This window comes from Aeromonas sp. MTB (genome assembly GCF_056632455.1).
In genome coordinates this window covers 1,913,258-2,143,943 of sequence record NZ_CP147026.1, presented here as the reverse complement: position 1 = coordinate 2,143,943, position 230,686 = coordinate 1,913,258, and the positions used below count along the sequence as shown (strand labels likewise).

Sequence of the window (230,686 nt, the reverse complement as noted above, 5' to 3'; positions counted from 1 at the left end):
TGAAAGTCCATCCAGGCCCCGACCGGTGCCCCCGTGGTGCGCTGGCAATCCCGACAGTGACAAAAATCGGCCGCAAAAGGTGCAGTCAGCATCTCATAACGGATCGCCCCGCAATGACAACCCCCCTTCATCTCTCCCCCTCGTTGCAATTTTGCACAAGCCAAAGAGATTACCAATATAAACCTGCCGTTTACATCTATTTTCTCAAGGGAATAAGCGACAATGTACCGAGATAAAGCTGAGTGATATAGCAAAACCTCACCATTTCAGGTGATAAATGACAGTTTACCAATAGAGAAGATACTCCTCATATTCTCAATGAGATATTTCATTTATGGTGGAAAATGAATTCGCAAGTAACGCACTACGCTCATCATAAGACGCTAGTTTATGGGGGCTAACGAACCTGAATATAAACTTTATTCTTAACTTTGATTCAACACTATTTCATTTCAATTTTCAGATAGAAACTCACCTTATCAGTTAGAACATAAGCACCATTAAAAACACAAGATAATATTCAGTAATGCACTGTTGATAATTAACGAGGAGAAGGAGTTATCCGCCCTCTCCTCTTTGGGAGTGAAATTACGCCATCTTATTTGGCAGGAACTACAACCCAGGGGCCGCCTTTGGCGGGATCATCCCCCTGTGTCCACCATTTGGCCTGATAGACGGCTCCCTTGTAGCTCACCTTGCTGCCCGCGGTGTAGACCTTGGTCGCTTCCCATGCCGGGTTGCCACCGATGGGTGGTTCACTCGGATCGACCGGTGGTGGAGTCAGTTTGTCCACGATACGCACTTTCGGCCAGTTGGCGTGGGAGCCGTAGAAGTTGGTCACGCACTTCTCGTAATCACCCGGCACCAATGCAGAATAAGCGGTCTGGAAGCCCACCAGCTCGCACTCAAAGGAGTAACCGCCCGGGCGATCCGGATAGTACTTCCAGTTGCCATCCCAGTTGGTGTAGAGCACGTCGGTGGCGCCGTTAAGATTGAGACTGCCATAGGGAGTCTGCTGCCAGCAGGTGTTCTTCTCATCCGCCTTGATCGGGATCTGGTAGTGGTTGGCCAGCCCTTCCCAGTAGCGGATGCGATTGACAGGCTGCCCCTTGTCCTTGTTCTGTTCACCACACTCGATACCGCCGTTGATGACGTTGATGGTGGTACCGAAGCCATAGCCGATACCGGCGTCAGCTTCCCGTTTGGAGGGTACCCAGGTACGATCAATCACGTGTAGCATGGCCGGTTTCGGGGCCTGCGGGGTGAGGAAGAACCAGATGGCAGAAGCGAGGTTAAGCCAGGAGTCCGCCACCAGACCCGGGTTGTTGAGCAGCACGGAGGCATCGCCATCAAACATCGCCTCGGAGAAGGCGCCGTAGTTGAAGTGGTAAGAAAGCTGCTTGGCGCCGCGGCCGAAGTACCCCTGACCCGTGCTGCAAGGCCACTTCTTGTTCTGCCAGTCGTTCTGGCCACAGCCGGTGGTATAGCCGGTCTGTCCCTCTGACCAGCCCATCTCCCGCACATGCACCAGCGCCTGTTGCCACTCCTCCAGCCCCAGCGGGTTATCGGAGACGTTCTCCTTGGCAATATGGCCACCGGTCTCCTGAGAGAAGTGGGCAAAGGCGGTCACGATGGATTTTTTACAGATCGCATCAGAATCACGCCCGTCAGTATACTCACCACAGAACGCAGGGAATTTACCGATGGCTCGCAAGAAGCGGACATAAGTATATTCCGGCGCTGCCATCTGGGTTAAATATTCCCATTCAGATTGGGGAAATACCCGTTCAACCCGTTTTACGTTGTCAGGATTGCTTGCCAGACCCGGTTCAATGGCATCAACGATTTTATTGGACCGGGTCGCCAATGCCTTGGCCCATATTGCATACATGGGATTAGCCGTCTTGGCTTTTTCCATGGCGGCCAGATCCGGGGCCGCAATCACATATCCTCCCGCATTTTGCGGGTCGGGTTGAATATTCATGGCTGCACTCATTGCGGCATAGCTTGGCAATGCGCAGGCGGCAGCGATCAGCCAGGCACAACGCTTGGGTTTGAACATGTTTATCGTCCTTGTTTGAATTAATGCGCTCCAAGAGTAGGTGTTTCAACAACTAAATTCACGATGAGAATTAAGAAATAAGCAGAATTTGTGAGCCATTTCACCTTGTGATATTCAGTACAGCTGAAACAAAGAAAAAGAACCCAAACGAAAACGTCATAGCGTGATCTTTCGCCCATTTTTAGAACAGTTGAGACGGCCGGGTGGCATGCCATATGGTCATTGTTCGTGATGAAAAAAATGGCTGACATGCTCAACCTGTCAGCCATCATCAATGTTCAAGAAAAATGCTCAAAATAGCCGGATGTCAGGCACGCACGGCACGGATCAGGATATTGCGCGGGGTCATGGGTTTGGCACAGAATTCCCCCACTTCGACCCGATAGCCCTGCTCTTGCAAAAAGAGCGCGCGATCCAGCGCCAGCCAGATCTCGAGGGGACGGCGAAACTGGTGGCGCACCAGCTCCATGCGGGCGACATCACCAAAGCGGCGCTCCCCGTGTTCCAACCAGGCGGGGTAGTCCAGCCCGGCGGGCAGCACAATCCCTTTGCGCTCTGCAGCCCAAACGCAGAATGCCTCGAAGGTGCCGGTCAGCAGACTCTTTTGCATATTGGGCACCGGCAGATACTCATCCACCCCGCGCACCTGACGCTGCAGGCAGTCAAACCCGAGCCGCCACACCACTTCCTGCTCACGCAGGCGGGCGATCCGCGCACCGCCAGTCACCGTCTCCTGTAGCGGCAACTTGAGATCCGCCTTGCTCAACACCAGCTCGCTGGCGCTGGCCGCGGCTGACAGCGGGCGATAGTGGCTGGTACGGATCAGGTGGTAACAACAGGGAGAGATGGTCACGCCGCTGGCACTGCGCTCGGCCACCCGCTCCAGCAGATGGGTGTGGAGCTCGCCGCAGGCATGGAGTGCCATAGCGTGATGCTCGGGGGCGATCAGCGCCGCCGATTCGGGTGCAAAGGCATCTGCGCAGGTAAAGGTCATATTGGCGCCATCCCGCTCGGCCAGCAACCGACCATCGTCACAAAGCTGCCCTTGCAACTCCAGACTGAGGATAGGAGCCTGTCGATGAAGTGACACCAGCCGCCCAAGATGTCCCTTGCCAGCACACCACTCCAGATAGGGGCCCGGATGGGCAGGCAGACAGGCGGTGAACGACTCGATCTGGGCCTGCTTGCGCCCCGGCATATGCAGCGCCATCTCCTTGCTGCAAGTGATGGGCTCAGGGGTAAACGGGGCAAGCTGACTGAGTTGCTGCAGCTCGGCTCCCTCGGCAATCCAGGGGGCAAGCAGACTGCTGAGGGCATCCATATCCGCATCGAGCTCTGCCAACTGGCCGAGCGTCAGCCCATTGAGCAACGCCGCCAGTTCGGGCGCCTCATCGGCAAAGGCCATGGTCAAATGATGATATGGCTGATATTGCCACCAGCGTCGGTAGCGGGTGAGCAGTCGATCCAGGTGTTGAAAACGTTGAGCCAGCACGAATGCCCCTGCCTTGCAGTCAAAAAGGAGGCTCATTCTAGCGACCCCGCTTCAAATTGCACTCTCAATACCAAACGATCAGCGCCGCGCAACAGCACAGCCAACCTTGTGAGCCAGGGCAGACCTGACAAAGTGCGGGGTTTTATGCTATATTCCGCCCCCTCTTTCACGCGCCCCGCCCAACGCGGGTCGCTTTACCACTAGCTATGGGACCAACAACATGACCATCAACGCCATTCTGCAAGCGCGCGCGGGCGCCAAGTGTGAACTGTGCAGCGCCGAGCAGGCGCTGACCGCCTTCGTGGTGCCTCACTCCCCCGCCAGCGACGATGATCACAGCGTTGCTATCTGTGACACCTGCCGTGGTCAGCTGGAACAACCGGATACCCTGGTGGTGAACCACTGGCGTTGCCTGAGCGACAGCATGTGGAGCCAGGTGCCTGCGGTGCAGGTGATGGCATGGCGCCAGCTCAAAGCACTCTCCGGCAAGGGTGAGGTGTGGGCTCAGGATCTGCTGGACATGATGTACATGGAGGACGAAGCCAAGGCTTGGGCTGAAGCTGGTATTGCTGACGAAGATGACGACAGCATACCGACCGTTGACTCCAACGGCGCCGTGCTGCAAGAGGGCGACTCCGTCACCCTGATCAAGGATCTGGACGTGAAAGGCGCCGGTTTCACCGCCAAGCGCGGCACCCTGGTCAAGGGCATCCGTCTGACTAACAACCCGCTTCATATCGAAGGCAAAGTCAACGGCGTGCAGATCGTACTGGTTGCCGCCTACCTGAAAAAGGCCTAAGCCAAGGGCGATTGCTCGGCTGTCTACTGCCAGAGCACAAGTACGACGAAAAAGGATGGCGTCACGCCATCCTTTTTTATACCCGCTTGCCGCAAACGGCCAACCTGAGCCCATAACAAGCCAGCCAAAGCAAAAAGGCGCATCCGGATGGACGCGCCTTGTTTACATAGCCGATGCCGTTAACCGGCAGCGGAAACGGTCACTCAGGAGGAGAGTTTGCCATCCAGCTCTGCAATCTTGGCAGACCAGTAGGCCGGGCCGGTTTCGTGGATATTGTTGCCTTCGGAGTCGACCGCAACAGTCACCGGCATACCTTCCACTTCAAACTCGTAGATCGCTTCCATGCCGAGATCGGCAAAAGCTACCACGCGCGCCTTCTTGATCGCCTTGGCCACCAGATAGGCGGCGCCACCAACGGCCATCAGATAGACAGCCTTGTGCTGCTTGATACTCTCGACGGTTTTCGGGCCTCGCTCGGATTTGCCGATCATGCCGATAAGGCCAGTTTCACCCAGCATCATGTCGGTGAATTTGTCCATCCGGGTGGAGGTGGTGGGGCCTGCCGGGCCAACTACTTCGTCACGCACCGCATCGACCGGGCCAACGTAATAGATGAAGCGGTTGGTGAAATCGACCCCTTCAGGCAGCCCTTCGCCATTTTTCAGCATGTCGGCGATACGCTTGTGGGCGGCGTCGCGACCGGTGAGGATCTTGCCGGAGAGCAGCACGGTATCACCGCTCTTCCAGCTGGCCAGCTCGGCCTTGGTGATGCCATCGACGTTGACGCGGCGCACGTTGCCACCCGCTTCACGGGTGATCTCCGGCCAATCACTCAGTTTCGGCGGAGTCAGTTCGGCAGGGCCTGAACCATCCAGCTCGAAGTGAACGTGGCGGGTCGCGGCGCAGTTGGGGATCATCACCACCGGCTTGGAAGCGGCGTGAGTCGGCGCAGATTTCACCTTCACATCCAGCACGGTAGTGAGGCCGCCCAACCCCTGGGCACCGATCCCCAGCTTGTTGACCTTGTCGTAGAGCTCGACCCGCAGCTTCTCTTCGGTGGTTTGCGGGCCACGAGCGATCAGCTCCTGAATGTCGATGTGCTCCATCAGAGCCTCTTTGGCCAGCACCGCCGCTTTCTCGGCGGTACCGCCGATGCCGATGCCCAGCATGCCGGGCGGGCACCAGCCTGCGCCCATGGTCGGCACGGTTTTCAGTACCCACTCGACGATATCGTCAGAGGGGTTGAGCATCACCATCTTGGATTTGTTCTCGGAGCCGCCGCCTTTGGCCGCGATGCTCACTTCCACCTTGTTGCCGGGGATCATGTCGATATGGACCACGGCAGGGGCGTTGTCTTTGGTATTCTTGCGACTGCCAGCCGGATCGGCCAGCACGGAGGCGCGCAGCGGGTTGTCAGGATTGGTGTAGGCACGACGGGTCCCTTCGTCCACCATCTCCTGCACCGTCATGTCACTGTCCCACTGGACTTGCATGCCAATTTTGACGAAACAGGTCACGATGCCGGTGTCCTGGCAGAGCGGACGATGACCTTCGGCGGACATGCGGGAGTTGATCAGGATCTGGGCCAGCGCATCTTTGGCGGCCGGGTTGGCCTCGCGGTCATACGCCGCTTTGGCAGCCTGAACAAAATCCAACGGGTGGTAATAGGAGATGTACTGGAGGGCATCTGCGATAGAATCGATGAAATCCTGTTTTTTTATAATGCTCATATCATCCTCACTGGTCCTTGTCTCTGCCACGGAGCAGGGCAAGGGCTTCCATATGATGAGCCGTGCTGACGTGCTGGCTAAAAACTATCAACCAGCAAAAAACGAACGACACGGCAGTTTTTTCTTAAGTCACCGACACCTATGATACGCTTGCCCACCAGCACCGACTAGGGTTCGGGAACCAAACTGTTGCCTGTGTAACATAAAATGACGCCAACACTTCATATCCATCATCTAGACCATAGTGCTGAACTCCATCAGCTTTTTGCCCGCCTGCAACATCAGCCGTGGGCCATGTTGCTGGAATCGGCGGGGCCACTCGGCGCCGATAACGGCTTTGATATCATCACTGCCGATCCACTGGCGACCCTCGAAACCCGCGGCGAGGTGACCACTCTGCGTGTCGGGGTGAATATCAGCGAACACAGCGAAGATCCCCTCGCCCTGCTGGCCCATACCCAGCAACAGCTGCTGGGGGAGCTCGAACTGTGCGCCACTCACCTGCCCTTTATTGGCGGCGCCCTCGGCCTGTTTGGCTATGATCTGGGCCGTCGCTTCGAGCGACTGCCAGTGCAGGCCGCCGCCGATATCGCGGTGCCGGACATGGCGGTGGGCATCTACGACTGGGCGCTGCTGCGCAATGTGGCGACCGGCGACTGGCAGCTGGTGCACTGGGGAGATGAAGCAGGCCTTGCCAAGCGACTGACCTGGCTTGAACATCAGCAGACCAAACCGGCCCCCGCTTTTGCCTTGCAGGGGTCGTGGCAGAGCAATATGAGCCGCGCCGAGTATGGCGAAAAGTTTGCCCGCATTCAGGAATACCTTACCGCAGGGGATTGCTACCAGATCAACCTGACCCAGCGTTTCAGCGCCCCCTATCAGGGGGATGAGTGGCAGGCCTACTGCCTGCTGGCCACCGCCAACAAGGCCCCCTTCTCAGCCTTTATCCGCCTGCCGGACAGTGCGCTGCTGAGCCTCTCCCCCGAGCGCTTCCTGCTGCTTGATGGCCGTCATATCGAAACCAAACCCATCAAGGGCACTCGCCCTCGCCACCCCGATCCGGCCATCGATCGGCAAGTCGCGCAGGAGCTGGCGCAGGCGGACAAGGACAGATCAGAGAATCTGATGATCGTTGACCTGCTGCGCAACGACATCGGTCGGGTCAGCCGGCCGGGCTCGGTCAGCGTGCCTCATCTCTTTGCGGTGGAGTCGTTTCCGGCGGTACATCATCTGGTCTCCACCATCCACGGCGAGCTGGATGCACGCTGGCAAGGGGTCGATCTGCTGCGGGCCTGTTTCCCGGGTGGCTCCATCACCGGCGCCCCCAAGATCCGCGCCATGGAGATCATCGAAGAGCTGGAGCCCCAGCGCCGCAACGCCTATTGCGGCAGCATCGGCTATCTCAGCCAGCACGGCCGGATGGATACCAGCATTTGCATTCGCACTTTGATCGCCGAAGCGGGTCGTCTGCACTGCTGGGCCGGTGGCGGCATCATCGCCGACTCCGACGCCGACAGCGAATATCAGGAGACTTATGACAAGGTCGCCCGCATCCTGCCGCCGCTGTCGGCGCTGTAACCCTCCCCACTGTCTGGACAACGCACAGGAGAGCTCCCCGCCATGGACCGCCACGAACTGCTGACCCGCTTCCAGTTGCAGCGACCCGCCCCGGCCCATCGCCTCGCCATTGGCGGGCTCAGTCCGGCGGCAGTGTTGATCCCGGTGGTGATGCGCGATGAGGGGCTCAGCGTGTTATTGACCCGGCGCAGCCCACGGCTGCGTCATCATGGGGGGCAGATCAGCTTCCCCGGCGGGCGACAGGATCCCGGCGACGAAAACCTGATTGCCACGGCGCTGCGGGAGACCGAAGAGGAGCTCGGCATTCCGGCCCGACTGATTGAAGTGATCGGCACCCTCAACCCGCTCAATACGGTGTCACGATTCGAGGTGCTGCCGGTACTGGGGCTGCTCGATGGCAACTATCCCCTCATCCTGAGTCCGGATGAAGTGGATCACGTCTTCGAAGTGCCGCTGACCCATCTGCTGGATCGACGCAACCACATCCCCCTGACCCTTTCCAGAGGAGGGAAAGCACACACCATCTACTGGATCCCTTGGCAACAGCACTTTATCTGGGGGGCTACCGCCAGCATGATCAACCAGCTAGCCCGGCATCTCGCAAAATAACAATTTACCTACATTTTACTGAGCGAGATTTAATCATTAACACTAAAATAACGTGCCAATTGATAAACAATAATTGAATTTTTCTTGTTTTGATCACATTTCCATAAGAAAGTGCGGTTTTTCGTGCCGTAAAGATGAATTTGATCAACATTTTTGATTAGAAAAACCGTATCCTTGCGCCGACTTAATAAGAACCACACATTCGGGGTGAGATAGATGTCAAACACAGTCACTGGCACGCAGGGAGTTGCGGCGTCAACAGAGCAAGGGATCAGCTCTACTCAAACCACTCGTTGGGAAAAACGCGACTCTACCTGGGTCATCAGTCTGTTCGGGACCGCGGTTGGCGCGGGGATCCTGTTCCTGCCGATCAACGCGGGTATGGGCGGTTTCTGGCCGCTGGTCGTCATGGCGCTGCTGGTAGGTCCCATGACCTATCTGGCCCACCGTGGCCTAGCCCGCTTCGTGCTCTCCTCCAAAAAGCCAAATGCAGACATCACCGAAGTGGTGGAAGAGCACTTTGGCGTAGGTGCTGGTAAATTAATCACCCTGCTCTACTTCTTCGCCATCTACCCCATCGTGCTGATCTACGGCGTGGGTATCACCAACACCGTCGAAAGCTTCATGGTCAACCAGCTGCAGATGAGTGCCCCGCCGCGCTGGATCCTCTCCATCGTGCTGATCATGGGCATGATGTCGGTGATGCTGGCCGGTGAAAAGCTGATGCTGAAAGTGACCGAGCTGCTGGTTTATCCGCTGATCGCCATTCTGGCCGGAATCTCCCTCTACCTGATCCCGGACTGGACCGGCGCGGCGCTGGAGCAAGTGCCCTCTGCCAAGGATTTCGCCACTACCCTGTGGCTGACCATCCCGGTACTGGTCTTCTCCTTCAACCACAGCCCGGCTATCTCCAGCTTCTCTCTGGCCCAGCGCCGCGACCACGGTGATCAGGCTGTCGAGAAAGCCGATGCCATCCTCAAGCGTACCGCCATGGTGCTGCTGGGCTTCGTGATGTTCTTCGTCTTCTCTTGCGTCATGAGCCTGACACCGGCCCAGCTGGCAGAAGCCAAGGCCCAGAACATCGCCGTGCTCTCCTATCTGGCGAACCAGCATGCCAGCCCCATCATCTCCTACTTCGGTCCGCTGGTTGCGTTCGTCGCCATCGTCTCCTCCTTCTTCGGCCACTATCTGGGTGCCCGTGAAGGTCTGAAGGGGATGATCGTGCAGAACATGCGCAAGTCCGGCAAAGAGCCGAACGCCAAGAAAGTCGAGATGTTCATCATTGCCTTCTTCATCCTGACCCTGTGGGGCACTGCCATTGCCAACCCTTCCATCCTGGGCATGATTGAATCCTTGGGCGGCCCGATCATCGCTACCATCCTGTTCATCATGCCGATGTACGCCATCAAGCGCGTACCGGCCATGGCGAAGTATCAGGGCCATATCAGCAACGTCTTCGTTGCAACCATGGGGATGATCGCCATCTCCGCCATCCTCTATCAGCTGGTCGGTTAATCCCCCACCTGCCACTGATAGCAAAAAGCCAGCCGAACTCTCGGCTGGCTTTTTTTATTGCGTTGTCCCGTCCTGAATAGTCTTACCTCTCATCACAGGGTTACGTAATCCACACTCACACAAAACTTGGGACACAGACCTTATCCTGCTCCAGCATCATCATATTTCGGGCTTCGCACCGAACCTCGACCAACAAAAATGCCAGTCGGGTAAGCGACTGGCATCTCTTGATAAACACGCACTATCTCTGGCTGATTAGAGTGGTTGCGCTTCCAACAGGAACGGCGTGATACCGGTGATTTCCGGAATACCGAGCACCAGGGTGTCTTTCTGACCATTGCTACCCGGTTTCATGGTCAGATATGCAGTGACACTGGCGTTGCGATCGGCAAATTCGCGCATCCTTTTTTCCCAGAGCCCCTCATAAATTTTTCCCTCTTTGATATCAGCAGGCCCTGTCAAGGTATTGAAACTGCATGACCGATTGTTCCAACCAGTCAACGTCAGCTTGTTCAAACCTTGAGTGTTGGCCTCTGTCTCACCGCTTACAGAACACCCTTCTTTAAACAGGATGGTCAGCTGGATCCCCAAACCATTGTTGCTGCGCTCGGTTTTGAAATCTTGAAACAGTGCACTCTCCCCAAGGTTGTACCAGGAGTCCGCGTTGATAGGCGCAGTGACCATCGGCTGCAATGCCACTTGGCCGCCCCAATTCTGAATAGTGAGTGCAGAATCGATTTTGGCTTTGACGGGTCGATAATCGAGTACCCAGAGTGACTGGCTGCTTCCCGCCGTATCTGGCACAGACGCCACCTTGACCAACCCATCGACATTGGTATTGGACTTTTGCTCAGCCGAGTCGAAGGTACTGGGTTGGCTTTTGTTCACCAGCAACGACAACGTCAGTGGGTAACCCTCACCTTTATTCAGAGAAGAGAAGCCTTGAGGGAAGGTATAAGTGCTGACTGTGGCACTTCTTTTCTCAGCAATGTTCATCGCCCAACCCGTGCCCTCTGTGGACGCCGGATAGACAAGACCGACCGCACGATAACTGTCGTTGACCGGACGGTTGATTAACTGCCCCTGAGCGTCCATCAGGACGGGGAGATAGACGCCAGCCACCGGCAGCGCCCTCGGTTGCGGCTCCGGTGGCGTGGTACCACCACCACCACTATCTCCGCCACCACCACCGCAACCAACCAAACCTAATGCACCAATAATTGCCCACGAAAGCGTAGTTTTTTTCATTATTTAATCTCGTTTTTTAGCCTGAACCTTATTATTCCGCAGCTATTTTAACGGGGCAGCACCCGCACTGTCTGTCGGCTATTTGCAACCAAACATTTCATCAAAATGAATGTTTTCTTGCGCACTCCTCTCCTCAACACATTTAGGCCCGCTGATATAAAAAGCCCCTCACAGAGAGGGGCTGAATCGAAAAATCGAGCTACCGGCTCACGCCTCGCTGCTGGGCAGCGCGGAAGGTTCCAGCAGGGTTTCATCTTCGGCCATGCACGCTGCGGCGGTGAACAGCACGTCGGTGGAGCTGTTCAGCGCTGTCTCGGCAGAATCCTGCAGCACGCCGATGATAAAGCCAACGGCTACTACCTGCATGGCGATGTCGTTGCTGATACCAAACAGGCTGCACGCCAGCGGGATCAGCAGCAAAGAGCCACCGGCGACACCGGACGCGCCACAGGCACTGATGGTGGCTACCACAGAGAGCAGCACGGCCGTTGCCATGTCCACTTCCATCCCCAGGGTATGTACCGCCGCCATGGCGAGCACAGTGATGGTGATAGCGGCACCCGCCATGTTGATGGTGGCACCCAGCGGGATGGAGACCGCGTAGGTATCTTTGGGCAGGCGCAGTTTTTCACACAGCGCCATGTTGACCGGAATGTTGGCGGCAGAGCTGCGGGTAAAGAAGGCGGTCACGCCGCTCTCTTTGAGGCAGGTCAGCACCAGCGGATAGGGGTTGCGCTTGATCTTCCAGAAGACGATCAACGGGTTGACCACAAAGGCGATAAACAGCATGCAGCCGATCAGCACCACCAGCAGTTGGGCATAGCCAAACAGGGCGTCAAAGCCGGTCTCTGCCAGCGTGGAGGCAACCAGACCCAGGATCCCGAGCGGGGCACAGCGGATCACCGCTTTCACGATGGCGGAGACACCGTGAGACAGGTCAGTAATGAGCGCCTTGGTGCTCTCGTTGGCATGGCGCATGGCGATACCCAGACCGATGGCCCACGCCAGGATCCCGATATAGTTGGCATCCATCAGCGCCTTGACCGGGTTTGTCACCACGTTGAACAGCAGGGTCTGCAGCACCTCGGTGATCCCGCCTGGCGGGGTGATCTCGGCAGTATTGGCCACCAGATGGAGGTTGGAGGGGAACAGGAAGCTGGCAATCACCGCGACCACGGCCGCAGAGAAGGTACCAAACAGGTAGAGCGCCAGCAGCGGGCGAATATTGGTCTTCTGACCCTGCTTGTGACCAATGATGGCCGCCATCACCAGTACGAATACCAGCAGCGGGGCTACCGCTTTCAGTGCACCAACGAACAGATTGCCAAGCAGACCTGCCGTTTTCGCCCACTCGGGCGCAAACAGTGCCAGCAAGATACCGAATACCAGACCAACCAAGATCTGGCTGACCAGGCTGGTGCTATTGACCAGCCGAAGGAGGGGGTGTTGTTGTGTCATCAAAAAAGTCCCTAAGCACCGTAGTGCATGAATCATGAGTCCTGTCTGCAACCACTCATCGGGAGACCCCTGTCGCCCGAATGTGGTGTCTGTGGCCAGCCTTCTGTCGGGCCGATCCGCCAGTCACCGGATTGCATGACGGAATATCCCATTCACCATCTTTTTTTTCCAGAGACTCACCAAAAAATATCCCGTTTCCATCACAAAAAACCGCAACAAAACCTTAACCACAGCGCAACCACCCATTTTTGTACGTTTTATCGACACTCTCTGCCCTCACCCTCACGACCATTCCTGTGCCACCCGTGACCGGTGTCGCTGTGCTATCATCCCCCATTTGCTGCGGAGCCTTGCCATGATCACATCCCTGCTCAACCAATATTTTGGTTTCTCCGCACTCAGGCCAGGTCAGGAGGCTGTGATCAGCCGGGTGCTGGCAGGTCAGAGTGCCGCAGCCATCTTTCCCACCGGCTCCGGCAAGTCACTCTGTTATCAACTGCCTGCCCTCGCCCTGCCTCACCTGACCTTGGTTATCTCGCCGCTGCTGGCGCTGATGCACGATCAACTCGCCTTCCTCAAAAGCAAGGGAATAAGCGCCGCCACCCTCGACTCGAGCCAGAGCCCGGAGGAGAGCCGACGAGTGATGCAGCAGGCGCTCGATGGCCAGCTCAAGATCCTGATGATCTCGGTGGAACGGCTCAAGAACGAGCGCTTTCGCCGCTTTATCCAACAAGTGCCGCTCTCGCTGCTGGTCGTCGATGAGGCGCACTGTATCTCGGAGTGGGGCCACAACTTTCGCCCCGACTACCTCAAGCTGCCGAGCTATCGCCATGACCTGAAGATCCCGCAGGTGTTGCTGCTGACGGCTACCGCCACACCGGCGGTTATTCAGGATATGCAGACCAAATTCGGCATAGCGCCGGAGGGGGTCGTGGTCACAGGTTTCTACCGCCCCAATCTTGATCTGGCGGTCATTCCCCTGGCGCCCGACGCGCGGGATAGCTGGCTCGCGCAGGAGTTGGCCAACGATCCTACGGCCCCCACCATCGTCTACGTCACCTTGCAACACACCGCCGAAGCCTGTGCCGAACAACTCATTAGAGAAGGGATCAACGCCCGCGCCTATCATGCCGGACTCGACTCGGCGCTGCGCAGCCAGATCCAGCACGACTTCATGGCGGGCAAGGTGGATTGCATCGTCGCCACCATCGCCTTTGGCATGGGGATCGACAAAGCGGATATCCGGCGGGTCATTCACTACGATCTGCCCAAATCTATCGAGAACTACAGCCAGGAGATTGGCCGCGCCGGACGGGATGGCCAACCATCGCGCTGTATCGTGCTGGCCAACCAGAGCCAACTGCCGGTGCTGGAGAACTTCGTCTACGGTGATACGCCGGATTTGAGTGCCATCCTCCAGCTGCTTGCCATCATCAAGCAGAGCGGGAGCGAGTGGGAATTCACCCTGCTGCGCCTCTCCAACGACACCAATATCCGCCAGTTGCCCCTTAAAACCCTGCTGGTCTATCTGGAGATGGCGGGCATCATCACCCCGGCCTACAGCTACTACGCAGATTACCGCTTCAAGTTTGTGCTGGATAAAGGCGAGATAGTGAGCCGCTTCAATCCGGAACGCCGCCAGTTTCTGGAGCAGCTGTTCGCCTGTGCCCCGCAAGCCCGCAGTTGGTGCACCATGGACTTTGACGCCCTCTGGCAAGGCTATCAGGGAGAGCGACAGCGGGCCGTTGCAGCGCTCGACTACCTGCAGCAGCAAGGCTGGATCGAGCTTGAAAGCAAACAGATGACCGAGGTCTACCGGATCACCCGTCAGGGGTGGGACAACGAGCAGGAAGTAAATGCCCTGCACGCCCTGTTCCTGCAAAAAGAGCAGAGCGAGCTGGCAAGACTGCAAGCCATGCTCGACTTTTTCACCTCAAGTGAGTGCCTGAGCCACCGCCTCGCCCGCTATTTTGCCGATGAGGTGGCGCCGGTTCATTGTGGCCACTGTTCGGTTTGTCGTGGCGAGGTGGCACATCTTCCTCCCCTGCCCCAACTGGCCATGCCAAACGAGGCGGGGATCCGCGCCTGGTGCGATCCGCTGATTGCCAAGACAGGTTCGGTGGATGCTCGTGTTCTGGCCCGTTTCCTGTGCGGCATCACCACACCGCTGACCAGCCGGGTCAAGGCCAAATCGCTGGCGGGTGCAGGCCAGTTGGCCGCGCACCCGTTTGCCCGCGTCCTGGCGGCAGTGCAACAAGCCTACCCTTGCTAGATGAGTGCTGGCGGCGTCAATAGCCACCAGCAGAAACAAGCGTTTACAGACACAGAAAAAGAAGACCCTCGCGGTTGCGAGGGTCAAGCCAACGGAAACGTGCTTAAACAGAGCTTGGTGAGGCAACAGTCAACTCTCTTGCTAAAGCGTCTTGCTGCTCACACATCGCCAATCTAGGGCACTCAAAATGTAGCGTCAATGTAAAAATTAGAGCTGAAATTCCAAACAAGGTGATTTACGTTGACGTTCACGTAATGACATTCTCATCCATAACCCCGCCAACCCGCAGCCCCATTGACTTTCGTCAAACCCCTTAATCTTTTCGCAATAAGTTCCCTCTTTCCCATAAACATTTATTTTTTTATGTCTTTGACATTTACCTCACTATCGTGGCAAAAATAATTTAACAGTCAGTAACATAGCGGTGTTGTTGACTGACCCTCCCCGCAAAGGATCGGGCAGGTTTCTTCAGAATTTAACCTATCAACCGTGATGGATTACTGGAGTCTGTTGACTAGGCTTTAAAAGCGCACAACACAAAAGCAGTCATCCACTTTTTTCAGGGTAAGCGACTATAACGAGGGCAAAGTTATGGGCATATTCGAGCATTACCAACAGCGATATGAAAAAGCGAGAGAAGAGGAATATACCATCCAGGAGTTCCTGGATATGTGTAAGCAGGACAAAGCCTGCTACGCCTCCGCAGCCGAACGTCTGCTGACCGCCATCGGTGAGCCGGAGATGGTAGACACCTCAGCCAACCCCAGACTGAGCCGACTCTTCTCCAACCGCGTCGTGGCACGCTATCCCGCCTTCAAGGATTTCTACGGGATGGAAGAGGCCATCGAACAGATCGTCTCCTACCTCAAACACTCCGCCCAAGGGCTGGAGGAGAAGAAACAGATCCTCTATCTGCTGGGCCCCGTTGGCGGCGGTAAATCCTCGCTGGCAGAGAAACTCAAATCCCTGATGCAGAAGGTGCCCATCTATCGCATCAAGGGCTCACCAGTCAATGATCACCCCTTCTGCCTGTTCGATATCGAAGAGGATGGGGAGATCCTGGAAAAAGAGTACGGCATCCCGCGCCGTTACCTGCGTCCCATCATGTCCCCCTGGGTGGCCAAACGCCTGCACGAGTTTGGCGGCGACATCACCAAGTTCAAGGTGGAGAAGGTCAACCCCTCCATCCTCGATCAAATCGCCATTGCCAAGACTGAACCCGGTGATGACAACAACCAGGACATCTCCTCACTGGTCGGCAAGGTCGACATCCGCATGCTGGAGCACTTCGCCCAGGATGACGCCGATGCCTACTCCTACTCAGGTGCGCTGTGTAAAGCGAACCAGGGGGTGATGGAGTTTGTGGAGATGTTCAAGGCCCCCATCAAGGTGCTGCACCCGCTGCTGACGGCAACCCAGGAGGGTAACTACAACGGTACCGAAGGGCTCTCCGCCCTCCCCTTTGACGGCATCTTGCTCGCTCACTCCAACGAATCCGAGTGGCAGCAGTTCCGCAACAACAAGAACAACGAGGCCTTCCTCGACCGGGTCTACATCGTCAAGGTGCCTTACTGCCTGCGCGTCTCCGAAGAGGTGAAGATCTACGAGAAACTGCTGATCAACAGCGAATTGACCGAGGCCAAATGCGCCCCGGGCACCCTCGAGCTGCTGGGCCAGTTCTCTGTGTTGTCACGGCTGAAAGAGCCGGAAAACTCCAGCATCTACTCCAAGATGCGGGTCTATGATGGCGAAAGTCTGAAGGACACCGATCCGAAGGCGAAGAGCTATCAGGAGTATCGCGACTACGCCGGTGTAGACGAAGGGATGAATGGTCTCTCTACCCGCTTTGCGTTCAAGATCCTCTCCCGCGTCTTCAACTTCGACCACGCGGAAGTGGCCGCCAACCCGGTGCACCTCTTCTATGTGCTGGAGCAGCAGATCGAGCGCGAACAGTTCCCGCAAGAGCTGCACGATCGCTACCTTGAGTTCATCAAGGGCTATCTGACCCCACGCTATGTGGAGTTCATCGGCAAGGAGATCCAGACCGCCTATCTCGAGTCCTACTCCGAGTACGGTCAGAACATCTTCGATCGCTACGTCACCTACGCCGACTTCTGGATCCAGGATCAGGAGTACCGTGACCCCGAAACCGGCCAGCTGTTTGACAGAGCGTCTCTCAACAGCGAGCTGGAGAAAATTGAAAAACCCGCCGGGATCAGCAACCCGAAGGATTTCCGTAACGAAATCGTCAACTTCGTGCTGCGTGCCCGGGCCAACAATGCAGGCCGTAACCCCAACTGGACCAGTTACGAGAAGCTGCGCACCGTGATCGAGAAGAAGATGTTCTCCAACACGGAAGAGCTGCTGCCGGTTATCTCCTTCAACAGCAAAACCTCGGCCGAGGAGCAGAAGAAGCACGATAACTTTGTCGAACGGATGATGGAGAAAGGCTACACCCGCAAACAGGTGCGACTGCTCTCCGAATGGTATCTCAGGGTACGCAAGTCATCCTGACCCTGACTGTTCAAGGGGGAGTTATGGCGCATTTTATCGACCGCAGGCTCAACGGCAAAAACAAAAGCGCTGTCAATCGGCAGCGCTTCATCCGCCGCTACAAGAAGCAGATAAAACAAGCGGTCTCGGATGCTGTCTCCAAGCGCAGCATTCAGGACGTAGACAAAGGCGAGAGCATCAGCATCCCGACCAAGGATATCGGCGAGCCCCATTTTCATCAGGGGCACGGTGGTAAACGGGAGATGGTGCATCCCGGCAATGATCAGTTCGTCTCCGGCGACAAGATTGACCGTCCCAAAGGAGGAGGTGGTGGACAGGGGTCCGGCGAGGGACAAGCATCCAATCAGGGGGAAGGGGCCGATGATTTCGTGTTCCAGATCTCCAAGGATGAGTATCTCGATCTGCTGTTTGAAGATCTGGAGCTGCCCAGGCTGCAGAAAACCCAGCTCAATCAGCTGATGGAGGTCAAAACCTATCGGGCGGGCTACACCTCAAACGGGGTGCCCGCCAACATCAACGTGGTGCGTTCCCTGCAAAATTCGCTGGCGCGGCGCATGGCGCTGCAAGCGGGCAAGAAACGCCAACTGCACGAACTGGAAGAGCGGCTGGCTCTGCTGGCCACCGATCCCAACGAGCACTTTGCCGAAATAGCCCTGCTCGAGAAGGAGATCAGGGAGCTGAAACGGCGGATTGATGCGGTGCCGTTTATTGACACCTTCGATCTCAAGTTCAACAACTTCGTCAAACGGCCCGTCCCCTCCAGCCAGGCGGTGATGTTCTGTCTGATGGACGTCTCGGGCTCCATGGATCAGGCCACCAAGGAGATGGCCAAGCGTTTCTATATCCTGCTCTATCTGTTCCTGAGCCGGACCTATAAGAACGTCGAGGTGGTCTATATCCGCCACCATACCCAGGCCAAGGAGGTGGATGAACACGAGTTCTTCTACTCCCAGGAGACTGGCGGCACCATCGTCTCCAGCGCCCTCAAGATGATGAACGACATCATCAACGAGCGTTACCCCGCCAACCAGTGGAACATCTATGCGGCGCAGGCATCGGATGGTGACAACTGGGCTGATGACTCACCGCAGTGCCGTGAAATTCTGGCGCGGGACATCATGCCAAGGGTGCGGTACTACTCCTACATCGAGATCACTACCCGTGCCCACCAGACCCTGTGGCACGAATATGAGTCGGTAGCCAGCCATTTCCCCCACTTTGCGATGGAGCACATTCGCAAGGTCGAGGATATCTATCCGGTGTTCCGCGAGCTGTTCAAAAAACAAGCGGCGTGAGGAGGTCACATGATCGAAACTGAAAAACGTGTAGCGCCACTGGATGACGGACCAGACTGGAACTTCGATCTGCTGGAGACCTATCATCAGGAGATCGCCCGGGTCGCCCGTTTCTACAAGCTGGACACCTACCCCAACCAGATCGAGGTGATCACCGCCGAGCAGATGATGGATGCCTACTCCAGCGTTGGCATGCCCATCGGCTATCAGCACTGGTCATTCGGCAAGCGCTTTATCCATACCGAGCGCAACTACAAGCGCGGCCAGATGGGGCTGGCCTACGAGATCGTCATCAACTCGGATCCCTGCATCGCCTACCTGATGGAGGAGAACACCATGCCGATGCAGGCGCTGGTGATGGCACACGCCTGCTACGGCCACAACTCCTTCTTCAAAAACAACTACCTGTTCAAGGCCTGGACCGATGCCTCCTCCATCATCGACTACCTGCTGTTCGCCAAGAACTACATCACCCAGTGTGAAGAGAAGCATGGCATCGAGGCAGTGGAGCAGCTGCTCGACTCCTGCCATGCCCTGATGAACTTCGGGGTGGATCGCTACAAGCGTCCCCAGAAGATCTCGATGGCCGAGGAGAAGCGGCGTCAGAAGGCGCGGGAAGATTATCTGCAAACTCAGGTCAACGAGCTGTGGCGAACCCTGCCCAAGCAGCATAGAGCCGCTGGCGTGGAGGACAGGCGCTACCCCGCCGAGCCCCAGGAGAACATTCTCTACTTCATCGAGAAGAATGCCCCCTTGCTGGAGCCTTGGCAGCGGGAAGTGGTGCGCATAGTGCGCAAGATCAGCCAGTATTTCTATCCACAAAAGCAGACCCAAGTGATGAACGAGGGGTGGGCCACCTTCTGGCACTACACCATCCTCAATCACCTCTATGACGAGGGCAAGCTGAGCGATCGCTTCATGATGGAGGTGCTGCACAGCCACACCAACGTGGTCTATCAACCTGCTTACAACAGCCGCTACTACTCGGGGATCAACCCCTATGCGCTGGGGTTTGCCATGTTTACCGACCTGCGCCGCATCTGCGAGAACCCGACCGAGGAGGACAGATACTGGTTCCCCGACTATGCCGGCAGCAACTGGGTCGAAACCCTCCACTTTGCCATGCAGAACTTCAAGGACGAGAGCTTTATCAGCCAGTTCCTCAGTCCCAAAGTGATGCGGGATATGAAGCTGTTCGCCATTGATGACGACGACCTGAAGAACTATCTGAAGGTCTCCGCTATCCACAATGACGAGGGGTACCGTCAGGTGCGCAATACCCTGTCGGCCCAATACAACCTCAGCAATCTGGAGCCCAATATTCAGGTCTACAACGTTGCCGTGAAGGGGGATCGCTCCCTCACCCTGCGCTATGTGCCCCACAACCGCATCCCCCTTGGCGACTCTCGCCATGAGGTGCTCAAACACCTGCATCAGCTGTGGGGATTCGACGTGGTGCTGGAGCAGGACAACGGTGAACTGCCACCCGATATTATCGGCCGCTGCCCGGAGCGCAAACCGGGGATCTGATCCGTGACGTGATATCTCGACGGCCCACTTCAGTGGGCCGTTTTTTATCAGCGTTTGCCTCTGCCTGCATCATCGCAGCACAACCGGAACAAACCACAACATAGAAAGAGGCCCGCATGGGGTGCGGGCCTCTTTGTCTTGCGGTCAATCTGCAGCGGTTATCAGTAGAAGGTCTGCTGCTCTGCGGCCATTGCCTTGAGGCGGGCACAAGGGGCAAACCGATCGCCATGGCGCTTCTGGTAATACTCCAGACGGCCAACCAGATGATCGATCCCGAGCGTGTCCATATAACGGAACGGGCCGCCGAGGAAGGGCGGGAAACCGATGCCGAAGATGGCGCCGATATCACCATCACGAGCCGAGGCCACCACACCGCTATCCAGCGCCATGGCCGCTTCGTTGAGCATCAGCAGCACGCAGCGCTCGGCGATCTCCTGACGGGCCAGCTTGGCAGAAGGCTTGATGCCGAGCACGCCATAGACGCTCTCGTCCACCGTCTTCTTGCCCTCTTTGCCGGTCAGCTTGTTACGCGGTGCCGCCTTGCCATAGAGGTAGAAGCCCTTGCCGTTCTTGCGCCCCTTGCGATCATTTTGCAGCAGTTTGTCGAACGCCTTGGGTGCCTGGAACTGCTCGCCGCCCAGCTCTTTCTCGAGAATGGGGGAGATCTTGGCGCCCACATCGATCCCCACCTCGTCGAGCAAGGTGATGGGGCCAACCGGGAAACCAAAGTCCAGCAGCGCGCTATCGAGCACCTCTACCGGCTCCCCTTCCAGCACCAATCGCGCCGCTTCATTCATGTAGGGGGCAAGGATGCGGTTGACGTAGAAACCGGCTTCATCCTTCACCACGATGGGCGTTTTGCCCTGGGCGCGGGCAAAAGCCAGGGTGGTGGCGACCGTCTCGGCATTGGTGCCAGCGTGGGGGATGATCTCCGCCAGCGGCATCTTGTCCACCGGGCTGAAGTAGTGCAGCCCTACGACTCGTTCTGGGTGCGCCGCCTCTGCCGCAATCTGGTTGATGGGCAGGGAGGAGGTGTTGGAGGCAAACACTGTGTGCTCACCGCACTCACGCTCCACGTCCTTCACCATCTGGTGTTTGAGATTGAGATCTTCAAACACCGCCTCAACCACCATGTCCACCCGGTGGAAACCGGAGTAGTCGAGGGTACCGGTCAACAGGCTCATCTGTTTTTCCAGTTCGCTGCGCAGAATGTGACGACGCTTGAGCTTCTTGGCCAGAATGTCGTAGCTGTAGCGCATGGCATTGCCGATCCCGGCGCTTGCTACATCCTTGATCCGCACCGGCACGCCCGCCTTGGTAGCGGTGACAAATGCGATGCCGCCCCCCATCAGACCACCGCCCAGCACGGCCGCGTGGCCCACCTTGCGCGGCTCGGCCCCCTGATAGGTGACCTCTTTCTTCATCTCGGTGGTGGCAAAGAAGATGGAACGCAGAGCGGCAGACTCAGCCGTCATCACCAGCTCGCCAAAGTGGCGGGATTCGGCGGCCAGACCGGCCTTCATCCCCTCCTCCACGCCTATGCGCACCACCTCGAGAATCCGCTCCGGCGCCGGGTAGTTGCCACGGGTCTTGGCTTTCACCCCCTTGCTGGCTTGATCGAACAGTACCTTGCGACCCAGCTTGTTGGTCTCCAGCACCTTGCCTTGCAGATCCCGTTTCAACTGATGGCGCGGTTTGCCCTTCTTGGCCAGCTTGATGGCAGCATCCAGCAAAATTGACGGCGGCACCACATCGTCTACCAGCCCCAATTTCTTGGCTTGTTTGGCCCGCACCTGCTTGCCGGTCAGCATCAGATCTAGCGCCTTGGCCACCCCGATGAGGCGCGGCAGACGCTGGGTACCGCCAGAGCCCGGCAGCAGACCGAGCTGAACTTCCGGCAATCCCAGCACAGATTTTCCGTGATCGGTCACCACCCGACCATGGCAGGCCAGCGCCAGCTCCAGCCCGCCACCGAGGCAGGGGCCGTGAATGGCGGCGATCACCGGAATGGACAGCCCCTCGATCTCGGCAAAGATCTCCTGCCCTTCCCGTGACAGGGTCTCGGCATCCTTGGCACTGGTGCAGGCGGCCAGCATGGTGATATCAGCACCAGCGATGAAGGAGTCCTTTTTGCCAGAGGTGATCACCAGACCGATCAAATCCTTGTTGCGTTTCACCTCGGCCAGTACGGAGCGGATCTCCTCCACAAAAGCAGCTTTGAGGGTATTCATGCTCTCGCCCGGCACATCCATGGTGAGGATGCCGATGCCATCTTTGCGAACATCCAGGGAAAAAGTCTTAGCGTTCATCATTCAACCTCCAACACCATAGCCACGCCCAATCCACCCGCCGCACAGGCGGTGTTGAGCCCCAATCCCCCGCCGCGACGACGCAGCTCATGCAGGGTCTGGGTGATCATCCGCGCACCAGTCGCGGCAAAGGGGTGGCCATAGGCCAGCGAACCGCCGAGGACGTTGAACTTCTCCATGTCCACCTCGCCGATGGCCTGATCGCGGCCAAGCTTGTCGCGGGCAAAATCGGCACTGGCAAACATCTTGAGGTTGGCCAGGGTCTGGGCGGCAAAGGCTTCATGCATGTCGATCAGGGTGAGATCACCGAGCGTAATGCCAGCTCTGTCCAGCGCCAGCGGCGTGGCGTAGGAGGGCCCCATCAGCATGTCTTGCCAGACATCAATGGCCGAGAAGGCGAAGCTGCGGATATAGCCAAGCGGCTCGAGGCCCAGCTCTTTCGCCCGACCTTCCCGCATCAGCAACACGGCAGCGGCGCCATCGGTCAGCGGCGTGGCGTTGGCTGCAGTGACTGTGCCATGAACCCGGTCAAACACCGGTTTGAGCTTGGCGTAGCTCGCGAGATCCGAGCTTTCACGGATATTGTTGTCCCGCTCCAGCGGTGACTTGTAAGGCGGCACATGGGCGGTAAACACCTCGCCGCTGAGCTTGCCATCGGCCCAAGCCTGCGCGGCCAGAGTGTGAGAGCGATGAGCCAGCGCATCTTGCGCCTCGCGGCTGATCTGGTGGCTCTTGGCCATCTGCTCGGCCGTTTGCCCCATCGAAAGTCCCGTAGAGTATTCCGCCACCGCAGGCGGTACAGGCAGCAGATCCTTGACCCTCAATGTCCGCAGAATATTGAAGCGCTGCTGCAGATTGCGCGCCTTGTTGAGATCCACCAGGGCGCGGGCCAGCTTCTTGCTCACCCCGATGGGCAGCACGGAGGAGGAGTCAGCCCCACCGGCGATGGCGATGTCTACGGTACCGGCCATGATGGATTCGGTGACGTTGGCCACCGCCTGGAAACTGGTGGCGCAGGCGCGGGAGACACTATAGGCATCGGTATTGACGCTCATGCCGGTACCGAGCACGATCTCGCGAGCAATGTTGGGGGCTTCCGGCATCTGAACCACCTGACCAAACACCAGCTGGTCGATAAGCTTGGGATCGAGATCGGTACGGGCAAGCATTTCGCTCACCACCAGTTTGCCGAGATCGACTGCAGGCACGCCATGAAAGGCGGTGGCCTGCTTGGCAAAGGGGGTACGCAGCCCCGCCACGACGGCAATCCGTTCGCCCTGGCGAGTCGTCAGTTTCAATGGCTGTTTCATCCTGGCTCCTTGGTTTAAAAGGCAGAGGTCTGACCTCATTGCGCCACATCTTAACAATCCAATCACAAGTTTCATACAGCTGATTGAAACTAAATTAAGCACGGCAAGGCCCCTTTGCTCGCCCTTGGGGAGCAACTGGAGTATAAAAAGATCAACTTCCATAAAAACAACGGGTTTATCGCATGGCAGCGGCGGAGTTCAGAGCGCTTAGGGACTATCTTGGCAGTCAGATCCTGGGGCAGGAGGAGCTAATTGAAGGGCTCCTGATTGCCCTGTTATGTGAAGGACATGTGTTAATCGAAGGGGCTCCCGGGCTGGCCAAAACCCGCGCCGTCAAGGCGCTCGCTGGCGCCGTCGAAGGGCGCTTTGCCCGTATCCAGTTCACCCCCGACCTGCTTCCCGCCGATCTCACCGGCAGCGAGGTGTTTCATCCGCAGGATGCCAGTTTTGTATTCCAACCGGGCCCCCTCTTCAACCATCTGGTGCTGGCGGACGAGATCAACCGGGCGCCGGCCAAGGTGCAATCAGCGCTGCTGGAGGCCATGGCCGAACACCAGATCACCGTGGGCAAAAAGAGCTGGCGGCTGCCACCTCTCTTTATGGTGGCCGCCACCCAGAACCCTATCGAGCAGGAAGGAACCTATACCCTGCCGGAGGCACAACTCGACCGCTTTCTGCTCAAGCTGATGGTGGATTACCCGAGCCCTACGATGGAGCTCGCCATCCTGCAGCTCAATGCCAGCGGGGAACAGCTCGGCGCGGCGCCGGTGACCCTGAGCCAGACCACCTTGCAACGTGCTCGCAGCGAAGTGCTGGCGGTCACCATGCAAAGCAGACTGGAGCACTATCTGGTGGAGCTGGTCTGCGCCACTCGCCCGGGCAGTGGTCTTTGCCCAGCCCTTGAGCCATTGATTGCCGTGGGGGCCAGCCCTCGGGCTACGCTGGGGCTGGCTCGCTCCGCCCGCGCCCGAGCCTGGCTTGCCGGACGAGATTATGTGCTGCCGGAAGATATCCAGCTGCAAGCCTATCCGGTGTTGCGCCACCGCCTTATTCCCAGCTATCAGGCACTGGCCGACAATCTGGATAACGATATCCTGATCGCCCAACTGCTGGATCAGGTGCCATGCCCCTAGATCCCAGTCTGCATCCCGATATCGCCCTGTCGCTGCCACGGTTGCTCAATATCCGGCTCTGGGCCAAGGCCAGGAAGCCACCTCACGCAGGCAGAAGCAGCAGCGAACGCGGCAAACCGGGCCGCTCTCCCGGACTCACGTTTCGCGAGCTGCGCGCCTATCAGGCTGGTGACGAGGTACGCCATATCGACTGGCGAGTGACGGCGCGCCTCGGTCGTCCCTATACCCGCCTCTATAGCGAGGAGCTCGATCAGGCGCACTGGCTGCTGCTCGATCTCTCTCCCGCTATGTATTTCGGCTCCACACGGCAGCTCAAGGCGCGTCTGGGGTGCGAGCTGGCAGCAGCCCTGATCTGGCAAGGGGAGAAGCAGCACAACACCCTGATCTGCCACGGGCTTACCCCCCATCACCAGAACCAGCGCGGCAGCGTGCTGCCTCTGCTTGAATCCCTCTGCCATCACTACCAGCAAGGGCTGGCACGTCGGCCCCTTTCTCACTCGCTAGCCGACACCTTGTCTGGCGTGGAGTTGCCTCACGGAGCCAAGCTGACGATCATCACCGATCACAGACCCTGCGAGTCGGCGCTCTGTAAGCAATTGCAGCTGCTCTCCCGGCGCCACGATATTCACTATTGGCAGATCCGCGACCCCCTCGAGGCCGCCCTTCCCTCTGACGGCCAGCTGCCAGTGGCTATCGATCGGCCAGGGCAGCACTATCAGGGCTGGCTGGATGGGCGCCATGCCGGTTTCTCCCGCCGCTACCAGCAAGCTGCCGAACAGCAACTGACCCACGGCAAGCAGCAGTTGCTGCCGCTGGTGCAGCGCCTCTATCTGCTCGATAACAGCCAGACGCTGCAACAGCAGTGGCAGGAGGGGTTATGTCATCAGGGATGATCTCCCCCGCCACACTCGACAGCGCCAGTCCCGCCTCCGACGCCATCACTCCGCCGCTGGCCGCCCTGATGCGAGACATCCACCCGGGGCCGGATCTGATTGAACAGAGTCTTGCTCCCAGAGTGCAGGCGCTATTGTGGCTCCTGATCGCCGGTTTTCTTCTGCTGCTGCTCGTCCTGATTGCCAAGAGGGTGATACGTTACCGCCGCTGGTGTCATCAGCTGGAGGGAGATCCGGCACTGCTGGTGGCACGCATACAGGAGGCCCTGCGTCATGAAGCATTGCAACGCTGGCCCGAGGCGCGCCAGCTTCAGGGAGAGGCGTGGCTCGCCTTCGTCGATCGTCACGGTGGCAGCGATTTTAGCCAGTTCTCGTCTCACTGGAGCAGTTGGCTCTATGGCAGCCAGAACCCGACTCGCGAGCAGTGCGAACAGCTTCAGCAACATTATCGCCGTTGGGGTCAAACCCTCTTCTTCCAGCTCGCCCCCCGCTCGAGGCGTAAAACCGCGCGGAGGCATCCATGATCCTGGCCTGGCCTTGGTTTGCGCTGGCGCTGGTGCTGCCCTTGCTGGTGCGCTTCGGCTTGCCGCCCCTGCGCCGCGGCTATCTGGCTCACCCCGGGTTTGCGCTGCTGCGTCCTCAGGCCGGATTACCGCTCTGGCGCGCCATGCTGCTCTGGTGCGCCCTTATCCTCGCCCTCTGCCGCCCCCAGTGGTGGGGAGAACCGGTTATTCAATATGAAGGGAGTCGGGATCTGCTGCTGGCGGTGGATCTGTCAGACAGCATGCGCACCCCTGATATGCTCGATAACGGCGAGCAGCAAGCACGGCTAACGGCGGTGCGCCAGCAGATCAAGACGCTGATCGCCAAACGGGCCGGAGACAGGGTGGGCCTCATTGTCTTTGCCGATCACGCCTACCTGCTCTCTCCCCTCACTCAGGAGATCCCGGCGCTGTTGACCTTGAGCGACGAGCTTGATTTTGATCTGGTCGGCCGCACCACCGCCCTTGGTGAGGCCATTTTGCTGGCACGCCAGCATGGAGACCCAGGTCGCCCCACCGCCCTGCTACTGGTGACCGATGGCCGCAACACTGCAGGCAATGCCGACCCGCAGCAGGAGGCCAAACTCGCCGCAGCGCAGGGAATACGGATCTACACGCTGGGGGTCGGGGCCGATCCCGATACCTTTATCCAACCCTACGATGAGGCGGGCAGCGGTCAGGCCGATCCCAGCAGCGAACTGGACGAGCCACTCCTGAAAGAGCTGGCACAGACAGGTCAGGGGCGTTACTTTCGGGCACGCACCCAAAGCGATCTCGATGCCATCAACGCGACTCTCAATGCCCTTGAACCTGCCCCCATGCCGATTGCCCAGTACCAGTCGGTGATCGAGCTCTACCCCTGGCCGTTGGCACTGCTTTGTGGCTTGCTGCTTCTGCCATCAGGGCACGGCAGGCTGGAGTTTCGCATGGTGCGTAGCTGGCTGACACGAGGTGCACGCAGATGGAGCTGATCTTGCTCCGCCCCCTGTGGCTGATCGCACTCATCCCCTGGCTCTGGCAAGGGTGGCACCGTCGTCGCCGGCCCCCGCTGCTCGCACCAGCGATGCAGGCTTATCTGCTACCAGCATCCCGTCCTCAGCGCCCCTGGCTCTGGCTGGCAACCCTGCCCGTGATTTTGGCCCTGAGTGGACCGGCACTGCGCGGTGAGCTGCAACAGCAGCCTGCAGCACCGCTCGATATCTGGCTACTGGACTTGTCACGCTCGATGACCGCCACCGACCTCAAACCGGATCGGGCAACCCGGGTCAGATGGCAATTACAGCAGCTGCTGAGCCGCGCCAAGGGCGATCGCATTGCGCTGATCCTCTACGCAGGCGACGCCTATCTCGCCATGCCGCCAACCCGGGATCATCAGGCCCTTTCACTGCTGCTGCCCGACTTGCGCCCCGATATCATGCCGCTGCAGGGCAGCAACCCGACACGGGCTGTGGAACTTGCCATGAAGCAGCTGGCCCCTGGAGAACAAGCGCGTCTGCTGCTGATCACCGATGACCTCACTACGAACCAGATGGAACAAATTAGCGCCTTGTGGCCTTGCCAGCAGCGCCTTCTTTGCCGCGATAACCCGTCGGCTCGACTCGATATTCTGCTCGCCAGCAGCGGTCAACCGGCCCCCATGCCCGCGATCCCAGCCAATGAACTGGGGTTTGCCACCCGGGTGCCAGCACAGTTGCCCGTTCCCGATAGCCAGGCGATTGCCGCACTGGCCAATCGCCTCGGCGGTGAGCTACAGTGGCTTGGCAGCGAAGCGCCACGCTTTGCACCGCTGCCCACAACAACCTCGGCCCTCACCCCGGCGCCACTGGATCTTGGCCCCTGGCTGCTGATCCCGTTATTACCATTGGCCTTGTTGGCCAGAGTCGGCGCTCGGTTGATGATGGCGCTGATGGTGGGAGCTCAGCTGCTTGCGCCACAAGATCTGCAAGCAACAGAGAGGGGGGATCTGCAAGCGATGCAGGCTTATCAAGAGGGGGATTTTCAGCGGGCTGCCCATACCTTCAACGATCCAGTCTGGCGCGGCAACGCCTGGTATCGGGCCGGAGCCTACCGGCAAGCCATCGCAGCCTATCAGGAAGCGACGAGCGCCACCGCCCACTACAACCGCGGCAATGCCCTGCTGCAACTGGGGGAGTTTGCGGCCGCCAAAGAGGCCTATCTGGCCGCTCTGGCGCTTGAACCCGGCCATGAAGATGCGCTCTATAACCTCTCTCTGTTGCAAGGCGGTGCGGCCGCTGCACCCGATAGCAACAGCAGCAAGCAGCCCGAACCATCCGCTGAACAGCAGGCAGCAGCCAAGCCCTTGCCACCCTCTCCCCCGGTGTTGCTGCTGGAGCAGCGACTGCGCAAAGAGGCGCTGCGCCGGGACCTTATCAAGGTGGAGGAGCCCTGGTGACACGGGCAGGATGGGGGCTGTTGCTCGCACTTGCGAGTCCACTTTGCTGGGCTTTGCCCCCTCGGGCAGAGCTGCTGCCGGGGGCCGACCCCAGCGATTGGCTGCTGATCATCGAAGCGGATGGCGAGCGCCAGAGCAGCGAACTGGAGATCACCCCCTACTGCGCCAGTTTGCAGTGGGCAGAGTGACCATGAGCCGGGTCACGACCCCGGTACAGCAACTGACTCGCTGGCAGATCCCGCTGCACCAGAGCGACTCACCTGCTAATACAAAGGTGGTGATTGCCCCGCTCAAGCTGGGAAATGAGTCTACCCCCTCGCTCACCCTGCCATTGAGAGAGGTGAAAACAGCGGCGCTGCCGCAACCCGCAGCCCCCTCGCCCCTCGAGATGCAGGCCAGCCTTGAGCATCAGGGCCCGCTCTATCCCGGCCAGCCGGTGATCTACCGGCTGACACTGTGGCTACCTACCAGCATGCAAAACCCGGCCCTGAGCGAGCTCAGCTCTGCCCACTTCACCATCCGTCGCCTCGGAAGCGACGAGTGGATCGCACCCGCTCAGGCAGGTCTGCCCGGCAGGCTCACCCGCAGCTGGCTTATTCAGGCAAAAGCGCCGGGACTCTGGTACCTCGACTCACCCCGCTTGCAGGGGCAGCTCACGCAGCAAGGGAGCAAGCCGCAAAAACTCTCGGCCCGCGCGGCACCACTCGAGGTTCGGGTCGACAAAGCCCCCGCCACGCCGGTGGCCACCCGGCTGACCCTGAGCCAGCGTCTTGAACCGGCCACCACGGGGGAAGTGGGTGAACCGCTGATCCGGATCCTCACCCTAACCATGGAGAATGGTGACAGCGGCCAGATACAGCTTGCCCCCCTGATGGCCCATCAACTGCCAAGCGGCATACAGGCACATCCCGATGGCGAGCAACAGCAGGAGCGTTACCGAGATGGCAAGCTGCTGTTTGAGCGGCAGTGGCGCCAGACTCTGGTTGCGGAGCAGAGCGGTGACTACCAGCTGCCCCCCATTGATCTGCCCTGGTTTAATACCCAAAGCGGCCGGATTGAGCAGGCCAACCTCCCTGCCATCACGCTGACGTTTCAGGCAACGACAAATCGGCAACCTGATCAGCAGACATCGCAGGTGGCACTGCGAGAGAGCCTTTGGTGGGTCGTGCTGGCCATAACGCTGCGTGCGCTATGGCGCCACTGGCCCCGCTGGCGCGCCTTCTATCAACTGCAACGTGCCCTTGCCCGACACCAGCCGGATGCTAGTCGCAAGGCACTGATCCGATGGGCGACCTTGCGCTGGCAGGTCTCCTATTATCAATTAGGCCAGTTGCCCGACGCTGGGCATAATCGGCTCGGCAACGCACTCGCCGCACTCGAGCGAGCCTGTTTTGCACGACCCTCTTCTGGCCCGCCCATCGAGTGGTGCGCTCTGGCGCGTACCCTCAGGGCTGATGAAACGGACGGTATTGCGTACCTGATTTACCTGCTGGCCCACGGGAGTTCCCGCTCCCGCCGCTACGCGCCCTGACAAGGATTGCCCTATGGCACTGCTGTTTTTTAGAAAAAAACGTGCTCAGCAGCATATTGGTGGAAATGATCCGGCCACTTCGCCGGTCTCTGATCCCATGGCTGACAAACAAACCAAATTTGAAGCACTGGTTCATGCACTGCATGGCGATCTCTACCGGTATGCCTACTGGCTGACCCGGGATCCCAACGTAGCGGAAGATCTGGTGCAAGAGACCTTCCTGCGTGCCTGGAAGGCTATCGACACCCTGCAGGATGACAAGGCGGCCAAAGGGTGGCTGATCACCATCCTCAGACGGGAGAACGCCCGCCGCTTTGAACGCAAACAGCTGGAGCTGGTGGATCTCGACGATCACCCTCAGCCCCAGCACGATGCGCTGCACAGCGAACAGGAAATGGAGAACGAGTGGTTGCACCGTCACATCGCCCGGTTGCCCGAGGAGTACCAGGAGCCACTGCTGCTGCAAGTCGTGGGAGGATTCAGTGGTGAGGAGATTGCCGAGATGCTCGGCCTCAACAAGAACACCGTCATGACTCGACTGTTCCGCGCCCGCAACCAGATCAAGGAGGCGATGGAGCAGAAGAACCAAGCAAGAGGACACGGACATGGATGAACTCGAATTTCGCCGCAACGCCATGATCCAGCCCCACGATCAACTGCCGGATTTTCTCAAAACAGCTGAAGCCAGCCAGGCCAATCGGAACTATCTCGACGAGATGAAGCAGTTCGACAGAAGCCTCAAGCGCTCCATGCAGGTAGAGGTTCCCGCCGGACTGGCCGAACGAATCCTGCTCAGGCAAGCCATGCTGCAAGACAGTGACGCGCAAGATGAGATGCCGCCATCCCGACCCCTTGGCACGGCGCCGGTCAAGCTCCGGACATCAACATCCTGGCGCCAGATCGCCCTGGCTGCATCGGTCGCCTTCCTGCTGGGAATGAGCACCCGCTGGATCACGCTGCCAGAAACGGCTCCTGCGGCCCTCTCCCTCGCACAGGTGGCGATGGCTCATGTCTATGGCGAAGAACCCTTTATTGAAGGTGTCGATGAGCAGGTCAATCTGCATAACATCAATGCCAAGATGGAGAAGTATGGCGCCACCTTAAGCGGGATGGATGGGCTCAAGGTGACCTATGTCAATCACTGCTCGTTTTATCAGGGACCAGCCTTGCACATGGTGATCCAGGGAAAGATGGGGCCAGTCACTCTCTTTTTAGTGCCCAAACATGTGCCATTAACCCTGCAACAGGCCACCTTTGAAGATGGCACCCTCAAAGGGGAGATTGTCCAGCTCAAAGGCGCCAATATGGTACTGATTGGCGAGATGAGAGAGCCACTTGCCCCCGTTGCCAACGCCCTGCAGTCACGTCTGCAGTGGGACATTTAACATCGCCGGTTAACAACCTCCGAACCATCCTCAATAGCAGGCTGCGGTCACGAGCCGCAGCCTGTTCCCTCCCTGTTTACTCCCCTTTGTCACTCATTTGCCTCAAGATTTCGAAAAATTGACAAAATTATTTTTGTGACGGAGATCGGCAATCCAGGTCAATATTCCGCCTTTAGCCCCTGAGAATGATGAATTAAACAGCAAGTTAAAACAAATGATTAACACATCGATCACTTTTATGTATTCTGCTGTCACTGGTCTGATTTCTTACCTCCTACCAGATCCATAGAATCACGCCAGAATTGATTGGGAAGAAGCTGAAATAAAAACGGATTTTGTCGAGGTTTGCATTGAACGTGCAGCCAATATCGGCAAAAAAATCTGCCTACAAGAGAGAACACCATGACGACAACTATTTTCAAAAAGAGCCTGATTGCCGCCACCATCGCGCTGGCCACCGGTCAAGTCCATGCTGCGGCATTCCAGTTGAACGAGCACTCGGCCTCCGGTTTGGGTCGCGCCTATGCCGGTGAAGCGGCTATCGCCGACAACGCCTCCGTTCTGGCCCGTAACCCGGCCGCCATGACCACCTTCGACAAGATGGCAGTTTCTGTCTCCGGCACCTACATCAAACCGGATGTGGATGTAGATGGTGCTGTTTACGCTGGCGCGAACAAAATGGCGCCAGCCAGCGAAAGTGGCATTGCTCCGGCAGCCTTCGTTCCCGCCTCCTACTTTATTCAGCCGCTGAATGACCAGTGGGCCTGGGGTATTGGCATCTTCTCCAACTACGGTCTCTCCACCGAATACTCCAAAACCTTCCCGGCTGGTGCCGGTGCAGGTGATACCGAGTTGATGACCTTCAATATCAACCCGAACATTGCCTATCGTGTCAACGAACACTTCAGTGTCGGTGCTGGTATCAACGCCGTTTACGGTGCCGCCGAACTCAACCGCTATGCCGGTCTGCTGGGCCCGCTGAACCCACCTAGCCAAGGTGGCCCGCTGCCGACAGATACTCGTCTGGCTCACCTGAAAGGCGACACCTGGGGCTTTGGCTGGAACGTTGGTACCCTGTATGAAGTCAATGAAAACCATCGCTTTGCACTGACCTACCGTTCACAAGTCGATATGAGCTTTGATGGTGATTTCCAAGGCGCAAGCTCACTGAATCGCACCGTGGATGGCAACCTGAAACTGGATCTGCCTGCACAAGCCGAGTTCGCCGGTTACCATCGCCTGAGCCCACAGTTTGCTGTTCATTACTCTGTAAACTGGACTGACTGGAGCGCCTTCCAGGAGCTGAAAGCAACCAGCAGCCAATGTGCTGGCGGCGTATGTCTGCAAAAAGATGAGAAGTTTAAAGACTCTACTCGTTACTCCATCGGCGGTACCTGGTATATCAACCCGGCCTGGGAAGCTCGCATGGGCTTTGCCTATGACAACACCCCGATCGAAGCTGACTACCGCAGCCTGAGCATTCCCGACTCAGACCGTATCTGGTACAGCGCCGGTGCCACCTACCATATCAACACCGATATGAGCGTTGACTTTGGTATGGCTTATCTGGACGGTAAAGAAGTTGACGTCAACGAAGGTCTGCGTAGCCACTCCGACAGCCTGCGTTGGAAAGGAACTTCCCACGGCAACGCCTTCCTGGCCTCAGCCCAGTTCAACATGAAGTTCTGATTATTGATAGAATGGAGAGAGCGCCGCCAGGCGCTCTTTTTTATCCGCAAAAGCCATTTCAGCGCACACATGTAGCACACACCTGTTTATTTTTCTTTTCTAATCAATCTATTAGATTGCATCATCCCAGCATTTAATCTTGTTTTATCCAGATACTGGCCATTACCGTTGCCTTACTGGTCATACCATATAAAATCCTGCCTCCATTCATATGACCGATTGAACCTTCGGGTAACAGCAAGGATTTTGCCATGCATCCCATCATCAAACCGTCCGCCATCGCCCTGCTGGTGATCGCGGGTCAGACTCATGCCGCCGGGTTCCAGCTGGCTGAACAGTCCGCTACAGGCCTGGGACGCGCCTTTGCCGGTGAGGCAGCCATCGCGGATAACGCCAGTGTACTCTCCCGCAATGCAGCAGCCATGACCCGCTTCGATCAGATGGCGCTCTCTGGCGGAGTCATCTATGTCAGTCCTGACGTCAATATTGAAGGCAACACCCGCTTGCCGACCAAAGCCGGTATCGTCACCTCCGATGCCAGTGCACACGATATCGCCGCCGCAGCCTGGGTACCCAACGCCTATCTGATCATTCCACTCAATGAGCAGTGGCGACTAGGCTTCTCGGCAACCTCTTACTACGGCCTTGGCGTCAAGATGCCGGATAACTACAGCGCGGGACACTTTGGCAATGTCTCCGATATCAAGACCATGGATCTGGGTACCTCACTCGCCTATCGCATCAATGAGATGTGGTCAATTGGTGCCGGGATCTCTGCTATTCAGGGCGAAGGCGAAGTCGGTGGCACCTTCCCTTCTCGCAACCTGATCGCAAAACATTTGCAAGGGGATGGCTGGGCATGGGGCTGGAATGTCGGCACCTTGCTGAAGTTGTCCGAACAAACCCGAATTGGCCTCTCCTACCGTCACGATGTCACTTTGACCCTCTCGGGAGATGCTATCGTGGGCCGACCCAATGCAGATGGCTCCGTTACCGAGATCAGAGATACCGGCAGTCTGGATCTGCCGTTGCCAGCGACGGCAGAGTTGGCGGCATTCCATCAGCTGACTGACAAGCTGGCTATCCACGGCAGCCTGAATTGGACCAACTGGAGCAAATTCGTTCAGTTGGAAGCTGATCTCAACAATTTGCAGAACATGCACATCAAGGATGAGCACTGGGAAGATAGCTGGCGCTACGCCATCGGTATGACCTATCAGGTCACTCCCAAGTGGCAACTGCGCTCCGGTGTGGCCTATGACGCCAGCCCTGTGCCAGCCGATCGTCGTACCATTTCCATCCCAGATGCCGATCGGCTCTGGTACAGCCTGGGAATGGGGTATCAGTTCACGCCCAACCTGACCGTGGATCTGGGGCTGACCCTGATCGATGGCAAAAAGGTGGATGTCACTGAAAAAATGGAGCTGCAACCGGGTAATCCGATGACGACCTCCACCTTCCAAGGCACTTCCGAAGGGGATGCCTGGCTGGCTGGTGCACAATTGAGCTATCTCTTCTAAATTCCTTCCCTGCAAAGAACGCTATGCCAATTATTGCCTTACTCAATAAGGTGAACACTGGCATAGTGTTCTGCAACACCATAAAATCAACCCAGTACCTTTACTGGAGCAAGGCATGTATTCCTACGTAGCAAGACAGCCGATCCTCGACAGAGACCTCAAAACTCATGCCTATGAGCTGCTCTTTCGCGATAGTCTGAATAATGTCTTCCCGAGCATCTCCTCCCAGCAGGCGACGTCACGCCTGGTGGTCGAACAGTTCCTCCAACAAAATATCGATCAGCTGTTGGGCGGCCGCCCCTGCTTTATCAACTTCCCCCACTCACTGCTGCTGGAGGGATTGGCAGAGTGCCTGCCGCCCGAAAAAGTGGTGATTGAGATCCTGGAAGATTCCCCACCGGATGATGCCCTGCTGGAAAAGGTGAAACAGCTGCACAAGCTGGGATATCAACTTGCACTCGATGACTTCACCATGTCGCCGGATTGGGAGCGCTTCCTCCCCTTTATCCACATCATCAAGTTTGATCTTCGTGCCACCCCCCTGATGCAGATCAAGGTGTTTATCCAGCGGCATCAGACGCTGGGGCTCACCTATCTGGCGGAAAAAGTAGAGGACAAGGCGGAGTTCGAGCGGGTCAAACAGCTGGGGATCCAGCTGTTCCAGGGCTTTTTCTTCAGCAGACCCGAGATGGTCAAGCAAGCCACCATGGAGCCAGCGCAAGTCGTGGTGATGCAGTTGCTCAACGTGGTCAACGAGGCAGAGCCTGATATCAACAAGATTGAGCAGCTGCTCGGTCAGGATATCTCCCTCTCTCTCAAGCTGCTGCGCTATGTCAACCATCTCAAAGGTCACACCAACCCTATTTCGTCATTTCGCCAGGCTGCCATCTATCTGGGCAACACCCAGTTAAAGCGCTTTGTTTCGCTGGTAGCCGCGACCAGCGCCGGCAAGGGCAAGAGCGCCGAGCTCTACCAGATGTCGATGATCCGTGCCCGATTCTGTGAACTGCTGGCCCACGCCCACGCTCCGAGCCAGCAGGCACAACAAGCCTTTATCACCGGTCTCTTCTCCCTGCTGGATGTACTGATGGAGCAGCCGATGGACAAACTGCTCGGCACTATCCCTCTTATCGACGATATTCGGCTGGCGCTGCTGGAGCGCAAAGGCAATCTCGGTTTCTACCTCGCGTTTTGTGAAGATTACGAGAGCGCCAACTGGTCGCGGGTAACGGCCAGAACAGCCCGCCTGGGGCTGAGCGAGGATAAGGTGAGTCACCTCTATCTGGCCGCCACCACCTGGGTCACGGAACAACTGCTGGCGATGGAAGCCACCAATTAATTCGTCTCGTCATTCACCTCGACCGCGATAGCGGTCGCCTCCCCGCCCCCGATACAGAGCGCGGCCACGCCTCGCCGCAAACCCCGTTGCCGCAGCGCGGCGATCAGCGTCACCAGAATGCGCGCGCCACTCGCCCCCAACGGATGACCGAGTGCACAGGCCCCACCATGCACATTGACCTTGTGATGAGGGATGCCGACCCCACTCATGGCCAGCATGGTGACCATGGCGAAGGCCTCGTTGATCTCGAATAGATCCACCTCTTCCACCGACCATGCAAGACGCGCCAGCAAGCGTGAAATGGCGCCAATGGGCGCAGAGGTAAACTCGGCGGGCAATGCTGCATGGCTCTGATAACCGACGATCCGTGCCAGCACTGGTACCTGCCAGGCTTGCGCCGTGGCGCCATCCATCAATATCAGCGCCGCCGCACCGTCCGAGATAGAGCTCGAATTTGCTGCCGTAATGGTGCCCTCCTTGCCAAACGCTGGCTTCAGGATAGGGATCTTCTCCGGTCTGCCCTTGCCGGGCTGCTCGTCTTCGGCCAGCCACAAGCGCTCACCGCGATAGACGCTTGTCAGTTCGGACACAAACGCACCGGCTTGCTGCGCATCGCGGGCACGCTGCAACGACGCAAGAGCAAACTCATCCATGGCACTGCGGGTCAAACCGGCCAGATCGGCGCTGCGCTGGGCATGCACCCCCATCAGCTGGCCATCATAGGCATCTTGCAAACCGTCGAGGAATAGGTGGTCCAGCACCTTTTGATGCCCCATCCGAAAGCCGCTGCGGGCATTATCCAGCAGATAGGGGGCACGGCTCATACTCTCCATCCCCCCCGCGACCACTACCCTGTTGTCACCAAGGCGGATGGTATCCGCCGCCAGCATCACTGCTTTCATGCCGGATCCGCACACCTTGTTGACCGTGGTAGCAGGCACACTATCTGGCAACCCTGCTTTCAACAACGCCTGCCGGGCTGGCGCTTGCCCCACGCCCGCCGCCAGCACATTGCCCATAAACACTTCATCGACCTGCTCCGGACTCAGCCCACTTTGCTGTAGTGCCGCCTCAATGGCATAGGCACCCAACTCAGGCGCAGTTACCTCTGCCAATGCCCCCTGAAACGCCCCCATCGGAGTCCGTTTTGCCGCCACAATTGCAATATCCATTTGCCTGCCTCTGTTTGTTACATGGCCATAACATAGAGGTTGTGACGCGATGGAACAAGAGTTGCAGTGCAGTTTACGTTTAGGTAAGGTGCAGACAGGATTTAGTTCGCCAAGAAGTCTGTATGAACAACAAGGATGAAGGACGGCGCTTCAGCATCAGTGAGCTGGCCCGGGAATTTGATATTACGACGCGCAGTATCCGTTTCTACGAGGATCAGGGGTTGCTCAATCCCGCCCGAGAGGGACAAACCCGCATTTACAGCAAGCAGGATCGGGTTCGCCTCAAGCTCACCCTGCGCGGCAAGCGGCTCGGATTCAGCCTCGCCGAGATCCGCGAGCTGTTTGATCTCTATGATGCCGACAAGAGCAGCCGCACCCAGTTACAGACCATGCTGGGACTGGTTGAGGAGAAACGGGAGACACTGCAACAGCAGATGGAAGATATCAGGATGGTACTGCTGGAGCTTGATGCCGCCGAGCAGCGTTGCCAACAGGCCCTTAGCCAGCTGGGATAACCGGCTTGCTGGCTTATCAGGCAAGTCCCTTCAGCCTGCTCACAAGATGCCAGATAGCAAAAAGCCACTCCTGAGAGTGGCTTTTCTTCAACCTGACGGTTCGCTATTAAACGCGAACGAAGTCCAGGTGGATCAGCTTGTAACGTACCGGGTGACGCTGGATAGCTTTCACTTTTACGTTAACTTCTTCACCGTTGATAACCAGAGTCAGTACAGACTCATAGAATTCCGGCTTCTCTTGAGCCAAGATCATTTTCTTGTGGTCAACAGTGATGGACAGGGCTTCTTTACCTGCACCGTAAACGATGGCAGGAACTTGGTCAGCTTGACGCAGGCGGCGGCTCGCACCTTTCCCCAGGTCAGAACGGACTTCAGCTTGGAATACGAAAGACATAGTATGTATCTCTTTTGGATGAATTTATGGTGCTAACTGCGACCGGTCAGCACCTCGCAAAACGAGCGCGAATACTACCACGGGCCAAATTCGGATACAAGGTACCGACTCTGCATTTAGCGCCCCTGCTCCAACCGGGCGAATTGCTGCTGACGCTGGGCCGGGCTCAGGGCATCAAACCGCGCCAGGGTCTCGGCGCGCGGGCAGTAGAGACCCTCCCCCGTTCTGACTCGAATGCTCTTGCCAAGCCGCTGCTGGTTCTCTGCCACCAGCGCCAGCAAATAGCTGTAGGTATCTGCTCCCCGGGCGCTGGATAACTGATTCGCTATACGCCACAGGGTCTCCCCTGCGGCGACCTGATGACACACGGTTTGTGGACCGCCGGCTGCAGGAGCCGAGAGGGTAAGAATGGCGTCACTGCCTGCGGATAAGCTAGCCGTGTGGCTGGCGAGCGCCATATCGGCGCTCGCTACTCCCTCATATCCTTGGGCACCACTCATCCCCGCTGTGCGAAAGGTCACCCCCAGCTGAGCGAGCAGAGGTTCGCTCTCGTCGGGGTCGCTGGGCATATCAACACCACCGAACGCGTCTTGGGGTGTGCGGAACTCGGCAATAAAGGGCGCGACAGGTTGCGCGTGATAAGCAGGGGACCCACTCCCCTGCTGCACGATTGCACCAGCCGCAACAGCCTGCCCGGGGACAACCCCGTAAGCCATCTCGTCGATGCGCCGCAGCCTTGCCAGATAGGTTTTGGAGAGCTGCGCCTCCCCCTCAAACAGATCGAAGGGGGGTACCAACCTGGCTGGAAAGAGGATCTGCCAGCGACCCTGCTTCTGCTTTTGGGCCAGCGGCGGAAACTGATTGCCACGCCAGGCCACAAACATCACAGGCGGGGTGCGCGCCAGCGGGTAATATTCCGGGTTCAACTGCACCCAGGTTTGTTCCGCGATGGGTTGATAACCGCTGATCACCACCTGCGCCACACTCAACCAGATCCCCAGCATCCTTGCCTCCCTGACTTGCGGTTTGAAGGGGCGACCTGACCGACAACCCCTTCTCATCACCCGCGATCATGCTGTTAAAAGAGTTAGATAGCAGCTTAGCACTGAGCAATGGCGTTAAGCACCCGTTTATCGGAGACCGGGTAAGGGGTCCCCAGATTCTGAGCGAAGAACGACACCCGCAGCTCCTCAATCATCCAGCGGATATTGACCACCTCGGCCGGGATCAGCTGGGATTTGGGGATCTTGGCCAGCAGCGCCTTGTACTCCGACTCCACACTGTGCACCTTGAGCATGTAGACCCGATCCCGGTTGGGATCGATGGCGAGCTTCTCCAGGCGACGCTCGATGGCGCGCAGATAGCGCAGCAAATCAGGCAACCGCTGCCAGCCGGTCTCGGTGACAAAGCCTTTGTGAATAAGGTTGCCGAGCTGCTGCTGGATATCCGACATGGCAAAAGCGGTGTCGAGCTGCATCTTCCCCTTGAGCCGCTTCTTGATCTCATGGGACAGCGTCAGCACAGCTTCCACCTGCTTGGCCACCTCCACTACCGCATCGTTGAGCTCGGCGCGGACATACTCCTTGAGCGCCTCAAAGCCGGCTTCGTCCCAAGCCAGCCCGCCATGCTGCTCGATCAGCTTGTCGCAGCCACAGGCGATACAGTCATCAATCAGCTCCGCCACCTTGCCAAACGGGTTGAAATAGAGCCCGAGCTTGGCCTTGTTGGGCAGCTTCTCCTGCAGATACTTGATGGGAGATGGCACGTTGAGCAGCACCAGCCGGCGCTGACCGGCCCACATCAGCTGCTGCTGCACCACAGGGCTCTCCACCAGCTGAATAGCAACCGAGTCCTTCTCGTCCACCAACGCCGGATAGGCTTTCACCTCGAAGCCGCCGCGCTTCTGGCTGTACTCCTGGGGCAGCTCGCCAAAGCTCCACAGGGTGAGACCGGACTGCTCGATGTCATCATCCGCCACTTGCGACAGGGTCTCCTGCACCTTGCCACGCAGCGACTCTTTCAAGGCTTCCAGATCTTTCCCTTCAGCCACCTTCTTGTGCTTGTCGTCCACCACCCGGAAGGTGAGTTTCAGGTGATCGGGCACCGCATTCCAGTCCCAGGATTCGCGAGGTACGGTGACGCCGGTCATGCGGCGCAGTTGACGCTCCATCTCGTCCAAGAGCGGCCCCTGCTCGGGGTTGATGCTGGCAAGCAGCGCATCGGCATAGTTGGGCGCCGGCACAAAGTTCTTGCGCATCGGCTTGGGCATCGACTTGATAAGGGCCACCAACAGCTCGTGGCGCAGCCCCGGGATCAGCCACTCGAACCCCTTCACCTCCACCTGATTCAGGAGCGGCAGCGGAATATGCAGGGTCACGCCATCGGCGGCCTCCCCCGGCTCGAACTGATAGGTCAGCTTGAGCTTGAGGCGCCCCTGCTGCCAGAAGTTGGGGTAGTCGAGATCGCTGATGTGGGCTGCGTCCCCCTTCATCAGCATCTCTTTTTCGAAGTTGAGCAGCTCGGGATCCCGCTTTTGCGCCTCTTTCCACCACTTGTCGAAGTGACGGGAGGAGATCACCTCCTCCGGCAAACGAGCATCGTAGAAGCGGAACAAGTCCTCATCATCCACCAGGATGTCGCGCCGACGGGATTTGTGCTCCAGCGCCTCCACCTCGGCCAGGAGCTTGCGATTGTCGCTGAAGAAACGGTGGCGGGTCTCGAAATCCCCCTCCACCAGCGCGCGGCGTATAAACAGCTCGCGGCACAGCGCCGGATCGATACGGCTGAAGTTGATGGTGCGCTCGTTGACTAGGGTCAGACCATAGAGGGTCACCTTCTCCTTGGCCATCACGGCGCCGTTTTTCTTCGACCAGTGAGGGTCGCTGTGGTGCAGCTTGATGAGGTGGCCTGCCAGCGGCTCCACCCACTCGGGCTCAATTTTGGCGTTGATACGGGCGTAGAGACGCGAGGTCTCCACCAGCTCGGCGGCCATCACCCACTTGGGCGGCTTCTTGAACAGACCCGAGGCCGGGAAGAGGTGGAAACGGCCATTGCGAGCACCGAGGAACTCGGGCTTTTCCAGATCCTTGTTGCCGATATGACTCAAGAGGCCGGTCAACAGCGCGCAGTGCACCGTCTTGAAATCTGCCGGTTCATGGTTGGCTTTAAAACCAAGCTCTTTCACCGTCTGACGCAGCTGGAAATGGATGTCCTGCCACTCGCGCACCCGCAGGTAGGAGAGAAACTCCTTCTGGCACATGCGGCGGAACGGGTTGCTGCCAAGGAGATCCTGCTGCTCTTTCAGGTAGTTCCACAGATTGACGAAGGCGAGGAAGTCGGAATCCTTGTCTTCAAAGCGTCTGTGCTGCTCGTCGGCGGCCTGCTTCTTCTCCATGGGCCGCTCGCGGGGATCCTGAATGCTGAGGGCGGCGGTGATCACCATCACCTCGTTCAAACAGCCGGTCTGCGCCGCGCTGATCACCATCTTCGCCAAACGCGGATCAAGAGGGATGCGCGAGAGCTGGCGACCGGTTTCGGTCAGCTGCAGTTTGGCTTCGCGATCGCCGGTGGCGGGCAGCTCGCGCACCGCCTCCAGCTCTTTCAAGAGAGTCAGGCCATCCTTGATATGGCGGGACTCTGGTGGCTCGACGAAGGGAAACGCCTCCATGTTGCCAAGGCCGAGCGCCAGCATCTGCAGGATGACGGAAGCCAGGTTGGTACGCAGGATCTCGGGATCGGTAAAGGCGGGACGGCCGTTGAAATCCTCCTCCGAGTAGAGGCGGATACAGATGCCGTCCGCCACCCGACCGCAGCGCCCTTTACGCTGGTTGGCACTGGCCTGGGAGACCGGCTCGATGGGCAGGCGCTGCACCTTGGTACGCCAGGAGTAACGACTGATGCGGGCGGTGCCCGGGTCAATGACGTAACGAATGCCCGGCACCGTCAGCGATGTCTCCGCCACGTTGGTGGCCAGCACAATGCGTCGCCCAGCATGGGGCTGGAACACCTTGTTCTGCTCGGCGTTGGAGAGGCGGGCGTAAAGCGGCAGCACCTCGGTATCGCGCAGGTTGAGTTTGCGCAGGGCATCGGCGGTATCGCGGATCTCCCGCTCGCCGTTCATGAAGATGAGGATATCCCCCAGCCCTTCGCGTGCCAGCTCTTCCACCGCATCGAAGATACCCTGCAGTTCGTCGCGCTCTTCCAGCCCTTCACTCTTGTCACTGGTGAGCGGGCGGTAGCGCACCTCCACCGGATAAGTGCGGCCGGAGACCTCGATCACCGGCGCCTTGTTGAAATGGCGGGAGAAACGTTGCGGGTCGATGGTGGCCGAGGTGATGATCACCTTGAGATCGGGGCGCTTGGGCAGCAGTTGCTTGAGATAGCCCAGGATGAAGTCGATATTGAGGCTGCGCTCGTGGGCCTCATCGATGATGATGGTGTCGTACTGGGTCAGCATCCGGTCATTCTGGATCTCCGCCAGCAGGATACCGTCGGTCATCAGCTTGATGTGGGTCTGCTCGCTCACCTGATCGGTAAAGCGCACCTTGTAACCCACATAGTGGCCAAGCTCGGACTCCATCTCCTCGGCAATACGGGCCGCGACGGTGCGGGCTGCCAAACGGCGTGGCTGGGTGTGGCCGATAAAGCCCTTCACTCCGCGCCCGAGCGCCAGACAGATCTTGGGGATCTGGGTGGTTTTGCCCGAGCCTGTTTCCCCTGCAATGATCACCACTTGATGTTCTTGAATCGCCTTGGCGATCTCCGCCTGCTTCTGGCTCACCGGCAGGTTGTCCGGATAAGTGACCTTGGGCACTCCGGCCAGACGGGTTTGATAGCGCACTTCGGCGGCGGCCAAATCAGCGGCGATGGTCTCCAGCACGGCGGCCTGTTTGCCTTCAGGCAGCTTCTTGACCCCGTGCAGACGGCTGGAAAGGCGGCGGGCGTCGAGGTTCATGCAGGCAGAGAGACGGCGGCGCAGCGCCTCGATAGAGAGAGACAAGGTACGAATTCCTTAAATAGGTGCCCAGAGGGGCCATATCGATAAGCTGGGAGCGATCCTAAAGAGCGAGCGGGGGCGGTGCAAGCCTTAACGTAGCGTTATATATGGGAATACAGAGAGATTGGCCGATCCTCATATATGGTAAAACAATCATTGTAAGATGGCATAACACGAATAAATGGCAGCATATGAAATAGCCAAGGCAAGCCGAAGCTTGCCTTGGGAAAGAGGAAAACAGGGTTAACCGTGGGTGTGATGAACAAAACAGGTGGTGAGCTGGGCGTGAATGGCCTGCATGACGTTGTGGCGATTGATGACACCGAGCAGACGCCCCTCCTCCACTACCGGATAGATTTTCGGCTTTTGCCCCATCATCATCTCCGCCAGGCTCAAAATGCTGGTATCTGGCCCCACCGACAACACCTCCTTGCGCATCACATCCTTGACCTGCGCCACCTGTTCGCAGTGATAGGCCTCTTTAAGCAGCACTGCGATGCAATCCTGCTCGGAGATCCAGCCAATCAGATGGCCCTGGCCATCCACCACCGGGCCACCGAGCTGATGACTGTTCAGAAATTTCTCGACCGCAGCTTGCACCATCATGTCGGCAGTGAAGGTGATGGGTCTGCTCTGCATATAATCCTTGGCTTTTAGCGATTCCATATCTGCTCCCCTACGGTAGTCCATCAAGCTGGCGTCTTGTGCGCCGGTACCGGCACCATGCTCGGCTTGTTCCAAGCATAGCTGGCTCGCGGCGGTATGAGTCAGCGGCCTGCTCTCCCTCAATTGATGGCATGATCCGGCTCGCGATCCGGAATGGCTGCCATCATCATCTGCGGCAGGTGATCGGCCAGCACCGCCACCACAGCGGGATCGACCCGCCCCTGATCCGCCAGTTGCTGCATAAAGGTCAATGCATCACGGGCAGGCAGACCGCGGCGATAAGGTCTGTCCTGCACCATTGCCTGAAAAATATCGGCGACCCGCAGGATCCGCGCTTCGAGCGCCATGGCGGATGCCGGCAGGTGGAACGGATAGCCCTCCCCGTCAGGCTCCTCATGGTGATAGGCCGCCCAACAGGCAATCTCCTCAAACCCTTCGATATGGCGCAGGATCTGGTAAGTCTCGAAGCTGTGGGTATTGATGATTGCCCGCTCCTCTTTCGTCAGGCAGGCAGGCTTGTCGAGGATCTCGTCCGGCACCCTGAGCTTGCCCAGATCATGCAGCAAACCGGCGATCTCCAGCATGTCACAATGGATGGCACTGACTCCCATCTGCTCGGCCAATGCCCGAGACAACCTGCTCACACCGAGTGAATGCGTCATCGTGAATGGGCTTTTGGCGTCGACAATGCCGGAGAAGATCTGCGCCAGCGCTTTTAGCTCCCCGTTGAAGGTCAGGCAAGGCTCCCGCACCTGCAGCATCTCCAGCATGTAATCATTGATGGAGCGCGCTTCCAGCTGCAGCCAGAATGCCTCAGAGCGAGACGCCTTGAGGAAGGCATCCACCAGCTCGGGGGCAAAGAACTCGTCACGGAAATCCTGCAGGCGTGCGCGGATCTCGTTGGTATGCATCAACAATGAACCATCACCATAGTAGGGCGCCGCCAACGCATCGCAGCGATCCACCAGAAAGATAAGGTTGGCCTGACGGGCTACATTGGGGTCCACATCGGCCATCTCGCGCAGCAGGTGCCAGTGGGTATGGTGATAACGGATAGGCAGGGCCAGTGGGGCCAGCAAACGGAAATCCTTGAGCAGCTGATATCCCACCTCGCAGTGGCGCTGGGAGGACTCCCAATCGAACTCGCTGACCAGGTGGTGATGGGTGATGGTCGAGGAGACACCGATATCATGCAGCACTCCGAGCTCGAACAGCAGACAGCGTTCGGCCTCACTCATCCCCAGCTCCCGGCTGCACTCGGCAGCCATAATCCCGACCCGTTTACCGTGGGCCACATCGCCAATGCCCACCAGATCCAGCGAGGCTGACAGGGCATACACCACCTGCCTTAGATCCACTTGCAATGAAAAGGGGGCTGCGCCCTGCGCTCTGTCCATGATCCGGGTCCCATGCGATGTTGTCGTATCAAACTGGCGCTGTTTTATGCTTCGCCTTCTATCAACTTAGTCAATAGCCGAGCCTTTTACCTTGTTTTTATAGGCATTTATGACCCTGGCACCTTGAAAAGACAAAGATCACAGCTGAATTTATTTGGCCACTCCCATTCAAGTCATATTTATCCGTTCAAAAATATTCGAGCAGACTTTTAAATCTCGCGTAGAGATTGTGAGCAATTTTAAAAACTCATATCTGAGCGAAACAATCAACACCCCAACTTTACTTAATTATGACTTAATCAGAATTAAAGAGTGCTCGGCTTGCCAGTAAGAATTTTGAATAAAGTCACACCACAACGCCCATAACTGCCACCATCCCCAAATTAATTAACCAAACTGTGAACTCCATCACCCATTTATTCGCCTTGTCGCCATCGATAGCGGTAGACACCTCCGCCTTCTGGATACAGTTTCCCATGCTCGCTCCAGTCCACCCGATAGCCTGCGACCAAAGGGTTGGAGAGAAAATATCGGATAACCAGCGGTTATATTCGCTATAAGGCGACAAGGATAAACGGGATTTATAGAGTGAAACTGTTGAAAGCTGATTTTCAAGCTGCGGTTAACTCGGGCTATTCAGGTCATATCACTCTTTGCAGGTCATAACGACAGCGATAAAGGGTAATGTGCCCATCCGGGTATTCCATCCCCTCCAACAGCCTGCACGGGATGATATTTCCACCGCGTTAAACGCACGCTGCTTTCATCGCCCATTTTGTGTACCAATTCACATCAGATTAGGAGTGGAGCCAATAATGGCCATTCAAATAAACAAAATAGCCATGAGCCTTGCCTTAATGGCCACCGCTGGTAGTGCCACAGCAGCCGCCAAGCCCAATATTCTTGCCATCATGGGCGATGACATCGGCTACTGGAACATCAGTGCCTACAACCAGGGGATGATGGGCTACCAGACCCCGAACCTGGACAGGATCGCCAATGAAGGGGCCCTCTTTACCGATCACTACGGTCAGCAATCCTGCACCGCCGGCCGTGCCGCCTTCATTACCGGTGAAGAGCCATTCCGTACCGGTCTGCTGACCATCGGCATGCCCGGATCCACCCACGGCATTCCGGATTGGGCCCCCACCATCGGTGATCTGCTCAAAGAGCAGGGTTACATGACGGCTCAGTTTGGCAAGAACCATTTGGGCGATCAGAACCAGCATCTACCGACCAAACACGGTTTCGACGAGTTCTTCGGTAACCTCTATCACCTGAACGCGGAAGAGGAACCGGAAACCTACTACTACCCGAAAGATCCGGAGTTCAAGAAGAAGTTCGGCCCACGCGGCGTCATCAAATCTTCTGCCGACGGCAAGATTGAAGATACCGGCCCCATGACCCGCAAGCGCATGGAGCATGCTGACGAAGAGTTCCTCGAGTCCTCGCTGGCGTTCATGGAGAAAGCTGTCAAGGCCAAGAAGCCCTTCTTCATCTGGCACAACGCCACCCGCATGCACGTCTGGACCCGTCTGCAAGAGAAGTATCAGGGTAAATCCGGCGTCAGCATCTATGCCGATGGCATGCTGGAGCACGATGATCAGGTGGGGATCCTGCTCGACAAACTGGACGAGCTGGGGGTCGCCGACAACACCATCGTGATCTACACCACTGACAACGGCGCCGAGACCGTCAGCTGGCCGGATGGCGGCACCACCCCATTCTACGGCGAAAAAGGCACCACATGGGAAGGCGGGATGCGGGTTCCGCAACTGGTTCGCTGGCCAGGCGTGATCAAGCCAGGCACCAAGGTCAACGCCATGATGGCCCATCAGGACTGGATGCCGACCCTGTTGGCCGCTGCCGGTGTACCGGATGTGAAAGAGAAGCTGGCCAAGGGCTACAAGGCCAACGGCAAACAGTGGCGGGTGAAACTGGACGGTTACAACTTCATGCCGTACCTCGCCGGAAAAGCCGACACCTCCCCGCGCAACTCCATGCTCTACTTCTCCTCAAACGGCGAACTAAACGCCGTGCGCTGGAATGACTTCAAACTGAACTTTGCCACCATGGAGGGCAACATCACCGATGCGGCGCGTGTGACTCCGAACTGGCCGCAGATCATCAACCTGCGCGCTGACCCGTTCGAGAAGGCACCGCATGAGTCAGGCATGTATCTGCGCTGGATGGCAGACAACATGTGGCTGTTCGTACCTGCACAGGGGATCCTGAAAGAGTTCTTCGACACTCTGCCCAACTATCCGATGCAGCAGAGCTTCCAGATGAACCCTGCCAGCATTAGCTCCCAGAGCCTGATGCTCAAGGGCAAACTGGCAGAGCTGGACGCACTCAAACAAAAAGTCGCCACCATCAAGTAAGGCGGTGACTCCAACGCCTATCACTCTCTGGTGGGCGTTTTCAATTTCCAGCCGGCTCGCCCCGTGCCGGCTGGAAATTGAAAACCCGTTGGCCCCTCCTAGCCCTATCTCTGTCTCGTTAAATGTACCCTGTGGAAAACCCTATGAACCCCTTGCAACAACAGATCTCGCAACTCATCGAACAGGTTGGTCACAGTGTGGTCGGCCAGTCCCATGTGATCCGCGCCCTGGTCATCGGCCTGCTGACCAATAGCCACGTGCTCCTTGAAGGTTTGCCAGGCACCGCCAAGACCCGCTCGATCAAGGCGCTGGCAGAAGCCCTCAATACCCGCTTCGGCCGCATTCAGTTCACCCCCGATCTGCTCCCCTCCGATGTGACCGGCACCGAGATGTATCAGGAGCGTGACGGAGCCCACCAGTTGCGTTTCCAGCCAGGCCCCATCTTCAACAGCATCGTACTGGCCGATGAAGTAAACCGCGCCCCCGCCAAGGTACAAGCGGCGCTGCTGGAGGCGATGGCAGAAGGCACCGTTACCGTCGGTGACAAGAGCCATCGCCTGCCCGAGCTCTTTATGGTGCTGGCCACCCAGAACCCCATCGAGCAGGAGGGGACCTACCCGCTGCCAGAAGCCCAGATGGACCGTTTTGCCCTCAAGGTCTCGGTCGCCTACCCCGATGATGAGGCAGAGCTTGCCATCATTCGGCTGGTGCGGGCCGAAGAGCGCGGTACCCGCCAGCAGAACGAGGGGTTCGCCCCCCTCTCCCCTGAACTCATCTTGCAGGCCAGATCAGAGCTATCGGCCATGACGGTCTCACCGCTGGTGGAGCACTACATCATTGCGCTGGTCATGGCGACCCGACACCCCAATCGCTACCCAGCCACCGGGCTGCCACAGTGGATTGCGGTCGGCGCCAGCCCCCGCGCATCCATTGCTCTGGACAAGTGCGCCCGTGCCTATGCCTGGCTGCAAGGGCGCAACCACATGCTGCCCGACGATGTGCGCGCCATGGTGCCCAGCGTGCTTGGTCACCGCTTTACCCTCAGCTATGACGCGCTGGCAGATGGGGTGGATCACCAGCAGGTGGTGATGACTCTGCTCGATCACGTCGTCATCGGGTAAGCGATACCATGACACCTCGCTCCTTATCCCATGACAGGCTGACACAGTGCGGGCAACCGCCCAGTGGTGACCACCGCATCCACTGTGACTACCTGACGCTGGTCCGGCTACAGGGCCTGGTCGGCCAGTTTTCACTGCTGCCCCGGCTAAACAGCGGCAACCTGCTGTGCGGCCGTCACCCGTCACGCTTTCGCGGCCGTGGACTCAACTTTGAAGAGCTGCGCCACTATCAGCAAGGGGATGATATTCGCACCCTGGACTGGAAAGTGACCCTGCGCACCGGCCGCCCCCATGTGCGCAGTTATAGCGAAGAGAAAGATCGTCACGTGATCCTCTGCGTTGATCAGCGCAGTTGCATGTTCTTCTCCTCGGTGGAGGTGATGAAGTCGGTGGTGGCCGCCGAAGTCGCCGCCCTGCTCGGCTGGCAAGTACTCAAAGAGAGCGATCGGGTCGGGCTCGCCATTTTGCACTGCGATGGCGTGGCGTGGCTGCGCGGCCAGCGCTCCCGTGGCCACTGGTTGGCAGGACTGCGCCAGCTCTGTGCCGCCAATCATGCTCTCTCGGCCACCAGCCGCGACAGCGAGGCGACCGGTCTGGCCCCCCTGCTGGCGATGCTGGGCCGCCTCAAGTTGAAAAATACCACCCTGATCTTTCTCAGCGACTGGGCCGGCGTCACCGAGGCCGACCTGACCCGCCTCGGTAACTTGCAGCAGCACAACGATGTACTAGCACTGCACATCGCCGATCCCCTCGAGTCGACCCTGTCGACCACAGCCGCTGGCGCCAGCTGGGTAGTCGGCGATGGCCAGTACCAGCTCAATATTGCTCCCCACCAGATCCCTGTGCTGGATCAGGGGCTAGCCCGCCAGCAGCAGCTGAAAAAGGATCAACTGCTGCGACTGATGGCCCTCAAGGGATTGCCGCTTATCACCCTCGACACCGGTGGCCACCACCTCGCCCGCCTCATTACCGCATTGGGAGGAGATCACTGATGAACCACAAGCTGCCCGGCACCTATATGCTGCGCGAATTGCAGGACGTGACCGTACCACCCACCATCAGCTGGCAACCGCAAACCGCAGGCTGGCTGCTGCTGGCGCTGAGCCTGGGGGCGCTGGCGCTGCTCTGGCTCTATCACCGGGCACAGCGCTGGTGGCAACAGCGTTACCGCCGTGAAGCGCAGGCGGCCCTGCGCACGATCAACTGGTCTGATGCCGGGGCCAGTCTGGCGCTGTTTCACCTGATCAAGCAGGTGTTGACCCACCTAGATCCCCGGCACGGCAAGCTGTTTGGCATGGCATTGCTGCAAACCCTCGACAATGCCATGGCTGATAGGCAGCCCCGTTTCGCTACCGAACTGGGGGAGCGCTGGCTGGTATCGCTGGTCTGTGATCAGGTGGTGTTAAGCGTCAGTGATCAGCTCTGCCTCGTTTCCCTCTGCAACGACTGGCTTGCCCACCACCAGACTCCAATACAAACAGCCTCGTTGGCGACGGAGGCCCATCATGCTTGATGCAGGTCTCGAGTTTGCCCACCCGCACTGTTTCTGGCTACTGCCCCTGCCGTTGCTTGTGTTTCGCCTTATTCCGGCCTATCGCACCCGGCAGAGTGCCATCAAGGTGCCCTTCTTCGACCTGCTGATCGATCTGCTGGATGAGCCGCCGCGTGAGGGTGCAACCCAGCTGACTGCCAGCGGGTGGCAGCGGATCGCCCTGATCACCGTTTGGCTGTTAGCGGTGCTGGCACTGGCCAAGCCCACCATCTATGGCCCGCCTCAGGTGCGCGAGCGGTTCGGGCGGGATGTGATGATAGTGCTGGATCTCTCCGGCTCCATGGCCGAGACCGACTTCTCCCCCGACCCCGGCAAGTCCCTCAGTCGGCTCGACGCCGCCAAAGAGGTGCTTAAACAATTTGCTGCAACGCGTAAAGGAGATCGACTCGGGCTCATCCTGTTTGGGGATGCCGCCTTTCTCCAAGCGCCGTTTACCGCCGAACTCGACACCTGGCAAACCCTGCTGCAGGAGACCGATGTCGCCATGGCAGGCCAGAGTACCCATCTGGGGGATGCCATCGGCCTGGCAATCAAAGTGTTCAACAACAGTGACCGCCACGGGCAACAAGACCAGAACAGCGCCAAGCGGGAGAAAGTCGCCATCATCCTTACCGATGGCAACGACACCGGCAGTTTTGTCAGCCCGCGGGATGCGGCCCGGGTAGCCGCGGTCAACGGCGTGCGGCTGCATACTATCGCCATGGGGGACCCGGCCACCGTCGGCGAACAGGCACTTGATCTCGATACCCTGCAACAGCTGGCGACCCTGACCGGCGGCCAGTTGTTTCAGGCTCTTGATGAGGCGCAGCTGACGCGCGCCTATCAGGTGATCGGTGAGCTGGAGCCACAACGCTACGAAAGCACCCGCTTTCAGACCCGCGAAAGCCTGCACCATTACCTCATCGCCGTCAGCGTTGGCCTCTATCTCACCCTCTTTTCCCTGTTGACCCTCAGGCGCTACCGCCTGCGCACTGCTCTCTCAGGAGACACGCCATGATGGATCCCCTCTACTGGCAACAGCTCTGGCTGAATGCCCACTTTCTGCGCCCCTGGTGGCTGCTGGCCTTGCTCCCCCTTGTCGCCATCCTGCTGCTGCGCTGGCGCATGGATGAAGCAAACAACTGGCAACAGCGGTTGCCGCCCCATCTGCGCGAGGCGCTGACGCTGGGGGACACTAGCTGGAAAAAGAACCTGCCCCTCAAGGTGCTGGGGCTGTTGATGGGGCTCGCCATTCTGATCTGTGCAGGGCCGACCTGGAGCCGTGAACCCTCCCCCTTTGGCGAAGATCAGGGCGCCCTGCTGATCCTGCTCGATAACAGCGACTCCATGCTGGAAACGGATATCGCCCCCAACCGGTTGACGCGGGCCAAGCAGAAGATCAGCGATCTGCTGGCGACCCGCGATGGCGGGCGCAACGGGCTGGTGGTCTTTGCCGGCTCGGCCCACACCGCCATGCCGCTGACCCGTGACAATTCCGTCTATGACCCTATCCTCGCCGCCATCCGTCCCGAGATCATGCCTAAAGCGGGCAAGCGCACCGAACAGGTGATCCCGCTGCTCACCGAACTTCTGGCCGATGAGACCGGCAGCACCGTTTTGCTGGTGAGTGATGGCATCAGCCCCGCCGCCATCGCCCCCTTGGCTGACTATTTCCGTGGTCAATCCTGTCAGCTGCTGATCCTGGCCGCTGGCGACCCGGCCCTGAGTGGCAAACGCCCGCTGGAGCTTGCCTCACTACGGCGACTGGCCAGTGACAGCGATGGCACCCTGTTCACCATGACGGTGGATAATGGCGACGTAGAGCGCATCAACCGGGGGATTGAACGCAACTTTTTGATCCACAACGACTCCCTGATGCCCTGGCAGGACATGGGTTACTACCTGCTCTTTCCGGTCGTCGCCCTGCTGCTGCTCTGGTTTCGCAAAGGCTGGCTTGTGCAGTGGGGTCTGGTGGCAGCCATCGGTCTCTCACTGTTACAGACGACGCCTGCGCAGGCCACCACCTTCTCGCTGGCGCCCGCAGAGCCGACAGAGCCTGCAATCAATCACTGGGCAAAGGAGCTGAAACAGCAGTGGTTAAACCTCTGGCTCACTCCGGATCAGCAGGGGCAGTGGTACTTCCAGCAAGGTGACTATCTGGAGGCGGCTAAACACTATGAAGATCCCTTCTACAAGGGGGTGGCCTACTACTATGGCGCCGAGTTTGCGCTGGCTCAGTCAGCATTCCTGCAAGCCGACTCCGAACAGGCTCTGCTCTATGCCGGCAATGCCCTCGCCAGACAGCGTGAGTATCTGGCCGCCCGCCGGCTGTTCCGACAACTGGCTGACGAGGCCAGCGACCCGAACGTGCGCCAATCAGCCGCCCATAACTATCAGGTGATGAGCGGGATTGTTGACGAGATCAACCGCGCCAGTCAGAGCCAGACCGGCACGCCGGATGGACCTGATCACTCCAGTGAACTGCCCGATGATGAGCCACGCAGTGCCGACGGGGCGGAAGAGACCGTGGCTTCATCCCTGATGGCGCGCGAAACCCTGACCGCAGATCAGATCCTGGCCAATCCGGCGCAGGCCGAAAAGTGGCTGCGCCGGGTGGAGTCTGATCCCGGTGACTTCCTGCAAGCCAAATTCCGCCTCCAGCTACACGCGCAGCAAACGGGCGCAACCGCCCGTCCTCGTTCTGCCACCCACAAGGAGCCTACCCATGTGCAACCGGCACAATAAACTCCGCCACTGGCTGTGCAGATATATGGTGACTGCTACCCTGCTCGGGGCCGTGCTGCTCACGGTCGAAGCACAGGCTGCCGAGGCCGCTGATGCGACTGACGCCACTCAGGTAACCCTCAAGAGCTGGTTGAAAGATCAGGGGGAGGAGAAGCGCCCCTATGCCGTCAACCAACAGATCACCCTCTATCTGGAGCTGGCCACCAACCGCTGGTTTACCGCGGGTACCCGCATCGGCCAGTTCGAGCTGCCGGGGGTCATGGTCAAGCAGCGCAGCGAGCTGGCGACCAACTTCACCCAGCGCCGCGATGGCGAGACCTGGTCGCATCAGCGCTGGGAGCTGACGCTCTATCCCCAGCAATCCGGCCAGTTCGAGATCCCCGCCATCGCGGTACGGGCCACCGTGGCGCGCCCTGAAGGGGGCTCCCGGCAGATCACCCTCATAACCCACCCTCAGCGTTTTGCCGCCGCTCTGCCCGACCCAGCCCTGACGGTCGGCGGGCGTTGGCTGAGCGCCAGCAATCTCACCCTGAGCCAGCGTTGGCAGCGCTCTGCGGATGACCATGCTGACGGCGAGCTGCGGGTGGGGGATGCTATCACCCGAACTGTTACCGCCAACGGACAGGATACCCTCTCGGTGCTGATCCCGCCGCTGATCACTCCGCTTGCAAGCGATGGGCGGGTACAGGCCTATCCGGCGCAAGCCCGACTGAACGATACCCAGGAGCGGGGGGAGTACCTCTCGACACGGGAAGATCAGACTACCTATATCGTGCAGCGCGGTGGTGAGTTGACCCTGCCCGCGCTGGAGCTTGCCTGGTGGAACAGCCAGACTGGTCAGCTGCAAACCCTGACCCTCCCCGGGCAGACCCTGCAAGTGCGCCACACTCCCGCCTCCTGGCTGGCGGCCTACTGGCATCGGTTGCTTGGAGTAGCCGGTGGTGTAGCCCTGCTGGTGCTGGCGCTCCAGGCTATAGCCCGTTACTACCGTCACCCCCTCGCCCACTCAGCTGGCAATATGGGGCCGCCATCTGGAGCAGGCAGTGGGGGGCAGTGCGGGTACTGGCCTATCGCTATCTGCGGGCCAAGAGGGGTTGGCTGGAACTGAGCCGTGTCAGTTCCGATCCGGCTTGGCAGCAACAACAGGCTGTATTCCAGCAAGATCCACTAGATCGGGCTGATGCGCTCAGGATGGGCTGGCGCCTGCTGGTGCGCCTGCAAAAGCAACGGGACGCCAGTCTTGGCAACATCCGTTCACGGTTGGGCCACATTATCGGCTGGCAAGCGGCCCTGCCGGAATTGCCCCCCTGACTGGCAAACCGACCTCAGCGGATCAATCATCCTGCAACGCAAACAGATAAATAAAGTGCGCCACGCAGCAACCAGCCCTGCGCTGGTTGTCCCACTTTGCCCACTTCATTACACTGCCAAAGTGGGATACCCGCTGGCTGCCACGCCACCTGACTGGCGTGGCAGGTTCTCCCCTCCGGCTACCCGGTAGTGCCAAGGCAGTGTGATTTTTCCACGAACATGTAACGAGGCCTCTCTTGTTAGACATCAGAAGTACCGAGCTGAACCTGATCCCGATCTTTGTCGCCATCTATGAAGAGCGCAGCCTCTCCCGGGCGGCGACACGCATGGAGATCAGCCAACCCGCCGTCAGCAAGGCCCTCAAGCGACTGCGGGAGATCTACGGTGATCCTCTGTTTAATCGCAAGGTCGTGGGGATGGAGCCCACCTCGTTTGCCATCGACATCTATCCGGCGATGGCGGCCGCGCTGAAAAACTTCAGTTCGACCCTATCTACATCGCGCACGTTCAATCCACGCACTTCCCAGCGAGTCTTTTCCATCGCCTGTGTCAGACTGGTCAGCGCCCAACTGGTCCCGGCGCTGCTGTGCAAGATCCGGGCACACGCCCCGGGTATTTCGCTCGAGGTGCATCCCCTCTTTACCGAGGATATGGAGAGTGACCTGCGGATGCAGCGTTATGATCTCATCATCGACATGACCCAGAGCGGGCGCAGCATGCTCAAGAGCGAGGTGCTCTATGGGGAGCAGGTGAAGGTGGTGTGTGCCAGCAACCACCCGCGACTGGGCAGCAACTTGACGGTGGAGGCCTATTTTACCGAGGAGCATGTGGCGTTGGCCCAGTGGCAGGTCAGAGGCAGCATGATCACCGCCGAGCACCTGCCGCAAATGGCCAACCGCAATATCGTGGTACGGGTGCCGACCGCCATGGAGATGCTGCCCATCATTGCGTGCAGCGAGATCATCGGGGTCTTGCCCACCTCCATCATAAATACCTTTGCCGGCATGTATGATGTGCGGGTACTCCCCTTCCCCTTCGAGGAATCAGTATTCAGCCTGTCGGCCATCTGGCATCCCAGCCGGACCACCGAGGCGGGCCACCGCTGGCTACGCCAGCAGCTGTTCGAGGTGGTCAGCGAGCTGGGGCTGGCCACCTCCATCGTTCAGTCCTAACGGGCATCACGCACCAGTCGCAATCCCATGTCAGCCATCATCACCGACTGGCTGGCGAAATCACGCCGGAAATTTTCAGATAATTCAGCCTCATAGGCGTAGCTGCCGCCTCGCACCGACTTATGGGCGAGGTGGCTCTTGCTCTCCTGGGCATTGTTCGGGTTCTCTTGAGGACTATGGCGATAGAAGGTCTCTTCATAGGCATCAGCCACAAACTCCCCCACATTGCCGGTCATGTCGTATAGCCCCAGCTCGTTGGGCTTTTTCAGCCCTACCGGATAGGCGCGATTCTTGGCGTTGCCGCTGTACCAGGCCACTTCGTCAATCTGATCGGAGCCGCTGTAACGATAGCCTTTACTCAGCTTGCCCCCCCTGGCTGCATACTCCCACTCAGCTTCGGTGGGCAGGCGGTAGTGAGCACCGGTCAGCTCATTGAGCCTTGTCACAAACAGATTGGCCTGTTGCCAGCTGAGGTTGTTGACCGGTACATCCGGCGCCTGGAAATAGCTGATGGAGGGGCCCATCACCGCCTCGAACAGGGCCTGGGTCACCTCGAATTTTGCCATGTAGAAGCTGTTGAGCGAGACCGTATGCTGCGGCCCTTCGCTCGCTTTGGCGCTAGGGTCGTTGGAGCCCATCTCAAAACGGCCCCCTTCCACCAGCACCATGTCCGCTTCAACCTTCTGTCGCAGCGGATGGAGCGGCTGGTTGCCCTGTTTGACCGAGAGGGTGCAGCCGGCCACCAGCAGGGTGGTCGCCAGCAACGGAATTGCGCATTTGAAAGGTATGATCGTCATAGTCTGACCTGTGCAGTAAGAGAAGTGGCAGCCATCACTGGCCAGCGGAAACCGGCGGCGTGCTCGTCTTGCTCGCGCGCTTGCTATTGAGCTCGGCCAGCACCTCGGGGGGCGCTATCTTGCCAAGTTCACTCATGCAGGCGCCGCTCTTGGGGTGATCGTGGCGAAGGTAGATATCGCACACCGCATAGAGCTGCTCCGGCGCGCCGGAGATCCGGTAGGCAAGCTCGAACGAGCCGATGGCTATCTCGAGATCCAGCGGCTCTTGCAGCACCCCGTTGAGATACCAGAAGTAGCTGTTATTGCCAGCGAGCTCCGCTGCCTGTGCCATGGTGACTGCCGCTTCGCTCTTCTGATCGAGGCGCACCTGGGTCAGCGCCTTGGCGTAATGGAGGTTGGCATTCTGCGGCAACGCAAGAATCCCCTTGTTGAGCAAGGCCAGCGCCTCGGCATCCCGTTGCTGGGCCCGCAAGTTGTCAGAGAGGCCAAGCCAGAGCTGGGGATTGTCAGGCTGATTGGCCAGCAGTTGTTCGTAGCTCGCCTGCGCCTTGTCCCACTGCCGGGTCCAGCGATAGAGATCTGCCTGCAACAGCTGCTGCGCAGGGTCCTGCTGCCGGGCGAGATACTCGCTCAACTCCGCCAGCGGCTGGCCAATGGCGCTCAGTTGCCCCTCATTCATGGCGCCATAATCGCGAGCCAGATTGAGGGTAGCGGCGCGGCGAACCTCGGCACTGCTGTCAGCCAGCAGTGGTGAGAGCAGTCGCCAGCGGTGCGCAAACTGATAGGGATCGGCGGCAATCACCGCCGCTTCGCGCACCAATGCGTGCTCATCACGCAGGCTTCTGGCCACCGCCACCAGACTGTTCTGGTTCGGATAAGCCGCCAGCTGGCGCAGGGCATCGGCCCGCTCCACCGCTGGCAGGGAGATATCCTGCGCATTGTAGGCCCACTGCTGGATCTGGGCGGCTGAGGGCGCAGTGACTGCCACGGATGCGGTGGGTGCCCCATTCGCTGATGTGGTGACCGGCGGCTCAGGGCTGGCTACCGCCAGCGCTGCGCCAGACAGGGTCATGCCAAGGGCCAGCCACAAGGCGCCCATGGTGCCGGAGCGGGTGTGACGGAACTCGCAGCGACTCAACATGCTCTGCATCGCTTATTTCCTCTGACCATGTGTCATGACGCCGTTATTCATCCCCGCATCACGATACTTGCCATGGGCCACCGGATAACCGGCACGGCGCAGGATATGGGCCATCGACTGATCGATATGGCTGAAAAACTTGTACCAACCGGCACAGAGGTAATTCAGACCAGCCTCCCCTTCGTGGGTGCGAATAAAGCGATTCTTCGGGCACTCCCCATAGCAGGCAAACTGGTAGTCACACTGCTGGCATTGGCGGGTCAGGCTGCGCGATTTGGCAAAGCCGAAGGCTTGCTGGGCGGGCGAATACGCCAGTTCACTGAGCGGCTGATGGTGGATATTGCCGATCTTGTACTTGGGATAGACATAGTGGTCACAGGCAAACACATCGCCGTTGGGCTCCATCGCCAGCCCCTTGCCGCAGATCTCCCCCAAGGTACAGAGGGGGTTCTTGCGTCCCATCCAGGTTTCGACGCTCGCCTCGAAATATTGCACGAAGACCCGTCCCAGATCCCGCTGCACCCACTCATCGAAAATGGTGATGAGAAAATCCCCCACCCCTCGGCCGAAACGCACCAGGGCTCGACCACCGAATTTTTGTGCCAGGGATTGAGGCGCTTGTCCCCCTGCTTGAGTTGCTCCTGCGGCTGCCAGGTCTGGGGCGCGGTGGTGCGAAAACTCTTCTGCTCGACGATGGGGATAAACTGCATCTGGGGCGACTTCACCTCATCACGCAGGAAGCGATAAACCTCCAGCGCATTCTTGCTGGTGAGGTTGTTGACGCAAGTCAGGGTGGCAAACTTCACCTTGTATTTGTGCAACAGAGCCACCGCCGTCATCACCTGATTGAAGGTACCGCGCCCGGCTCGGTTGACCCGATAGGCGTTGTGCAGCAGCTCGGGTCATCGATGCTCAAACCGATGAGAAAGTTGTTGGCGGCCAGAAATTCACACCACTCATCGTTGAGCAGGATGCCGTTGGTCTGCAGGTCGTTGGCAATCACCACCCCTTGCGGCTGGTATTTGCGCTGCAACTCGACCACTTTGCGAAAATAGTCGAGCCCGAGCAACGTCGGCTCGCCCCCCTGCCAGGAGAAGATGATCTCGGGGGTATTCTGCCCCTCGATATATTGGCGGATATAGGTCTCAAGGGTCTGCTCGTCCATCTGGGGCGAACACCCCTTCTTGTATTCCAGCAGATCCTGCTTGCTGAGGTAGTAGCAGTAGGTACAGTCGATGTTGCACACGGCCCCGATAGGTTTGGCCATCACATGCATCCGCTTGGATGCCATGCCGTTGAACTGTGGACCCTGAGTAATCACCATAACTGCACCACCTGCAAAATTGCTGTTTTGAGGCCTGCAGTCTAAAGGCTCCCGCTGTCACACGCTGGTTATACCCCTTATAACCAGCGGATATGGGACCAGGCTAACATTCTGATGTCATAAAAAATCATCGCATCCTACGAGATCAATTGGTCGTATAGTCCCGCTGAGCCAGACAGAAGTGCACAAGATGTCGGGAGCTACCGCCCAATAAACCGCCACCTGCGCGGCTCGCCCTTCGTTCTGCCTGCGCTATGGTTTACCATGTACACAATTGTGGTGCCTGGCACCGCCCACCCTAGCGCCAGGCGCTACCGTCATCGGATACCTCATCTCGAGCAACATGAGCAAAACAGCACACGCGGGCAACGAGCCAACATTCTACTTTCACGTTTTTCAATATGTATTTTTTAATGGCTTGATTTATAAGGATTTATTGTTATAACTCTGATGAGAGTGGTACACAATTGGGACGTGGTGAAATTTGAGGGGCATTGCTACAGATAGTAACACTCTTCGACTGAGCAACTTAAACCGACAGGATTTCATCCATTTTTACCGTAAAAGAGCCAAGCCAGACCCGTCCAGCTGTTTCATTTTTGAAACACCACATGCAGAAGTTCGTGGACATAAACTGCAGAAGTTCATTTTACTTTTATATTTTAATCACTTACTGAGGCATTCAAACAATCTCACTCGAGCTTGAAAGGCTCACCCATGTAGAAAGCCCCCACCAACAGACCATAAACAAGCCGCACTCGCTCATCCCGCCCCAGCAGTAAGCCGAGCAATACCTCGCCGCTGGCCGAATCGTCCCCATGCCAGAAGCACCAGAGAGCGGCTTCTACCACATCCAGCCAGCTGGCATGGCCCAGCTGATTGCGAGACTTGCGCCGCCAGCTACCACGCACCACCGAACCAGTATTCGGGGATCTGGCCACCAGCGCCCGCTGCTTCATCACGCTTGGTGTGAGTGCATCCAGCTTGGCCTGACGACTACCACGCCCTCCCCGAAGCAATATGTCGAGCAGTAATGCCAACAAGCGCAACGCATCCTGATCTTCAAAGCTGGCATCCTCTCCCCAGCAAATCGGAAGCACCCGCCATCAATTGCTCACAAGCGGATCTATCAGACGGTCTTAACACCCGGGGCAACCAGCAAGGCAACGGACTTGTCATTGCCGGTATTTCGGTCGCTATAATTCACCTTAACTCAAACACTCATAGAGCTAGCGTCCGGTTAGCTTCTCTCAACCCACTGTACAGATCTAGTTATCACCTGACACAACAACAAGCGGCACAATCTTGGTCCCCCTATAGTGACGCCACCTATCTCCCCCTCCCCTCCAGAAACGACAAAGCCCGCACCAGGCGAGCCAGAAATGAAAAAGACCAAGGTCACGGTGACTCTGGTCATCTTTAAGCAATACTAACGCTGGGACGGCGGGGTGAATTCAACCAGAAGCATTAATCACAACATGGTCATGTTTGCCGCTATCTTGCTCATCTATGCATTCAATGTATCTCTGCAACATATTTTTTAAAAAAAATTAAGGAACGGTCGTCATCAATGACAGTACCTCGCAAACATGGCTGAGCGCGAATAGCACGGAAACGTTACAACAACAGTAAGCTGTTTAAAAACAATGGACTATATGAATGATAATTTCCGTTCTTCTCTGATGTAGTCAACTTGGCGATAAGCTATGCTTGATATCAATCATATCAGCTGCGCTAGATCTCTGCCTTAGAACCGTGCATATTGCCCCACTTAATCTGCCGTCATAGGTAGCCTTAATTATCCCTGCTCATGTTGTTGTATGTGAAGGCTCCTCCTAAGGCACTAAACAGATTAGCGATGTGTGATTGTTGCAAACAACTACACTTGATGTTACGGGAATGGTTATTAATAACGGTATCTTCATGAGCAAAACAGCAATAAACTTTTCTGATGTTTTTATTAAATATTTTCCTGGTTTTCTATCAGTAAGGGACAGCAAACACCGAATTGTCTATATAAATGAACCATTTAGAGAATGGGTTGCAAGTCTCACAGATATGAACATTATCGGTTTAACGAATGATGATATCTGTGACTTAGTCGATGGCAATGTCGCAAATGTATTTGCCCAATGCCATGACTTGACTCTAACATATATGGATAACAATGAAGAATCCAACAAAATCATGTCGTTTAAATTTGACGATAACGTGCATTATTTTGATGTCACAAAATTTAAGAGTGTAGTGGAGGATGAGGTGTATATATTCACCTTAGCAACAGATATAACTGACTCATACAATGAAAAAATGTTGTACCAAAAACAAGCTAAAACGGACCCGCTGACTGGAATTTATAATCGAAGTATTCTAGAAGATCTACAATTAAAATCAGATAACCTACTGATTTATATGGACCTTGATAATTTCAAATACATCAACGATTCATTTGGTCACTTAGCAGGTGATAAAGTTTTGTGTGATGTAGCCAATATTTTGAAGCAAACCTTCCGGCATGATGACTACATTGTAAGAATGGGGGGTGATGAGTACCTTATCATCATCGACTGTACTGAAGATGTAGATGTGAAAGAGGCATTGCAAGAAATCGAAATACGATTCAAAACCAAATTCCAAAAGAATTATCCTCAGCTGTCATTTTCATTTGGCTATAACCGCTTTGAGTCCGACATAGATACGACCTTAGATATCATTGACAGGAAAATGTATAAAAACAAAGCAACCAAAAAAAGCAACGCCTACATGAGTTAAGCACAGTGACCACATGGGAGCTGACACGATAGGAAGAACCTCACTCCATGACCATTTCCCGAACCTGCCGCTCCATAGCCTTAGTGAGATCTGACGCTTGGTAGATCACCTCATCCACTATCCTCTCAGCAGATAGTTGTACTTCCCCTCCGAATCGACGGGAGACCAGAGCAATGTCAGGGGCCACACGCCCGGTACCATGACAATTAGGACACTCGCCACCGATTCGTAGCCGCCTGCCGGTTCCAGTGCAATGTGGACAACGCCAGGATATCAGCATCTCATCAACACAGCGACCATGCGCGGCATTTAGGATGGCATTACGCTTATCTAGCAGTCGCAGATATTCATGATCCTTACCGTGACGGTGAGCCCGCTTGGCCTTCTCCATTACCACTGCAGCACGGCGGCGCTCTTTGTCATAGTAGGGATGAGACAGAATTAGCCTCTCCAATTGCTCTGGCAGTGAACGTCGTAGCAGGATAGCCAATGCGCCCTACCTCCGCATTACACAGGCCATCATTGAAGTGAGCCTGCAGCGCCTCTATAGCTTGTTGTCGACCAGGTGATCAGCCATCAGATACTGCAACCCCTGGGGATTATCCTTGGAGGCTATCTGTAGCGCACCAATTAACTCGTCACGCCCAAGAGCGCTGAGGTTATGGGTGGTCGGTTCATGGAGATCTCCTTTTGGTGAAAACAGGCGCAGTGCCATTTCCAGTGTTTTGCTCATGGGGTGGTCCTCAAGTGATTGGTATTCCGGTCAAATGTTTTCAGCAACCAGGCGCACAGCTGGCCAGTTTTGATATGTTCAGGAGTAACTTCGATGACAGACCATCCAAGCAATGTGTAAATCACCCCTGCTCTGCTGGTGACACCATTCCGCCTGTAGGTTCCCAGTAATCGAAAGTCAGGTTGAGTAATGCGAAGAAGCGACGATAAAAGCAGGATTACGGGGCCCGCTTCCTTTGGCTTGAATAAACTAGCTAATGGATAATGATCGGATAGCTTCCGCATAAGCTGGGGTGGAAGGAACCAGCACGCCGCCAGACATTTTCAGCAGAGTCAGCTCCATATAGTGCTAATAAAGACTGGTCTGGTTTGAAGAATTTTAATATTCTTGGTCACGCTTGGCCCTTTTTAGGTTAATAGCCGGATGGTCTAGTTTCGGCATAACCATGGTAAGGCCAAAGTTTGATCAATGTCACGCACCAGTAATTGTGATATTATTGTGTTAGCGAGATATAGAAAACAATCGAGTCTAATCGGATTGATTTTAACAGAAAATAATTCATATCGGTTTTCAATCAAGCCCCAAGCATAATGCTCGGGGCTTTCTCTCAACATCGTGGAGCTCGCTACAGAATGGCCCACATTAACCTTATAAAGCTTAGCCACTAATTTTTACATAAAGCTTGAAATCATGCTTGGCTTTACTGCTTTTGTCTGCCCCCATCTGATAAACTCGAATGGTATAAGTCCCTTTCATCGGCAGCTCACCTTCAAAGCGGTCACCTTTCATAGCACCAGAGAACATGGCATCAGCAGTACTACCAGGAGGAAGGATATTAAAATATGTGTTGTACTTGGTGTCCAATGTCACAAGCATCTTCTGGCCCTTGTTGGCCGTTAACTTATAATCCAAGTTCTGATCACCTTTGATCGAACTGTTAATTGTTGTCTCCGACGTCCCTTTTTTAAACTGAACCTGCTGAGCCTTGCTATCATTTGCAGCAAATGCAGGCCAACTACTACCAAACAATCCAATCGAGCAGGCCAATACTAGCATCGTTTTTTTCACGTTATAACCTTCTTGTTGGGTGAGCCTCGCCAAATTTTACTGATTCAGAGATGAAGGTCTATCTGAAATTTACGTATAAGCTCTAATAACAAAAACAGTAATATCTATTGCTATATCTGTGGTTTCTTACAACCGTCAAACATTGAATAAGCGCCAGAACTTGTCTAATAAAAAACACTGGCTATCAGCCGGTGTTCATCAAAGACATATCCTTTCTCAGGCTTAAATGCGGAATTTCCTGACTACATCTTGTAACTGAGTAGCTAAGTGGTTCAAGTCATGGCATGCCTGGGACATCTGCTTAGCGCCTGCTGCGACTTCTTCCGAAGCATTGCTGATGTTGACCACGTTGCGATTCAGTTCTTCACTCACAGCCCCCTGCTCTTCTGTTGCGGTGGCAATCTGGATATTCATATGCGAAATACTGCTGACAGCACTGCTGATCTCTGCGATTGACGCCCCTGCTTCCCGGGCGGTGGTAACCGTTTCAACCATCATGGTCTGACTTTGCTGCATCGTGGCTCCCGCTTCATTCGCGCGTTCCTGCAGTTCGGAGATGATACCGTTTATCTGGGAGGTGGAGTCTTGGGTTCGTTTAGCCAGCGTTCTGACCTCATCGGCCACGACTGCAAACCCACGCCCTTGTTCGCCAGCTCGAGCTGCTTCAATCGCTGCATTCAGCGCCAGCAGATTGGTCTGCTCCGCAATGCTTTGAATTACCTCCAGCACCATGCCGATATTGCGGCTATCATCGCCCAGCTGGCGGATCACCACTGCAGTATGCTCTATCGCTTCAGCCACCTTCTCGATACGCACGATAGAGTTGTTCACTGTGTTACTACCCTGAAGGGCTGTTGTACTTGCCTGGGTTGCAGCACTAGCAGCATCGTTAGTATTGCGTGCTACCTCCTGCACAGTGGCCTGCATCTCATTCATAGCTGTGGCCAGTTGGTTCAGCTCATGCTTTTGACCATCCATATTATGGGCAGACTGCAAGGAAACGGCACTGATCTCTTCGGTTGCAGAACCGAGTTGAACCACAGAGCTTGAAACCTCATTGACGAGCATCCGCAAGTTGTCCTGCATCTCGTTCAAGCCCTTGGCCAGCATGCCGAGTTCATCATGGGAAAAGACTTTCATATCGAGCTTGCTGGTGAGGTTACCAGCAGATACCTGATGAATTTGCTCTAACAAAACCATGATCGGATTGCGGATCTGACGGATAAGTAGTAGAGCCGCCAGGATCACAAAAACCACCGTACCTGCACCCATTGAAATGCTGAGTGTCTTGGCGTTGTCATAAACTACCTTGTCATGAGCGGCCATCTCATGAGCAATCCGATCATTTTCTGCACGCAGACTCAAGGCATCCTGCCCAGCCTTTTCCAAGGCTTGCTTAGACTCGTTATTGATAAGGGACTTTGTTTTGGTCACGTCACCTTGCTCAACGGCCGTCAACAGAATGGAATGGGCAGAAAAGTAATCCGATGCAGCTGCGACAAGGTTCTCGAAATATTGTTTGTCCCTCTCTGAGACAAAATCCATCTTGGAATATTGTTGTTGCGCAGCCTCAAAATCACGTTTACTGCTCTCAAAACGTTGTTTGTTGGTACTAATCGCACTCTGATCACTGTCTTGAATACCAATCAGCATGCTCAACTCAGCCCGGCGAGCATCAAGCAAGGCCGTATGCATTTGGCTTGAAGCTCGTATTGACGGAATGACGTTGTTAGTGATCTCGGTTGTATCACGGTAAATGTTCGATAGTTGGGTAACAGAAAACCAGGCAAATCCCAGCATCAGCACCACAAGGGCCGAAAAAACAGTTATCAGTTTATTGCCTATTGTCATTGATTTAAGCATCTGGTTATCCTTATTAACTTTTATGTCAACGTCTTATGTTCCACATTTAATATCGGCATCAAAAGTCAGCACCTTAACAAAAAACGACGACCCTAAACTAATAACATTTCAAACAATACATAGCCCTCTCCTACCTAGCAATAAAATCACCTAACCGTAAGTATAGAATATCGTAACTAAAAATTGATCTAGATTGGCATTGAGATTTTTCCGATATAACCATGAACATGTGTTAAATCAAATCTGGTTTTTATTACGAGTAAAAAACGAATCCGGCCTCACAAAAATCACATCACACAATTAAATATAATTGACCATCATCTACCGCTCTTTTTAAAATCCCCTGGCTTGCAGAAAATAATAAAAAGCTGAACCATACAGGAGTCTTTTATGAATAAGCTTGTAATACCCGCCATTTTACTTGCCAGCTCTACGCTGGCGCACGCAGATTCAGACACAACAATAAATGGCTTGGATTTTGGTCCCCTGGCACAGCTAGTGGGAACATGGAAAAGCACGGACAGTGGTGGTGTAGACGTAGCTCCAGGGCAAGAAGGGAGCAAGGTTGGTAAGGGTGGACCTGCGGTCGAACCGTACTATGAGACTTTTACCTTCGAGCCCGCTGCGGATGCAAAAAACGCCAGTGACCAATATTTAGTTGCGATGTATTACAAGCAAGAAGTATTCAGAAAAAGTGACAACGGTAAGTTTCATGACCAGCGTGGTTATCTGATTTACGATAAAAAAAATCAGATGATCTACAACTCATACTGCATACCTCGTGCTGTTTGTGTTGTCGTCGAAGGTAAAGCAGGCAATAATGTTGATTTTAAAACAGGGAAGCGTGGAATTGCTGAAAGTAGTTATATGTCAGCAAATGATTCAACAACTGACTTTATGATGTCGCTTGATTTCTCTGTTAAAGATCAGCTCAAGTATAATCAGACGACAAGTCTGCAAGTGTACGGTAAACCATTTGCACATTCTGATAGTGGTACATTAATTAAAATCAAATAATGTGAAGAGCCAAGGTGATTTTACCTTGGCTTTTTTAACTGCAAAATTCATATAGATTCCGTACACAGTTCCAGTTCATCAATAGACCAATTGGTATTCAACACATTTGCATACCATAGCGTCAAAACCACATCCATCTGATTGTTATGCTTCAATGAAGCTGCGGCATCACATGCTGCAATAACTTCTTGCCATAAGTCATCAGGGTTAATCGGTGTGGATTTATCTTTAGAGGAAAGGATGTCGATTGCTGTCGTGACATATTTCTTAGTTTTGATGGCTGTATCATAGTGGATTGGCATAATGCAACTGATGCTACCCAAGCTGCAGAGGGTCAGGAATGTTACCTTCGGGTTGTTTTTATACTGTTTTTTTTCGCCCAAGTCCTCTCCGAACGCTTCGAATATTGCCATATCCCAAGCAGTGATATGATCATAGTTGTTCTGCACCATTAAATGTACGGCCCTAAGTGCTGCCCCACCGTATTTTCCATAGATAATCATAGGCACCCCCAAATTTTCCACATCATATACCACAATTAGCAGGATGAGTTTTTTAATTATCTATTGCTGTTATCGATGAAATCTATTACTGACAACTTAAATTATAATAAAAATAGAACTTGACTTAGATCAAATATATTGTGCTATTAGGCTGCATTAATTGATGTTAATGTCAGAATAAACATATTGGAATATGAAACTGAAAGATGAATCATGCAATTCTTTCTCAACGAGCCCGAACACCTAGGGCTACCTCCCTACATACTCAGGGGCTAGACTGCCCCCCCCGACCTCAATTACTGCTGTTAAGCATTCCAACTCATTATGAGTCTGGCTAGTTTCAGATATTTCTTGAGTTACCACTAAGTAAGAATGCTACGGATATGCAACCTCCTTAACTAACTTTGTATAGAGAGCCCATACAGTTATCTTATGAATTACCAGGCGATACAGTAAGGAATCCTCATTCCTCCCTTTCTTTAAGCTGTTTCTGCTACCGCCAAGCCAGCTCAAAATCATAAATCTAATGACAATCTCATAATTAATCAACGATATGTAATCTCATATGGCGCTCAAAAATCTAATAACGTACAGTAGTCGAACACTTCACAGGGATAAATAAATGTCGAGTAAACTTCCATTTTTAGACTTGGCTCGCGGTTTGGCTGCAATATTTATGGTGTGTACTCATGTAGTGAGTATTAACACAAAGACTCAAATTGCAGAACATTCTATCTTTGGGAGAGTTATAACATTACTAGGTGAAGCCCCTGCCGCCCCAGTATTCATGGTTGTCATGGGGATTCTATACGCATATAAGAAAGAGCATCAATTTACGCACGATATAAAGCGCTCATTTTCATTGTTTGCTAAAGGGTACTACCTTAATTTATTACGATTAGCAGTCCCCTTTACCCTCGTCTTATTTTATATGCCATTTGATACAAGTGAGCCGGATGATAAATTAACAAACTTTGCCGATGATATCATCTCGAATTTACTTGTGGTTGATATCCTACAAGTCGCAGGCCTATCATATTTGATAATGGCGATAGTCAATAAATTACAACTTAATGATGTTTGCATAACGCTTCTGATACTATTGGTTTTGGTGTACTCCCCTTTTATATGGGGCCTTGGAACCTATGTTCCATTTTGGGGAAGGTTACTCGAACCATTATGGGGTATTAATGGGGAAATGGTTTCATTCCCTCTATTCCCATGGGTCATCTATCCATTGATTGGCATGATCCTTGGTAGAAGATATAGCAATCCACTTACACTAACAACGCAGGCAATGGGGTATCAGTTTGGCTTCGGTGTATTGTTATCCTTTATTGGCATACTCATATCAAAAACTAATATCTCATTTCACTTTGGTGATTACTGGAGAACCGGTCCTGGCGGATTAATATTATACATTGGTTTTATTATGCAATGGCTTGCACTCATGTTCTTTGCATCTCCATACCTTCATAAAGGTTTTTTGAACATAATTAGTTTTATAAGCACACACATCACCAACTTCTATATTGTTCAGTGGGTTATTATTTCAGCAAGCATTGTCGTGCTTGATCAATATAAACTTGATATAACCGAGTCACTCGTAGCTATTATCATAATAATAGCAATGTCGTTTTCAATTTGTAAAAAATTACAGAAGCACAATGTAAACTTATAGTAGGAGAAAACTTATGAAAATATTTATATATATGCTAGGTTTGGTTTTATCTAGTGGTGTCTTTGCAAAGGATAATCGAGATGGGATTGCCTATTCGATAATATCACTTAATCAAAAGATCATAGACTTCGACAATTCATTGAACCTTGATAACTCCATTCGAGAGCAAGGTGTAGATTTTCTATACGACAGCTTATCTCTTGCCAGTGAAGTCTTTATCGAAAAGGCCTCTATCGGTTCCCCATCATTCGTTGATTGGATCACTACATCACGTAAAACAGCCGGTGATAACCCTTGGACACGCTATCGCTCCACAATGATCAAAGGTGAGAGCAGTTATGTTTTAGAAGGTAAAATCGGAGATACGCTTTACCTTGGCATCCAAGTTTATACATTACGTGATGGAAAGAACGTGGCTCTTCCAGAAAAAAATGTTTCAACAGACAACATCAAAGTTGGGGATAATGGAACTTTCCGTATCGAGATCGGTCCTAGAGCTGCAGCAAATGGGATCACGACTGATGCCAATGACTACATGCTGATTGTTCGCGAGTATTATGCTAATGGAGCCGTTAGAAAAAATGCTCCAGCCGAGTTGATGATCAAACAAACTGATGGTGATTTTGACACTCCATTCATTGCCTCATCATCGGATCGAATTACACGAGCCAGTGCCTTTTTGACTAGTTTGGTTGAAAGCTCGCTTGACCTCACTTCCCAGATGAGTAAAAGCAAAAATACAAGTGCAGAGGTAAACCCTAGACCTGACCTCGTTCAAGCGCTCTTTCCCACCACTGATAATCGCTATGATGGTTTCTACATTCAACTTGAAAATGACAAAGCAATTAAATTGACAGGTAAGATACCTGCCAACTTAAAGTATGCATCCATCACATATTATAATCCTTACTATGCTACTGTTGATTATGAGAAGCATAAGACATACATCACTAAAGATGAATTGGAATTAAATGCAGATGGCAGCTACGAAGTCTATATAACCAAGTTTGACATCAAAGACAAAAAAAACCTCATCACTACTCAAGGATATAACGAAGGCGTTATATCAATACGATACCTTGGCAAAGAAGAACTTGATTTTGAAACCAAGGTTATCGATGTAAATGACATACCAAACAAGGACATTAAGAAGGATGACCGTAATGGTGGTGGCGGTTCAGTACCTGCTGAGTTATTAATTCTAGGTGCTATTTACATGGCAAGAAAGAGCTTGGCAAGCTGACATTAAGCATAAAGCCACCATTACCGGTGGCTTTATGCCACCTCAATACTGACAGGTATATGGGATTTCTGTTGTAAAGCTAATGACCTTTTCTACGGACACAACTGCATCATAATCTTCTGCAAACCCATCGTTCGCCTTCCCTTCATCAACACCATAAAATTCTATATAAACCTTCGGATACATATATCCACTCTCGGCTCTAATTTTGTTTGTTGCCTTTTCAACATCATCCATAACCTGGGGTTGTTTCGCATATAACCAAAAGTCCTTTCCCCCACCACAAGGGGTAAAAGCACTTACTTCAAATCCTTCTGAATAAACACCTCGCCAAGGCTTTTGTTCTGTGACCGAACTTGAGCAACCTGTAGCAAGTGAAGCAATAAAAACTGAAAATAATAGCTTTCTCATTGAGAACTCCAATTGAATTGAGGCTTGTAATTTTCTTTTATATCATATCACCAAGCTCCCTTAAAATAAAACTATGACAATCACCCTTACTTGGGTGATATCATTCTTCTGTCAATATCACATCGAACATATATAAATAAGACATCGGCTCAGGCCGATGTCTTATGCTTGCTAAACCACATCATTAGTTTACGTTTTGGTTAGCCATTCAATTACTTTTTCCCCTACAAGGGTCTCTTGGCCAGCAAACCAATGATTGGTACCTGGAGCGCATAACGCAAATTCACCCGGATTCATCGGTGCCTTATCTACAGGGCCATCAATTTTCACCAGTGGCGTGTATTGAGCCTTTTCTGCAGCATCAGCATAAAGAGTTGATGAACAGGCATCATTGGTGTGATGAACAAGTAAGGTAGGTTTACCAAGTTGGCTAAAGTCAATTGCTGAAAGCCCTGTGCCACCGGGCGCTTCCTGAGGAGCATCCGCAGGTTTTGCCGCAACCTTATAGCGAGCACTGAGCAAGACTGTGGCATCAACTTCACTTGCCAAAGCACGCGACACATAACCTGCCGAAACCGAACCACGGCTATGACCCATCAGCACAACCTTCGACTTTGGATACCGTTGCTTCAACTCTGAAAGAACTTTTCTCATATCAGTGAAATGTTCTTCAGATTGTCGAAATGACTCACCAAGGCCTTTGCGGTCTGAAGGTGTGTCGATAACCGCTACTGCAAATCGGGGAGAAGTGAAAAGCTCACGCTGTTTTTCTAAAAGGTAAAATTTCTCAGCTTCAGCTTTCCCATCTTTCATCTTCAATCCGATATTACCGTTAGATGAGGGGAAAAAGACGATAAGGAATTCAGGCTCCTGACTTTTCGCCTCCCACAGTAAAACTGGCTGGGTTACACCAGTTCTGGTCTCTAACTGGATCAATTCATCTGTTTTAGCCTGAGTTGTTAATGGCAACATCAACAATGGAATTAGTTTTATTATACTTTTCATCGAATGCTCCTTATTAACAGACTGCGGTTTAGGTGGCTAGCATCAATGATGCTAGCCATTACGGCCACTACCAATGGCGATTGGAATACGATAACTAATATCATGTTCGCCAAACTGGATGTTGATTTCACCACTTTGATGACGTGGGATCTTGATCATGCTCTTCTTCATAGTAAGCATGTCGGTGGAAATAACTTCACCATTGCTATTCTTGACAATTACTTGCCCCTTCATGAAGTTGTCATCTTTAAAATTCAAGAAGAGCGACCCTGGATTGTAGCTAACTATAACATTCGCTGGATCTTTCATTACCATATCCGATGCCATCGTACTGGCTTGAGCAGTATTGAGTATCAGCATGCTAGCGAGACCTGCAAGAATGATTTTTTTCATATGTATACTCCGTATTTATATGGATGTGACCCAATCAGGCAACCAATTTATCGCCCAAATCTCTAATATTTTATCGAATCCGGTGAATATCATTGTGCTCAACAAAATCAGAGCGATAGCCAGAATATATTTTCCATATCTTGCACTATTACCTATTTTTTTGAGCTGCACACCAGAGGCATAACCGATCCCCACCAGAGGGAGTGCGCAACCAACTCCAAAGGACAGCATGACAAAGAAAGCCATCACCATATTCTGCCCGGAAGATGCCAAGGCGATGGCTGTACCAAGGGTTGGCCCAACGCAAGGCAACCACACTAGTCCAAGCGACATACCTACAACGAGTTGAAAGGCAGCTCCAGATCCTTGCACATTTCCCCCTGGCATCCTGCTTACAAGCAGGGAGAGCCAGTAAGACATGCGATCGTTTAGTGCTGGCGTTAGCAACACTATGCCCATCAACAACATCAAGCTCGCCGAGAAGTACCTCAATATGTCTGGTGAAATCCCCAAGCTAAGCAGAATAAAGGTGATCAGGCTACCGGCAACGGCGAAGGTAACGCTGATCCCCACTGCCAGCAAAATGAGACCCGTGCGTGAGGCCTGCATGGCAGAGCTAGCCACTGGGGGTATCATGGGTAAGACACAAGGCGATAGCAGACTGAGGATCCCGGCCATAAATGCCAGAGGAATGGATGACATATCCATTACATGGCACTCTCAGCATCTTTCAGTACTTTGAAAATTTTATCTTCACGGGTTTCCGCCACGCTAAACCATATCTGTTTATCCCCTTTATAAAGCATCAGGGTTGATTGGCGAGGCGCCTTAAAATAAGTTACCCAATTTTTCTGTGTATCGAAATTGATAATGAGTTGATTTATTTTACTATTGGGGTTGTCCTTAAAGTATGAGCTAAGGACTTTGTGCTGAGCTTTGCATGTTGGGCACCAGTCAGCATGTACCACCAATAATGTCACTTGGTTTTGACGTTGAGCCTCTTTCCAAGCTTGCTCAGTAAAGTCCATGCTTTGTGCGTTATCCATTGCATGAGCAGTACTAAAAAAAAGACCAAAAACAAACGTCATAAAAATTGTGCGTATAGTTCTCTTCATCTTCTACCCTCACTTCTAGATGTTACGACTTACTTCTAAGTAGACCCGACTGACGAGTATTAACTTTCAAAGAATAAAAATTATTTTCTGGAGTAAGTCGCTAAAAAAAATGCGCCCGGGAGGGCGCAAAGGCATCAGTACTATTGAGTGGTGAGCAATGCTCGGCATTGATTCAAGTAGTACCAACTCACACCAAGGAACACGATATCCTTAAGGATGAAAAACTCAGTAACGGGGACGCCATCAACCAGTTTCCAAACACCCGGTAAGGTCAACAGGAAGCTCAGGGTCGCCACGAAGGTGACTACTGCACCCCAGCTACTCCAATAGCCGATGCGTGGCTGCCAGAGCCCGATCACCAACCCTGTGGCGATAACTATCTCAACCAAGCCGATCAGGTTGGATACCCCTTGATCTGAAAGAAGGCTATAGAGCCAGTTCATCAGAGGATGGCTTGCCACCAGAGGACGAATGGCTGCTGCTTCGGTTGGCGTAAATTTGAACATGCCAATCCAGAGCAGGGTCAGTACTACACCACCAAGGGCAACCAGAAAGCCTTTATCGTATCGCTGCATACAGACTCCTTAGAGGGTCAGGGCGACGATCGGGAAGTCGATCTCGGTGCCGGCAAGGTGATTGCCGTAGTTAGTCATGGTGTTGACTACTACCTGACCAAGCACCTCCAGCACTAACTCGTCATCCAGCCCGGCGTTGTAGGCATTATGTAGTTGCTCATCACTGACAACCCCCCGTTGGGTGACCAGCAAGATGGCTAGTTGCAGTAAGGCATGATCGACAGGATCTGACGCGTTACCTTGGCGGGCCTCTTTAATGTCTTCAGGCGTGAAGCCCATTTTGTCGGCCAACAGGGTATGTGCGGATAAGCAGTATTGGCATTTGTTGGCTTGGCCTATCGCGAGAGCCAGCAGTTCACGTTGGCGTGCGGTCAATCGCCCTTTGCTCAGTGCGTCAGCGAATGCCAAGAAGCCGTTGAACAGGGCTGGTGAATGGGCCAGTGTGGCATAAAGGTTGGGGACCATACCCAGGTTACGCTGCATGGCGGAAAAACTGGGAGCAACGGGCGGTGAAGGTTGGGTTACGGGTTGAATGCGGCTCATGGTAGTGCTCCTGTGGGTTCATTGAGGTGCAGAGGTAGTTTGCCGCGCATCGTGATATGGTTTATTACCCATAGTCTCTAAAAACTTACTATTCGTCTCAAATATGGATCCTCTTTCTGTTCTTCTGGCGCATACCACCCCACGCGCCCAACTGTTTTTCGCTGGCAACCTGTGCCAGAACTCCAATAGCCAAGACTATCCGGCGGGTGGCCATCTTCATTTGCTGCGAAGCGGTGAGCTCACTCTGTATCACGAGGGTGCGGAGCCGCACTTACTCACAGAACAAACACTGCTCCTCTTTCCGAGCGGGCTTCCCCACCGTATGGAACCCCGCCAACTGGGGGGATGTGACCTCGTGTGTGCCTCTGTATCTTTTGGCCAGGGAAGCACATCACCATTACAACTGGCGCTTCCTGATGTGTTAGTTCTGCCACTGAATGACATGCCAACACTGGCACCACTACTGAACATGTTGTTCGACGAAGCATTTGCTCATCGCTATGGCCAAGACCCACTCCTGACAAGGCTGTTGGAAAGCTTATTGATCTTGCTGTTGCGCCATATGGTGGAGAAGGGGCTCTGCCAAAAGGGGATGTTGGCCGGTTTATCGGACCCACGGCTGGCACGTGCGATTGCAGCTATGCATTTACGCTCAGAAGAAGGGTGGACTGTTGCAACATTGGCACAGGAAGCCGGAATGTCCCGAGCCCGCTTTGCCGCACACTTTCAGTCACAGACTGGATTGTCGCCTCTGGGTTACCTGACCCAATGGCGGATGCTGTTGGCCTGCCAACAATTGTTGACTGGGGAATCAATTACTCAGGTTGCGCTGGGGGCAGGATACAGTGGTAGTGTCGCGTTCAGTCGGGCGTTCGAGCGGGAATTTGGAATGAGCCCTGGACGATGGCTCAAGGCAATACAGTGAATTTGAAGAGGATAATAATCCCGCAGTGTGAGTGGGTAATTAACTACGAGTGAGTGGCTCTACAGCAACAGTGGTAGTAGCGAACCTTCCTCTTATGCGAATGATACCTATGACCGCTATACAAGCTTTCTGTTGGTAGCGCATCAACCAATATCCCGCCCTGGTGCTATGGGAAACGGAACATCCGAGAAATAAGGTTGTGATAGTGAAACATAAGGAAGGACTGACGTACTGAATGAAGATATCGGGGTATCACCATCGCTCGATGAGACGACGTATCGGTTTTCTGGTCGCCTAAGACCAACATAAACGGCTCGCAGAACCAGACCTATATCATCAATCTCACGCTGAGCCTGCGCAGAGATATTGTGATCTCTTACGCCGATGGGTTTATCAAGGACTTTGGTCTGGTTACGGCACCTAGCAAAGAGAAATCCAAGCCCTCTGAATTCGGCAGCGCAGGCGATTCATGGTCAGATGCAGGCTGGGAGGTACCTATCGACTGGGAGTTGCTGGAACAGCCAATTAGTCCCAAGGACCATCTGGTATTGATCTCCCCCCTCCTCCATTCGAATAATTCGCCCTTGCAGGCCAGTGGTAATGGTAACCACGGTTGCTATCTGGCAAGCATAAGCGAAGCACTCAGCAACCTAGTGCTCTCATTGGCCAAGAGAATGAACCCATCTTTTGCTGATGACATCGAGCAGCACTAGGCCGAACTGGAAGGTGTGCAATCGAGGCAGACATCCAGACCTCGACCATGGACGCGACAGAAAAGTTGCAGCTCGTAAAATCGCGCCATGGCCAAGGCCTTTTCCGTACAAACATCGAGAAGTCGAGCCAGTTTGTTGAGTTACCGGAGTCACCGACAAAGCCCTGCTGATTGCCAGCCACATCAAGCCCTGGTCAGAATGCGACAACAATGCAGAATGCCTGTATGGGAGCAACGCCCTGCTTCTCTCACCTCACATAGATAAACTATTCGAGCGTAGCTGAATTACCTTCACTGACGCCGGCGACCTGCTGTGTGCCGACCCCAGCATCGAGCGGGCCCTGCAGCAGTGGGGCGTTGAGCTGCCAATAAACGTCGGCTGTTTTGACCCCAAGCAAGTCATTTACCTCGCCTATCACCGTGAAATTATATTCATGGGATGATACCGCATACAACTCTCGGTCCACCGCCACCAAGGGGGGCTGGATGATCTGAGTGGTTGTCACCACCTGCATGAATCATCAAAGCCTTACCACTCAGTTCCGCCAGGGTCAGGCGTGGAGCCAAAACTGGTTGAACAGCGTTACCTACCTCATCGACATAGAGAGGTGGTAAATCTCCCTTGTGGACATCATCTTGCCAGGGGGCGCCATGGCGCCCTGTTTGCTGGGGATCATAGTGACCACCCGCCGCGCCACCCGCAACGATTTGCCCATCCTTAATACTGCTGTCGCAGCTCCCGTTTGCGTGCACATGGAATCCATGCAAACCTGCAGGCAAAGAGGACAGTGCCGGAGTAAGGACTGCTCCATATGGACTTTCACTCAACTCTACTTGCCCAACGACAGCCCCGCTGGCCAGATCCTTCATCGTCACACTAGCTGCAGTGGCATTGACGCTTACTACCAACACCGCAGCAAGCATCACCTTACTCATTCGATTATTCATCTTTCTTCCCCTTGCTCTATTACATCGAGGATTAGTTACCCTCGATGTAATTGCCTTTCCCAGCACCAATTGCCAGAGCGCGAAACCGTTCGCCCTGTCCAAAATGTTCGGCAAACTGAGCCGCCGTCATCGTGCTTTTATCGGTAACAGGCTCATCAGCCCGTTTATCACTATCCCAATCACAATCAATGGCATATAGGGTTTTCGCAATACGCCATTCACCCTTGATCACCGCCCCCATTAATGCGGTATGACCTCGTTTGTCACGCAAGCAAGGGTCTGCCCCTCTTTCGAGAAGAGACTTCACTGCCTCCGATTGCCCTTGGTAAGCGGCAATCATCAGTGCGGTGTAACTCTGCTCATTGCGCTCATCGATCGGGAAGCCAGCTTTTACAAATTCATTCAGAACACTCACCTCTCCGCTGCGCGCAGCGGCAAAGAAATATTCTTGTAAGCTGGCAGGCTGCAATTGCTCCGCCTCTGTCGGCTCGCTACCCCAGGCAGGTTCAGACAACCCCACAAGCACCACAAGCAAACTCAGCAGCAAACGGTTAGGTACCATCCTGCACTCCTTCAACATAATGCCTGCAAGGCCCGGTTCATGATTGCAGGCAGGAACAAGTGGGCCCTGCAGGACTTACCGAGTTACCCCCACCGCCTGCCTGGCGGGGGCAAAATTAGAGTTTGCTCGCGAGTTGTTTGACCTGCTGCTCATCCCCCTTAACGGCACGAGTTAGGGCCATACCATATTCACTGTCTGCTTTGTAAAAGTGGGCCAGCATCTTGTGCTTCACTCCACTGTCACGCACAGCACCGAGATCGGCAGCCAAGTTGCGCACGAGATTAGTCTTTCCTTTAGCATCGAGAGAGCGATAGAAATTGCCGGCTTGGCTGAAGTTATCGGTTTTCTCGATCTGCTTTTGCTGAACTGTCCCCTCTAGCGCAGTCGTTACTGCACGCGCCTCTGCCACCATGGTCTTAGGTGCCTGGCTGCTCGGTTCATAGTTCACGTTGCTGATTGTATTGCCAATGTTCATGGCACCATCCTGGTTGTTACTCACAACCGGCACCAATGGACGGTTGATAGGCAACTGTTGATGGTTTGCTCCGAGACGGTAGAACTGGGTGTCACTGTAGGCGAACAGACGCCCCTGAAGCAGACGGTCTTCGGAAGGTTCGATACCAGATATCAGGTTGGCCGGAGCAAAGGCAGACTGTTCGGTTTCCTGGAAAAAGTTGTCAGGCATTCGATTGAGGGTCATGGTCCCTATCTTCTGCTCAGGGACCCCCTCCCACACCTTAGTAGCATCCAGCGGGTTGTAGCTAAAGTCGTTCAGCTGAGAGGGCTTTAACACCTGAATAGCCAGATCCCATTTCGGATAGTCGCCGGCCTTGATTGCACTGTACAGATCCCGGGTCAGATGGTTGAAATCCTGACCCTGCACCTTAGCGACCTGATCTAGATCCAGACTGCTCACCCCCTGCCGGCTGCGCCAGTTAAATTTGACGTAATGCACATCGCCCTTGGCGTTGACGAACTTGTATGCATGCACGCCGAAGCCATCCATTTTGCGATAGCTGGCTGGGGTACCGAGATCGGAGTAAACCTGGGTCAGCATATGAGTAGAGGCCGGATCCTGACTCATGAAGTCAAACACTCGGTTCGGGTCTTGAATATTGTCGACCGGTGAAGGCTTGAGAGAGTGGACCATATCGGGAAACTTGATGGCGTCACGGATGAAGAACACCGGTAGGTTATTGCCTACCAAATCCCAGTTGCCCTGGTCGGTATAAAACTTGGTAGCAAAGCCCCGTGGATCCCGGAGGGTCTCTGGACTATGTTGGCCATGAATAACTGTGGAGAAGCGAACGAAAACAGGGGTTTTCTTGTTCACGGTTGAGAATAGGCTTGCAGAAGTGAGCTCTGGAATAGCATGGGTCACTTCAAACTCGCCATGGGCGCCAGTACCTCGGGCATGAACAACCCGCTCGGGGATCCGCTCCCTGGCAAAGCGCTGCAATTTTTGGATGAGATGCACATCTTGCAGCAAGACAGAACCATTCTCACCGGCCGTAGTAGAATGCTGATTATCACCTACGGGCGCACCGTTATCGCGAGTGAGGACATCAGCTTGAACGTGCAATGCAAGGCCCGACATGAGAGCAATTGTCAATTTTGTCATTATTTTCATTTCTTCCCTTATTTTTTCTAGATTTATCCCTGCCTGCGTGCTCAATACTATGCCAACCATGCATTCTAAAAAAACGATTAAATACGATTAAATCGTTCTGTTTTTACGATTAGGTTTAACTGTGGCTGAAATGAGTGAGAAAGAAATAGGTCACCAACAAGGCTTTGTTGATTGATGGCCATATCTAACCTTGGTGTGAAAGCGACAATGCCGAGCGACTTGATGGCAATAACGGCCTATAGCCCTGCCCTCACATCGGCAGACTGTTTGGTGGTGAGTGGGTAACCGTGAGCGACCCCGGCTATTTGCAGTGCGTAGACAAAAAAGTATTGAGGCAATGGGGAATCAGCTCTCCCTCGATGTTGGAATACTCAACGTTAAACAACTCGAGTATCTCGCTTATCACAGAAGCAAAATATATCGGTCCGCACCAATCTCGGAGTAATGGGGAAATAGTCCCTCACCGCGGCATATTTGCTACCAGCTTTCTCAGCTTTTTGACCACAACTTCATCTTTAGGCTGAGGAATCACTACGACTTGGGTTTGGGTGGCTTGGGGAGCTTGGCAGGCTTGGGTGGCCCCATGGGCACCCTGGTGATTTTTATCACCCGAACCATCAGCATGGTCATGGCTTGCCCATCACTGATAATGCACTTTTCCCGTTTGAACTCTGAGGTAATCCGCGGGTGGGTAATTAGCTTGCGGAGAAGCCGTCCTGAAACTGGCATAGATAAATTGAACTGGTCACACAACTGCAGGCTGGTGATGAACCGGTCTTGCTGCAGCGCCCAGGCTGCGACCTCTTCAAAGAGTTCTTCTGTTGACATCCTTTCCCTCTCCAGTAAGAAGCGACTAGCTTCAGCTATCGTTATCCCTCTTGCCTACCCTGCCACTCGCTGACTACTGAGTTCTTGTAAAAGATACACCAAGCCCGATACCAACAGGACTCAATATGTCACCACCAAATCAAAATGTTAAATAGAATCGCTCACTTTTACCCATAATACATATTAACTTGCAGTTTATTACAAAGCTGAATCGCACCTTAATCAGTGATTGATTTTATCAAAAATATCAGAGCCAATTTTCTACTCAAGTAACAAAAACGACCACCCCACTGTTGATGACAATATTGTTAATTTGTTAAGCTAATCAGCGATTAGATATTACTTTCATCCACTATAGCTTGTGAGAAAAAATGAAAAATTCAGTGATTGCTTTAGGGCTTATTTCTTGTGTCGGCCTATCCGGTTGTGCCGGCATCATTAATGGCACAAGCGATAATATTACTGTTCGCTCTGCGAACCCTGACGCAACCTTGTATGTAGATGGGATGAAGATGGGCAAAGAGACAGTCATGTTCTCACAGAAACGTGGTAAGAAAACGATTCTGGAAGCAAAAGCTCCAGATTGCTCGACAGGTGTAGCACATACAGATTGGAAGTTTGATGGTACTAGCCTACTGGGGATTTTTATTGACTTTGGAATTCTAACTATCCCAATAGACTTCGCTACCGGTGGTGCAATGGCACCTGAGAAAACTATCTACACGGTTAACCCTATTTGTGCAGAGAGCTAAAACGGATACTTTTTATTAAACCAATAAAATGTGTGAGTTCGTTACATGCTGCTTTCTTAACAAAAGGGACTATGAAATGAAACAGATCCTTGTTGTAAATATTTGCCAGACATATCCGACAGGGCGCCCCGTAGAGTTTTGTGCGCGCTCGTCCTGGGAATTGGACGATGCAAAAGCCCCCTTCATTGATACCATCGTTGCAGTTTTCGAAAACCAAGTTAGAGCTGTAATTAAGGGGTGCACACTTGTTCCTGCTACTCCGGAAGTTGTTGGCAAGTGGTGGGATGAAGGATGCCGGGGCCGTTGGTATGCAGACGGGGGGACTGTATACGATGAAACGCAAGTGTTTACCGTACGCAGCGAATGTCCGCAAGTATATGCTCCGTTAGCCAGCGTGCAAGGCATCCGCTACCTGACTCAAGAGCAATTCAACCAGCTCCCTGATGGGAATATAAAGCTGAAATAGAAAGAGGCCCCTTTGGGGCCTTATTAGATTACCGGAAGGGATGCAACTAGCTAAAGGATTGCATCAAGCACTTGGATAATCTGCTGCTTCACCTGCTCATCTACAAGCCTCGCATTAGGCACTTGCTCCTTGGCGCTGGCGGCAAATCCTATGCTCAACAGGGTCAGTAACAGTATGCGTTTCACAACACATCCTATCTAGTTCTCTTATGGATACCACTGGTTCTACCACATCGATAATTATTAAATAACCCACCATTGATTAATTCATGACTTGCATCAAAAACATGTCTGATATCACAGAGTTAAGTGATAAATCGCTCAACTTTACGAGATTCGATTGGTAAGCTATTCGACTGGTGCCTATGTCTCACACAGAGCCTTTCGATGGTGAACTTCAATACCGTCAGACAACCGGTCAAAAGCAGCAATCTGGGGGCTGTAACCTAGGGGCGGTAGCCAACGCAACGCTCAGTGAGCCCTCCCTCACCACAACAGCATCAAATGGACTCGGTGCTAACAACCGACAAGGAGAACCCAATGGGTGAATGGTCAGAGTATTTTGAGGATTTTCCGGAAGAGAACCCAGCTAACTGGGTAAACGGAGAGTTCAACCCCCGCCTGGCCCAAGAAGTACGTAATCAAGAGGATCGGTTGAGAGCGACAACCAACAAGGCTCCTTCAGAAATCAACGCCGTCATCATGAAGACTTGGTTAGATTCTCAAAATCAATAAAGTTAATGTTAACCAAGGAGAACTTCTGGGTAAACCCTCAAACATGAATATATAGCTTGCTATCATTAAACATCTCACTCGGACATAATGCACACAGAAGTAAAACATGCAAAATATAACAGATGAAAAACTATCAGTATTAGCTAACCATTATCAAACCAGTGTACAAAACTTGAAAGATGACATAAAAACAAGAGATTGGTATTTTTCACTAGTTTTATTTATATTTGTCTGCATCTTAACTAGAATTGTTGATCTATCAACATTCACAATAATATTAGACAAAGCGACAACCTTACACACCTCGACATTGGAGAAAAATGTATATTTAAGATGTGCAATATGGAGTTCCTGTTTTTATTTCTTTATGAGATATGCACAGAAGCATATTACTATAGAGAGAAGCTATAATTACATAAAGATTTTGGAAAAAGAACTATCATCACACTTTGATAATAAAGTGTTCACCCTTGAATCTTTATTTTATAAGCACGATCGCTTTCTCACAAAAAAAATCAACACAATAACATTCAAGAAAATAATCCCATTTCTTATGCTTTTGATTTTAGCTCTTCAATTGCATTATATTTTTGAATCACAAATCAATATATTATCAACTATTGAATCTCTTTTGGTTTTTTCATTTGCTCTCTATATAGCATTCTTTTCATTTGAGGCATGAGTAATGGCAAACAGAAATTACAATGTATTTATTAGCTACTCTAGAGCAGACAGTGGAGTTAAAGATAATCTTATAAAGTATTTAAAACCTTACATAACCAATAAAAGGATGACCATTTGGCATGATAGAGAATTAGTTGCAGGAGATGTATTTGACTCAAAAATAAAAGATAAGCTCAACAACTCTGATATATGTATATTTATCTTATCTCAAGACTACTTAAACTCTGACTATTGCAGGGAAGTAGAGGAAGATTTAGCTCTAAGAAAGTTTGACACATGTGAAACAAATTCATTTAGAATAATTCCTATAGTAGCAAGAGACTGTATTACAGAATACACTCGACTGAACCAATTCCATATTCCACTTGATAAAAAACCAATATCTGATTTTCCTGACCCAACAAAAGCCTATGTGGCCATCGCAAAAGAAATAAAGGGTGTTTTAGATTTTCTTGATACTATTGAGGATTACTCTCCTAGTACCCCTAAGCTCAGCGGAGAAGTGTTAGATATAAGTTCAAACACGTATAATCATTATCTTAATGACCTAGGTTTCACTGTTCAAAAAAGTGGAGTTGAGAACATCTTCCTTGATGATCTTTTTGTTTACCCAGACTTCAAGAAATTAAATAATGAAATAGAAAAGACGGACATATTTATTGACTCTCGAAAAGTTATAGATAACGGTGATTTTTTAAACAAGAGGATTCTCATTCTAGGTGATGAACAGTCAGGAAAAACCACTCTATCTAAGATCATCTACAAACGAGCGATATCTAACGGACTTTTCCCTGTTTTAATTGAAGGAGAAAATATAAAAAGTGTTTTAGACATTGAAAAAACCATAACTAAATCCATAGAACATCAATATAGCAATGCTGAATTTTACCAAACCAGCAAATGTGTGTTAATAATTGATGATATTAATAAGTCCCCAATCAATGAAAGATTCAAAAGAACGTTATTAAGTAATTTAAATAACTCATACTCAAGCATCATTATTATATCAGATACTGTCTTACGAATGCAGGATCAACTAATGCATGAGTTGACAACATTTTCTTCCTATGAAATTCAATCTTTTGGCTCAAGAAAAAAAGATGAAATCATTGAACGATGGAATATGTTGGGCTTTCAAGAAACCGAAGACATTGCAGTTATTCAATCAAGTCATGACCATTTAGTTCGTAGCGTTGATTCAATCATGATGAAAAATATAGTTCCAAGCAAACCTATATTTGTAATCATGATTTTACAAATATTAGAAACATCAAATAACAATGACTACTCTTTAACGAGCTATGGTCATTGCTATCACTCACTTATAATCGATGCTTTCAATAGAGCAAGCATAAAAAAGGATCAGTTCGGTGATTACTTTAATTATCTATCTGAACTAGCATTCCATATATATACTCTTGGAGTAGAAAAGATATCTCACGAAGAATTATTAAGTTTTCAATCTAAGTATAGCGAACTTTACTTTATAATATCACATCAAGACACTTTTGATAAAATATTAAAGTCAAAGATAATCATTAAAAATTTCAATGATGAGTTCAGTTTTCAATATAAATATCTTTTTTACTTTTTTGTTGCAAAGCGAATTACTGATTGCGAGGACTTACTGGAACATGTCGATTCCCTATGCGATAAACTTCATTCCGAAAAGCATGCTAACATACTAATATTTATCACTCACCACACCAATAACAAATCCGTTATTAAAGGCATAGTTAAAAAAGTAGCAAACATATTCCCTAACGAAAAACCAGCCAAACTAAACGTTACTGAAGTTTCATTTTTAAATTCCTTTGCCGATAAGATTGACAAGATTGTTGCGATTAAAAAATCGATTGATGTTAATAAAGAAAGAAAAGATTCTCTTGAAGAGAAAGACAGACAAGAAAAGGAAGATTTACTTGAAAATGTCAATCATGATGACAATGAAGAAAGTGTTGAAGAGGTAAATAGGGATCTACTTGATGTAAATCGTTCATATAGAGCTCTAGAAATACTAGGACAAATAATTAGAAACAGAAAAGGCTCTCTTCAAATACAAGACTTAGACCACCTAGGGATTGAAGCTTACAGTGTAGGATTACGCTACTTGAATTATTATCTCGGTCTAACTCAGAGCATGCAAGGGGAAATTATTGAAGAGATACAACGACTAATTACAACGAAAAAAAGCTGGTCTACTGAACGCATATCTCAAGAGGCTCGTTTTTTTTACTGGACATTTAGCTATATTATGTCGCTACAAGTAGTTAGAAAGACAGCATTTTCAATTGGCCATAAGGATCTGGTGCCATTTTATGAAAAAATGTCTAAAAAGCTAAACTCAGAAGTCGCAAATCTGATAGAGATACAAATAGAGCTAGAGTTTACTAAAAAGATACCTAAAGCAAAAATATCTAATCTTTGGGAGCGGTTGGGTGATAACATTCTAACAAGACGACTACTCCAAGAAATTGTTGTTCGACACCTGCATCTTAACTATGTCGATTATAATGACAAGCAATGGTTATCACATAAAATAAAACTGTCTGTTGAGGATCAAGAGTTATATCAGACGAAAGTAAAAAGGATAAAAAACATAAGCTAATACCATTTCAAGCTAGACACCGGTTTTAACCGGTGTCACTTTTTATCATAAAAACATTGCCAGAAATTTACTTGCATGTATGACGCATCCTGATTATTAGAAAATCCCGTAATGCTGACGCCACACACGGACTCGGTGTTATTCAGATTAGGATCTCGTTTCACGATGATCGCCGGCCATAGCACATGTGGCTAATCGGCTTCTTACACAAGCTGCAGGACCGCCTACACGCATTGACGACTCTCCTAAGCCAAAGCCCTGCCATAAACGACAAGAACTCCTGTGGTAAGCACACTGACTTCCATCGCTAAACGGTGTCGCACCAAACTTGCTAACCTTTCTAGTTTCCTTCACTTCTCAACACCCTCTCTGGCACGCATCTCAACCGCTCTACCTCCTCCGTCACTCGCTCAGGCATCATGCCAACAACCAGCCAGTGCCCTGCCCCGCGCAAGCAATCCGTATGCCCCAACGCCGAAAGGTCGTCAGCCACCTCCAGCTGCACCCTCTCACCACACCAGCCCCGAACGGGAGGATAGACTGCCACCCTGCAAAATTTCGCAGCCTTGACTGCGGCGATCACATCTTGGTTGAACATCCCTGAATTCCCCCAGTGATGGTGTAACCACGCTCTCGACGCTCGGCGAGGATCCTCTCCATCTCAACCTTCACCGCCTCACAAGTAACTTCGCCGTCACGTTTTAGCACGATCACGGTCGCTTCCATCTCGCATGCCCCGATGGAGAACAGGAGCTGGCGTGGCTCAGGAGGCAAGCGACGTAATATCTCAGCTCTCACTTCTGCCGGGCGCGGTGCAAACTGGCGCTCTACGTCAGCAGCCATATCCAGCACCACCTCCCTGATCTGAGCTGGTGTAAACCCACGCAGCACGCCGCCCCAAGCCAGCACTACGCCGCGGGCATTAGCATCCAGGTAGTTTGCGCTTGCCGGCCAACTGCCAGCCATCATCGGCAACAACTCCTCAGCCATAAACGCCGCCATACGGTCGCTCACCAATGGCCGTTCCTGCATCCCTGGCAGGGCTGTCACGTTAGAGGGGTGTGTTGTCGTCATAGACCCCCCTCCCCGACTCTCTGAGTGCCTGTGCTGCGTTCTGGGCCGCCTGCAGGTTGGCCAATGGCTTGCGCTGTGCTGCCGACCTAAACGAGCTAGCAGCCCGGCGAACCCAGTTGCGCCATGTTTTCTCCCAATCCAGCTTGGTTGCTTTGGCCCCGGGCAGTGACTGCCAGTAATCGGCGAATGTAGCGGCCTCGAGGAGGATCCGCTCTCGTGGCCATCCAGTTTCTTGACTGGCCCACCTCCCCCACTCTGAAGGTAGGAACCAGTCATTCGGCAAACGAGTTCCTCGTCGTGGAGCTGAGCTTTCGGCAAAGCGGCTCCCCCTGGGGGGATATAGGGGGATCTTTGGATCAATGACTGGATCTAAAGAGTGACTGATTCTATGTGCAGCTCCTGCACTATGAGTCTGTGCAACTCCTGCACATGCTATGTACATCTCTTGCACATCTGGATGTGCAGGAGATTCACCATTAAGTGTCAGCATGTAGACATTTGACCTCTTCCCATTGGGGACTCTTCGGGCCTCCTTAACCAAAAGGCCCGCCGCACAGAGCGCATCGATATGACTGATCACTGAGCGACGCGAAATCTCACATTGGTCAGCTATATGTTCACTGCTTTAAAATTTGCTAGAGCAGGCCAAGTGCTTGAAACTGACAAAATTGCCATGCACTGAGTTTTTATTGTTGCTTTCGCCATAGTCAGTAAAGAAGCTAGACCTCAATAAATTGCATACATGTGTCGAGCACCGCGTTATTTCCCAAATCGATGCAGTTTGAAGGGATCTTACTGAGGACTCGGTGATCTGATCACCACCATCCCCTTCAAGTCTGCATCATGGGCACGTCGCTTCATCCCATCACCAACTGGCCTCAATTCAACAAGTTTTTGATTAATCGTGGTTCACTCACCTTCAGGATTGATACCGAGGCCATGCACAACTGATTTCACCAAGACCATCACGGGCTACGGGGCCGCAACCAGCTCTACAGCGACCAGAGCATCTGCACCTTTGATGCTCAAGAGGAATTTCAACCTCACTCTGCTGGCCACTCAGGAAATACTCTACTCCTTATTCGCGTTGATGAATGTGCCGCTGTGTCTGTCGGACTATAGGGGTGCCAGCAAGCGGATAAGCACGGTGACGGTGGCGTATCGGCAGCCATTTAAAGCAAAGGTTACCGATCAGGTATCGACTCAACCGGGCTGAAGGTGTTTGGTGAAGGCGAGTGGAAGGTCAGAAAGCATGGTGCTGAGAAGCTGCGAGTGTGGCGCAAGCTGCATCTAGCGGTGGACCCTGCAACCAACGACATCGTGGCAGCAGAAGTGTTATTGGGGAATGTCCATGATACCGAGGTGCTGCCAACCTTACTCAATCCACTGCGGCGCAAGTTGGGCCGTGTTTATGCGGATGGTGCCTATAACAGCAAAGCCAGCCATCAGCTTATCTCGCGCAAAGGGGCGACAGCCTGTATCCCGCCTCGAAAGAACGCGGGATTCTGGAAAAAGGGGACCCCAAGAAATGAGACTGTGCTGGTGATGCGCAAAGAAGGGCTGGCGCACTGGAAGAAGATATCGGGGTATCACCGTTGCTCGCTGGCAGAGACGGCGATGTATCGGTTCAAACAGTTGCTGGCGGGGAAAATCAGTCTGCGTAACTACGACGGCCAAGTGGGAAAAGTAATGGCGTGTGTAAGCGCCATAAACAAACTGAACACTCAGGGTTTTGCCTGTTAGACAGCCCCGAATGTAGCAGTTACCAAAGGCTGGGGTTGTTGCTGCTTGATGATTGATTTGGGAAACAACGCCGTCGAGCACTATCAACAACGTATCGATGGCGCTCGGTCTCATTGGAGGAAAATATGATGCGCTCAATAAAAAAGAATGCGGCCACTTACCTTTAAAATAAACTGTTCTCAATTGTTAAACCATTCAAACCTTAATAAACAGTAGCCTTCCCTCAACACTACTGCATGGCTTCCTCTAAAACTTAAAAAAACTTGAGCGTTAAGCAATTATCACCCCCAAGAAAACATTGACCTTACCTACATAACAAAATTTAATTTCACGCCATAAACAACTGTTCTTAATAGTACTACATCTTGCCGTAAGCCTTTAGCGTAAGGAATTTGTGCAATCTGACGGCAACCCCTGAAATGACAAGGTTCAGCGAAAATGTGTGCTTCATATCACCTGTAGAAGCGGTACGAGTACAGTGTTCTACCATCCAGTTGAACTATTTAGTTCAACAAGCTGTTATGCCGCAAGGGACATCAACAAACCAAGCCATCACCATTAAAACACCATTCTTCATGCAGGTTAACTCCAAGCTTTGCTTGATGGCATATAAAGGGTCTATTGCCGTATTATGGCAATTTTTATCGAAAATTTTCCCAGATTTTCGCATGCAAATCGTTGTGGTTTTATCATGTACACAAATCCTAATCATTTAAAAATGGCTCTTTAAAAAACAAAGCTTTAAGCTAATGAAACTACTATCTTAATGTCAAAAATCTGTGCCACTATATGGCAATGAACATTTGGCGCTGCCATATGGTGGCAGAGACTTCTACCCAACGACTTGCTGAGCCTGTTCACCATACAGACAACTCAGAAAAACCATCAAATTATGAAGATGAAACGACTGGATATGCAATAACCAACCCTTCCATAATCATCTCAGTATCTTGTTCAAAGATAGTACAATGGGACACCATTAATTATAACCAGGCCATCTTTTTAAACCCAATCGAATCCCAGTTAGAGGGTGACTTATTATGCATTTAATACATGCCTTTGACGCTATCTTGTAGATACTCATGAATTATACCTTTTCATTCTGACCTTCATTTACATCCCCTGTATTTCAATATGAAATACGAACCATATAGAAAACTATCTTAAACAATATGAATTGCTGAGTTATTACTTATACTATCTCACTTGGTGCCACACTGTGATGATATATTTCATTATATGATTAAGATTAAGTGGCATGGCTATGGATTTTATCCGCTGGGATGAAAATTTCAATACGATACGTCTTGTCACCCAGAGTGGGGATTGAATAGTCCTGTATCTATAGAATAATAAAAACAAAGATTTCATCAATATCTCACCCTGGTAATTAGAATATACAGACCTATTCAACTTGGCGACTCTGGATGTTATTAATCACGCGGGAGATGGTGCGCGAGGCGGTGAGTATCTACAACATGGAGCGACCGTATTATATGTTGAAATACAGAGTCCCCGATGTGGTACATCGGGAATTTTGAGTGAAGAATGCTAGTTGAAATTGTGTAAACCGGCATTATTGCCCAAATAGATACAGCTTGAATGGAACTAACTCAGAACTAGGTGACATGATCGGCGTTGTTTCCCAAATCGATGCAGTTTGAAGGGGACTGACTGAGGACTCGGTGATCTGATCACCACCATCCTCTTCAAGTCTGCATCATGGGGACGTCGCTTCTCCCCATCACCAACAGGCCTCAATACAACAAGTCTTTGATTAACCGTGGTTCCCTCACCTTCTGGGTTGATACCGAGGCCATGAGCAACTGGTTTATCCACGACCATCATGGGCGGCGGGGCCGCGGCCAACTCTACACTGACCAGACCATTTGTACCCTCCTGATGCTCAAGGGGATTTTCAGTCTCACTCTGCGAGCAACACAGGGACTACTCGACTCCCTGTTCGAGTTGATGAACCTACCGCTGTGCGCACCGGACTACAGCTGTGTCAGCAAGCGCGCTCGCACGGTGAAAGTGGCCTATCGACAACCCGCCAAGGGGGGTATCACCGACCTGGTTATCGACTCGACCGGGCTGAAAGTGTTTGGTGAAGGCGAGTGGAAGGTCAGACAACACGGCACCGAGAAGCGGCGAGTCTGGCGCAAGTTGCATCTGGCGGTAGACCCGGTGACCCACGATATCGTGGCGGCAGAAGTCTCGCTGGAAAATATCCATGATGCCGAGGTGTTGCCGACCTTGCTCAACCCACTTCGGCGTAAGCTGGGACGTGTTTATGCGGATGGTGCCTATGACAGCAAAGACTGCCCTCAGCTTATCTCGCGCAAAAGGGCGACAGCCTGTATCCCGCCTCGCAAAAGCGCGGGGTTATGGGAAAAGGGACATCCAAGAAATGAGGCTGTGCTGGTTATGCACAAGGAAGGGCTGGCGAACTGGAAGAAGATATCTAGATATTACCGTCGCTCGTAGGCAGAGGCGGCGATGTATCGGTTCAAGCACTTGCTGGTGTGGAAAATCAGTCTGCGAAAATACAATGGTCAGGTAGGGGAAGTGATGGCGTATGTGAACGCGACAAACAAACTTAACAGCCTTGGCCTGCCCGTCAGACAGCCCCGAGTGTAGCGGTCACCTGGGCCGGGGGGGTCATGACTAGTTAGCTGATTTGGACAACAACGCCATTCCATACCCAACAAGCAAGAACTAAAACGAGCCAAAATTGTTATTGAAATTTACATATCATGACCATAAGCCATATTGTTTCATAGCCATTTTCATTGCTTTTATAATACACAAAAACAATTATTGAATTGATTTTCGCAGTATGAAAATGACGACTTGTTTTTCTATATCATAAAAGCAAACCGTCTAAAAATATGGTAAATTGACACATATACCAATCATGTTTAACCTCCTAAAAAAATAGGAGGCCATATGAACAACAATGAACCAGCACTAATAAGGACAAAAACACTATTAAAAAAACTTGGCATATCCAGATCGACGCTCTACAGATGGATTAAAGAAGACAAATTCCCACCACCTATCAATAAGGGCTTTTATTCTGTCGCAGCGATAAATAGCTGGATATCAAGGGGAAATCACTCATCTTAGATGATGAGTCACACCATCCTATGGTTCACTTATATTTAAATATCCTGCAAGGATTTTATTGCTTCCATTAATTTTGTATCCCATAACTCATATGCCTCACGTTGCTCATCAATCCAATCATGGAGATTGTAAATAGCCATGACACCCGGCATCCTGTGGCCAAGAATTTTTTCGGTTACCTGTGGTAGAACTCGTTCCTCCGATAAACGCGTACTCAACGTTCGACGCATGTCATGCATACGCCAATACGGTAAATCCAGTTTATCTCGCACACGCTCTGCTAACTGGATGAGAGATGCGCTACTCAATGACTGCTTTGGATTCACCGGCGAGCGACATACTGGCCCTCCCTTTAGCCGATCTCTCGCTGCCGCCTCTTGCAGCAGCATCATCACCCTGCTGGGAATAGGCCGACGTATTGGCGCCCCACATTTGGCGCGAGCAGCGGGAACCGTCCAAATTTGCTCCTCCATATTGAACTCACTCCACTGTGCACCCAATGCCTCGCCGCTGCGACAACCAAGCAAGATCACCAATTTGGCTGCCAATTTTAATCCGCGGCTGGCCCTGCTCTGTTCAAAGGCAATCCAAATTTGAGCGAGTTCTCGCATGGTCAGCACACGAGTACCTCTCTCGGGTTGAGAGCCCACATCTTCGGTGCGTAATTGGAGCACCGGGGAGCCACCAATGAGATTACGCCGAATACAAAAACTAAGAATGGATTTTAACCTGCGCAATAAATGCCCAGCGTTTTTCGGCTTTTTCTTGCCAATCTTATCAAACCACTCCAGCCAGCTCGAAAACGGGATCTGTTCAACCGGAATACCAATAAACAGAGGTTCGAAATAGCGCTGCATGGTATGCTCATAGAGCATGACCGTACGGGGCCGCAGCTTGGGCAGATGGTGCTCACGAAAATGCTCGCAGCACTGTTTCAGTGTGACATCATGCTTCTGGTGGAGCTTATCCCAGAAAACTCTGGGATGTTCATTACGCTCAAGTGCACCACGGATTGCAGGGATCAACGCCCTGGCATCAGCGAGTTTAAGGTCGGGATAGCGTCCAATTTTGAGTCTCGCCGCTTTTCCTTGCCAGCGATAGCGATATTGCCACGAGATGGTGCCTCGCTCGGTGACCCGAGCTGACAATCCATCACGGTCTGACAATTCCGTCTTGCCAAAGTAGGGCTTACCATAGAGGGCCCGTAGCTTCGTATCAGTAAGTGGCATATGACTCTCCTGTGACTGGTCATCTGATTTTTCACTGACACATTAACGCGTCCTAACGTGTACACAGATATGTACCAAACTGGTCTGAAACGGACTGAATCAAGGTCGGACAAAGTGAGACAATCTGAGATAACACTCCGTATAACGACTTGTTTTTCAAGCATATAGACACAATTCAGAACCACGAAATGAACCAGCAGACAAATCCTACCTTCTATTTTCACGACTACGAGACCTTCGGCATCAGCCCCGCCAAGGACAGGCCGTCGCAGTTTGCCGGTATTCGTACCGATGCGGATTTCAACATCATTGGCGAGCCGTTGGTCATCTATTGCAAGCCTCCGGCAGACTACCTGCCGGATCCGGAGGCGTGCCTGATTACCGGTATCACGCCGCAAAAGGCGATGAAGGATGGGCTCTGCGAGGCGGATTTCATTCGCCAAATCCACGAGCAGTTCGCCACGCCGAATACCTGTGTGCTTGGCTACAACAGCATCCGCTTCGATGATGAAGTGACCCGTTACACCCTATATCGCAACTTCTATGACCCCTATGCCTACAGCTGGCAGAACGGCAACTCCCGATGGGATATTCTCGACATGCTGCGGCCTGCTATGCCCTGCGCCCGGAGGGGATTGAGTGGGCCTTTGATGATGAAGGCAAACCGAGCTTCCGGCTGGAGAAGCTGACAGTCGCCAACGGTGTGACTCACGCCAATGCCCACGACGCACTCTCCGACGTACTGGCCACCATCGAGATGGCCAAGCTGGTGAAAAAAGCCCAACCCAAGCTGTTTGGTTACCTCTTTGACCTTCGCAACAAGAACAAGGTGAAGGCGCTGATTGACGTGGTGACCATGAAGCCGCTGGTGCATGTCTCCGGCATGTTCTCCCCCTGGCAGGGTTGTGCAAGCTGGGTCTCGCCGCTCGCCTGGCACCCCACCAACCAGAACGCGGTGATCATGGTCGACCTGACCCGTGACCCCACCCCGCTTATCGAGCTCACGAGCGAGGAGATCCGCGAGCGCCTCTATACCAAAAAAGAGGAGCTGGGGGATCTGGCGGGCATTCCGGTCAAACTGGTGCACATCAATAAGTGCCCGGTGCTGGCACCGGCCGCCACCCTGACGGCGGAGCGTGCCGACGAGCTCGGCATCAATCGGGAGCAGTGCCGCAAGAGCCTGGATCTGCTGCGCGCCCATCCCGAGGTGCGGGAAAAACTGGTGGAAGTGTTCAATCAGGAGTTCACCGGCAGTAATGACAGCGACCCCGATACCCAGCTCTACGCCGGATTCTTTGGCCATGGCGACAAGTCCACCATGGATCTGGTGCGTGCCACCCCCGCGGATCTGCTGGGTGAGCGGGAGTTCGCCTTTACCGACTCCCGGCTGCCGGAGATGCTGTTCCGCTACCGCGCCCGCAACTGGCCGCACACCTTGAGCGAAGCAGAGCAGAAACGCTGGCGCCTGCACTGCAGCGACTACTTCAGCCGCCGTCTGCCGGACTATGTGCCCCGTCTCGAGGTGCTGGCCGAGCAGAACCAGAGTAACGAACGGAACTTTGCGATTCTAAAGAGTCTCTACCACTATCTGGAAGATTTATGAGTTGTGAGTAGTTTCACAATAAATCCTTCCCGCCCGTCCCCTTCTTCAGGTCATAATGACGAAGGGGATTTCCCCAAAAACCAATATCTTGCAACATCCTGAGCGGATGTCTCCCAAGCAAGAGATCTTTTTGGCCGAACGGAAGCCATTTGCTGATGCCTCGTCACCACGCACTGCTCGGATTACTGGCCCTGCTGCCGCTGGCAGCCAACGCCGCATACCGGTTCGATGTGCCGGATTATCTTGCTCGCCTGCCCGAGCAGACCTATCGCATCGTAGAACAGAACTTCAATACCCTTTATCAGCAGACTGATTTCACTCCCCTGATCACCAACAGCTACTTCAACGGCTCCCATCTCTACAAGTTTGTCGGGGTACCGCTGGCCATCAGCGCCCAGTCAGGTTTCCAGCTGGAGGTGTTTGGTCAGGTCTATAACCGCGCTTCGCAAGCCTATATGCACCTGAGCGAGGATATGTCCCTCTATCGGGTGATGCGGGTCGATCTGATGGGGAACCCCAATGATCAGCTGGCCATCGGTTTTGGTCTGGGGGTGCCCATCACCCCGTTGCTAACCCTCAAGGCAATCGCTTCCGGCAGTGATATCCCGGGCTATGGCTCCGCCAAATACGCCGTCGGCTTTGAGTGGCGTTACTGAAAAACGTGACTGATAACCGCTGATTGAAACAATTCAGGCTCCGTGATGGAGCCTGAATTGTTTGGTGACGCAGTGATCAGGCGTAGCGGATCACCCGCCCCTCGCCCCCTTGCAGGGTCACGGTTGTGCCGACTGCCTGCCCCTGCCAAAAATCGGTTCCCCCTTCCGGCAGCAGAAACTCCTGTGGTTGTCCCTCCCAGTTGAACAGGCAGAGCAGAGTGCCGCCCTCGGGCAGGCTTACTTCGCCGCAGGCAAAGTCCATCGACTCGAAACGGGCAGAGGGTGCCCGGGCCGCACAGAGCGCCAACAGCTTGCGCAGTTGCGCCGCCTGCTCCTCATCGAGATCTTGCAGTCGATCACCGGCCAGCATCATGCCGCCACTTGCCACCAGCGCTGCCAGATGGAAACTGTATTCAGCCTGGCTTGCCTGCTGGCTCGGTAGATCCCGCAGACAGATGCAGTCGGGGTCGAGGGCCCAGAGCTTGTCATTTTGCCAGGCACGGCAGAAGGCTTCACGGGCAATCTGGCGATAGCGGTGGCCATTGCGCTCCACGTCATCGCTCACCCGCATGCCATGCACCAGCCTAAGGCTGGGCCAGATGGGGGCATTGCAACCGAGCAGGAAAGCGCCTTCACCTGCACCACGCAAAATGGCGGCCATGCCGCGTCGATAGGCTTCAACCCGGGTGGCGGCCGGATCGTGGAAACGGCCACCGTGGATGGCACCCCAGAAGTTGGCATCGAGCTTGAAGTAGTGGATGCCCCACTGCTCACGCAGGGTGCGGAACACCCGCTCAAGGTACGCCTGCACCTCGGGGTGGGTACCATCCAGCACATACCAGGGGGTGCAGCGCCAACCACCATAGGTGACCCGCTCGGAGGGCAACGGCAGACCGTCATCCCCCTTCACAAACCAGTCGGGGTGATCCTGAAACACCTGCGAAGTGGGTTCAGCAATAAAGGGAGCGACCCAGAGGGCTGGCTCGCAGCCAGCCTGTTTGATCTCGGCAGCCAGTGAGGCTACACCTTGCTCGAACTTGGCCGACGGAGTGAGCCAGTCGCCCATCTTGGCCTGATAGCCGTCGTCAATCTGCACATAGCGCAGGGCCGGGAAGCGCTCGGCACGCACCTGCAGGTTCTCGCGAATATCGGCAGCGCTCACCTCGGCGTAGTAGTGATACCAGGAGCACCAACCGCTCGGACGATCACTCACCTGGCCGATCAGCGAGCCGTGCTCGACCTCGATCATCCGTGCCAGCTCGGCCAGCAGATCCTCGCGCTCCGCCCCTTCCAGACAGATCAGCGCCTCGCTCTGCCAGTGCTCACCGGCCGCAAGTTTTCGCCCTTCGCAGTTCATCAGGATCTGCAGGCGACCATCAGGGTAAAGGCGAAACTCCCCGCCAAAACGGTGACAGCTGGCAAAGGCAAGCAACAGCCACCCCTTGTTATGCTCCACCAGCAACAGGTTGTGAATGGTGTGATAGCCATTGTCATCGGTGATGCGATAGACGCTGGCATCGGGGCAACGGCCGACATGTTGCGGTGACAGCCAGCTACCCATGGTCTGGGCCAGCATCTGGAATCCTTCGCCATAGATGGCGCTCTCCACCGGCAGGCCAAGCTTGCCGTCAAACAGCACCCAGCGCTCAACCGGGGTGGCATCAGCGCCGGTGTTGTCGAGTCGCACCCGGCACAGGGGCCCTTCCCACTGACGGGTTTGCAGCAGATGGGGTGGCAACGCAGTATCGTTCGCCAGCTGGCGAACTCGGGACAAGAGGGATGTCATCACTACTCCTTGTAGTTCGAAAAAGGGTTCTATCAGGCACTTTTCAAAAAATGCCAATCAAATCAGCCTCAAATGAACTGATTTCAGTTGTTATTGTTTTAATGCCGCGACCCGGCCTCTCTGGTAAACTGCGATTTTTCATCCCAGTCGATGAGGTTCACGTGATCGCGCAACGCGCCTTGCTGTACTTTCGTGACTTTATGGTCATCGTCGCCTGCCTGCTGGCAGGCAAATCCGTGGCAGCCATCCTGCCGTTTGCCTTTCCCGGCAGCATCATCGGCATGCTGCTGCTGTTCGTGCTGCTCTCCCTTCAGCTTATAAAGCTGCACTGGGTCGAGCTGGGCGCTGGCCTGCTGCTGCGCCACATGGGCGTTTTGTTCGTGCCGGTCGCGGTCGGACTGGTGGCCTGGCTTGAGCCCCTGCGCCAATCCTTCGGCGTCATCATGCTCTGCATCGTGCTCGGGATCGTGCTGATCCTCGCCACCGTCGGTCGGCTCTACCAGAGGATGAACAAATGATCTTCTGGCTCGCCATTCCCCTGACCCTGGCGCTCTATTTCGCCACCCGCTCCCTCTATCGCCGCCTGCCCTGGCCCATCATCAATCCGGTGCTGGTGCCGACCGCGGTGATCATCGGCCTGCTGCTCTGGTTTGATCTGCCACTTGAGCAGTACGAGCGCGGCAGCAGCCCCATTACCATGTTGCTGGAACCCGCCGTAGTGGCGCTGGCGCTGCCGCTCTATCAGCAGGCGCGCCAGATCCAGGCCAAGCTCAAGCCCATCCTAATCTGTACCCTCGCCTCCGTCTTGATCTCGGTGTGCACAACCCTGCTGATCGGTCATTTTATGGGCACAGATCCGGCGTTGCTCGCCTCATTGGCCACCAAATCCATCACCACCCCGCTCGCCATGAGCGTCAGCCAGTCCATCGGCGGCATTCCCGCCATCGCGGCCGCCGTGGTGGTGGTAGTGGGGATTGTCGGTGCCCTGATCGGCTACCCGCTGCTCAAACTGCTGAAAGTGACCGATCCGGAAGCGCAAGGGCTCGCCATGGGGGCCTGTGCCCACGCTATTGGCACAGCTACTTCCGCCGAGAAGGGGATCACCCAGGGGGCCTTTGCATCGCTCGCCATGGTGGTGTGCGGGATCCTCACCGCTGCCGTCGCGCCGCTGCTGTTTGCCATCTATCACTGGCTGATCTGATGACCCAATTGACCACCAGTTGACCATTCCGGGGGGCCTGCTGGCCTCTCGGGGTGCGACCTGCCGCACAATTTGCACAAGACAAACGTTTCCATTACCATCCCCCTCCGTTTGCCCGTCAGGGCGTGAGCCTGCTCACACATTTACCCGAGCTTGCTCCCTACAATGGCCGCCCAATTGGCCTTTGAGGACACACTATGCATCCCCGTTTTGCCAAGCCATTCGATACCCTCTCTGCCCCGCTCAAAGCAGCCGTGCAGCCCATGCTGGATAGTGCCGACTTCAACGCCCGCTTCACGCCGGAGCAAGTCGCCACCCTGAAAGCCGCCACAGGTCTCGATGATCGCGCCCTGCGTCTCGCCCTGTTGCCGCTGGCTTCCGCCTGCTCGGTCGCGCCCATCTCCAAGTTTTATGTCGGTGCCATCGCCTGTGGCCTCAGTGGCTCCTGGTACTTAGGTGCCAACATGGAGTTTGCGGGGCAAGGGTTGTTTCACTCGGTCCACGCCGAGCAGTCCGCCATCTCCAACGCCTGGCTGGGTGGCGAGACCGGGATCTCTGAAATCACCGTCAACTACACCCCCTGTGGCCACTGCCGTCAGTTCATGAACGAGCTGAGCACCGCCAAGATCCTGAAAGTCTCTCTGCCCGATGACCTGAGTGCCCTGCAATCCTTCCTGCCCCACTCGTTTGGGCCGGCGGATCTCGACATCACGGATGCGCTGATGAGCCCGCAGGATCACGCAGAGCTTGAACTTCAAAGCGAAGACCCGCTGTGGCAGGCCGCGCTGGCCGCCGCCCGTCAAAGCTACGCCCCCTACAGTCAGGGCTATGCCGCGGTGGCGCTGCAGTTTGCCGATGGCCGCATCTTCTCTGGCCGCTACGCCGAGAACGCCGCCTTCAACCCCAGCCTGCCGCCGATGCAGATGGCCTGCGCCCATGCGGTGCTTAATGGCGAAGATCTCGCCACCATCCGCCGCGCCGTGCTGCTGGAGAACAAAAACGGCCAGATCAGCCAGCGTGACTCCGCCCAGTCCACCCTCAAGGCACTGGGCTCCGTCGAGCTGGAGTATCAGGCGGTCTGACCCCCGCTTCGCTTCGATAAACGAAAGCCCCCGCACCTTGGTGCGGGGGCTTTTTTACTGGGCCGTTTAACCGGGAGCAGCCGGTGATCCTCACGGCTTGGCTGGGTTGATCACCCCGTCTGACCGGTTGCTGATCAGACAGGCTTGAGCCGCGCCGTGAAGTGGCGCAGCAGCGGCGGCTCGTAGTCAAAGGTGAGCCCGCGAATGCCGCTGGCCCGCGCTTTTACCGCGATCAGGCAGTCGGCCACATAGTCCATATGATCCCGGGTGTAGACCCGGCGCGGAATGGTGAGACGCAACAGTTCAAAATCCGCCGCCTCCTGCTTGCCGGTGGCGGGATCGCGCCCCAGCAACAGGGAGCCAATCTCCACCCCGCGCACGCCCCCTTCCAGATAGAGCTCGCAGGCGAGCGCATGGGCCGGGAACTGCTCGGCCGGAATATGGGGCAGCAGTTTCTTGGCATCGACAAAGACCGCATGGCCGCCGGTGGGGGTCTGGATGGGGATGCCCGCCTCGGCCAGCCGCTCGCCGAGATAGGCCACCTGACTGATGCGATAGGTGAGATACTCCTCATCCATCCCCTCGCGCAGGCCGATGGCAAGTGCCGCCATGTCCCGTCCGGCGAGGCCGCCATAGGTGACAAACCCCTCCATAGCCACGCAGCGCACCTGCACGGCGCGAAACAGGTCGAGATCCTCCTTGAAACAGCAGAGCCCGCCGATATTGACCAACCCGTCCTTTTTGGCCGACATGGTGAAGATGTCCCCCAGTGCGAACATCTGGCGCACTATCTCCTTGATGCTGTGCTTGGCATAGGCCGGATCCCGCTCCTTGATAAACCAGGCGTTCTCGGCAAAGCGGGCGGCGTCGATCACCACCGGAATCTGGTGGCGACGGGCCAGTTCGGAAACCGCCTCCATATTGGCCATGGAGACCGGCTGACCACCGGCGCTGTTGCAGGTCACCGTGATGATGATACCGGCCACGTTGTCGGCTCCCAGGGTCTCGATGGTGTCGGTCAGGCGGGGAAGATCAAAATCCCCCTTCCAGGCATAAGGGGCCGTGGTGTCGAGGGCCTTCGGGGTGAGCAGGTTGATGGCCCGCGCCCCGGCCAACTCCACATGGGCCTTGGTGGTGTCGAAGTGGTAGTTGGAGATAAAGACCGGTGCCTTGCCCTTGCAGCGCTTGACCAGCTCGGGGAAGAGGATCTGCTCCGCCCCGCGTCCTTGGTGGGTGGGCATCACATGCTGGTAGCCAAAAATGTCGCGCACCGCGCGCTCCAGCTCGACGAAGTTGCGGCTGCCCGCATAGGCCTCATCCCCCATCATGATGCCGGCCCACTGACGGTCGGACATGGCACCGGTGCCGCTGTCGGTCAGCAGATCGATATAGACATCCTCGGCCAACAGCAGGAAGGGGTTCCAACCAGCGGCCTCGAGGGCGGCGCGGCGCTCGGCGCCAGTGGTCTGTTTGATGGGCTCGACCATCTTGATACGAAACGGCTCGGGTATACGACGCATAAAAGACTCCTCACCGGCGCTAGGCCAGTGTGTATGAAATCGGGATTGGCAAAGAGGCCGGGGCGATCAGGGTCGTCCGGCTGACAAATTCAAACGGCGGGTGCCGCCAATCAGCGGTGAGGAAAGTCGAAGGTGAGAATGGGATCCCGGGTATACCAGTGGGCGAGCAGGCAAGCTGCCCGGGGCGTAGCTGTCATGATTGGCATCACTCCCCTCCATATCGGTTGTAGACAGTCGGTGGCCAACAAGATCCATTGATGGATGCTGCCAACAGGCAGCCTCGCCACGTTAACGGCTGGTTAATTGGCAAACAAGGGGTGCACCGACGGGCTGTGCGCCCGCTCACAAAGTGCACATCTGCGCGGCAAACCGGCAGTGAGGTTGATCCGCCCGCGCCCCCGCTTCGTTATTCTCCCTACCCACACGCCACATCCCCCATCAGCCAAGGCCGGAAGCCATCATGCATCGCAAACCCCATCTGCCCGAGAAGATCTGCACCGTCTGCCAGCGACCCTTCAGTTGGCGGCGCAAATGGGCGCGCAGTTGGGAGGAGGTTCGCTACTGCAGCGAGCGTTGTCGCCACGTTCGTCACAGCAGCCAGCAATCTGAGGGGGAGCGAGTCTGATGGAGCTGCGCCTGATTCTCGGCGATCAGCTGAACGCCGCTCACAGCTGGTTTCGCACCCCGGATCCGGCGATCTGCTACCTGATGGCAGAGCTACGGCAGGAGACTGACTACTGCCGCCACCATCGCCAGAAGGTGCTGGCCTTCTTTGCCGCCATGCGCGCCTTCGCAGCGGCACTCACCCAAGCGGGCCACCGCGTCTGTTACCTGACCCTCGATGAGAATGCCCGCTGGCCCGACTTGCCCAGCCTGCTGGCAGCCCAAATCGCGGCACATCAGGCCGACAGCTTTGCCTGGCAGAGCCCGGACGAGTGGCGCCTCGCCAGCCAGTTGAAAAGCTGGGCGGTGGGCCTTGCCATCCCTGTCACCGAGGTGGAGAGCGAACATTTTCTCACCCCCCGCGATGGCTGGCAGCGCTATCCTCACAGCCGGATGGAGTTCTTCTACCGCGCCCTGCGAAAGCAATACCAAGTGCTGCTCGATGAGCGCGGCCAACCCCTTGGCGGGCGCTGGAACTTCGATGACGAGAACCGCGCCAAGCTGCCGGAGCGTCAGCCGATCCCGGAACCTCTCACCTTTGCCAACGAGGTGAGCGAGATTGACGCCATGCTGACCCGCCACGGGGTCAGCACCATCGGCGAGGCGGATGCCAGCCAACTGCCGTGGCCCATCACAAGGCGCCAGAGTCGCGAGCTGCTGGCCCATTTTCTCACCCACTGCCTGCCCCATTTTGGCCGCTATCAGGATGCCCTGAGCGAGCGGGGCTGGAGTCTGTTTCACAGCCGCCTGTCGTTTTCCCTCAACAGCAAGATGCTTCATCCGCTTGAGGTGATCCGCGCCGCCGAATCCCACTGGCAGGCCAATCAGGCCACTATCACGCTGGCACAGGTGGAGGGGTTTATTCGCCAGATCCTCGGCTGGCGCGAGTTTGTCCGCGTCCTCTACTGGGAGAAGATGCCCGACTACAAGCAGAGCAATTTTCTCGGGGCCAAGCGGCCGCTGCCCGGTTTCTTCTGGAGCGGCGAAACCAGGATGGCCTGCGTGCGCCACGCCATTCGCCAGTCTCTTGAGCACGGTTACGCCCACCATATCCAGCGGCTGATGGTGACCGGCAACTTTGCCCTGCTGGCGGGGATCGATCCTGACGAGGTGGATCAGTGGTATCTCGGCATCTATGTGGATGCCATCGAGTGGGTGGAGCTGCCCAACACCCGCGGCATGAGCCAGTTTGCCGATGGCGGCCTGATGGGCAGCAAGCCCTATGCCAGCAGCGGCGCCTATCTCGAGCGGATGGGCCACTACTGCAAGGGGTGCCACTATCAGGTGAAAGCCCGCCACGGCGAAGGAAGTTGCCCCTTTAACAGCCTCTACTGGCACTTTCTCTGGCGCAATCGGGACAAACTGGACGGCAATCCCCGCCTCGCCCTCCCCTATGCCAACTGGGATGGCCAACCGGCAGCGCAGCAGCAGGCCATTCTGGCAACAGCAGAGCAGTACCTGATCAAGCTGGAGCAGTTGTAAGCGGGCCATACCCCCTGACACTGCCCTGAAAACAGCGCAGCGATTTACGCTGGCAATCAGGCGCGTCATCGCACCAAACACCAGCCTGTGACAGGCAAGCAGACGGAGATCCCAATCCTGCGCAGAGCGGTTGAATATCCTGTGGCGGCTGATTATGGTGGTGGCCACATCAGGAGATCAGTCAAGGAAAGACGATATGGAGATAGTGGTTCTCGGTGGCGGCGTAATTGGGGTAACCAGCGCCTGGTATCTGGCCAAAGCGGGTCACAAGGTGACTCTGCTGGAGCGACAAGGTGGCGTCGCCCTTGAAACCAGCCATGCCAACGCCGGGCAGATATCCCCGGGTTATGCGGCACCCTGGGCGGCCCCCGGCATCCCCCTCAAGGCCGCCAAGTGGATGCTGCAAAAGCATGCCCCCTTCACCGTGCGCCCCACTGCCGACCCCTTCCAGCTACGCTGGATGCTCAGAATGCTCGCCAACTGCACCCCGACCGCCTATGCCACCAACAAGGGGCGCATGGTGCGTCTGGCCGAATACAGCCGCGACTGCATGAAGCGGCTGCGCGACGAGCTCAACATCGATTACGAAGGGCGCCAGCTCGGCACCCTGCAGCTGTTTCGCAGCCAGTCCCAGCTCGATGCCAGTCAGCGCGATATCGAGGTGCTGGAGGAGTATGGCGTCCCTTACCAGTCGCTGGATGCCAGCGGCTGCGAAGCGGCAGAGCCTGCGCTGGCAAGGGTGCGCGGCAAAATCGTCGGCGGCTTGCGTCTGCCCGGCGACGAGACCGGCGACTGCTTCCGCTTCACCAAGGCCCTTGCCCTTGAAGCCGAGAAGCTCGGGGTCAAGTTTGTCTTCAACTGCGACATCGACGAGATTGAGCAAGCCCGTGGCCGCGCCGTGGCGGTGCGGGCGGGCGAGCAGCGCTATCGCGCCGATGCCATCGTCTGTGCGCTCGGCAGTTATGCCACCGGTTTTTTGCGGCCGCTGCTGCGCCCGCTCGGGCTGGAGCTGCCGGTCTATCCGGTCAAGGGCTACTCCCTCACCCTGCCGATGATCAATGCCGAGGCCGCGCCGCGCAGTACCGTGCTCGACGAGACCTACAAGGTGGCCATCACCCGATTTGACGAGCGGATCCGGGTCGGCGGCATGGCGGAGCTGTCGGGCTACAACCTCGCTCTCAACCCGAGGCGCCACGACACCCTGGCGATGGTGGTGGGCGATCTCTTTCCCGAGGGGGGCGATATCAGCAAGGCCGAGTTCTGGACCGGCCTGCGCCCCATGACGCCGGACGGCACCCCGCTGGTGGGGCCGAGCCCCATTCCCGGCCTCTGGCTCAATACCGGCCACGGCACCCTGGGCTGGACCATGGCGGCCGGTTCGGGTCAGCTGTTGTGCGATCTGATCAGCGGCAGCGAGCCCGCCATCAGCGATGAGGGGCTCACTTTGGCCCGTTACGGCTAAGCGCATAACAGGTCGGGCTGTTTCACTCGCCAACTGCGCCCTCAGACCACAGCAGAGGACGTTCTCAACCGCTTTATTGACAGGCCACCGCCAAAAACGGTGGCTTTTTCGTCTGATGTTGACCTTCTCCTTCCCCGTCTACCTGAGCGGTGCTCTGGCTGCCGGTTAATGCAGCAAACGGCACAGAATATTGCGCAATTCGACTTGCGCCAGCCGCCACAATCCGTAATGTGGATAGACGCATTTTTCGCAGCGCATATTTTTTAAATGGCCTGTAAACCGCTTGTAAACAGGCGTCGCCAGACAAGGGGTTACGGGTGTCACCGCGAGTTTCTTTAGCAGCAATCCAGGGTAGGACAATATGAAAAAAGTAGGTTTGGTCGGTTGGCGTGGCATGGTGGGATCGGTTCTGATGAGCCGGATGCAGGAAGAGCAGGATTTCGCCCATATTCAACCCACATTCTTCACCACCTCCCAGGCCGGTGAGGCCGCCCCCAACTTCGGCGTCGATGCCGGTACTCTGCAGGACGCCTTCGATATCGAGGCGCTGGCCAAGCAGGATATCATCATCACCGCCCAAGGCGGCGACTACACCAAGGATGTCTATCCACGCCTGAAGGCCGCTGGCTGGCAGGGCTACTGGATTGACGCCGCCTCCTCCCTGCGGATGGAGAAAGATGCCGTCATCATTCTGGATCCGGTCAACGGCGACGTGATTGAGCAGGCCCTGAACGATGGCATCAAGACCTTCGTCGGCGGCAACTGCACCGTCAGCCTGATGCTGCTGGCCCTCGGCGGCCTGTTCAAGGCCGATCTGGTGGAGTGGGTCAGCGTGGCGACCTATCAGGCTGCCTCCGGTGGCGGTGCCCGCCATATGCGTGAGCTGGTCACCCAGATGGGGATGCTGCGCGACGAAGTGGCGGTCGAGCTGGCGGATCCCGCCTCCGCCATTCTCGACATCGAGCGCAAGATCACCGAGAAGACCCGCTCCGGCACCCTGCCGGTGGACAACTTCGGCGTACCGCTGGCCGGTGGCCTTATCCCCTGGATCGACACCAAGCTCGACAACGGCCAGAGCCGTGAAGAGTGGAAGGGTCAGGCCGAGACCAACAAGATTTTGGGTATCGAGAACGCCGTCATTCCGGTGGATGGTCTCTGTGTGCGGATCGGCGCCCTGCGCTGCCACAGCCAGGCGTTCACCATCAAGCTGAAAAAGGATGTGCCGCTGGCGGAGATCGAAGCCCTGCTGGCTGCCCACAACGACTGGGTAAAAGTGATCCCCAACGATCGCGATATCACAGCCCGCGAGCTGACTCCGGCGGCCGTCACCGGCACCCTCAGCATTCCGGTGGGTCGTCTGCGCAAGCTCAATATGGGCCCTGAGTATCTGGCCGCCTTTACCGTGGGTGATCAGCTGCTGTGGGGCGCCGCCGAGCCGCTGCGCCGCATGCTGCGTATCCTGCTGGCGCGCTAATCCGCCACAGAAGCAGATACAACAAGGGCGGGGAGTCACACTCCCCGCCCTTTTTCATGGCTATGTCCCAATTACGTGTTGCATGGGGCGCCCCAGCGCCTCATGCAAACATGCTTTGATATTTACGCCCCTCCCGTAACGCTCCAGCATTCTGCGCCAACCCAGGTAGTTCTTCAGGTAGTGCGTCGCCACGCCATGGAAGCGCTCCATCCACTCTTTCAACCGATGGTGATACCCGTTCACGTGTTGAATGTGATACGCACCGACCACCCGTTCGCCTTGGCGATTGTGCACCACCTGATGGGTTACGCCCTGCTTTTTGCTGAAACAGGCATACACACCCGCACCATCGCTACACAGCACCGCATCCGGTGACACCAGCGGCTTCAACACCGCGATGACCGTCTCGGCATTCATCTGCTCCAGCTGAAAATCTGCATGGTGGCCTGCACGGTCTTGTACCACCATCACCGGGATGTAATCCGGCCCGGTTCCACGGGTTCGCCCTTTACCACCGCGATGCCGTGCCGGACGCGGCAGCCCCCGTTGCCCCTTGAACGATTCAAGGAAAAAGGTCTCATCAACCTCAACGATGCCCTCTTCCCGTGTGGCTTGATGGCCTGCCATGGCACGCAAGAAGCGGTGACGCCAGAGGAAGGCGGTATTTTTGCTGACCCCACAGCGCCGCGCTGCCTGGCGGACGGTCAGCCCTTCGATGATGGCTTGCGCGTAGTCTTCCCAGCACTGTGCTTTACGCAACCTGGCCAGAGGCGTTTTGGTCAGAACGGTGCTGGTGCGCAGACACTGTTTGCAACGGTAGCGGCGTAGTCCCCGACTCCATCCCCAAGGCGCCAGCTGGGCGACATCTGCCTGACAATGTGGGCATCCACTGCATGCAGGTAACTGGGTATTGAGCGAGGTAATGGTGTGGGGCGCAGTGAGTTCCTGCTGGGCAACACGGCGCTGGCGCAGGGTTAACTGGGGAAAGAGGGACAACAGGTGTTGAAAGGCTGGGGTATCCCCATGATGGTAGACCTCAAGGTGATGGCCTACTTCAAGATTAGCCTTTCAACACGTAATTGGGACATAGCCTTTTTCATTGCCTGTTTTCGTGACCCGTTTAGCGGGTTTGCGGCCTTGCCATTACTTGAGCAGAATGCGCTGGCAGCCGCTGTAGATCTCGGCCCGCCCAGGGCGGCAAAAGCCCACCAGCGTCAGCCCGGTCTGCTCGGCCCGCTCGACCGCAAGCTCGGTGGCGGCGGAGATGGCGAGCAATATTTCCACTCCGGCGCTGGCGCACTTTTGCACCATTTCGAAGCTGGCGCGGCTGGTCACCAGAATGGCACCATCACGGCGGCCCGTGCGGCACAGATGGCCCACCAGCTTGTCCAGCGCAATATGGCGCCCCACATCTTCGCGGATGGCGAGAATATTGCCCTCACCATCCAGATGCACTGCCGCATGGGTGGCGCCGGTGCGCTGGCCCAGCAGCTGGAGCGGGCGCAACGCGGTCAATACCTTGTCGATATGCCCTACCGCCAGACGCTGACTATCGGGCAAGCTTGGTTGGGTACGGATCACCTGATCCAGACTCTCGCTGCCGCAGATGCCGCAACCGGTGCGCCCCGCAAGGGTGCGCCGCTTCTCTTTGAGGCGATAAACGCAGCGATTGGCCAGGGTGATATGCAGCTCAATCCCCTGACAGCCGTCAGTCTGCTCGATGTCGTGGATATCGAGCAGGCTGTCGATGATCCCCTCGGATAGCGAAAAGCCGATGGCAAAATCCTCAAGATCGGAGGCCGAACACATCATCACGCTGTGAGCGATGCCGTTGTAGACCAGCGCCACCGGCGTCTCGGAGGGGAGCGCCATCTCGCTGTCGCAGGTCAAGGTATCGTCGCGGTAGTGCACCACCTCGCGATGGATGGCGCAGCGTGCCAGTTCGTTCTGCGCCTCCAGCTCAAGTAGCTCTCTCATGGTGCGACCCCGTCAATGATCTCGGGATCTCTGGCCGAGATGCCGAGCCGCTTCATTTTCGAAAGCAAGGTGGTGCGCTTCATGCCGAGACGGTTGGCCGCCCCCCGCTCGCCAGCGACGATGCCGTTGCAGTCACGCAGGGCGGCGATGATCGCCTCGCGCTCATCAATCGGCCCCTCCTCGGCAAAGAGCGGCGTGGCGGGCTCGTCATAGACCAGAGTCTCAATCTTGTGGTAACCCTTGAGGGGCATCAGCTCATCGGGCGAGAGGTTGAGCACATGGCCGCGGGTCATCACCACGGCGCGCTCGATGACGTTCTCCAGCTCGCGGATATTGCCGTACCAGGGCAGCGACACCAGCATCTTCATGGCATCGGCGGGGATCGAGGTGATGGTGCGGCGCATCCGCTTGGCGATCTTCTTGATAAAGAAATTGACCAAGAGCGGAATGTCCTCGCGCCGCTCCCGCAGGGGCGGCAGCTCGATGGGAAAGACATTGAGGCGGTAGTAGAGATCGCTTCTGAAACGCTTGTTCTTGACCATTGAGAGCAGATCGCAGTTGGTGGCGGCCACCAGCCGCACATCCACCGCGATGGGGTTGCTGTTGCCCACCCGCTCCAGCTCGTGCTCCTGCAATACCCGTAAGAGTTTGGGCTGCAAGTCCAGCGGCATATCCCCCACTTCGTCGAGGAACAGGGTGCCTTTGTGGGCCCGCTCGAAGCGGCCGATGCGCTGGGTCAGAGCGCCGGTAAAGGCCCCCTTCTCGTGGCCAAAGAGATCGCTCTCGATAAGGCCGGTGGGAATGGCGGCGCAGTTCACCTTCACCATCTCGTGGTCGTGGCGGGCACTCAGGGCGTGAATGGCCTGGGCGATCAGCTCCTTGCCGGTGCCGGTCTCGCCGAGGATCAGCACGGTACTGTCGCTCTCGGCCACAAGTCGCACCTTCTCCAGTACGCTCTCCATCACCGCGCTCTGGTAGATGATGTGGGGGAACTCCCCCTGCATCTGGGGCTCGTTGATGCGAATGGTCTTCTCTTTTGCGCCGTTGGTGTTGGAGATCTCCTGCTGAGCCTGCACGTTGTTCATGGCAATGGCTGTGCGCGCCGCCACCTGCTCCAGCAAGGAGATATCGATATCGGCAAAGAAGTCGGCGTTGGGGTGCGAGAGGATCAGCACCCCCAGCAGGTTGCCCCGATAGCGCAGCGGCAAAATGCAGGAGCTGTCAGCCTCGGGCGGCAGGATCTGGGAGGTAAAGCGGCAGCGATTGCTGCAGCCGTGGCCGTGTTCGCGATAGACAAAAAACGGCTCGCTATGACCAAGGGCCCCCTGCAGGCACTTCTTTTCGAAACAGGAGTGGTCGATGATGCCCGGCTGATCGCTCTGGTGCTGATTGACCAGATAGCTCTTGAAGCTGTCGGAGGTGGCGTTGTACTCCGCCAGACACAAGCTGCTGATGCCAAAGTGGTGGTGCAGGATGGCAAACAGGCTCTTGGGCAGCTCGGCGATGCGCACTAATTTAATCACTGCATTGGTCACATCCACCAGAATTTTGCAGCTGTCGCGCTCAAGACGCAGGGAGTTGGCCTGCTCCAGGGTGCGCTCCTTGTCGAGCACGTTCTCCAGCGCAATGGCGATAATGGCCGCCAGCTGGGTCAGTTTGGCGAGGGTCTCCATGGTGAAACTGTCGAGCTGGGTGTTGATAAACTCGACCCCGCCCAGATGGCTGCGGGCGGTGGTGATGGGGAGCTGGCAGTAGGAGCGCAGCCCCCCGTAGACCCCTTCGCGATCCAGCGCCGGGCAGCGATTCTCAAAGCGGGCGGCAGCGAGAATGATGGCCTGTTCCGGGGTCTCTTTGGTAGGACGGGGGGAGAGGTGCAGCTCTGCCTTGGGGCAGACCAGATGCTTTGGGCCGGAATGTCCCATGAAGTAGAAGATGGCCTCCTCGTCCGCACCCATGTTGAGGATCAGGTTGACCCGGGTCACGCCGCCGAAGCTGGCATCTATCTTGTTGAGTTTGTGGATAAAGTCATCGAGCGTCACGGCCGACAGGAGGGATTTGGAGAGCAGGAGGAAACCGTCGTCCCAGATGGGAGAGATCTCGTCCAGGGGGATGGCACTCACATTTAGCATTGCGGCCTCACGTTATATCGATTTAGTCACCAGTCAGGCTGTCCATGCCATCGCATCACGACAAGCACCCGTCACCAAAATAAATAGCCACAGCCCGTAAAAACGGCTGCCAATAAGAAAAGCGGTGACGAAAATTGTCGCATGTTGCAATTCCAGAGTTGTTATTAACGAACGACAACAAAAAGTAACATCGTTATCGGGGGATATATTGGAATGGCGACTCATCATAGATGAGCTCAAATTTCATTACAATCCGATTTAATATATCTGATGGCCATATTTAACCGGTTATTTCATCAGTTCTTGATCTCAATTAAGGCGCCCGAAAAGTGGGCCGCCGTCAACTGTCAGATCTGCCTCTCCTCTTCGCTGGCTGCGAGATTCAAGATGGCGTTTGCAACCCATCCATCGGCAATTTACGAAGTGATGATCCGGCTGTGGCAGCACTTCAGGCCACCGAAGATAAAGAGGGCTGACAGGCTCTGGAAGGCCATCAGCAGCCAGCTGGCGTTGTCGGCAAGCTCAGCGGTGACGCTCTGGTGAGTGAGGTAGATCAGCAGGGTGATCACCCCCAACAGCAGGCTGTTGATCAAGGTGGTGGAGATAAACCCGATCAGCCAGGCACTGGAAATACTCAAGGCGGAAAATACGCTGCTCATGGCAAGCCTTGCTGCCATAAAACAGCCGAAAAAACCGAAGCCGAGCAGAAATATCATCTCGTCGCGCCAAATATAGCAACCTATTCCCAGCAATATCGCCGCCAGATAGGTGCCAATATAGAAAAGTCCGAATAAGCGACCAATTTCATGTTGCATCATTTACTCCCCTTTTTTTGGGTAATAAAAGGGTGCCCGACTCGATAAATCCGAGTCGAGTTCCCTTATTTGTGCAGAACCTCTTTTTTAGGGCGATCAGCCTTTGGCTGCGCTGCGCAATTTCGCCTTGAGCGCGCTGTATTCAGTCTGGACGTACACTTCCGCCTCAGGCTGATTGTCGATACGCTCGATCTTCACCGCGCAGTACTTGTACTCCGGCGTGTGGGAGACGGGATCGACGTGCTCGATAGTGAGCTCGTTACAGGCCCCGATCCACCACTGGTAGGTCATGTAGACCACCCCGGCGTTGACCCGGTCGTTGTAGTTGGCCCGGGTGATCACCTTGCCACGGCGCGACGAGATCCAGACCAGCGCCTGATCCTTCACCCCGAGCTTTTTGGCATCGCTCGGGTGGATCTGCACATAGCCGGGCTCATCGGCCAGGGTTTGCAGCGCCGAGCAGTTGCCGGTCATGGAGCGGCAGGAGTAGTGACCCACCTCGCGCACGGTGGAGAGCACCAGCGGGTACTCGGCACAGGGCTGCTCCAGCGGCGGCCGCCACTCGGAGGCAATCAGCTGACCCTTGCCACTCGGGGTGGTGAACACATTCCCCTCGAACAGGGTGCTGGTGCCCGGGTGATCCTCGGTCGGGCAAGGCCACTGCACGCTCTTGAGATCGGCCATCTTGTCGTAGCTGACCCCGGCGTAGAGCGGGCAGAGCGCACGCATCTCGTCCCAGATCTCTTCGGTGTTGTGGTACTCCATGGGATACCCCATGGCGGTCGCCATCAACGAGAAGATGGCCCAGTCCGGTTTCACGTTCTCAGGGGGCGTCACCGCCTTGTAGAAGCGCTGGAAGCCGCGATCCGCCGAGCTGTAGACCCCTTCGTGCTCGCCCCAGCTGGTGGCGGGCAGAATGACATCCGCCATCTCGGCAGTCTGGGTCATGAAGATATCCTGCACGATCACCAGCTCCATCCCTGCCAGAGTACGGCGGAACTGACCGAGATCTGCTTCGGTCTGGGCCGGATCTTCACCGAAGATGTAGAAGGCCTTGCACTTGCCCTCCTCCACCTTGTGGCCAAGCTCCGTCAGGCGATAGCCGGGCTTTTGGGAGAGTGACTCCACGCCCCACGCCTTGGCAAACTTGGCGCTGATGGCAGGATCGGCCACCGACTGATAGCCCGGGAACTGGTGGGGCAGCATCCCCATGTCACAGGTGCCCTGCACGTTGTTCTGACCGCGCACCGGCCCGCAGCCGGTGCCGCGCCGACCGAAGTTGCCGGTCAGCAGCGCCAGACCCGCCAGCCCCTTGACCACGTCCACCGCCTGACCGTACTGGGTCACCCCCATGCCCCACAGGATCATGGAAGCAGGCGACTCGGCATAGGTGCGAATGGCGGCGCGGATATCGGCGGCTTTGAGGCCAGTGATCCCCTCCACATATTCCGGGGTGTACTTGGCCACCGTCGCCTTGAAGGTCTCGAACCCTTCGGTGTAGTTGGCGACAAAGGCCTTGTTGTAGAGCCCTTCATTGATCAACACGTTGGCGAAGGCGTTAACCAGCGCCATGTTGGAACCGTTTTTGAGCGGCAGCCACTGATCGGCGATACGGGCGGTCTCCACCATGCGGGGATCACACACAATCACCTTGGCCCCGTTTGCCTTCGCCTTGAGAATATGGCGGGCGACGATGGGGTGAGAGTCAGCAGCGTTGTAACCAAACACCAGCAGGCACTTGGTCTCTTGAATTTCGGGAATGGCGTTGCTCATGGCGCCGTTGCCTACAGTTGTCTCCAGACCGGAGACTGAGGGTGCGTGTCACACCCTCGCGCAGTGGTCGACGTTGTTCGTCCCAATCACCGCACGGGCAAATTTCTGCATCACATAGTTGGCTTCATTGCCCGGGCCACGGGCAGAGCCGGTGGTCATGATGGCGTCCGGGCCATATTTCGCCTTGATGGCAGCCAGACGGCTGCTGGCGAACTCGATGGCTTCGTCCCAGGAGACGGCCTCGAACCTGCCACCGCGCTCGCGGCGGATCATCGGGCTCTTGAGACGGGGGGTCAGCAGGTTGGTGTCGTTCAAAAAATCCCAACCGTAATAGCCCTTGAGGCAGAGCTGCCCCTCGTTGGTCCGGCCGTTGGCGCCTTCGGCCCCCACCACCTTGTCGTTTTCAACCAGCAGGTTGATTTTGCAACCGGTGCCGCAATAGGGGCACACGGTAATGACTTTTTTCATGACTCACACTCTTGTTTGTTAACGAAAAACGGCTCGGCAAGCCCGCTCACACCCGCGCAGGCATAGCCAGCAGTGCCTCGGCACTGGCCAGCTGCTTCTGCCGGTTCAGGGTTTCAAGATGCTCCGGCGTGACCAGCCGCAGCGCCTGGGTCGGGCACACCTCGACACAGGCCGGGCCCGCCTCGCGGTGACGGCAGAGATCGCACTTGATCGCCTGTGCCTTGGTCTGCGGACGCTTGAAGAGCGAATCGGCAGCGGGGGCCACCTCTTTGAGCACCACCGCCATGGCGCCGTAAGGACAGGCCACTACGCAGGACTTGCAGCCGATGCAGCGCTCCTGCAACACCTTGACGCAACCATCCTCGCTGACGATGGCATTGTTCGGGCAGGCCATGGCGCACGGCTTGTCTTCACACTGGCGGCAAAGCACCGGCGTGGTCACCTTGCTGCCCACGATCACCTTCAGGCGCGGCTGAAAGTAGCTGTCCCTGGAGACCAGATGTCCATCCTCGATGGCAAGATGCAGGCCGCCCTCCCGCTCAAGGGTCCCGCTGCAAGACCCTGACTGGTGTGAAACGGCGCAGGCCACCTCACAGGTACGACACCCAATACAGAGACTGGGATCTGCAATCACGAAGCTGTTCATAGAGAGGGATCCTAAATGGTTCGTTACACCGGGCCGCCCGCCGACAGGCAAAGAGGCGGCCAGCCCCCACAAAGCATTTATCAGACCAAAACGGGCCAAGGGTGCGATAAAAGTTCACAACCATCTGAAAATAAAGAAGTAATTAGAAATAATTACGTGCTAATTGCCACCCCTGACGAGGGTGACGACGGGCTGGGAAGTGTGATCGACACGACAAAAGTGACGAGCTCGACACCGGCTGACCAACCCCTGCCCCAACCGCGTGGCAGAGCCGTTCAAAGGAGTTTGCAACCAAGTTCGGCCGCCCTAAACCGGGCAAGCGGAGGGACAATATCCGGCGGGAAAAAGCCATACCAAGGGCCAAAAATGGGCTGTGCAGCATGTCAAAGCCGCTTGGGGCGATGGCCAAGTTGTTTGGTTTTGCTATCGAGCTGGCAGACCATCATCAAGTCAAACCGAACAAGAATGGGCCACTTATTGACTGATTTGTTGAGCCAGAGCCGGTTTTAGGCCCCTGCCCCTTCATTTTTTTAACTATCCGGTTAACATGGAAATTTAAAAATTTACTACCCATTATCGAATAATGTTGGATTTAAATTGGTGAGCATATGACAATTTTAAAAAACTCGGTCAAATCAATGATAATAAGTTATTTGGGTGGCCAAAATTTTTGTCGTGAAGACTTTACCGTTGTGTTTCCTGACAATGGTAATACATTGGTAAATGTGACATTTTCAGCAAAACCTGAGTATACATTTAGAATTTATGAGAGCTCTGGGATGATAAACTTTGCCAATATAAGCAGAAATGCAGATGTAACGCCCAGAACTCTATGCCAGATGTCTCCTGGACAATATAAAAACGTTGAACAAAAATCACATGATGACTTAGATTCTGCAATAGCAAGTATATCGCACTGGTTAGGTTATATAAAAGAAGATCTTATCAACCTTAGATTCAATGATACATCGACAATCGATGAGTTCACTCAAAATTTCCAGAAAAAGGTTGATGAAACAATAGACGAACCAGACTCTTATTTTACTGAAGCTGAAGCTAATGTACTTAAAGAAAAACTGGATGAGTTAAAACGTAGAATTGAAGAACTGGAAGCTTGCGATGAAATATCAAGCAATGATAAAAAGCAATTCGATAGCGCGATAAATAAAACTAAATCAGACTTGGATATATTTCCAAAAGGGATATGGTATAAAACAGCAGGAAATAAAATAATCAGTTTGATTAAAGCAATTCTAAAAACGCAAGAAGGTAGGCAAGCGTTGTTTGAAGTCGCTAAGAAATTGCTAGGCGCATAAAACCAACAATTGTACTTTTACATTTTCGAGGCCTTTAGATGTGTACCGACATTGAGTCTATAAAAGAAGTTGCCAAAGCAACACAAGAAGTAGCAAAAACAACATCCCACGCTATTACAGCCAGTCAAGAAGTTGGTGGTTTTTATCAAAATTCATCTCTGGCCCCCTGGAACAATGTAAGAACATTGTTGAAGATAAATTACGTTATATTAGATGGGAAAGACAGATCAGACTAATGATGCGTGCTCAGCAATTTCTACTTGATAGTGGACTCCCCGCACCTGATAATCCCATCCCGTTAAAAAATGCTGTTGCATTATTCGAATATGCAACGCTGGAGGAAGACAATGAACTTCAAGATTTATGGGCTCGCCTTTTAGTTAATGGCACAAATAAGATGACAGGCATAAAAATCGAGCGGGCATTTATTGAAATACTCGCTCAAATATCTTCTCTAGAGGCAAATATTTTGCAAAAAATATATTCCATTCCTTTTGAAGATTCTCAACACAATGGAATATTAACAGCAAACTTACCCAATAGTGTTATGGTCTATGATAAAAATGACAAAGATGTAAGCCTTCTTGAAGAGCCAAGTCATGATGTAAAATTGGCACTGGCAAATCTAGTACGTCTTGGGTGTGTTAAACTCGCTTTCAGTTGGGGAGGTGGGGAGATATTCACAAAAATAAATCCAACGATTATGGGAAAAGAGCTTATTCAAGCATGTACATCACTTAAAGTTTAATGGTGTAGTGCCGTAGGGTGCAATAAGCACAGCGCATTGCACCTCTTGCTTCTTTCAATATTTGGTGCAATTCACTTCGTTCATTGCACCCTACGATTACATTTTAATGGAATAAGATTTGATGAATATAAAAATCCATAATGAACATAAAGATGATATCTTCAATGTACTTGTTGATAACCTTAGACAATTTAACTTTGATAAAATGGGTAAGGAACGCTCCCAACCTTTAATTGTTGCCATTCATGATGATAATGACGAAGTTGTCGGTGGCATTGCCGGACGTACTATTTATCATCAACTGTTGATCGAAGTACTTTGGGTACACAATGACAAGAGAGGACAGGGGCTCGGCATTCAATTAATGGAGATTGCTGAACGCGAGGCAAAAAAACGGGGATGTATTGCTGCTCAAGTCGACACCCTCTCATTTCAGGCTCCCAAATTTTATGAAAAAATGGGATTTGAAATAGTCGGTAAAGTGAGCGGCGTTAAAAATAGTCCTGACCGCTATTTTTTATTGAAGCACTATCATGGAGAGTAATAATTACTGTAGGGTGCAATAAGCACAGCGCATTGCACCTCTTGCTTCATTCAATATTTGGTGCAATTTACTTCGTTAATTGCACCCTAGCTTTCCCCTACCAAATGAAGACTCCATTGCTACCCAATGCCCTCCCCTTTGCCATCCTGCCAGCATTTAATTAGCGATTACTTTATCGTCTATTTATTATCCGTTTTGGAAAAAGATTTTAGCCAAACCACTTCGCTAGATAAAACAAACAGTTGCTCGATTCCCCGCCATACATTTCAATCGCCGGATAATTAATTCTCTTACTCAAATTGAACTTTTGATTATTTATAACTGAGCATAGTCCCGCAGAGTGTGTGTCATTATAAGCTTAATGACAGATGAACAGACTGTGTTCCATGACAAGCAGATCACTATTCCGTTAGCGCCCTTTCCCATCGCAATCCATTAATTCTCTCCCGATTAAATATCACGACTCTCCTGGTAGGTCGGGCAGCTGTGCGTTGGCAAACGTGTAAACATCAAACTGACAAGACGAACTCATGAACTGTGATAAACAACAAGCCACTCCCGGCGTCATGCTGGCGGCGATTGGCGTAGTCTATGGCGATATCGGCACCAGCCCGCTCTATACCTTGCGCGAGTGCCTGTCAGGTCAATTCGGGTTCGGTGTCGAGCCGGCCTCCATTCTCGGCTTTCTCTCGCTGATCTTCTGGCTGCTGATCCTGGTGGTGTCGGTCAAGTACCTCTCCTTTGTGATGCGGGCCGATAACGCCGGCGAGGGTGGCATTCTCACCCTGATGTCGCTGGCGACCCGCAACGCCTCCACCCGCTGGACGCCACTGCTGATCATCCTCGGCCTGATTGGCGGCAGCTTTTTCTATGGCGAGGTGGTGATCACCCCGGCGATGTCGGTGATGTCGGCCATCGAGGGCCTGAGCATTCTCACCCCCGCCCTCGACCCCTATATCGTCACCCTCTCGGTGCTGGTGCTGACCCTGCTGTTTGCCATCCAGAAACATGGCACCGCCATGGTGGGCAAGCTGTTTGCCCCCATCATGCTGATCTGGTTTATGACGCTGGCGGTGCTGGGGCTGCGCGGCATCATCCATAACCCCGAGGTGCTGGGTGCGCTCAACCCCATCTGGGCGGTGCGCTTCTTTGTCCAGTACCAGACCACCTCCTTCTTTGCCCTCGGCGCCGTGGTGCTGGCCATCACCGGGGTGGAGGCGCTCTACGCGGATATGGGCCACTTTGGCAAAAATCCAATCCGCCTCGCCTGGTTTATCGTGGTGCTGCCATCGCTGGTACTCAACTACTTCGGTCAGGGGGCGCTGCTGCTGAGTAACCCCGCCGCCATTGCCAACCCCTTCTTCCTGCTCGCGCCGAAATGGGCGCTGGTGCCACTGCTGCTCTTGGCAACCATGGCGACGGTGATCGCCTCGCAGGCAGTGATCTCCGGGGTCTTTTCGCTGACCCGGCAGGCAGTGCGGCTCGGTTATCTCTCCCCCATTCGCATCGTTCATACCTCCGAGCAGGAGTCCGGCCAGATCTATATTCCGGTCATCAACTGGATGCTCTATATCTCGGTTGTGATCGTCATCATGAGCTTCGAGCACTCCAGCAATCTGGCGGCGGCCTACGGCATCGCGGTGACCGGCACCATGGTGCTCACCTCCATCCTCTCCTGCTCGGTGGCCAAGAACAGCTGGCACTGGAACAAGTATCTGGTGGCCATCCTGTTTGCCGCGCTGCTCTGTATCGACGTGCCGCTGTTTGCCGCCAACCTCGCCAAGATCTTCTCCGGCGGCTGGCTGCCGCTCACCCTGGGCGCGGTGATGTTCACCGTGATGACCAGCTGGAAGAGCGAGCGTTTCCAGCTTATTCGTCGCCTGAACGAGCACGGCAACTCCCTTGAGCCGATGATCGCCTCGCTGGAGAAATCCCCGCCGACCCGGGTGGCCGGTACTGCCGTCTATATGTCGCGGGTGGTCAATGTGATCCCCCATGCGCTCCTGCATAACCTCAAGCACAACAAGGTGCTGCACGAGCGGATCATCCTGCTCACCCTGCGGGTGGAAGAGGTGCCTTACGTCCACAATGTGCGCCGGGTCTGCATCGAGCAGCTCTCCCCCACCTTCTGGCGGGTGGTAGCCAGCTACGGCTGGCGTGAGACTCCGAACGTGGAGGAGATCTTCCACCGCTGCAACGCCGAGGGGCTCAGCTGCCGGATGATGGAGACCTCGTTCTTTATGGCCCACGAGTCGCTCATCATGAAAGACCGCCCCTGGTATCTCTATCTGCGCGGCAAGCTCTTTATGCTGCTGCAGCGCAACGCCCTGCGCGCGCCGGATCAGTTCGAGATCCCGCCCAACCGGGTCATCGAACTTGGATCCCAGGTGGATATTTGATGGCGGGTTGATGGCCTCTTAATGACATAGAAAACGTCAGCAAATTAGAGAGGGAGGCATTGGCCTCCCTCTCTTGTTTCCGTTAACCCGGTTACCGGCCCCCTCATCCCCAGCCCTTCTCCCGCAGGGGAGAAGGGGGCAAACCACATCGCCCCCCACAGACATCCCACCGTAGGGTGCAACAAGCGCAGCGCCGTGCACCGCGACCATATGGCTGACTTTCCCCCTCATCCCCAACCCTTCTCCCGCGAGGGGAGAAGGGAGCAAACCACGGCGACCATATGTTGCCAACGGTGCAATTCACTGCGTTCATTGCACCCTACTCATGCTGCGTTTTCCAAGGTGACGAACCCTCTTGGCGGCTTCGTCACAAGTGACGAACGTCACAGTTCGACAGCCATATCAGCGCGTTCACTCAACTACGCTAAGATTTTTATTCATTTAAAAACAACCACTTAAAACCAATTTCTCTGCAAAAACCAATCTGGCCCGTATCTTGCCAAACAGCCCCTACTTTCTCCGTTCGCGACACGACAAGGTAGGCTATGAACCGCTTCGTTATCGCTGACCCCAAGCTTTGTATCGGCTGTGGCACCTGTATGGCGGCCTGCAGCGAGGTACACAAGGCGCAAGGTTTGCAGCAAGCCCCCCGTTTAACCGTTATGCGACACGAGCAGGCGACCATGCCGGTTCAGTGCCGTCACTGTGACGATGCCCCCTGCATCAAGGTGTGCCCGGTCGAGGCAATTCGCCAAACCGGTGATTGCGTGCAACTCAACGAGTCGCTCTGCATCGGCTGCAATCTCTGCGCCGTGGCCTGCCCGTTTGGCGCTATCCAGAGCGGTGGCAGCCGTCCGGTGGCCGTGGCCACCAGTTACGACACCTATATCCCCTGCTCCATCCGCTCCAGCAACCCCTCCACCTCTGCTGGCCTGCGCTGCTTTGGCGAGGATCTGCTGAGCTGGGAGCCGGGCGTGCGCAGCATCGCCGTCAAGTGCGACCTGTGTGAATTTCGCGCCGAAGGCCCGGCCTGTGTCGGAGCCTGCCCCTCCCAGGCACTGAAGCTGGTCAATGACGGCGACACCGAACGCGCCGCCCGTATCCGTCGCCAGCAAGCGGCCGACACCAATCCGCAAGGGGCCTCTGCCTTCTCGGCGCCCGCCACGGCGCTCCCTGCATCCGATTTATCCACCACAGAGGGAGTTCGCTGATGTTGTCCCCCCTTGTTATGGCTACGCTCCTGCTCTTTTTGCTGGGCGCTGCCGCCGGTTTGCTCCTGCAAAAGCTGCCCGCACTGGCCAACCGCCTCAATAGCGGCTTTGCCCTACTGGGGTCACTCGCGGGTCTGGTCGCCGCCATCCAGATCTTTGCCCAAGGCACCCCCGTCGACGGCCAGCTCTGGCTGCTGGGCTCGGTGCACCTCGATATGCTGGCCGCGCTGATGCTGCTGGTGATTAGCACCGTCGGCGTCGCCGTCGCCCTCTACTCCTTTGCCTATATCCGCGAATATCAGGGCAAGGGGGATGTGGCCATCGGCGCGCTGATGAACCTCTTCCTCTTTGCTATGGTGGGCATGGTGCTGGCCGACAACGCGCTCGGTTTCTTGCTCTGCTACGAGCTGGTGACCCTCACCACCTACTGGCTGGTCAAGACCAACCCCGAGGCCGCCAAACAGAGCCGGCTTTACTTGGTGATGAACCATATCGGCATGGCACTGGTGCTGATCGCCTTCTGGCTGCTCTGCCGCGAAAGCGGCTCGCTGGAGTTCGCCGCGCTGCGCGAGCACCATCTGGCGGGCGCCCTGGCCTCGCTGGTGTTTCTGCTCAGCTTCTGCGGCTTTGGCCTGCGCGCCGGTTTCGTGCCGCTGCACGGCTGGCTGCCGGTGGCCGAGCCCGTTGCGCCGTCCCATATCTCGGCGCTGATGTCCGGCGTGATGGTGAAGCTGGGTCTCTTTGGCATCTTGCGAGTCAGCATCGATTTTCTCGGCGCCAGCCAGCTCTGGTGGGGCTATGTGGTACTGATCTTCGGCGCCTGCTCGGCGGTGCTCGGGGTGCTGTTTGCGCTGGCCGAGCACGACCTCAAGCGGCTGCTCGCCTACCACACGGTGGAGAACATCGGCATCATCCTGATGGGGATGGGGATCGGCATGATCGGTATCGCCAACCAGCAACCGGCGCTGGTAGTGCTGGGGCTACTCGGCGCGCTTTATCACCTGCTCAATCACGCCATCTTCAAGAGCCTGCTCTTTATGGGCACCGGCTCTGTGATGTTCCGCCTGCACACCCGCGACATGGACAAGATGGGGGGGCTGGCCAAGCTGATGCCCTGGACTGCGCTGGCGTTCCTCATCGGTGCCATGGCCATCTCGGCGCTGCCGCCGCTCAACGGCTTTGTCAGCGAGTGGTTTATCTATCAGTCGCTCCTTTCCATGACCAAACTCGGCACCTCTGTCGTTGCGCCGCTCGCGGTAGTGATGCTGGCGGTTACCGGCGCCATGGCGGTGATGTGTTTCGTCAAGGTGTATGGCATCTGCTTCTGCGGCGCACCTCGCAGCGAGAAGGCGAGCCACGCCCGCGAAGTACCCAATGCCATGGTGGCAGGCACCCTGCTGCTGGCCGCCGTCTGTCTGGTACTGGGTCTGGGCGCCCCCTGGATTGCCCCCCATATCGCCAGCTATGGCCAAGCCTTGGTCAACAGCCAGATGAACGTGGCCACCGGCGCCACCCTGCTGCCGCTCGATAGCAGCCAAGCGATCCTCTCCCCACCCGTTATCGCCATCACCCTGCTGGGGCTGTTCCTCATTCCGCTGCTGGTACTGGCCATCTTCAAGGGGCCCAAGCTGGGTCGTCGTCACGCTGGCACGCCGTGGGCCTGCGGTTACGCCTATGAGGAGCGCATGAGCCTCACCTCGGGCGGTATCACCCACACCTTGCGCCAACTCTGCGCGCCGCTCTATCGCAAGCAGCCCCAGCTCGATCTGGCCAGCGCCCTGCACGGGGTGAGCGATACCAGCGGAATGACCGGCTGGCTGCTGCACGGCCTTGTGCTGGCGCTCTTTATCCTGATGGCTGTAGGAGTCTGATATGCCTGTTCTTGAAATGCCGAGCTGGGGCATGGTTGCCCTCGCCCTGACCCAGGCCATCGCCATGCTGGCGCTGGCGCCGCTCGCCACCGGTTTCAACCGGGTGCTGCGGGCCAAGATGCACTCCCGTCAGGGGCCGGGCCTGCTGCAGGATTACCGGGATATTGCCAAGCTCCTGCGCCGTCAGGAGGTGACCCCCGAGCCTGCCGGCATCATCTTCAACCTGATGCCTGCGCTGCTCATCGCCGCCCTCTTGCTGGTGGGGATGGCGCTGCCGACCCTGACTCACGAGTCTCCCTTCCCCATCGCCGGGGATCTCATCACCGATATCTATCTGTTCGCCATCTTCCGATTCTTCTTTTCGCTGGCGGGGCTCGACAGCGGCAGCATGTTTGCAGGTATTGGTGCCCGCCGCGAGCTGACCCTCGGCATTCTGGTGGAGCCCATTCTGGTGCTCGCCTGCTTCATCATGGCGATGATGGTGGGCAGCTCGGATCTGGGCAACATCAGCCGCTATGTCGCGACCCAGCCGCTGGCCGCGCCGGTTGCCACCCTGCTGGCTGGCGCCGCCTGCGCCTTCGCGGTGTTTGTCGAGATGGGCAAGCTGCCCTTTGACTGCGCCGAAGCCGAGCAGGAGCTGCAGGAGGGGCCGCTCACCGAGTATTCCGGTGCGGGCCTGGCCCTGCTCAAGCTCTCCATCGGCCTCAAGCAGCTGGTGGTGGTGCAGCTCTTTCTGGTGATCTTCCTCCCCTTCGGCAAGGCAGCGAACTGGAGCCTGCCTGCGCTCATCGGCGCGGCACTGATCCTCGCCTGCAAGCTGCTGGTGGCCTTTTTGCTGGCTGGCATCATCGAAAACGCCATGGCCCGTACCCAGTTCGTGCGCACCCACAAGCTCACCCGCTACGGGTTGGGACTGGCTCTGCTGGCGCTGCTCGCCTATCTGGTCGGGATCTGAATCATGCCCGCCAGCACAGCAACTTTTTCCGATTTCATCATTTTCGAATGCTCAATCCCGAACATAAAGTGAGAACTGCATGACCATCGCCATTTCGGATCGCATCGGCTGCGACTACATCCAGCAGGTGCGAGCACAACTACCCCACGCCATCGTCGACGAGGAGTGGCAAACCGCCGATCAGGCCACCATTACCGTCAAACCCACCAGTCTGGTCGAGACCGCCAGCCTGATCTTCCATCAGCTGGGGGGCTGGCTTCCCCTCTCCTTTGCCAATGACGAGCGCAGCCTCACCGGCCACTTCGCCGTCTACCACGTCTTCTCCATGGAGGGCGACACCAAGTGCTGGATCACCGTCAAGGTGCTGGTAGATGCCGATACCCAGGAGTACCCCTCCATCACCCCGACCATTCCGGCGGCGGTGTGGGGCGAGCGGGAGATCCGCGACATGTACGGCCTGCGCGCCATTGGACTGCCAGACGAACGCCGTCTGGTACTGCCGGACGACTGGCCGGAGGATATCCACCCCCTGCGCAAGGACGCCATGGATTATCGCCAGCGCCCGATGCCCACCACCGACACCGAGACCTACCCCTTCGTCAACGAGCTGGGCAGTGATGCCAACCGCATCGTGCCGGTCGGCCCGCTGCACATCACCTCGGACGAACCGGGTCACTTTCGTCTGTTCGTCGATGGGGAAGACATCATCGATGCCGACTACCGCCTCTTCTATGTCCATCGCGGCATGGAGAAGCTGGCGGAAACCCGCATGGGCTACAACGAAGTGGCGTTTCTGACCGACCGGGTCTGCGGCATCTGCGGATTTACCCACAGCGTCGCCTACACCACCTCGGTAGAGAACGCCATGGGCATTCCGGTGCCGGAGCGGGCCAAGATGATCCGCGCCGTGCTGCTGGAGGTGGAGCGCCTGCACAGCCATATCCTCAACATCGGCCTGTCGAGCCACTTCACCGGTTTCGACACCGGCTTTATGCAGTTCTTCCGGGTGCGGGAAAAGTCCATGACCCTGGCCGAGCTGCTGACCGGCGCCCGCAAGACCTACGGCCTCAACCTGATTGGCGGGGTACGCCGCGACATCTTCAAGGAAGATCGCATCAAGGGTGCCCAGCTGGTGCGCGAGCTCCGTGATGAGCTCAAACCCCTGGTGGCCATGCTGCTGGATACCGCCAACATCTCCTCCCGCCTCATCGGTATCGGCAAGCTCGAGCCGCAAATTGCCCGCGATTTCAGCTGCGTCGGCCCCATGGTGCGGGCGAGCGGCTTCAAGCGCGACGTGCGCCGGGTCCACGATTTTGCCGGCTACCGCGAGCTGCCGATGGAGATCCAGACCAAGGCGGGTTGCGATGTGCAATCCCGGGTGCTGGTACGCATCCACGAGCTCTACGACTCCCTCGACATGATTGAGTTTGGCCTGGAACACCTGCCGGAGGGACCGCTTTTGACCGAAGGCTTCACCTACCAGCCGGGCAAGTTTGCGCTGGGCTTTACCGAGGCGCCCCGCGGCGAGAACGTCCACTGGAGCATGACCGGGGACAACCAGAAGCTGTTCCGCTGGCGCTGCCGCGCCGCCACCTACGCCAACTGGCCTGCTCTGCGCTACATGCTGCGCGGCAATACCGTGGCGGATGCACCGCTCATCATCGGCAGTCTGGATCCCTGCTACTCCTGTACCGACCGGGTCACCCTGGTCGACCCCAAGAAGGGCAAATCCACCGTGGTCTCCTACAAGGAGATCGAGCGCTACGGCATCGATCGCAAAAACTCTCCGCTGAAATAAGGGGTCATCATGATCAAGCTGTTCAAGACCATCCTCAAGGCTGGCACCCCGACCGCCAAGTACCCCTTCGCCCCTTATGAGGTGAACCGGGATTTTCGCGGCAAACCGAAATATCAGGCGGATCAGTGCATCGCCTGCGCCGCCTGCACCAAGGCCTGCCCGGCCAACGCGCTGGTGATGGAAGTGGATATGGAGACCGGCGAACGGCGCTGGGAGATCTCCATGGCGCGCTGCATCTTCTGCGGCCGCTGCGAGGAGGTCTGCCCGACCCGCGCCATCGCCCTCTCCCCCGAGTTCGAGCTGGCGGTGACCAACAAGGCGGATCTCTATGAGGAGGCCCGCTTCGCGCTGGCCCCCTGCACCCTGTGCGGCACCTACTTTGCCCCGAGCAAGCTGGTGGCGCTGGTGGAGGACACCCTCAAGCAGGCGGGCACGCCGCTTGCTCGCGATGCCAAGCCGCTTGCGCCGCCAGAGCGGCTGCACCACTGCCCCGACTGCAAACGAAAACAGAGCATGCTGAGCCAGCCTGACTCGGCCCTGATCACACCGATAGCCACACCGATGGCCGCACAACAGGAGTGGATGTGATGAGCAAGATCAAAGGCATAGAACCGGTTGTCGGCCATGCCCATACCCGCGCCGTGCCGCTGGCACAGGATCCCGAGATCACCAAACTCAAGAAGACCCTGCTGAAAGACATTCGCCGCTCGGCCTATGTCTACCGGGTCGATTGCGGCGGCTGCAACGCCTGCGAAATCGAGATCTTCGCCACCATCACCCCGCTGTTCGATGCCGAGCGTTTCGGCATCAAGGTGGTCGCCTCCCCCCGCCACGCCGACATCCTGCTCTTTACCGGCGCGGTGACCCGGGCGATGCGAGTGCCGGCCCTGCGCGCCTACGAGGCGGCGCCCGATCCCAAGATCTGCATCGCCTATGGCGCCTGCGGCTGTGACGGTGGCATCTTCCACGATCTCTACTGCGTCTGGGGCGGCACCGACAAGATCGTGCCGGTGGATGTCTATATCCCCGGCTGCCCTCCGACACCGGCGGCTACCATCTACGGCTTTGCCGTGGCGCTCGGTCTGCTTGAGCAGAAACTCAAAGCCACCAGCCATGAGGTGCAACCGGGTGAGCGGGTCGAGCTGCGCCACACCGGCATCCCCAATGAAATCCGGGTGATGCTCGAACGCGAGGCGCGCCGCATGGCCGGTTATCGTCAGGGGCGGATCATCGCCGACGAGTTTATGGCCCTGCTCGAAGGGGCGACCCAACAGGATGTGGATCTGCGCATCCAGAGCTACCTCGATCAGCACGACGATCCGCGTCTGGCGGAGATCGTCAACAACCTCGCAAATGCCTGCCTCAACCGGGCGGCCGGCAAGGGAGAGGCGGTGCATGGCTGACGAGGTTTTCTTCTATCGCCTCTCGCGCAAGTTCGTCGACGAGCAGTTCGACGTGCCGGAAGAGGCCAGGGAGGTGATGTACTACAGCCTCGCCATCGGCCATCACCTCGGCATCGTCGATTGCCTGCGAGCAGACCTGGTCTGCTCGCTGACCGGTTATCGCGACTGGGTGGCCAAGCTGCCAGAGGGGAGCGAAGCGCGCCGCAAGATGGAGGGGTTTCTCACCTTTGGCGAGATCACCATCTATCGCGAGCACTGCCATATGCTGGCCTGCGCCTTCGACCGACTGCGCAAGGCCGACAATCTGCTCGATGAGCAGGAGCTGGGCTGGACCAACACCTTTATGGATCAGCTCACCGCCCTCTTTAACGACCCCCATATGTACCTGATGGTAAGGAGCCGCTGATGGGCTGTAATCTCGTGTTGACCGTGGGCAATGCCATGATGGGGGACGACGGTGCCGGCCCCTATCTTGCCGACAAGCTGCAAGCCGCCCCCCTGCCCGGCTGGATCCATATCGACGGCGGCATCGCGCCGGAAAATGTGGTCTACAAGGTGCGGGAACTGCAACCGGAGCGGGTGGTGCTGGTGGATGCCGCCGAGATCGGCGAGAAGGCGGGGACCCTGCAGGTGATCCCCCCCGAGACCATCGCCGAGATGTTTATCTTCTCGACCCACAATATGCCGCTCAATTTCCTGATCGACGAGCTCAAGACCTTTGTCCCCGAGGTGATCTTTGTCGGGATACAACCGGCCATCGTGGCGTTCTCCTTCCCGATGACCGAGATGGTGAGCGAGGCGATGGATTATCTTTATCAGCATCTTGATGCCGCCAGTGACACCAGTCTGTTAATAGATAAACTGGATCAGTGGAATATTTTCAACGCGAAGCGGTGATTATTTATCGAGTTGTTAACGACCGTTATTGACCGACGGTTCCGGCAATGTGATCGAGGCCCGATGTTAAATTAAAAACATCGGGCTAATTGTGCTGAACTTGATATAAAACAAGGTTCTTTGATTTTTTCAAAAAATCGCTAACTCTCGCATTTTTATGACAAAAAAAGCGTTGCCAGTCACAGAAATTTGCCACAAAATGGCGGCCGTTACGGAAGTTGATGGGGTCTGGTGGCCTCCTCGGTCTTCAAAACCGATGTGAGCCGAGAAGGCTTTGGCAGGTTCGATTCCTGCCTCTTCCGCCAAATTTATCTATTGAACAAATACTCTCTCGCTGAATTTTTCGGCCTGGATGTTATTTCCATTGTTTGTTCAATATGTTTGAAGTAATACCTTAAAAAGGTGCTTGCCGCTTGCCAATATAATCCGAACTCAGGTTATCTCGCTGGCCAAAAATTAATTTATCAGCATTGATGCAGCATTAATTTATACCCGCTCATGGATGCACCCAGTTTGCACTCATCCGCAAATCGCCAGCAGTGCCATAACCCGTCAGCTCGGCCTCTCTATCGGCAAACCGGTGCGCATCCCGAACCCACGCACTGCACTGGTAATCCCATGCCGAACTCGTCTCACGCGCCAGCCATCCCCCACCGCCAGCCCGCATCAGGTACGGCTGCCGACGATTCACTGCCAGATTCACCGCAACAGCCCAGCCAGCAACCAACGCGCCGTCTGCCGCAAGTGGAACAGCTGCTGCAGCAACCCTTTCTCGCCGGTTTTATCGAAGCGCTGAGCCGCCCGCTGGTGACTCAGGCGGTGCGCGATACCCTGAGCGAACTGCGCCAGAGCGATGATTTTCGCCAGCATGGCGTTGCCCCCGGGCAGATTGAGGCGCTGATTGCCAAGCGCTGCCGACAGCAGTTGCGCCAACGTCAAACCCGGGTGATCAACGCCACCGGCACCCTGGTGCACACCAATCTGGGGCGCTCGCCATTAAGTCACGAGCTGTGGGACGAGGTGCGTGACCTCAACACCGGGTACAACAATCTGGAGCTGGATCTCGCCACCGGCAAGCGCGGCGGGCGCAAGGGGCTGATCGCCCTCCTGCTCCGTTGCCTCACCCAGGCCGAGGATTCGCTGGTGGTCAACAACAACGCCGCCTCGCTCTTTTTGCTGCTGCAGGAGGTGGCCAAGGGGCGCGAGGTGATCGTCTCGCGCGGCGAGCAGATCCAGATTGGCGGCGGCTTTCGCATCCCCGATATTCTGGCGCTCTCCGGTGCCAAACTGGTGGAGGTGGGCACTACCAATATCACTACCGCCAAAGATTACCTCGATGCCATCACCGATCAGACCGCGCTGGTACTGATGGTGCACAGATCCAATTTCGCCATTCGCGGCTTTACTGAATCCCCCGATATCGGCGAGGTGGCCTGCGCCCTGCCCGAGCATGTGGTGCTGGCGGTGGATCAGGGTTCGGGATTGACCACCGAAGAGTTTGCGCCGGATGAAACCTCGGTGCGCCAGTACATCAAGGCGGGGGCAGATCTGGTCTGCTATTCCGGCGACAAGCTGCTGGGCGGCCCGCAATCGGGCATCATCAGTGGCCGCAGCGATCTTATCAAGCGGCTGGAAAAGCACCCCATGATGCGCACCTTCCGCCCGAGCCGCATCGTCTACTCCCTGCTCGAACGGCTGCTCATCCACAAGCTCAACAAATCTCCTGTCGGCGAGGGTATCGCCCAGCGCACCCTGAGCAACCCGGCAGCCATGCAGGCGAGAGCCTCCCGGCTGATGGCCGCCCTGCCCGGCTGCTTTGTGCCGGTCCCCGCCCAGCTGGTGGTGGGCGGTGGCACATTACCGGACGAGTTCTATCCGGCGCCCGCGCTCGAGTGCACCGACCCGCGTCCGGCCCAGCAGCTGCTCGATGATTTGCGCGAACTACCCGTCCCTGTCATCGCCACGGTGCGCCAGCAGAAGGTGCTGCTCAATATGGCCACCCTGCTGCCGACCGAGATGGAACTGCTGATCGCCCAACTCAGGGAGTTGCTGCTCCCCGCCCCGTTCAATGCAACAAATGCGACCGAGGAACCCTGATCCCATGACCCCCTATCGCGCCGTTATCGGCCTTGCCGGCCACGTGGATCACGGAAAGACCCTGCTGATCAAGGCCCTCACCGGCATCACCACCGCCCGCGCCCACGAGCAGGCCATCGGCATGACTCAGGATCTCGGCTTTGCCCACTTCGACGACGGTCAGGGCAACACCATAGGCGTCATCGACGTGCCCGGCCACGAGCGCTATATCCGCAATATGGTGGCGGGGCTCTGGAGTCTGGATCTGGTGCTGCTGGTCATCGCCGCCGACGAGGGGTGGATGCCGATGACCGGCGATCACCTGCGCCTGCTCAAGGCGATGGGGGTGCCGCGCCTCTTGGTCTGCATCAACAAGTGCGATCTGGTCTCCCCCGACGAGCTGGAGCTCCTTGAAGAGAGCCTGCTGGAGCGGGTGATGGACGAGAGCGGCATGGTGCCCGATATCGTCAGCGTCAGCGCCAAAACCGGCGAGAATATGACTGCCCTGCACGCCGCCATCGTGCGCCAGCTTGCCTATCTGCCAGCCTCACACGCTACCCGCGAGCAGAGCGCCCCGCGACTGTATGTAGACAGGGTCTTTACCGCCAACGGCACCGGCACAGTGCTTACCGGCACCTTGCAACAGGGCCGCCTCAAGGTGGGAGACAAGCTGCGCCTCTACCCCGCCGATCGGGAGGTGCAGGTGCGCTCCCTGCAGGCCTATCACCAGAGCGTTGATGAAATTGGCGCCGTCTGTCGGGTGGCGGTGGGCCTGAAAAAAGTGCCCCACAAGGAGGTGGCCCGCGGCCATTGCCTCACCAGCGCCGCCGGTCAGTGCGAGGCGGCCACCCACCTTATCGTGCGACTCAACGCCGAGAGCTTGAGAGACAAGGCGCTACGCCCCTCTCTGCACAACAAGGAGGTCGAGGTGGCCCTCGGCAGCTGGCATGGGCGGGCCCGTTTTGTGCCGATCAAGGATACCCGGCTGGCGCGGCTGATCTTTACCAGCCCCATCCCCTGCTTCTTCGGCCAGCCGCTTGCCATCATTCGCCACGGCAGCAGCGAACTGCTGCACGGCGCCCGCATCGTCTGGTGCGGCGACATCCATCCCGCCAGACGCAAGGCGCTGCACACCCTGCTGGGTGAGCTACCTGATGATTTGGAGCGCTACAACCCCGCCACCCTGCAGCTTGGCCTCAATGGCTATGTGCTGGCCAGCCGCTTTGACCAGCAGCCAGAGCAGGTCACCCCCCTCGGTGAGTGGCTGCTGGATAACTGCTGGCTGGCCCAGAGCCGCGACCAGCTGCTGGCTACCCTGGCCAGCGAACCGCTCAGCGCTGCGGAGCTCACGACCCGCTTTGGCATCGCCCTGCCGGTCATGCAAGCCCTGCTCCAGCAGTTCAAAAGCGAGCAGCTCATTCGCCTGCACCATGACAAGTGGCAGCCGGGCAGCGGCGAGTCGGAAGATGATCTGGGGGAAGAGGCACAGCTGGTGCTCAAGGTGGTGCGAGATCAAGGCAAGGAGGGTTACGAGCCCGGTAAACTGGGCCCCGGCGGCGTGGCGCTGGATCCCTTTATCACCCGCAAGCTGCCCGCCCCCCTGCAGCAGGGCTTGCAACAAAAAGGCGCGTTGCAAAAGCAGCTGCGCAATCTGGCGCGACTCAAGTATCTGGTGCAGCTCGATGGCCCCATCTACTACGACGCCGAGCTTTACAACCAGATGGTCGCCGCCGTGCTGGCGGGCCAGCAGGTGGGAGATCTGATCGACATGGCATCCCTCAAGGAGATCACCGGCTTGTCGCGTAAATACGCCATTCCGTTCTGCCTGCGCATGGAGATGGATGGCTGGGTGCGGCGCGAGGAGAACGAGCGCCGGGTGCTGCGTCTGCCGCAGACTCAAGATGAGATGGAGCCGGCATGAGCGCCACCATCGCCCCATCTGGCTCTGCCAATCCTGTGGCCAACCGGCTGCGCCACGAATTTCATATCGACGGCATCGTACAGGGGGTGGGCTTTCGCCCCTTCGTCTATGGGCTGGCACTGCGCCACGGCCTTGCCGGTTATGTGTTGAACGACGCGAGCGGCGTCACCATCGGCGCCGAAGGATCGCCCGAGCAGCTGGTCAGCTTTGCCCGCGAACTGCGGGAACTGGCGCCGCCACTTAGCCGCATCGATCATTTCAGCGAGCGGGAACTGCCCCTTGCTCATGATCCCGACTTCGATGGCCAATTTCATGGCCAGTTTCGAATTAAAGCGAGCCAGCAGCAGAGCTCCGCCACGGTCGCCATCTCGCCGGATCAGGGGATGTGCGAGGCGTGCGCCCGGGATGTGGCCAACCCCAACGATCGCCACCATCGCTACCCCTTTACCAACTGTACCCACTGTGGCCCGCGCTACACCATCATCCGCCGCCTCCCCTACGACCGCCCCCATACCGCCATGGCGGGCTTTGCCATGTGCCCGCGCTGCGCGGCAGCCTATGAAAACCCGCTGGACAGACGCTACCACGCCCAGCCGGTGAGCTGCCCCGAGTGCGGGCCCCATCTCAGTTGGCGCTCGGGCCGCGGCGATGCCCTGGCAGAACGCGAGGATGCCCTGCACGCCGCCGCCCGCGCCCTGAAAACCGGGGCGCTGATCGCAGTCAAGGGGATGGGGGGTTATCACCTGATGTGTGATGCCCGCAATGAACAGAGTGTGGCCAGATTACGAATGCTCAAGCGGCGCGCACGCAAGCCACTGGCGGTGATGATGGGCTCCCTTGCCGAGGCCAAATTGCATGTCACCGGCAGCGAGGCAGAGTGGAAGCTGCTCACCTCTCAGGCCAGACCCATCACCTTGCTGCGCAAGCGCATTAACGATGATCGGCTCTCAGAATCCCGACAGTCGGCCATACCGCTGGCCGAGGGGATCGCCCCCGGCATCCCCTACCTTGGCATCATGCTCCCCTACACCCCGCTCCATCAGCTGCTGCTGGATGCCTGCGCCATCCCGCTGGTGGCCACCAGCGCCAATGGTCGCGGCAGCCCAATCCTTATCGAGTGCGAGGCGGTGGTCAGGGAACTCGGCAGCGAGATTGACGGCATCCTGGATCACAACCGCCCCATCCTGCACCCGTGCGACGACAGTCTGGTGCAGTGGGCGGGCGGGCGGCGCCAGACGTTGCGCCTCGCCCGGGGCTATGCCCCCTGCACCCCCAGCCTGCAAGAGGCGGTCGGGGTGCCGCTATTGGCGGTCGGGGCGCAACAGAAGAACCAGCTGGCGCTCGCCTTCGGCCGCCAGCGCATCTACAGCCCCTATATCGGCGATCTGCATAGCCTGCCGATGCAGGAGCACTTCGAGCAAACCCTGGCGACCTTTCGCGAACTCTACGATCTCAACCCCGAAGTGCTGGTGTCGGATCACCACCCCGGCTACCTCAGCCATCAGTGGGCCAAGGGCTATTGCCGCGATCAGGGTGCGACCCACCTCGAGGTGCAGCACCATCACGCCCACCTGCTGGGGGTGATGGCCGAGCACAACATCACGGGCCCGGTGCTGGGTGTTGCCTTCGATGGCACCGGCCTTGGCGATGACGGCACCCTCTGGGGCGGCGAGCTGCTGATCGCAGACGTTCAGAGCTTTACGCGGGTTGCCCACCTTGCCCCCTTCAAGCTGATCGGCGGCGAGGCGGCCATTCGCGAGCCGGTACGTCAGTTGCTGGGGGTGCTGTTTGAATCGCACAGTCCTGAGGCGATCAGCGCCCTCGATATTCCGTTGATCAACAAACTGCCTATAGAGCGGATCAGCAACCTGCACCAGCTCTGGCATCTTGGCCGCAACGCCCCTTACACCAGCTCCATCGGCCGTCTGTTCGATGCGGTGGCGGCGCTCTTGGGGGTAATCGATACCCCCGATTACGAGGGCGAAGCGGGACTCTTGCTGGAGGCGGCTGCCTTGCAGCTCACCACAGATGAACAGCCCTTCCCCCTCGCCTTTGATCTCAGCCAATCAACAGGGGAGCCACTGCAGATCCAGTGGGCAGAGCTCATCAATACCCTTATCAGCGAGCAGAGAAAAAGCACCTCCACCGCCAGCCTGGCCGCCGGTTTTATCCGCGCCATCAGCAATCTGGTGGCTGCCCTGGTCGAGCGTTTTCCTGGTTATCCGGTAGCGCTGGGGGGCGGCGTCTTTCAAAACCGGGTGCTGATGGACCAGCTGGTCCCCGGTCTCGAAGCGGCTGACCGACAGGTATTAACCTCTGAAACCCTGCCGCTCAATGACGGTGGCATCGCCGCCGGTCAGCTCTGGTTTGCCATCCACCATCTTGCCACGCACCAGCCTGCCACAGCCGGTTGTGCCACCTTGTCGGAGTCCTGAAATCCATGTGTTTATCCATCCCCTCTCAGGTGGTGCAACTGCACCCCGAAGATAACTGCGTCACCGTCGACACCCTGGGGGTGCAGCGGCGCGTCAGCTGCATGCTGCTCGAAGAGCCCCTCCTGGTGGGCGACTATGTGCTGCTCCATATCGGCTTTGTGATGAGCAAGATTGACGAAGAGGAGGCGCAGACCAGCCTCGAGAGCTTCCGCCAGATGGTGGCCCTGATGCCCAAACAGGATATCTTGCCATGCTGACCTTGAATGATCTCTTTCAGGGCTTTCGTCAGCCCGAGGTGATCCGTGCCCTCGCCGCCCAGATCACCGAACTGGCCAAGGAGCTGCCCGAACCGCTGCGGGTGATGGAGGTGTGCGGCGGCCATACCCACACCATCATGAAGTACGGCCTGCACCAGCTGCTGCCAGCCAGCATCGAGTTCGTTCACGGTCCCGGCTGCCCGGTCTGCATCATGCCCAAAGAGCGCATCGATCAGGCCATCGAGCTGGCGAGTCAACCGAATGTCATTCTGGTCACCCTGGGGGACATGATCCGGGTGCCGGGCTCCAAAGGCACGCTGGCCCAGCAGCGGGCCAAGGGGAGCGATATCCGCCCGGTCTATGACCCCCTCGACGCCCTGCGCATCGCCAAAGAAAACCCGGAAAAAACCGTGGTCTTCTTCGCCATCGGTTTCGAGACCTCTACCCCGATGACCGCCGCCTTGCTGGCTGCAGCTGAAGAACAAGGGGCCCTGAACCTGCTGTTTCATATCAACCATGTGCTGGTGCCCCCCGCCATTCATGCGGTGATGGCCGACGGGGTGGCCAAGGTGAACGCCTTTATCGGCCCCTCCCACGTCAGCGTCATCACCGGCGCCGATATCTACCTGCCCATCGTCGATCGTTATCAGGTGCCGGTGGTGGTGAGCGGTTTCGAGCCGGTGGACGTGATGGAGGCGCTCTTGATGATGGTGCGCCAGAAGGTGGAGGGTCGCTACGCGCTGGAGGTGCAATACAGCCGCGCCGTCACCGCTAGCGGCAATAAAGCCGCCCAGCGGCTGGTCGAGCGCTTTTTCGAGACCCGCGAGCACTTTCGCTGGCGAGGTCTGGGGGATATCAACGCCTCCGCCCTGCGCCTGCGGGATGCCTTCGCCAAGCGCGATGCAGAGCGTCACTTTGCGCTCAATCAGACTCCCATCGATGACCACAAGGCATGCCAGTGCGCCGATATCCTGCGCGGCCTGGCCAAGCCAAACCAGTGCAAAGTCTTTGGCCGGGGCTGCACCCCGACCCAGCCCATGGGCAGCTGCATGGTCAGCTCCGAAGGGGCCTGCAATGCCTACTACCGATATATGGGGATCCAATGAGAGAAATTCAGTTAAGCCACGGCGGCGGCGGCGTCGAGATGAATCAGCTGATCAACCAGCTCTTCTTTCGCCACTTTGGCAACGAGATCCTGCTGCGCGGTGAAGATGCCGCCCTGCTGCCGGTAAGCGGCCCCGTCGCCTTCACCACCGACAGCTTTACCGTCTCGCCGCTCTTCTTCGAGGGGGGTGATATCGGCAAGCTGGCCATCGCCGGCACGGTTAATGATCTCGCCATGATGGGGGCCAAGCCAGAGTATCTGAGCTGCAGCTTTATCATCGAGGAGGGCTTCCCCTACGCCGATCTGGCCCGCATCGTCGAGTCGATGGCCGCGGAGCTTGCCAACAGCGGTGCCCGCATTGTCTGCGGCGACACCAAGGTGGTGCCCAAGGGAGCCGCCGACAAGATCTTTATCAACACCAGCGGGGTCGGCACCTTCCCGCTGCCTGAGCAGAGCCGGGGCATCTCGGTACGCAACCTCAAGGCCGGTGATGCCATTCTGGTGTCGCGGGATATCGGCAGCCACGGCGCCTGCATCCTGATGGCCCGTGACGCCCTACAGCTGGGCTCCGATCTCAAGAGCGACTGTACCACCCTCTGGCCGCAGGTAGAAGCGCTGCTAAAAGCGGGGATTACCCCTCACGCCCTGCGCGATGCCACCCGCGGCGGCCTCGCCGCCGTGCTGAATGAATGGAGCACAGCCTCCCGGGTGGCCATCGAGCTGGAGGAGTCCGCCATTCCGGTGTGCGATCCGGTGCGTGGCCTGTGCGAGCTCTACGGTTTCGAGCCCCATGATCTCGCCAACGAGGGAACCATGGTACTGGCCCTGCCTGCTGAACAGGCGCAGGACGCGCTGGGCATCCTGCGGCAATTCAACCCCGCAGCCAGCCAGATCGGCGTGGTACAGGCGAGCGATCGCCACAAGGTGATCCTCAACAACCCCTGGGGTAGCCGCCGTTATCTGGAGCTACCGCAAGGGGAACTGCTGCCGCGGATCTGTTGAGCGGCCATGCCGTTCCGTCAATTACAGGGAGGAGTCACTGCTCCTCCCCATATCGGTTAAGGAGCCACCATGCACGAAATGTCTCTGGCCATGGCTGCCATCGATCTGGCGGCCGAACAGGCCACCCAGCGGGGCTTTAACAAGGTAACCGCCCTCTGGCTCGAGGTCGGCAGCTTCTCCTGCGTCGACCCGGACACCATTGCCTTCTGTTTCGAGGCCGCCGCCAAGGGCACCGCCGTCGAAGGGGCCCAGCTTCACTTTCAACACAAGGCGGCAGAGGCCTGGTGTTACGACTGCAACCAGACGGTCACCCTCACCGAGCGCGGGCAGGCCTGTCCCGAGTGTGGCGGGTACAAATTACGAGTCGCGCAGGGTGATAGCCTGCGCATCACCGACATCGAGGTAAGTTGATATGTGTAGCGTATGCGGATGCGGCCAGGCGCGGATCGCCGGCCATGAGCACGATCATGAGCACGATCATGAGCATCATCACGAACATGAACATGGTCATGAACACGACCATCATCATGCTCATGACGCCCATCACCATCATGATCACGAGCAGAGCGCGCCGCGCACCCTGATCATTCACCACCACTATCACCATCAGGGGGATGTCCATCACCACTACCACGGGGTGCGGGCTCCTATAAGCCATGAGGGGCATGATCACCCCCATGAGCACCACCATGATCACCCCCACGACCACCATCATGATCATGCCCACTCTCATGACCACGGCCATTCCCACGCGCATCCCCATGACCATGACCATGACCATGACCATCAGCAGGGTGATCTGCACTATGGCAAAGGGGAAGCGGGATTGTCGGTGCCCGGCATAGGGCAACGCCAGCTGATCGCCATCGAGATGGATGTGCTGGCCAAGAACAATGCCTTGGCGGCCCATAACCGCGAACACTTCGACGAGGCGGCCCAGCTAGTGCTCAACCTGGTCTCTAGCCCGGGTTCAGGCAAGACCACCCTGCTGTGCGAAACCCTGCGCCAGCTGGCCGACAAACGCCCCTGCGCCGTGATTGAAGGGGATCAGCAGACCAGTGCCGATGCGGATCGCATTCGCGCCACCGGCGTCCCTGCCGTGCAGATCAACACCGGCAAGGGCTGCCATCTGGATGCCAAAATGGTCCACGACGCCTGCCACCAGCTGCCCGCCAATGAAGGGGGCATCCTCTTTATCGAGAACGTGGGCAATCTGGTCTGCCCTGCCAGCTTCGATCTCGGCGAGAAGTACAAGGTGGCGATCCTCTCCGTCACCGAGGGGGAAGAGAAGCCGCTGAAATACCCGGACATGTTCGCAGCTGCCCAGCTGATGGTGATCAACAAGATTGATCTGCTGCCCTACGTCAGCTTTGACGTGGCCCGCTGCATCGAGAACGCCAAACGGGTCAACCCCTATATTCAGGTGATCCAGGTCAGCGCCACCACCGGCGAAGGGATGGATGCCTGGCTGAACTGGCTGGCCACAGCCTGAACCAGAACCGGTTAAACGCCGTTGCTAACGGTGGATAACACAAAGAGGGAGGCTGATGCCTCCCTCTCTTTTATCTGCGAATCTTGCCCGCCGTGCTATCTATCCAGAGTGGCCAGCGTTTCATACTCGCCCCCCTCACCCTAGCCCTCTCCCCTGGGAGAGGGAACCGGTTTGTGGATGCCGACAGCATGCTGCAACTATACGACTCCCTCAAACCCCTCAGGGGGCGCTTCGAGCATAACAACCAGCCATATTTTCAAACCCCGAGATTTTCCAAACCCTAAACCCTGAGCGTGGTGAGATGGCACCTTCAACTCCCTTCTCCCCTTGCGGGAGAAGGGCTGGGGATGAGGGGGAAGCCAATCCTCAGGCCGCATTTTCAGCCAATACACCAGTCACGGGCTGCATCTCACCAAAGCGCAGCACCCGATGGCAGATCTGGCGCAGCAGTGCCTGCTGGTGACTGAAGACAAGCATACCAAGCCCGCGCTGCTCGCACTCAATCATCAACTCCCGCCAGAGCTCACGCTGAATTTGCGGGTCCAGCTGGGCAGTCACCTCATCGGCAATCAGCAACCGGGTGCGGGGATCGAGGGCGCGCAGCAACGCTATGCGGGCCAGCTCGCCACCTGAGAGCTGGCCGGGTTTACGACTGAGCCATTCAGGCTTGACCATAAAGCGGGCAAGCATGGCGTCATCGGGGCGCCATACATCCCAGAGCGCCTGCCCGGTGGTGCGATAGGGATTGAAGGTGAGCTCCGGGTGCTGGGGCACCAGCTGGATGGGGTTATAACCTTTTACCTGTTCAGGTACTGGCTGCCCATCCAGCAGGAACTGACCACCAACCCCAATCGGTTGCCAACCGGCCAATACCCGCCCCAGGGTGGTCTTGCCGTGGCCGCTCGGGGCGGAGATACCGAGCCGCTCGCCCGCTTTCACCGTCAGCGATAACCCCTGCCAGAGGGGGCGTTCCCCCTGGGCGATGGTGAGATTTCGTACTTCCAACATTATGAAACCTCCGGCACAGAGAAGAGCGCGTTGAATTCCGGCAGCGCCTGCCAGTGGGCACGGAGCATCTCGCTCCCCTGCCCCTGCCGCAGATGGTGGCTGCTCAAGGTATCGCTCACCTGCCCCTGATGCAGCGCCACAATGCGATCGGCAAAGCGGGCCGCCAGCGCCAGATCGTGGGTCACCCAGAGGATACCGCTGCCCTGATTGGCCAATTCACGCAACTGGCCGAGCAGCAGACAGGCCAGCCCCTCGTCGAGCCAGGCGGTGATCTCGTCTGCCAGAATGTAGCGGGCACCGCCGAGCGCCGCAGTGCAGGCCAGAATGCGCTTGGCCATGCCGCCGGAGAGCTGGCGCGGGTACCTGTCCAGGGTGGTCGCGGGCAGCTGGTAGCGCAGCAGTTGCTCGCCGAGCCGCTCGCGAGAACCATTCTGGCCACAGAGGCGTGCCGCCCGGCCTAGCTGGCGCTCCACCGTCAGCAGCGGATTGAGGGCGCTTACCCCCTGTGGCACATAGCAGAGGGTGTGGCCGCGCAGGCTGGCCCGGCAGGCATCACACAGAGGCGTGCCATCGAGGGAGATGCTGCCGCGCATGCGCAGGTTGTCCGGCAGCAATGTCAGGGCGCTTTGCAGCAGCAGGCTCTTGCCCTCGCCGCTCCCCCCCACCAGCGCCACTATCTCCCCCGGTGCCAGTTGCAGGCTGATATCGGTCAGCAATGGCTGCCAGCTGCGTCGCCCCAGCCAGGAGTAGTGGGCCGCCTCTATGGTCACCTGATCAAAACTCAGCATGGTTCACTCCTGTGCCACAACAGCTGTTGCAAGGCGCGGGTAGCCTGATCAAACAGCAACACCAGCAGCAGCAACATCAGCCCCGGGAAGAGGGCCTGCCACCAGCCGCCACCGGCCAGATAACGCAGGGCATCGGCCAGCAGCAGGCCCAGCGAGGCCTCGTGGGCCGCCAGCCCAAAGCCGAGAAAGCTCAAGGCCGCACTGTGCAGCACCGCATGGGGAAACATCAACAAGGTGCCGATAAACCACTGGGGCAACAGCCCCGGCAGCAGGTGGGTACGCCAGCGACGCAGCGCCCCCATCCCCTGACAGCGGGCCAGCACCACATAGTCGCTGCAGGCGATCCGCCGCGCTTCTGCACAGAGAATGAGTGCCAGCTTGGGCCAGTGGGTCAGCGCCACCGCCAGGATCACCCCGCGCATACCGCCCCCCACGGTAAAGCAGATCAAAATCAGCAGCAGCATATGGGGCAGCGCCAGCATGGCGTCGATCACCATTCGCACCGCCGCATCACATCTGGGGTGAACGAGCGACACGCTTGCCGCCACCATGGCCAGCAAGCCACTGCAGAGTGCCGTGCTGATGCCCAGCTCCAGACTGGTGAGGGTGCCCTGAAAGGCTCGCAACCAGAGATCCCGCCCCATCTGATCGGTGCCGAACCAGTGGGCCAGCGAGGGGGGTTGCTGGCGCGCCAGCAGATCCATCGGCACATCCTGATGAGAGAGGCTCCAGCCGTAAGTGGCCAGCAGCGCCAATCCGAGCAGGGCAAAAACCAGCCTCAGTATGGAGGGAAACGGATTAAACAGCATGCTCGCCCTCCCAACCCCGATTGATGCGCGCCAGCAGCAAACTGGCCACCGTGTTGCCAATAAAGACCAGCAGGGTGCAGAAGAGCACTATGCCCATCAGCAGGGGGATATCCCCCCGCAGCCCCGCATCCACGGTGGCCCGGCCGAGCCCCGGATAGGAGAAGACCTTCTCCGCCAACAGCGAGCCGCCAATCAGCTCGCCGAGGGAGGCAAACTGCAGGCAGAGCGCCGGGGTCAGGGCGTGGCGCAGCACATGAAAACGCAGCATGGGCCAGCCGCCATCCCCCTGAGCGCGGGCGTAGCGGATAAAGTCACTTTCCAGCACCTCGGCCACCCGCCCCCGGGTATGCAGGGCAATATTGCCCAGCCCGAGCAGGGCGAGCGTGGTGACCGGCAGCAGCAGATGACGCAACCGCATCAACCAGTCCGCTTCATCGGCAGCGAGCCCAGGCGTCCAGGCGCAGCAGACCGGCAGTAGTGGCCAGTGCACCGCAAACAGGGCGAGCAGCAACAAGCCGACCCAGAAGGTGGGCAGGGAGGCGAGCAGGTAGGCAAAACGGCAAATCAGGCGATCGGGCCAGCGGTTGAGATAGTGACCGGCGCAGAGGCCCAGCAAAATCCCGAACAAGCCGGAGAGCAGCCAGGCACCCGCCAGCAGCAGGAAGGAGGCAGCAAAGCGGCTGCCGATCACCTGAGCCACCGGTGCGTTGTAGAGCATGGAGTAGCCGAGATCCCCCTGCAGCACCTGGCTGAACCAGTGCCAGTAGCGCAGCCAGAGCGGTTGATCCAGCCCCCAGCGAGCGGCGATGCGGGCGTACTGCTCCGGCGGCACATGGAGCAGATCGTTGCCGATATAGGCCTTGATGGGGTCGATGGGGGAGTAACTCAGCAGCACAAAGGTGGCGACCGAGACCAGACATAACAGCCCTGCCAGACGCAGCAGGGCTTTTAGCAACAGATAACCTGAATGAATCAAGGGCGAACTTAACGGCACGTCCACCGCCAATCCTGCAGGTTGTTGAGGAGTGACCAGCTACCGTGGATTTCCGGCGCCCCCTTGCCAAGGTCGATGCAACGGTTGGCGAGATAGGTGTGCTGCACGTTGAGCAGCCAGGCCCAGGCGGCATCTCCCTGCACTCCGGCGCCCGTTTTGCCATCCCACTCCACCTGCTGCCAGAACGGCACGGCCGCCTGCCAGTTCGGGGCATCCAGCGCCTGCTTGAGGTGGCCATCCACCACAGGGTTGCTGTAGTAGCCCGGGTTGTAGAACTCCACCCCACCGGAGCCGCTCTGGTAGTGGTGATAGAGCTCCATGGGATCCAGACTCCCCCACCCCATCAGCACCGGATTGGCGTGCATCTCTCGCTCCACCTGCTCCCAGCTGCCGGACTTGAGGCTCACCTCAAGACCGATGGGCTTGAGCATGGCACGCACCGCTTCCGCCAAATCCCGGCGGGTGCTGTCGCCACTGGTGTACCAGAGGGTAAAGGCGGCGCGCAGGGAGCCCTTGTGGCGAATGCCGTCACTGCCCATCTTCCAGCCCGCTTCGTCGAGCAGGGCATTGGCGTGGGCCGCATCGCCATCCTTGAAGGCGGTGGCTTTGTTCAGCCAGGGTAAGCCTTCTACCGCGCTGTAAGCGGGGATGGCGTGCCCCTCCAGCAGCTGGTCGGCCAGCAACTTGCGGTCAATGGCGTAGTTGATGGCGCGGCGCACCGCTACATCCGAGGTCACGTCGTTGCCGATGGGATAACCCTTGGCATCCTTGCCGCCCGCAGGCGGAATGGGGAAGACGATGCCGCGGTTCTCCACGCTCGGCCGCACCCAGAGCTTGAGGGAAGCAGACACGGTTGGCGCCAGTGACGGGGCGATGCGCACCACATCAAGCTGGCTACTCTGGGCGGCGGCATAGGCGCTCTCTTCATCGATAAAGACAAAGACCAGCCGTTTGAAGTCGTTGTTGCCGCCGGCGTAATAGGGGTTCGCCTCCACCACCAGCTGCTGACCGGGCAGGAAGCTCACCAATCGGTAGGGGCCGGCACCGACCGGTTTTTGGGCATAGGCTTTTGCGTCGTAATCCCGCTTCGACACTATCCCCAAGGATCCCAGCACGTTGACGAAGGTGCTCTGAGGGGCGCTAAGAGTGATGGCCACCTCGGTGGGCGAGAGCACCTTGGCCGAGACAAAGTTGCCCATGTCGATCTTGCCGCCACCCTTGGCCGCGCTGTTGTAGGTAAAGGCCACATCTTCGGCGGTGAGCGGCGCGCCGTTGGAGAATTTCAGGTCAGGCTTGAGGGTAATGAGCCACTCCTTGCCATCCTTGTTCGGGGTCACCGCCTGGGTGAGCACATTGTGCCAACTGAGATCGGCACTATCGCCAGCAATCTGTTTGAGCAGCGGGCTGTGCAGCAACAGGTAGCTGCCGTGACTCCAGCCAAGCAGAGGGTCAAACCCTTCGGTGGGTTCGGCTCCGATGGCGAGCTTGAGCTCGGCAGGCACAGATTGGGCGGCGGCCAGCGCCGCGTGAGAAGCGGTGCCCAGCAGCAGGGTCAACAGGGCGGCAGCACTGGTGCCACAGTAATGGCGAAGGGAATTACGTGGAACAGTCATGGGGATCCTTCTTGTTTTGTACCACTCACGGCTCATCACTCAAAAAAGAGGTGGAATGCGTGTCTGAACATGGGAGTGAGGGGCCAAAATGGCCCCCTATTCTAAACTTGATTTCGCGTGAAACCTAGCGACTATGCCGGTTGACCGCGCCGGGCACCGAATAGCCGTCTGCGACCCAGATCCACGCCGCCAGCCCCTTGTTGTACCGGCAAGGAGAGCAGCATCTTGAGGGTGCTGCTCACCAGTGCTCGCCCCTCCCCGGCCCCGAGATGGGGATCGAGCGGCGACATCAGGGAGCAAGCCAGCAGCTGTCCCGTCTCGGGCAATTCACCCACCATAAAGGTCATGTTGCCACAGGGGAGCTGCAGGGCGAGCCGATCGCTGTTGCTGCGTACCGGCCAAAGCTGATCCGGCCCCGGCAGCACCACCACGCTCAACATCCAGGGGGTGAGCACGCAGCCGAGCCACTGTCCTTCAAACAGCACGCACTCCGCCACAATGGGCATGGTGGCGTGATAGAAGGGCAACGCCTGCATCTCTTCGCGAGCGATCCGCTCGTACTGGGCTACCAGCAGAGGCGAGGGATTGCTGGCAAAACCGGCAAACTCCTGCGCTGTCTCCGGTACTATCTCCAGCACTCTCTCCAGCACTCTATCAACCTCGCTTAAATGGGACTGCGCCATAGGCCCTCCTGCTCTTGTTCAGCTTTCTCCTGCTCAGAGAGCGGGATTGCAGGGGCACCGACACTGGCCAGCAGGGTCAAAATCCGATCCGTCGCCTCCCCCATAGCGGCCGCAACCACGGGGGTGAGGCCGATGCGCGGTTCGAGGGATTCGGGTTCGACCCCGATCAGGGTGAGCCGCTTGGGCGACTCCCCCGTCATATGCAACGCCGAGAGCACATCCGCCAGCCCCAGCTGATGGGGGGAGATCTTGCGGCCAAACAGGGTCGGGATCTCCTCATCTTTCAGGGTCACTACGGTGCCCGGCGGATTACCGCTGCGCACCGCATCCACCAGAATGATGTGATCGCGACTGGCCATCGCCTCCAGCAGCTCCATACCGGCGGTACCGCCATCGAGCAGCTCGATGCCGGGGGCGAAACGGTAGTTGCGCCCCAGCCCCTCAACGATGCGCACGCCGACGGCCTCATCACTCAAGAGCAGGTTGCCCACGCCCAGGATCAGGGTGTTCATCACAGCACCTTCACTTGGGTCGTTTCGCCATTTTGGGTATCCACCACATGCACAGCGCAGGACATGCAGGGGTCGAACGAGTGGATGGTGCGCACCACTTCCAGCGGCTTGGCCGGATCGGCTACCGGGGTGCCCACCAGCGATTGCTCGTAGGGGCCGGGTTCATCGTTGAAGTTGCGCGGGCCAGAGTTCCAGGTCGACGGCACCACCGCCTGATAGTTCTCGATCTTGCCGCCCTTGATGACGATCCAGTGGGAAAGCATGCCGCGCGGCGCCTCTTCAAAACCCACCCCGCGAAACTCCTTGTCCGCCGGGATCTCGGCCTTGATGTAGGCGGTGGTGTCCCCCTTGCCGATGTTGTCCACCAGCGCCTTCCACTGGTGCGCCAGAGTATCTTTCAGCACGCAGCAGCGCACCGCTCGACCGATGATGCGACCCATGGTGGAGTGCAGCTGTTCGGTCTTGATGGCAGAGCCGGTGAGCGCCTTGTAGATGCCGTTCAGCTGATCGAAATGCGCCACCGTCTCCGGGTGTTTGGCGGCCAGCTTGACCAAGAGGTCTGCGAGCGGCCCCACCTCCACCACCTTGCCGTAGAAGGTGGGGGATTTGACCCAGGAGTATTTGCCATCATCCTGCCAGCCGGTGTAGTTGGGCTCGGTCTTGCCCTCCCACGGCTTGAGAGGCTCGTCATCCTTGTACCAGGCGTGCTTGTTGCTCTCGGCGATGCCCTCCATCAGCCAGCTATCCTGATGACTCTCGATGGGGCGATAACCCGCCAGATTGCCATTCTCGATATAGCCGCCCGGCATCAGGAAGCTGCCACCGTTGGCATCGGTGGGGAGCTCCGGCACGCTCAGGTAGTGCTTGGCCCCCTGCCCCAGACTCAGCCACTCGGGGTAGTGGGCAGCGATGATGGCGGCATCCACCTTGTAGACCTGCTCGATAAACTCGCCGAGCCGGTCGATAAAGCTCTTCACATAGAGCAGTCGCTCGAGATTGAGCACGCTCGGTGCATCCAGATTGATGGGGTTGGCCACGCCGCCCACCGCCAGATTCTGGATGTGCGGGCTCTTGCCACCGAGGATGGCGACAATGCGGTTGGCATCGCGCTGGCACTCCAGTGCCTGCAGGTAGTGGGCCACGGCGATGAGGTTTACCTCCGGGCTCAGCTTCATCTCCTTGTGACCCCAGTAGCCGTTGGCAAAGATGCCGAGCTGACCGCTCGCCACCAGCGCGCGGATTTTGTCCTGCACCTTGGTCAGTTCATCGGCACTGTTGAGGGACCAGGTTGATACCCCCTTGAGCATGTCCGCCGCTTTTTGCGGATTGGCCTCAAGGGCCGCGGTGATGTCCACCCAGTCCAGCGCGGAGAGCTGATAGAAGTGGACGATGTGATCGTGGATGTTGTGGGCCGCGATGATGAGGTTGCGGATGAACTGGGCGTTGATCGGCACCTTGGCACCGATGGCGTTCTCCACCGCCCGCACCGAGGCGATGGCGTGAATGGAGGTACATACCCCGCAAATGCGCTGCACTATCATCCAGGCATCGCGCGGGTCGTTGCCCTTGACGATCTCCTCCATCCCGCGCCACATGGTGCCGGACGACCAGGCTTTGGTCACTTTACCGCCTTCGATTTCGCAGTCGATACGCAGGTGCCCCTCAATGCGGGTGATGGGGTCTATGGTGATACGTTGGCTCATACGTTGGCTTTCCCTCGGGCCTGATAATCTTGGTGAACACGTTCAAGTGATGGCAGTACCGGCAGCAGCCGGATCAACAGCAAATAGGCACACACCTCGATGGCAACAAAGCCCAGAGAGATCAGCACTTCCTCCGCGGAGGGGAAGTAGTGGTAGCCATTGCCGGGGTTGAAGGCGAGCAGGGAGTAATCCAGTCGCCAGAGGGCGGCGCCCAGCAGCATGCTGAGGGCCCCCAGGAACAACATGCGCGAATCCCGGCGGCTCTTGTCCCAGTGGAACACCAGCAGCGGGAAGATCATCAGCGCAATCTCGCTCCAGAACATGATGGAGAAGCGATTGAACTCGGAGAGATACTCCGACTTGTCGTGGATGACGATCTCGGCAAAGCGCAGCGCCACAAACAGGATCAGGAAGATATCGATCACCTGGGTCAGCTTGTAGAAGAGCGACTTCTCATTGGGGCCCCGCCCCGCCAGTCCCGCCTGCACCAGAGAGCCCTCAAATACCACGATGGAGAAGCCCATGATAAAGGCGGTCAGAAGCGAAAAGACCGGCAGCAACTCGTAGCTTTGCCAGAGCGGATGGATCTTCTCCCCCGCCACTATCATCAAGGATCCCATGGAGGATTGGTGCATGGTGGGCAGCAGAGCCCCCAGCGCCAGCACGAAGAACATGATCTTGTTGAGGCGAATGAGCGACGCCTTCCAGCCGAACTTCTCCAGCAATACCGGCGCAAACTCCAGCGCCATCACCCCGATGTAGATGGTCATGCAGACCGCCGTCTCAAACAGCACCGAGGAGGTGTTGAAGTGACCGGGCAGGTAGAAGTACGGCAGGTTCCAGTAACGCCCCACGTCGATGGTGATGGAGAGGCCACCGAGCGAGTAGCCAAACAGGCTTGCCAACAGGGCCGGTCGCACCAGCGGGTGGTACTCGCCCCGGTTGAACACATAGACAGCCCAGGCCAGTGCCCAGCCGCCGCAGGCGAAACCGGTACCGATCAAGAGATCGAACGAGATCCAGAGCCCCCAGGGGTAGCCGCCATTCAGATCGGTGACCGAGCCCAGCCCGAAGACGAGGCGCTTCAAGATCAACATGCCGCACAGCACGGCAAAGGGGGCCAGCACCAGCACAGGCCAGCTGACCAGCTTGCCGCCGAGGGGATACGCCTTGTGGTTACTCATGATCCTTGCCTCCCTTTGTGGTGCCCTGATCCTTGATCTGCGCACTCCCCTGATCATGACCATCATCGTGATGGTGATCGTGACCATTCTTGGTGTTGCGACGGATCAGCACAGAGAGGCCGGTCAGCACCACCATGGGCAGCACCATCCCCTTGTAGAGGGTGTGCTGGATATGCTCGGAGCGGGCACCGGAGGAGAGCTCCGGCAGATCGGGCATGTCGAGCTTGGTATAGGGCACCCCGGCCAGCACCAGCACCTGGGTGCCGCCCCCCTCTTTCTCGCCATAGACGTAAGGCTGGTAGTTGGGCACTTCGTGCAGGTAGGGGTCGTTGGCAGAGAGGGTCTGGCGCGGATAGGCATATTCGCTGCCCGGAGTCGCCAGCAGACGACGCTTGGCCTCGGCCATCAGCTCCTCGCGGGTGCCGAAGATCACGGCGCCGGTCGGGCACACCTCGACACAGCCGGGCAACTTGCCCTGATCGATCCGCTCAAGCCCCTTCTGGTTGCAGAGCTCGCACTTGTGGATCGCCCCCAGCGGATTGTCGTAGTCATATTTGGGCACATCGAACGGGCAGCCCACCATGCAGTAGCGACAGCCGGTGCAGACGCTCGGGTCGTAGTGAACGATGCCGGTCTTGGGATCTTTTTTAAGAGCCTGCACCGGACAGACAGAGACGCAGTTGGGATCGACACAGTGCATGCACTGCTTCTTGATGTAGGCGTAGCCATCCACCAGCTGATCCTTGTGCTCGCCAGTGCCGCTCTTCCACACCTGAATGATGTTGTTGGTGTAGGGGGTCAGCTTGTCGTTGTTGGACCAGGTTTGCGCCCCGGCTGGGTTGGTCGGGTTGCCGTTGAGGCGCTGACACTCCGCCACACAGGCCTGACAGCCGACGCAGAGGGTGGAGTCATACAACATACCGAGCGCGCCGGGAATGGGCGGCTTGTTCTTGGCCGCTGCCAGTGCGGTGCCGGGTACGGCTGTGCCCGCCGCCAGTGCACCGACGGAGGCGAATTTGAGGAAGTTGCGTCTGTTCACGGTTACTCCTCCCGTGATGGGTGCTGCCCGGCTTCGTGGCGCTTCTGCTGGCGACCGAGTTCACGCACCGTCATCAGACTCACCCCTACCAGCACCCCGAGGGCGCCACCGATAAGGCCAGTCGCGGTGGGCGAGGTATAGCCCCCCTCCTGAATTTTCACATCGGGTTTATCCACCCGCGGGGTCGGGTTCTCTACCTTGGCGAGCTGGAAGATCCCCTTGCTAAAACCGACCCCCTGCTCGTTGCAGCCATAACAGGGGTGACCGATACCGACCGGCCAGATGCCGCCGCCCACATCGCAGAACTCCAGGGTCGAGCAGTTGCCGTAGGTCTCCGGCCCCTTGCAGCCCAGATGGTAGAGACACCAGCCCTGACGGTGGCCCTCATCACCAAACTCCTTGGCAAAACGCCCTGCGTCGAAGTGCGGACGACGCTCGCAGTTCTCGTGGATCAGCCGCTCATAGGCAAACAGCGGACGCTTCTTGCTATCCAGCGCCGGCAGCTTGCCGTAGGTGATGTAGTAGGCAACCGTGGTGAGGAAGTTGTGGGGATTGGGCGGACAGCCCGGGATATTGATGATGGGAGTGCTGATGTTGCCGAGGGCCTCTTCCAGACTGACAGCGCCGGTCGGGTTGCCACCGCTGGCAGGCACACCGCCCCAGGCGGCGCAGGAGCCGATGGCGATGACGGCAGCCGCATCACTGGCGGCACGGCGAATATGGTCGACGATGGGTTCACCGGCCACCATGCAGTAGACCCCGCCATCCTTGAGCGGAATGGAGCCATCCACCACCAGCACATACTTGCCTTTATAACGCTTGATGGCGTTGTGCTTGTTCTCTTCAGCCTGATGACCAAAGGCCGCCGAGAGTACCTCGTGGTACTCCAGCGAAATGGTATTGAGGATCAGGTTCTCGATGGTGGGGTGGGTGGCGCGCAGCAGCGATTCGGTACAACCGGTGCACTCCTGCGCCCCAATCCAGATCACCGGCGGCCGTTCGGGGCTGGTGAGCGCGGTGGCCATCTTGGCGACGGCATGCTGACTTAATCCCAGGGTTGCGGCCATCCCAGCACACAATTTCATAAAATCACGGCGATTAATCCCATGAGCCGATAAAAAATTATCCTCGACCATTCTACTTATTCCCGTAGTGAGCACTTGTTTGATAAATGCTTAATAGCGGAAATGCTAAGGACTCACCCACCCTGCAGTATTGATCTCTATCAATTTCGACCGGCTTACCCCTATTTTCATAGCGAGCCACATCACAAACGAAATTAATTACCCCCTAAGGGATATTTAGCAACACCGTAAATTTTATGAACTTAATTGGATATTAAATAATTAATCACCGAATATCCTCTCTTTCACTGTGAGCCAAATTAACATGATTGAAATCTTGGCTATACCGCTCATTTCACAATACTGATGCCCACCAATAAATGATCCGTTGAATATATCTTTACTCATTCCATTGCATATTTCATACAGTCATCCACGGGACAACCTCCTGACTTGCCTCCCCACACCAGAACGCTCTCACGGCCAGCTGCCACCGGTAGCAAGCACGGCCTGCACGGCAAGATTTACCTGCATGTCGCTTGGTTTCAGTTTGCATTTTACCTGCGCTTCAGTGCGACACGTTCTACTGCTAGCCCACACAGCACAACCCCGCTTGGCCTCCCTGATGTTTAACACCGCTTAGTGAAAAGATGCCGCCGAGGTATGCATATCAGTATGACCTTCCCCACTCTTTATTGTCTTGGATGCTGGTGAGTAAAATATCGCGTTCACGGATATGTTTACGCATCATCGTGAATCTGCATTCAAATTAATGGTGAGAGAAAAAGCAAGGTGGAAGGCTGCCTGCAACATAGTGATCATATTTAACTCGCGATGCATTCGCTCATCCGGTTACAGATGTTACCGCCCACATTCACACTATTTACCTTCACGTCACCCCGCTTAATTAACCAGAGCGTAAATATCCATCTCCATCGAGATAGATGATAATTATTCTTGTTCAACTGCAGCAAAAAGAAATGAACGGGGATGACGATAAACATGACAAACGATAAGGGTGTTAATCATCAGCCAAGCAGTGGCTCCAGCAACTACCTTGCCTTATCGAACTCGAACTCGTTGACAGCCCTGCTCACCTCGTGAAATGCAGCCCGCAGCGGCCGCAGTTGCAGAGAGAAACCTCCCCCTGACTGCCTCTGATAACCACGCCATGGAGCCTTGTTTCTGGCTGGCCCTACGGACACTTGCCAAGTGCGGGAATTGAACAAAAAAACGAGAAAAATCAAGATAGATAGCCAATTAAAATGACATAATTGACTATAGTTCAATCGAACGTTTGAAAAACGTGACCACTTCACATGGGCCCAGCGCAATGACCACTGAACGGGAACAGTTGATCCGCTCACTGTTTGATGAGTACATCGAGATGTATTCATCACGGGATGATCGGCTCACCACGCGGTTTAGCGACAATTTCAGCGGCTTTGCAGGCAGCAGTGATGTTCTGGTTACCGATAGGGATGAGTGGATCCGGATAACCCGCCGCGATTTTGCCCAGATCCCGGGCAGGATCCGCCTGGAAATACTCGATGTGACCCTGCAAGATCTGGCCGCTGATGTGGTGGCTGTCACCGCCTTCTTCCATATCCATCTACCGAAATCAGAACCTATCCTCTCCCGCAGAACCGCCAGACTGGTATTGATTTTTCGACACGAAGCCATGGCGTGGAAAATTGCTCACAGCAGTATCTCCATCCCTTACAGTGCGGCTCGGGAAAGCGAAATTTACCCGATGACCAGTCTGGAGGAGCGCCAACATGAGCTGGAGCTCATTATCGAGCTCAGAACCAAGGAGCTGGCGGAAGCGAACCGGAAACTGGAAGCGCTCAGCAATACCGACGGGCTCACCAATATCGGCAACCGTCGTCTGTTCGACAACTCATTGAACCAGGCCTGGGAGCACTGTATTCAGACAGAGATGCCGATTGCGCTCATCATGCTCGACATCGATCATTTCAAGCAGTTCAACGACCTCTATGGCCACGTTGCCGGTGACGAGTGCCTTCGATTGCTGGCCCATACCCTGGCGCAATCCGGGCGCCGCTCGGGGGAGTTGGTGGCCCGCTACGGCGGAGAGGAATTTGTCATCCTGTTGCCACATGTCGAGCGTCAATCCGCCTATGAAATTGCCCAACATATCCAGCGACTGATTTTTGCACTCGCGCAGCCACACGCACAAAATGCCACCGGTCTGGTGACCGTTAGCATGGGTGTTGCCTGCCTCAGACCATCGAGTCACTGGCAGCCATCTGAACTGGTCAAACTGGCTGATGCTGCGCTCTACACCGCCAAATCATCCGGCCGTAACTGCATCAGAGTGGCGGAGTCACCCAGCCTCCCGCAACCAGTCTGCCCATAATCCCTCATACACCCCCATCCTCCCCGTGGGGAACCACTGCGCGCTAACCATGCACGGCAAGGCTCAACGCATCCCATCGCAACATACCTTCCCACTGATCCAGTGTGCTTTGGTAGGTATCCGCCGCGTTGTAATGGACCATGGCATGCAGGCGGGCATGATGGCCAAGTCGCTTGACCACGTCGGGCATGGCATTGAGGCTGGCCAGCACCCGCGCCAGATCGCCGGGATCGTTTGGCTGATATTTACGGCAATTCACGTCATCCGTAAGGTGTCGGTCCCACCAGGCGCCATCGGCCGGGATCACCACGCATAATCCTGCCGCCATGGCCTCCAGAATGGAGAGGCCAAAGGGCTCCTGATGACTGGTGGAGACAAAAATGCCGCATTGTGATCGGATCTCGTCAAGATTGGCGGGGTTGGCATACCAGTGCGTGTCTGGCAGCTGTGGCTGAGGCTGGCTGCAGGGTTGCAGCGTGCCCTTGGGCTGCAGATAGCACACCATCAGCTCGGGGCGCGCGTCAGGGATCAGTTGATGGGCGGCCAGCATGGTCTCCAGTCCCTTCCAGCGCAGCAACGAGGCCGCCCACAAAATACGAGGCCCCCCCAGGGTCGCTTTGGGCCAATCAATCTCGCTCAAACCGTTGGTAAATGGCTGCCAGTGTGACGGGAACTCGGTCTCGCCAAGCCGGGCCAGCAATGCCGCCAGGGAGCTGCGAGTTGATTCGAGATAAAACACAAAATTCGCCCGTTGCAAGGCCCTGGCAGAGAGCCCCGAGCACCCCACAGGGCCATGGATCAGCTGAACCACCCGGCACCGCAACCAGCGGGCCGCCCAGTAACAGCAGAGATCCACCCCAGGCCCGGACGCCGCCACCAGACACTTCACCTCCCCCAGACGCAACACCAGCCAGAGGATCAGCATGGTCTGCCACCCCTGTTTGAGCAGATAACCGATGCCGGACTCCCGCCCCTTCAATATGTGGGGCAGCCAAAGGGGATGATGCTGACAACGGGACCAGGAGTCGGGATCCTGGGTCAGCACATGGCATGTGAGCCCGGGCATCCGTTTGGCCAACTCATCGAGCAGCACTTCGGTCGCAACCTTGGAGCCACCGCGAAACGGGATGGGATCCACGACGATGATCTTTCCAAACACCGGCTCAGTTTGCATGCTCATCTTGCTGCTCCCTTACTCTGGCACCTTGCGGCGGCCAAACCCCAGTTGCGCTCTTTGCGCCACTCTTGCCATCCCACTCGCCAGCATATTGCGACCTCTGGCAAGGAGGCGTTGCCCCGCCCAATGCATGAGTGGTCGGAAGGGTGTGGGGGCCGTGGCGTGCCAACGACCAGCCAGCGCGGCGTCCCACACCGCCGTGACCCCGTCAACGTAGCGCGCCACCGTGAACAACTCTGCGGCACGCAACTTAGCGGCCCGCCCCATTTCACATCGGCGCTGCGGATTGCTCAATTGCCGCCAGTGATCAGCCATCTCGGCCCAATCCCCCGGGATTGCCAGCAAACCGGTCACCCCCTCTTCCACCACTTCGGGGATGCCGCCCACTCGGTAGGCACTGACCGGGAGCCCCAACATGCCCGCCTCCGCCAACGTCAGACCAAACACCTCCTCACGGGCTCCGGAGACCAGCAGATCCACCCCGCCTCGCAAGATAGCGGCACTGTCCGGCCGCTCGCCAAGAAAGTGGACACGCTCGGCCACCCCGAGCTCGACAGCCAACGCCATCAATGCTTCCCGCTCCGGACCGCTGCCAATGATCAGCAACTGGGCCTCCTCCCCCGATGCCATAAGGGCAGCCAGCGAGCGGATCAGCAGATCAATCCCCTTTCGTTTGATCAATGAGCCGACGGTTGCGATGATCATATCCCCCGGGGGCAAGCCCAGCATGCCGACGACCGGCCAGTGAGCACCGCCATTCAGACGAGCGGCATCCACCCCGTTGGGAACCCGGATCAACCGATCGGCCGTGCAGCCATCCTGGCGCCAACCGGTCAACACCGGCTCGCTCACCCCGATCAGCACGCTTGCCTGATGAACCCGCAGGCTGAATCTGTCTCTGGGCTGGTAACTGGCATGAAGGTGGCACACCAGCGGTACCTGCAACGCCCGACAGACACCCACCAGCCACTGACAAGGGGCCGCGCTGTTGGCATGCACCAGCCCAATCTGCCGCTCGGTGATGAGCTCTTTGGCTCGCCGGGAGAGGCGCCGATGGACAGCAAGATCAAAGCGGGGCGCCTGCCATCCCAGCAGCAGGCTGAACGGTTCAACCATGGTTTCTACCCCGAGGATGGCCGCCTCTGCCGCCAGCGTCGGGCTATTGCACCAGAGCAACGGCGTAATGCGGCTGCGATCGAGGTGGGCCAGCAGATCCAGCAGGCAGCGTTCGCTGCCGCGGATCCAGTCCTCTCCGTAGTGAACCAGCAAAACAGGGGTTGCGTTCATCCTCTTGCTCCCTTTGGTGGCACTGCCGGCAACCGGGTTGCCTCCTGATGCTCCTCAGCGGTGGCCTTCACCTCTGTGGCCGCCTGCTGCACGTACTTGATGGCGGCGACGGCCAGCGCCAACTCCAGATAGATGGGCCAGGTAAAGCCCTGGGTCAGGAAGGATCCCGAAATCACAAACCCCACCATGCTGGCCATCACCCCCTGCATTGCCGTGATCACTGCAGGAGGCATGCCAGCAAGCTGGCAACGCCAGCCACTGCGCAGGGTCACCGTCACCATGCCGATAAACAGCGCCAACCCGACAAAGCCGGTTTCAGCCAGCACCCCGAACCAGGTGGAGTGCACCGCATGATTGAGCCCATCCCAATGGGGGCTGTAGAAGAAGTAGTTGTAATAGAAATTGGACAAGCCCACCCCCACCAGCGGATGGCCCAGCGCCATGCCCCAGGCCGCTTGCCAGGCGTAGATCCGCCCCATGGCCGAGGCATCGACCCCGCTCTCGGCGGCGCCGCCAGATGCCCGGTCGCTAATCCCGGCAGCGGCAAACAGCACTACCAGCGCGACCATCCCCATCGAGATCAACAGGGTTTTCGACTTCACCCGCTGCCAGGCAAACAGGCCACCAACGGCGCAGATACCCAGCAGACCACCCCGGCTCTGGGTGGCGATAATGGCGGCCGCAGTCAGCGCAAAGCCAAGCCCCCCAGCAAACGCCCCCCACCCCATTGCCCTGATTGAGCAGCAAGCTCAGCGAAAAGCCGGCAGGAAAGAGCAGCACCAGCGCCAGATCGTTGGGATCCCCCAGCACAGAGCCCAGCTCGCGCCCTATGGTCACCCGGGTCCCCTCCACCAGCCCGATCCCGCTCGCCTTGTTGTAGAGGGCCACCAGCGCCACCAGACAGCCCGCTACCACGAAGGTGCGCACCGCCAACGCAAAATCCCCCGGGGTACGCACCAGCCAGGCGGTGGCCAGGGTCATCAGATAGATCTTGCTGTAGCTGCCGGTCCAGGTGGCGATCGCCTCGCCCCGGTTGCTGGCAAATAGCACACCGATGGAGACCATCACAAAGAAGGCCGTCAGCCAGCTCAGGGCTGGACTCCAGTAGGGCTTGATCCGGCCGGTCAGCAAAATGTGCCAGACCAGCGCGCCGATGGCGGCCAGCGAGAAGAGCAGCGGGATCTTGAGGGGATAGAGCTGGGGGAACACCTCATGCAGCCGAAAGAAAGAGAAGGTGACAAACCCCAGCACCATCAAGAAGGGCCAGCGCAGGGCAAACCAGATGGCGGGAATGGCAAGGCCGAGCATCGGCAGCAGCAAGGGATGGGGCAGCCGCCACCAGAGCAGTGCCAGCACCAGACAGATGGCGCTTGCCCAGATGGCTGGCGTTAAACGAGCCATGATCCTGCCCACCATTGGCCGAGCCAGACCATCGCCAGCGCCCCGAGGGAACTGGCCCAGAGGGTCGAGAGGCGATACGGCAGCGGCAGCAATCGCTGGCTCACCAGATAAAAGGCGAGCGCCCGTACCAGATAGACCACCAGCAGGGTCCAGATCACCCCGGCAACCCCGAAGGGGGGGATGGCGAGCAGAAAGCCTGCGACCCCAAGGGCGCTGCAGCCCAGATTGATCACCATCTGGGCATTGCTCTTCTCGCCGCTAAAGCAGCCGACATTGAGCAAGTCCGAAACATTGCGCACCGCCATGCCCAGCACCAGCAGCGGAATATAGGCGATCGCCCCGTGATAGCTCTCCGGGGTCAACCAGCGAATAAGCAAGGGGGCGGTAAGCCCGACAATCCCCGCGGTGACAAACCCCAGCACCGACCCCATCACGCTGTAGTGGGCATTGAGCCGCAGTCCATCCGGCTCGCGCAGCAGCATGAAACGGCGGGGATACCACCAGAGAGCAAAGGGTTGCAGCAACAACCCCACCGCCAGCGCGAGCTTGCCCGCCACCGCGTAGTAGGCGAGCAGCGCCTCCCCCACCACATCGGCCAGCAGCCAGCGATCCAGTCCGCTCAGGGCAAAACCTGCCAGCCCGCTCACCACCAGGGGCAATCCATAGCGCAGCAGCGGCCGATAGTGCTGCCAGTCAAAGCGGATCCCGCTATCTCGCCACTGCCAGAGGCTCAGCAGCAACGCCAGTGCAACGCAGGTCAGGGTGCCGGAGGCCAGCACCCCGCTCACGCCCCAGCCGAGCCAGAGCCACCAGCCAGTCAGCACCGACTGGATCACCGCCTTGCCTGCGGTCGCCACGAAAAAGAGCCGGGCCTGATTGCGCATCCGCAGCCATGCCAGCGGCACGCCGATCACCCCTTCAAACGGCAGGGCGCAGAGCACCCAGCGCACATCCGCAAGGCGGGTTTCCACCGGCAGCCAGGCTTGCACCAGAGGTGCCAAGAGCCAGAGCAGCACCAGACTGGCCAGGGCGATCAGCCAGACCAGCCCAAACATGCGGGCCACCACCTGCTGGCGCTCCTGCTCATCTTTCGCCAATCCGGCAAAGCGGTAGAGGGCATCCACCAGCCCGAAGCCAAGGATCAGGGACCCCAGATTGATGAGGGTCAGCAGCACCTCCAGCTGGCCGTATTCACGAGGCAGCAGCTGATGGGTCAACACCGGCAGCATCAGCAGGGAGATCCCCTTCATCAGGAGCAAGCCGCCGGCGTAATAGAGCATGGCAATCTGGTTCACACCAAGTTTCATAGGGCCTCCCAGCCACCCGAAGCATCCTGCTCCGGGTCAGCTACCGCTAATGCAAAGCCCACGCCACTCACTCCCGCCCTGAAGCGATAGCCCCTCTGTGCGGCTTAACCGGCCTGAACAAGCCCAGAATGAGACTGGCATTTGCGTTTTGCACAACGCTGGCTGCAAATTGCACCGACCGGCGCAATCTGCACCACCTCTTAGCCCCATTTGGCCCGATCCAGCTGGGGTCGTCCTGTTGGCCCGATCCCTGCTTTCTGCATAGCGAGCAACGGACTGCACCAGAGGGAGAGGTCGCCATGAACACCATCAACCTGCACCGGATGAAAAGCTGGGCCAAACAGGGAGAGACGCCACTGGCTCGCCGGGTATGGCGACTGGCCAAAAGTGCCCGCCACTGGTCATTCCCCGTGATCCCACCCCTGCATCGGCTGCTTTATCGGCTCTATCTGCTGGGTAGCAACGCGCTGGCAACCCTGACCCGCACCCTTTGGTGGACCCCCTTGTTTCAATCTCGCCTCACGGCCCCCGCCCCGCGCCTCTTTCTCTATGGCGGCATCCCCTATATCAGCGGCCCGGTCACCATCGAAATTGGTGCCGACTGCCGCCTCAGCGCCGCCATGACCATCAGCGGCCGGGCATCGAACCAGACGCCAAGGCTAGTGATTGGCCGCAATGTCGGCATTGGCTGGCAGACCACCCTGGCGGTGGGCAGCAAGATAGTGCTGGGGGATAACGTCCGGATTGCAGGGCGTGCCTTTCTGGCGGGCTACCCGGGGCACCCGGTCAATGCCCGCGACCGCGCTCTTGGTAAACCGGATCGCGATGAACAGGTGGGGGCCATTGTGCTGGAGCAGGATGTCTGGCTCGGCACCGGGGTGATGGTGATGGCCGGTGTCACCATAGGCGCGGGCACCATTGTCGCCGCCGGCAGCGTCGTCACCCGGGATCTGCCCGCAGGTGTGCTGGCAGCGGGTGTACCGGCCACAGTACTGCGCCCCTTGCAACCACAGGATCACAGCGACCCCGCACACGCTTCGGAGACCTTTGCATGAACCCACACTCACTGCCGCAACTGGTGGTGCTGGGCGAGGATTGGGGCCAGCACCCCTCCAGCACCCAACACCTGATCAAGCGTCTGTTGCCCGATTATCAAGTGCTTTGGGTCAACTCCATCGGCATGCGCTGTCCCCGCTTTACCCTTCATGATCTCACCCGTATCGTCCGCAAACTGGGGGCCGTGTTGCGCGGCGCGCGCCATGCTGGCGGCCAGTCGGTTGCGCCATCCGAAACCAGCAGCCCCCGGGTTCTGCCGCCGCTCGCCTTGCCACTGCCGGGCAGTCGTCTGGCGGGCAAGATCAATGGCCACTGGCTGGCGGCGCAGATCCGGCGTCAGCTGCCCGAGCTGGATCGCCCCTTGCTCTGGATCTCCCTGCCCAGCGCCGTCGATCTGATTGGCAAGCTCGAAGAGCGGGCGGTGATCTACTACTGCGGCGATGACTTCTCGGCGCTGGCGGGGGTGGATCATCAAGCCATCGCCCACTGCGAGGCCAGACTGGTGGAAAAAGCGGATCTCATTCTGGCCGCCAGCCCCGCGCTGGCCAGCCGCTTTCCCCCATAAAACCCGGCTGCTCAGCCACGGCGTGGATCTCGAACTGTTTATGCCCCCAGAGAGCGGCCGGCGGATCTTCCCTCCGGCCGCCCCATTGCCGGATTTTACGGCAGCCTGAGCGACTGGATTGATATCCCCCTGCTGGCAGAGACGGCGACCGCCCTGCCCCACTGGGATCTGGTGCTGATTGGCCCGGTCCAGACCGATATCTCCCCCCTCAAGGGGCTCCCCAATATCCATCTGTTGGGGCCCCGTCCCCATCACACACTGGCAGCCTATGCCCAGCACTGGCAGGTGAGCCTGCTGCCCTTTGTCGACAACGCCCAGATCCGTGCCTGCAATCCATTGAAATTGCGCGAATATCTGGCCGCAGGGCGACCCATCGTCAGCACCGATTTTCCGGCCCTCGATGGCTATCGGGATCAGATCCAGCTCCCCCACGATGGGGAGAGCCTGGCCCAGGCCATCAACCGGGCCGCCTTTGATCAATCCAATCCGGGCTGGTTTCAGGAGAGTGGCTGGGAGGGGCTCACCCGCAGCGAAGGGCGCCACACTCGCCAACAGCAGGTGGCCCAGCAAAGCTGGGATCACAAGGCTGCCGAGCTGAACAACTGGTTGAAGGAGCTGGCCGGATGAGCAGAGGGCTCTGGCTGGTTATCCTGCTATGCTGCCATGCAGCAATGGCCGCCACCCGGCTGGAGGGGCAGATCCCGCTGCCCCTGACAGGCAACCAGACACCCCAGCGGCTCGATCTGAGCACCCACAACTGGCCAATAGGCAGCGATGATGAACTGGTGATCGAGGGCCATAACCCCAGCGCCCGCCCGCAAACCCTGATCCTGCGTATCGACGATGAGGCCTCGGTCAACTACCGCAGCCGGGTCAATCTGGAGCGGATTGTCGCCCCCGGCCCCTTCACCCAGCGCTTTGCCTTGAGCGAGTGGCGCACCAGCCAGCCCAGAGCGCTGGCGCTGGACAAACTCACCAAGCTCTATCTCTTTATGGCCGATAACGCCCCCTCAATGACCATTTACCGCTGGTACTGGGAGCCCGGTCTGACTCTGCCTGAGGGCACCATTGCGCTGGATCTGGGGGCGGCGGCTGCGCCCCGCTTTACCGGCTTTGAGGCCCTGAGCCCGGGGGATCCCCGGCTGATTGGCCACTCCACCCCCATCTTGCGCCCCTCCGGCGATGCCCTGGTGCGCGATGGGCTGCGCAATCTCGACGGAGTACGACTGGATCTAGCCAAAGGACGCTACCAGCTCACCCTCTGGCTGGATGACCCCGGCGAGTGGGAGTTCCTGCCCCACCCCTTCGAGCGCAGCGTACTGGTCAATGGCGAGCCCATCTGGGCCGAGCAGTGGCAACCGCAGGCATGGCTAACGCAGCGCTATCTGGCGGGACAATCTCGCGAGGCACTGCCAAACCCGGATCCCTGGCAGTTGTTCGGGGCACGACAGGGCGGCCCCGTTCATGTCACCCTGAACCACCCCGGCGGCCCGCTCACTATCACATTGGTGGGCCACTCACCGGATGCCAAATACCTGGCAGGGCTGCTGCTTGCCCCCTATCCGGCCCCCACCAGCAAAGAGGCTCTCCCGAATAGTGGAAAAGATCTCGCCGTATTGGCCGACGCTACCGCCATCGTGCTGACCAAGCAGCGCCAGCTGTTTTTGGAAAAGTGGACTCTGGCCCCCTATTCCCCAACCCCTGCTTCGCAGCAACTGAGCCTCACGCCGATTACGGATGCCGCCCCAACCCTGCAGATCGCCCCGCTATCTGCGGCCGATGCGTTGAAGCAGGCTTCACAACCGGTGCTGGCCGCCCGTGGCAGCCAGCTGTTGCTGGAGTTTGCCATCCACGCCGCCACCGACGATCCGGCCCCCTTGCTGGTGATCCAGCCCCCCGAGCAGGCAGGATCGCCGCTGGCGCTGACCCCCTATTACGGCAAGTGGCATCTGGTTCGCCCGCAGGCGAGCGGCACCCTGCTGGCCCCCTCGGATCAGGAGCTGGTCGAGGGGATCGCCGGGCTCACCCTGCTGGCAGGGGTACCTCGGCGTCTGGTACTGCAGATCACCGTCCCACGCGATGCGCCTGCCGGTCACTATCTGGGCAATATTCAGCTGCTCAGCCAACAGCAACTGGTGCAGTTGCCACTGACTATCGAGGTGCTGCCGCTGACCCTGCCCGCGGCCAACAAGCCGGTCGGCATCTATGTCGAAGCGCCCCCCTATCTGAATTGGCTGAGCCCCAATCCCGAGGCGCTAAAAGAGCAGATCGCCGCGGCCAGTCGCTGCGATCTGCAGCGGCTCGCCAAGCTCGGGATCAGCGGCCTCTCGCCCGCCCTGCCACAGGATGAAGCGGGGATGCGGGAGATCATGGGAGAAGCGGCCGGGCTCGGCTTTGTGCAGCCCCTGCTGGCCTATACCCCGCTCAAACGCTGGGGGAACGACCCTGCCAGCCAGCTCGAACAGTGGCAAGCGCGGCAACAGGCACTGACCGCCAGCGGCTTGCCCACGCTGGCATGGAGCCTGTTTGATGAGCCCGATCTTGCCACCCTGCCCGCCATTACCAGCCTGGCGCGGGAGATGAAACGGCGGGATCCGGCGGTGATCCGTGCGGGCCACTTCAACCACCCGGGTCAGGTTGGTCTGTTGGCAGAGGTGGAGATTGCCCTGATCAACGCAGGTTTTGGCGCCGACAAGGCCGATGTGGCGCGGGTACGCCGGCACAAGGTCACCCCCTGGTTTTACAATCTGGGCACCCCGAGAGCCGCCGGGTTCTATCTGTGGCAAAGCGGCGCCGAGGGCTATTTGCAGTGGCATGGCCGCATGCCCACCGCCCTGCCTTATGACCCCACCGACGGGCGGGAGAGCGACTTTATGCTGCTCGGCCCGCAAGCCTGCGAGGCGCACCGCCTCTCTCACGATCTGTTACTGTTGCAGCAAGCCATCGAGGATCTGCGCTGGCTCGCCTGGCTGGAGCAGGAGGCCCGCTATCAGGTGGATGCCGCCCTGCTGCTGGAGCGCCTGCGGGATCAGCTGCCGACCCGCTGGCAGGTGGCAGAGCAACTGCCCTCTGCCGCCTGGATCCAGTGGCGCCGCGAGATTGAACAACTGGCCAAGGGATTGAAAACATTGCAAACTGGTGCCAACTCATCCTCCTGAAGTGACTGCGTATGGCCAACCAGACTCCCCGCTCCACAGCCAAAGACAGCGCCCTGTGCCGCCTGTTGCCCCTGATGCTGCCGCTGCTGATCCTCACCGGTTGCGCCCGTCAGGAGCCGGTCAATGAGACCCTGCCAATCCTCAACCAGTTGCGGGAACAACAAATGGCCGAACAGCCCCAGCTGCAACTGCAGTACCAGCAAGCGGAGACACAACTGCCAGCGGATCAGGAGCAGCTGCTGCATCAGTTTTTAGGACGCAAGGATCCGGCCCGGATTGCGCTGGTAAGCGGCCCAGGGCTGCAAACCGACATGCTGGAGAGTGCGCGGATGGCGAGCGTGCGCCTGACCGCTCTCACCCGCTTGCTGGGAGCTCGCGCCATTGAACTGGAGCCCCGCTATGACCCCATGCTGGCCCCCAATACCTTGCTGATCCGCATTCTGCCAAACGGTGAACCGGGGTCAGTCACCCCAGCGGCGGCGCAATAAGGCCGAGGCAGGTGGTCGGCAAGGCCACCCGATAGAGGGGATAAGGGGTCAGCCCCCACAATTTGCGCCAACCCTGGGTAAGACGGTACGAGAGCAGCGGCGGGCTCTGGTGCAACTCGCCTAAAAACATCACCCCCTGACTCATCCCTTCACCCGCCAGCGTCACTGACATCGCCTCCCGATCCGGCGCCACCAGCATGGCCTGCAGCAGGCCGTCACAGCGGGGATGGGCCAGCTGATAGCTGACATAGGTGCCGCCCAATACCGGCGTAGCCACCCGCAAGCGCCATCCCAACTGGACCAGCTCCATCAGCATGGGCTTGGCCCCCTCGTTAACTGCCCGGTTCTGATAACGCCAGCCCATGGCTGCAGCACTGAGCAGCGCCACCAGCAACAGCAGCAGATATCCCTTAGACAGACGCATCACGGCGCCCCCGGATAAAGAGGATGGTCATCACCAGCAACATAATGGCCCACTGGTAGAGCTGGGCCAGCGAGCCGGTATGCAGCCAGCCATACCAGCGCAGATCCAGGCTCATCAGCACCAACCGCAGCTGATTGGCCCCGATATAGAGCAGGCAAACCAGCAGCAACATGGGCCACTGCCGGTAGAGGGGGCGCTCAGGCGCCAGCCAGCAGCAGGAGACCAGCCAGGAGAGCACCACCAGATAGAGTTGAGAAAACGAGGAGCACCCCTTGAGCACGATCAGCGCATGGCCCCCCAACCGCTCGATGCGATTGCCATCAAGGCGAGTCTCCCAGCCAAGCAGTTGCAACCACTGGCCCACCCCCCAGGCATCGAGCGCCAGCACAGGGCCAGAGAGCAGGGCAAACACCTGCTGCCCCCACAACACCGCCACGGTAAAGGCGAGCACAATCTGCAACACCGCCCGCTCATCGCCACTCTGATGACGGCGCCATAGCGAGGCTACCAACAGCAGACAGGCCAGCGCCTTGCAACTGGCGCTGGGGATCAGGATCAGCAGGATAAACAGAGCGAGCGCCAGTGGATGCGGGCGCCAGCTCGGTGCAACCCGCGATGCAATTTGCCACCAGATAGCAATCAGCAACACCACCAGCAGGTTGAAGTGGCCCATATTGAGCCACACCATGCCCCACTGATTGGCCAAACCAAGTAGCAGCCAGTTGGGTGCCCACTGCCAGGGACGGATCTCCATCGCAACTCCTGCCGGTTATCAGCGCTTTTGACCTCTGTCGCAAGTTCTCGCAAGTTCCATGCCTGCCCGGCCTCACCCGGACCAAGCCAAGTCAGAGGATGCAACAAAGCTGGCACGCTTTATTCATTCCCCCTGCTGGCACTAGCGCCAAGGAGAAGGAGTGGGCAATGAAACTCAAACCGTTGGCAGGGCTGCTGGGGATGTTGTTGGTAACCTCCCCCGCATACGCCTTGACCGAAGTCGATACCGAACTGCAACTGCTGATGGATGTGTCGGGCAGCGTCAGTTCATCGGAATTCAATTTGCAGTTACAGGGCTATGTGGACGCCTTTTACAGTCAGGATGTACAGAGCGCCATCCTCGACACCAGTGGCGACAAGCTGGGGTCCATTGCGGTACAGATGGTGATGTGGAGCGGCTCGACCCAGCAGAGCGTGATGACTGACTGGTTCCACCTCTACGACATGACCTCCATCAACAACTTCGCCGCCACCCTGGATGCCCTGGTGCGCCCCTATGCGGGGATGACGGCCCCCGGTTCGGCCATGGCCTTTGGTGCCCAGCAGTTTGATACCAACAACTACACCGCCGCCCGCCAAGTGATGGATGTGTCGGGTGACGGTATCCAGAACAACGGGCTGGATACCTCTACCGTGCGGGATCAACTGCTCGCCTCAGGCATCGATACCATCAACGGCATCACCATAGGTCAGGACTATGCCGATGGGGTGCTGCAAGAGTGGTATGTGGAGAACGTGGCGGGCGGTCAGGATGCGTTTGTGATCAATGCCACCACCTTTGCCGACTTTGGCAATGCGCTGGAGCTCAAACTGGCAGCCGAAATTGAAGGGGGCATTATTCCGGAAGGTGCACTGGCCGCCCCCATCGAGGAGATCCCGCTGGCCGCCCAGTTGCTGCTCGGTATGCCGCTACTGCTGGCCTGGCGCTATCAACGCCGAACTCAAGGACGTCCGCAGCCCGCCAACGGGCAACTGGCACCCGCCATCGGCTGATTTATCACCCCGTGTGTCGCGATTAGGGAGCTATGGCTCCCTGATTTTTTGCAGCAGCTATAGCCTGAAATATCCAACATTGTTTACTAATGGCCCGAGAGCTCACGTATTTGAATAATGGCGCTGCTTAAATCCTCTTAATTAAAAAACTCTTTCAAATATATACACTCGCCTTAAACACTTAAGGCAGTATTAAAGGGTTCGCAACGCAACCACTTTATATAAACCATTGCTTCTTAAATCTAAAGGCGAGCGTTGGGAGCCTCTCTTAAATTAATTTTAAACTCGTGACCTTAGTTGTATAAGTGGCTCTGATTTCATCTGCTGAATGAAACCAATTTTGTCAGTTGTTTCTGCGAAGCCACGTAATTGTCCCAATAGGCCACCAATTGCATCAGGGGCATAATTTAGGAATTTCACCATATCTTTAAGATTATAACTATACATAGGATGTGTTGGATGAACTATCCCATTCCGCTTGCTTTTTAACTCAATAAATTTAGAGCGATACTTCGATGATTTGAATTCTTTATGTTTATGGGCTGCGAATGTTGTAACCCAAGCATCAAGCCTATCCTCAAGAGGTGCTTGGGAATTTAGTGTCACCAGATTTATGAACTCTTTTGAATTAGAAACCAATTCATTCACGTGAAATGTGTATTTGTGCAGAAAGCAATCAACTAAAGATACTGCACATTGTAGGTATGAACGGTAAGCCCTCGTTAAACTTGAAAAATCGTCAGATAAAATTGCTTTATATGCTTCCTTTCGATAATGCGTAATATCATCAGCAAAAGAGGTCTCTGGTGACTCAATTCCTCCAGGAAATTTTACATTTTCGGAGTAACTTGCGTACTTGGAACCAAGATCAAACTGCACTCCTGTATCATCTCCCATTATTGAGATAGATATTGGCGAACTTAGAAATCTATCATTCTGATCTAGCATTTGTTGCAGAACATTTGCCTTGCCATTTTTCCTAACACAGTCTATCTCCCCCTTCAAATCGATAATAAATGCATCAGCTGATTTCTGATTGATGATTATCTCACTATATAGATACTTTTTGTTAATCTTAGGTAGGTTAAGCTCCTTCCAAATTTGGATTACGTATTTCTCTGCCTTTTCTTTTCCTACTCTTATCTCTCGAAAATCAGCTTCCAATTTTCCTCCTAGGGCCGTACATTCGACTATCTAAGTGTAATCGTAACCTACGAGCCATGTGACTTTCACCTGTTATAGATTTCATATTCTCGGGATCATTTTAAGAGCTCTTAGCCGCTCATCATTTGCGATCTCTGCACCAAGAAATGTTTGGCTAATGAAGGTTGACACCGCCGGACCAGAATGAATTTTCTTTATTCTTTCTTTAGCTGCATAAACATGTTTTAGCCGAGAATAAACATCTTCCCACCAATCCCGTCCATATTTTTTTATGAGACTATCTTTTATCTTGTACATCCTCTTTTTACTGCTGAAACTCTCATCAGAACCAATAAGGCTAGCCCATATCATTCTTTTCTGTAAATCATTAGGAACCCAGCACTGCTTTTCAAGCTGATTAATAACGTCAGGGTGTAGATAGAGCTTGTGCTCAGAGAGCATCCTATTAACCCATAATGGCTTAGCTTCTTCATATGCTTGAGCCACTTCAGATCTAGTGAATCCTTGGATATGATCCTTCCATGTTTCTAGTTGATCTATCTTGCTTAATTTTGTAGATAATTTTTCCATAGTTCTCTTACATATAATGCTCACCTAAGGGAGTGGAAACGCCCTACGCTGATAGTATCTCTTGAGCGTTTGTTAGGCATTCAGTTTCTCGATTGCGCCCTGTATCGGCAATTTATTTTCAAAAAACTCTCGAAAAGAAATGTGAAGATCTTGAATCCAACTTTCACTATTTTTGGCTTCTAGAAATTTCAATAACTTTTCAGGTATTGGCTCTTTTTGGTAGTGAAATGTAGCATTTCTAAAAAGTCGTAAAGCATCTATAAAGTCGGTTCTTTCTAATAGCAAATCTATTTTATCATTAGAAAAGCCCTTCTCCCGATAGCCTTCCACAACAACGTATAACAATGAATAAAAAACTGAAATCCGACGAAATGCAGAACCAAACTGAGAGAGTGTTTGTAATTCACTTGGAAATATCCCATCGACAGGAATATCGGCACTAATTACGACTTTTATAGCATCAGCATTTAACCAATGTGAATGTAACACGACCATATTTTGGTCCATATCCTCTCCTTTAAACCTAAAAGTAATTATATGGACCACACGATTAATATGTTATTAACGCCTTCCATCTAACTCCGCCATACCACTCGTCATAACAACCAATAGATAATATTAAAATCACTGTATTACCAACCAGCACCTGATTCATAAGCCTATTATCAATAGCATTGAGCTGGCTCCACTTTTAACACTGGGTATGACCACAGTCAACAAACGGAAATAGAAAATGCAGCCTATCTCCTCTTTTATCGGCTTGCCGCGATGTTTACTCCACCATCTTCACGATATAAAAAAGGCCTCATTACGAGGCCTAATCAGACATATTCCGGTTCCGGCTGTCAGCCAGTTTTACGGCAATCAACCCGGCTCTGGTGACAAGGGCAACACCTGCCCATCCAGCGCATGATCACTATTGGATGGATAGTCCGGCACTGGCTCGCAGTAGGGAATGCGGCTTAGCACCGGCGCCTTGACCAGGGCGGCCAGTTGATCGGAGCGGCGCAGGCTGGCATCCGCCAGTTCGGCCACCAGCGCCAGACCGCAGCCGAGCCCCAGCCCGCCAACCATACCCGCCAGCAGGAACAGCCAGAGCGGGTAGTTGCTCGGCTTGCTGGGGGCAAAGGGTTTGTCGATCACCTTGATCCGCTCCCCCTGCTCGAAGTTGCCCAGATCGCCGGTCACCTTGGCCTTCTCGTAGCGCAGCAGCAAATCCTGATAGAGGGTGCGCTTGACCGCCAGATCCCGCTCCAGCTCGGCGAGCTGGCGCTCGGTATCCCCCTGGGAGTCGACCACCTTGTCCAGCCCATCCAGCTGGCTCTTCAGGCCGGCGGCGTTTTGCTCCGCCTCCGTCAACTGCGTCTGGGCCAGTTGCCACTCGGGCCCGCGCGCCATATCCGGTTGGGATTTGAGCTGCTCAAACTCCTGCTGCAACTGGTCAATCTGATAGCGCAGACTCTGCACCTTGCTGTGCTCGTCGCTGTAGCGGGCTCGCAGCAACACCAGCTCGGTGCGCATCAGTTGCAGCTTCTCATCCAGTTGGCGGGCCAGCTGGCTCTCTTGCCCTAGCGATAGCTGATCGACCCGTGCCTTGGCCTGCTGCAGGGTGATCAGGCTCTCGGCATAACGCTCCTGCAAGCCATAGAGACGGGCGACGTTGGTACTCTGCTGCTGGGGCAAGGCGCTGGCATGCTCCCGTTTAAAATCGGCGAGCAGCTGCTCGGCCGCTTGCAGTTCGCTGCGGCGGCTGTCGAGCTGGCTTTGCAGGAAACGTTCGGACGATTCCGCCGACTGGCGCCCCTTGCTGAGCAGGTTGAAGAAAAAGCGCCGCGAAATGGCTTCGAGCAAACCGGCGCTGTTGGCCGCCGAATCCGCCTTGACCTTTATCTCGATCACCTCATCGCCAATCAGCCGCAGCGAGACGGCACTCGAGAGCCAGTCCATGATGGCATCGCGCTGAGCTGGCGGGGTCTCGTCATTGACCAGGCCACGATCCCGCGCCACCCCGTCCAGCACATAACGGCTGCGCAGCAGGGCTTCGAGCACCGCAAAGCGATCCTTGAGACTCTCCTGAGTGATCAGATCCTTGAGGGTCGGGGTCTGGTTGGCATCTTGCGGCACCATAAAGGTGGTGCGGCTCTCATACTCCTTGGGGGTGAGCAGACCGACCGTCACGCCCACCAGCGGCATCACTAGTACCGGGATAACCAGCAGATAGCGACGGCGCCAGGCGGCAAAGAGAATGATGTAGAGGTTGTAATAGAACTGGACAGGCATGGCATCACTCCCTGAGAAAAACCCTCCCCCCGCACGATGCAAGGGCAGTGCCACCAGAGGTGCTGATCGCCTCTGTGGGCAGATCGCAAGAGTGGTACAAGATTCGCATTCTCCCGCTATCCGGGGTGTCACCCCTTCCCTTGCCGGAGCGCGAACCATGTTGTCATCAACCCCGTCGCACAGACCCCATCCCCGTAGGAACGCCAGCGCCCAGCCCGTCGTGCAACCTGTTCTGCAACCTGTCGTACAAATCGTGCAGCACCTGCAGCCCGGCGGGCTGGAGACCATGGTGCTCAACCTCACGCAGGCGAGCCCTGCCGAGCAACCGGTGCATATCATCTCCCTCGAAGGGCGCAAAGGGGATGTGCTAAGAGCGTGGCCCGCCCTGCATCCCTTCGCAGGCAATATTCATTGCCTGGAAAAGCCCGCGGGCTGGTCGCTGGCAACCCTCTGGCGGCTCACCCGGCTGCTGCGCCAACTCAAGCCCGTCGCGGTACATACCCACCATCTGGGACCCATGCTCTATGGCGGGCTGGCCAGTCGGCTGGCCCGGGTGCCCACCCAGATCCACACAGAGCACGATGCCTGGTATCTCGATGATCCCCATCAGCGCACGCTGGCCCTGTGGGGGCTGCGCGCCTTCAAACCCATTCTGGTGGCCGATGCGACGCCGGTGGCCAACCAGCTGTTGGCCAAGCTGGGCCAGCTGTCGCCAACCGTGATCCCCAACGGCATCGATGAGCAGCGTTTTGCCCCTGGCGCCGCCGCCCTCGCCCGTCAGGAGATGGGATTGCCACAAGGGGTCAAGTTGATTGGCTGCGCCGCCCGCCTTGAGTCGGTCAAGGGTCACACCTTGCTGCTGGAGGCGATCCGCGCCCTGCCGCAGGAGGTGCATCTTGCGTTGGCAGGGGTCGGCAGTTTGCAAAATGCGTTGCAACAACAGTGTCAGCAGCTAGGGATCGCCCATCGGGTCCATTTTCTCGGGCTGGTCGAAAACATGCCGCGCTTCTATCAGGGGCTGGATCTCTTCTGCCTCCCCTCGCTGGCAGAGGGGATGCCGCTTTGCGTGCTGGAAGCACAGGCCTGCGGGGTACCGGTGGTGATGAGCGATGTGGGGGCGGCCAGAGAGATCGTCTGTCAGGCCAGCGGCCATATCCTGTCGGAGCGGGATCCCGGCCGCCTTGCCCAGCTTCTGGCACAAGGGTTGCTGCAGTGCCATAGCCTGCGTGCCGTCACCCGTGAGTTTGTGTGCCAGCAAAGCAGCTTGAGCCGGATGGCTCAGGCCTATCAGCAGCTTTACAGCCGCTGATCAAGCGACCCGATGACCAGAGGAGCATCCCATGGAATGGATCATGATCGTGTTCTGGCTGTGCGCTGTACTGGTGGTCTACCACCATGTCGGCTATCCCCTGCTGCTCAAATTCGGTGGTCGGCAGGCGCGCAAGGTAGCCAATCCGCCCCGCCCTCTGGATCGAGGGTTCAAAACAGAGGCCGCCGATGAGGCGCTGCCGACCATCACCCTGCTGATGCCGGTCTACAACGAGGCGGCAACCATCGCGGCCAAGCTGCAAAACCTCGCCAGCCTCGATTACCCCGCCGACAAGCTGTGGGTGCATGTGCATTTCGACGGCTGCAGCGACAACAGCTACCCCATTGCGCTGAGCCAGCTCGGTGATCCCGCCCTGCAGCAGTTGCAGATCAGGCTGTTTGATCACCCCCGCAATCGCGGCAAGGTCGCCGTGCTCAACGAGGCCATGACCCGGGTGCACAGCGATCTGGTAGCCCTCACCGATGTCTCGGCCCTGCTGCCCATCGACAGCCTGCTGCTGGCGGTCGCCCATTTTGCCGATCCCAAGGTAGGGGTGGTCGGGGAAGCATACCGCTTCTGGCAACCGGGCTCACAGGGCGAGGAGAGTTACTGGCACTATCAAAGCCAGATCAAGCTCTGCGAGTCGGCCCTTGGCGGCATGCTGGGTGCCCACGGGGCCTTCTACATGATGCGCCGGGAGTGCCTCACCCCGCTGGCTGCCGATACCATCAACGACGATTTCATCCTGCCGATGCAGGCCATCGCCAAGGGGTATCGGGCGGTCTATGACAATCGCTGCGCCGCACTGGAGCTGGAAGTTTCCAATGCCGCGCTGGAGGCGACACGGCGCAAGCGGATCGGGGCTGGCAACACCCAGCAGCTGCTGCGGTTGCTGCCCCTGCTACACCCCAAGTTCGGCTGGGTTGCCTTCAACTTTGCCAGTGGCAAGGGGCTGCGGGTGTTGATGCCGCTCTGCCTGACCCTGCTGTGGCTCTGCGCCATCCCGCTTGCCACCCAATCCCTGCTGTTTCAGCTGCTGCTGGGGCTGCAACTGCTGGGGTATCTGCTGGTCATCCTGATCCAGCTGACCCCTGTGCACCCCTGGCCCAATCTGTTTCGCAAGATCCACTATCTGGTACTCGGACACTGGTACAACGGCATGGGCACCCTGCGCTACTGCCTGCGCGCCCCCATACGTTTCATGTCACAGGAGAAAGCCGTATGACACACCCCATTCCAAGATTGACCCTAGTGGTCAAACGCAGCATGGATCTGCTCGGTGCCACTCTTGGCCTGCTGCTGACGCTGCCGCTGTGGCCACTGATCATGCTGGCCATCCGGCTCGATAGCCCGGGGCCTGTGTTATTTCGTCAGCTGCGGATCGGGCGCAGCCACGCCACCCATACCGAGCTCTTTTTCATGATCAAGTTTCGCACCATGCGCGCCGACGCCGAGGCGGCCACCGGGCCGGTCTGGTGTGGCAAGGGGGACAGCCGGATCACCCGCAGCGGCGACTTTCTGCGCAAAACCCGGCTCGATGAGCTGCCGCAGTTTATCAATGTGCTCAAGGGGGAGATGTCGCTGATCGGCCCCCGTCCGGAGCGACCCGGGATCGCCAACCGGCTGGAAGATGCGGTGCCGTACTTTATCGAACGCACCTATGAAGTGGCCCCCGGTATTACCGGTCTGGCACAGGTCAATCAGGGTTACGACGAGTCGCTCGATGATGTGCGCAGCAAGCTGGCGTTCGATCTGGCCTACTCGGTCGCCCTGCTCCACCCCTGGCGCTGGCTGGTTCAGGATGTGCATATCATCGGCAAGACGATTGCCATCATGGTTGGCAAGAAGGGGCGCTAATCCCGCCGCACCAACCTCAACCACACCCCAACCCCATCAGGCCATTGCCACTGCAATGGCCTTTTTTTATGGCGCATCCTTGTGGCAAATCAACGTTGATCACCGAGAAGTCAGCGATCTGATCGCCATCATCTGGCCCCATCCATCCAAAGGCCTGATGCCAGTTTGACCAACAGCAGAAACCCAAGCGTTGCGTGATCACAGAAGCAATCCGCCCCCTGCTCCCCATAACACCGGCACATAAAAAACGAGTGGCCAGCGGCCACTCGTTTTGACAGGTTTCTCCGTGATTCAGGCGCCGTAGACAGCCAGAATTTCGGTCACTCTGTTGTTGACGCTGTACCCGCGGGCTATGGTGTTGCGGGCCGTCTGACTCATTTTGCTGCGCACCACCCCATCGCTGCGCAGCCAGTAGTTGACCAGCTCCGCCATATCCCGCACATGGCCGGGCTCCACCAGCCAGCCATTGGATTTATGGTCGATCAGATTGACCAGGCCCCCCACCGCAAAGGTACAGACCGGTATGCCGTGAGCCATCGCCTCCAGGGCCACCAGCGGCAACCCTTCAAAGCGGGAGGTGATGCAGAGCAGGTCGATGTTGTGCCACTCATTGGCCATGTTCTGGAAACCATGAAGCTGGACGCGATCACCATACTGCTGCAACAAGGCACTTTTCATGGGGCCATCCCCGTAGAGATGAAACGCCCCATCCGGGCAGAAGGCAGCCAGCTGGCAGAATGCCTCCGGCCCCTTTTCCGGCGAGAGGCGGCCGACAAAGGCGATCCGGTTGCCAGTTACCGATGCCGGCGTCGCAGGCATGGGGACAAAGTTGCTGATCACCGTGCTCGGCACAGGCAATTTGCGAGCGATGGGCTCGCTCACTGCAATACACTTCGCAAAACGCGCTGTGGTGCGATCCAGCCAGCTGTAAAACTTCAGCAACCCTTCCCCGTCATCCCCACTGTGAAAAGTCGAGACCACCGATTTACCGGTGAACCAGGCTGTCAGCCGCCCCAGCACCCCGGCCTTGTAGCCGTGGGTATGGATCAGCACAGAAGCAGGCTGACGGGCCAGACGGCGCATAAAGTCGCGGCTGTTGTGGCACACCTCGTAGGGCAAGCCCTGTTGTTTGAGCAGGGTCGTAAAGGGGGTCATGCCGTGGTTGCTCACCAGCACTATGGTGGGGCGAAATCCTCTGGCCAGCAGATCGTTGGCCAAGTGGATAATGTGAACTTCTATTCCACCGACCTGACGCGCATCGATGGCCAGCCAGATCTGCTGCATGGGTAACATAAGGCCCTCCTCCCGTGGCTCCATGCCACCTGAAATGAGGCGCTGCATAGAGCGGGCCAGTCAGGCAAAGAGGGGCAGGATCAGGCGCCGGGACAGGCGACCAGCAGGAGGGTCATGTCATCGAGGGCAGCATCATTGATGCGTTCATCAAACCAGCGGGCAATGCGATGAGCCAGTTGCTCAAGACCGGGCCCCGAAGTCAGGCAGATCTCTTTTAGCTGCGACTCCCAGCGCTGGCGTTCTGCGGCATCACGGCTATCGAGCAGGCCGTCGGTCCAGAACAGCAGGATCTCGCCGGGCTTGAGCTGACGCTCATTAGTCACGAAGTGGGGATCCGGGCGCAAACCGGGCAAGGGGCCGGTCACGCCGACCTGACGGATGGTACCGGGCCCGACCAGCCAGGGCGCCGGGTGGCCCGCGCTGGCCCACTGCACCCGCCCCTCGTTGCCGAGTTCAATGCAGAGGGTGGTGAGCAGGGTAGCCCCCAATAACGGATCACTGTGAACCGCATTGGACAAGATGGTCAGCAAACGGGCGGGGGCGCGCTCCAGATCGTGCGCCGTCAGCAAGCCGCGCAGATAACCGGCATAGGCATGGGCAAAGAACTTGGCTTCTGCATCGTGGCCCATCACATCCCCGAGCCACAGCACCCGATCCTTGACCAGCAGAAAGTCCCCGCCCCCCACGGTGGCCGCGCGGGTTTGCAACGCCAGCTGGTATCCCCCTATGGAGGTAGCGGGCAATAACGGGCGCAGCGCCGAGGTCATGCGCTGATCCAGCTGTTCGCCCCATTGCGACTTGAGCTGCTGCGAGCGTTGCAACACCCGCGAAACCGCCAGCAACAGGTCCTGCTTGGTGATGGGCTTGACCAGAAAGTCATCGATCCCCAGCGCCCCCGCCCGACTCTGGGTCCACTGATCCTGATGACCGGTCAGGAAGATAAAGGGCACCCCCTTCATCTTGGGATCCTTCATCAACTGCTGGCGCAGCCCAAAGCCATCGATCCCCTCCATCTCGATATCGGAGAGCACCAGCGCGGGGGGCTGCTTCCCGAGCGCCAGCAGGGCGGCATGGGAGTCGGCATAACTTTCAACCCGGTAGTGCTCATGGAGATAGGCGGTGAGCAGGGCACGCATCACCTTGTCATCGTCGATCACCGCGATCACCGGCAGTTGGTTGACCGGGCCCTGCTGGCGAAGGGTCACGCGATTGCGATCATCGTCGCGAGAGAAGTGCACCTCGGCAAACAGCTGGTGCACCAGCGCCAGTCCGTATCCCCCCTCCTGCAGCTCATCGGGTAACGGCGCACTGGCAAGACCGGGTTGCGGGCCGCCATCATCCTCCAGTATCAGACTCAAGCCCGTTTCATCCTCTTTTAGCGTGAGCCAGAGCCGGGTCGCGGGAGGGACTGTGTGTTTGACGCTATTGGTGGCCAGCTCACTGAAACAGAGCAGCCAGTTGGCTTGATCCTTTGGGGAGACCTGAAACAGGGAGAGCCCCTGTGCCAGCCGGTTGCGCAGTTCGCGCACCGCCTGCAGGGTTGCCGGAGCAGATCGCAACCAGTCATCCATATCGGGCCTCCATCAGCGGGCGATCAGATCCGGAAATTGAGCAAGGCACTACGCCGGCACCAGCGCTTGAGCCATTCGGTCACCCGGTTGCTGGGCAGCCGGTTGAGTTCGCGCAGGATCTCGCTGGCCAGCCCCGGGTTGAGCTTGTCGTTATAGACAGCGCCAATAAGATTGGCCTCGGCACGGGTCAGTTTATCCACCGCACTTTGTACCACGGTCGTCGGCGTCACCCCCGCCAGCACCACCAGCAGCGCCCCTTCACAGGCTCCACACACCTGATCGGCCGGAATATTGCCCCGATTGAGGGCGGTGAGCGGCGAGGTATCGAAGATCACAACATCGTAATGTTCGAGCCAGCGAACCAGCAGCTGACGCAAGGTATCCTTGTTGCGAAAGGCCATCAGATCCTTGCCCGGCGCCGGGAGCAAGGACAAGGAGCGGCCAGTGGCCACCGGCTCGGGCACATCATTGGGCCCCCAGGCAACCGTCGTGGCGCGGCCGGGGTGATAGAGATTGAGGTCCACCAGCAGGGTACGCAGCCCATCCGCCTCCGAGCGCCTTGCCAGCGCATCGCAGATGGAGCTCACCCCCTCTCCCCCTTCCGACGAGGTGACCGCCAGCGAGCGGATCCCCCGGGCGACCGTCGCCGCATAGAGGGATTCGAGCTCCAGATATTGAATGGGGATGCTCATATCAAAGCGTCCCGACCAAGGCCACCACCGAAATCGTGGTCAAAATGTCGCGCATACCATCCATGAAGATGGCCCAGTTGCTGCTTTTGCTATCAGGGATAAAGACGGTGTCCCCTGCGCGCAGCACCGGTAACTGGCTAAAGTCGGGCTCTTTGGCAAAGCCGTCGAGATCGAAGCTGCGGGCCTGATCCCCCTGACCACTGGTGGCCATGTTGATCACCACAATCTTCTTGATATAGGCGCTGCTGGTCGGGCCCCCCGCCTCTGCCAGCAGATCCAGCAGGGTCATGGAGGAGTCAAAACGGTAGCGACCGGGGCGGGCTATCGCTCCCAACACCCGAATGGTGTTCTCCTTCGGCTCATCGAGCCAGGGGCGATTCTTCTCCGGCAGGTAGATGGAGTCGCCGGGCAGCACCTTGGGCAGCAAGGTTTCATCGCCGGTTTCAAAGTAGAGGGCAAGGTCGAGCTTGCTGACCCGCGCGGTGCTGCCACTACGATGGGCGATGCGCACATTGCGCAGATCCGCCGCCGCAGTCGGACCATCGGCGGCCGACAGGATGTCGATAAAGCCCATCTGATCATTGAAGGCATAGCGACCGGGGGCCCCGACCTGACCGAAGATATAGATGGAACTGTCCGGTGACTGACGCACCCACTGGGATTTGTTGTCACTGGGATCGGTGGGCAGCTCGGGGATCATGATGGTGAATCCGGCCCGGATCTTTGGCAGGCTGGCGAGCGCCCCCCCCTGATGGAGAAACTTGTCGAGATCAAACAGGGTCGGCGTGGCCTGCCCCCCTTCGGCGGTCAGGATCTGCACCTTGGCGATATCGGCCCGCTCGTTGGGGCCACCGGCATGGGCGATCAGATCCAGCAGCGACATCTCGTCAGACCATTCATAGCGGCCCGGGATCCGCACCGCTCCCATCACCATCACAGCCCGCCCGGGTGCCACCTTCAACCAGGACTTCTCGTTGATATCGGTTTTTTCCGGCACAAAGATGGCGTCACCGGGTTTGACTTGGGGCAGCGCCTTTTGCATCCCTTCGGTATAGGCCTGCAAGTCGATGGGTTCGATCGTGCCATCGGTGCGCAGCAAACGGATCTGGCGACTCTCGGCATAGCGGGTCGGGCCGCCGGCATTGGCCAGAATATCGAGGAAGGAGTCCCCTTCCCGCCCCTCATAGGCGCCGGGTTTAAACACCTCGCCCATGATGTAGATGGTGCGCGCTCCCCGTTTTATCTGCTCTTCATCCTTGGGCACGAAGATGGTGGCGCCCGGCGCCAGATTGGGCAGCAGCTTGTTGTTGCCGGAGTCGAGATAGGCTTTGAGATCGAACAGTTCGGGGGCATCACCATTGATCACCCGGATCCGCTCCACCCCGGCAAAACGGGTCACCCCACCGGCTCGCATCAGCAGATCCACGATGGAGTTGCCACTCTTGAAACTGAAGGCGCCGGGGCTGTTGACCTCGCCAAACACCTTGATCGCCTTGCCGGTATCGCCATCCCCGCCTGCCGCCAGGGTTGCCGCATCAAAATCAATCTGCACGTTGCCGATCAAAGGGGATGCTGGCACGAACACCACATCAAGGGATTGCAATGGCGGCAACACGCTGGCATCGCCGGTATCGAGATAACGCTTGTAGTCGAAGCTAGAGACCGTGCTGCCACGCCGCACCTGCATATTGTTGAGCTGGGCACCAGGCACCAGACCGCCAGCGGCATCGAGGGCCATCTGCACGTTGCCATCGGGCGCCAGATCATAACTGCCGGGTTTTTTAACATAGCCCATCACGCTGATCAGCAGCCGCTTTTCCAGCAAGGTGACGGTCAATTGAGAGAGGTTGTTGTAAACAGGTTTGAGGGCGGTGCGGATCAGCTCATCCGCCTGTTGCAGGGTCTTCCCCCCCACCACGACGTTGCCAACTTCAGGCAGTGCAATCTCCCCCTGCTTGTTGATCTGGAAAGGCTGATCAAAAGCAGGCTCACCGGGTTGCACGATGGCCAACCGATCACCGGGAGCCAACAAGGTGGAGGCCAGTAACGGGCAGGTGAACAACAGCAAGAGAACACAGATCAATCCTTCGAGAGCGCCCCGTTTCATAGACATCCTTTTCGTCTGTTACGTCTGCCCCCATTGGCGTAAGGGGAGCCCTGACCAATCAGCACGACAGCCATCCGCTGTTGTCTGTTGCAGCCGCAAACGTACTTGTTGTAGTGATTGTGCCAACACGGTCTGACGCCAGGCTACATCCGACCAGAGCCGTCCGTGCATATCCCGTTCGATATCAATACGTTGAGATTGTAGTCGTTTCAACTCGGCAGGCATACACCCCTGCAGACTCGCTTGCTTTAATTCCGTCAGCTGCAAGTCGAGTTCCTTCTGACGCTCATCATAACGAGACCAGACCCGCCGTTCATCCTCATTGACCGGAATACGGGTGGGTCTTGCCTCGGCCATGCCGCCATACCCCTCCGGCGGCCACTGCGCGCAACCCGACAGCAGAATGGACGATAGCAGGATACCAACCCGTTTCATGATGCAGCGGCCATCATGCCACGGGAACGCATATAGGCCTTGATGCTCTCATGGCAGGGGATCACCCGGTCGATATGCAGCATCTCCAGCAGGTCATGGGGTTGACCGGGTCCGCAGACAAGGGCCATCTGATGCCCGTTCATAATCAATCTTTTATAGAGAAATACCAAGGCTCCGATCCCCGACGAGTCGATAAAATGAACATCGCTGATATCGGCTAGGATATCTCCCGGGTGGGTCGAGAGGGTTTCAAACAACGGGCGGAGCTCACTGACGGCCATCGCGTCAAACTCGTTTTCCAGTACCACTACCTGGATATCATTAAGGGTGTAAGTCATGCTTTCCATCGCTAGCTCCTTGTCGATTCTCAGACTATTTGCTGTCACGGCATTCAGCACGTTGCAAATGTTATGCCGGGCAGTGCCACGGCACTTGTTCTCCAAATGATACTCTTTGCTCCTTATTCATCGACACCCACTCCTCGTTTTGATTGCCAAATTGCAATTAACCTCCCCCGCACGTTGCAAACTGCAATTCACCTTCGCCGAGATCGCCCGATAACAGGCTAAATGGCTGATAATTCGCGCCCATTAGACTGGGCCCGATTATTGCTTGCCTTTGGACACACATCGCAAGCCACCGTTGGCTCGGCCCCCATGCCGCCATTTTCCAGGAAGGAGAGATCATGAAAGCAGGCCTTTACATCGCACCACTGTTGGCAGCCCTTTGCGGCACCGCATACGCAGCTCCCTACCCTGACAGCGCCGTGTTGAAGGTTGAAGGCGCCATCAGCAGCCCCACTCATCAGGCTCTGGCCCTGTGGGACAGCGCCATGCTGGATCAACTGCCGGTACACGAAATCAAAACCCATACCCCATGGTATGACGAAGCCAAGACCTTTCGCGGCCCGCTGCTGCAAGATGTATTGGCCAAGGTCGGGGCAACCGGCAAACAGCTCACCATTACCGCGCTCAATGACTACTCGGTACAGGTGCCGACAAGCGATGCCGAGCAGTATCGGGTCATCCTCGCCCGCACGATCAATGGCAAGCCACTGTCGGTGCGCGACAAAGGGCCGCTGTTCCTTGTCTATCCGTTTGATCAATATCCCGAACTGCAAAACAAGCTCTATTACGGTCGGGCTATCTGGCAGATCAGTGCGATAAAAGTGGAGTAGATCCCATCATGCGTTCCATGGCGGCCAGTCAACGTTTCTTGTTTGTGGTGCTTTGTGTGCTGCTCCTTGCCTTTGCCGGTATTGGTACCATCCAGTACCGGCAATTTCAGGATCTGCAGCGCAGTACCAGCCAGGGCGAAGACAACGTGATGTGGAACTATTTCCAGCTCTATAACGAAGCGCTGCGTTTTCAAAGCTCGCTGCTCCATGAGTCGCAACCGACCTTCCAGCTCAGATACGATATTCTGGTCAGCCGCATGGATCTGGTGTTGGAGAGCAAGGATCGCAGCCTGCTTCAGCAAACAGAGATCTACCAGCAGGCAAGCAAAGCCATTCGATCCTACATCTCTCTGGCGGATATCTGGCTCGGCCCGGAAGCCACCAAGCCGCTGGACAATCTTGCCCATCAGGAGCTGCGCCAACAGCTTACCTCCCTGCTCCCCCTGCTCCATCAGCTGACTCTGGAGGTGAACCAGCAGGCGACCCTGTTTGATGTGGCGCGTCGCGACAGCGTGAGGGAGCAGATCATCACGACGACACTCATCGCAACCCTGCAATTTGCGCTGCTCTTTGTGCTCGCCCTGCTGATCTGGCGGCAAATGAATATCTCGTTTCTGCAGCACAAACTGATGCAGCAGCTCAATGACAAACTGCTGCGGGCAAATCAGGCGGCAGAGGCAGGCACAAGAGCCAAAAGCAGCTTTTTGGCCAACATGAGCCATGAAATTCGCACCCCCATGAATGGCATTCTCGGCATGCTCTCACTGCTGGCCGACCGGGATATGGATCCGAGGGAGCGAGACTATCTGGAGACGGCGCGGGAATCGGCAAACCATCTGCTCGGTCTGCTCAACGACATTCTGGATGTATCCAAGCTGGAAGAGGGCAAGATCGAGCTGCAACTGGCCCCCCATCACTTGCCCCAGCTGCTGGAGGATATCCGGGCCCTGATGCAGAGCAACTGCGATGCAAAAGGGATCAAGCTGACCCTGGCTGTTGCCCCCGATACGCCGGAGTGGTTGATGATCGACCCGCTGAGGGTGCGCCAGATCCTCTTCAATCTGGTGAGCAATGCCATCAAGTTCACCCATCAGGGAGAGGTCAATATTCGCGTTGATAGCACCCTGTTGGAGCAGGATCGCCACTCGATACGCATCTCGATCCAGGACACCGGGATCGGCATGAGCAAAAGTCAGTTAAAGAACCTGTTTCAACGTTTCGCCCAGGCGGATGTCTCGATCACCCGCCAATATGGTGGATCGGGCCTGGGACTTGAAATATCCCGTAACCTCGCACGCCTGATGGGTGGCGATATCTCGGTAGAGAGCAGCGAGGGACATGGCAGTACTTTTACCTACATCTGGCCCGCCAGAGCCACGACCCCCTCGATTGTTTGCCTGCCGTCCAAGCCGCTGGATCAGGAGAGCTATCGCATCTTGCTGGTTGATGACAATGCCACCAACCGCAAGGTGATCGGCGCCATGCTCGACTCCGTGGGCCATCAGGTCACATTGGCCGTTCAGGGAGAAGAAGCGCTGGAGAAACTGGGTCGCACCGAATTTGATCTGGTGTTGATGGATGTCCAGATGCCAGTGATGGATGGCCTGGTGGCCACCACCCGGATCCGCACCTCCCAGATGCCTTGGGCAGATATCCCCATCATCGCCCTGACGGCTGATGCGATGCCGGAATCCAAGCAATACTATCTCTCCCATGGCATGAATGGATATATCACCAAGCCCATCAATAAAGAGACGCTACTGAGCGAGATAAACAGACATATTTCCCATGGGCGGCTCAAATACAACGCAGCCATGCGTGTCACCAAACAATAAAACCTTGGATTCCGGGCTACTGATTGCTCATGTAGGGCAACATTGACCTCTGCAGGCAACTGAATGGGCTTGGGTCTGGAACCCACGCAGGCAAGCCGCTTCGCAACAGCTGCACGGGCAGTCAGCTTGTCTCGGGTATGCAGGGATTTATTGATCTCTTTACGACGACCACAGGGGAGCGTGGTGACTTTCCGGTAATACCAGATGCCGTGGGGACTGAGCCAGAGATTCATCGATGAGCACCTCGTCGTCCACACAAAGTGGATGACCAAGGGCTTTAGGAAGCTAACTTATTGAATTGCAGAAACAAGTGGTGGCCCTACCAGCCACATCCCGGCACTCGAGTCCCCCGCCTTGGCTGCTACCTTCCGGTCCTGACCAGGTCGACGGGTTATCAATGCGAGAGGACCAATAGGACCACCGGCGAGGAGAATAGGCAAACTGGGCGTTCAATGCAACGGCTTTCTACCCTCCAACAGATCGTTTGCCTTATTTTTCAACAATCTGCCGAATGAATCAGCTAAACAGCATAAATTTCGCCCCCACCAGCAGCATCAGCAGGGCAAAGGCCTGCTTGAGGCGTGTGGGTGACAGGCGGTGTGCCAGCTTGGCGCCAATGCGTGCGAACTGGGTACTGGTCAGCACAATGCCCAGCAGGGCGGGCAGATAGATGTAGCCCACACTCCACTCGGGCAGATCGGCATGACCCCAACCCGCATAGAGGTAGCTGAGGCTCCCCGCCAGCGCGATGGGCATGCTGCAGGCTGCAGAGGCCGCTACCGCATTGCGCATTGGCACCGAGTTCCAGCTCAGATAAGGGACCGTGAGCGAGCCACCGCCAATACCAAACAGGGCTGACATCCAGCCAATGATGGTACCGGCAATGCCTGTGCCGAGCGGCCCCGGCATATGGCGCTCCGCTTTGGGTTTAAGGTTAAGCCCCATCTGTAGCGCCATGCTCCAGGCGAAACAACCGATGATGATATTGAGGGTGCTGGTGCTGAGCAGATTGGCGGTCATGCCGCCAAGCCAGCCCCCGATCAGCATGCCGGCGCCGAGTCGGCGGATCATCACCCAGTCGACGGCGCCCGCCTCCCGGTGGGCCCGCAGCGAACTGAATCCGGTAAAGATCATGGTGGGCAACGAGGTGCCGAGGGCCAGATGGGTAATGATTTCAGGGTCGATGCCCTGGGCGCGAAAGGTCATGACCAGCACGGGGACAATGATAAGACCGCCGCCGATCCCGAACAGTCCTGCCAGCATACCGGCAAAGGCGCCCAGCAGGAGGTAACCCATAAACAGCATAAAAATTCCTGTGTTAAACAAAAACTGGCCAACACGGCCGGGCAACAGTGGATATCTGCATGAAAAAAAAAGAGATGGCGCGAGGGCCATCTCTTCATTGTGCCGGTTAGTGCAGTGGAATGGTACCGTCCATCACCTTGTAGAAGGCCAGCACGGCACAGCCGAGCAGGGCCGCCGTCATCCCCTGCTCCAACCGGTTAAGGCCGCGCAGACCGTGATGCTGACGCGCCTTCCAGTAGATGAAGATGCCCGGGCTGTAGAGCAGCGCCACCAGCAACAGGTACTCCACACCGGCTGCGTAGACCAGCCAGCAGCCGTAAACCGTCGCCACCAGGGCCAGCAGCAGGTCACGCTTGCGCTGATGGGGTTGACCCTGATAGGTCTCCCCTTTCAATGCCAGTTTCAGACCATAAGCGCCAGAGAAGACATACGGCACCAGCGCCGCCGAGGTCGCGATGTTGACCAGCGCCAGATAGGTGCTGCTCTGGAAGTAGATGATGATCAGGAAGATCTGCACCAGACAGGTGGAGCACCAGAGGGACACCTGCGGCGAGCCGTTCTTGTTCTCCTTGGCAAACCAGCCCGGGAACACACCGGTCTTGCCCGCGATGTAGGGCACTTCAGCGGCCAGCACGGTCCAGCTGAGCAGAGCACCCATCACCGACACCACCAGACCGATGTTGATAAGCCAGGCGCCCCAGGGGCCGACTACGGCTTCGAGGATCATGGCGGTCGAAGGGTTCTTGAGCGCCGCCAGTTGCGGCTGGCTCATGACACCCAGCGAGAACAGGGTCACCATCACGTAAAGCGTCAGGGCGCCGAGCAACGCCAGCACGGTAGCTCGGCCCACATCCTTGCGATGACGGGCACGGGCAGAGACCACCACGGCCCCTTCAATCCCGATAAAGACCCAGAGGGTCACCTTCATGGTGGACTTGACCTGATCCATCACGGAGCCCAGCTCCATGTTGTTCTGGCCCCAGATATCCAGAGTGAAGGTATCCATGTTGAAGGCCAGCAGGATCGCGACACAGAAGACGATGAGCGGCACCATCTTGGCGATGGTAGTGACGATATTCACCAGTGCAGCAACTTGTACCCCACGCAGCACCAGCGCATGCACCGACCAGATCAGGATGGAGGCCAGCGTGATAGCCACCGGCGTATTGCCGTCACCGAAGATGACGTTGTCAGGTGTATCGAAGAAGTAGCTCAGGGCGCTAAACACTACGATGGCGTAGGAGACGTTGGCCAGCAGTTGGCAGAGCCAGTAACCCCAGGCGGCGTTGAAACCGATGAAATCGCCGAAACCGGCTTTGGCATAGCTGAAGATACCGCCATCGAGATCGGGGCGGCGCATGGAGAGGTTCTGATAGACCAGCGCGAGACAGATCATGCCAAGACCGGTGATGGCCCAACCCAGGGCAACCGCCCCGGCACTGGCATGCGCAGCAATGTTTTGTGGCAGACTGAAGACCCCGGCGCCGACCATGGAGCCGATCACCAGCGAAATGAGGGCGCCCAGCCCTAGTTTCTTGTCCATTTCAATCCTGTTTATTTAGGCGGCGGCAGAGCGTCCGTATTCATACTGCGCGCAATATGGGAGGGGCTGGGAATCCTGACCCCGTGAAAAAGGCGGCAACTATATTGCATGACTATTCCGACCGCAATCCCTCGTCCCGTCAATCATGCACCGCCTTGACCGCGCGCAATTTTACAGCACTGACCCATATGGCCTGTGAGCTGGCTCAAATTAACCAAGACCCATTGATATTTCTCATTTTTCTGCCAACACAACCTGACTCGCATGGTTCCTATGCATCGCCATTCAGGCACTCTCTGTATAAATAATCTGCATAAAAAAGCCCCGGTGGAAACACCGGGGCCCATTATGTAAATCCCTATAAACGCAAACCGCCATCCAGTTCTATCATCCTTCCCGACAGATAGTCGTTGGCAAAAATAAAGCTCACCGTCTCGGCCAGCTGCTGCGCCTCGCCAAGGGTGCCGACCGGAATGGCCTGCTGCATCCGCGCCATCGCCTCCGGCTTCATCGCCGCCGTCATGTCGGTGGCAAACACCCCGGGGGCAATCCCCATCACCCGAATGCCATGGCGCGCCAACTCCCGCGCCCAGGTCACCACCAGCGAGGCTACCCCCGCCTTGCTGGCGGCATAGTTGCTCTGGCCAATATTGCCGGCGCGGGCGATAGAGGAGATGTTGATGATAACGCCCCCTGCCCCCTTGCGCCATCAGCGCCGCCCCTCGCGAGCGCAGAGGAAGGTACCGGTGAGGTTGACGTCAATCACGCTCTGCCACTGGGCCAGCGTCATCTTCTCCACCAGCTCACCCTCTTTCACCTTGATCAGCATGCCATCGCGCAAAATGCCGGCGCAGTTGATAAGACCGTGCAGCACGCCAAAACGCCCTTTGATGGCGGCAAACGCGGCTTCAACCTCGGCTTCGCTCGCCACATTGCAGACAAACAGCTCGCACTGACTATCTTGATCACACTGACCATTCTGGCTGTGAACCATGGCGGCGGTCGCCTCCAGATCGGCGCGATTGATGTCGAGCAGCGCCAGCTTCGCCCCCTGTGCGCCCAGGGCCAGCGCAATGGCCCGTCCCAAGCCACGTCCGGCACCGGTAATAACGATGACCTTATCTTTGATATCCATCAATGCTCCTTGTAGCTGGTCGAGGGGAGATGCCTTGAAGAGAGTTGGCCCGTCAGGCGGGATCCTGTTTATCCAGATAGAGTTCGACGATGCTGGAGAAATCGCGGCTCCCCTGCCCCTGAGCGGCATGCAGGTTGAACAGGTTACGCGCGAGCGCCCCCATCGGCACAGCGCTGTGGCCATGCTCGGCCAGCGCCATGGCCAATCCCAAATCTTTCACCATCAAACGGGTCATAAAGCCCCCCTGATAGTTGCGGGCGGCAGGGACATTCTCCATCACCCCGGGCCAGGGGTTGTAGCGCTCCAGACTCCAGTTGTTGCCGGAGCTCTTGCCCATGATGGTGGAGAGCACGGCGGGATCCAGTCCCTCCTTCACCCCGAGGGCCAGCGCCTCGGCGGTACCCGCCATATGGATCGCAAGCAGCATGTTGTTGCACATCTTGGCGATCTGCCCGGCACCCAGCGCCCCGGCGTGAAACAGGTTCTGCCCCATGCAGGCGAGCAGAGGTTTCGCCGCCTCGAAATCCGCCGCGTCACCACCAACGATAAAGGTGAGTGTCCCGGCGGCCGCACCGGCGACACCGCCCGAGACGGGGGCATCGATAAAGCGCAAACCACGTGCGCGGGCCGCCTCCCCGACCTGACGGGCAGAGTCGACATCGATAGTGGAGCAGTCGATCACCAGTGCACCAACCGGCAGGGCTGCCAGCAGATCCTGCCCACCTCGCTCACCGGCGCTCTCGCCCAACCAAAGATCGCGCACATGCTCCCCCGCAGGTAGCATGCTGATCACCACCTCGCAGCCGGTCACCGCCTCACGGGCATCCCCCGTGGCGATGCAGCCAGCGGCGATGGCGCGCTCAATGTTTTGGGCAACCAGATCAAACACCTGCACCCTGTGCCCGGCCCTGGCCAGATTGGCCGCCATGGGCCCCCCCATGTTGCCGAGCCCGATAAACCCTATCCTTGTCATCCCGCTTGCTCCTTGCGTTGCTGATGGCGGCTTCCGCCGGTTGCCAAGATGTTATTCCTTGCAGGCCAACGGATTGCGCCCCTGAGGCCAGCGATAGAACTCATTCAGCCACTCCCCCTCCGGTGGCAACTGTTGCCAGCGGGGATCTTTATCCTTGTCGATCAGCAGTGCCCGCACCCCTTCCACAAAATCCCCCTTCAGCACGCAGTTGACCGAGAGGGTCAGCTCCTCGGCAAATACCTCGGCCAGGGAATAGCGGCGAGCCTGCCAATATTGGCGCCACAAAATGGCACGGCTGATGGGGCTGCCGGTGCGGCAGAGCTGCTGCGCCTGCTGGAGTACCGCCTCCTGTTCATCGAACTGAGCCTCGAACAACCGCGCCAATACCCTTTGCAGCGTGCGTCCCGCCAGCAAGGCATCGATCCTCTGTTGATGGGGCAGCAATACTGGCGCTGGCAACCGGGCCGCTACCTCACGGTGCAATCCCCTGAGCAGCAGATCGATCTGCTCACGAGGCTCACCACTGCCAGCCCAGTCGAGTACGGCGAGGCGTGACAACAACGCACTGCGCTCGCCACTGGCGATGGCGTGATCCGCCAGCCCCACCCCAAGGGCATCTGCGCCATTAAAGCGGGCGCCAGTCAGACCGAGCCAGAGCCCCAGCCGCCCCGGCATCCGGCTTAAAAACCAGCTCGCCCCCACGTCGGGGTAGAGGCCAATGGTCACCTCCGGCATGGCAAACAGGCTTCTTTCGGTAACAACCCGAAAATCGGCTCCGGCAAACAGGCCAATGCCGCCCCCCATGCAGATACCGTCCGCCACGCAGATCAGGGGCTTGCGGTAAGAGTGGATGTGGTGGTCGAGCCGGTACTCCTGCTCGAAAAAATCGCGGGCATACTCGAACAGTTCAGATCCGCTTGCCTCCTGTTTGCGGTAATAGAAGGAGCGGATATCGCCACCGGCACAAAATGCCTTCTCACCCATCCCCTGCAGCAGCACACAGACGATGGCGGGATCCTGCTCCCAACGGGTCAGCGTCTGTTGCAGGATCTGGATCATCGGCAGGCTCAATGCGTTGAGAGACGCAGGGCTGTCGAGGGTCAACACCCCGACCTGATGGCCATCTTCGGTGGGATAACAGCTAACCTTGACCGGCTCACTCATAAACGGCTCCGTATGGATTTATTCTGTTGGGCCATATTGCCAGCGCGGTAAGCGTTTCTCCAGGAAGGCGGCCACCCCTTCACGCTGGTTGGCATCGCTAAAGAGATCGAGAAACAGCGCTCGCTCAAGGGGCAAGGCGGCATCCCGCGGGCCACTGCGGCCCAGATTGATCAGGGTTTTGCAGGCGCGCAGGGCGCTCGGGCTCTGGCGCTCCACCAGATGGGCCATCTGGTGCGCCGCCTCCCATGCCTGACCGGTTTTCACCACCTCCTCCACCAGCCCCATCTCGTAGGCCAGCGAGGCACTCACCTTCTCACCGCAGAGGATCATCCGCTTGGCCCAGCCCGGCCCCACCAGCTCGGTCAAACGCTGGGTGCCACCGGCACAGGGAAGCAAGCCCACCGAGGCTTCCGGCAGTCCCAGCAACGCCTGCTGCTCGGCGATTCGGATATCACAGGCCAGCGCCACTTCCAGGCCACCGCCCATGGCATAACCATTGATGGCGGCGATACTGACGCCGTGAAAACGGGCCAGCGCCTCGAAGGCCTTGCCAAACGCCTCGGCTACTTCGCGGGCCAGCTCGACATTCCCCTCGACAAACATATTGAGGTCGGCACCGGCGCAGAAAAATTTGTCGCCCGCACCACGGATCACCAGCGCCACCACATCGGGACGACTGTCGAGCTCCACCATCATCTGCAAAAAGGCCTGCAGGCTGGCGAGAGTCCAGGTGTTGGCAGGGGGATGGTCGAGGGTGATATAGGCCACGTGGCCATGATATTCGAGTCTGATCCTTGTCATAACATTGTCCTTGTCGATGAAGCTGCCGCCATGATGACAGTCTTGAATGACGCCAACCTGTGGCTGGCTCACAAAGCCGAAACCGGCATGGTGCAATCGGGTGGCAGGCAACACACCCTTGATGCGACCACCGGTTAGCCCAGCGACAAGCCGGGATCGGCCAGCAGCCGACGAGCAATGATGAGTCGCATCACCTCGTTGGTGCCCTCCAGAATGCGGTGTACCCGGGTATCGCGCAGATAGCGCTCGAGCGGATACTCGCGGATATAACCATAGCCGCCAAAGAGTTGCAGAGCCTCATCACAAATTCGATAACCCACATCGGTAGCATAACGTTTGGCCATGGCACACCAGGCACTCTTGTCCGGTGCCCCGCGATCCAGCTTGTCGGCGGCCTGACGTACCAGCAGGCGGGCGGCAGCCAGCTCGGTCGCCATATCGGCCAGGCGAAACTGCACGCTCTGGAATTCGCTGATCGGGTGACCAAATTGCTGGCGCTGCTGCACATAAGCCAGCGCATCGTCCAGCGCCTGCTGGGCGGTGCCCACCGAACAGGTGGCAATATTGATGCGCCCCCCATCGAGGGCCTGCATGGCGAACTTGAACCCTTCCCCCTCCTCACCCAACCGATAGCGGGCGGGAATACGCACCCCGTTGAAAACAACCTCCCGGGTCGGCTGGCTGTTCCAGCCCATCTTCTCTTCCGGCTTGCCATAGACGATACTCGCGCTATCTGCCGGCACCATAAAGGCAGAGATCCCCTTCGCACCTTCACCACTGGTACGGGCCATCACCACCAGCACATCGCTGCTGCCTGCTCCCGAGATAAAGACCTTGGTCCCCTCGATGAGGTAGCTGTTACCCTCACGCACCGCCCGGGTCTTGAGTGCCGCCGCATCGGAACCCGCCCCCGGCTCGGTGAGGCAATAGGAGCCCAGCAATTCGCCGCTAGCCAGTTTGGGCACCCACTCCTTGGCAACCTCGGTGGGCAACCAGCTACCCAGCATCCAGCTCACCATGTTGTGGATAGTCAGATACGCCGTGGTCGAGGTACAGCCCATGGCGAGGCGTTCGAAGATGAGGCTCGCATCGAGGCGCGGCAGCCCCAATCCGCCAAACTGCTCCGGAGTATAGAGACCACAAAAACCTAGCTCGGCCGCCTGCTTGATGGTCGGGATCGGAAACTCATGCTCCTTGTCCCAGCGCGCGGCATGGGGTTTGAGCGCCTCATCGGCAAAGGCGGCGGCGGCCTCCACATACGCCTGTTGATCATCGGTCAGGGTAAAATCCATCTTGTCGTTCGCTCCCTTGTTGTCCCGCGCTTATTTTCATGAGTTAGCGCTTTATGACGCGGCGCCCACACACTGGTCATTCGGATCTGCCACTATGGCGCTGTTGTCGTGGTAGCTGATGACGCTCTCACTACCACCTATCTATCGACACACAACAGATTAACAATTGATTTACGTTTACGCTAACGTAAACTTGTGGCAGAAGTGAAGTACAAAATGGACCGACCACTACCAGCCGTAACGCCGAGTCAGCCGGTCGAGCCAACCTTCCTACCCGACTGTCATATCCGCAAGGAGAGCATGGATGCAGATGGATGAGACCCTGAATGCCCTGACCGAACAGGTTGCGGCCTTCTGCCAGAAAGTGATCGCCCCGCGCGCCAGCGAGATCGATCAGAGCAACGCCTTTCCCCGTGATCTCTGGCCCCGGATGGGTGAACTGGGGCTGCACGGCATCACGGTGGCGGAGGAGTATGACGGGGTGAACCTCGGCTATCTGGCCCACGTGCTGGTGATGGAACAGGTAAGCCGCGCCAGCGCCTCGGTCGGCCTCTCCTACGGCGCCCACTCCAATCTCTGCATCAATCAGATCCACCGCCACGGCACGGCGGAGCAAAAAGCACGCTACCTCCCCCCGCTGGTGAGCGGCGAGCATGTGGGGGCGCTGGCCATGAGCGAGCCGGGAGCCGGGTCCGATGTGGTCAGCATGCGCCTCACCGCGGAGCGCGAGGGCGATCACTTCGTGCTGAACGGCAACAAGATGTGGATCACCAACGGACCCGATGCCGACACCTTCGTCATCTATGCCAAGACAGATACCAGTGCGGGCCCCAAAGGAATTTCTGCCTTTATCGTTGAAGCCGGCACTCCCGGTTTTTCTACCGCCCAGAAGCTCGACAAGCTCGGGATGCGCGGCTCCAGCACCTGCGAGCTGGTGTTCGACAACTGCCGGGTGCCGCAGGAAAACCTGCTGGGCCCCCTGCACGGCGGGGTCAAGGTGCTGATGAGCGGGCTCGATTACGAGCGGGTGGTGCTGGCGGCGGGCCCTTGGCATCATGCAGGCCTGCATGGATGTAGTGCTGCCCTATGTGCGTGAGCGCAAGCAGTTTGGTCAAGCCATCGGCGAGTTCCAGCTGGTGCAGGGCAAGCTCGCCGACATGTATACCCGCCTCGCCAGCAGCCGGGCGCTGGTCTACTCGGTGGCGAGCGCCTGCGATCAGGGTCGCACCAGCCGTAAAGATTGCGCCGCAGCCATCCTGTTTGCCGCCGAAAACGCCACCCAGATGGCCCTCGATGCCATCCAGCTGCTCGGCGGCAACGGTTACATCAACGAATACCCCACTGGCCGCCTACTGCGGGACGCCAAACTCTACGAGATCGGAGCCGGCACCTCGGAGATCCGCCGCTGGCTCATTGGCCGCGAGCTGATGGGAGAAAATGCATGAGTCGTATCCACTCCCGCCTCGACACGGCGAGTCCGGAATATGCAGCTAATTGTGCCGCCATGCAGGGGCTGGTCAACGATCTCCATGCCCGCATTGCCGAGATCGCCCAAGGAGGCGGCGCGGCCAACAACGCCCGCCATCAGGGCCGTGGCAAGCTGCTGCCCCGCGAGCGCATCAATCAGCTGCTGGACCCGGGCTCCCCCTTTCTCGAGCTCTCGGCGCTGGCTGGCTGGCAGGTCTATGACGAGCCGGTGCCCGCCGCCGGTATCATCACCGGCATCGGCCGGGTCTCGGGCAGGCTCTGCATGCTGGTTGTGAACGATGCCACCGTGAAAGGCGGCACCTACTACCCGCTCACGGTGAAAAAACACCTGCGCGCCCAGGCCATCGCCGAGCGGCTGCGCCTCCCCTGCCTCTATCTGGTGGATTCCGGCGGCGCCTTCTTGCCGATGCAGGATGAGGTGTTCCCCGACCGGGATCACTTTGGCCGCATCTTCTACAACCAGGCCCGCATGTCGGCCCAGAACATCCCCCAGTTGGCGGTGGTGATGGGGCTCTGCACCGCAGGCGGCGCCTACGTGCCCGCCATGGCGGACGAGTCGATCATGGTCAGGGAGCAAGCCACCATCTTTCTGGCGGGTCCGCCGCTGGTCAAGGCCGCCACCGGCGAGGAGATCAGCGCCGAGGCCCTCGGCGGCGCCGAGGTACACTGCGCCCACTCCGGCGTTGCTGATCATATGGCCCGTGACGATGCCCATGCGCTGGCTATCGCCCGCACGCTGGTTACTCATCTGGGTAACGAGCCGGTAGAGAGCAGCCGCGGCTACGAGCCCCCCAGCTACCCGATCGAGGAACTCTACGGTCTGGTGGGCACCAGTCTCAAACGCCCTTACGACGCCCGCGAACTCATTGCACGACTGGTGGATGGCTCTGATTTTGACGAATTCAAGGCGCTGTTCGGCACCACACTGGTGACCGGCTTTGCCCGTATTTGCGGCATGGAGGTGGGGATCCTCGCCAACAACGGCGTGCTGCACAGCGACAGTGCCCAGAAGGGGGCCCACTTTATCCAACTCTGTAACCGGCGTGCCATCCCGCTGCTCTTTTTGCAGAACATCACCGGCTTTATGGTGGGGAGTAGCGCGGAAAAAGAGGGTATAGCCAAGCACGGCGCCAAGCTGGTCACCGCCGTGGCCTGCAGCCGGGTGCCCAAGATCACCCTGATCGTCGGCGGCAGCTTTGGTGCCGGCAACTACGGCATGTGTGGCCGCGCTTATGAACCCGATTTTCTCTTTAGCTGGCCCAACAGCCGTATCTCTGTCATGGGGGGCGAGCAAGCTGCCGGGGTGCTGGTGCAGGTGCGTCGGGACAAGCTGGCTACCGAGGGCAAAGACTTGAGCGAACAGGAAGCGGCCGCCATCCGCGCGCCCGTGATCGAACAGTATGAGCGCCAGGGTCACCCCTACTACGCCAGCGCCCGCCTCTGGGATGATGGCGTCATCGACCCGGCCCAGAGCCGCACCGTGCTGGCACTGGCGCTCGCCGCCTGTCAGGGTGCCCGCATTGAACCCGAGCAGTACGGCATCTTCCGGATGTAAGGAGCAAACCCATGTCAGACCCACTTACTTCCTCAGCACTTGGCTCTTCAACACAGGGCCCGTTTCGGCTGGAGCGGCACGGCCCATTGGCCGAACTGGTGCTGTCGCGCCCGGCCCGCCACAACGCCTTTGATGCCGACCTGATGCTGGGGCTGCTCGACTGCCTCGATGATCTGGCCCATCTCCATGGTCACTCACTTGCCGAACGCCCTCATGTCCTGCTGCTACGTGCCGAAGGCAAACACTTTTGCGCGGGCGCCGACCTCAACTGGATGCGTAATCTGGCCCACGCCGATTTCGAGCACAATCGCGAAGATGCCCGGGTACTGGCGCGGCTGATGCAGACCCTCGATGAGCTCCCCTTCCCCACGGTAGCGCTGGTGCAAGGGGCCGCCTATGGCGGGGCGCTGGGGCTCATCTGCGCTTGCGATCTGGTGCTGGCCAGCGATGATGCCCGCTTCTGCCTCTCAGAGGTGAGCCTAGGTCTGGTACCTGCGGTGATCAGCCCCTACGTGGTACGCGCCATGGGAATGCGTCAGGCGCGCCGCTACATGCTCACTGCCGAGCCGTTCGATGCCATTACCGCCTGTCGGCTCAATGTGGCGCATCAACTCTGCCAACCGGATCAACTGCTGGCGGAGGGGCGGGCGCAAGCCCTTCGTCTGTGCCGCAACGGGCCGGAAGCGATGAAAGAGACCAAACGGCTGCTGGCGGCGATAGAGGCCCATCCTGCCCGCCTGCACGAAGAGAAAACCGTCGAGACCATCGCCCGGGTTCGGGTGGGGCTCGAAGCCCAAGAGGGGATGCAGGCCTTCTTCGACAAACGTCCTCCCGCCTGGCGTCCCCGTTTCAAGGATGAGACATGACCCATCACTCTCAGATTAAGCGCCTGCTGATTGCCAATCGCGGCGAAATTGCTGTGCGCATCATCAAGACGGCGAAACGCCTCGGCATCCACACCATCGCCCTCTACTCCGATGCCGATGCCCACGCCATGCACACTCGTCTTGCCGATGAGGCCTGGCATCTGGGGCCCGCTCCGGCCAGAGAGAGCTATCTCGACACCGGCAAGGTGCTGAAGATTGCCAAAGAAGCGCGCGCCGATGCCATCCATCCCGGTTACGGCTTTCTGTCGGAAAACAGCGATTTTGCCACCGCCTGCGAACAGCGCGGCCTGCGCTTTGTCGGCCCAAGCGGCGCCGCCATTCTCGCCATGGGCGACAAATCGGGCGCCAAGGCGCTGATGCAGGCTGCCGGCGTACCTGTGCTGCCCGGCTATCACGGCACGGATCAACGACCGGACTTCTTGCGCGATCAGGCGAGCCAGATTGGCTTCCCGCTACTTATCAAGGCAGCCAGTGGCGGCGGTGGCAAGGGGATGCGTCGGGTCGATCAGCTGGCTGACTTTGACGAGTCGCTGGCGGCAGTCAAACGTGAAGCCAAGGCCGCCTTTGGCGACGATCTGGTGCTGCTGGAGCGCTATCTACCCCAAGCTCGACATGTGGAAGTACAGGTCTTTGCCGATAGCCTCGGCAACGCCATCTATCTGGGGGACAGGGACTGCTCCTTGCAGCGACGCCATCAGAAAGTGATCGAAGAGGCGCCCGCCCCCGACATCCCTTCGGCTCTGCGCCGCGCCATGGGGGATGCAGCCGTGGCCGCAGCCAAAGCCATCCACTATCAGGGGGCTGGCACCATCGAGTTCCTGCTCTGCAAGGATGAGTTCTTCTTTATGGAGATGAACACCCGGCTGCAGGTAGAGCATCCGGTCACCGAAGCAGTGACCGGGCAGGATCTGGTGACCTGGCAACTGGCCGTGGCCGAGGGCAAGCCACTGCCACTCACCCAGGAGGAAGTGGTGCTGCGTGGCCATGCGGTGGAAGCGCGCCTCTACGCCGAGGATGTGGCGGCCGGTTTTCTGCCTGCCAGCGGGCCTATCCACTGGCTCCACTGGCCAGATGGCGTGCGTATCGACACCGGCGTTACCGCTGGCGATGAGGTGAGCCCCTATTACGATCCCATGATCGCCAAGCTGATCGCCCACGGCCAGAACCGCGCCGAGGCGTTCGCCAAACTGGCAGATGCGCTGGCGATACTGGATCTCGGGCCGCTGGCGCACAACGGCCCGCTGCTGCTGCGCTTGTGTGAAGAGCCCGACGTCCTGGCCATGGGCCACCATACCCAGTGGCCCATACCCACCACAGCACGGCCCATTCCTGAGCTCGCCTGGCCGCTGGCTACCCTCTGGCTGGCGAGCCGTCCTGCGGGCACCTCCCCCTGGCAGCAAGCCTGCGGATTTCGGCTGGGGCCGGTTCGCAGCTGGACGGCGGCGGTGCGCATCGGTGATGAGCACCGGGTATTGACCCTTAACGATCATGGCGGCCAGTTTGAGTGGCAAGGGGAGACCCGTTGCTACCAGAGAGGTGACGACCATATCCGGCTGCAGCAGGGTGGCTGCTGGCAACAGATCCCCATTCAGACGGTCGAAGGCCCGGAGGCAACTTTCATCATGACCCTGGGGGGCCAGCGCATCCGCTTCGCGGCCGATGATCGGCAGCACAGCCACCACCATGAGCAGGCAAACGAGAAGGCGCAGGGCGCCATCGCGCCTATGCACGGCATAGTGGTAGCCGTGCTGATCGAGCAGGGGCAAACAGTCAGCAAGGGGCAACCCCTGCTGGTGCTGGAGGCGATGAAGATGGAACACCAGTTGCGTGCAGAGCGGGACGGAGTAATTGAAGCCCTGCAGTGCAAACAAGGCGAGCAGGTAAGCCAGGGAACCGTGCTGGTGCGCTTTGCCGAAGAGACTGCTTCACAGGAGGAACACCCATGAACCGATCACAGGACGTCCGTGACGACAGGGTCAGTTTGGTGGAGATGGGGCCGCGAGATGGCCTGCAAAATGAAGCTGCGCCCCTCTCCCTGGTACAGCGGCTGGAGCTGATCCAGCGCCTTACCGACAGCGGCATGCAGCGCATCGAGGTGGGAGCCTTTGTCTCTGCCAAAAAAGTGCCGCAGATGGCGGACTCCGCTGCGCTGTTCGAGGCACTGCCGCGCAAGGGCTCAACCCGTTACGGCGCTCTGGTGCCCAATCTGCAAGGCTTGCAGGCAGCCATTGCCGCCCGCGCCGATGAGATTGGCCTCTTCACCGCCTGCTCCGACGGTTTTACCCGCGCCAATATCGGCATCAGCGTGGAGGAGTCGCTGGTGCGCTTCGCCCCGCTGGTGCAGGAGGCGCGCCGCCTCGGCATCAAGGTGCGCGGCTACCTCTCCACCGTCATCGCCTGCCCGTTCGATGGCCCGACCCGCCCGAAACGGGTCGCTGCCATGGCCGAGCAACTGCTGGATCTCGGTTGCCACGAAATTTCGCTGGGGGACACCATAGGCGTCGGCACTCCGGGCACCGTGGCCCCCATGCTGGATGCGGTGCTGCACGAGATCCCGGCAGGTCGACTCGCGGTCCATTTTCACGACACCTACGGCCAGGGGTTGGCCAACCTGCTACCCGCGCTGGAGCGCGGCATTCGCACCATCGACTGCTCGGTGGCGGGGCTTGGCGGCTGCCCCTATGCGCCGGGCGCCTCCGGCAATGTGGCGTCAGAAGAGGTAGTCTACCTGCTGCACGGCCTTGGCATGACGACCGGGGTGGATCTCGACAAACTGGCGGCCACCGGCCAGTGGGTCAGCGAGCAGCTCGCTCGCCCCAATGGCTCGCGGGTCGGTCAGGCCCTGCACGCCAATGCCGAGCGGCTGCGTGCCCGCCTCTGCCAGCCACACGCCCAGCAACAGGAGTCATGACCATGTCCCGTTTCCTGCCCGGCAAGGAGATCACCTACAGCATTTCGGAGCTGGCCCACGAGTTCGATGTCACGCCGCGCACCATCCGCTACTACGAGGATGAGGGGCTGCTCACTCCCCAGCGGGAGGGGCAAACTCGCATCTACAGCCATCGGGACAAAATCCGGCTCAAATTGACCCTGCGCGGCAAACGGCTGGGGTTTAGCCTGGCCGAGATCCGCGAGCTGTTTGATATGTACGACACCGACAAATCGAGCAAAACCCAGCTCCACTCCATGATCCAGCTGATCGAGGCAAAACGCGGCGCCCTGCGCCAGCAACTGGAGGATATCCAGATGGTGATGGCCGAGCTGGAAGCCGCCGAACAGCGCTGTGTTAATTCCCTTAACAGCTTGAAAACTGGCTCAGATTAACCGAATCTGGGAGCAAGCTATTGCCTTGGGGATCCCATGAGATATTGGTGCTGGTTTTTGCTCTTGTTCAGCCTCTCTGGCTGGAGCCATCCCATCATCAAGGTTGGTGGATACCCCTATGCCCCCTTTGTGGTCAAACTCCCCGATTCCCGCTATGAAGGACTGACCCTGGAGCTTATCGACCAGCTCAATGCCGTACAGAAAGAGGTGACCTTCGTCTTTGTCCCCACCTCGGCCGCCAACCGTTACAAGGCGCTCGATCTGGGCCGGTTCTCGCTGATGTTGTTTGAAGACACCAAGTGGGGCTGGGACACCGATAAATTCAAGATGACAGCCCCCTTCCTCGGTGGTGGCGAGGTCTATGTGGCCCTGAACAAAGCGGGGCGGGATCAGCGCTTTTTTGACGATCCTGCCAGCCATCACCTCATCGGGGTGACCGGCTATCACTACGGCGTCGGCCAGTTCAATGCCGATCCCCTCTACCTGCAGCGCAAGCTCAATATCACTCTGGTCAAAGACAACGTCAGCGCCCTGCAAGCGCTACTCAAAGGGCGCGGCGAGGTAGCCATTCTCAACGTTTCCTACCTTAACCAGTATCTGCAGGCCAATCCCGACACAGCCGACCAGTTGCTGATCTCGCAAAAATGGGATCAACAGTATCAACACCGCGCCATCCTTCACCCTGAGGCCCCCATTACCCCTGCCCAGCTGGAACAGTGGCTGGCAGCGCTGCAACAAAAGGGTGAACTGGATCGCCTTTGGACAAAGTACGGCGTACAACAGCACGCAACCCCATGATTACTATCCAGCTTTTCTGTACCATGGCGGGAACCAAATGGGAGTGCACCAAATGAACACCACCGAGCCCGCGTCCCCCAAGCTCCGCTTGCTGCGCTACCTTGCCTACGCTTTCCTGCTGCTTCTTATCCTGATGACCCTGCTGCTGTGGCAAACCCCCCGTCTGGTCCAGCGCTATCTGCCCGGCTGGCTGGCTGAGCACTATGGCCTGCAACTGACGCTGGGAGAGATTGACGTAGGGCTGCGCAACCCTTCTCTCACCCTCGGCGCGACTACCCTGCTCGATGCCAAGCAGCAGCCCATCATCGGTTTTGAGCAGCTCTTTATCACCCCAAACCTGCAAGCCAGCTGGCAGCAGAAAGGGGTCGTGCTTTCCGCCGTCACCCTGACCAACCCCGTGGTGCAACTGCAACGGCTGACAGACAAAAAAGGGGTGGTTCGACTCAATCTGACCGATGCGCTGGCGACCCTGCTCGCCCCAGCCCCCTCCCCCGAGCCCGAAACAGCCAGCGCCCCGCTGCTGGTCGATATTGCCAGCGTCAATGTCACTGACGGGCATGTGCGCTATCAGGATCAGCGCAAGGAGAGCGAACCCGGCTGGTTGCCGCCTCTCAATCTGGAGAAAATGACCCTCAAGCTCGATAACCTGCGCACCGAGGCAAATCACCCGACCGCCTATCAGCTGAACGCCGCCATCAACGGCAAAAGCAGCCTCGCTGCCCACGGCAAACTCGATGTGATGAGCGGCATGGGTCAGGGCAAAGCGAGCCTCAAACAGGTCGACCTGAAACCCTTCGCCCCGCTCTGGGCACCCTATCTCAAGCTGGATCTGGCCAAGGGCCACGCCAATGCAGAGGTGGAGTACCAGCTTAAAGAGGGCAAGCAAGGAGTGCTGTGGCAATTGTCCAAAGGCAAGCTGACCCTGGACAACTGGCAGCTTAAAAAACACAAGGGCGACGAATTTGCCCGCTTCGGCCAGCTGGCCCTGAGCGATCTGGCTGTCGATGGCCAGAAACAGTCGCTCCAGATCGGCAAGGTAACCCTGCAACAACCCCTGCTCAAGGCCACCCTCAACCCACAGCAGGAGCTGGATCTGGCTGACTTGCTGATTGAACAGGCTCCCGCCAAGCCCGTCAAAGGAGCCGACACCGCAAACGAGGTGGCCAACAATGCGGCGCCCAAGTCGGCACAACAAGCAAAGACAGCCGGTAACGGCAAGAAACACGGGGCAGACAAACCCTGGCAGTGGCAGATCAAGCAGATCCTTATCGACAAGGGCGATCTCACCCTCACCGAATCAAGCAGCGGCAAACCGCAGGCACGCCAGCTCTCCGGCCTCAAGCTGGCGCTGGGGCCACTGGGCAGCAAGGGGGAGCAACCGAGCAAACTGACTCTGGCCACCCAGTTCAACCAGAGCACCCCCCTCGCCTTTGATGGCCAACTGACCCTGACTCCTTTCACCTTAAGCGGCGACATCAACCAGCAGGGGCTACCCCTGACGCTGGCACAGCCCTATCTGGCCGATCTGGTACGCATCAAGGTGCCAAACGGGCTGCTGAGCAGCAAGACCAGACTTGATCTCGCCACCACCGCCCAGGGAGATCTGAGCAAGCTGACCCTGCAAGGGGGCTCGATATCAACGGGCTCAAAGTAGTCGATCGGGCAGACAATCAGCGGCTGCTGGAGTTCAACACCCTGGCTCTCACCGGTCTGACGTACGACGGCATCAGCCAGCAGATGCGGATCAAGGACATTGCTCTGAACAAGCCCTTCGCCCGCATCGAGATCAACGAAGATGGCACCACCAACCTGCAACAGCTGCTGTTGCCGCAACCAGCGGCAGCAAAAAGTACTGAAGCAAAGGCAGGCAGCAAGGCTCCCGACTTTCGTTTCACCATCGACCAGCTGCGCACCGAGCAGGGCAACCTGCGCTTTGCCGATCGCAGCCTGAGCCAAGATTTTGTGGCCGATATCGCCTCGCTGGGCGGCCAAAGTCGCCATATCAGCAATATTCCGGGGCAACGCTCCGATCTCGCCTTCAACGGCAAGGTGGATCGCTATGCGCCAGTGACCATTCGCGGCGGTACCAACCTGCTGGTGGCCAACCCGATCCTCGACATCGCGGTCGCTTTCCACAATCTGGAGCTCACCACCTTCACCCCCTATTCGGGCACCTATGCTGGTTATGCCATCGACAAGGGGCAGCTCTCCATGAAGCTGCACTACAAGCTGGAGGGCAATCGGCTGGAGGGGGATAACGACATCACCATCAAGAAGCTGCAACTGGGCGAGAAGATCAAGAGCGATCAGGCCAAGGATCTGCCGCTGGGGCTAGCCATCGCCCTGCTAAGCGATGCCAACGGGGTGATACAGATGAACCTCAAGGTGAAGGGGGATCTCGATCAACCGGACTTCAGCATCGGAAATATCTTCTGGGATGTGCTGGGCAACACCCTGAGCAAGGCGATCACCTCCCCCTTCTCCCTGCTCGCCTCGCTGGCCGATGGCACCGAAGATCTCGACGAGCTCCCCTTCCTGCCGGGGGATCCCGATCTCACCCCCACCCAACAGGAGAAACTGGTCAAGCTGGCGCAGGCCCTCAAGGATAGACCCAAGCTCAGCATGAACATTCGCGGCAAGGTCAACTTCAACGAGGAGCGCCCCATCCTTCAACGGCAAAAACTGGAGCGGGTACTGGCCAAGCTCACCGGCAATCAGGCGGACCTCGACCTGCTGGAACAGGACCCCGCCCTGCAAGAGGCGCTGGCCCAAGCCTATGAAGAGCGCTTTGGCGAAGATCTGGATGACCTGGCCGATCGGCTCCATCTAGATGAAGAGAGCGAGGCACTGCGGGCCCAGGCGGTGATCCTGCTGCGGGATCAGCAACTCATCACCGCCAAATCCCTTCGCAATCTCGCCATGCGCCGGGCGCAAAATACCAAGGAGTTTCTGGTCGACAGCCAGGGGATCGCCCCGGAGCGGCTGTTCGTGCTCGACAGCCAGGTCAAGGAAGAGGACAAGGAGGCCAAAGTGATCCTGACACTGGATCAGTAAGGCCGCCGCACTGCGCAAATGCGTAATAAAAATACAACCCCTCAACTATTTTGACACCTTTTGCTCACCAAACAGCCTGTCTTGGTGAGCATGTGGCCTCTGATGCAAATAATCACGTAGTTTTTTTACGATTTATCCCCCTTGCCCCCTTGCGGGCGCGCCACAGCCTGCCTAAAATCGCGCGTCTTTTGTTAACCCCCACCTCTATTTTTGGAGAACGCCACGTGAGCGAAAAATTGGCCAACCCTGCCCCTCTGGGTCTGATGGGTTTCGGTATGACCACCATCCTGCTGAACATCCATAACGCAGGTTTCTTCCCCATCAGCGCCATGATCCTGGCCATGGGCCTGTGCTACGGCGGCATCGCCCAGATCATCGCTGGCATCATGGAGTACAAGCGTGGCAACACCTTCGGTGTGACCGCGTTCACCTCCTACGGCCTGTTCTGGCTGAGCCTGGTGTTCCTGCTGATCATGCCGACCATGGGTCTGGCCGAAGCCACTCCGCACGCCTACATGGGTTGGTATCTGCTGATGTGGGGCATGTTCACCCTGTTCATGCTGGTTGGTACCATCAACTACCCGCGCGCCAAGCAGTTCGTGTTCGCCTCCCTGACCGTGCTGTTCTTCCTGCTGGCCGCCCGTGACTTCACCGGCAGCACCCTGATCGGCACCATCGCCGGTTTCGAAGGCATCATCTGTGGCGCCAGCGCCATCTACCTGGCCATGGCCACCGTGATCAACGAGCAGTTCGGCCGCACCGTGATGCCGATCGGCGATCACAAGAAAGCCGCCGCCGTACAGCTGAAAGCCGCTGCCTGATAGGCAAGCCACTCAGATTGTGAAAAAGGCACCCTCGGGTGCCTTTTTGCTATTTCGCAAAGCTGACGTTCCTGCGCACACATTTTCCCTTTTCAGCCCTACATCCGGATATCCGTCTCTAGCTATTCGGCACTCCTGACACACCCATTTGTGGATATATCCATCAACTAAATAAGGCTCTCACGGGCCACCACAAGGGATGCAGTTTGTTATTCGGTATGAAGCCGTATGACCACTCCCTTTTGTTGGCAACTGTCAGGTGAATACCATCTCCATACATGTAATTTAAATCAAAGTGCCGACCAAGATATCGGTACTTTTATCTCCCTATGTAAGTTAAAAATTCACTGCGGCGTTAAATCTAATATCCCAGAGGTCAAGGTCCTGACGCCCGATACTGTAATAACCGGTGATAACTTCAAAACGCTGATGACGCTGAGGGGCTACCGCCAGTGCAATCCGTGCAGATCCACTCCACGGGGTCGTACTTTCCATTGTCAGATTTTCATTCAGGATCTGACCATCATTGGGACGCTCAATATCATAACGAACCCCAAGACGCAGGGCCGGTATAATTTGAACCCCATCGGTTGTGGTGAAAATACGACTGATATCCCCTGATGCTTCACTGGTGGCATATTCAAAAGAGTTTTCATTAACCCGCAATGTCACGTTATAAATCTGGTTTGCATAAGGCAATGAGCCTGTGTAATCAAACACATCGGATTTATTGTGACTGTAAAAGAGGGCAAGCTTGGGCCGCAGCAGATATTCACCAACGTCGTAGCCACCGGTCAGGTTGGCTGAGATCAACCCGGTCGTTGTCTTGAAACTCCCTTTAAGGACATCGAGTTCGGTATCGTTATCAGTTCGTCCCCATGCAGCCCAGCCATCCAGCAGCCAGTGCGTATCTAGCCTATAGCCGCCATATGGCCCAACAAAGAAGCTGTCCCCCTCATTTCGTACCGAACTGCCAAACGTGCCAAGAGAGGTTTTGCTATTGGCAAATGCAATACCGCCCAGCCCGTCTTTACCAAGGGATCTGTGTATACCGATCAAAAAGCTGTTGGCATGTCCGGATGTGTCTATCTCGTTACGATCATCGGAGACTCCGGTATGGCGTACATCAGTCCATACCTGCCACAACCCCTTTTGACCGGCAATATCTTCAAATTGGTCAAGCCCGACAACGACACGATCTGAAATACTGAGGGAGCCGCTCAAATAGCCCATCAAGGCATCTGCACTGATACTGGTCACAATATTGCGGATCGGGTCACTCCCACCACCGGTGCCACCACCACTACCACCATTGCTGCCATCCCCACCGCCGGTTCCGCCACCAGTTCCACCATTGCCGCCATCCCCACCGCCGGTTCCGCCACCACTTCCTCCATTGCTGCCGCCACCACCTCCGGTTCCGCCACCAGTGCCACCGTTACTATCTCCCCCATCGATCGGGGGAATATTTGGAAATACCGGATTGTTCTGGTTTCTCGAATCGAGGAAGCAGTTGAAAGAACCATCCGCATTGAGGAGATCCAGTTTGTGAGTCCCGTTAAGGTCATCAAGTACTACAGGTGAGACACTCAGGTGCAACGACGCGCGGTTTGCATTCCAGCTATCGATTTCAGATACCCCGGGAGCAGAGAGGCGAAAATTACCCCCGGAACCTGGACTTGAAAGCCATAGTGATACCGAATTGTCAGCCGAACGCCCAAGAAACTCTAGATGCTGCCCCGGTTGCCTGTTCGGGCAATCCGCCGCCCATGCTGTTGGCAAGCAGATACTGGTAAGGCAGCCAATTCCCAAAATACGTGAAATCATTATGTCCTCCTGACACTAGGTTATCTCACTGACATCCTTGCATGACTTTTAGCATTACCCACTAACAGGTCACTCGATGCCATGGGTAAAGGAACAAATCAATCTGACAAGTTCAAATCGCAGACTATTTTAGTATCCACACTGTTTCTGGTCTCCTGTAATAAAATTCGTTTAGCGCCTGAATCGCGATGATTGATTAAATCAAACCACTTTAAAACCCATAAAAAATGCCGCCCATTGGGCGGCACTTTTATTAGAGATAACGGGCTAACGGGAATTACCAGCCGGTCACTTCGCGCAGGGCCTTGCCGATATCTGCCAGGGAGCGGACGGTTTTCACGCCAGCATCTTCCAGCGCGGCAAACTTCTCGGCGGCAGTACCCTTGCCACCGGAGATGATGGCGCCAGCGTGGCCCATCCGCTTGCCGGGAGGGGCAGTAACACCGGCGATATAGGAGACCACCGGCTTGGTGACGTGGGCCTTGATATAGGCAGCCGCGTCCTCCTCGGCGTTGCCGCCGATCTCGCCGATCATCACGATCGCTTCGGTCTGCGGGTCGTTCTGGAACATTTCCAGAATGTCGATAAAGTTGGAACCCGGGATGGGGTCGCCACCGATACCGACGCAGGTGGACTGGCCAAAGCCCTCGTCAGTGGTCTGCTTGACCGCTTCGTAGGTCAGGGTGCCGGAGCGGGAGACGATACCCACCTTGCCCGGCTTGTGAATGTGGCCCGGCATGATGCCGATCTTGCACTCACCCGGAGTGATCACACCCGGGCAGTTGGGGCCGATCATCCGCACGCCGGTCTCTTGCAGCTTCACTTTGACGTCCAGCATATCCAGCGTCGGGATGCCTTCGGTGATGGTGACAATCAGCTTGATGCCCGCGTCGATCGCTTCCAGGATGGCATCCTTGCAGAACGGTGCCGGCACATAGATGACGGAGGCAGTAGCGCCGGTCGCTTCGACCGCGTCACGGACGGTGTTGAACACCGGCAGGCCCAGATGGGTGGTGCCACCCTTGCCCGGGGAGACGCCGCCCACCAGCTGGGTACCATAGGAGAGCGCCTGCTCGGAGTGGAAAGTACCCTGACCGCCGGTAAAGCCCTGGCAGATGACTCGGGTGTCCTTGTTGATCAGTACGCTCATCAGTTGGCCTCCGCTGCTTTGACGACTTGCTGCGCGGCATCGGTCAGACTCTTGGCCGCAATGATGTTGAGGCCGCTCTCGGCCAGCTTGATACCACCCAGCTCGGCGTTATTGCCTTCCAGACGGACCACGACGGGCACCTTGACCCCCACTTCCTTGACCGCACCGATAATGCCTTCCGCGATCATGTCGCAGCGCACTATGCCGCCGAAGATATTGACCAGCACCGCTTTGACGTTGCTGTCGGAGAGGATGATCTTGAACGCCTCGGTTACGCGCTCCTTGGTGGCGCCACCGCCGACGTCAAGGAAGTTGGCCGGTTTGCCGCCGTGCAGGTTGACGATGTCCATGGTGCCCATGGCCAGACCCGCGCCGTTGACCATGCAGCCGATGTTGCCATCGAGGGCCACATAGTTGAGCTCCCACTGGGCGGCGTGCGCTTCGCGGGGGTCATCTTGTGACGGGTCGTGCATCTCGCGCAGCTTGGGCTGACGATACAGGGCGTTGGCGTCGATGTTGATCTTGCCATCCAGGCAGTGCAGGTTGCCCTGCGCGGTGATCACCAGCGGGTTGATCTCCAGCAGTGCGAAATCGCAATCCAGGAACATCTGGCCCAGACCCATGAAGATCTTGGTGAACTGTTTGATCTGATCGCCAACCAGACCCAGTTTGAAGGCCAATTCGCGGGCCTGATAAGCCTGCGGACCCACCAGCGGATCGATGGCCGCCTTGTGGATCAGATGGGGGGTTTCGTGGGCGATCTTCTCGATATCCACGCCACCTTCGGTCGAGGCCATGAAGACCACGCGGCGAGAGCCACGGTCAACTACAGCGCCCAGGTAGAGCTCTTTGGCGATGTCGGTGCAAGATTCCACCAGGATCTTGGTGACCGGCTGGCCGTTGGCGTCGGTCTGGTAGGTCACCAGATTTTTGCCAAGCCAGTTTTGGGCAAAAGCACGGATCTCATCCTTGCTCTTGGCCACTTTCACGCCGCCCGCTTTACCGCGGCCACCGGCGTGTACCTGGCATTTGACGACCCAGGTATTGCCGCCAATCTTGTCGGCCGCTTCGGCCGCTTCTTGTGGGGTAGCACAGGCATAACCTTCGGAGACCGGCAGGCCATACTCGGCAAACAGCTGTTTTGCCTGATATTCATGCAGATTCATAGATGCTCTATCCGTGTTGTAGGTATTTCCGTCCGGGGCTGGTGTTTCTCAATCCCCTGTGAATGGGGGCCTGGGCGGCCCCTCGTTATCTTTCAATCGCTCGGGTATTACTCAAACGTCCAGCAGCACACTCAGCTCGGGGCGCAAACCCCTTGCCCGGGTGCCACAGGCTTAGACGTCCAGCAACAGACGGGTCGGGTCTTCCAGCAGCTCCTTGACGGAGACCAGGAAGCCTACCGATTCGCGTCCGTCGATGAGACGGTGATCGTAGGAGAGCGCCAGATACATCATCGGCAGGATCTCGACCTTGCCGTCAACGGCCATCGGGCGATCCTGGATCTTGTGCATGCCCAGAATGGCGCTCTGGGGCGGGTTGATGATCGGGGTGGACATCAGGGAGCCGAACACGCCACCGTTGGTGATGGTGAAGTTGCCGCCAGTCAGTTCATCCACCGTCAGCTTGCCGTCACGGCCCTTGCCCGCCAGATCCTTGATGGCCTTCTCGATGTCCGCCAGGCTCATGTTGTCGCAGTCGCGCAGCACCGGCGTCACCAGACCACGGGGGGTAGAGACGGCGATGCTGACGTCGAAGTAGTTGTGGTAAACCACGTCATCGCCATCGAGCGCCGCGTTCACTTCCGGATAGCGCTTGAGGGACTCCACTACCGCCTTCACGTAGAAGGACATGAAGCCGAGCTTGATGCCGTGCTTCTTCTCGAAGATCTCGCCGTACTGCTTGCGCAGATCCATGATGGGCTTCATGTTGACCTCGTTGAAGGTGGTCAGCATGGCGGTGGTGTTTTTCGCTTCCAGCAGACGCTCGGCAATGCGCTTGCGCAGACGGGTCATCGGTACCCGCTTGTCGGTGCGACCACCCAGCGGGGCAACCTTGGCTGCCGGGGCTGCAGTTGCGACCGGTGCGGCTGCCGCAGGCTGGCTCTTGGCCTTGATGAAGGCTTCCACATCATCCTTGGTGATACGACCGCCCTTGCCGGTACCGGTCAACTTGGTCACGTCGATGTCGTGCTCGCCAATCAGGCGGCGCACCGAGGGGCTCAAGCCATCGGCGCCATCATCGGCCACCGCTTCAGTGGGTTTCTCTTTGGTCTCTTCACCGGCCACCGGGGCGGCGGTGAGGATGGCAATCAGCTGACGGGACAACACGGTCGCCCCTTCCCCTTGCAGAATATCCCCCAGCACACCGGCTTGCGGTGCCGGCACTTCCAGCACCACCTTGTCGGTCTCGATGTCGACCAGCACTTCGTCACGGGCGACCAGATCGCCCGGTTTTTTGTGCCAGGTGGCGATAGTGGCATCGGCCACTGATTCCGGCAGATCCGGTACCTTGATTTCGATAGTCATCCAATCAGTTCCTTTTTACTTCTATGCCAGAGGCTTTACAGGGTAAGGGCATCTTCCACCAAGGCTTTTTGCTGCTTGGCGTGGACAGACATGTAACCGACGGCCGGTGAGGCTGACGCGGGGCGACCGGCATAACGCAGGGTAGCTCCGGCTGGCAGCACGCCATCGTAGTGGTGACGGGTGCAGTACCAGGCGCCCTGGTTCTGCGGCTCTTCCTGACACCAGACAAAGTCGGTGACGTGGCTGTAATCGGCCAGAATGGCGCGCACTTCCTCTTCCGGGAAGGGGTAGAGCTGCTCAATTCGCACCAGTGCCACATCTTGCTGCTCGGCCTTGCGACGGGCATCGAGCAGGTCGTAGTAGACCTTGCCGGAGCAGAAGACCACCCGCTTGACCGCTTTCGGATCCAGCGCATCGATCTCGCCGATGGCGTTCTGGAAGGTACCTTCCGCCAGCTCTTCAAGCTTGCTCACCGCCAGCGGATGGCGCAGCAGGGATTTGGGCGTCATGACGATGAGCGGACGGCGCATCGGGCGCACAACCTGACGACGCAGCATATGGAACACCTGCGCCGGGGTTGAGGGCACGCACACCTGCATGTTGTGCTGGGCGCACATCTGCAGATAACGCTCCAGACGGGCGGAGGAGTGCTCCGGGCCCTGCCCCTCGTAACCGTGCGGCAGCAACATGGTCAGGCCGCACATCCGCCCCCACTTCTGCTCACCGGAGGAGAGGAACTGATCCACCACTACCTGGGCACAGTTGGCGAAATCGCCGAACTGGGCTTCCCAGATGGTGAGGCCAGCCGGCTCGGCGCTGGCGTAACCATATTCAAAGGCCAGTACCGCGTTCTCGGTCAGCACAGAGTCATACACCTCGAACGGGCCCTGCTCGTCGTGCAGGTTGCACAGCGGGGTGTAGGTGCTGGCATCGGTCTGGCTGTGGAGTACGGCGTGGCGGTGGAAGAAGGTGCCACGGCCGGAGTCTTCACCGGTAAAGCGGATGCGGGAACCCTTGTCCACCAGGGTGGCGTAGGCCAGGGTTTCGGCAAAGCCCCAATCCACCAGCTTCTCGCCTGCGGCCATCAGACGCCGGTCTTCGTAAATCTTCTCGACCTGACGCTGCAGCACGTGGGTCGCCGGATACTGGCTCACCCGCTCGCCGAGGCTCTTGAGGTGATCCATCGGCACGGCACTCTCATAGGCCATGTTCCAGTCGTGGCCCAGATAAGGGGTCCAGTCGACGGAGTGCAGCTCCATCGGCCGCCACTCCTTGCTCACCCGCTCGCCACGATCCAGCGCTTCGCGATACTCGTTGACCAGTTCGGTCGCCCGCTCCTGAGCGAGGCTCCCCTCGGCCACCAGCTGATCGGCGTAGATCTTGCGCGGGGTCGGGTGCTGCTTGATCTTCTGGTACATCAGCGGCTGGGTCGCGCTCGGCTCGTCCGCTTCGTTGTGACCGTGACGACGGTAGCAGACCAGTTCGATCACCACGTCGCGTTTGAAGGTATTGCGGTAATCCAGTGCAATCTGGGTCACCAGAACCACGGCTTCCGGATCATCCCCGTTGACGTGCAGCACCGGCGCCTGCACCGCCTTGGCGATGTCGGTGCAATATTCGGTGGAGCGCAGGTCACGGATATAGGAGGTGGTGAAACCAACCTGGTTGTTGATGACGATGCGAACCGTCCCGCCGACACCATAGGCACGGGTCTGGGACATGTTGAAGGTCTCGGCCACCACACCCTGACCGGCCATGGCCGAGTCACCGTGAATGGTGATGGGCAACACGCTGGAGCCATCCTTGTCACCGCGACGATCCATACGGGCACGGACCGAGCCGATGACCACAGGGTTGACGATCTCGAGATGAGAGGGGTTGAACGCCAGCGCCAGGTGGACGTTGCCACCCGGGGTGGCGAAGTCGGAGGAGAAGCCCATATGGTACTTCACATCACCGGTGCCCCAGGATTCGCCATGCTTGCCGGCAAACTCGTCGAACAGATCCTGAGCGCGCTTGCCCAGCACGTTGATCAGTACGTTGAGACGACCGCGGTGGGCCATACCGATAACGGCCTCTTTGCAGCCCTGCTCACCGGCGCGACGGATCAGCTCTTTCAGCATGGGGATCATGGCGTCGCCACCTTCCAGCGAGAAGCGCTTGGCTCCCGGGAACTTGGCGCCCAGATATTTCTCCAGCCCTTCGGCGGCGGTCAGGCTCTCGAGGAAACGGGTCTTCTCTTCGAGGGTGTAACTCCCCTTCCCTTCAATGGATTCGAGACGCTGTTGCAGCCAGCGCTTCTCTTCCGTGGAGGTGAGGTGCATGTAGTCGGCGCCGATGGAGCCGCAATAGGTCTTCTTCAGCGAGGCGTAGAGGTCGGAGAGCACCATGGTCTCGCGACCGATGGCGTAGGAGCCCACATTGAAGGTGGCCTCCATATCTGCGCCCTGCAGGTTGTGGAACGCAGGATCCAGTTCGGCAACGGTTTCACGCTGCCACAGGCCCAGCGGGTCCAGATTGGCATTCTGGTGACCACGGAAACGGAAGGCGTTGATCAGCTGCAATACCCGCACCTGCTTGGCATCCACTTGCGGATCGGAGACGGGGGCACTGTAGCGAGAGGGATCCTTGGCCAGACGACGGAAATAATCGCGGACCTGGGAGTGGGGTTGTTCAACCGCATGGCCATTGACCTGGGGCAGCTCGCTAAACAGGCTGCGCCACTCGTCGGACACGGAGTCAGGATTTTCCAGGAAGGATTCGTACAAATCCTCGATATAGCTTGCATTCGCACCAGCCAGGTGAGATGACTCCAACCAGGCCTTCATCACGCCGTTATGCATTTCTATCCCTTGTACTTCTTGTTACTGCTGCGCAGCTTGTAGGGGTCAAATAGCCATCCTGCCACGGGTGGGATGGCTATCCAGAGGTCGGGCCAGCACGTGGCCGGCCCTGATACTAAACAGCCCGATTGAGCAACATCGACTTGATCTGGCCAATCGCCTTGGTCGGGTTCAAGCCTTTCGGACAGACGTTCACGCAGTTCATGATGCCATGGCAGCGGAACACGCTGAAGGCGTCGTCCAGATTCCCCAATCGTTCGGTGGTCGCGGTGTCGCGGCTGTCAGCCAGCCAGCGGTAGGCGGCGAGCAGCCCGGCCGGACCAATGAACTTGTCGGGATTCCACCAGAAGGAGGGGCACGAAGTGGAGCAGCAGGCACAGAGAATGCACTCGTACAGGCCGTCAAGCTTGGCGCGCTCTTCGGGGGATTGCAGGTGCTCACGCACCGGCGGCAACTTGTCATCGTTGATGAGGAAGGGTTTGACCTTCTCCCACTGGGTGTAGAACTGGGTCATGTCGATCACCAGATCACGGATCACCGGCAGGCCGGGCAAGGGGCGGATAACGACGTTATTGCCCTTCTTCAGCAGGTCGGAGAGCGGGGTGATACAGGCAAGACCGTTCTTGCCATTCATGTTGAGACCGTCTGATCCACAGACCCCTTCGCGGCAAGAGCGGCGGAAGGCGAGCGTGGGATCCAGCTCTTTCAACTGGATCAGTGCGTCGAGCACCATCATGTCGGAACCTTCAGGAATATCAAGACGATATTCCTTCATATGGGGGACGTTATCAACATCCGGATTGTATCTGTAGACAGAGAATGTGACGTTCATAGGGCTGGCTCCGCAATCAGTAAGTCCGGACCTTGGGCGGGAACGCCTCACGGGTCTTGGGTGACATGTTGACAGCGCGACGGGTCATGGACTCGGTGTCCGGATGATAGAGGCTGTGGCACAGCCAGTTCTCATCGTCGCGATCCGGGAAGTCGAAGCGGCAGTGAGCACCGCGACTCTCGGTACGGAAGTTGGCGGCAACCGCCGTGGCAAACGCAGTCTCCATCAGGTTGTCCAGCTCCAGGCACTCGATGCGCTGGGTGTTGAACTCTTTGGAGGTGTCATCCAGACGGGCTGACTTGAGGCGTTCGCGGATAACCTTGAGCTCGGCCAACCCTTCTGCCATCGCAGCACCTTCGCGGAACACCGAGAAGTTATTCTGCATGCAGCGCTGCAGGTCTTTGCGGATCTGCACCGGGTCTTCCCCGTCACGGCAATTTTCCCAGCGGTTGAAGCGGGCCAGTGCGGCATCCAGATCCGACTCGGAAGCATCGCGGCCGTGATCGATCTCGCCCAGGGTGTTGACCAGATGCATGCCGGCAGCGCGGCCGAACACCACCAGATCCAGCAGGGAGTTGCCACCCAGACGGTTGGCACCGTGTACGGAGACGCAGGCAATCTCGCCCACCGCAAACAGACCGACCACCGGTACATCGTTGCCATTCTTGTCCTGAGTCAGGCACTGGCCATTCACGTTGGTCGGCACGCCGCCCATCATGTAGTGGCAGGTCGGAATGATCGGGATCGGCTCTTTGACCGGATCCACGTGGGCGAAGGTGCGAGAGAGCTCGCAGATCCCCGGCAGACGGGATTCCAGCACCTCTTTGCCGAGGTGATCCAGCTTGAGCTTGATGTGTGGACCCCAGGGGCCGTCGCAGCCACGGCCTTCACGGATCTCTATCATGATGGAGCGGGCCACCACGTCGCGACCGGCCAAGTCCTTGGCGTTTGGCGCGTAACGCTCCATGAAGCGCTCGCCATCTTTATTGAGCAGATAGCCACCTTCACCACGGCAGCCTTCGGTTACCAGCACCCCTGCTCCGGCGATGCCGGTCGGGTGGAACTGCCACATCTCCATGTCCTGCACGCCGACGCCGGCACGCAGCGCCATGCCGACGCCGTCACCTGTGTTGATGTGGGCGTTGGTGGTGGACTGGTAGATACGACCGGCACCGCCAGTCGCCAGCACGGTGGCCTTGGCCTTGAAGTAGACCACTTCACCGCTCTCCATATCGATGGCAGTACAACCCACCACGTGGCCATCCTGGTTTTTCACCAGATCCAGCGCATACCACTCGGAGAAGACGGTGGTCTTGTTCTTGACGTTTTGTTGGTAAAGGGTGTGCAGCAGGGCGTGACCGGTACGGTCGGCGGCCGCTGCGGTACGAGCGGCCTGCTCGCCACCGAAATTCTTGGACTGACCACCAAACGGACGCTGGTAGACAGACCCGTTGTCGAAACGGGAGAAGGGCAGCCCCATGTTCTCCAGCTCATAGATAGCCTCGGGGCCGGTTTTGCACATGTACTCGATGGCTTCCTGATCACCGATGTAATCGGAACCTTTTACCGTGTCATACATATGCCACTGCCAGTTGTCATCGTGGGCATTGCCCAGCGCAACCGTGATCCCGCCCTGGGCGGAGACAGTGTGAGAACGGGTTGGAAAAACCTTGGACAACAGAGCGCAGCTCTTGCCGGACTGGGCAATCTGCAGCGCGGCGCGCATACCGGCACCACCGGCACCAATCACCACCGCATCAAATTCACGAGTTGGAATAGTCACCTTACACACCCCACAGCACGACGAAACCCGTCATCAGATAGACAAACAGCACCACGACCAGGGCAAATTGCAGCGCCCCGCGCAGCCCTACCGGCTTGATATAGTCAGTCAGCACCTGCCACAGACCAATCCAGGCATGGATCAGTACGCAGAGCAGGGTCAACAGGGTGAATACCTTGGTGAATGTTTTGGCGAAGAAGCCTGCCCACACCTCGTAGGTGATGTCGTTGAACGCGACAAAGCCCACCAGATAGAGGACATAACAGGTCATGATGAGGGCGGTGGCGCGGATCAGGATGTAATCGTGAACGCCGCTGCGCCCGAAGGTTGCAGAATTGGTTACCATACAAGCACTCCCGCCAATACAGCCAGGATCGCGGTGATCACGAAGGCCACGCGGGCGCTCTGATTGCCGGATTCCAGCTCTTCCCAATAGCCCATATCCATGACCAGATGACGCAAGCCGCCCACAATGTGGTATGCCAGCGCAGTCAGGATCCCCCACAGCACGAGTTTGACCAGGAAGTTGTCCATGATGGCAACCACGGTTTCAAACCCTTCGGGAGAGGCGAGTGAAGTGCCAAGCATCCACAGCAAGATGCCCAGTGCAACAAAGGTAATGACCCCTGAAACACGGTGCAGGATGGATGCAATGGCAGTGACAGGAAAGCTGATCGTCTGTAGGTCGAGGTTGACCGGTCTCTGTTTGTTTTTCACGCTTGCCCACTCAGCTCCATTGAGCACGTTAGTTATTGTTTTAACTCACACTTGAGGGCACGGAATGGTGATTGTTGGTTTTTTGTTACCAAAACACTCTGAAAAAGCCAAAACGCGAGTTTTCGGTTTCACATCAGGCTTTGCCAAAGCGTTTCAAACACCCGCAGCCATGACCCACGTGGCGCAGTATATCGGCGGCCTTAACCGAAGACAATCAATTAGCTACAAAGAAAACACAAAACCGCAAACTCGATCGCATATTTAATTTAACATTTCATTAATGCCATTAATGGGGTTCCAGCAAAATTGACATTGATAAGGAACTCTGTTTCAAATAAGGCGCTCCAGCCACTTCGGTATGGGTAACAACCTTTGCCAGCGTCATAAAAGTCGTAATAGAGTAGGACTGGAACCAAATTATAAAGAGCAAAGGAGACGTGCTATGGCTGATAAGATAGCCACCCTACACCTGCCCGGAAAAGATCCGGTCGACCTGCCGATCCTCTCCGGCACCATCGGCCCGGATGTTATCGATGTCAGAAAATTGGGATCACAGGGGTATTTCACCTTTGACCCCGGTTTTATGGCCACCGGTTCTTGCAAATCTGCCATTACCTACATTGACGGGGATCAGGGTGTCTTGCTGCACCGTGGTTACCCCATCGCCCAGTTGGCCACCCAGGCCACCTATCTGGAAGTCTGCTATATCCTGCTGTACGGCGAAGCGCCGACCAAGGCCCAATATGCCGAATTCGAACGCCTGGTCACCCGCCACACCATGGTGCACGAGCAGATCGCCTTCTTCTTCCGCGGCTTCCGTCGTGACTCCCACCCCATGGCCATCATGTGCGGTGTAGTCAGCGCCCTCTCCGCCTTCTATCACGATGCCCTCGACATCAATAACGAGCAGCATCGCGAGATCTGTGCCTTCCGTCTGCTCTCCAAGATGCCGACTCTGGCAGCCATGTGTTACAAGTACTCCATCGGCCAGCCGTTCATGCAGCCGCGTAACGCCCTCTCCTATGCCGGTAACTTCCTGCACATGATGTTTGGCGTGCCGACCGAAGAGTACAAGGTCAACCCCATCGTTGAACGCGCCATGGATCGTATCTTTACCCTCCATGCGGATCACGAGCAGAACGCCTCCACCTCCACCGTTCGTCTGGCTGGCTCCTCCGGTGCCAACCCGTTCGCCTGTATCGCCGCGGGGATAGCCTCCCTGTGGGGACCGGCCCACGGTGGCGCCAACGAAGCCTGCCTGCGCATGCTGGAAGAGATTGGCTCGGTGGATCGCATCCCCGAGTACATCGCCAAGGCCAAGGACAAGAATGATCCGTTCCGTCTGATGGGCTTCGGTCACCGTGTCTACAAAAACCACGACCCCCGTGCCACCGTGATGCGCGAAACCTGCCACGAAGTACTGACCGAGCTGCAGATCAAGGATCCGCTGCTGGACGTAGCCATGGAGCTGGAGCGTATTGCGCTCTCCGACCCCTACTTCGTCGAGAAGAAACTCTACCCGAACGTGGACTTCTACTCCGGCATCATCATGAAGGCGATCGGCATCCCGATGAGCATGTTCACCGTGATCTTCGCCATCTCCCGCACCATTGGCTGGATTGCCCACTGGAACGAGTTCCACTCAGACCCGGACAGCAAGATTGGTCGTCCACGCCAGCTCTACGTGGGTCACCCGTTGCGCGAGTTCACTCCGCTCGAGCAGCGCTAACCACTGCGCTGATATGGTTTGTTACAAAGGCGGTCATTGACCGCCTTTTTGTTTGCCGCTCTAATGCCCCCTTTCGCGTTAAGGAGTCCATTATGAAACCACTGTTTATCAGCGCAGCCTTGCTGCTGACCGCCTGCCAGAGCGCCCCCGCATCGTCACAGGGGGAGACCCTCTATATCAACAGCCAGCTGGTCGATTGCGTCGGAGTTGGCCCGATGCAGTGCATGCAGGTTCGCAGTGATGAGCAGCAGCCTTGGACGCTGTTCTACCAGAATATTGAAGGTTTCCAGTTCGAGCCTGGCTATCGCTACCAGCTCACTGTCAGCAAGGAACAGCTCACCGATGTGCCGGCCGATGCCCCCTCCCTGCGCTATCAGCTGATCAAGGTGGTGAACAAGGTCGCCAGCAAGTAACAAACACGATCAAAAAACGGGGGATGGCTGATGCCATCCCCCGTTGGTTTATGGGTACTGCGCCTCATCAGGCACGATCAGGTCGGCGCCAACGCCATATGCAGCAGCGGATAGGGCTTGCCCTGGCCATCCAGCGGCGAGCGGCCCGTCACGGCGAACCCCATCTTTTGGTAGAAACCCACCGCCTGCTCATTCTGTTCGTTGACGTCAACCAGCGTCGCGCCGCACTGGCCGATGACATGTTCCACCAGCCGGCGACCCACGCCACTACCGCGCGCCTCGGGAGCCACAAACAGCATCTCCAGCTTGCCCTCGTACACTCCGCTAAAACCCGCAACGTTCCCCTCTTCTGTACGGGCACTGTGCAGTGTCACCGCATCGAAGTAGTGCTCCAGAATAAGCGGTTTAAGCGCGACGATCTCGGCCTCGAGCAGGAAGTGGTGGGTCGCCCGAACAGAGGCCTCCCACAGATCGATCAGGGCCGGATAATCGACCCGGGATACCGGAACAATCGTCATGAAATGACTCGATATGATAACCAGCGGGAAGAGACATCTTCCCACTGGCAACGGTGATTAGCGCGCCTGCACCGCCTGCACCGCCTGCAGCAGCACCGACATATCAGCGCCAAAGTTGCGGCTGCGGATCGCTTCGCGAATATCCGCTTCGCTATAAAGGCTGCCCGGGTAGACCACCACGCAGGAAGTGTCGCCCGGTTTGAGGAAGTGGGTCTCGCCAAACGGGGTATAGCGAGTGGCACCGATACTGATGAGCGCATGGGGAGGATGTCCCGCCTGCGCCAGCAGTCCCTGAATGTGCTCCGCCGGCCCCTCATCCTGCTGATGATTGAACTTGTCGATGGCCCAGTCGAGCAGCTTGCCGTGGAAGTAGCTGTAGTCGATGGCGGCGCTGTCTACCCCGTAAGCGTGCAGCTCGCCATCGCGCTCCAGATAGCAGGCGATGCGATAGTCATCGAGCTCGCAACCGGCGGCAAAACCGGAAAGCGGCAGCAGCTTGGCCGCCAACCCCTTGCTCTCTTCGCCCCAGTTCTTTTTCTCGCTAATCTTCTTGGCGTTGGGACGGCGGATGGAACAGTCGTTATAGGCACCAAAGGCGCGGGGATGGATCGCCACCACCTGCTTGTCGGCATACTCCAGCTCGCACCAGAGCGCCACTTCCGGCTCAATCTGCACCTTCTCGTCACCGCTGACCGCCGCTTCCGGCAGAAAGATCGCCTTGTCGCTCAACGGGAATACCCCGAGCTGACCCGGATGGCCCGGCACGAAAAAGGGAAACAGCGCCTTGGGCGCCGTGGTGTCGCGCACGACTACCGCTACGAAGTCCGACGCTTCACCCGCCTGCTCCAGATGACCGGCGAAATTGCCCGCGACCCCGAGTCCGATAAACTTGCTCTCTGCTGCTATCTGCATCTTGCTCACCTGCATCTTGCCAACGCAAGGTAGCAGGCTCCTCGCCTACTACCGCTAAAGTGGCAAGATTAAACCACAAGGACCCCGCCTTCGCCCAGTCCGGCCCTGTCGTGGTGTGCGCCAGTCCACTTTTTTAGGGACGAGAAGGCTGTGGCGAACCAGCCCTTGTGCACTCTTTCAGCTACGTGGTCACCGCGCTGGAAACAGTGCGTTTCCGACCTATCCCCTCTTTCTCCTTGGGACTCAACTTCATCTTTGTTAGGCTGCCGGCATGCAAAACAACTGTGCGCTTGAATGCGCCACAGCTCATCACGGCAACCCCATTGGAGAGAAAACGGATGATCGACAAACTCGCCTGGCTCACCTTTAAAGATCAGCAACTGCTCTGCGCCCGCTCCCACGGCAAGGACATCTATTACATCCCGGGCGGCAAGCGGGAACCGGGCGAGAGCGACGAGGCGGCACTGATCCGCGAGATTGCAGAGGAGCTGGCTGTCACCCTGCAGCCCGATACCCTGCGCTTTGTCTGCGAGTTCAGCGCTCAGGCCGATGGCAAACCGGCAGGAGTCGAGGTGAGACTGCGCTGTTACACCGGCGAAACAAGCGGCACCCCGACCGCCTCGGCAGAAATTGCCGAGCTGCGCTGGCTCGACAGCTCTCACCTCGATGAGCTCTCCCCCGTCTCCCGCCTGCTGTTTACCTGGCTGGTTGAGCAGGAGCTGATCCGCTGACAAGCCGTACTCGCGGCGAGCATAAGTAACTACCTCATATGAACCAACGGTGGTAATCAGCCACATAACAGCGTAACGACAAGGATGCCAGATGGACATTGTGGAAGTTAAAAGCGCAGCGACCTACCAAAGTGCGCTCATCACCCTGCTGCAAGATTGTGTCGATAGCGGCGCCTCGGTCGGTTTTTTACCGCCGCTGACCACGGAGGAATCTGCCCGCTACTGGCAAGGAGTTGAAGCGGATCTGGCGGCAGGTCACCGAAAGCTGTGGCTTGCCCTTGAGCAACAACAGATTGTGGGAGCGGTTCAGCTCGCGCTCTGTGGCAAGGCCAACGGTCGCCACCGGGCCGAGGTGGAAAAACTGATGGTACTGCAAACGGCGAGAGGCAAAGGTGTCGGTCGTGCGCTGATGCAGGCAATGGAACAAGGCGCCCATGCCGCGGGCCGTTCGCTGCTGGTGCTGGATACTCGCGCCGGTGATGTGGCCTCCCACCTTTATCGTCAACTCGGCTATCTGGAGGCGGGCCAGATCCCGGGCTTTGCACTCAACGCCGATGGCTCCCTTGCTGCGACCGTCATCTTCTACAAACCGCTCTGACCATCCCCTATCCCTTATCCACATACAGCAGGGCCGCACCAAGCGGCCCTGCTTGTTGCCAGCGTGACTGTTTGTTGCAGCAATATGGCTTGCGACGGATTGCCACGATACGGCCATTGCGCCTGTATGCCTCAACACCGCCAATTGCTCGCCCCAAAAAACAACCAAACAAACAGAAAGATTAATTAATGATTAAAACGCCCCCCCCTTTTCTTCTTCATCTATTGCCTCATCAGGCGTATCGTGAGAGACCCATTTGATAATCAAATCTATGTTATTCACTGCCTTGAGGAATAATGGATGCCCACTTTGCCCCGTACAGTTACCTCCCCCAAAAAGTTCATCATCGGTCAACACCTTCTCCCGCAACTCCATGAGCACGTTAAAGATTTTGGTGACTATGCGTTGCTCATCAGCGATGAGTTCATTCTGGAGCGGGTACGGGAAGAAGCTTTGGCGGGGCTCCTGCAGGCAGGCCTCAGGGGAGTGGTCGACAAGTTTCGCTACGAATGCACCGAACAGGAGATCCACCGCCTGACCCACCTTGCAGAGCAATATGGTGCGAACGTGATTGTCGGGATCGGCGGCGGCAAGACGCTGGATGTCGCCAAGGCCGTGGCCTTCTATCTGCGCCGTCCGGTTGTGCTGTTTCCGACGATTGCCTCCACAGATGCCCCCTGCACGGCACTGGCGGTGATCTACAACCAGGCGGGGGAATTTGAGCGCTATCTCTTCCTGCCGCAAAATCCGGACGTGGTGCTGGCTGACACGGCCATCATTGCCGCCGCCCCTCCCCGCTTCTTTTCCGCAGGCGTTGGCGATGCCCTGGCCACCTATTTCGAGGCGCGCGCCTGCTATCGGGCGGATGGGCTCAATCTGGTCGGCAAGCGTCCTTCACGCACTGGCCTTGGTCTGGCACAGCTCTGTTACGAGCTGCTTGGTGAGAACATCGAGCTGGCCATGGATGCGATACGCCACCATGTCTCGACTCCGGCACTGGAGCAGGTTATCGAGGCCACCATCTACCTCAGCGGGGTCGGCGCAGAAGCCGGTGGACTGGCCGCAGCTCATGCCGTCAACAACGGCATGTCACTGATCGCGGAGCTCCATCGCGCCCAGCATGGCGAGAAGGTAGTCTTCGGCCTGCTGACCCAACTCGTGCTTGAGCGCGCCCCGCAACACGAACTTGATGAGGTGTTTCGCATCATCGACTGTGCAGGTCTGCCCATGACGCTGCAAGAGCTGGGGCTCACCCACTTTGATGAAAGCGAGTGGCGCAAGGTGGCGCAGCTGGCCTGCGATCCCCTCGATACCATGGGCAACATGCCGATGACAGTGAGTGAACAGAATGTCTACGCCGCCATGGTAGCGGCCAATGCCATGGCTGAGCGTTATCGCCTCCGCCATCCCCGCGCCTGATTGCTTGCCGCACTAAACAGGCAAACAGTAAAAAGGCTTGCCCATTGGCAAGCCTTTTTCATCTGCATCCCACCCCCTTGTCGGGATAGACGAAAGTCCGCGTTGACTCAGGGGAGTTTCACCGCTCGCACTTCAACCTCTGGCAGGGCGAAGGCATCTTGCGCGGCGATGAGTTGCAGCTCGTAAGCCTGCTGGCGCCAGGTCTCCTGCAGCACCGCATCCACCGAGGCGTTGGTGCGCTCGAACGCGCTGACCGCATCGTGACCGGCCAGCAAATTCGCCAGCATCAGGGCGCTGATAAGATCGCCCACCCCCACCGGCTGGCGGGCAAAGTCATAGAGCGGACGGGCAATCAAGTAATCCCCTTGCGGGGTGGCCAGCAGCATCTCGAAGCGGCTGGAGTCCTGCGCCGCACGACCGAGATGCTTGACCAGTACCAGCTTGACACCGCAGGCCAGCAGCTGATGGGCGGCAGCGCGGGTCTGATCCAGATCAGCCAGATGGGTATCACAGAGGGTCTCCAGCTCCAGCAGGTTGGGGGCCATCATGTCGGCCACCGGCAGCGCCTGCTCGGTCAGGAAACGGGTGACGCCAGGAGCGACGATACACCCCTTCTCCGGATGCCCCATCACAGGGTCGCAGAAGTAGATGGCATCCGGGTTGGCCGCCTTGACGGCGTTGACCACAGTCAGGATCTCGTCCCCCTGCTCGGCAGAGCCAAGGTAGCCGCTCAGCACGGCGTCACACTGGCTCAACACCTCGATATTGCCCAATCCTTTCACCAGCGCACTGATATGACCCGCCGGCATCGCCATTCCCTGCCACCCCTGGGCATATTGGGTGTGGTTGGAAAACTGCACCGTGTTGATGGGCCATACATCCATGCCGAGGCGACGCATGGGGAAGACGGCCGCGCTGTTGCCGGCACAACCAAAGACCACGTGGGACTGAATAGAGAGAACGGATTTCATCGGGAATACCACAGCAAAGGATCAGCAAGGTGGGCAATATATCGGATGAAGATAACGATGCGCCACCTTGGCGCGGGATGAACAGGCAATTTCCTGACTAAAGACAGGTTTTTTGCGCCATTTGGCCCGCGTCCACAGGGTGAGCGGCGCCATGATGTGCCGCGTCCCCGTCGTCACATGCCGTTGTGCTCTACAGCATGACGGGCAAAGTGATAGACCCATCCCTCATCACACGGCATGTCACCAGGTGGCGAAATCAGCTCAGGCAATACCGTCACCTTGCCACCAGCGGCATATTGCAGCGCCATCAGGGCGCAGAGCGCCGCATCGTAGCGATCGGTGCCGACCAGCACGTCCGCAGGCAGCAAGGCCGCCAGCTCGGGCCGTGCCGGGGAGGCCTTGCCGCCCACTTTGGCCAATGCCGGATAGACCTCCAACACGGCGCGGCTGGCCTGCTCCTGCACCTTGGGCACCAGTTGCAGAGCCGAGAGTCGCGGCAGCATGGAGAGCGCCAGAGTGGCGTTGTTGCCAAGCCGATCGAAGGTGGCCGACAGCGGCTTCTTGCCGTACTGCTGATACAACCAGCGCTCGCAGTCACGATAGGCGTAGGGGTTGTCTATCTCCCGCTCGGGAGCGGCGCAGCTATGTGGCTGGCCGTTGAGCAGATCCCGCAAGGCGCGGGGAAAGGCGAGCGGCGCATCGATACCGAGCGCCAGTTGCGGGCAGGCTTCTACCTGCACCTGGGTCAGCTCATTTTGCAGGGCGGGACGCAGCAGAGCGGCCAGATCCGGCGCCACCCGCGAGCTCAGGCGAAACAGCGGCGACACCCCGAGCCAGTGCAGGCGGTTGGATTCGGCCTGCCAGCCCACCACGGCCACCGCCTGGGCACTGCCCTGCCAGCCACGCACATCCCAGCCGATCCCGATTGCACTCATTTGCCCTGCCGTCATCAATTACCTCTGTTCGCCTGTCACAAGTTGCAAGAGGCACAGGGTAATCAGCAGATGCCTTTAACGCAAAGCGAACCGCCCACTCAGAACGATTTCTGGAAGTTCACCAGCGGCAAAATGGGGAAAACACCGTTGGCGGCATAGTTGGCCAGCCCGATCTGCAAGCCATCGAGGTGCTTGGTCGCATTGATAAAGCCAATCTGGAAGGTGGTACGCTCGGCATAGTTGACGAAGCCGACGTTGGCCAGCGCATTGCCCTTGGCGATATTGACCGCCCCCCAGTTAAGCCCCTGTACATTGTTGGTCAGGTTGACCAGCCCCAGATTGACGCCGGTATCCTGCCCTTCGTGCCAGTTGATGGCGTTGATAGCGACCCCGCCAAACTGGTGACGCACCCGACCAGCACCGAGGAAAATCCCGAGCTGCAGACCGCTGAACTGATCCACATCGGAGAGGGCGAAGATCGGCAGATCAATGCCCTTCACCTGACCGGTCCGACCGTAGAGCAGCGAGGCGCGCGCCCCTTCCACCTGATGGGACGCGGGCAAATTGACCCCGGGCAGCGAGACCTGGACCGGAGTACTGGCCTGCGCGACACCGCACAGAGTAAGGGCGCTGCATGCCAGCAGCAGGCGGGAGAGTGTCATGGAAAGTTCCTTGGGCCATTGAGAGTGGCCCGATCCTAACAGTCAGGGGAGAGTGTGGGCACACCAGCAGGGACGAGGTGCGTCACGATACGTCACGGGTGGCCCTCTCACCTCTCCATCAGGACTTGCGAAAGCGCCACCTCAAGAACAATCGGCCACTTTTTCGCAGCGAGTAGTCCCTCTTCCTTTCTTTGCCTGAGCGAACTGCCTAAAATAGTCGCCCTGCTGTATCCGGCATTCATCCATCTAGAGGATTTCCCATGGAGACGTTTCTGCTCGAAGGTCACCCCTTCGTTGCCTTGTGTGACCTTATCAAACATCAGGGGTGGGCCGATTGTGGCGGCGCCGCCAAAGCCCTCGTTGCCGAAGGGCTGGTCGAGGTGGACGGTCAGGTCGAGACCCGCAAGCGCTGCAAGATCGTGGCCGAACAGGTGGTCAACTTCAACGGCATGAAGGTCGTGGTGAAAGAGGGCGTCAGCCCGGAGATTGGCTAAACCCGTCTTGGGGAGCCACTCTCCGACAACCCGCTAGCTGGCCTTGATCGACAGGGTCAGCACAAAACGCGCCATCGCCTCATCCCCGTTCAATGACGGACAGGTGGCCACCACCCGGATGGGGCGATTGATGCGCTGACCGCTTGCCAACGATTCGTCGATCATGGCGTCAATCTCCTCCCCCGCTGCGCAGTCGAACTGCACATCCCCCTCCGGGCGTTTCAAAAACTCCCCCTGCACATCCTTGAAGGCGAAGTGCACCTTCTTGCGCCGCTGCCGCCCCTTCTCCATCACCAGTAGACCACCTACCAGATCGGCGCCGGTCGCCAGCGCGCCAAAATACATGCTGCCCAGATGGTTGCGGGTACGCCAGCCAAGAGGAATGCGAATGCGCAGCGCTTTGGCGTTCATCTCTTCGATGATCGGGGCACAAAACCCGATGACGGGAATATAGCGCCAGGCAAACAGCCGAAGCGCCAGATTGGCTTTGAAGCGTTGCAAATCCATATGCGAACTGATCCGATGAGTTAATGTAAACAACATGTTGCCTGCATCTGCGCCATTCGACAAGCACAGGGATCACGCTTACGACCTTTTGCCCAACCCGAAAAAACAGAGGGAACCACACCGGTTCCCTCTTCTCGTTCATGTCGCTGTTACAGCAAATGTGCCGCTCAGGCGCGCTTCTCTTCCAGCCAGGCTCCCTGACTCTGCATCTCGAACAGCTGGGCATAGTGACCGCCGAGGGCCATCAACTCACCATGGGTACCCCGCTCATTCACCTGACCGCGGGAGAGCAGCAGGATCTCGTCCGCATCGACGATGGTCGAGAGGCGGTGGGCGATGGCGATGGTGGTGCGGCCACGACGGGCAGCAGAGATCGCCTGCGACAGCGCCAGCTCGGTCTGGGAGTCCACGCTGGCCGTCGCTTCATCCAGAATGAGGATGCGCGGATCCCCCACCAGCGCGCGGGCAAAGGAGAGCAGTTGCCGCTGGCCGGCGGAGAGGTTCTTGCCCCCCTCCTCCATCAAGGTGTTGATCCCCTGTGGCAAGCTGCGCACAAACTCGGCCAGCTGCACCTCGCTCAACGCCTGCCAGAGCCGCGCTTCGTCTATTCCGGCGCGGCCGAGACGCAGGTTCTCCGCCAGGGTGCCGACGAAGATAAAGGGATCTTGCTGCACCAGCCCGATGCTGCGGCGCACCGCCGCCAGCGACAGGGTATCCAGTGCGTGATCATCGAAGCGGATCTGCCCCTGATCCAGCGGATAGAAGCCCATCAGCAAGCTGATGATGGTGGACTTGCCGCTGCCGGTATGGCCCACCAGTGCCAGCATCTGGCCCGGTTTTGCGGAAAAACTGACCTCCCGCAGCACCTGTTGCTCACCATCGTAGGAGAAGCTCACCCGCTCGAAACTGACCCGTCCTTCCAGCGGGCGCAGCTCGCCCTCGGTGCTCTCGCGGGTTTCATCGAGCAGGGCAAAGACCCGCTCCCCCGCCACCATCGCCTGCTGCAGCTGGTTGAGCTGGTTGGTCATCTCGATGAGCGGCTCGATCATCCGCCCCAGATAGCTGATAAAGGCGTAGAGCACCCCCACCTGAATGGCCCCCGCGTGGCTCACCCCCTCATGGGCGAACAGCGCCAACAGACCGATCAGCACCATCATGTAGAAGAGATCAATGAGCGGGCGCAGCAAAATGCCGTTGATCTTGAGGCTCTTGATCCGTGCCGACCAGTGCTGCTGGTTCACCTCGGCAAAGGCCTTGGCGAAATGGCGCTCCTGCACCATCGCCTGAATAACCGGCATCCCCTGCAGCGACTCGTTGAGGCGGCTGTTGATGTCGGAGAGCAGGCTGCGAGTCGCTCGCACCACCGGCACACTCAGTTTCTGGTAGAGCCACATCACCCCGCCCACGGCGGGCAGCAACAGGGAGCAGACCAGCATCAGCCGCAGATCCAGCAGCGCCATGGAGATGAGGATGCCGCACAACAGCACCACCTTTTGCACCAGCAAGCCAATCACCTGCACATAGAGGTTCATGATCGCCTCGGTGTCGTTGGTGATGCGGGAAATCAGCGAGCCGGAGCGATGCTTGTCAAAGTAGCGGGCCGGCAAACGGATGGCGGTAGCAAATACCTGCTCGCGCAAAGTTTGCACCACCGCCTGAGCAATGCGATTGAAGCGCAGGGATTGCAAATAGAAGCCCGCCGCCGACAGCACCTGCAAACCCAGATAGCCCGCTGCAATCAGGGCTATGGTGGGCAGCACGATATTGCGAGGCGCCAGATAGTCATCGATAAAAAGCTTGATCAGCAGCGGTCCGGCCACTTCGGCGCCGGTGGCAAGCAGCAAACAGATCCCCGCCTGAATAAGCCAGCGAGGATACTGGGCGCAGTAGGCGAGCAGTCGTTTAATGGTCGGATTCACAGGCTCTCCTCCACCGCTTCTTCGAGACGCTGGTAACGCACCATATCTGCATACCAGCCATTGTGCGCCATCAGGGCACCGTGATGACCCCGCTCGCTAACGGTCCCCTGCTCCAGCACCAGGATCTCGTCGGCCTGCTCCACCGCCGTCATGCGATGGCTGACCAGGATCAGGGTGCGACGATGGGCTTTGAGGGCATGCAGAATTTGCTGCTCGGTGTGGGCATCCACCGCCGAGAGCGCATCATCGAGCACCAGAATGGGCGCATCCAGCAGCAGGGCGCGGGCAATGGCCAGCCGCTGTTTCTGACCGCCGGAGAGGGTCACCCCTTTCTCCCCCACCTCGGTCTCATAGCCCTTGGGGAAACGCACAATATCATCGTGGACACAGGCAATGCGCGCCACCCGTTCGACCTCCTCGCGGCTCGCATCGGGTTTGCCGAGGGCAATATTGGCGGCGATAGTGGTGGAAAACAGGAATGGCTCCTGCGGCACATAGGCAAACTGGCTGCGCAGTGTGGCGAGCGGCAACTGGTCAATCGGTACGCCCCCCATGGCTATCGAACCGTGAGTCGGATTGGCAAGGCGCATCAACAGCTTGAGCAGGGAGCTCTTGCCTGCCCCGGTGCGCCCCACCACCCCAAGCATCCCCCCTTGCTTGAGGGTAACGTCGATATCCGCAAGCAGGGTGCGCTGCTCAAGTTGATAGCTCACCCCTTTGATCTGCAAAGGAAAGGCAGAGGTAAACGCGGCAGGCTGGGCGGGCTCTTCGATATCGCTACGCTCCCCCAGCAGGCTTTCGATACGGGAGTAGGCGGCGCTGCCCCGCTCGATGATGTTGAACAGCCAGGCGATGGCAAACATCGGCCAGATCAGCTGGCCAAGGTACATGGTGAAGCTGGTGAGCTCACCCAGGGTCAACTCATCGCGCAGCACCAGCACACTGCCCCCCGCCACCGCGAGGAAGTAGGAGCAACCGATACAGAGATAGATGACCGGATCGAATTTGGCATCGATGCGGGCCACAGCCATATTGCGCTCCCCCGCCTGTTTGGTCAGCTCGGCAAAGCCTTCATCTTCCAGCGATTCAACCGCATAGGATTTCAACACCCGCACGCCGGAAAGGGCCTCCTGGGTCTTGTTGTTGAGCCTGGAGAAGGCCCCTTGCGCCGCCTTGAACTGGGTATAGATCTGGGTGCCGAAGCGGTTCATGAAATAGGCCATCACCGGCAGCGGCAGCAAGGAGACCAGCGTCAACTGCCAGGAGTACTGGCTGCACATGATGGAGAGCACCAATACCCCGACCATGATGGAGTCCACCAGAGTCAGCACCCCTTCGCCAGCGGTCATCTCCACAGCCTGAATGTCATTGGTGGCATGGGCCATCAAATCGCCAGTACGGTGGCGCTGATAAAAATCGGGGCTCATCCGGGTGAAATGGCTGAAAAGGCGATTGCGCAACACATAGGCCAGACGGTAAGAGGCACCAAACAGCATCACCCGCCAGACGTAGCGCAGCAGATAAATCAGCACACCCAGACCAAACAGCCCCGCCAGATAGCGCATCAGGGTACCATTGTCGAGACCACCCCTGGTGATGCCATCCACCACCCAGCCCACCACTTTGGGCGGAATAACGGTCAACAGGGCCACCATCAGCAGCAGGGAGATGGCGGCCAGATAACGGGGCCACTGCTCCTTGAAAAACCAGCTCAATCGTAGAAATACGCTCACACCACCAACCTTTAGCGCTCTCTGCCCGTGACCGCTCCAAGGAGCGGCCATCAGAGAAGCCACGCAGAAATAGAAGAATGAAAACAATCGCCTCCGGCTGGAGGCGATTCGAACGAAAGCTCATCATATCCCGAACCGGGATGGTTGAGAATAATTACTATTTAATTCACTGTGACATGCGATCATCCCCTGATGAATAGGGATTATACGAATTTTCATGCTGCTCACCGGTCAACAGGAAGTGTGACACCTCTTCCCGGGTCTGGCTAAAGACCTGTTGCAACTGCTCCAGATCCGTCTCGCTCAGCACTTCGTTTTGCCGCAGGCGCCACTCCAGCTCGCCAGCCACCAATTGCAGACGGGACGCCGAGATATTGGCAGACACCCCCTTGAGGGTGTGCAGCAGCTTGCTGGCCACCTCGGGCTGCTGACGGCGCAGGGCGGAGCGGATCTCCCACAGATCGTCCTTGTGCTCCGACATGAACAGCTTGAACAGGATCTGCAACGCCTCCTTGTCCTGCTCCAGCCGCTTGAGTGCATCCTGCAGATCGAGGATCCCGATCATATCCGGCGGTTTCACCTCCATGATCCCCGCCTGCTCCACCCCTTGCGGCTTTACCCACTGCAGCAGGTTGTTGTAGAGATCCAGCTTGCTCACCGGCTTGGTGACATAGCCATTCATCCCCACCCCCAGGCAACGCTCCTTGTCACCGGGCATGGCACTGGCGGTGAGGGCAATGATGGGCACATCGTGTTTGTCGACCATCTTGCGGATCTGGCGGGTGGCATCGAGTCCGTCCAGCACCGGCATCTGCAAATCCATCAGGATCACGTCAAAAGGCTGCTCGGCGACCCGCTCCACCGCCTCCCGACCATTGCTGACCACACACACCACCGCATCGACGCGCCGCAGATACTCAATGATGAGCTGCTGATTGACCCGGTTGTCTTCCGCCAACAGCACTCGGGTACCCTGCAACAGGGATTTGAAGTGTTGCTGATCCCCCTGTGCCTCGGCCTTGCGCAGGTTGAGCTCGTAGGAGCTGCCGTTGAGCAGCTCGTCCACCTTGGCCAGCAGGGCATTTTCGGTCATCGGTTTGGGCAGAAAATGGGTCAGCCCCATGCTATCCATCCGGGCGTGTAGCCCCTCTCTGGCCCAGGCACTGATCATCAGGATGGGGATCCGCCGCCACTGGCTGTGCTGATACATCTCCAGCGCCAGATCGAGCCCATCCTCCTGACCCATGCGCCAGTCGAGGATCGCCAACCGCAGATTCGGTCCCTCTTCACGGAGCAGCTGACGGGCGCGGGAAAGGGAGTTAACCGGCAGCACTCGCACTCCCGCGCGAGTCAGAATGTCCCGGGCCAGATCCAGCACCAGTTCGTTGTCATCCATCACCATCACCAGCGGCTGGTTCTCGAAGAAGACTTTCCGTCCAGCCACGCCGTAGACCGCCTGCGCCATCGGGATATCGAACTTGAACAGAGAGCCGACGCCAGGCTTGCTCTCTACGGTGATCCGCCCCCCCATCAGCTCCACCAGCCGCTGGGAGATATTGAGCCCGAGCCCCGAGCCGCCATATTTGCGGGTATTGCCCGCCTCCAGCTGGGTAAACGCCTGAAACAGTTGGGTCTGCTTCTCTTCGGCAATGCCGATGCCGGTATCGCGCACACTGAAGCGGATCCGCATTGGGTGAGGATTGGCCAGCTCGATGCAGACTTCGACTTCACCGCGTTCGGTAAACTTGATGGCGTTGTTCACCAGATTGACCAGCACTTGTCCCAATCGCAAGGGATCCCCACGCAAGAAGACCGGCACCTCCGGTGACTTGCGAATAACCACTTCCACGTGTTTGCGCTCCGCCAGATCGGCAAACATGCCCGCCAGCGAATCGAGCTGCTCACTGAGATCGAAGTCGATCTCCTCCAACGTCAGCTTGCCGGACTCCACCTTGGTCAAATCAAGGATGTCGTTGATCAGCAGCAGCAGGGTATCGGATGAGGATTTGATCTTGCCCAGATAGTCCCGCTGTTGTTGATCCAATTCGGTCTGCAGTGCCAGCGAGCTAAAACCTATGATGGCATTCATGGGGGTGCGGATCTCGTGGCTCATGTTGGCCAGAAAATCGCTTTTGGCCTGGGCCAGCAAGCCGGTCTGGCGCGACAACTCGCTCAGCTTCTGATTGCGGCGCCACAGGGTGAAGGCCACCAGCGCAAAGCAGATCAAAGCCCCGCACAGCACCATCAGATAGAAGCGGTTCATCAAAGAGGAGGCGCGCTCCAGCTTGTCGAGTTTCCAGCGCACCAGACTCTCGATCACATGCATGTCGATGAGCTGGTAACGCAAGGTGTGATAGGCAATCACCTGCTGGCTCATCTCCTTGCTCAGGCGGATCAGGGTAGCGATCTCCGGCAAGTTGCCATAACGGGATTGCAACTGCTGTTGCAGCTGGTCCAGCGTAGTCTGTTCACGTTTGTCCCAACTGCGCTGCAGATAGTTGCTCAGTTGCGCCAGCTCCTCCAGGTCGCGATGAAGCGCACTGTCTGACGGGCTTATCCCCCGCACCTTTTTAATCTGGGCCTGCAGGGGCGCATTGAGGTACTCGATAGCCATCTCAATGGCATGAAGCCTGGCCAGCGCCATCAGATAGGTGTCCATGTCATCAAGCAGAGCCTGGGAAAGGTCGTCTTGCACCAGCTCGGGATCGCTTCTGACTTCCCGTACAAAACCGTCAAGGGTGATGGATAACTGGTTCAGTCGCTGCTGGACATTGCTGTCATTGGCCTGCTCCCGCCCAAGCAGATAGACGGTATCGGCGTTGATCCGGTTCAGCACCACCTCGGCCGCGTCGTTCAGGTCGTGTGCCTGTTGCTGCTGACTGAGCGACTGCCAGCAGTAGCCCGAAAAGGCGAGCAGCAAGGCAACGATCAGCCCTGGCACAGCACGGTTTTTCCGTGATCCTTTATTCATCCCGTCTCGACTCTCATCTGGTGGTCGCTGAATTATCCGGTCAGGCAATGACCCCTGGGGGAATTATCCACTCCCGCTGGGCACTGTGTTACCGTTATTGCTCTGATATTTCGCTATTGTTTCGCGATTGCTTCATTCTGGCTTCTCATCATATCCCCGGCCAGCGCTGATTTAGAAGGAACCAATTATGTCATTTATCACTACTTATTGTAGCCACTGCTTTACCAGGAACCGCCTGCCCATTACCCATATCGATACATCTGCCAAATGCGGGCGCTGCAAAGCCCCCCTGTTCAGCCAGACCCCTTGCCTCGGGAAGACGGATAACTTCGATACCCTGATCAACTCAGATATCCCGGTCGTGGTCGATTTCTGGGCCAGCTGGTGCGGCCCCTGCCAGCAGTTTGCTCCGGTATTTCATGAGGTTGCCCATGAACTCGAACCACGGATGCGCTTTGCCAAAGTCGATACCGAGCAACAGAGCACCATTGCCGCCCGTTACGCCATTCGCAGTATCCCCACCCTGATGGTCTTCAAACAGGGCAAACTGGTGAACCAGATAAATGGCTCCTTGCCCAAGAGCATGTTCAAGCAGTGGCTGGAACAGTTCATGGATGTTTGATTTATATTTCGCACATGTTTTATTTATGTGTTCATTTCCTCATTTTTATCAATGAGTATGTGAGTAGAGGCTGATTTTCAACATGTGAGTCTGTTTCAAACAAGTGAATGGATGTAATCTCGGCAACACAAAAACAACCATAAATTAACCGAGAGAACATTATGCACACATCAGCTGTACCCTCTGCTCCATCTCGCTGGCTGGACATCAAATCAGGGATCGTCATCCTGGATGTCCTGCTACTTTGTGCCATGCTCGCCTGGCTCCCGTTTGACCCCATGGTCAACAAGGGGCTGGGCATTCTGGTCTTTATCGCCATCCTCTGGCTGACCGAAGCACTGCACGTCACCATCACCGCCCTGCTGGTGCCCCTGCTGGCTACCGTGCTCGGGGTGTTTGACATGAGCAAATCCCTCACCGATTTTGCCAACCCGATCCTGTTCCTCTTTTTTGGCGGTTTCGCCCTCGCGGCAGCCCTCTCAAAACAGGGACTGGATACCCTGATGGCAGGCAAGGTGATGCACCTGGCCAATGGCCATCTGGGTTGGGGCGTCATCCTGCTCTTTACCATCACAGCCGCCATGTCGATGTGGATCAGCAACACCGCTACCACCGCCATGATGCTGCCACTGGCGATCGGTATGCTGGCACGCCTCGATAGCAAAAAAGAGCGCGCCACCTTCGTCTTCGTATTGCTGGGGATCGCCTATAGCGCCAGTATCGGCGGCATCGGTACCCTGGTGGGTAGCCCACCCAACGCCATCGCTGCCGCCCAGATGGGGATTGGCTTCACTGACTGGATGAAATTCGGTGTTCCAGTAGTGCTGATCCTGATGCCCTGCGGCATTGCCCTGCTCTATCTGGTAACCCGCCCACGTCTCAGCCACCGCGTCGAGATCCAGGATGTCACCATCAACTGGACCCGCGAGCGGAAAGTGACGCTGGCAATCTTCCTGACCACCGTTGTGCTCTGGATCGGCTCACAACCCATCTCCAACGCCTTTGGCGGTATTCCGCAACTCGACACCCTGATTGCCATGGGCGCCATCGTGGCCATCGTGGTCAGCCGTGTCGCCAGCTGGGATGACGTCAACCAGAACACCGACTGGGGCGTGCTGATGCTGTTTGGCGGCGGTCTGACCCTGAGCGCCATTCTCAAGGCCACTGGTACCAGCGCATTCCTAGCTAGCCATCTGTCGGCCGTGCTCTCCAACGCCAACATTTTTGTTGTGTTGCTTATGCTGGCCGCCTTCGTGGTATTCCTGACCGAACTGGTCTCCAACACCGCCACCGCCGCACTGTTGGTTCCCCTGTTTGCCGGTGTCGCCGAGGCGCTGGGTGTATCACCTGTGGTGATGTCGGTGTTGATCGCTATCGGTGCCTCCTGTGCCTTTATGCTGCCGGTCGCAACGCCGCCCAATGCCATCGTCTTTGCCAGTGGCCACATCCGCCAAAGGGAGATGATGAAAGCCGGTATGGCTCTGAACGTGGTCTTTACCGTGTTGCTCGCCCTGCTGGCCTACTTCGTTGGCGATATCCTCTGATCCACCTCCCCCCCAATAAACAAAAACCCCCGCATTGCGGGGGTTTTCTCATTTATGAATCCGATTAGCCGATGTTGCAGGGTTTCAGCTTCCAGATACGATCCACATAGTCCTGAATAGAGCGGTCGGAGTTGAACTTGCCCATGGTGGCCGAGTTGATGATGGCCTTCTTCGCCCACAGCGCCGGATCCCGATACCAGGTATCGATCAGCTTGTGTGCATCCGAGTAGGACTGGAAGTCCGCCAGGGTCAGGTAAGGGTCTCCCCCTTCCAGCAAGGAGCGCTTGATGGAGGCCAGATCACCCGGACGACCAGGCGTGAAGTAGTCGGTATCAAACCAGTCCAGCACGGCTTTGAGCTCGGAGTTGGCATAGTAGAAGTCGTACGGATTGTAACCGCGCGCCTTCAGCGACTTCACTTCGTCCACATTCAGACCGAAGATGGCACAGTTTTCGGCACCCGCCTCTTCAGCGATCTCGATGTTGGCTCCATCCAGCGTCCCGATGGTGATTGCACCGTTGAGTGCCATCTTCATGTTGCCGGTACCGGATGCTTCATAACCTGCAGTGGAGATCTGCTCGGAGACATCTGCTGCCGGGATCAGCTTCTCGGCCAGACTCACGCGGTAGTTCGGCATGAACACCACTTTCAGCTTGCCCTGGATACGAGCATCGTTATTGACCCGATCCGCCAGCTTGTTGATGGCATAGATGATGTCTTTGGCCAGCTTGTAACCGGGCGCAGCTTTGGAGCCGAAGATAAACACGCGTGGGTGCATGTCATAGTCCGGGTTGGCCAGCAGGCGACGATAGAGCGCCATGATGTGAATAAGGTTCAGCTGCTGGCGCTTGTACTCGTGCAGACGCTTGATCTGAACGTCAAAGATCGCCTCGGCACTGACATCGATACCGGTTTCGTCTTTGATGACCTTGACCAGCTTCTCTTTGTTGTGACGCTTGATGGTCATGAACTGCTGCTGGAACGCCTTGTCGTCGGCAAACTTCACCACGCCACGCAGTTTGTCCAGTTGCAGCGGCCACTCCTTGCCCACTACTTCGTTGTAGAGGCCAGCCAGTTCCGGGTTGCACGCCAGCAGCCAGCGACGCGGGGTCACCCCGTTGGTCACGTTGCACATTTTTTCGGGCCACAGCTCGGCATACTCGGGGAAGAGATCTTCCTTCACCAGCTTGGAGTGGATCTCGGCCACACCGTTCACTTTGGACGAACCGATCACGCACAGGTTGCCCATGCGAACCTTGCGCACATCTCCCTCTTCGATGATGGAGAGCTTGGCTTTGATAGCATCGTTGCCCGGCCACTTGGGCTCCACCAACTCGTTCAGGAAGCGGGCGTTGATCTCGTAAATCACCTCCAGATGGCGAGGCAGTACTTTCTCGAACAGGCTGACCGACCACTTCTCCAGCGCTTCCGGCAGCAGAGTGTGGTTGGTATAAGAGAAGACCTGATAGCAGATAGCCCAAGCGGCATCCCAGTTCAGATCTTCCTCGTCAACCAGCACCCGCATCAGTTCCGGGATGGCGACAGTCGG

The 230,686-nt window shown here is 57.2% G+C and carries 198 protein-coding genes, 1 tRNA gene, 1 other RNA gene and 8 pseudogenes (2 of these 208 cut by a window edge); 104 read left to right on the top strand and 104 right to left on the bottom strand.

Annotation, left to right across the window (positions count from 1 at the left end):
• From WBR25_RS09860 to WBR25_RS09850, 3 genes are all read right to left on the bottom strand, one after another.
• Nucleotides 1-131, bottom strand: the 5' portion of a protein-coding gene (locus WBR25_RS09860; RefSeq protein WP_042083008.1) for a GFA family protein. The gene continues 256 nt to the left of window position 1, outside the view; only the first 131 of its 387 coding nucleotides appear in the window; its start codon is at nt 129-131; the stop codon falls past the left edge of the window.
• Between the two features lie 467 nt (nt 132-598).
• Nucleotides 599-2,062 (bottom strand): chitinase, encoded by a 1,464-nt coding sequence (locus WBR25_RS09855; RefSeq protein WP_081042913.1) that lies wholly within the window; start codon nt 2,060-2,062, stop codon nt 599-601.
• A 307-nt stretch (nt 2,063-2,369) separates the two neighbouring features.
• Nucleotides 2,370-3,590: a methyltransferase gene (locus WBR25_RS09850; protein WP_479749770.1), complete on the bottom strand. Its 1,221-nt coding sequence runs from the start codon at nt 3,588-3,590 to the stop codon at nt 2,370-2,372.
• Between the two features lie 184 nt (nt 3,591-3,774).
• Here WBR25_RS09850 and WBR25_RS09845 point away from each other — a divergent pair, with 184 nt between their 5' ends.
• The gene (locus WBR25_RS09845; RefSeq protein WP_058058191.1) at nt 3,775-4,353 is read left to right on the top strand and encodes a PhnA domain-containing protein; all 579 of its coding nucleotides are present in this window, start codon (nt 3,775-3,777) and stop codon (nt 4,351-4,353) included.
• Between the two features lie 203 nt (nt 4,354-4,556).
• Here the strand turns inward: WBR25_RS09845 and WBR25_RS09840 are convergent, their stop codons facing one another.
• Nucleotides 4,557-6,083: a fumarate hydratase gene (locus WBR25_RS09840; protein ID WP_479749769.1), complete on the bottom strand. Its 1,527-nt coding sequence runs from the start codon at nt 6,081-6,083 to the stop codon at nt 4,557-4,559.
• Between the two features lie 294 nt (nt 6,084-6,377).
• Between WBR25_RS09840 and pabB the strand changes: the two genes are divergently transcribed.
• From pabB to WBR25_RS09825, 3 genes are all read left to right on the top strand, one after another.
• Nucleotides 6,378-7,661, top strand: a complete 1,284-nt coding sequence (gene pabB / locus WBR25_RS09835) for an aminodeoxychorismate synthase component I (RefSeq protein WP_234888359.1) — start codon at nt 6,378-6,380, stop codon at nt 7,659-7,661.
• 42 nt (nt 7,662-7,703) lie between these two features.
• A complete protein-coding gene (locus WBR25_RS09830) occupies nt 7,704-8,270 on the top strand; it encodes a CoA pyrophosphatase (RefSeq protein WP_159143700.1) in 567 nt (188 codons plus the stop codon).
• Nucleotides 8,271-8,486: 216 nt separating this feature from the next.
• A complete protein-coding gene (locus WBR25_RS09825; RefSeq protein ID WP_005360372.1) occupies nt 8,487-9,785 on the top strand; it encodes a serine/threonine transporter in 1,299 nt (432 codons plus the stop codon).
• 255 nt (nt 9,786-10,040) lie between these two features.
• On the opposite strand, the gene WBR25_RS09820 is transcribed toward WBR25_RS09825, so the two are convergent.
• Together WBR25_RS09820 and sstT are read right to left on the bottom strand one after the other, a co-directional pair.
• Entirely contained in the window at nt 10,041-11,033 is a 993-nt protein-coding gene (locus WBR25_RS09820) for a hypothetical protein (protein ID WP_479749768.1), read from the bottom strand.
• Nucleotides 11,034-11,240: 207 nt separating this feature from the next.
• Nucleotides 11,241-12,491 carry a serine/threonine transporter SstT gene (sstT, locus tag WBR25_RS09815; RefSeq protein WP_199428215.1) on the bottom strand — a complete coding sequence of 417 codons (1,251 nt, stop codon included), beginning with the start codon at nt 12,489-12,491 and terminating at the stop codon, nt 11,241-11,243.
• Between the two features lie 355 nt (nt 12,492-12,846).
• On the opposite strand from sstT, the gene WBR25_RS09810 reads away from it, so the two are divergent.
• The 4 genes from WBR25_RS09810 to WBR25_RS09795 all read left to right on the top strand — a co-directional run bounded on the left by WBR25_RS09810 (nt 12,847) and on the right by WBR25_RS09795 (nt 20,102).
• On the top strand, nt 12,847-14,763 hold the full coding sequence (locus WBR25_RS09810; protein ID WP_479749767.1) for a RecQ family ATP-dependent DNA helicase: 1,917 nt from the start codon (nt 12,847-12,849) through the stop codon (nt 14,761-14,763).
• 591 nt (nt 14,764-15,354) lie between these two features.
• Entirely contained in the window at nt 15,355-17,277 is a 1,923-nt protein-coding gene (locus WBR25_RS09805) for a PrkA family serine protein kinase (protein WP_005333223.1), read from the top strand.
• Nucleotides 17,278-17,300: 23 nt separating this feature from the next.
• The gene (locus WBR25_RS09800) at nt 17,301-18,572 is read left to right on the top strand and encodes a YeaH/YhbH family protein (protein WP_479749766.1); all 1,272 of its coding nucleotides are present in this window, start codon (nt 17,301-17,303) and stop codon (nt 18,570-18,572) included.
• Nucleotides 18,573-18,581: 9 nt separating this feature from the next.
• Nucleotides 18,582-20,102, top strand: a complete 1,521-nt coding sequence (locus WBR25_RS09795; RefSeq protein ID WP_479749765.1) for a SpoVR family protein — start codon at nt 18,582-18,584, stop codon at nt 20,100-20,102.
• Between the two features lie 161 nt (nt 20,103-20,263).
• Here WBR25_RS09795 and fadJ read toward each other — a convergent pair whose 3' ends face one another.
• Nucleotides 20,264-22,411 (bottom strand): fatty acid oxidation complex subunit alpha FadJ, encoded by a 2,148-nt coding sequence (fadJ, locus tag WBR25_RS09790; protein WP_479749902.1) that lies wholly within the window; start codon nt 22,409-22,411, stop codon nt 20,264-20,266.
• A complete protein-coding gene (fadI, locus tag WBR25_RS09785) occupies nt 22,411-23,721 on the bottom strand; it encodes an acetyl-CoA C-acyltransferase FadI (protein ID WP_236297984.1) in 1,311 nt (436 codons plus the stop codon). The genes fadJ and fadI overlap by 1 nt, the downstream gene beginning before the upstream one ends.
• Before the next feature lie 182 nt (nt 23,722-23,903).
• Here fadI and WBR25_RS09780 point away from each other — a divergent pair, with 182 nt between their 5' ends.
• The 11 genes and pseudogenes from WBR25_RS09780 (at nt 23,904) to WBR25_RS09730 (ending at nt 36,166) form a co-directional block, all read left to right on the top strand.
• Nucleotides 23,904-24,854 (top strand): AAA family ATPase, encoded by a 951-nt coding sequence (locus WBR25_RS09780; protein ID WP_199428218.1) that lies wholly within the window; start codon nt 23,904-23,906, stop codon nt 24,852-24,854.
• Nucleotides 24,845-25,747 carry a DUF58 domain-containing protein gene (locus WBR25_RS09775; protein WP_479749764.1) on the top strand — a complete coding sequence of 301 codons (903 nt, stop codon included), beginning with the start codon at nt 24,845-24,847 and terminating at the stop codon, nt 25,745-25,747. Before WBR25_RS09780 ends, WBR25_RS09775 begins: the two co-directional genes overlap by 10 nt.
• Nucleotides 25,732-26,271, top strand: coding sequence for a DUF4381 family protein (locus WBR25_RS09770; RefSeq protein ID WP_479749763.1), 540 nt, complete (start codon nt 25,732-25,734; stop codon nt 26,269-26,271). Before WBR25_RS09775 ends, WBR25_RS09770 begins: the two co-directional genes overlap by 16 nt.
• Entirely contained in the window at nt 26,268-27,260 is a 993-nt protein-coding gene (locus tag WBR25_RS09765; RefSeq protein ID WP_479749762.1) for a VWA domain-containing protein, read from the top strand. The genes WBR25_RS09770 and WBR25_RS09765 overlap by 4 nt, the downstream gene beginning before the upstream one ends.
• Entirely contained in the window at nt 27,251-28,702 is a 1,452-nt protein-coding gene (locus WBR25_RS09760) for a VWA domain-containing protein (RefSeq protein WP_479749761.1), read from the top strand. The genes WBR25_RS09765 and WBR25_RS09760 overlap by 10 nt, the downstream gene beginning before the upstream one ends.
• A gap of 20 nt (nt 28,703-28,722) precedes the next feature.
• Nucleotides 28,723-30,233: pseudogene (locus WBR25_RS09755) on the top strand (BatD family protein).
• 13 nt (nt 30,234-30,246) lie between these two features.
• Nucleotides 30,247-30,846, top strand: coding sequence for a sigma-70 family RNA polymerase sigma factor (locus WBR25_RS09750; protein WP_005333245.1), 600 nt, complete (start codon nt 30,247-30,249; stop codon nt 30,844-30,846).
• Complete coding sequence (locus WBR25_RS09745) at nt 30,839-31,618, top strand: DUF3379 domain-containing protein (RefSeq protein WP_479749760.1); 780 nt, start codon at nt 30,839-30,841, stop codon at nt 31,616-31,618. Before WBR25_RS09750 ends, WBR25_RS09745 begins: the two co-directional genes overlap by 8 nt.
• A gap of 402 nt (nt 31,619-32,020) precedes the next feature.
• Nucleotides 32,021-33,307 (top strand): outer membrane protein transport protein, encoded by a 1,287-nt coding sequence (locus WBR25_RS09740; RefSeq protein ID WP_005360328.1) that lies wholly within the window; start codon nt 32,021-32,023, stop codon nt 33,305-33,307.
• A 251-nt stretch (nt 33,308-33,558) separates the two neighbouring features.
• The gene (locus tag WBR25_RS09735; RefSeq protein ID WP_479749759.1) at nt 33,559-34,827 is read left to right on the top strand and encodes an OmpP1/FadL family transporter; all 1,269 of its coding nucleotides are present in this window, start codon (nt 33,559-33,561) and stop codon (nt 34,825-34,827) included.
• 115 nt (nt 34,828-34,942) lie between these two features.
• On the top strand, nt 34,943-36,166 hold the full coding sequence (locus WBR25_RS09730) for an EAL and HDOD domain-containing protein (RefSeq protein WP_005333249.1): 1,224 nt from the start codon (nt 34,943-34,945) through the stop codon (nt 36,164-36,166).
• Here the strand turns inward: WBR25_RS09730 and WBR25_RS09725 are convergent.
• Entirely contained in the window at nt 36,163-37,338 is a 1,176-nt protein-coding gene (locus tag WBR25_RS09725) for a thiolase family protein (protein ID WP_342402364.1), read from the bottom strand. The genes WBR25_RS09730 and WBR25_RS09725 overlap by 4 nt on opposite strands.
• 122 nt (nt 37,339-37,460) lie before the next feature.
• Here WBR25_RS09725 and WBR25_RS09720 point away from each other — a divergent pair, with 122 nt between their 5' ends.
• The gene (locus WBR25_RS09720; RefSeq protein ID WP_005360322.1) at nt 37,461-37,853 is read left to right on the top strand and encodes a MerR family transcriptional regulator; all 393 of its coding nucleotides are present in this window, start codon (nt 37,461-37,463) and stop codon (nt 37,851-37,853) included.
• 106 nt (nt 37,854-37,959) lie between these two features.
• Here WBR25_RS09720 and rplY read toward each other — a convergent pair whose 3' ends face one another.
• From rplY to WBR25_RS09690, 6 genes are all read right to left on the bottom strand, one after another.
• Nucleotides 37,960-38,247 (bottom strand): 50S ribosomal protein L25, encoded by a 288-nt coding sequence (gene rplY, locus WBR25_RS09715; protein WP_005333252.1) that lies wholly within the window; start codon nt 38,245-38,247, stop codon nt 37,960-37,962.
• 116 nt (nt 38,248-38,363) lie between these two features.
• The gene (locus WBR25_RS09710) at nt 38,364-39,251 is read right to left on the bottom strand and encodes a hypothetical protein (protein ID WP_479749758.1); all 888 of its coding nucleotides are present in this window, start codon (nt 39,249-39,251) and stop codon (nt 38,364-38,366) included.
• 95 nt (nt 39,252-39,346) lie between these two features.
• A complete protein-coding gene (gene hrpA / locus WBR25_RS09705) occupies nt 39,347-43,246 on the bottom strand; it encodes an ATP-dependent RNA helicase HrpA (protein WP_479749757.1) in 3,900 nt (1,299 codons plus the stop codon).
• Between the two features lie 240 nt (nt 43,247-43,486).
• Nucleotides 43,487-43,909: a CBS domain-containing protein gene (locus WBR25_RS09700; RefSeq protein WP_005333273.1), complete on the bottom strand. Its 423-nt coding sequence runs from the start codon at nt 43,907-43,909 to the stop codon at nt 43,487-43,489.
• Between the two features lie 119 nt (nt 43,910-44,028).
• Nucleotides 44,029-45,306 (bottom strand): HD-GYP domain-containing protein, encoded by a 1,278-nt coding sequence (locus WBR25_RS09695; RefSeq protein WP_026035113.1) that lies wholly within the window; start codon nt 45,304-45,306, stop codon nt 44,029-44,031.
• Between the two features lie 346 nt (nt 45,307-45,652).
• Entirely contained in the window at nt 45,653-45,784 is a 132-nt protein-coding gene (locus WBR25_RS09690) for a hypothetical protein (protein ID WP_265113263.1), read from the bottom strand.
• 364 nt (nt 45,785-46,148) lie between these two features.
• Between WBR25_RS09690 and WBR25_RS09685 the strand changes: the two genes are divergently transcribed.
• From WBR25_RS09685 to WBR25_RS09650, 8 genes are all read left to right on the top strand, one after another.
• On the top strand, nt 46,149-47,687 hold the full coding sequence (locus tag WBR25_RS09685) for an arylsulfatase (protein ID WP_223849303.1): 1,539 nt from the start codon (nt 46,149-46,151) through the stop codon (nt 47,685-47,687).
• 143 nt (nt 47,688-47,830) lie between these two features.
• Nucleotides 47,831-48,808, top strand: coding sequence for an AAA family ATPase (locus WBR25_RS09680; RefSeq protein ID WP_479749756.1), 978 nt, complete (start codon nt 47,831-47,833; stop codon nt 48,806-48,808).
• An 8-nt stretch (nt 48,809-48,816) separates the two neighbouring features.
• On the top strand, nt 48,817-49,800 hold the full coding sequence (locus tag WBR25_RS09675) for a DUF58 domain-containing protein (protein WP_479749755.1): 984 nt from the start codon (nt 48,817-48,819) through the stop codon (nt 49,798-49,800).
• Complete coding sequence (locus WBR25_RS09670; RefSeq protein WP_042082087.1) at nt 49,800-50,321, top strand: DUF4381 family protein; 522 nt, start codon at nt 49,800-49,802, stop codon at nt 50,319-50,321. Before WBR25_RS09675 ends, WBR25_RS09670 begins: the two co-directional genes overlap by 1 nt.
• Nucleotides 50,314-51,357, top strand: coding sequence for a vWA domain-containing protein (locus tag WBR25_RS09665; RefSeq protein ID WP_479749754.1), 1,044 nt, complete (start codon nt 50,314-50,316; stop codon nt 51,355-51,357). Before WBR25_RS09670 ends, WBR25_RS09665 begins: the two co-directional genes overlap by 8 nt.
• Nucleotides 51,354-53,084: a vWA domain-containing protein gene (locus WBR25_RS09660; RefSeq protein ID WP_479749753.1), complete on the top strand. Its 1,731-nt coding sequence runs from the start codon at nt 51,354-51,356 to the stop codon at nt 53,082-53,084. The genes WBR25_RS09665 and WBR25_RS09660 overlap by 4 nt, the downstream gene beginning before the upstream one ends.
• A 25-nt stretch (nt 53,085-53,109) precedes the next feature.
• Nucleotides 53,110-54,192 (top strand): BatD family protein, encoded by a 1,083-nt coding sequence (locus WBR25_RS09655; RefSeq protein ID WP_479749752.1) that lies wholly within the window; start codon nt 53,110-53,112, stop codon nt 54,190-54,192.
• A gap of 439 nt (nt 54,193-54,631) precedes the next feature.
• Complete coding sequence (locus tag WBR25_RS09650; protein WP_144713034.1) at nt 54,632-55,567, top strand: LysR family transcriptional regulator; 936 nt, start codon at nt 54,632-54,634, stop codon at nt 55,565-55,567.
• Here WBR25_RS09650 and WBR25_RS09645 read toward each other — a convergent pair.
• From WBR25_RS09645 to WBR25_RS09625, 5 genes are all read right to left on the bottom strand, one after another.
• Nucleotides 55,564-56,364 (bottom strand): formylglycine-generating enzyme family protein, encoded by an 801-nt coding sequence (locus WBR25_RS09645; RefSeq protein WP_144713031.1) that lies wholly within the window; start codon nt 56,362-56,364, stop codon nt 55,564-55,566. The two genes, WBR25_RS09650 and WBR25_RS09645, sit on opposite strands and share 4 nt — an antisense overlap.
• A 34-nt stretch (nt 56,365-56,398) precedes the next feature.
• On the bottom strand, nt 56,399-57,514 hold the full coding sequence (locus tag WBR25_RS09640; RefSeq protein WP_479749751.1) for a tetratricopeptide repeat protein: 1,116 nt from the start codon (nt 57,512-57,514) through the stop codon (nt 56,399-56,401).
• Nucleotides 57,515-57,517: 3 nt separating this feature from the next.
• Nucleotides 57,518-58,081, bottom strand: a complete 564-nt coding sequence (locus WBR25_RS09635; protein ID WP_479749749.1) for an SPASM domain-containing protein — start codon at nt 58,079-58,081, stop codon at nt 57,518-57,520.
• A 262-nt stretch (nt 58,082-58,343) separates the two neighbouring features.
• Nucleotides 58,344-58,829: a radical SAM protein gene (locus WBR25_RS09630; protein ID WP_479749748.1), complete on the bottom strand. Its 486-nt coding sequence runs from the start codon at nt 58,827-58,829 to the stop codon at nt 58,344-58,346.
• Nucleotides 58,830-59,521: 692 nt separating this feature from the next.
• Nucleotides 59,522-59,929, bottom strand: a complete 408-nt coding sequence (locus WBR25_RS09625; RefSeq protein WP_236272542.1) for an ADP-ribosylglycohydrolase — start codon at nt 59,927-59,929, stop codon at nt 59,522-59,524.
• Nucleotides 59,930-60,752: 823 nt separating this feature from the next.
• On the opposite strand from WBR25_RS09625, the gene WBR25_RS09620 reads away from it, so the two are divergent.
• Nucleotides 60,753-61,601: a GGDEF domain-containing protein gene (locus tag WBR25_RS09620; protein WP_236272543.1), complete on the top strand. Its 849-nt coding sequence runs from the start codon at nt 60,753-60,755 to the stop codon at nt 61,599-61,601.
• Between the two features lie 40 nt (nt 61,602-61,641).
• Here WBR25_RS09620 and WBR25_RS09615 read toward each other — a convergent pair whose 3' ends face one another.
• The 5 genes from WBR25_RS09615 to WBR25_RS09595 all read right to left on the bottom strand — a co-directional run bounded on the left by WBR25_RS09615 (nt 61,642) and on the right by WBR25_RS09595 (nt 65,265).
• Nucleotides 61,642-62,091, bottom strand: a complete 450-nt coding sequence (locus tag WBR25_RS09615) for a TIGR02642 family protein (RefSeq protein ID WP_265344155.1) — start codon at nt 62,089-62,091, stop codon at nt 61,642-61,644.
• Between the two features lie 54 nt (nt 62,092-62,145).
• The gene (locus WBR25_RS09610; RefSeq protein WP_236272544.1) at nt 62,146-62,334 is read right to left on the bottom strand and encodes a hypothetical protein; all 189 of its coding nucleotides are present in this window, start codon (nt 62,332-62,334) and stop codon (nt 62,146-62,148) included.
• Between the two features lie 121 nt (nt 62,335-62,455).
• Entirely contained in the window at nt 62,456-62,515 is a 60-nt protein-coding gene (locus WBR25_RS09605) for a DUF1367 family protein (RefSeq protein ID WP_236272577.1), read from the bottom strand.
• Between the two features lie 476 nt (nt 62,516-62,991).
• Nucleotides 62,992-63,402: a hypothetical protein gene (locus WBR25_RS09600; RefSeq protein WP_041235162.1), complete on the bottom strand. Its 411-nt coding sequence runs from the start codon at nt 63,400-63,402 to the stop codon at nt 62,992-62,994.
• A gap of 222 nt (nt 63,403-63,624) precedes the next feature.
• Nucleotides 63,625-65,265 carry a methyl-accepting chemotaxis protein gene (locus tag WBR25_RS09595; RefSeq protein ID WP_236272545.1) on the bottom strand — a complete coding sequence of 547 codons (1,641 nt, stop codon included), beginning with the start codon at nt 65,263-65,265 and terminating at the stop codon, nt 63,625-63,627.
• Nucleotides 65,266-65,655: 390 nt separating this feature from the next.
• Here WBR25_RS09595 and WBR25_RS09590 point away from each other — a divergent pair, with 390 nt between their 5' ends.
• Nucleotides 65,656-66,282, top strand: coding sequence for a heme-binding beta-barrel domain-containing protein (locus tag WBR25_RS09590; protein WP_236272546.1), 627 nt, complete (start codon nt 65,656-65,658; stop codon nt 66,280-66,282).
• Between the two features lie 47 nt (nt 66,283-66,329).
• Here WBR25_RS09590 and WBR25_RS09585 read toward each other — a convergent pair whose 3' ends face one another.
• Nucleotides 66,330-66,785: a DUF6979 family protein gene (locus tag WBR25_RS09585; RefSeq protein ID WP_236272547.1), complete on the bottom strand. Its 456-nt coding sequence runs from the start codon at nt 66,783-66,785 to the stop codon at nt 66,330-66,332.
• Nucleotides 66,786-67,407: 622 nt separating this feature from the next.
• On the opposite strand from WBR25_RS09585, the gene WBR25_RS09580 reads away from it, so the two are divergent.
• Nucleotides 67,408-68,466, top strand: a complete 1,059-nt coding sequence (locus tag WBR25_RS09580; protein ID WP_236272548.1) for a heparan-alpha-glucosaminide N-acetyltransferase domain-containing protein — start codon at nt 67,408-67,410, stop codon at nt 68,464-68,466.
• 13 nt (nt 68,467-68,479) lie between these two features.
• Nucleotides 68,480-69,709, top strand: a complete 1,230-nt coding sequence (locus WBR25_RS09575; RefSeq protein ID WP_139411711.1) for a DUF1214 domain-containing protein — start codon at nt 68,480-68,482, stop codon at nt 69,707-69,709.
• A 42-nt stretch (nt 69,710-69,751) separates the two neighbouring features.
• On the opposite strand, the gene WBR25_RS09570 is transcribed toward WBR25_RS09575, so the two are convergent.
• The 7 genes from WBR25_RS09570 to WBR25_RS09540 all read right to left on the bottom strand — a co-directional run bounded on the left by WBR25_RS09570 (nt 69,752) and on the right by WBR25_RS09540 (nt 73,751).
• A complete protein-coding gene (locus tag WBR25_RS09570) occupies nt 69,752-70,120 on the bottom strand; it encodes a hypothetical protein (protein WP_224970025.1) in 369 nt (122 codons plus the stop codon).
• 189 nt (nt 70,121-70,309) lie between these two features.
• Complete coding sequence (locus tag WBR25_RS09565; RefSeq protein WP_429096699.1) at nt 70,310-71,125, bottom strand: alpha/beta hydrolase; 816 nt, start codon at nt 71,123-71,125, stop codon at nt 70,310-70,312.
• A gap of 51 nt (nt 71,126-71,176) precedes the next feature.
• On the bottom strand, nt 71,177-71,518 hold the full coding sequence (locus WBR25_RS09560) for a hypothetical protein (RefSeq protein ID WP_258720579.1): 342 nt from the start codon (nt 71,516-71,518) through the stop codon (nt 71,177-71,179).
• Nucleotides 71,519-71,533: 15 nt separating this feature from the next.
• Nucleotides 71,534-72,220 carry a cytochrome c biogenesis CcdA family protein gene (locus tag WBR25_RS09555; protein ID WP_479749901.1) on the bottom strand — a complete coding sequence of 229 codons (687 nt, stop codon included), beginning with the start codon at nt 72,218-72,220 and terminating at the stop codon, nt 71,534-71,536.
• Between the two features lie 5 nt (nt 72,221-72,225).
• A complete protein-coding gene (locus tag WBR25_RS09550; protein ID WP_051773344.1) occupies nt 72,226-72,633 on the bottom strand; it encodes a thioredoxin family protein in 408 nt (135 codons plus the stop codon).
• A 140-nt stretch (nt 72,634-72,773) separates the two neighbouring features.
• A complete protein-coding gene (locus WBR25_RS09545; RefSeq protein ID WP_429096702.1) occupies nt 72,774-73,208 on the bottom strand; it encodes a DUF417 family protein in 435 nt (144 codons plus the stop codon).
• Nucleotides 73,209-73,217: 9 nt separating this feature from the next.
• Nucleotides 73,218-73,751 carry a carboxymuconolactone decarboxylase family protein gene (locus WBR25_RS09540; protein ID WP_115523136.1) on the bottom strand — a complete coding sequence of 178 codons (534 nt, stop codon included), beginning with the start codon at nt 73,749-73,751 and terminating at the stop codon, nt 73,218-73,220.
• A 103-nt stretch (nt 73,752-73,854) separates the two neighbouring features.
• Between WBR25_RS09540 and WBR25_RS09535 the strand changes: the two genes are divergently transcribed.
• From WBR25_RS09535 to WBR25_RS09525, 3 genes and pseudogenes are all read left to right on the top strand, one after another.
• On the top strand, nt 73,855-74,676 hold the full coding sequence (locus WBR25_RS09535) for an AraC family transcriptional regulator (protein ID WP_115545162.1): 822 nt from the start codon (nt 73,855-73,857) through the stop codon (nt 74,674-74,676).
• Nucleotides 74,677-75,044: 368 nt separating this feature from the next.
• Nucleotides 75,045-75,389: a hypothetical protein gene (locus tag WBR25_RS09530; protein WP_139429091.1), complete on the top strand. Its 345-nt coding sequence runs from the start codon at nt 75,045-75,047 to the stop codon at nt 75,387-75,389.
• Between the two features lie 151 nt (nt 75,390-75,540).
• A pseudogene (locus tag WBR25_RS09525) lies at nt 75,541-75,672 on the top strand (HNH endonuclease); the annotation flags it as partial.
• Nucleotides 75,673-75,820: 148 nt separating this feature from the next.
• On the opposite strand, the gene sodC reads toward WBR25_RS09525, so the two are convergent.
• The 4 genes from sodC to WBR25_RS09505 all read right to left on the bottom strand — a co-directional run bounded on the left by sodC (nt 75,821) and on the right by WBR25_RS09505 (nt 79,356).
• On the bottom strand, nt 75,821-76,336 hold the full coding sequence (gene sodC, locus WBR25_RS09520; protein ID WP_429096704.1) for a superoxide dismutase [Cu-Zn] SodC: 516 nt from the start codon (nt 76,334-76,336) through the stop codon (nt 75,821-75,823).
• 31 nt (nt 76,337-76,367) lie between these two features.
• The gene (locus tag WBR25_RS09515) at nt 76,368-76,898 is read right to left on the bottom strand and encodes an ankyrin repeat domain-containing protein (protein WP_429096705.1); all 531 of its coding nucleotides are present in this window, start codon (nt 76,896-76,898) and stop codon (nt 76,368-76,370) included.
• Between the two features lie 115 nt (nt 76,899-77,013).
• Entirely contained in the window at nt 77,014-78,519 is a 1,506-nt protein-coding gene (locus WBR25_RS09510) for a catalase (RefSeq protein WP_479749747.1), read from the bottom strand.
• 540 nt (nt 78,520-79,059) lie between these two features.
• On the bottom strand, nt 79,060-79,356 hold the full coding sequence (locus tag WBR25_RS09505; RefSeq protein ID WP_479749746.1) for a hypothetical protein: 297 nt from the start codon (nt 79,354-79,356) through the stop codon (nt 79,060-79,062).
• Nucleotides 79,357-79,727: 371 nt separating this feature from the next.
• Here WBR25_RS09505 and WBR25_RS09500 point away from each other — a divergent pair, with 371 nt between their 5' ends.
• The 5 genes from WBR25_RS09500 (at nt 79,728) to WBR25_RS09480 (ending at nt 84,600) form a co-directional block, all read left to right on the top strand.
• Complete coding sequence (locus WBR25_RS09500) at nt 79,728-80,108, top strand: hypothetical protein (RefSeq protein WP_139459218.1); 381 nt, start codon at nt 79,728-79,730, stop codon at nt 80,106-80,108.
• 76 nt (nt 80,109-80,184) lie between these two features.
• Nucleotides 80,185-80,574 carry a hypothetical protein gene (locus WBR25_RS09495; protein WP_265060886.1) on the top strand — a complete coding sequence of 130 codons (390 nt, stop codon included), beginning with the start codon at nt 80,185-80,187 and terminating at the stop codon, nt 80,572-80,574.
• 539 nt (nt 80,575-81,113) lie between these two features.
• A complete protein-coding gene (locus WBR25_RS09490; protein WP_265060887.1) occupies nt 81,114-81,308 on the top strand; it encodes a hypothetical protein in 195 nt (64 codons plus the stop codon).
• A 106-nt stretch (nt 81,309-81,414) separates the two neighbouring features.
• Nucleotides 81,415-81,990 carry a hypothetical protein gene (locus tag WBR25_RS09485; protein WP_139459213.1) on the top strand — a complete coding sequence of 192 codons (576 nt, stop codon included), beginning with the start codon at nt 81,415-81,417 and terminating at the stop codon, nt 81,988-81,990.
• A 3-nt stretch (nt 81,991-81,993) separates the two neighbouring features.
• Complete coding sequence (locus WBR25_RS09480; protein ID WP_139459211.1) at nt 81,994-84,600, top strand: TIR domain-containing protein; 2,607 nt, start codon at nt 81,994-81,996, stop codon at nt 84,598-84,600.
• Nucleotides 84,601-85,179: 579 nt separating this feature from the next.
• Here WBR25_RS09480 and WBR25_RS09475 read toward each other — a convergent pair.
• On the bottom strand, nt 85,180-85,674 hold the full coding sequence (locus tag WBR25_RS09475) for a hypothetical protein (protein WP_479749745.1): 495 nt from the start codon (nt 85,672-85,674) through the stop codon (nt 85,180-85,182).
• Nucleotides 85,675-86,517: 843 nt separating this feature from the next.
• Between WBR25_RS09475 and WBR25_RS09470 the strand changes: the two are divergent.
• From WBR25_RS09470 to WBR25_RS09460, 3 genes and pseudogenes are all read left to right on the top strand, one after another.
• Nucleotides 86,518-87,433, top strand: a pseudogene (locus tag WBR25_RS09470) (IS5 family transposase).
• 1,706 nt (nt 87,434-89,139) lie between these two features.
• Nucleotides 89,140-90,057 (top strand): annotated as a pseudogene (locus WBR25_RS09465) (IS5 family transposase).
• 309 nt (nt 90,058-90,366) lie between these two features.
• Complete coding sequence (locus tag WBR25_RS09460) at nt 90,367-90,546, top strand: helix-turn-helix transcriptional regulator (RefSeq protein WP_409010835.1); 180 nt, start codon at nt 90,367-90,369, stop codon at nt 90,544-90,546.
• A 35-nt stretch (nt 90,547-90,581) separates the two neighbouring features.
• On the opposite strand, the gene WBR25_RS09455 is transcribed toward WBR25_RS09460, so the two are convergent.
• Nucleotides 90,582-91,775: a tyrosine-type recombinase/integrase gene (locus tag WBR25_RS09455; RefSeq protein ID WP_236272563.1), complete on the bottom strand. Its 1,194-nt coding sequence runs from the start codon at nt 91,773-91,775 to the stop codon at nt 90,582-90,584.
• 188 nt (nt 91,776-91,963) lie between these two features.
• Here WBR25_RS09455 and sbcB point away from each other — a divergent pair.
• Nucleotides 91,964-93,378 (top strand): annotated as a pseudogene (gene sbcB / locus WBR25_RS09450) (exodeoxyribonuclease I).
• Between the two features lie 155 nt (nt 93,379-93,533).
• The gene (locus tag WBR25_RS09445; RefSeq protein ID WP_005360277.1) at nt 93,534-94,034 is read left to right on the top strand and encodes a hypothetical protein; all 501 of its coding nucleotides are present in this window, start codon (nt 93,534-93,536) and stop codon (nt 94,032-94,034) included.
• Between the two features lie 76 nt (nt 94,035-94,110).
• Here the strand turns inward: WBR25_RS09445 and WBR25_RS09440 are convergent, their stop codons facing one another.
• A complete protein-coding gene (locus WBR25_RS09440) occupies nt 94,111-95,820 on the bottom strand; it encodes an alpha-galactosidase (protein ID WP_479749744.1) in 1,710 nt (569 codons plus the stop codon).
• A gap of 161 nt (nt 95,821-95,981) precedes the next feature.
• Between WBR25_RS09440 and WBR25_RS09435 the strand changes: the two genes are divergently transcribed.
• From WBR25_RS09435 to cdd, 3 genes are all read left to right on the top strand, one after another.
• The gene (locus WBR25_RS09435) at nt 95,982-96,338 is read left to right on the top strand and encodes a CidA/LrgA family protein (RefSeq protein WP_005333279.1); all 357 of its coding nucleotides are present in this window, start codon (nt 95,982-95,984) and stop codon (nt 96,336-96,338) included.
• Nucleotides 96,335-97,021 carry an LrgB family protein gene (locus WBR25_RS09430; RefSeq protein WP_479749742.1) on the top strand — a complete coding sequence of 229 codons (687 nt, stop codon included), beginning with the start codon at nt 96,335-96,337 and terminating at the stop codon, nt 97,019-97,021. Before WBR25_RS09435 ends, WBR25_RS09430 begins: the two co-directional genes overlap by 4 nt.
• Nucleotides 97,022-97,218: 197 nt before the next feature.
• Nucleotides 97,219-98,103: a cytidine deaminase gene (cdd, locus tag WBR25_RS09425; protein WP_479749741.1), complete on the top strand. Its 885-nt coding sequence runs from the start codon at nt 97,219-97,221 to the stop codon at nt 98,101-98,103.
• Nucleotides 98,104-98,237: 134 nt separating this feature from the next.
• Here cdd and WBR25_RS09420 read toward each other — a convergent pair whose 3' ends face one another.
• Nucleotides 98,238-99,623, bottom strand: a complete 1,386-nt coding sequence (locus WBR25_RS09420) for a tryptophanase (protein ID WP_331378539.1) — start codon at nt 99,621-99,623, stop codon at nt 98,238-98,240.
• A gap of 460 nt (nt 99,624-100,083) precedes the next feature.
• Here WBR25_RS09420 and WBR25_RS09415 point away from each other — a divergent pair, with 460 nt between their 5' ends.
• The 3 genes from WBR25_RS09415 to WBR25_RS09405 all read left to right on the top strand — a co-directional run bounded on the left by WBR25_RS09415 (nt 100,084) and on the right by WBR25_RS09405 (nt 103,230).
• Nucleotides 100,084-100,248 carry a DUF2256 domain-containing protein gene (locus tag WBR25_RS09415; RefSeq protein ID WP_479749740.1) on the top strand — a complete coding sequence of 55 codons (165 nt, stop codon included), beginning with the start codon at nt 100,084-100,086 and terminating at the stop codon, nt 100,246-100,248.
• Complete coding sequence (locus tag WBR25_RS09410; RefSeq protein WP_479749739.1) at nt 100,248-101,768, top strand: cryptochrome/photolyase family protein; 1,521 nt, start codon at nt 100,248-100,250, stop codon at nt 101,766-101,768. Before WBR25_RS09415 ends, WBR25_RS09410 begins: the two co-directional genes overlap by 1 nt.
• Nucleotides 101,769-101,922: 154 nt before the next feature.
• Nucleotides 101,923-103,230, top strand: coding sequence for a D-amino acid dehydrogenase (locus WBR25_RS09405; protein WP_339380510.1), 1,308 nt, complete (start codon nt 101,923-101,925; stop codon nt 103,228-103,230).
• Between the two features lie 73 nt (nt 103,231-103,303).
• On the opposite strand, the gene WBR25_RS09400 is transcribed toward WBR25_RS09405, so the two are convergent.
• Entirely contained in the window at nt 103,304-103,678 is a 375-nt protein-coding gene (locus tag WBR25_RS09400) for a hypothetical protein (protein ID WP_479749924.1), read from the bottom strand.
• On the opposite strand from WBR25_RS09400, the gene asd reads away from it, so the two are divergent.
• Nucleotides 103,592-104,704 (top strand): aspartate-semialdehyde dehydrogenase, encoded by a 1,113-nt coding sequence (gene asd, locus WBR25_RS09395; protein WP_005345266.1) that lies wholly within the window; start codon nt 103,592-103,594, stop codon nt 104,702-104,704. The two genes, WBR25_RS09400 and asd, sit on opposite strands and share 87 nt — an antisense overlap.
• Nucleotides 104,705-104,764: 60 nt before the next feature.
• Here the strand turns inward: asd and WBR25_RS09390 are convergent, their stop codons facing one another.
• From WBR25_RS09390 to WBR25_RS09365, 6 genes are all read right to left on the bottom strand, one after another.
• The gene (locus WBR25_RS09390) at nt 104,765-105,703 is read right to left on the bottom strand and encodes an IS1595 family transposase (RefSeq protein ID WP_479749900.1); all 939 of its coding nucleotides are present in this window, start codon (nt 105,701-105,703) and stop codon (nt 104,765-104,767) included.
• 144 nt (nt 105,704-105,847) lie between these two features.
• Nucleotides 105,848-106,681, bottom strand: a complete 834-nt coding sequence (gene fdhD, locus WBR25_RS09385; RefSeq protein WP_479749737.1) for a formate dehydrogenase accessory sulfurtransferase FdhD — start codon at nt 106,679-106,681, stop codon at nt 105,848-105,850.
• Nucleotides 106,678-108,810, bottom strand: a complete 2,133-nt coding sequence (locus WBR25_RS09380) for a sigma 54-interacting transcriptional regulator (protein ID WP_110303107.1) — start codon at nt 108,808-108,810, stop codon at nt 106,678-106,680. The genes fdhD and WBR25_RS09380 overlap by 4 nt, the downstream gene beginning before the upstream one ends.
• 416 nt (nt 108,811-109,226) lie before the next feature.
• Nucleotides 109,227-109,469 (bottom strand): hypothetical protein, encoded by a 243-nt coding sequence (locus WBR25_RS09375; protein WP_374842017.1) that lies wholly within the window; start codon nt 109,467-109,469, stop codon nt 109,227-109,229.
• 252 nt (nt 109,470-109,721) lie between these two features.
• A complete protein-coding gene (fdhF, locus tag WBR25_RS09370) occupies nt 109,722-111,866 on the bottom strand; it encodes a formate dehydrogenase subunit alpha (RefSeq protein WP_479749736.1) in 2,145 nt (714 codons plus the stop codon).
• Between the two features lie 46 nt (nt 111,867-111,912).
• Nucleotides 111,913-112,512, bottom strand: coding sequence for a 4Fe-4S dicluster domain-containing protein (locus WBR25_RS09365; protein ID WP_479749735.1), 600 nt, complete (start codon nt 112,510-112,512; stop codon nt 111,913-111,915).
• 608 nt (nt 112,513-113,120) lie between these two features.
• Here WBR25_RS09365 and WBR25_RS09360 point away from each other — a divergent pair.
• The 21 genes from WBR25_RS09360 to hypA all read left to right on the top strand — a co-directional run bounded on the left by WBR25_RS09360 (nt 113,121) and on the right by hypA (nt 134,861).
• The gene (locus WBR25_RS09360) at nt 113,121-113,828 is read left to right on the top strand and encodes a hypothetical protein (RefSeq protein WP_479749734.1); all 708 of its coding nucleotides are present in this window, start codon (nt 113,121-113,123) and stop codon (nt 113,826-113,828) included.
• 38 nt (nt 113,829-113,866) lie between these two features.
• Nucleotides 113,867-114,064: a hypothetical protein gene (locus tag WBR25_RS09355; protein WP_479749733.1), complete on the top strand. Its 198-nt coding sequence runs from the start codon at nt 113,867-113,869 to the stop codon at nt 114,062-114,064.
• Nucleotides 114,064-114,576 (top strand): Abi-alpha family protein, encoded by a 513-nt coding sequence (locus tag WBR25_RS09350; protein WP_479749732.1) that lies wholly within the window; start codon nt 114,064-114,066, stop codon nt 114,574-114,576. The genes WBR25_RS09355 and WBR25_RS09350 overlap by 1 nt, the downstream gene beginning before the upstream one ends.
• A gap of 121 nt (nt 114,577-114,697) precedes the next feature.
• Nucleotides 114,698-115,120: a GNAT family N-acetyltransferase gene (locus WBR25_RS09345; RefSeq protein WP_479749731.1), complete on the top strand. Its 423-nt coding sequence runs from the start codon at nt 114,698-114,700 to the stop codon at nt 115,118-115,120.
• Nucleotides 115,121-115,650: 530 nt separating this feature from the next.
• Nucleotides 115,651-117,519: a low affinity potassium transporter Kup gene (kup, locus tag WBR25_RS09340; RefSeq protein WP_216948705.1), complete on the top strand. Its 1,869-nt coding sequence runs from the start codon at nt 115,651-115,653 to the stop codon at nt 117,517-117,519.
• Nucleotides 117,520-118,064: 545 nt separating this feature from the next.
• Nucleotides 118,065-118,730 carry a 4Fe-4S dicluster domain-containing protein gene (locus tag WBR25_RS09335; protein ID WP_139411686.1) on the top strand — a complete coding sequence of 222 codons (666 nt, stop codon included), beginning with the start codon at nt 118,065-118,067 and terminating at the stop codon, nt 118,728-118,730.
• Nucleotides 118,730-120,601, top strand: coding sequence for a hydrogenase 4 subunit B (gene hyfB, locus WBR25_RS09330; RefSeq protein WP_479749730.1), 1,872 nt, complete (start codon nt 118,730-118,732; stop codon nt 120,599-120,601). The genes WBR25_RS09335 and hyfB overlap by 1 nt, the downstream gene beginning before the upstream one ends.
• 1 nt (nt 120,602) lies before the next feature.
• Nucleotides 120,603-121,556 carry a respiratory chain complex I subunit 1 family protein gene (locus tag WBR25_RS09325; RefSeq protein ID WP_479749729.1) on the top strand — a complete coding sequence of 318 codons (954 nt, stop codon included), beginning with the start codon at nt 120,603-120,605 and terminating at the stop codon, nt 121,554-121,556.
• A 79-nt stretch (nt 121,557-121,635) separates the two neighbouring features.
• Entirely contained in the window at nt 121,636-123,354 is a 1,719-nt protein-coding gene (locus WBR25_RS09320; RefSeq protein WP_479749728.1) for a hydrogenase large subunit, read from the top strand.
• A 9-nt stretch (nt 123,355-123,363) separates the two neighbouring features.
• Nucleotides 123,364-123,942 carry a formate hydrogenlyase complex iron-sulfur subunit gene (locus WBR25_RS09315; RefSeq protein WP_371144070.1) on the top strand — a complete coding sequence of 193 codons (579 nt, stop codon included), beginning with the start codon at nt 123,364-123,366 and terminating at the stop codon, nt 123,940-123,942.
• Nucleotides 123,942-124,757, top strand: a complete 816-nt coding sequence (locus WBR25_RS09310) for an NADH-quinone oxidoreductase subunit B family protein (protein WP_201973888.1) — start codon at nt 123,942-123,944, stop codon at nt 124,755-124,757. Before WBR25_RS09315 ends, WBR25_RS09310 begins: the two co-directional genes overlap by 1 nt.
• Nucleotides 124,750-125,163 (top strand): formate hydrogenlyase maturation HycH family protein, encoded by a 414-nt coding sequence (locus WBR25_RS09305; protein ID WP_005351509.1) that lies wholly within the window; start codon nt 124,750-124,752, stop codon nt 125,161-125,163. The genes WBR25_RS09310 and WBR25_RS09305 overlap by 8 nt, the downstream gene beginning before the upstream one ends.
• Entirely contained in the window at nt 125,163-125,654 is a 492-nt protein-coding gene (gene hycI / locus WBR25_RS09300) for a hydrogenase maturation peptidase HycI (RefSeq protein WP_479749727.1), read from the top strand. Before WBR25_RS09305 ends, hycI begins: the two co-directional genes overlap by 1 nt.
• Before the next feature lie 213 nt (nt 125,655-125,867).
• Nucleotides 125,868-125,959 (top strand) — tRNA-Sec (locus WBR25_RS09295).
• Nucleotides 125,960-126,272: 313 nt separating this feature from the next.
• On the top strand, nt 126,273-127,751 hold the full coding sequence (gene selA, locus WBR25_RS09290) for an L-seryl-tRNA(Sec) selenium transferase (RefSeq protein WP_479749726.1): 1,479 nt from the start codon (nt 126,273-126,275) through the stop codon (nt 127,749-127,751).
• 4 nt (nt 127,752-127,755) lie between these two features.
• Nucleotides 127,756-129,651 carry a selenocysteine-specific translation elongation factor gene (gene selB / locus WBR25_RS09285; RefSeq protein ID WP_479749725.1) on the top strand — a complete coding sequence of 632 codons (1,896 nt, stop codon included), beginning with the start codon at nt 127,756-127,758 and terminating at the stop codon, nt 129,649-129,651.
• A complete protein-coding gene (gene hypF, locus WBR25_RS09280) occupies nt 129,648-132,086 on the top strand; it encodes a carbamoyltransferase HypF (RefSeq protein ID WP_479749724.1) in 2,439 nt (812 codons plus the stop codon). Before selB ends, hypF begins: the two co-directional genes overlap by 4 nt.
• A 5-nt stretch (nt 132,087-132,091) precedes the next feature.
• Nucleotides 132,092-132,343: a HypC/HybG/HupF family hydrogenase formation chaperone gene (locus WBR25_RS09275; RefSeq protein ID WP_167572652.1), complete on the top strand. Its 252-nt coding sequence runs from the start codon at nt 132,092-132,094 to the stop codon at nt 132,341-132,343.
• Nucleotides 132,337-133,449 carry a hydrogenase formation protein HypD gene (hypD, locus tag WBR25_RS09270; protein ID WP_167572651.1) on the top strand — a complete coding sequence of 371 codons (1,113 nt, stop codon included), beginning with the start codon at nt 132,337-132,339 and terminating at the stop codon, nt 133,447-133,449. The genes WBR25_RS09275 and hypD overlap by 7 nt, the downstream gene beginning before the upstream one ends.
• Entirely contained in the window at nt 133,446-134,450 is a 1,005-nt protein-coding gene (hypE, locus tag WBR25_RS09265) for a hydrogenase expression/formation protein HypE (RefSeq protein ID WP_252656389.1), read from the top strand. The genes hypD and hypE overlap by 4 nt, the downstream gene beginning before the upstream one ends.
• Before the next feature lie 69 nt (nt 134,451-134,519).
• Nucleotides 134,520-134,861, top strand: a complete 342-nt coding sequence (hypA, locus tag WBR25_RS09260) for a hydrogenase maturation nickel metallochaperone HypA (protein WP_252656388.1) — start codon at nt 134,520-134,522, stop codon at nt 134,859-134,861.
• On the opposite strand, the gene WBR25_RS09255 is transcribed toward hypA, so the two are convergent.
• Nucleotides 134,839-135,207 (bottom strand): hypothetical protein, encoded by a 369-nt coding sequence (locus WBR25_RS09255; RefSeq protein WP_479749723.1) that lies wholly within the window; start codon nt 135,205-135,207, stop codon nt 134,839-134,841. The genes hypA and WBR25_RS09255 overlap by 23 nt on opposite strands.
• Here WBR25_RS09255 and hypB point away from each other — a divergent pair.
• Complete coding sequence (gene hypB, locus WBR25_RS09250; protein WP_479749722.1) at nt 135,088-135,942, top strand: hydrogenase nickel incorporation protein HypB; 855 nt, start codon at nt 135,088-135,090, stop codon at nt 135,940-135,942. The two genes, WBR25_RS09255 and hypB, sit on opposite strands and share 120 nt — an antisense overlap.
• Before the next feature lie 366 nt (nt 135,943-136,308).
• Here hypB and WBR25_RS09245 read toward each other — a convergent pair whose 3' ends face one another.
• From WBR25_RS09245 to hybO, 11 genes are all read right to left on the bottom strand, one after another.
• The gene (locus WBR25_RS09245; protein ID WP_479749721.1) at nt 136,309-136,950 is read right to left on the bottom strand and encodes an ATP-binding cassette domain-containing protein; all 642 of its coding nucleotides are present in this window, start codon (nt 136,948-136,950) and stop codon (nt 136,309-136,311) included.
• Nucleotides 136,950-137,738 (bottom strand): ATP-binding cassette domain-containing protein, encoded by a 789-nt coding sequence (locus WBR25_RS09240; protein ID WP_479749720.1) that lies wholly within the window; start codon nt 137,736-137,738, stop codon nt 136,950-136,952. Before WBR25_RS09240 ends, WBR25_RS09245 begins: the two co-directional genes overlap by 1 nt.
• Nucleotides 137,732-138,547, bottom strand: a complete 816-nt coding sequence (locus tag WBR25_RS09235) for an ABC transporter permease (RefSeq protein ID WP_479749719.1) — start codon at nt 138,545-138,547, stop codon at nt 137,732-137,734. Before WBR25_RS09235 ends, WBR25_RS09240 begins: the two co-directional genes overlap by 7 nt.
• A complete protein-coding gene (locus tag WBR25_RS09230; protein ID WP_479749718.1) occupies nt 138,537-139,547 on the bottom strand; it encodes an ABC transporter permease in 1,011 nt (336 codons plus the stop codon). The genes WBR25_RS09235 and WBR25_RS09230 overlap by 11 nt, the downstream gene beginning before the upstream one ends.
• Entirely contained in the window at nt 139,532-141,154 is a 1,623-nt protein-coding gene (locus tag WBR25_RS09225; RefSeq protein WP_479749717.1) for an ABC transporter substrate-binding protein, read from the bottom strand. Before WBR25_RS09225 ends, WBR25_RS09230 begins: the two co-directional genes overlap by 16 nt.
• Nucleotides 141,155-141,285: 131 nt before the next feature.
• Nucleotides 141,286-141,837 (bottom strand): hydrogenase-2 assembly chaperone, encoded by a 552-nt coding sequence (gene hybE / locus WBR25_RS09220; protein ID WP_279490724.1) that lies wholly within the window; start codon nt 141,835-141,837, stop codon nt 141,286-141,288.
• Nucleotides 141,819-142,349, bottom strand: a complete 531-nt coding sequence (locus WBR25_RS09215) for a HyaD/HybD family hydrogenase maturation endopeptidase (RefSeq protein WP_279490723.1) — start codon at nt 142,347-142,349, stop codon at nt 141,819-141,821. The genes hybE and WBR25_RS09215 overlap by 19 nt, the downstream gene beginning before the upstream one ends.
• Complete coding sequence (gene hybC / locus WBR25_RS09210; RefSeq protein ID WP_216977587.1) at nt 142,349-144,052, bottom strand: hydrogenase 2 large subunit; 1,704 nt, start codon at nt 144,050-144,052, stop codon at nt 142,349-142,351. Before hybC ends, WBR25_RS09215 begins: the two co-directional genes overlap by 1 nt.
• Nucleotides 144,049-145,236 carry a Ni/Fe-hydrogenase cytochrome b subunit gene (gene hybB, locus WBR25_RS09205; RefSeq protein ID WP_021230238.1) on the bottom strand — a complete coding sequence of 396 codons (1,188 nt, stop codon included), beginning with the start codon at nt 145,234-145,236 and terminating at the stop codon, nt 144,049-144,051. Before hybB ends, hybC begins: the two co-directional genes overlap by 4 nt.
• Nucleotides 145,229-146,275 (bottom strand): hydrogenase 2 operon protein HybA, encoded by a 1,047-nt coding sequence (gene hybA, locus WBR25_RS09200; RefSeq protein WP_075114769.1) that lies wholly within the window; start codon nt 146,273-146,275, stop codon nt 145,229-145,231. Before hybA ends, hybB begins: the two co-directional genes overlap by 8 nt.
• 2 nt (nt 146,276-146,277) lie before the next feature.
• The gene (gene hybO / locus WBR25_RS09195) at nt 146,278-147,411 is read right to left on the bottom strand and encodes a hydrogenase 2 small subunit (protein ID WP_005360163.1); all 1,134 of its coding nucleotides are present in this window, start codon (nt 147,409-147,411) and stop codon (nt 146,278-146,280) included.
• A 1,234-nt stretch (nt 147,412-148,645) separates the two neighbouring features.
• On the opposite strand from hybO, the gene WBR25_RS09190 reads away from it, so the two are divergent.
• Nucleotides 148,646-149,719, top strand: a complete 1,074-nt coding sequence (locus WBR25_RS09190; protein WP_440018253.1) for a GGDEF domain-containing protein — start codon at nt 148,646-148,648, stop codon at nt 149,717-149,719.
• Between the two features lie 43 nt (nt 149,720-149,762).
• Here the strand turns inward: WBR25_RS09190 and WBR25_RS09185 are convergent, their stop codons facing one another.
• Genes WBR25_RS09185 through WBR25_RS09165 form a run of 5 tightly spaced genes read right to left on the bottom strand, consistent with a single transcriptional unit; the run spans nt 149,763 to nt 154,891 of the window.
• Nucleotides 149,763-150,899: a glycosyltransferase family 4 protein gene (locus tag WBR25_RS09185; RefSeq protein ID WP_479749716.1), complete on the bottom strand. Its 1,137-nt coding sequence runs from the start codon at nt 150,897-150,899 to the stop codon at nt 149,763-149,765.
• A 12-nt stretch (nt 150,900-150,911) separates the two neighbouring features.
• Entirely contained in the window at nt 150,912-152,183 is a 1,272-nt protein-coding gene (locus WBR25_RS09180) for a glycosyltransferase family 4 protein (protein WP_479749715.1), read from the bottom strand.
• A complete protein-coding gene (locus tag WBR25_RS09175) occupies nt 152,180-152,821 on the bottom strand; it encodes an O-antigen ligase family protein (RefSeq protein ID WP_479749899.1) in 642 nt (213 codons plus the stop codon). Before WBR25_RS09175 ends, WBR25_RS09180 begins: the two co-directional genes overlap by 4 nt.
• Complete coding sequence (locus tag WBR25_RS09170) at nt 152,712-153,584, bottom strand: hypothetical protein (protein WP_479749714.1); 873 nt, start codon at nt 153,582-153,584, stop codon at nt 152,712-152,714. The genes WBR25_RS09175 and WBR25_RS09170 overlap by 110 nt, the downstream gene beginning before the upstream one ends.
• Nucleotides 153,572-154,891, bottom strand: a complete 1,320-nt coding sequence (locus WBR25_RS09165) for a lipopolysaccharide biosynthesis protein (protein ID WP_479749713.1) — start codon at nt 154,889-154,891, stop codon at nt 153,572-153,574. Before WBR25_RS09165 ends, WBR25_RS09170 begins: the two co-directional genes overlap by 13 nt.
• Before the next feature lie 299 nt (nt 154,892-155,190).
• On the opposite strand from WBR25_RS09165, the gene WBR25_RS09160 reads away from it, so the two are divergent.
• The 5 genes from WBR25_RS09160 to WBR25_RS09140 all read left to right on the top strand — a co-directional run bounded on the left by WBR25_RS09160 (nt 155,191) and on the right by WBR25_RS09140 (nt 160,158).
• On the top strand, nt 155,191-155,946 hold the full coding sequence (locus WBR25_RS09160) for an acyltransferase (RefSeq protein ID WP_479749712.1): 756 nt from the start codon (nt 155,191-155,193) through the stop codon (nt 155,944-155,946).
• A complete protein-coding gene (locus WBR25_RS09155; protein WP_479749711.1) occupies nt 155,943-156,512 on the top strand; it encodes a glycosyltransferase family protein in 570 nt (189 codons plus the stop codon). The genes WBR25_RS09160 and WBR25_RS09155 overlap by 4 nt, the downstream gene beginning before the upstream one ends.
• Nucleotides 156,513-156,596: 84 nt before the next feature.
• Complete coding sequence (locus WBR25_RS09150; protein ID WP_479749898.1) at nt 156,597-157,139, top strand: glycosyltransferase; 543 nt, start codon at nt 156,597-156,599, stop codon at nt 157,137-157,139.
• Nucleotides 157,136-159,670, top strand: coding sequence for a hypothetical protein (locus WBR25_RS09145; protein ID WP_479749710.1), 2,535 nt, complete (start codon nt 157,136-157,138; stop codon nt 159,668-159,670). The genes WBR25_RS09150 and WBR25_RS09145 overlap by 4 nt, the downstream gene beginning before the upstream one ends.
• Nucleotides 159,671-159,681: 11 nt before the next feature.
• Nucleotides 159,682-160,158 (top strand): hypothetical protein, encoded by a 477-nt coding sequence (locus WBR25_RS09140; protein WP_479749709.1) that lies wholly within the window; start codon nt 159,682-159,684, stop codon nt 160,156-160,158.
• On the opposite strand, the gene WBR25_RS09135 is transcribed toward WBR25_RS09140, so the two are convergent.
• Together WBR25_RS09135 and WBR25_RS09130 are read right to left on the bottom strand one after the other, a co-directional pair.
• Nucleotides 160,136-160,582, bottom strand: a complete 447-nt coding sequence (locus WBR25_RS09135; RefSeq protein ID WP_323924286.1) for a hypothetical protein — start codon at nt 160,580-160,582, stop codon at nt 160,136-160,138. The two genes, WBR25_RS09140 and WBR25_RS09135, sit on opposite strands and share 23 nt — an antisense overlap.
• The gene (locus WBR25_RS09130) at nt 160,569-161,336 is read right to left on the bottom strand and encodes a hypothetical protein (RefSeq protein WP_123172955.1); all 768 of its coding nucleotides are present in this window, start codon (nt 161,334-161,336) and stop codon (nt 160,569-160,571) included. The genes WBR25_RS09135 and WBR25_RS09130 overlap by 14 nt, the downstream gene beginning before the upstream one ends.
• Before the next feature lie 167 nt (nt 161,337-161,503).
• Here WBR25_RS09130 and WBR25_RS09125 point away from each other — a divergent pair, with 167 nt between their 5' ends.
• On the top strand, nt 161,504-162,349 hold the full coding sequence (locus tag WBR25_RS09125) for a DUF1194 domain-containing protein (RefSeq protein ID WP_120414146.1): 846 nt from the start codon (nt 161,504-161,506) through the stop codon (nt 162,347-162,349).
• A 279-nt stretch (nt 162,350-162,628) separates the two neighbouring features.
• Here the strand turns inward: WBR25_RS09125 and WBR25_RS09120 are convergent, their stop codons facing one another.
• The 4 genes from WBR25_RS09120 to WBR25_RS09105 form a co-directional block, all read right to left on the bottom strand.
• A complete protein-coding gene (locus WBR25_RS09120) occupies nt 162,629-163,513 on the bottom strand; it encodes a hypothetical protein (RefSeq protein WP_479749708.1) in 885 nt (294 codons plus the stop codon).
• A gap of 81 nt (nt 163,514-163,594) precedes the next feature.
• Entirely contained in the window at nt 163,595-164,083 is a 489-nt protein-coding gene (locus WBR25_RS09115) for a hypothetical protein (RefSeq protein ID WP_021230254.1), read from the bottom strand.
• A 72-nt stretch (nt 164,084-164,155) separates the two neighbouring features.
• The gene (locus WBR25_RS09110) at nt 164,156-164,590 is read right to left on the bottom strand and encodes a hypothetical protein (protein ID WP_479749707.1); all 435 of its coding nucleotides are present in this window, start codon (nt 164,588-164,590) and stop codon (nt 164,156-164,158) included.
• A gap of 357 nt (nt 164,591-164,947) precedes the next feature.
• Nucleotides 164,948-166,363: a GumC family protein gene (locus tag WBR25_RS09105; protein WP_371154217.1), complete on the bottom strand. Its 1,416-nt coding sequence runs from the start codon at nt 166,361-166,363 to the stop codon at nt 164,948-164,950.
• A 157-nt stretch (nt 166,364-166,520) separates the two neighbouring features.
• Between WBR25_RS09105 and WBR25_RS09100 the strand changes: the two genes are divergently transcribed.
• The 3 genes from WBR25_RS09100 to WBR25_RS09090 are packed head-to-tail and all read left to right on the top strand — an operon-like array spanning nt 166,521 to nt 169,529.
• Nucleotides 166,521-167,672 carry a glycosyltransferase gene (locus WBR25_RS09100; protein ID WP_216962416.1) on the top strand — a complete coding sequence of 384 codons (1,152 nt, stop codon included), beginning with the start codon at nt 166,521-166,523 and terminating at the stop codon, nt 167,670-167,672.
• A 31-nt stretch (nt 167,673-167,703) separates the two neighbouring features.
• Nucleotides 167,704-168,897, top strand: a complete 1,194-nt coding sequence (locus WBR25_RS09095; RefSeq protein ID WP_042083499.1) for a glycosyltransferase family 2 protein — start codon at nt 167,704-167,706, stop codon at nt 168,895-168,897.
• Entirely contained in the window at nt 168,894-169,529 is a 636-nt protein-coding gene (locus tag WBR25_RS09090) for a sugar transferase (RefSeq protein ID WP_479749706.1), read from the top strand. Before WBR25_RS09095 ends, WBR25_RS09090 begins: the two co-directional genes overlap by 4 nt.
• 291 nt (nt 169,530-169,820) lie before the next feature.
• Here the strand turns inward: WBR25_RS09090 and WBR25_RS09085 are convergent, their stop codons facing one another.
• From WBR25_RS09085 to WBR25_RS09060, 6 genes are all read right to left on the bottom strand, one after another.
• Nucleotides 169,821-170,822 (bottom strand): glycosyltransferase family 4 protein, encoded by a 1,002-nt coding sequence (locus WBR25_RS09085; RefSeq protein ID WP_479749705.1) that lies wholly within the window; start codon nt 170,820-170,822, stop codon nt 169,821-169,823.
• Between the two features lie 80 nt (nt 170,823-170,902).
• The gene (locus WBR25_RS09080; RefSeq protein ID WP_236272478.1) at nt 170,903-172,393 is read right to left on the bottom strand and encodes a SpoIIE family protein phosphatase; all 1,491 of its coding nucleotides are present in this window, start codon (nt 172,391-172,393) and stop codon (nt 170,903-170,905) included.
• A 23-nt stretch (nt 172,394-172,416) separates the two neighbouring features.
• Nucleotides 172,417-173,085 (bottom strand): P-loop NTPase family protein, encoded by a 669-nt coding sequence (locus WBR25_RS09075; protein ID WP_279487040.1) that lies wholly within the window; start codon nt 173,083-173,085, stop codon nt 172,417-172,419.
• A gap of 1 nt (nt 173,086) precedes the next feature.
• Nucleotides 173,087-175,192: an SLBB domain-containing protein gene (locus WBR25_RS09070; RefSeq protein WP_479749704.1), complete on the bottom strand. Its 2,106-nt coding sequence runs from the start codon at nt 175,190-175,192 to the stop codon at nt 173,087-173,089.
• Nucleotides 175,193-175,210: 18 nt separating this feature from the next.
• On the bottom strand, nt 175,211-175,627 hold the full coding sequence (locus WBR25_RS09065) for a hypothetical protein (protein WP_139442702.1): 417 nt from the start codon (nt 175,625-175,627) through the stop codon (nt 175,211-175,213).
• Entirely contained in the window at nt 175,624-175,974 is a 351-nt protein-coding gene (locus tag WBR25_RS09060) for an STAS domain-containing protein (RefSeq protein WP_005333409.1), read from the bottom strand. Before WBR25_RS09060 ends, WBR25_RS09065 begins: the two co-directional genes overlap by 4 nt.
• 338 nt (nt 175,975-176,312) lie before the next feature.
• Between WBR25_RS09060 and WBR25_RS09055 the strand changes: the two genes are divergently transcribed.
• Both WBR25_RS09055 and WBR25_RS09050 read left to right on the top strand, forming a co-directional pair.
• Nucleotides 176,313-176,804, top strand: a complete 492-nt coding sequence (locus WBR25_RS09055; protein ID WP_479749703.1) for a putative pterin-binding protein — start codon at nt 176,313-176,315, stop codon at nt 176,802-176,804.
• A gap of 8 nt (nt 176,805-176,812) precedes the next feature.
• A complete protein-coding gene (locus WBR25_RS09050) occupies nt 176,813-178,639 on the top strand; it encodes an ATP-binding protein (RefSeq protein WP_479749702.1) in 1,827 nt (608 codons plus the stop codon).
• Nucleotides 178,640-178,956: 317 nt separating this feature from the next.
• Here WBR25_RS09050 and ffs read toward each other — a convergent pair.
• The 8 genes and pseudogenes from ffs to WBR25_RS09010 all read right to left on the bottom strand — a co-directional run bounded on the left by ffs (nt 178,957) and on the right by WBR25_RS09010 (nt 186,852).
• An RNA gene (gene ffs / locus WBR25_RS09045) (signal recognition particle sRNA small type) lies at nt 178,957-179,053 on the bottom strand.
• Between the two features lie 102 nt (nt 179,054-179,155).
• Nucleotides 179,156-179,944: a sulfite exporter TauE/SafE family protein gene (locus tag WBR25_RS09040; protein ID WP_005336920.1), complete on the bottom strand. Its 789-nt coding sequence runs from the start codon at nt 179,942-179,944 to the stop codon at nt 179,156-179,158.
• 106 nt (nt 179,945-180,050) lie between these two features.
• Complete coding sequence (gene arcD / locus WBR25_RS09035) at nt 180,051-181,487, bottom strand: arginine-ornithine antiporter (protein WP_005336921.1); 1,437 nt, start codon at nt 181,485-181,487, stop codon at nt 180,051-180,053.
• A 358-nt stretch (nt 181,488-181,845) separates the two neighbouring features.
• A pseudogene (locus tag WBR25_RS09030) lies at nt 181,846-182,622 on the bottom strand (SDR family NAD(P)-dependent oxidoreductase).
• A gap of 52 nt (nt 182,623-182,674) precedes the next feature.
• Nucleotides 182,675-183,595 (bottom strand): 3-hydroxyisobutyrate dehydrogenase, encoded by a 921-nt coding sequence (gene mmsB, locus WBR25_RS09025; protein WP_335854245.1) that lies wholly within the window; start codon nt 183,593-183,595, stop codon nt 182,675-182,677.
• Between the two features lie 51 nt (nt 183,596-183,646).
• Nucleotides 183,647-184,759, bottom strand: coding sequence for an enoyl-CoA hydratase/isomerase family protein (locus WBR25_RS09020; RefSeq protein ID WP_479749701.1), 1,113 nt, complete (start codon nt 184,757-184,759; stop codon nt 183,647-183,649).
• A gap of 18 nt (nt 184,760-184,777) precedes the next feature.
• Entirely contained in the window at nt 184,778-185,560 is a 783-nt protein-coding gene (locus WBR25_RS09015; RefSeq protein ID WP_206877700.1) for an enoyl-CoA hydratase, read from the bottom strand.
• A 134-nt stretch (nt 185,561-185,694) separates the two neighbouring features.
• On the bottom strand, nt 185,695-186,852 hold the full coding sequence (locus WBR25_RS09010) for an acyl-CoA dehydrogenase family protein (protein ID WP_479749700.1): 1,158 nt from the start codon (nt 186,850-186,852) through the stop codon (nt 185,695-185,697).
• Nucleotides 186,853-187,156: 304 nt separating this feature from the next.
• On the opposite strand from WBR25_RS09010, the pseudogene WBR25_RS09005 reads away from it, so the two are divergent.
• From WBR25_RS09005 to WBR25_RS08965, 9 genes and pseudogenes are all read left to right on the top strand, one after another.
• A pseudogene (locus tag WBR25_RS09005) lies at nt 187,157-188,297 on the top strand (isovaleryl-CoA dehydrogenase).
• The gene (locus WBR25_RS09000; RefSeq protein ID WP_042083449.1) at nt 188,294-189,895 is read left to right on the top strand and encodes a carboxyl transferase domain-containing protein; all 1,602 of its coding nucleotides are present in this window, start codon (nt 188,294-188,296) and stop codon (nt 189,893-189,895) included. The pseudogene WBR25_RS09005 and the gene WBR25_RS09000 overlap by 4 nt, the downstream one beginning before the upstream one ends.
• An 11-nt stretch (nt 189,896-189,906) precedes the next feature.
• Nucleotides 189,907-190,761 (top strand): enoyl-CoA hydratase-related protein, encoded by an 855-nt coding sequence (locus WBR25_RS08995; protein ID WP_479749699.1) that lies wholly within the window; start codon nt 189,907-189,909, stop codon nt 190,759-190,761.
• Nucleotides 190,758-192,728: an acetyl/propionyl/methylcrotonyl-CoA carboxylase subunit alpha gene (locus tag WBR25_RS08990; RefSeq protein ID WP_479749698.1), complete on the top strand. Its 1,971-nt coding sequence runs from the start codon at nt 190,758-190,760 to the stop codon at nt 192,726-192,728. The genes WBR25_RS08995 and WBR25_RS08990 overlap by 4 nt, the downstream gene beginning before the upstream one ends.
• Nucleotides 192,725-193,693, top strand: a complete 969-nt coding sequence (locus tag WBR25_RS08985; RefSeq protein ID WP_279487028.1) for a hydroxymethylglutaryl-CoA lyase — start codon at nt 192,725-192,727, stop codon at nt 193,691-193,693. The genes WBR25_RS08990 and WBR25_RS08985 overlap by 4 nt, the downstream gene beginning before the upstream one ends.
• 2 nt (nt 193,694-193,695) lie before the next feature.
• Nucleotides 193,696-194,106 carry a MerR family transcriptional regulator gene (locus WBR25_RS08980; RefSeq protein ID WP_279487027.1) on the top strand — a complete coding sequence of 137 codons (411 nt, stop codon included), beginning with the start codon at nt 193,696-193,698 and terminating at the stop codon, nt 194,104-194,106.
• Nucleotides 194,107-194,142: 36 nt separating this feature from the next.
• Nucleotides 194,143-194,904 (top strand): substrate-binding periplasmic protein, encoded by a 762-nt coding sequence (locus tag WBR25_RS08975; protein ID WP_274160958.1) that lies wholly within the window; start codon nt 194,143-194,145, stop codon nt 194,902-194,904.
• Nucleotides 194,905-194,956: 52 nt separating this feature from the next.
• Nucleotides 194,957-197,958 (top strand): annotated as a pseudogene (locus WBR25_RS08970) (DUF748 domain-containing protein).
• A gap of 224 nt (nt 197,959-198,182) precedes the next feature.
• The gene (locus WBR25_RS08965; protein ID WP_005336948.1) at nt 198,183-198,779 is read left to right on the top strand and encodes an acetate uptake transporter; all 597 of its coding nucleotides are present in this window, start codon (nt 198,183-198,185) and stop codon (nt 198,777-198,779) included.
• 336 nt (nt 198,780-199,115) lie between these two features.
• On the opposite strand, the gene WBR25_RS08960 is transcribed toward WBR25_RS08965, so the two are convergent.
• The 9 genes from WBR25_RS08960 to sdhC all read right to left on the bottom strand — a co-directional run bounded on the left by WBR25_RS08960 (nt 199,116) and on the right by sdhC (nt 210,459).
• Complete coding sequence (locus WBR25_RS08960; protein WP_479749697.1) at nt 199,116-200,606, bottom strand: autotransporter outer membrane beta-barrel domain-containing protein; 1,491 nt, start codon at nt 200,604-200,606, stop codon at nt 199,116-199,118.
• Between the two features lie 277 nt (nt 200,607-200,883).
• On the bottom strand, nt 200,884-201,756 hold the full coding sequence (gene sucD, locus WBR25_RS08955; protein ID WP_005333542.1) for a succinate--CoA ligase subunit alpha: 873 nt from the start codon (nt 201,754-201,756) through the stop codon (nt 200,884-200,886).
• Nucleotides 201,756-202,922 (bottom strand): ADP-forming succinate--CoA ligase subunit beta, encoded by a 1,167-nt coding sequence (sucC, locus tag WBR25_RS08950; protein WP_005361097.1) that lies wholly within the window; start codon nt 202,920-202,922, stop codon nt 201,756-201,758. Before sucC ends, sucD begins: the two co-directional genes overlap by 1 nt.
• A 171-nt stretch (nt 202,923-203,093) precedes the next feature.
• The gene (odhB, locus tag WBR25_RS08945; RefSeq protein WP_236325301.1) at nt 203,094-204,284 is read right to left on the bottom strand and encodes a 2-oxoglutarate dehydrogenase complex dihydrolipoyllysine-residue succinyltransferase; all 1,191 of its coding nucleotides are present in this window, start codon (nt 204,282-204,284) and stop codon (nt 203,094-203,096) included.
• 35 nt (nt 204,285-204,319) lie between these two features.
• The gene (gene sucA / locus WBR25_RS08940) at nt 204,320-207,127 is read right to left on the bottom strand and encodes a 2-oxoglutarate dehydrogenase E1 component (protein ID WP_005333548.1); all 2,808 of its coding nucleotides are present in this window, start codon (nt 207,125-207,127) and stop codon (nt 204,320-204,322) included.
• Nucleotides 207,128-207,242: 115 nt separating this feature from the next.
• Nucleotides 207,243-207,959: a succinate dehydrogenase iron-sulfur subunit gene (locus tag WBR25_RS08935; RefSeq protein ID WP_005333549.1), complete on the bottom strand. Its 717-nt coding sequence runs from the start codon at nt 207,957-207,959 to the stop codon at nt 207,243-207,245.
• Between the two features lie 16 nt (nt 207,960-207,975).
• Entirely contained in the window at nt 207,976-209,742 is a 1,767-nt protein-coding gene (gene sdhA / locus WBR25_RS08930) for a succinate dehydrogenase flavoprotein subunit (RefSeq protein WP_346201523.1), read from the bottom strand.
• A 1-nt stretch (nt 209,743) separates the two neighbouring features.
• Nucleotides 209,744-210,088, bottom strand: coding sequence for a succinate dehydrogenase, hydrophobic membrane anchor protein (gene sdhD, locus WBR25_RS08925; RefSeq protein ID WP_005333558.1), 345 nt, complete (start codon nt 210,086-210,088; stop codon nt 209,744-209,746).
• On the bottom strand, nt 210,082-210,459 hold the full coding sequence (gene sdhC, locus WBR25_RS08920; protein WP_005333571.1) for a succinate dehydrogenase cytochrome b556 subunit: 378 nt from the start codon (nt 210,457-210,459) through the stop codon (nt 210,082-210,084). Before sdhC ends, sdhD begins: the two co-directional genes overlap by 7 nt.
• 64 nt (nt 210,460-210,523) lie before the next feature.
• On the opposite strand from sdhC, the gene WBR25_RS08915 reads away from it, so the two are divergent.
• The 3 genes from WBR25_RS08915 (at nt 210,524) to WBR25_RS08905 (ending at nt 212,601) form a co-directional block, all read left to right on the top strand.
• The gene (locus tag WBR25_RS08915; RefSeq protein ID WP_124929313.1) at nt 210,524-210,724 is read left to right on the top strand and encodes a hypothetical protein; all 201 of its coding nucleotides are present in this window, start codon (nt 210,524-210,526) and stop codon (nt 210,722-210,724) included.
• 177 nt (nt 210,725-210,901) lie between these two features.
• Nucleotides 210,902-212,188 carry a citrate synthase gene (locus WBR25_RS08910; RefSeq protein WP_040066320.1) on the top strand — a complete coding sequence of 429 codons (1,287 nt, stop codon included), beginning with the start codon at nt 210,902-210,904 and terminating at the stop codon, nt 212,186-212,188.
• Between the two features lie 92 nt (nt 212,189-212,280).
• A complete protein-coding gene (locus WBR25_RS08905) occupies nt 212,281-212,601 on the top strand; it encodes a DUF4377 domain-containing protein (protein ID WP_181222018.1) in 321 nt (106 codons plus the stop codon).
• Nucleotides 212,602-212,678: 77 nt separating this feature from the next.
• Here the strand turns inward: WBR25_RS08905 and WBR25_RS08900 are convergent, their stop codons facing one another.
• Together WBR25_RS08900 and WBR25_RS08895 are read right to left on the bottom strand one after the other, a co-directional pair.
• A complete protein-coding gene (locus tag WBR25_RS08900) occupies nt 212,679-213,119 on the bottom strand; it encodes an acetyltransferase (protein ID WP_479749696.1) in 441 nt (146 codons plus the stop codon).
• Between the two features lie 57 nt (nt 213,120-213,176).
• On the bottom strand, nt 213,177-214,031 hold the full coding sequence (locus WBR25_RS08895; protein WP_479749695.1) for a DUF5718 family protein: 855 nt from the start codon (nt 214,029-214,031) through the stop codon (nt 213,177-213,179).
• Between the two features lie 338 nt (nt 214,032-214,369).
• On the opposite strand from WBR25_RS08895, the gene WBR25_RS08890 reads away from it, so the two are divergent.
• The 3 genes from WBR25_RS08890 (at nt 214,370) to WBR25_RS08880 (ending at nt 216,779) form a co-directional block, all read left to right on the top strand.
• Nucleotides 214,370-214,762 (top strand): NUDIX hydrolase, encoded by a 393-nt coding sequence (locus WBR25_RS08890; protein ID WP_479749694.1) that lies wholly within the window; start codon nt 214,370-214,372, stop codon nt 214,760-214,762.
• Nucleotides 214,763-214,853: 91 nt separating this feature from the next.
• Nucleotides 214,854-215,360, top strand: coding sequence for an N-acetyltransferase family protein (locus WBR25_RS08885; RefSeq protein WP_474767306.1), 507 nt, complete (start codon nt 214,854-214,856; stop codon nt 215,358-215,360).
• 300 nt (nt 215,361-215,660) lie between these two features.
• The gene (locus WBR25_RS08880) at nt 215,661-216,779 is read left to right on the top strand and encodes a glycerol dehydrogenase (protein ID WP_371167497.1); all 1,119 of its coding nucleotides are present in this window, start codon (nt 215,661-215,663) and stop codon (nt 216,777-216,779) included.
• Nucleotides 216,780-216,886: 107 nt separating this feature from the next.
• Here the strand turns inward: WBR25_RS08880 and pdxY are convergent, their stop codons facing one another.
• The 3 genes from pdxY to WBR25_RS08865 form a co-directional block, all read right to left on the bottom strand.
• Nucleotides 216,887-217,750 carry a pyridoxal kinase PdxY gene (gene pdxY, locus WBR25_RS08875; protein ID WP_042083411.1) on the bottom strand — a complete coding sequence of 288 codons (864 nt, stop codon included), beginning with the start codon at nt 217,748-217,750 and terminating at the stop codon, nt 216,887-216,889.
• A gap of 173 nt (nt 217,751-217,923) precedes the next feature.
• A complete protein-coding gene (locus tag WBR25_RS08870) occupies nt 217,924-218,700 on the bottom strand; it encodes a DUF429 domain-containing protein (protein ID WP_042083408.1) in 777 nt (258 codons plus the stop codon).
• A gap of 83 nt (nt 218,701-218,783) precedes the next feature.
• Complete coding sequence (locus WBR25_RS08865) at nt 218,784-219,347, bottom strand: VC2662 family protein (RefSeq protein WP_005333596.1); 564 nt, start codon at nt 219,345-219,347, stop codon at nt 218,784-218,786.
• A gap of 260 nt (nt 219,348-219,607) precedes the next feature.
• On the opposite strand from WBR25_RS08865, the gene ybcJ reads away from it, so the two are divergent.
• Nucleotides 219,608-219,841, top strand: coding sequence for a ribosome-associated protein YbcJ (gene ybcJ / locus WBR25_RS08860; protein ID WP_005361116.1), 234 nt, complete (start codon nt 219,608-219,610; stop codon nt 219,839-219,841).
• Between the two features lie 33 nt (nt 219,842-219,874).
• On the opposite strand, the gene WBR25_RS08855 is transcribed toward ybcJ, so the two are convergent.
• From WBR25_RS08855 to WBR25_RS08840, 4 genes are all read right to left on the bottom strand, one after another.
• Nucleotides 219,875-220,348: a DUF4442 domain-containing protein gene (locus tag WBR25_RS08855; protein ID WP_005352552.1), complete on the bottom strand. Its 474-nt coding sequence runs from the start codon at nt 220,346-220,348 to the stop codon at nt 219,875-219,877.
• A 167-nt stretch (nt 220,349-220,515) separates the two neighbouring features.
• Nucleotides 220,516-222,267: an ABC transporter transmembrane domain-containing protein gene (locus WBR25_RS08850; protein ID WP_042083406.1), complete on the bottom strand. Its 1,752-nt coding sequence runs from the start codon at nt 222,265-222,267 to the stop codon at nt 220,516-220,518.
• Nucleotides 222,264-224,000 (bottom strand): ABC transporter transmembrane domain-containing protein, encoded by a 1,737-nt coding sequence (locus WBR25_RS08845; protein WP_120414116.1) that lies wholly within the window; start codon nt 223,998-224,000, stop codon nt 222,264-222,266. Before WBR25_RS08845 ends, WBR25_RS08850 begins: the two co-directional genes overlap by 4 nt.
• Nucleotides 224,001-224,166: 166 nt before the next feature.
• Nucleotides 224,167-226,971, bottom strand: coding sequence for a hybrid sensor histidine kinase/response regulator (locus WBR25_RS08840; protein WP_123172918.1), 2,805 nt, complete (start codon nt 226,969-226,971; stop codon nt 224,167-224,169).
• 187 nt (nt 226,972-227,158) lie between these two features.
• Here WBR25_RS08840 and trxC point away from each other — a divergent pair, with 187 nt between their 5' ends.
• The gene (gene trxC / locus WBR25_RS08835) at nt 227,159-227,593 is read left to right on the top strand and encodes a thioredoxin TrxC (RefSeq protein ID WP_042083398.1); all 435 of its coding nucleotides are present in this window, start codon (nt 227,159-227,161) and stop codon (nt 227,591-227,593) included.
• Between the two features lie 161 nt (nt 227,594-227,754).
• Nucleotides 227,755-229,137 (top strand): SLC13 family permease, encoded by a 1,383-nt coding sequence (locus tag WBR25_RS08830; protein ID WP_005333606.1) that lies wholly within the window; start codon nt 227,755-227,757, stop codon nt 229,135-229,137.
• A gap of 64 nt (nt 229,138-229,201) precedes the next feature.
• Here the strand turns inward: WBR25_RS08830 and WBR25_RS08825 are convergent, their stop codons facing one another.
• Nucleotides 229,202-230,686, bottom strand: partial view of a glycogen/starch/alpha-glucan phosphorylase gene (locus tag WBR25_RS08825; RefSeq protein ID WP_479749693.1) — the 3' portion only. The gene runs 990 nt beyond the window's last position; 1,485 of the gene's 2,475 nt are visible here — the last part of the coding sequence; its start codon lies beyond the right edge, outside the window; it ends in the stop codon at nt 229,202-229,204.

What these genes read in the sequence shown, in the direction of transcription:
- WBR25_RS09855 (WP_081042913.1), bottom strand. Translation starts at nt 2,062, where the DNA reads ATGTTCAAACCCAAGCGTTGTGCCTGGCTGATCGCTGCCGCCTGCGCA.
- WBR25_RS09850 (WP_479749770.1), bottom strand. Translation starts at nt 3,590, where the DNA reads ATGAGCCTCCTTTTTGACTGCAAGGCAGGGGCATTCGTGCTGGCTCAA.
- WBR25_RS09845 (WP_058058191.1), top strand. Translation starts at nt 3,775, where the DNA reads ATGACCATCAACGCCATTCTGCAAGCGCGCGCGGGCGCCAAGTGTGAA.
- WBR25_RS09840 (WP_479749769.1), bottom strand. Translation starts at nt 6,083, where the DNA reads ATGAGCATTATAAAAAAACAGGATTTCATCGATTCTATCGCAGATGCC.
- pabB (WP_234888359.1), top strand. Translation starts at nt 6,378, where the DNA reads ATGTTGCTGGAATCGGCGGGGCCACTCGGCGCCGATAACGGCTTTGAT.
- WBR25_RS09830 (WP_159143700.1), top strand. Translation starts at nt 7,704, where the DNA reads ATGGACCGCCACGAACTGCTGACCCGCTTCCAGTTGCAGCGACCCGCC.
- WBR25_RS09825 (WP_005360372.1), top strand. Translation starts at nt 8,487, where the DNA reads ATGTCAAACACAGTCACTGGCACGCAGGGAGTTGCGGCGTCAACAGAG.
- WBR25_RS09820 (WP_479749768.1), bottom strand. Translation starts at nt 11,033, where the DNA reads ATGAAAAAAACTACGCTTTCGTGGGCAATTATTGGTGCATTAGGTTTG.
- sstT (WP_199428215.1), bottom strand. Translation starts at nt 12,491, where the DNA reads ATGACACAACAACACCCCCTCCTTCGGCTGGTCAATAGCACCAGCCTG.
- WBR25_RS09810 (WP_479749767.1), top strand. Translation starts at nt 12,847, where the DNA reads ATGATCACATCCCTGCTCAACCAATATTTTGGTTTCTCCGCACTCAGG.
- WBR25_RS09805 (WP_005333223.1), top strand. Translation starts at nt 15,355, where the DNA reads ATGGGCATATTCGAGCATTACCAACAGCGATATGAAAAAGCGAGAGAA.
- WBR25_RS09800 (WP_479749766.1), top strand. Translation starts at nt 17,301, where the DNA reads ATGGCGCATTTTATCGACCGCAGGCTCAACGGCAAAAACAAAAGCGCT.
- WBR25_RS09795 (WP_479749765.1), top strand. Translation starts at nt 18,582, where the DNA reads ATGATCGAAACTGAAAAACGTGTAGCGCCACTGGATGACGGACCAGAC.
- fadJ (WP_479749902.1), bottom strand. Translation starts at nt 22,411, where the DNA reads ATGAACGCTAAGACTTTTTCCCTGGATGTTCGCAAAGATGGCATCGGC.
- fadI (WP_236297984.1), bottom strand. Translation starts at nt 23,721, where the DNA reads ATGAAACAGCCATTGAAACTGACGACTCGCCAGGGCGAACGGATTGCC.
- WBR25_RS09780 (WP_199428218.1), top strand. Translation starts at nt 23,904, where the DNA reads ATGGCAGCGGCGGAGTTCAGAGCGCTTAGGGACTATCTTGGCAGTCAG.
- WBR25_RS09775 (WP_479749764.1), top strand. Translation starts at nt 24,845, where the DNA reads ATGCCCCTAGATCCCAGTCTGCATCCCGATATCGCCCTGTCGCTGCCA.
- WBR25_RS09770 (WP_479749763.1), top strand. Translation starts at nt 25,732, where the DNA reads ATGTCATCAGGGATGATCTCCCCCGCCACACTCGACAGCGCCAGTCCC.
- WBR25_RS09765 (WP_479749762.1), top strand. Translation starts at nt 26,268, where the DNA reads ATGATCCTGGCCTGGCCTTGGTTTGCGCTGGCGCTGGTGCTGCCCTTG.
- WBR25_RS09760 (WP_479749761.1), top strand. Translation starts at nt 27,251, where the DNA reads ATGGAGCTGATCTTGCTCCGCCCCCTGTGGCTGATCGCACTCATCCCC.
- WBR25_RS09750 (WP_005333245.1), top strand. Translation starts at nt 30,247, where the DNA reads ATGGCACTGCTGTTTTTTAGAAAAAAACGTGCTCAGCAGCATATTGGT.
- WBR25_RS09745 (WP_479749760.1), top strand. Translation starts at nt 30,839, where the DNA reads ATGGATGAACTCGAATTTCGCCGCAACGCCATGATCCAGCCCCACGAT.
- WBR25_RS09740 (WP_005360328.1), top strand. Translation starts at nt 32,021, where the DNA reads ATGACGACAACTATTTTCAAAAAGAGCCTGATTGCCGCCACCATCGCG.
- WBR25_RS09735 (WP_479749759.1), top strand. Translation starts at nt 33,559, where the DNA reads ATGCATCCCATCATCAAACCGTCCGCCATCGCCCTGCTGGTGATCGCG.
- WBR25_RS09730 (WP_005333249.1), top strand. Translation starts at nt 34,943, where the DNA reads ATGTATTCCTACGTAGCAAGACAGCCGATCCTCGACAGAGACCTCAAA.
- WBR25_RS09725 (WP_342402364.1), bottom strand. Translation starts at nt 37,338, where the DNA reads ATGGATATTGCAATTGTGGCGGCAAAACGGACTCCGATGGGGGCGTTT.
- WBR25_RS09720 (WP_005360322.1), top strand. Translation starts at nt 37,461, where the DNA reads ATGAACAACAAGGATGAAGGACGGCGCTTCAGCATCAGTGAGCTGGCC.
- rplY (WP_005333252.1), bottom strand. Translation starts at nt 38,247, where the DNA reads ATGTCTTTCGTATTCCAAGCTGAAGTCCGTTCTGACCTGGGGAAAGGT.
- WBR25_RS09710 (WP_479749758.1), bottom strand. Translation starts at nt 39,251, where the DNA reads ATGCTGGGGATCTGGTTGAGTGTGGCGCAGGTGGTGATCAGCGGTTAT.
- WBR25_RS09700 (WP_005333273.1), bottom strand. Translation starts at nt 43,909, where the DNA reads ATGGAATCGCTAAAAGCCAAGGATTATATGCAGAGCAGACCCATCACC.
- WBR25_RS09695 (WP_026035113.1), bottom strand. Translation starts at nt 45,306, where the DNA reads ATGGACAGAGCGCAGGGCGCAGCCCCCTTTTCATTGCAAGTGGATCTA.
- WBR25_RS09690 (WP_265113263.1), bottom strand. Translation starts at nt 45,784, where the DNA reads ATGGGAAACTGTATCCAGAAGGCGGAGGTGTCTACCGCTATCGATGGC.
- WBR25_RS09685 (WP_223849303.1), top strand. Translation starts at nt 46,149, where the DNA reads ATGAGCCTTGCCTTAATGGCCACCGCTGGTAGTGCCACAGCAGCCGCC.
- WBR25_RS09680 (WP_479749756.1), top strand. Translation starts at nt 47,831, where the DNA reads ATGAACCCCTTGCAACAACAGATCTCGCAACTCATCGAACAGGTTGGT.
- WBR25_RS09675 (WP_479749755.1), top strand. Translation starts at nt 48,817, where the DNA reads ATGACACCTCGCTCCTTATCCCATGACAGGCTGACACAGTGCGGGCAA.
- WBR25_RS09670 (WP_042082087.1), top strand. Translation starts at nt 49,800, where the DNA reads ATGAACCACAAGCTGCCCGGCACCTATATGCTGCGCGAATTGCAGGAC.
- WBR25_RS09665 (WP_479749754.1), top strand. Translation starts at nt 50,314, where the DNA reads ATGCTTGATGCAGGTCTCGAGTTTGCCCACCCGCACTGTTTCTGGCTA.
- WBR25_RS09660 (WP_479749753.1), top strand. Translation starts at nt 51,354, where the DNA reads ATGATGGATCCCCTCTACTGGCAACAGCTCTGGCTGAATGCCCACTTT.
- WBR25_RS09655 (WP_479749752.1), top strand. Translation starts at nt 53,110, where the DNA reads ATGGTGACTGCTACCCTGCTCGGGGCCGTGCTGCTCACGGTCGAAGCA.
- WBR25_RS09645 (WP_144713031.1), bottom strand. Translation starts at nt 56,364, where the DNA reads ATGACGATCATACCTTTCAAATGCGCAATTCCGTTGCTGGCGACCACC.
- WBR25_RS09640 (WP_479749751.1), bottom strand. Translation starts at nt 57,514, where the DNA reads ATGCAGAGCATGTTGAGTCGCTGCGAGTTCCGTCACACCCGCTCCGGC.
- WBR25_RS09630 (WP_479749748.1), bottom strand. Translation starts at nt 58,829, where the DNA reads ATGGTGATTACTCAGGGTCCACAGTTCAACGGCATGGCATCCAAGCGG.
- WBR25_RS09620 (WP_236272543.1), top strand. Translation starts at nt 60,753, where the DNA reads ATGAGCAAAACAGCAATAAACTTTTCTGATGTTTTTATTAAATATTTT.
- WBR25_RS09610 (WP_236272544.1), bottom strand. Translation starts at nt 62,334, where the DNA reads ATGAGCAAAACACTGGAAATGGCACTGCGCCTGTTTTCACCAAAAGGA.
- WBR25_RS09595 (WP_236272545.1), bottom strand. Translation starts at nt 65,265, where the DNA reads ATGCTTAAATCAATGACAATAGGCAATAAACTGATAACTGTTTTTTCG.
- WBR25_RS09590 (WP_236272546.1), top strand. Translation starts at nt 65,656, where the DNA reads ATGAATAAGCTTGTAATACCCGCCATTTTACTTGCCAGCTCTACGCTG.
- WBR25_RS09585 (WP_236272547.1), bottom strand. Translation starts at nt 66,785, where the DNA reads ATGATTATCTATGGAAAATACGGTGGGGCAGCACTTAGGGCCGTACAT.
- WBR25_RS09580 (WP_236272548.1), top strand. Translation starts at nt 67,408, where the DNA reads ATGTCGAGTAAACTTCCATTTTTAGACTTGGCTCGCGGTTTGGCTGCA.
- WBR25_RS09575 (WP_139411711.1), top strand. Translation starts at nt 68,480, where the DNA reads ATGAAAATATTTATATATATGCTAGGTTTGGTTTTATCTAGTGGTGTC.
- WBR25_RS09570 (WP_224970025.1), bottom strand. Translation starts at nt 70,120, where the DNA reads ATGAGAAAGCTATTATTTTCAGTTTTTATTGCTTCACTTGCTACAGGT.
- WBR25_RS09565 (WP_429096699.1), bottom strand. Translation starts at nt 71,125, where the DNA reads ATGAAAAGTATAATAAAACTAATTCCATTGTTGATGTTGCCATTAACA.
- WBR25_RS09560 (WP_258720579.1), bottom strand. Translation starts at nt 71,518, where the DNA reads ATGAAAAAAATCATTCTTGCAGGTCTCGCTAGCATGCTGATACTCAAT.
- WBR25_RS09555 (WP_479749901.1), bottom strand. Translation starts at nt 72,220, where the DNA reads ATGTCATCCATTCCTCTGGCATTTATGGCCGGGATCCTCAGTCTGCTA.
- WBR25_RS09550 (WP_051773344.1), bottom strand. Translation starts at nt 72,633, where the DNA reads ATGAAGAGAACTATACGCACAATTTTTATGACGTTTGTTTTTGGTCTT.
- WBR25_RS09545 (WP_429096702.1), bottom strand. Translation starts at nt 73,208, where the DNA reads ATGCAGCGATACGATAAAGGCTTTCTGGTTGCCCTTGGTGGTGTAGTA.
- WBR25_RS09540 (WP_115523136.1), bottom strand. Translation starts at nt 73,751, where the DNA reads ATGAGCCGCATTCAACCCGTAACCCAACCTTCACCGCCCGTTGCTCCC.
- WBR25_RS09535 (WP_115545162.1), top strand. Translation starts at nt 73,855, where the DNA reads ATGGATCCTCTTTCTGTTCTTCTGGCGCATACCACCCCACGCGCCCAA.
- sodC (WP_429096704.1), bottom strand. Translation starts at nt 76,336, where the DNA reads ATGAATAATCGAATGAGTAAGGTGATGCTTGCTGCGGTGTTGGTAGTA.
- WBR25_RS09515 (WP_429096705.1), bottom strand. Translation starts at nt 76,898, where the DNA reads ATGGTACCTAACCGTTTGCTGCTGAGTTTGCTTGTGGTGCTTGTGGGG.
- WBR25_RS09510 (WP_479749747.1), bottom strand. Translation starts at nt 78,519, where the DNA reads ATGACAAAATTGACAATTGCTCTCATGTCGGGCCTTGCATTGCACGTT.
- WBR25_RS09505 (WP_479749746.1), bottom strand. Translation starts at nt 79,356, where the DNA reads ATGTCAACAGAAGAACTCTTTGAAGAGGTCGCAGCCTGGGCGCTGCAG.
- WBR25_RS09500 (WP_139459218.1), top strand. Translation starts at nt 79,728, where the DNA reads ATGAAAAATTCAGTGATTGCTTTAGGGCTTATTTCTTGTGTCGGCCTA.
- WBR25_RS09495 (WP_265060886.1), top strand. Translation starts at nt 80,185, where the DNA reads ATGAAACAGATCCTTGTTGTAAATATTTGCCAGACATATCCGACAGGG.
- WBR25_RS09490 (WP_265060887.1), top strand. Translation starts at nt 81,114, where the DNA reads ATGGGTGAATGGTCAGAGTATTTTGAGGATTTTCCGGAAGAGAACCCA.
- WBR25_RS09485 (WP_139459213.1), top strand. Translation starts at nt 81,415, where the DNA reads ATGCAAAATATAACAGATGAAAAACTATCAGTATTAGCTAACCATTAT.
- WBR25_RS09480 (WP_139459211.1), top strand. Translation starts at nt 81,994, where the DNA reads ATGGCAAACAGAAATTACAATGTATTTATTAGCTACTCTAGAGCAGAC.
- WBR25_RS09475 (WP_479749745.1), bottom strand. Translation starts at nt 85,674, where the DNA reads ATGACGACAACACACCCCTCTAACGTGACAGCCCTGCCAGGGATGCAG.
- WBR25_RS09460 (WP_409010835.1), top strand. Translation starts at nt 90,367, where the DNA reads ATGAACAACAATGAACCAGCACTAATAAGGACAAAAACACTATTAAAA.
- WBR25_RS09455 (WP_236272563.1), bottom strand. Translation starts at nt 91,775, where the DNA reads ATGCCACTTACTGATACGAAGCTACGGGCCCTCTATGGTAAGCCCTAC.
- WBR25_RS09445 (WP_005360277.1), top strand. Translation starts at nt 93,534, where the DNA reads ATGCCTCGTCACCACGCACTGCTCGGATTACTGGCCCTGCTGCCGCTG.
- WBR25_RS09440 (WP_479749744.1), bottom strand. Translation starts at nt 95,820, where the DNA reads ATGACATCCCTCTTGTCCCGAGTTCGCCAGCTGGCGAACGATACTGCG.
- WBR25_RS09430 (WP_479749742.1), top strand. Translation starts at nt 96,335, where the DNA reads ATGATCTTCTGGCTCGCCATTCCCCTGACCCTGGCGCTCTATTTCGCC.
- cdd (WP_479749741.1), top strand. Translation starts at nt 97,219, where the DNA reads ATGCATCCCCGTTTTGCCAAGCCATTCGATACCCTCTCTGCCCCGCTC.
- WBR25_RS09420 (WP_331378539.1), bottom strand. Translation starts at nt 99,623, where the DNA reads ATGCGTCGTATACCCGAGCCGTTTCGTATCAAGATGGTCGAGCCCATC.
- WBR25_RS09415 (WP_479749740.1), top strand. Translation starts at nt 100,084, where the DNA reads ATGCATCGCAAACCCCATCTGCCCGAGAAGATCTGCACCGTCTGCCAG.
- WBR25_RS09410 (WP_479749739.1), top strand. Translation starts at nt 100,248, where the DNA reads ATGGAGCTGCGCCTGATTCTCGGCGATCAGCTGAACGCCGCTCACAGC.
- WBR25_RS09405 (WP_339380510.1), top strand. Translation starts at nt 101,923, where the DNA reads ATGGTGGTGGCCACATCAGGAGATCAGTCAAGGAAAGACGATATGGAG.
- asd (WP_005345266.1), top strand. Translation starts at nt 103,592, where the DNA reads ATGAAAAAAGTAGGTTTGGTCGGTTGGCGTGGCATGGTGGGATCGGTT.
- WBR25_RS09400 (WP_479749924.1), bottom strand. Translation starts at nt 103,678, where the DNA reads ATGGGCGAAATCCTGCTCTTCCTGCATCCGGCTCATCAGAACCGATCC.
- fdhD (WP_479749737.1), bottom strand. Translation starts at nt 106,681, where the DNA reads ATGAGAGAGCTACTTGAGCTGGAGGCGCAGAACGAACTGGCACGCTGC.
- WBR25_RS09380 (WP_110303107.1), bottom strand. Translation starts at nt 108,810, where the DNA reads ATGCTAAATGTGAGTGCCATCCCCCTGGACGAGATCTCTCCCATCTGG.
- WBR25_RS09375 (WP_374842017.1), bottom strand. Translation starts at nt 109,469, where the DNA reads ATGAGCAGCGTATTTTCCGCCTTGAGTATTTCCAGTGCCTGGCTGATC.
- WBR25_RS09365 (WP_479749735.1), bottom strand. Translation starts at nt 112,512, where the DNA reads ATGAACAGCTTCGTGATTGCAGATCCCAGTCTCTGTATTGGGTGTCGT.
- WBR25_RS09360 (WP_479749734.1), top strand. Translation starts at nt 113,121, where the DNA reads ATGACAATTTTAAAAAACTCGGTCAAATCAATGATAATAAGTTATTTG.
- WBR25_RS09355 (WP_479749733.1), top strand. Translation starts at nt 113,867, where the DNA reads ATGTGTACCGACATTGAGTCTATAAAAGAAGTTGCCAAAGCAACACAA.
- WBR25_RS09350 (WP_479749732.1), top strand. Translation starts at nt 114,064, where the DNA reads ATGATGCGTGCTCAGCAATTTCTACTTGATAGTGGACTCCCCGCACCT.
- WBR25_RS09345 (WP_479749731.1), top strand. Translation starts at nt 114,698, where the DNA reads ATGAATATAAAAATCCATAATGAACATAAAGATGATATCTTCAATGTA.
- kup (WP_216948705.1), top strand. Translation starts at nt 115,651, where the DNA reads ATGAACTGTGATAAACAACAAGCCACTCCCGGCGTCATGCTGGCGGCG.
- WBR25_RS09335 (WP_139411686.1), top strand. Translation starts at nt 118,065, where the DNA reads ATGAACCGCTTCGTTATCGCTGACCCCAAGCTTTGTATCGGCTGTGGC.
- hyfB (WP_479749730.1), top strand. Translation starts at nt 118,730, where the DNA reads ATGTTGTCCCCCCTTGTTATGGCTACGCTCCTGCTCTTTTTGCTGGGC.
- WBR25_RS09325 (WP_479749729.1), top strand. Translation starts at nt 120,603, where the DNA reads ATGCCTGTTCTTGAAATGCCGAGCTGGGGCATGGTTGCCCTCGCCCTG.
- WBR25_RS09320 (WP_479749728.1), top strand. Translation starts at nt 121,636, where the DNA reads ATGACCATCGCCATTTCGGATCGCATCGGCTGCGACTACATCCAGCAG.
- WBR25_RS09315 (WP_371144070.1), top strand. Translation starts at nt 123,364, where the DNA reads ATGATCAAGCTGTTCAAGACCATCCTCAAGGCTGGCACCCCGACCGCC.
- WBR25_RS09310 (WP_201973888.1), top strand. Translation starts at nt 123,942, where the DNA reads ATGAGCAAGATCAAAGGCATAGAACCGGTTGTCGGCCATGCCCATACC.
- WBR25_RS09305 (WP_005351509.1), top strand. Translation starts at nt 124,750, where the DNA reads ATGGCTGACGAGGTTTTCTTCTATCGCCTCTCGCGCAAGTTCGTCGAC.
- hycI (WP_479749727.1), top strand. Translation starts at nt 125,163, where the DNA reads ATGGGCTGTAATCTCGTGTTGACCGTGGGCAATGCCATGATGGGGGAC.
- selA (WP_479749726.1), top strand. Translation starts at nt 126,273, where the DNA reads ATGCCGAACTCGTCTCACGCGCCAGCCATCCCCCACCGCCAGCCCGCA.
- selB (WP_479749725.1), top strand. Translation starts at nt 127,756, where the DNA reads ATGACCCCCTATCGCGCCGTTATCGGCCTTGCCGGCCACGTGGATCAC.
- hypF (WP_479749724.1), top strand. Translation starts at nt 129,648, where the DNA reads ATGAGCGCCACCATCGCCCCATCTGGCTCTGCCAATCCTGTGGCCAAC.
- WBR25_RS09275 (WP_167572652.1), top strand. Translation starts at nt 132,092, where the DNA reads ATGTGTTTATCCATCCCCTCTCAGGTGGTGCAACTGCACCCCGAAGAT.
- hypD (WP_167572651.1), top strand. Translation starts at nt 132,337, where the DNA reads ATGCTGACCTTGAATGATCTCTTTCAGGGCTTTCGTCAGCCCGAGGTG.
- hypE (WP_252656389.1), top strand. Translation starts at nt 133,446, where the DNA reads ATGAGAGAAATTCAGTTAAGCCACGGCGGCGGCGGCGTCGAGATGAAT.
- hypA (WP_252656388.1), top strand. Translation starts at nt 134,520, where the DNA reads ATGCACGAAATGTCTCTGGCCATGGCTGCCATCGATCTGGCGGCCGAA.
- WBR25_RS09255 (WP_479749723.1), bottom strand. Translation starts at nt 135,207, where the DNA reads ATGCGCGTGGGAATGGCCGTGGTCATGAGAGTGGGCATGATCATGATG.
- WBR25_RS09245 (WP_479749721.1), bottom strand. Translation starts at nt 136,950, where the DNA reads ATGTTGGAAGTACGAAATCTCACCATCGCCCAGGGGGAACGCCCCCTC.
- WBR25_RS09240 (WP_479749720.1), bottom strand. Translation starts at nt 137,738, where the DNA reads ATGCTGAGTTTTGATCAGGTGACCATAGAGGCGGCCCACTACTCCTGG.
- WBR25_RS09235 (WP_479749719.1), bottom strand. Translation starts at nt 138,547, where the DNA reads ATGCTGTTTAATCCGTTTCCCTCCATACTGAGGCTGGTTTTTGCCCTG.
- WBR25_RS09225 (WP_479749717.1), bottom strand. Translation starts at nt 141,154, where the DNA reads ATGACTGTTCCACGTAATTCCCTTCGCCATTACTGTGGCACCAGTGCT.
- hybE (WP_279490724.1), bottom strand. Translation starts at nt 141,837, where the DNA reads ATGGCGCAGTCCCATTTAAGCGAGGTTGATAGAGTGCTGGAGAGAGTG.
- WBR25_RS09215 (WP_279490723.1), bottom strand. Translation starts at nt 142,349, where the DNA reads ATGAACACCCTGATCCTGGGCGTGGGCAACCTGCTCTTGAGTGATGAG.
- hybC (WP_216977587.1), bottom strand. Translation starts at nt 144,052, where the DNA reads ATGAGCCAACGTATCACCATAGACCCCATCACCCGCATTGAGGGGCAC.
- hybB (WP_021230238.1), bottom strand. Translation starts at nt 145,236, where the DNA reads ATGAGTAACCACAAGGCGTATCCCCTCGGCGGCAAGCTGGTCAGCTGG.
- hybO (WP_005360163.1), bottom strand. Translation starts at nt 147,411, where the DNA reads ATGGTCGAGGATAATTTTTTATCGGCTCATGGGATTAATCGCCGTGAT.
- WBR25_RS09185 (WP_479749716.1), bottom strand. Translation starts at nt 150,899, where the DNA reads ATGAGCATGCAAACTGAGCCGGTGTTTGGAAAGATCATCGTCGTGGAT.
- WBR25_RS09180 (WP_479749715.1), bottom strand. Translation starts at nt 152,183, where the DNA reads ATGAACGCAACCCCTGTTTTGCTGGTTCACTACGGAGAGGACTGGATC.
- WBR25_RS09170 (WP_479749714.1), bottom strand. Translation starts at nt 153,584, where the DNA reads ATGGCTCGTTTAACGCCAGCCATCTGGGCAAGCGCCATCTGTCTGGTG.
- WBR25_RS09165 (WP_479749713.1), bottom strand. Translation starts at nt 154,891, where the DNA reads ATGAAACTTGGTGTGAACCAGATTGCCATGCTCTATTACGCCGGCGGC.
- WBR25_RS09160 (WP_479749712.1), top strand. Translation starts at nt 155,191, where the DNA reads ATGAACACCATCAACCTGCACCGGATGAAAAGCTGGGCCAAACAGGGA.
- WBR25_RS09155 (WP_479749711.1), top strand. Translation starts at nt 155,943, where the DNA reads ATGAACCCACACTCACTGCCGCAACTGGTGGTGCTGGGCGAGGATTGG.
- WBR25_RS09145 (WP_479749710.1), top strand. Translation starts at nt 157,136, where the DNA reads ATGAGCAGAGGGCTCTGGCTGGTTATCCTGCTATGCTGCCATGCAGCA.
- WBR25_RS09140 (WP_479749709.1), top strand. Translation starts at nt 159,682, where the DNA reads ATGGCCAACCAGACTCCCCGCTCCACAGCCAAAGACAGCGCCCTGTGC.
- WBR25_RS09135 (WP_323924286.1), bottom strand. Translation starts at nt 160,582, where the DNA reads ATGCGTCTGTCTAAGGGATATCTGCTGCTGTTGCTGGTGGCGCTGCTC.
- WBR25_RS09130 (WP_123172955.1), bottom strand. Translation starts at nt 161,336, where the DNA reads ATGGAGATCCGTCCCTGGCAGTGGGCACCCAACTGGCTGCTACTTGGT.
- WBR25_RS09125 (WP_120414146.1), top strand. Translation starts at nt 161,504, where the DNA reads ATGAAACTCAAACCGTTGGCAGGGCTGCTGGGGATGTTGTTGGTAACC.
- WBR25_RS09115 (WP_021230254.1), bottom strand. Translation starts at nt 164,083, where the DNA reads ATGGAAAAATTATCTACAAAATTAAGCAAGATAGATCAACTAGAAACA.
- WBR25_RS09110 (WP_479749707.1), bottom strand. Translation starts at nt 164,590, where the DNA reads ATGGACCAAAATATGGTCGTGTTACATTCACATTGGTTAAATGCTGAT.
- WBR25_RS09105 (WP_371154217.1), bottom strand. Translation starts at nt 166,363, where the DNA reads ATGCCTGTCCAGTTCTATTACAACCTCTACATCATTCTCTTTGCCGCC.
- WBR25_RS09100 (WP_216962416.1), top strand. Translation starts at nt 166,521, where the DNA reads ATGTTGTCATCAACCCCGTCGCACAGACCCCATCCCCGTAGGAACGCC.
- WBR25_RS09095 (WP_042083499.1), top strand. Translation starts at nt 167,704, where the DNA reads ATGGAATGGATCATGATCGTGTTCTGGCTGTGCGCTGTACTGGTGGTC.
- WBR25_RS09090 (WP_479749706.1), top strand. Translation starts at nt 168,894, where the DNA reads ATGACACACCCCATTCCAAGATTGACCCTAGTGGTCAAACGCAGCATG.
- WBR25_RS09085 (WP_479749705.1), bottom strand. Translation starts at nt 170,822, where the DNA reads ATGTTACCCATGCAGCAGATCTGGCTGGCCATCGATGCGCGTCAGGTC.
- WBR25_RS09080 (WP_236272478.1), bottom strand. Translation starts at nt 172,393, where the DNA reads ATGGATGACTGGTTGCGATCTGCTCCGGCAACCCTGCAGGCGGTGCGC.
- WBR25_RS09075 (WP_279487040.1), bottom strand. Translation starts at nt 173,085, where the DNA reads ATGAGCATCCCCATTCAATATCTGGAGCTCGAATCCCTCTATGCGGCG.
- WBR25_RS09070 (WP_479749704.1), bottom strand. Translation starts at nt 175,192, where the DNA reads ATGAAACGGGGCGCTCTCGAAGGATTGATCTGTGTTCTCTTGCTGTTG.
- WBR25_RS09065 (WP_139442702.1), bottom strand. Translation starts at nt 175,627, where the DNA reads ATGAAACGGGTTGGTATCCTGCTATCGTCCATTCTGCTGTCGGGTTGC.
- WBR25_RS09060 (WP_005333409.1), bottom strand. Translation starts at nt 175,974, where the DNA reads ATGGAAAGCATGACTTACACCCTTAATGATATCCAGGTAGTGGTACTG.
- WBR25_RS09055 (WP_479749703.1), top strand. Translation starts at nt 176,313, where the DNA reads ATGAAAGCAGGCCTTTACATCGCACCACTGTTGGCAGCCCTTTGCGGC.
- WBR25_RS09050 (WP_479749702.1), top strand. Translation starts at nt 176,813, where the DNA reads ATGCGTTCCATGGCGGCCAGTCAACGTTTCTTGTTTGTGGTGCTTTGT.
- WBR25_RS09040 (WP_005336920.1), bottom strand. Translation starts at nt 179,944, where the DNA reads ATGCTGTTTATGGGTTACCTCCTGCTGGGCGCCTTTGCCGGTATGCTG.
- arcD (WP_005336921.1), bottom strand. Translation starts at nt 181,487, where the DNA reads ATGGACAAGAAACTAGGGCTGGGCGCCCTCATTTCGCTGGTGATCGGC.
- mmsB (WP_335854245.1), bottom strand. Translation starts at nt 183,595, where the DNA reads ATGACAAGGATAGGGTTTATCGGGCTCGGCAACATGGGGGGGCCCATG.
- WBR25_RS09020 (WP_479749701.1), bottom strand. Translation starts at nt 184,759, where the DNA reads ATGAGTGAGCCGGTCAAGGTTAGCTGTTATCCCACCGAAGATGGCCAT.
- WBR25_RS09015 (WP_206877700.1), bottom strand. Translation starts at nt 185,560, where the DNA reads ATGACAAGGATCAGACTCGAATATCATGGCCACGTGGCCTATATCACC.
- WBR25_RS09010 (WP_479749700.1), bottom strand. Translation starts at nt 186,852, where the DNA reads ATGGATTTTACCCTGACCGATGATCAACAGGCGTATGTGGAGGCCGCC.
- WBR25_RS09000 (WP_042083449.1), top strand. Translation starts at nt 188,294, where the DNA reads ATGAGTCGTATCCACTCCCGCCTCGACACGGCGAGTCCGGAATATGCA.
- WBR25_RS08995 (WP_479749699.1), top strand. Translation starts at nt 189,907, where the DNA reads ATGTCAGACCCACTTACTTCCTCAGCACTTGGCTCTTCAACACAGGGC.
- WBR25_RS08990 (WP_479749698.1), top strand. Translation starts at nt 190,758, where the DNA reads ATGACCCATCACTCTCAGATTAAGCGCCTGCTGATTGCCAATCGCGGC.
- WBR25_RS08985 (WP_279487028.1), top strand. Translation starts at nt 192,725, where the DNA reads ATGAACCGATCACAGGACGTCCGTGACGACAGGGTCAGTTTGGTGGAG.
- WBR25_RS08980 (WP_279487027.1), top strand. Translation starts at nt 193,696, where the DNA reads ATGTCCCGTTTCCTGCCCGGCAAGGAGATCACCTACAGCATTTCGGAG.
- WBR25_RS08975 (WP_274160958.1), top strand. Translation starts at nt 194,143, where the DNA reads ATGAGATATTGGTGCTGGTTTTTGCTCTTGTTCAGCCTCTCTGGCTGG.
- WBR25_RS08960 (WP_479749697.1), bottom strand. Translation starts at nt 200,606, where the DNA reads ATGATTTCACGTATTTTGGGAATTGGCTGCCTTACCAGTATCTGCTTG.
- sucD (WP_005333542.1), bottom strand. Translation starts at nt 201,756, where the DNA reads ATGAGCGTACTGATCAACAAGGACACCCGAGTCATCTGCCAGGGCTTT.
- sucC (WP_005361097.1), bottom strand. Translation starts at nt 202,922, where the DNA reads ATGAATCTGCATGAATATCAGGCAAAACAGCTGTTTGCCGAGTATGGC.
- odhB (WP_236325301.1), bottom strand. Translation starts at nt 204,284, where the DNA reads ATGACTATCGAAATCAAGGTACCGGATCTGCCGGAATCAGTGGCCGAT.
- sucA (WP_005333548.1), bottom strand. Translation starts at nt 207,127, where the DNA reads ATGCATAACGGCGTGATGAAGGCCTGGTTGGAGTCATCTCACCTGGCT.
- WBR25_RS08935 (WP_005333549.1), bottom strand. Translation starts at nt 207,959, where the DNA reads ATGAACGTCACATTCTCTGTCTACAGATACAATCCGGATGTTGATAAC.
- sdhD (WP_005333558.1), bottom strand. Translation starts at nt 210,088, where the DNA reads ATGGTAACCAATTCTGCAACCTTCGGGCGCAGCGGCGTTCACGATTAC.
- WBR25_RS08915 (WP_124929313.1), top strand. Translation starts at nt 210,524, where the DNA reads ATGGTGATTGTTGGTTTTTTGTTACCAAAACACTCTGAAAAAGCCAAA.
- WBR25_RS08910 (WP_040066320.1), top strand. Translation starts at nt 210,902, where the DNA reads ATGGCTGATAAGATAGCCACCCTACACCTGCCCGGAAAAGATCCGGTC.
- WBR25_RS08905 (WP_181222018.1), top strand. Translation starts at nt 212,281, where the DNA reads ATGAAACCACTGTTTATCAGCGCAGCCTTGCTGCTGACCGCCTGCCAG.
- WBR25_RS08900 (WP_479749696.1), bottom strand. Translation starts at nt 213,119, where the DNA reads ATGACGATTGTTCCGGTATCCCGGGTCGATTATCCGGCCCTGATCGAT.
- WBR25_RS08895 (WP_479749695.1), bottom strand. Translation starts at nt 214,031, where the DNA reads ATGCAGATAGCAGCAGAGAGCAAGTTTATCGGACTCGGGGTCGCGGGC.
- WBR25_RS08890 (WP_479749694.1), top strand. Translation starts at nt 214,370, where the DNA reads ATGATCGACAAACTCGCCTGGCTCACCTTTAAAGATCAGCAACTGCTC.
- WBR25_RS08885 (WP_474767306.1), top strand. Translation starts at nt 214,854, where the DNA reads ATGGACATTGTGGAAGTTAAAAGCGCAGCGACCTACCAAAGTGCGCTC.
- WBR25_RS08880 (WP_371167497.1), top strand. Translation starts at nt 215,661, where the DNA reads ATGCCCACTTTGCCCCGTACAGTTACCTCCCCCAAAAAGTTCATCATC.
- pdxY (WP_042083411.1), bottom strand. Translation starts at nt 217,750, where the DNA reads ATGAAATCCGTTCTCTCTATTCAGTCCCACGTGGTCTTTGGTTGTGCC.
- WBR25_RS08870 (WP_042083408.1), bottom strand. Translation starts at nt 218,700, where the DNA reads ATGACGGCAGGGCAAATGAGTGCAATCGGGATCGGCTGGGATGTGCGT.
- WBR25_RS08865 (WP_005333596.1), bottom strand. Translation starts at nt 219,347, where the DNA reads ATGACACTCTCCCGCCTGCTGCTGGCATGCAGCGCCCTTACTCTGTGC.
- ybcJ (WP_005361116.1), top strand. Translation starts at nt 219,608, where the DNA reads ATGGAGACGTTTCTGCTCGAAGGTCACCCCTTCGTTGCCTTGTGTGAC.
- WBR25_RS08855 (WP_005352552.1), bottom strand. Translation starts at nt 220,348, where the DNA reads ATGGATTTGCAACGCTTCAAAGCCAATCTGGCGCTTCGGCTGTTTGCC.
- WBR25_RS08840 (WP_123172918.1), bottom strand. Translation starts at nt 226,971, where the DNA reads ATGAATAAAGGATCACGGAAAAACCGTGCTGTGCCAGGGCTGATCGTT.
- trxC (WP_042083398.1), top strand. Translation starts at nt 227,159, where the DNA reads ATGTCATTTATCACTACTTATTGTAGCCACTGCTTTACCAGGAACCGC.
- WBR25_RS08830 (WP_005333606.1), top strand. Translation starts at nt 227,755, where the DNA reads ATGCACACATCAGCTGTACCCTCTGCTCCATCTCGCTGGCTGGACATC.